206 protein-coding genes and 22 tRNA genes (2 of these 228 only partly in view) are annotated in these 230,686 nt (G+C 40.7%); 94 read left to right on the top strand and 134 right to left on the bottom strand.

The features are described from left to right. From mfd to ACULLH_RS18545, 3 genes are all read right to left on the bottom strand, one after another. Window positions 1-3,465, bottom strand: the 5' portion of a protein-coding gene (mfd, locus tag ACULLH_RS18555) for a transcription-repair coupling factor (RefSeq protein WP_454090240.1). The gene continues 54 nt to the left of window position 1, outside the view; 3,465 of the gene's 3,519 nt are visible here — the first part of the coding sequence; the start codon lies at window positions 3,463-3,465; its stop codon lies beyond the left edge, outside the window. A 75-nt stretch (window positions 3,466-3,540) separates the two neighbouring features. Continuing rightward, entirely contained in the window at window positions 3,541-4,173 is a 633-nt protein-coding gene (gene pdeM, locus ACULLH_RS18550; protein WP_454090239.1) for a ligase-associated DNA damage response endonuclease PdeM, read from the bottom strand. A 55-nt stretch (window positions 4,174-4,228) separates the two neighbouring features. Beyond that, window positions 4,229-6,691, bottom strand: coding sequence for a ligase-associated DNA damage response DEXH box helicase (locus ACULLH_RS18545; RefSeq protein WP_454090260.1), 2,463 nt, complete (start codon window positions 6,689-6,691; stop codon window positions 4,229-4,231). Between the two features lie 266 nt (window positions 6,692-6,957). Between ACULLH_RS18545 and ACULLH_RS18540 the strand changes: the two genes are divergently transcribed. Further along, complete coding sequence (locus tag ACULLH_RS18540) at window positions 6,958-7,380, top strand: tellurite resistance TerB family protein (protein ID WP_454090238.1); 423 nt, start codon at window positions 6,958-6,960, stop codon at window positions 7,378-7,380. A 2-nt stretch (window positions 7,381-7,382) separates the two neighbouring features. Here ACULLH_RS18540 and fbp read toward each other — a convergent pair whose 3' ends face one another. Further along, window positions 7,383-8,384, bottom strand: a complete 1,002-nt coding sequence (gene fbp / locus ACULLH_RS18535) for a class 1 fructose-bisphosphatase (RefSeq protein WP_454090237.1) — start codon at window positions 8,382-8,384, stop codon at window positions 7,383-7,385. Window positions 8,385-8,496: 112 nt separating this feature from the next. Here fbp and ACULLH_RS18530 point away from each other — a divergent pair, with 112 nt between their 5' ends. The 3 genes from ACULLH_RS18530 (at window position 8,497) to ACULLH_RS18520 (ending at window position 12,158) form a co-directional block, all read left to right on the top strand. Next, entirely contained in the window at window positions 8,497-8,979 is a 483-nt protein-coding gene (locus tag ACULLH_RS18530; RefSeq protein ID WP_454090236.1) for an N-acetyltransferase family protein, read from the top strand. Between the two features lie 28 nt (window positions 8,980-9,007). Next, window positions 9,008-10,258, top strand: coding sequence for an aspartate kinase (locus tag ACULLH_RS18525; protein WP_454090235.1), 1,251 nt, complete (start codon window positions 9,008-9,010; stop codon window positions 10,256-10,258). A gap of 79 nt (window positions 10,259-10,337) precedes the next feature. Further along, window positions 10,338-12,158: a GNAT family N-acyltransferase gene (locus ACULLH_RS18520; protein ID WP_454090234.1), complete on the top strand. Its 1,821-nt coding sequence runs from the start codon at window positions 10,338-10,340 to the stop codon at window positions 12,156-12,158. Window positions 12,159-12,172: 14 nt separating this feature from the next. Here ACULLH_RS18520 and ACULLH_RS18515 read toward each other — a convergent pair whose 3' ends face one another. The 19 genes from ACULLH_RS18515 to ACULLH_RS18425 all read right to left on the bottom strand — a co-directional run bounded on the left by ACULLH_RS18515 (window position 12,173) and on the right by ACULLH_RS18425 (window position 26,165). Further along, window positions 12,173-12,595, bottom strand: coding sequence for an arsenate reductase ArsC (locus ACULLH_RS18515; RefSeq protein WP_454090233.1), 423 nt, complete (start codon window positions 12,593-12,595; stop codon window positions 12,173-12,175). A gap of 123 nt (window positions 12,596-12,718) precedes the next feature. Further along, window positions 12,719-13,210, bottom strand: coding sequence for an N-acetyltransferase family protein (locus ACULLH_RS18510; RefSeq protein WP_454090232.1), 492 nt, complete (start codon window positions 13,208-13,210; stop codon window positions 12,719-12,721). Window positions 13,211-13,219: 9 nt separating this feature from the next. Next, window positions 13,220-13,717, bottom strand: a complete 498-nt coding sequence (locus ACULLH_RS18505) for a DUF6428 family protein (protein ID WP_454090231.1) — start codon at window positions 13,715-13,717, stop codon at window positions 13,220-13,222. Between the two features lie 2 nt (window positions 13,718-13,719). Beyond that, entirely contained in the window at window positions 13,720-14,043 is a 324-nt protein-coding gene (locus ACULLH_RS18500; RefSeq protein WP_454090230.1) for an ArsR/SmtB family transcription factor, read from the bottom strand. A 92-nt stretch (window positions 14,044-14,135) separates the two neighbouring features. Continuing rightward, window positions 14,136-14,507: an NINE protein gene (locus tag ACULLH_RS18495; RefSeq protein ID WP_454090229.1), complete on the bottom strand. Its 372-nt coding sequence runs from the start codon at window positions 14,505-14,507 to the stop codon at window positions 14,136-14,138. A 52-nt stretch (window positions 14,508-14,559) separates the two neighbouring features. Next, the gene (locus tag ACULLH_RS18490) at window positions 14,560-14,946 is read right to left on the bottom strand and encodes a VOC family protein (protein ID WP_454090228.1); all 387 of its coding nucleotides are present in this window, start codon (window positions 14,944-14,946) and stop codon (window positions 14,560-14,562) included. A 4-nt stretch (window positions 14,947-14,950) separates the two neighbouring features. Then, window positions 14,951-15,415, bottom strand: coding sequence for a DUF1801 domain-containing protein (locus ACULLH_RS18485; RefSeq protein ID WP_454090227.1), 465 nt, complete (start codon window positions 15,413-15,415; stop codon window positions 14,951-14,953). A gap of 7 nt (window positions 15,416-15,422) precedes the next feature. Beyond that, window positions 15,423-15,929 carry a DUF4199 domain-containing protein gene (locus ACULLH_RS18480; protein WP_454090226.1) on the bottom strand — a complete coding sequence of 169 codons (507 nt, stop codon included), beginning with the start codon at window positions 15,927-15,929 and terminating at the stop codon, window positions 15,423-15,425. A 77-nt stretch (window positions 15,930-16,006) separates the two neighbouring features. Further along, window positions 16,007-16,423, bottom strand: a complete 417-nt coding sequence (locus ACULLH_RS18475; protein WP_454090225.1) for a response regulator transcription factor — start codon at window positions 16,421-16,423, stop codon at window positions 16,007-16,009. Window positions 16,424-16,432: 9 nt separating this feature from the next. Next, complete coding sequence (locus ACULLH_RS18470) at window positions 16,433-17,365, bottom strand: 2-hydroxyacid dehydrogenase (RefSeq protein WP_454090224.1); 933 nt, start codon at window positions 17,363-17,365, stop codon at window positions 16,433-16,435. 19 nt (window positions 17,366-17,384) lie between these two features. Next, window positions 17,385-17,750, bottom strand: a complete 366-nt coding sequence (locus tag ACULLH_RS18465) for a cupin domain-containing protein (RefSeq protein ID WP_454090223.1) — start codon at window positions 17,748-17,750, stop codon at window positions 17,385-17,387. 82 nt (window positions 17,751-17,832) lie between these two features. Continuing rightward, window positions 17,833-19,185, bottom strand: a complete 1,353-nt coding sequence (gene mgtE / locus ACULLH_RS18460; RefSeq protein WP_454090222.1) for a magnesium transporter — start codon at window positions 19,183-19,185, stop codon at window positions 17,833-17,835. Then, window positions 19,172-20,044: a 16S rRNA (adenine(1518)-N(6)/adenine(1519)-N(6))-dimethyltransferase RsmA gene (gene rsmA, locus ACULLH_RS18455; RefSeq protein WP_454090221.1), complete on the bottom strand. Its 873-nt coding sequence runs from the start codon at window positions 20,042-20,044 to the stop codon at window positions 19,172-19,174. Before rsmA ends, mgtE begins: the two co-directional genes overlap by 14 nt. Before the next feature lie 17 nt (window positions 20,045-20,061). After that, entirely contained in the window at window positions 20,062-20,370 is a 309-nt protein-coding gene (locus tag ACULLH_RS18450; protein WP_454090220.1) for a gamma-glutamylcyclotransferase family protein, read from the bottom strand. A 4-nt stretch (window positions 20,371-20,374) separates the two neighbouring features. Continuing rightward, window positions 20,375-20,692: a DUF4286 family protein gene (locus ACULLH_RS18445; protein ID WP_454090219.1), complete on the bottom strand. Its 318-nt coding sequence runs from the start codon at window positions 20,690-20,692 to the stop codon at window positions 20,375-20,377. Window positions 20,693-20,726: 34 nt separating this feature from the next. After that, the gene (locus tag ACULLH_RS18440; RefSeq protein ID WP_454090218.1) at window positions 20,727-22,514 is read right to left on the bottom strand and encodes a tetratricopeptide repeat protein; all 1,788 of its coding nucleotides are present in this window, start codon (window positions 22,512-22,514) and stop codon (window positions 20,727-20,729) included. A gap of 80 nt (window positions 22,515-22,594) precedes the next feature. After that, complete coding sequence (gene serS, locus ACULLH_RS18435; protein WP_454090217.1) at window positions 22,595-23,866, bottom strand: serine--tRNA ligase; 1,272 nt, start codon at window positions 23,864-23,866, stop codon at window positions 22,595-22,597. A gap of 51 nt (window positions 23,867-23,917) precedes the next feature. Next, on the bottom strand, window positions 23,918-25,234 hold the full coding sequence (locus ACULLH_RS18430; RefSeq protein ID WP_454090216.1) for an HTTM domain-containing protein: 1,317 nt from the start codon (window positions 25,232-25,234) through the stop codon (window positions 23,918-23,920). Between the two features lies 1 nt (window position 25,235). Then, on the bottom strand, window positions 25,236-26,165 hold the full coding sequence (locus tag ACULLH_RS18425; protein ID WP_454090215.1) for a bifunctional riboflavin kinase/FAD synthetase: 930 nt from the start codon (window positions 26,163-26,165) through the stop codon (window positions 25,236-25,238). A gap of 54 nt (window positions 26,166-26,219) precedes the next feature. Between ACULLH_RS18425 and ACULLH_RS18420 the strand changes: the two genes are divergently transcribed. Together ACULLH_RS18420 and ACULLH_RS18415 are read left to right on the top strand one after the other, a co-directional pair. Next, complete coding sequence (locus ACULLH_RS18420) at window positions 26,220-30,014, top strand: reprolysin-like metallopeptidase (RefSeq protein WP_454090214.1); 3,795 nt, start codon at window positions 26,220-26,222, stop codon at window positions 30,012-30,014. Beyond that, entirely contained in the window at window positions 30,011-30,694 is a 684-nt protein-coding gene (locus ACULLH_RS18415) for a hypothetical protein (RefSeq protein ID WP_454090213.1), read from the top strand. Before ACULLH_RS18420 ends, ACULLH_RS18415 begins: the two co-directional genes overlap by 4 nt. 6 nt (window positions 30,695-30,700) lie before the next feature. On the opposite strand, the gene pth is transcribed toward ACULLH_RS18415, so the two are convergent. The 3 genes from pth to ACULLH_RS18400 all read right to left on the bottom strand — a co-directional run bounded on the left by pth (window position 30,701) and on the right by ACULLH_RS18400 (window position 33,112). After that, window positions 30,701-31,330, bottom strand: a complete 630-nt coding sequence (gene pth, locus ACULLH_RS18410; protein WP_454090212.1) for an aminoacyl-tRNA hydrolase — start codon at window positions 31,328-31,330, stop codon at window positions 30,701-30,703. A gap of 91 nt (window positions 31,331-31,421) precedes the next feature. Then, window positions 31,422-32,084, bottom strand: coding sequence for a 50S ribosomal protein L25/general stress protein Ctc (locus ACULLH_RS18405; protein ID WP_454090211.1), 663 nt, complete (start codon window positions 32,082-32,084; stop codon window positions 31,422-31,424). A gap of 83 nt (window positions 32,085-32,167) precedes the next feature. After that, the gene (locus tag ACULLH_RS18400; RefSeq protein ID WP_454090210.1) at window positions 32,168-33,112 is read right to left on the bottom strand and encodes a ribose-phosphate pyrophosphokinase; all 945 of its coding nucleotides are present in this window, start codon (window positions 33,110-33,112) and stop codon (window positions 32,168-32,170) included. Between the two features lie 164 nt (window positions 33,113-33,276). Between ACULLH_RS18400 and ACULLH_RS18395 the strand changes: the two genes are divergently transcribed. The 3 genes from ACULLH_RS18395 to ACULLH_RS18385 all read left to right on the top strand — a co-directional run bounded on the left by ACULLH_RS18395 (window position 33,277) and on the right by ACULLH_RS18385 (window position 36,938). Then, window positions 33,277-33,358, top strand: a tRNA-Leu gene (locus ACULLH_RS18395). Between the two features lie 383 nt (window positions 33,359-33,741). Continuing rightward, the gene (gene ggt / locus ACULLH_RS18390) at window positions 33,742-35,319 is read left to right on the top strand and encodes a gamma-glutamyltransferase (RefSeq protein WP_454090209.1); all 1,578 of its coding nucleotides are present in this window, start codon (window positions 33,742-33,744) and stop codon (window positions 35,317-35,319) included. Between the two features lie 215 nt (window positions 35,320-35,534). Beyond that, window positions 35,535-36,938, top strand: a complete 1,404-nt coding sequence (locus ACULLH_RS18385; protein WP_454090208.1) for an alkaline phosphatase PhoX — start codon at window positions 35,535-35,537, stop codon at window positions 36,936-36,938. Window positions 36,939-37,001: 63 nt separating this feature from the next. Here the strand turns inward: ACULLH_RS18385 and ACULLH_RS18380 are convergent, their stop codons facing one another. The 5 genes from ACULLH_RS18380 to ACULLH_RS18360 all read right to left on the bottom strand — a co-directional run bounded on the left by ACULLH_RS18380 (window position 37,002) and on the right by ACULLH_RS18360 (window position 43,268). Then, on the bottom strand, window positions 37,002-37,520 hold the full coding sequence (locus ACULLH_RS18380) for a hypothetical protein (protein ID WP_454090207.1): 519 nt from the start codon (window positions 37,518-37,520) through the stop codon (window positions 37,002-37,004). Next, window positions 37,504-38,718, bottom strand: a complete 1,215-nt coding sequence (locus tag ACULLH_RS18375; RefSeq protein ID WP_454090206.1) for a hypothetical protein — start codon at window positions 38,716-38,718, stop codon at window positions 37,504-37,506. Before ACULLH_RS18375 ends, ACULLH_RS18380 begins: the two co-directional genes overlap by 17 nt. After that, window positions 38,718-40,946 carry a type II secretion system protein GspD gene (locus ACULLH_RS18370; RefSeq protein ID WP_454090205.1) on the bottom strand — a complete coding sequence of 743 codons (2,229 nt, stop codon included), beginning with the start codon at window positions 40,944-40,946 and terminating at the stop codon, window positions 38,718-38,720. The genes ACULLH_RS18375 and ACULLH_RS18370 overlap by 1 nt, the downstream gene beginning before the upstream one ends. A 3-nt stretch (window positions 40,947-40,949) precedes the next feature. Next, window positions 40,950-42,368, bottom strand: a complete 1,419-nt coding sequence (locus ACULLH_RS18365) for a GspE/PulE family protein (protein WP_454090204.1) — start codon at window positions 42,366-42,368, stop codon at window positions 40,950-40,952. A gap of 474 nt (window positions 42,369-42,842) precedes the next feature. Then, entirely contained in the window at window positions 42,843-43,268 is a 426-nt protein-coding gene (locus ACULLH_RS18360; protein WP_454090203.1) for a hypothetical protein, read from the bottom strand. A 690-nt stretch (window positions 43,269-43,958) separates the two neighbouring features. On the opposite strand from ACULLH_RS18360, the gene ACULLH_RS18355 reads away from it, so the two are divergent. The 24 genes from ACULLH_RS18355 to ACULLH_RS18240 all read left to right on the top strand — a co-directional run bounded on the left by ACULLH_RS18355 (window position 43,959) and on the right by ACULLH_RS18240 (window position 73,123). Beyond that, entirely contained in the window at window positions 43,959-44,903 is a 945-nt protein-coding gene (locus tag ACULLH_RS18355) for a hypothetical protein (RefSeq protein WP_454090202.1), read from the top strand. Further along, window positions 44,900-45,829, top strand: coding sequence for a hypothetical protein (locus tag ACULLH_RS18350; RefSeq protein ID WP_454090201.1), 930 nt, complete (start codon window positions 44,900-44,902; stop codon window positions 45,827-45,829). The genes ACULLH_RS18355 and ACULLH_RS18350 overlap by 4 nt, the downstream gene beginning before the upstream one ends. After that, window positions 45,826-46,746, top strand: coding sequence for a hypothetical protein (locus ACULLH_RS18345; RefSeq protein WP_454090200.1), 921 nt, complete (start codon window positions 45,826-45,828; stop codon window positions 46,744-46,746). Before ACULLH_RS18350 ends, ACULLH_RS18345 begins: the two co-directional genes overlap by 4 nt. After that, entirely contained in the window at window positions 46,743-47,600 is an 858-nt protein-coding gene (locus ACULLH_RS18340; RefSeq protein ID WP_454090199.1) for a hypothetical protein, read from the top strand. Before ACULLH_RS18345 ends, ACULLH_RS18340 begins: the two co-directional genes overlap by 4 nt. Continuing rightward, window positions 47,597-48,643, top strand: a complete 1,047-nt coding sequence (locus ACULLH_RS18335; RefSeq protein ID WP_454090198.1) for a hypothetical protein — start codon at window positions 47,597-47,599, stop codon at window positions 48,641-48,643. Before ACULLH_RS18340 ends, ACULLH_RS18335 begins: the two co-directional genes overlap by 4 nt. Further along, window positions 48,640-49,863 carry a hypothetical protein gene (locus tag ACULLH_RS18330; protein WP_454090197.1) on the top strand — a complete coding sequence of 408 codons (1,224 nt, stop codon included), beginning with the start codon at window positions 48,640-48,642 and terminating at the stop codon, window positions 49,861-49,863. The genes ACULLH_RS18335 and ACULLH_RS18330 overlap by 4 nt, the downstream gene beginning before the upstream one ends. A 1-nt stretch (window position 49,864) precedes the next feature. Then, entirely contained in the window at window positions 49,865-50,932 is a 1,068-nt protein-coding gene (locus tag ACULLH_RS18325; RefSeq protein ID WP_454090196.1) for a hypothetical protein, read from the top strand. Continuing rightward, window positions 50,929-51,951 carry a hypothetical protein gene (locus tag ACULLH_RS18320; RefSeq protein ID WP_454090195.1) on the top strand — a complete coding sequence of 341 codons (1,023 nt, stop codon included), beginning with the start codon at window positions 50,929-50,931 and terminating at the stop codon, window positions 51,949-51,951. The genes ACULLH_RS18325 and ACULLH_RS18320 overlap by 4 nt, the downstream gene beginning before the upstream one ends. Then, window positions 51,932-53,158, top strand: a complete 1,227-nt coding sequence (locus ACULLH_RS18315; protein WP_454090194.1) for a hypothetical protein — start codon at window positions 51,932-51,934, stop codon at window positions 53,156-53,158. The genes ACULLH_RS18320 and ACULLH_RS18315 overlap by 20 nt, the downstream gene beginning before the upstream one ends. 4 nt (window positions 53,159-53,162) lie before the next feature. Beyond that, a complete protein-coding gene (locus ACULLH_RS18310) occupies window positions 53,163-54,161 on the top strand; it encodes a hypothetical protein (protein WP_454090193.1) in 999 nt (332 codons plus the stop codon). 1 nt (window position 54,162) lies between these two features. Continuing rightward, the gene (locus ACULLH_RS18305; RefSeq protein WP_454090192.1) at window positions 54,163-55,347 is read left to right on the top strand and encodes a hypothetical protein; all 1,185 of its coding nucleotides are present in this window, start codon (window positions 54,163-54,165) and stop codon (window positions 55,345-55,347) included. Between the two features lie 40 nt (window positions 55,348-55,387). Continuing rightward, window positions 55,388-55,921, top strand: coding sequence for an OmpH family outer membrane protein (locus ACULLH_RS18300; RefSeq protein ID WP_454090191.1), 534 nt, complete (start codon window positions 55,388-55,390; stop codon window positions 55,919-55,921). A 1-nt stretch (window position 55,922) separates the two neighbouring features. Beyond that, window positions 55,923-56,525, top strand: a complete 603-nt coding sequence (locus ACULLH_RS18295; protein WP_454090190.1) for a hypothetical protein — start codon at window positions 55,923-55,925, stop codon at window positions 56,523-56,525. Then, window positions 56,522-57,133 (top strand): hypothetical protein, encoded by a 612-nt coding sequence (locus ACULLH_RS18290; RefSeq protein WP_454090189.1) that lies wholly within the window; start codon window positions 56,522-56,524, stop codon window positions 57,131-57,133. Before ACULLH_RS18295 ends, ACULLH_RS18290 begins: the two co-directional genes overlap by 4 nt. A 17-nt stretch (window positions 57,134-57,150) precedes the next feature. Further along, window positions 57,151-62,463, top strand: coding sequence for a hypothetical protein (locus tag ACULLH_RS18285; protein WP_454090188.1), 5,313 nt, complete (start codon window positions 57,151-57,153; stop codon window positions 62,461-62,463). Window positions 62,464-62,494: 31 nt separating this feature from the next. Beyond that, window positions 62,495-67,072, top strand: a complete 4,578-nt coding sequence (locus ACULLH_RS18280; RefSeq protein WP_454090187.1) for an RHS repeat domain-containing protein — start codon at window positions 62,495-62,497, stop codon at window positions 67,070-67,072. Further along, window positions 67,053-67,763 carry a hypothetical protein gene (locus ACULLH_RS18275; RefSeq protein WP_454090186.1) on the top strand — a complete coding sequence of 237 codons (711 nt, stop codon included), beginning with the start codon at window positions 67,053-67,055 and terminating at the stop codon, window positions 67,761-67,763. Before ACULLH_RS18280 ends, ACULLH_RS18275 begins: the two co-directional genes overlap by 20 nt. A gap of 292 nt (window positions 67,764-68,055) precedes the next feature. Continuing rightward, the gene (locus tag ACULLH_RS18270) at window positions 68,056-68,784 is read left to right on the top strand and encodes a hypothetical protein (protein WP_454090185.1); all 729 of its coding nucleotides are present in this window, start codon (window positions 68,056-68,058) and stop codon (window positions 68,782-68,784) included. Window positions 68,785-68,789: 5 nt separating this feature from the next. Beyond that, complete coding sequence (locus ACULLH_RS18265; protein ID WP_454090184.1) at window positions 68,790-69,485, top strand: hypothetical protein; 696 nt, start codon at window positions 68,790-68,792, stop codon at window positions 69,483-69,485. Beyond that, the gene (locus ACULLH_RS18260; RefSeq protein ID WP_454090183.1) at window positions 69,482-69,949 is read left to right on the top strand and encodes a hypothetical protein; all 468 of its coding nucleotides are present in this window, start codon (window positions 69,482-69,484) and stop codon (window positions 69,947-69,949) included. The genes ACULLH_RS18265 and ACULLH_RS18260 overlap by 4 nt, the downstream gene beginning before the upstream one ends. Then, the gene (locus ACULLH_RS18255; protein WP_454090182.1) at window positions 69,936-71,198 is read left to right on the top strand and encodes a hypothetical protein; all 1,263 of its coding nucleotides are present in this window, start codon (window positions 69,936-69,938) and stop codon (window positions 71,196-71,198) included. The genes ACULLH_RS18260 and ACULLH_RS18255 overlap by 14 nt, the downstream gene beginning before the upstream one ends. Further along, window positions 71,186-71,527 (top strand): hypothetical protein, encoded by a 342-nt coding sequence (locus tag ACULLH_RS18250; RefSeq protein ID WP_454090181.1) that lies wholly within the window; start codon window positions 71,186-71,188, stop codon window positions 71,525-71,527. The genes ACULLH_RS18255 and ACULLH_RS18250 overlap by 13 nt, the downstream gene beginning before the upstream one ends. Continuing rightward, window positions 71,517-71,981: a PulJ/GspJ family protein gene (locus ACULLH_RS18245; protein WP_454090180.1), complete on the top strand. Its 465-nt coding sequence runs from the start codon at window positions 71,517-71,519 to the stop codon at window positions 71,979-71,981. The genes ACULLH_RS18250 and ACULLH_RS18245 overlap by 11 nt, the downstream gene beginning before the upstream one ends. Continuing rightward, window positions 71,981-73,123 (top strand): type II secretion system F family protein, encoded by a 1,143-nt coding sequence (locus ACULLH_RS18240; protein WP_454090179.1) that lies wholly within the window; start codon window positions 71,981-71,983, stop codon window positions 73,121-73,123. The genes ACULLH_RS18245 and ACULLH_RS18240 overlap by 1 nt, the downstream gene beginning before the upstream one ends. Window positions 73,124-73,152: 29 nt before the next feature. On the opposite strand, the gene ACULLH_RS18235 is transcribed toward ACULLH_RS18240, so the two are convergent. Beyond that, entirely contained in the window at window positions 73,153-74,037 is an 885-nt protein-coding gene (locus tag ACULLH_RS18235) for a slipin family protein (protein ID WP_454090178.1), read from the bottom strand. A gap of 1 nt (window position 74,038) precedes the next feature. Then, window positions 74,039-74,407 (bottom strand): GntR family transcriptional regulator, encoded by a 369-nt coding sequence (locus ACULLH_RS18230; protein ID WP_454090177.1) that lies wholly within the window; start codon window positions 74,405-74,407, stop codon window positions 74,039-74,041. Window positions 74,408-74,594: 187 nt separating this feature from the next. Between ACULLH_RS18230 and ACULLH_RS18225 the strand changes: the two genes are divergently transcribed. From ACULLH_RS18225 to ACULLH_RS18170, 12 genes are all read left to right on the top strand, one after another. Then, complete coding sequence (locus ACULLH_RS18225; protein WP_454090176.1) at window positions 74,595-75,026, top strand: nucleoside deaminase; 432 nt, start codon at window positions 74,595-74,597, stop codon at window positions 75,024-75,026. A gap of 1 nt (window position 75,027) precedes the next feature. Then, window positions 75,028-75,642: a pyridoxamine 5'-phosphate oxidase family protein gene (locus tag ACULLH_RS18220; protein WP_454090175.1), complete on the top strand. Its 615-nt coding sequence runs from the start codon at window positions 75,028-75,030 to the stop codon at window positions 75,640-75,642. 386 nt (window positions 75,643-76,028) lie between these two features. Then, entirely contained in the window at window positions 76,029-80,435 is a 4,407-nt protein-coding gene (locus tag ACULLH_RS18215) for a T9SS type B sorting domain-containing protein (protein WP_454090174.1), read from the top strand. Between the two features lie 37 nt (window positions 80,436-80,472). Then, window positions 80,473-81,393: a PorP/SprF family type IX secretion system membrane protein gene (locus tag ACULLH_RS18210; protein ID WP_454090173.1), complete on the top strand. Its 921-nt coding sequence runs from the start codon at window positions 80,473-80,475 to the stop codon at window positions 81,391-81,393. A 1-nt stretch (window position 81,394) separates the two neighbouring features. Further along, on the top strand, window positions 81,395-83,353 hold the full coding sequence (locus tag ACULLH_RS18205) for an OmpA family protein (protein WP_454090172.1): 1,959 nt from the start codon (window positions 81,395-81,397) through the stop codon (window positions 83,351-83,353). A gap of 160 nt (window positions 83,354-83,513) precedes the next feature. After that, window positions 83,514-84,053, top strand: coding sequence for an RNA polymerase sigma factor (locus ACULLH_RS18200; RefSeq protein ID WP_454090171.1), 540 nt, complete (start codon window positions 83,514-83,516; stop codon window positions 84,051-84,053). Then, window positions 84,053-84,598: a hypothetical protein gene (locus tag ACULLH_RS18195; RefSeq protein ID WP_454090170.1), complete on the top strand. Its 546-nt coding sequence runs from the start codon at window positions 84,053-84,055 to the stop codon at window positions 84,596-84,598. The genes ACULLH_RS18200 and ACULLH_RS18195 overlap by 1 nt, the downstream gene beginning before the upstream one ends. Further along, entirely contained in the window at window positions 84,579-85,667 is a 1,089-nt protein-coding gene (locus ACULLH_RS18190; protein WP_454090169.1) for a hypothetical protein, read from the top strand. Before ACULLH_RS18195 ends, ACULLH_RS18190 begins: the two co-directional genes overlap by 20 nt. 106 nt (window positions 85,668-85,773) lie before the next feature. After that, on the top strand, window positions 85,774-86,433 hold the full coding sequence (locus ACULLH_RS18185; protein WP_454090168.1) for a hypothetical protein: 660 nt from the start codon (window positions 85,774-85,776) through the stop codon (window positions 86,431-86,433). 186 nt (window positions 86,434-86,619) lie between these two features. Beyond that, window positions 86,620-88,962, top strand: a complete 2,343-nt coding sequence (locus ACULLH_RS18180; RefSeq protein WP_454090167.1) for a TonB-dependent receptor — start codon at window positions 86,620-86,622, stop codon at window positions 88,960-88,962. A gap of 15 nt (window positions 88,963-88,977) precedes the next feature. Continuing rightward, a complete protein-coding gene (locus tag ACULLH_RS18175) occupies window positions 88,978-89,811 on the top strand; it encodes a GIN domain-containing protein (RefSeq protein WP_454090166.1) in 834 nt (277 codons plus the stop codon). A 91-nt stretch (window positions 89,812-89,902) separates the two neighbouring features. Then, window positions 89,903-90,490 (top strand): precorrin-2 dehydrogenase/sirohydrochlorin ferrochelatase family protein, encoded by a 588-nt coding sequence (locus tag ACULLH_RS18170; protein WP_454090165.1) that lies wholly within the window; start codon window positions 89,903-89,905, stop codon window positions 90,488-90,490. Between the two features lie 21 nt (window positions 90,491-90,511). Here ACULLH_RS18170 and ACULLH_RS18165 read toward each other — a convergent pair whose 3' ends face one another. The 22 genes from ACULLH_RS18165 to ACULLH_RS18060 all read right to left on the bottom strand — a co-directional run bounded on the left by ACULLH_RS18165 (window position 90,512) and on the right by ACULLH_RS18060 (window position 111,023). Next, entirely contained in the window at window positions 90,512-91,264 is a 753-nt protein-coding gene (locus ACULLH_RS18165; RefSeq protein WP_454090164.1) for a LytR/AlgR family response regulator transcription factor, read from the bottom strand. 510 nt (window positions 91,265-91,774) lie between these two features. Further along, window positions 91,775-92,440 carry a hypothetical protein gene (locus ACULLH_RS18160; protein ID WP_454090163.1) on the bottom strand — a complete coding sequence of 222 codons (666 nt, stop codon included), beginning with the start codon at window positions 92,438-92,440 and terminating at the stop codon, window positions 91,775-91,777. 823 nt (window positions 92,441-93,263) lie between these two features. After that, entirely contained in the window at window positions 93,264-93,698 is a 435-nt protein-coding gene (locus ACULLH_RS18155; protein ID WP_454090162.1) for a VOC family protein, read from the bottom strand. 111 nt (window positions 93,699-93,809) lie between these two features. Next, window positions 93,810-94,745: a LuxR C-terminal-related transcriptional regulator gene (locus ACULLH_RS18150; protein ID WP_454090161.1), complete on the bottom strand. Its 936-nt coding sequence runs from the start codon at window positions 94,743-94,745 to the stop codon at window positions 93,810-93,812. A gap of 78 nt (window positions 94,746-94,823) precedes the next feature. After that, complete coding sequence (locus tag ACULLH_RS18145; protein WP_454090160.1) at window positions 94,824-95,378, bottom strand: hypothetical protein; 555 nt, start codon at window positions 95,376-95,378, stop codon at window positions 94,824-94,826. A gap of 33 nt (window positions 95,379-95,411) precedes the next feature. Continuing rightward, window positions 95,412-95,873 carry a DUF4259 domain-containing protein gene (locus ACULLH_RS18140; RefSeq protein ID WP_454090159.1) on the bottom strand — a complete coding sequence of 154 codons (462 nt, stop codon included), beginning with the start codon at window positions 95,871-95,873 and terminating at the stop codon, window positions 95,412-95,414. Window positions 95,874-96,044: 171 nt separating this feature from the next. Then, entirely contained in the window at window positions 96,045-97,328 is a 1,284-nt protein-coding gene (argH, locus tag ACULLH_RS18135; protein ID WP_454090158.1) for an argininosuccinate lyase, read from the bottom strand. Next, entirely contained in the window at window positions 97,325-97,738 is a 414-nt protein-coding gene (locus ACULLH_RS18130; protein WP_454090157.1) for an ACT domain-containing protein, read from the bottom strand. The genes argH and ACULLH_RS18130 overlap by 4 nt, the downstream gene beginning before the upstream one ends. Before the next feature lie 7 nt (window positions 97,739-97,745). Beyond that, entirely contained in the window at window positions 97,746-98,822 is a 1,077-nt protein-coding gene (locus ACULLH_RS18125) for a M20 family metallo-hydrolase (RefSeq protein WP_454090156.1), read from the bottom strand. Continuing rightward, window positions 98,819-99,598, bottom strand: a complete 780-nt coding sequence (gene argB, locus ACULLH_RS18120; RefSeq protein WP_454090155.1) for an acetylglutamate kinase — start codon at window positions 99,596-99,598, stop codon at window positions 98,819-98,821. Before argB ends, ACULLH_RS18125 begins: the two co-directional genes overlap by 4 nt. Before the next feature lies 1 nt (window position 99,599). Beyond that, on the bottom strand, window positions 99,600-100,349 hold the full coding sequence (locus tag ACULLH_RS18115; protein WP_454090154.1) for an SDR family NAD(P)-dependent oxidoreductase: 750 nt from the start codon (window positions 100,347-100,349) through the stop codon (window positions 99,600-99,602). A gap of 5 nt (window positions 100,350-100,354) precedes the next feature. Beyond that, the gene (locus tag ACULLH_RS18110; protein ID WP_454090153.1) at window positions 100,355-101,296 is read right to left on the bottom strand and encodes an N-acetylornithine carbamoyltransferase; all 942 of its coding nucleotides are present in this window, start codon (window positions 101,294-101,296) and stop codon (window positions 100,355-100,357) included. Next, entirely contained in the window at window positions 101,293-102,054 is a 762-nt protein-coding gene (proB, locus tag ACULLH_RS18105; RefSeq protein WP_454090152.1) for a glutamate 5-kinase, read from the bottom strand. Before proB ends, ACULLH_RS18110 begins: the two co-directional genes overlap by 4 nt. Window position 102,055: 1 nt before the next feature. Then, window positions 102,056-103,252: a glutamate-5-semialdehyde dehydrogenase gene (locus ACULLH_RS18100; RefSeq protein ID WP_454090151.1), complete on the bottom strand. Its 1,197-nt coding sequence runs from the start codon at window positions 103,250-103,252 to the stop codon at window positions 102,056-102,058. Then, window positions 103,249-104,376 (bottom strand): aspartate aminotransferase family protein, encoded by a 1,128-nt coding sequence (locus tag ACULLH_RS18095; protein ID WP_454090150.1) that lies wholly within the window; start codon window positions 104,374-104,376, stop codon window positions 103,249-103,251. The genes ACULLH_RS18100 and ACULLH_RS18095 overlap by 4 nt, the downstream gene beginning before the upstream one ends. 123 nt (window positions 104,377-104,499) lie before the next feature. Beyond that, window positions 104,500-105,294 carry a pyrroline-5-carboxylate reductase gene (gene proC, locus ACULLH_RS18090; protein ID WP_454090149.1) on the bottom strand — a complete coding sequence of 265 codons (795 nt, stop codon included), beginning with the start codon at window positions 105,292-105,294 and terminating at the stop codon, window positions 104,500-104,502. 12 nt (window positions 105,295-105,306) lie between these two features. Continuing rightward, window positions 105,307-106,281 (bottom strand): N-acetyl-gamma-glutamyl-phosphate reductase, encoded by a 975-nt coding sequence (gene argC, locus ACULLH_RS18085; RefSeq protein ID WP_454090148.1) that lies wholly within the window; start codon window positions 106,279-106,281, stop codon window positions 105,307-105,309. Further along, entirely contained in the window at window positions 106,274-107,464 is a 1,191-nt protein-coding gene (locus ACULLH_RS18080) for an argininosuccinate synthase (RefSeq protein ID WP_454090147.1), read from the bottom strand. The genes argC and ACULLH_RS18080 overlap by 8 nt, the downstream gene beginning before the upstream one ends. Beyond that, window positions 107,461-108,075 carry a GNAT family N-acetyltransferase gene (locus tag ACULLH_RS18075; RefSeq protein WP_454090146.1) on the bottom strand — a complete coding sequence of 205 codons (615 nt, stop codon included), beginning with the start codon at window positions 108,073-108,075 and terminating at the stop codon, window positions 107,461-107,463. Before ACULLH_RS18075 ends, ACULLH_RS18080 begins: the two co-directional genes overlap by 4 nt. A 217-nt stretch (window positions 108,076-108,292) precedes the next feature. Beyond that, window positions 108,293-109,657, bottom strand: coding sequence for a mannosyltransferase (locus ACULLH_RS18070; RefSeq protein WP_454090145.1), 1,365 nt, complete (start codon window positions 109,655-109,657; stop codon window positions 108,293-108,295). 118 nt (window positions 109,658-109,775) lie between these two features. Next, on the bottom strand, window positions 109,776-110,234 hold the full coding sequence (locus ACULLH_RS18065; RefSeq protein ID WP_454090144.1) for a GyrI-like domain-containing protein: 459 nt from the start codon (window positions 110,232-110,234) through the stop codon (window positions 109,776-109,778). 57 nt (window positions 110,235-110,291) lie between these two features. Next, entirely contained in the window at window positions 110,292-111,023 is a 732-nt protein-coding gene (locus ACULLH_RS18060; protein ID WP_454090143.1) for a helix-turn-helix transcriptional regulator, read from the bottom strand. Between the two features lie 213 nt (window positions 111,024-111,236). On the opposite strand from ACULLH_RS18060, the gene ACULLH_RS18055 reads away from it, so the two are divergent. The 3 genes from ACULLH_RS18055 to ACULLH_RS18045 are packed head-to-tail and all read left to right on the top strand — an operon-like array spanning window position 111,237 to window position 114,913. Further along, the gene (locus tag ACULLH_RS18055) at window positions 111,237-113,183 is read left to right on the top strand and encodes a hypothetical protein (protein ID WP_454090142.1); all 1,947 of its coding nucleotides are present in this window, start codon (window positions 111,237-111,239) and stop codon (window positions 113,181-113,183) included. A 7-nt stretch (window positions 113,184-113,190) separates the two neighbouring features. Next, a complete protein-coding gene (locus ACULLH_RS18050) occupies window positions 113,191-114,018 on the top strand; it encodes a DUF2490 domain-containing protein (RefSeq protein ID WP_454090141.1) in 828 nt (275 codons plus the stop codon). A 37-nt stretch (window positions 114,019-114,055) separates the two neighbouring features. Next, a complete protein-coding gene (locus ACULLH_RS18045) occupies window positions 114,056-114,913 on the top strand; it encodes an MORN repeat-containing protein (RefSeq protein WP_454090140.1) in 858 nt (285 codons plus the stop codon). Window positions 114,914-115,122: 209 nt separating this feature from the next. Here the strand turns inward: ACULLH_RS18045 and ACULLH_RS18040 are convergent, their stop codons facing one another. From ACULLH_RS18040 to ACULLH_RS18020, 5 genes are all read right to left on the bottom strand, one after another. Next, window positions 115,123-116,607: a cellulose synthase family protein gene (locus tag ACULLH_RS18040; protein ID WP_454090139.1), complete on the bottom strand. Its 1,485-nt coding sequence runs from the start codon at window positions 116,605-116,607 to the stop codon at window positions 115,123-115,125. A 1-nt stretch (window position 116,608) separates the two neighbouring features. Beyond that, window positions 116,609-117,298, bottom strand: a complete 690-nt coding sequence (locus ACULLH_RS18035; protein WP_454090138.1) for a glycosyltransferase family 2 protein — start codon at window positions 117,296-117,298, stop codon at window positions 116,609-116,611. Beyond that, window positions 117,299-117,775 carry a toxin-antitoxin system YwqK family antitoxin gene (locus ACULLH_RS18030; RefSeq protein ID WP_454090137.1) on the bottom strand — a complete coding sequence of 159 codons (477 nt, stop codon included), beginning with the start codon at window positions 117,773-117,775 and terminating at the stop codon, window positions 117,299-117,301. A 1-nt stretch (window position 117,776) separates the two neighbouring features. Then, window positions 117,777-119,381, bottom strand: coding sequence for a 4Fe-4S binding protein (locus tag ACULLH_RS18025; protein ID WP_454090136.1), 1,605 nt, complete (start codon window positions 119,379-119,381; stop codon window positions 117,777-117,779). An 83-nt stretch (window positions 119,382-119,464) separates the two neighbouring features. Further along, a complete protein-coding gene (locus tag ACULLH_RS18020; protein WP_454090135.1) occupies window positions 119,465-120,814 on the bottom strand; it encodes an NAD(P)/FAD-dependent oxidoreductase in 1,350 nt (449 codons plus the stop codon). A gap of 238 nt (window positions 120,815-121,052) precedes the next feature. Between ACULLH_RS18020 and ACULLH_RS18015 the strand changes: the two genes are divergently transcribed. From ACULLH_RS18015 to ACULLH_RS17985, 7 genes are all read left to right on the top strand, one after another. Then, complete coding sequence (locus tag ACULLH_RS18015; RefSeq protein WP_454090134.1) at window positions 121,053-121,775, top strand: DUF547 domain-containing protein; 723 nt, start codon at window positions 121,053-121,055, stop codon at window positions 121,773-121,775. 18 nt (window positions 121,776-121,793) lie between these two features. Beyond that, window positions 121,794-122,660 (top strand): hypothetical protein, encoded by an 867-nt coding sequence (locus ACULLH_RS18010; RefSeq protein WP_454090133.1) that lies wholly within the window; start codon window positions 121,794-121,796, stop codon window positions 122,658-122,660. Between the two features lie 46 nt (window positions 122,661-122,706). Next, window positions 122,707-123,708: a glycoside hydrolase family 113 gene (locus ACULLH_RS18005; protein ID WP_454090132.1), complete on the top strand. Its 1,002-nt coding sequence runs from the start codon at window positions 122,707-122,709 to the stop codon at window positions 123,706-123,708. 19 nt (window positions 123,709-123,727) lie between these two features. After that, complete coding sequence (locus ACULLH_RS18000; RefSeq protein ID WP_454090131.1) at window positions 123,728-124,471, top strand: hypothetical protein; 744 nt, start codon at window positions 123,728-123,730, stop codon at window positions 124,469-124,471. Window positions 124,472-124,554: 83 nt separating this feature from the next. Next, window positions 124,555-125,814 carry an outer membrane protein assembly factor gene (locus tag ACULLH_RS17995; RefSeq protein WP_454090130.1) on the top strand — a complete coding sequence of 420 codons (1,260 nt, stop codon included), beginning with the start codon at window positions 124,555-124,557 and terminating at the stop codon, window positions 125,812-125,814. Between the two features lie 82 nt (window positions 125,815-125,896). Next, the gene (locus tag ACULLH_RS17990) at window positions 125,897-126,826 is read left to right on the top strand and encodes a LysM peptidoglycan-binding domain-containing protein (RefSeq protein ID WP_454090129.1); all 930 of its coding nucleotides are present in this window, start codon (window positions 125,897-125,899) and stop codon (window positions 126,824-126,826) included. Beyond that, entirely contained in the window at window positions 126,801-127,865 is a 1,065-nt protein-coding gene (locus ACULLH_RS17985; RefSeq protein WP_454090128.1) for an N-acetylmuramoyl-L-alanine amidase family protein, read from the top strand. Before ACULLH_RS17990 ends, ACULLH_RS17985 begins: the two co-directional genes overlap by 26 nt. On the opposite strand, the gene ACULLH_RS17980 is transcribed toward ACULLH_RS17985, so the two are convergent. From ACULLH_RS17980 to ACULLH_RS17960, 5 genes are all read right to left on the bottom strand, one after another. Next, window positions 127,859-128,569 (bottom strand): TIGR04283 family arsenosugar biosynthesis glycosyltransferase, encoded by a 711-nt coding sequence (locus ACULLH_RS17980; protein ID WP_454090127.1) that lies wholly within the window; start codon window positions 128,567-128,569, stop codon window positions 127,859-127,861. The two genes, ACULLH_RS17985 and ACULLH_RS17980, sit on opposite strands and share 7 nt — an antisense overlap. After that, window positions 128,556-129,425, bottom strand: coding sequence for a DUF547 domain-containing protein (locus ACULLH_RS17975; protein ID WP_454090126.1), 870 nt, complete (start codon window positions 129,423-129,425; stop codon window positions 128,556-128,558). The genes ACULLH_RS17980 and ACULLH_RS17975 overlap by 14 nt, the downstream gene beginning before the upstream one ends. A gap of 82 nt (window positions 129,426-129,507) precedes the next feature. Then, window positions 129,508-130,473 (bottom strand): arsenosugar biosynthesis arsenite methyltransferase ArsM, encoded by a 966-nt coding sequence (gene arsM / locus ACULLH_RS17970; RefSeq protein WP_454090125.1) that lies wholly within the window; start codon window positions 130,471-130,473, stop codon window positions 129,508-129,510. Next, the gene (locus ACULLH_RS17965) at window positions 130,470-131,285 is read right to left on the bottom strand and encodes a purine-nucleoside phosphorylase (protein WP_454090124.1); all 816 of its coding nucleotides are present in this window, start codon (window positions 131,283-131,285) and stop codon (window positions 130,470-130,472) included. Before ACULLH_RS17965 ends, arsM begins: the two co-directional genes overlap by 4 nt. Continuing rightward, window positions 131,282-131,902, bottom strand: a complete 621-nt coding sequence (locus ACULLH_RS17960; RefSeq protein WP_454090123.1) for a TIGR04282 family arsenosugar biosynthesis glycosyltransferase — start codon at window positions 131,900-131,902, stop codon at window positions 131,282-131,284. Before ACULLH_RS17960 ends, ACULLH_RS17965 begins: the two co-directional genes overlap by 4 nt. A gap of 227 nt (window positions 131,903-132,129) precedes the next feature. Here ACULLH_RS17960 and gap point away from each other — a divergent pair, with 227 nt between their 5' ends. After that, entirely contained in the window at window positions 132,130-133,122 is a 993-nt protein-coding gene (gene gap, locus ACULLH_RS17955) for a type I glyceraldehyde-3-phosphate dehydrogenase (RefSeq protein WP_454090122.1), read from the top strand. A 437-nt stretch (window positions 133,123-133,559) separates the two neighbouring features. Here the strand turns inward: gap and ACULLH_RS17950 are convergent, their stop codons facing one another. Then, a complete protein-coding gene (locus ACULLH_RS17950) occupies window positions 133,560-133,787 on the bottom strand; it encodes a hypothetical protein (protein WP_454090121.1) in 228 nt (75 codons plus the stop codon). 184 nt (window positions 133,788-133,971) lie between these two features. On the opposite strand from ACULLH_RS17950, the gene ACULLH_RS17945 reads away from it, so the two are divergent. The 8 genes from ACULLH_RS17945 to ACULLH_RS17910 all read left to right on the top strand — a co-directional run bounded on the left by ACULLH_RS17945 (window position 133,972) and on the right by ACULLH_RS17910 (window position 142,718). Then, window positions 133,972-134,700: a carbohydrate-binding family 9-like protein gene (locus ACULLH_RS17945; RefSeq protein ID WP_454090120.1), complete on the top strand. Its 729-nt coding sequence runs from the start codon at window positions 133,972-133,974 to the stop codon at window positions 134,698-134,700. 373 nt (window positions 134,701-135,073) lie between these two features. Further along, window positions 135,074-136,843, top strand: coding sequence for a PQQ-dependent sugar dehydrogenase (locus tag ACULLH_RS17940; protein WP_454090119.1), 1,770 nt, complete (start codon window positions 135,074-135,076; stop codon window positions 136,841-136,843). 94 nt (window positions 136,844-136,937) lie between these two features. Beyond that, window positions 136,938-138,185 (top strand): amidohydrolase/deacetylase family metallohydrolase, encoded by a 1,248-nt coding sequence (locus ACULLH_RS17935; protein WP_454090118.1) that lies wholly within the window; start codon window positions 136,938-136,940, stop codon window positions 138,183-138,185. A gap of 20 nt (window positions 138,186-138,205) precedes the next feature. Next, window positions 138,206-139,306: a bile acid:sodium symporter family protein gene (locus ACULLH_RS17930; protein ID WP_454090117.1), complete on the top strand. Its 1,101-nt coding sequence runs from the start codon at window positions 138,206-138,208 to the stop codon at window positions 139,304-139,306. Window positions 139,307-139,313: 7 nt separating this feature from the next. Further along, window positions 139,314-140,267: an RraA family protein gene (locus ACULLH_RS17925; RefSeq protein WP_454090116.1), complete on the top strand. Its 954-nt coding sequence runs from the start codon at window positions 139,314-139,316 to the stop codon at window positions 140,265-140,267. 131 nt (window positions 140,268-140,398) lie between these two features. Continuing rightward, window positions 140,399-140,866: a RidA family protein gene (locus ACULLH_RS17920; RefSeq protein WP_454090115.1), complete on the top strand. Its 468-nt coding sequence runs from the start codon at window positions 140,399-140,401 to the stop codon at window positions 140,864-140,866. A 10-nt stretch (window positions 140,867-140,876) separates the two neighbouring features. Then, a complete protein-coding gene (locus ACULLH_RS17915; RefSeq protein WP_454090114.1) occupies window positions 140,877-142,109 on the top strand; it encodes an aminotransferase class V-fold PLP-dependent enzyme in 1,233 nt (410 codons plus the stop codon). 30 nt (window positions 142,110-142,139) lie between these two features. Next, window positions 142,140-142,718: a RidA family protein gene (locus ACULLH_RS17910; RefSeq protein WP_454090113.1), complete on the top strand. Its 579-nt coding sequence runs from the start codon at window positions 142,140-142,142 to the stop codon at window positions 142,716-142,718. A gap of 16 nt (window positions 142,719-142,734) precedes the next feature. Here the strand turns inward: ACULLH_RS17910 and ACULLH_RS17905 are convergent, their stop codons facing one another. Continuing rightward, window positions 142,735-143,706: a GlxA family transcriptional regulator gene (locus tag ACULLH_RS17905; protein WP_454090112.1), complete on the bottom strand. Its 972-nt coding sequence runs from the start codon at window positions 143,704-143,706 to the stop codon at window positions 142,735-142,737. Window positions 143,707-143,932: 226 nt separating this feature from the next. Here ACULLH_RS17905 and ACULLH_RS17900 point away from each other — a divergent pair, with 226 nt between their 5' ends. Further along, window positions 143,933-145,096, top strand: coding sequence for a hypothetical protein (locus ACULLH_RS17900; RefSeq protein WP_454090111.1), 1,164 nt, complete (start codon window positions 143,933-143,935; stop codon window positions 145,094-145,096). A 179-nt stretch (window positions 145,097-145,275) separates the two neighbouring features. Here the strand turns inward: ACULLH_RS17900 and ACULLH_RS17895 are convergent, their stop codons facing one another. The 41 genes from ACULLH_RS17895 to ACULLH_RS17695 form a co-directional block, all read right to left on the bottom strand. Then, window positions 145,276-146,730 carry a nicotinate phosphoribosyltransferase gene (locus ACULLH_RS17895; RefSeq protein ID WP_454090110.1) on the bottom strand — a complete coding sequence of 485 codons (1,455 nt, stop codon included), beginning with the start codon at window positions 146,728-146,730 and terminating at the stop codon, window positions 145,276-145,278. Window positions 146,731-146,833: 103 nt separating this feature from the next. Next, window positions 146,834-147,061 carry a hypothetical protein gene (locus ACULLH_RS17890; RefSeq protein ID WP_454090109.1) on the bottom strand — a complete coding sequence of 76 codons (228 nt, stop codon included), beginning with the start codon at window positions 147,059-147,061 and terminating at the stop codon, window positions 146,834-146,836. A gap of 112 nt (window positions 147,062-147,173) precedes the next feature. Continuing rightward, complete coding sequence (locus ACULLH_RS17885; RefSeq protein ID WP_454090108.1) at window positions 147,174-147,902, bottom strand: metallophosphoesterase; 729 nt, start codon at window positions 147,900-147,902, stop codon at window positions 147,174-147,176. A 2-nt stretch (window positions 147,903-147,904) separates the two neighbouring features. Then, window positions 147,905-148,447, bottom strand: a complete 543-nt coding sequence (locus ACULLH_RS17880; RefSeq protein WP_454090107.1) for an RNA 2'-phosphotransferase — start codon at window positions 148,445-148,447, stop codon at window positions 147,905-147,907. Next, window positions 148,444-148,947, bottom strand: a complete 504-nt coding sequence (locus ACULLH_RS17875) for an O-acetyl-ADP-ribose deacetylase (protein WP_454090106.1) — start codon at window positions 148,945-148,947, stop codon at window positions 148,444-148,446. Before ACULLH_RS17875 ends, ACULLH_RS17880 begins: the two co-directional genes overlap by 4 nt. Beyond that, window positions 148,937-149,359: an ADP-ribosylation/crystallin J1 gene (locus ACULLH_RS17870; RefSeq protein WP_454090105.1), complete on the bottom strand. Its 423-nt coding sequence runs from the start codon at window positions 149,357-149,359 to the stop codon at window positions 148,937-148,939. Before ACULLH_RS17870 ends, ACULLH_RS17875 begins: the two co-directional genes overlap by 11 nt. Window position 149,360: 1 nt before the next feature. Then, window positions 149,361-149,906 (bottom strand): NADAR family protein, encoded by a 546-nt coding sequence (locus ACULLH_RS17865; protein WP_454090104.1) that lies wholly within the window; start codon window positions 149,904-149,906, stop codon window positions 149,361-149,363. Next, window positions 149,903-150,736 (bottom strand): ribose-phosphate diphosphokinase, encoded by an 834-nt coding sequence (gene prs, locus ACULLH_RS17860; RefSeq protein WP_454090103.1) that lies wholly within the window; start codon window positions 150,734-150,736, stop codon window positions 149,903-149,905. The genes ACULLH_RS17865 and prs overlap by 4 nt, the downstream gene beginning before the upstream one ends. Before the next feature lie 62 nt (window positions 150,737-150,798). Next, window positions 150,799-151,491 (bottom strand): NUDIX hydrolase, encoded by a 693-nt coding sequence (locus ACULLH_RS17855; protein ID WP_454090102.1) that lies wholly within the window; start codon window positions 151,489-151,491, stop codon window positions 150,799-150,801. 111 nt (window positions 151,492-151,602) lie between these two features. Continuing rightward, window positions 151,603-152,859 carry a DUF2314 domain-containing protein gene (locus tag ACULLH_RS17850; RefSeq protein WP_454090101.1) on the bottom strand — a complete coding sequence of 419 codons (1,257 nt, stop codon included), beginning with the start codon at window positions 152,857-152,859 and terminating at the stop codon, window positions 151,603-151,605. A 137-nt stretch (window positions 152,860-152,996) separates the two neighbouring features. After that, on the bottom strand, window positions 152,997-153,749 hold the full coding sequence (locus ACULLH_RS17845) for a hypothetical protein (protein WP_454090100.1): 753 nt from the start codon (window positions 153,747-153,749) through the stop codon (window positions 152,997-152,999). Next, window positions 153,742-154,437, bottom strand: a complete 696-nt coding sequence (locus tag ACULLH_RS17840; protein ID WP_454090099.1) for a hypothetical protein — start codon at window positions 154,435-154,437, stop codon at window positions 153,742-153,744. The genes ACULLH_RS17845 and ACULLH_RS17840 overlap by 8 nt, the downstream gene beginning before the upstream one ends. A 55-nt stretch (window positions 154,438-154,492) precedes the next feature. After that, the gene (locus ACULLH_RS17835; RefSeq protein ID WP_454090098.1) at window positions 154,493-155,587 is read right to left on the bottom strand and encodes a DUF695 domain-containing protein; all 1,095 of its coding nucleotides are present in this window, start codon (window positions 155,585-155,587) and stop codon (window positions 154,493-154,495) included. Then, on the bottom strand, window positions 155,588-156,022 hold the full coding sequence (locus ACULLH_RS17830) for a hypothetical protein (protein ID WP_454090097.1): 435 nt from the start codon (window positions 156,020-156,022) through the stop codon (window positions 155,588-155,590). It lies immediately after the preceding gene. A 3-nt stretch (window positions 156,023-156,025) separates the two neighbouring features. Then, complete coding sequence (locus ACULLH_RS17825; protein ID WP_454090096.1) at window positions 156,026-156,604, bottom strand: hypothetical protein; 579 nt, start codon at window positions 156,602-156,604, stop codon at window positions 156,026-156,028. 19 nt (window positions 156,605-156,623) lie between these two features. Next, window positions 156,624-157,679 carry a nucleotidyltransferase domain-containing protein gene (locus ACULLH_RS17820; protein WP_454090095.1) on the bottom strand — a complete coding sequence of 352 codons (1,056 nt, stop codon included), beginning with the start codon at window positions 157,677-157,679 and terminating at the stop codon, window positions 156,624-156,626. Then, window positions 157,676-158,422 (bottom strand): nucleotidyltransferase domain-containing protein, encoded by a 747-nt coding sequence (locus tag ACULLH_RS17815; RefSeq protein WP_454090094.1) that lies wholly within the window; start codon window positions 158,420-158,422, stop codon window positions 157,676-157,678. The genes ACULLH_RS17820 and ACULLH_RS17815 overlap by 4 nt, the downstream gene beginning before the upstream one ends. Continuing rightward, a complete protein-coding gene (locus ACULLH_RS17810; protein ID WP_454090093.1) occupies window positions 158,419-160,188 on the bottom strand; it encodes a hypothetical protein in 1,770 nt (589 codons plus the stop codon). The genes ACULLH_RS17815 and ACULLH_RS17810 overlap by 4 nt, the downstream gene beginning before the upstream one ends. A 225-nt stretch (window positions 160,189-160,413) precedes the next feature. Next, window positions 160,414-160,523, bottom strand: a tRNA-OTHER gene (locus ACULLH_RS17805). Between the two features lie 150 nt (window positions 160,524-160,673). Further along, window positions 160,674-161,186: an alpha-ketoglutarate-dependent dioxygenase AlkB gene (locus ACULLH_RS17800; RefSeq protein WP_454090092.1), complete on the bottom strand. Its 513-nt coding sequence runs from the start codon at window positions 161,184-161,186 to the stop codon at window positions 160,674-160,676. 18 nt (window positions 161,187-161,204) lie between these two features. Continuing rightward, the gene (locus ACULLH_RS17795) at window positions 161,205-161,690 is read right to left on the bottom strand and encodes a ribonuclease H-like YkuK family protein (RefSeq protein ID WP_454090091.1); all 486 of its coding nucleotides are present in this window, start codon (window positions 161,688-161,690) and stop codon (window positions 161,205-161,207) included. A 79-nt stretch (window positions 161,691-161,769) separates the two neighbouring features. Then, window positions 161,770-161,842: transfer RNA gene (locus ACULLH_RS17790), tRNA-Phe, on the bottom strand. 5 nt (window positions 161,843-161,847) lie between these two features. Further along, window positions 161,848-161,921 (bottom strand) — tRNA-His (locus tag ACULLH_RS17785). A 6-nt stretch (window positions 161,922-161,927) separates the two neighbouring features. After that, window positions 161,928-161,998: transfer RNA gene (locus tag ACULLH_RS17780), tRNA-Gln, on the bottom strand. Window positions 161,999-162,003: 5 nt separating this feature from the next. Beyond that, a tRNA-Arg gene (locus ACULLH_RS17775) sits at window positions 162,004-162,075 on the bottom strand. A 1-nt stretch (window position 162,076) separates the two neighbouring features. Next, a tRNA-Leu gene (locus ACULLH_RS17770) sits at window positions 162,077-162,153 on the bottom strand. Window positions 162,154-162,159: 6 nt separating this feature from the next. Beyond that, window positions 162,160-162,233: transfer RNA gene (locus ACULLH_RS17765), tRNA-Leu, on the bottom strand. A 5-nt stretch (window positions 162,234-162,238) separates the two neighbouring features. After that, window positions 162,239-162,311: transfer RNA gene (locus tag ACULLH_RS17760), tRNA-Met, on the bottom strand. 5 nt (window positions 162,312-162,316) lie between these two features. Beyond that, window positions 162,317-162,388: transfer RNA gene (locus ACULLH_RS17755), tRNA-Val, on the bottom strand. Between the two features lie 5 nt (window positions 162,389-162,393). Next, window positions 162,394-162,465: transfer RNA gene (locus ACULLH_RS17750), tRNA-Glu, on the bottom strand. Between the two features lie 6 nt (window positions 162,466-162,471). Next, window positions 162,472-162,543: transfer RNA gene (locus tag ACULLH_RS17745), tRNA-Pro, on the bottom strand. A 6-nt stretch (window positions 162,544-162,549) separates the two neighbouring features. Then, a tRNA-Asp gene (locus ACULLH_RS17740) sits at window positions 162,550-162,621 on the bottom strand. A gap of 8 nt (window positions 162,622-162,629) precedes the next feature. Continuing rightward, window positions 162,630-162,701, bottom strand: a tRNA-Arg gene (locus tag ACULLH_RS17735). A 5-nt stretch (window positions 162,702-162,706) separates the two neighbouring features. Further along, window positions 162,707-162,777, bottom strand: a tRNA-Trp gene (locus tag ACULLH_RS17730). Between the two features lie 10 nt (window positions 162,778-162,787). Then, a tRNA-Gly gene (locus ACULLH_RS17725) sits at window positions 162,788-162,859 on the bottom strand. 6 nt (window positions 162,860-162,865) lie between these two features. Beyond that, a tRNA-Tyr gene (locus ACULLH_RS17720) sits at window positions 162,866-162,948 on the bottom strand. Window positions 162,949-162,956: 8 nt separating this feature from the next. After that, window positions 162,957-163,030 (bottom strand) — tRNA-Cys (locus ACULLH_RS17715). A 4-nt stretch (window positions 163,031-163,034) separates the two neighbouring features. Then, window positions 163,035-163,106: transfer RNA gene (locus ACULLH_RS17710), tRNA-Asn, on the bottom strand. A gap of 5 nt (window positions 163,107-163,111) precedes the next feature. After that, a tRNA-Ser gene (locus ACULLH_RS17705) sits at window positions 163,112-163,199 on the bottom strand. Between the two features lie 154 nt (window positions 163,200-163,353). After that, window positions 163,354-163,427 (bottom strand) — tRNA-Lys (locus tag ACULLH_RS17700). A gap of 709 nt (window positions 163,428-164,136) precedes the next feature. Then, a complete protein-coding gene (locus ACULLH_RS17695; protein WP_454090090.1) occupies window positions 164,137-165,519 on the bottom strand; it encodes an RtcB family protein in 1,383 nt (460 codons plus the stop codon). 179 nt (window positions 165,520-165,698) lie between these two features. Here ACULLH_RS17695 and ACULLH_RS17690 point away from each other — a divergent pair, with 179 nt between their 5' ends. The 4 genes from ACULLH_RS17690 to ACULLH_RS17675 are packed head-to-tail and all read left to right on the top strand — an operon-like array spanning window position 165,699 to window position 171,427. Continuing rightward, a complete protein-coding gene (locus tag ACULLH_RS17690) occupies window positions 165,699-167,309 on the top strand; it encodes a S8 family peptidase (protein ID WP_454090089.1) in 1,611 nt (536 codons plus the stop codon). A gap of 35 nt (window positions 167,310-167,344) precedes the next feature. After that, a complete protein-coding gene (locus tag ACULLH_RS17685) occupies window positions 167,345-168,361 on the top strand; it encodes a helix-turn-helix transcriptional regulator (RefSeq protein ID WP_454090088.1) in 1,017 nt (338 codons plus the stop codon). A gap of 57 nt (window positions 168,362-168,418) precedes the next feature. Beyond that, window positions 168,419-168,808 (top strand): hypothetical protein, encoded by a 390-nt coding sequence (locus tag ACULLH_RS17680; RefSeq protein WP_454090087.1) that lies wholly within the window; start codon window positions 168,419-168,421, stop codon window positions 168,806-168,808. 9 nt (window positions 168,809-168,817) lie between these two features. Beyond that, window positions 168,818-171,427: a DUF4132 domain-containing protein gene (locus ACULLH_RS17675; RefSeq protein WP_454090086.1), complete on the top strand. Its 2,610-nt coding sequence runs from the start codon at window positions 168,818-168,820 to the stop codon at window positions 171,425-171,427. 55 nt (window positions 171,428-171,482) lie between these two features. Here ACULLH_RS17675 and ACULLH_RS17670 read toward each other — a convergent pair. Continuing rightward, a tRNA-Phe gene (locus ACULLH_RS17670) sits at window positions 171,483-171,555 on the bottom strand. Between the two features lie 170 nt (window positions 171,556-171,725). Between ACULLH_RS17670 and ACULLH_RS17665 the strand changes: the two genes are divergently transcribed. The 7 genes from ACULLH_RS17665 to ACULLH_RS17635 all read left to right on the top strand — a co-directional run bounded on the left by ACULLH_RS17665 (window position 171,726) and on the right by ACULLH_RS17635 (window position 179,510). After that, window positions 171,726-172,454 (top strand): type III pantothenate kinase, encoded by a 729-nt coding sequence (locus ACULLH_RS17665; protein ID WP_454090085.1) that lies wholly within the window; start codon window positions 171,726-171,728, stop codon window positions 172,452-172,454. Continuing rightward, window positions 172,455-173,723, top strand: coding sequence for a hypothetical protein (locus tag ACULLH_RS17660; protein WP_454090084.1), 1,269 nt, complete (start codon window positions 172,455-172,457; stop codon window positions 173,721-173,723). It abuts the gene before it with no gap. 106 nt (window positions 173,724-173,829) lie between these two features. After that, complete coding sequence (locus ACULLH_RS17655; protein ID WP_454090083.1) at window positions 173,830-175,200, top strand: hypothetical protein; 1,371 nt, start codon at window positions 173,830-173,832, stop codon at window positions 175,198-175,200. A 1-nt stretch (window position 175,201) separates the two neighbouring features. Continuing rightward, window positions 175,202-175,804 (top strand): LPS export ABC transporter periplasmic protein LptC, encoded by a 603-nt coding sequence (lptC, locus tag ACULLH_RS17650; protein ID WP_454090082.1) that lies wholly within the window; start codon window positions 175,202-175,204, stop codon window positions 175,802-175,804. Then, complete coding sequence (locus ACULLH_RS17645; RefSeq protein ID WP_454090081.1) at window positions 175,804-176,004, top strand: hypothetical protein; 201 nt, start codon at window positions 175,804-175,806, stop codon at window positions 176,002-176,004. The genes lptC and ACULLH_RS17645 overlap by 1 nt, the downstream gene beginning before the upstream one ends. An 8-nt stretch (window positions 176,005-176,012) precedes the next feature. Further along, window positions 176,013-177,302 (top strand): hemolysin family protein, encoded by a 1,290-nt coding sequence (locus ACULLH_RS17640; RefSeq protein ID WP_454090080.1) that lies wholly within the window; start codon window positions 176,013-176,015, stop codon window positions 177,300-177,302. An 84-nt stretch (window positions 177,303-177,386) separates the two neighbouring features. Further along, window positions 177,387-179,510, top strand: coding sequence for a peptidylprolyl isomerase (locus ACULLH_RS17635; RefSeq protein ID WP_454090079.1), 2,124 nt, complete (start codon window positions 177,387-177,389; stop codon window positions 179,508-179,510). Between the two features lie 66 nt (window positions 179,511-179,576). Here ACULLH_RS17635 and ACULLH_RS17630 read toward each other — a convergent pair whose 3' ends face one another. The 3 genes from ACULLH_RS17630 to ACULLH_RS17620 are packed head-to-tail and all read right to left on the bottom strand — an operon-like array spanning window position 179,577 to window position 182,727. After that, window positions 179,577-180,452 (bottom strand): hypothetical protein, encoded by an 876-nt coding sequence (locus ACULLH_RS17630; RefSeq protein ID WP_454090078.1) that lies wholly within the window; start codon window positions 180,450-180,452, stop codon window positions 179,577-179,579. 44 nt (window positions 180,453-180,496) lie between these two features. Continuing rightward, window positions 180,497-181,411, bottom strand: a complete 915-nt coding sequence (locus ACULLH_RS17625; RefSeq protein ID WP_454090077.1) for a GYDIA family GHMP kinase — start codon at window positions 181,409-181,411, stop codon at window positions 180,497-180,499. After that, window positions 181,411-182,727 carry a hydroxymethylglutaryl-CoA reductase, degradative gene (locus ACULLH_RS17620; RefSeq protein WP_454090076.1) on the bottom strand — a complete coding sequence of 439 codons (1,317 nt, stop codon included), beginning with the start codon at window positions 182,725-182,727 and terminating at the stop codon, window positions 181,411-181,413. Before ACULLH_RS17620 ends, ACULLH_RS17625 begins: the two co-directional genes overlap by 1 nt. A gap of 155 nt (window positions 182,728-182,882) precedes the next feature. On the opposite strand from ACULLH_RS17620, the gene ACULLH_RS17615 reads away from it, so the two are divergent. Further along, window positions 182,883-185,042 carry a S9 family peptidase gene (locus ACULLH_RS17615; protein WP_454090075.1) on the top strand — a complete coding sequence of 720 codons (2,160 nt, stop codon included), beginning with the start codon at window positions 182,883-182,885 and terminating at the stop codon, window positions 185,040-185,042. 16 nt (window positions 185,043-185,058) lie between these two features. Beyond that, entirely contained in the window at window positions 185,059-186,561 is a 1,503-nt protein-coding gene (locus ACULLH_RS17610; protein WP_454090074.1) for a peptide MFS transporter, read from the top strand. Between the two features lie 11 nt (window positions 186,562-186,572). On the opposite strand, the gene ACULLH_RS17605 is transcribed toward ACULLH_RS17610, so the two are convergent. The 5 genes from ACULLH_RS17605 to surE all read right to left on the bottom strand — a co-directional run bounded on the left by ACULLH_RS17605 (window position 186,573) and on the right by surE (window position 191,381). Continuing rightward, the gene (locus tag ACULLH_RS17605) at window positions 186,573-188,513 is read right to left on the bottom strand and encodes a ComEC/Rec2 family competence protein (RefSeq protein ID WP_454090073.1); all 1,941 of its coding nucleotides are present in this window, start codon (window positions 188,511-188,513) and stop codon (window positions 186,573-186,575) included. Between the two features lie 81 nt (window positions 188,514-188,594). Continuing rightward, window positions 188,595-189,140, bottom strand: coding sequence for a C40 family peptidase (locus ACULLH_RS17600; RefSeq protein WP_454090072.1), 546 nt, complete (start codon window positions 189,138-189,140; stop codon window positions 188,595-188,597). A gap of 34 nt (window positions 189,141-189,174) precedes the next feature. Further along, window positions 189,175-190,284 (bottom strand): lipid-A-disaccharide synthase, encoded by a 1,110-nt coding sequence (lpxB, locus tag ACULLH_RS17595; protein ID WP_454090071.1) that lies wholly within the window; start codon window positions 190,282-190,284, stop codon window positions 189,175-189,177. Window positions 190,285-190,324: 40 nt separating this feature from the next. Continuing rightward, complete coding sequence (locus ACULLH_RS17590) at window positions 190,325-190,612, bottom strand: hypothetical protein (RefSeq protein ID WP_454090070.1); 288 nt, start codon at window positions 190,610-190,612, stop codon at window positions 190,325-190,327. After that, a complete protein-coding gene (gene surE / locus ACULLH_RS17585) occupies window positions 190,602-191,381 on the bottom strand; it encodes a 5'/3'-nucleotidase SurE (protein ID WP_454090069.1) in 780 nt (259 codons plus the stop codon). The genes ACULLH_RS17590 and surE overlap by 11 nt, the downstream gene beginning before the upstream one ends. Before the next feature lie 203 nt (window positions 191,382-191,584). Between surE and ACULLH_RS17580 the strand changes: the two genes are divergently transcribed. Both ACULLH_RS17580 and ACULLH_RS17575 read left to right on the top strand, forming a co-directional pair. Beyond that, window positions 191,585-193,786: a carboxy terminal-processing peptidase gene (locus tag ACULLH_RS17580; RefSeq protein ID WP_454090068.1), complete on the top strand. Its 2,202-nt coding sequence runs from the start codon at window positions 191,585-191,587 to the stop codon at window positions 193,784-193,786. Between the two features lie 88 nt (window positions 193,787-193,874). Next, window positions 193,875-194,675 (top strand): DNA/RNA non-specific endonuclease, encoded by an 801-nt coding sequence (locus tag ACULLH_RS17575; protein ID WP_454090067.1) that lies wholly within the window; start codon window positions 193,875-193,877, stop codon window positions 194,673-194,675. On the opposite strand, the gene rodA is transcribed toward ACULLH_RS17575, so the two are convergent. From rodA to ACULLH_RS17540, 7 genes are all read right to left on the bottom strand, one after another. Next, the gene (gene rodA / locus ACULLH_RS17570) at window positions 194,672-195,955 is read right to left on the bottom strand and encodes a rod shape-determining protein RodA (RefSeq protein WP_454090066.1); all 1,284 of its coding nucleotides are present in this window, start codon (window positions 195,953-195,955) and stop codon (window positions 194,672-194,674) included. The genes ACULLH_RS17575 and rodA overlap by 4 nt on opposite strands. After that, the gene (locus tag ACULLH_RS17565) at window positions 195,945-197,813 is read right to left on the bottom strand and encodes a peptidoglycan D,D-transpeptidase FtsI family protein (protein ID WP_454090065.1); all 1,869 of its coding nucleotides are present in this window, start codon (window positions 197,811-197,813) and stop codon (window positions 195,945-195,947) included. The genes rodA and ACULLH_RS17565 overlap by 11 nt, the downstream gene beginning before the upstream one ends. 55 nt (window positions 197,814-197,868) lie before the next feature. After that, complete coding sequence (locus tag ACULLH_RS17560) at window positions 197,869-198,375, bottom strand: rod shape-determining protein MreD (protein ID WP_454090064.1); 507 nt, start codon at window positions 198,373-198,375, stop codon at window positions 197,869-197,871. After that, window positions 198,368-199,186 (bottom strand): rod shape-determining protein MreC, encoded by an 819-nt coding sequence (gene mreC, locus ACULLH_RS17555; RefSeq protein WP_454090063.1) that lies wholly within the window; start codon window positions 199,184-199,186, stop codon window positions 198,368-198,370. The genes ACULLH_RS17560 and mreC overlap by 8 nt, the downstream gene beginning before the upstream one ends. 64 nt (window positions 199,187-199,250) lie before the next feature. Continuing rightward, window positions 199,251-200,279 (bottom strand): rod shape-determining protein, encoded by a 1,029-nt coding sequence (locus ACULLH_RS17550; protein ID WP_055396723.1) that lies wholly within the window; start codon window positions 200,277-200,279, stop codon window positions 199,251-199,253. A 55-nt stretch (window positions 200,280-200,334) separates the two neighbouring features. Beyond that, complete coding sequence (purH, locus tag ACULLH_RS17545) at window positions 200,335-201,867, bottom strand: bifunctional phosphoribosylaminoimidazolecarboxamide formyltransferase/IMP cyclohydrolase (protein WP_454090062.1); 1,533 nt, start codon at window positions 201,865-201,867, stop codon at window positions 200,335-200,337. Window positions 201,868-201,959: 92 nt separating this feature from the next. Next, complete coding sequence (locus ACULLH_RS17540; protein WP_454090061.1) at window positions 201,960-202,412, bottom strand: GAF domain-containing protein; 453 nt, start codon at window positions 202,410-202,412, stop codon at window positions 201,960-201,962. A gap of 137 nt (window positions 202,413-202,549) precedes the next feature. Between ACULLH_RS17540 and ACULLH_RS17535 the strand changes: the two genes are divergently transcribed. From ACULLH_RS17535 to ACULLH_RS17510, 6 genes are all read left to right on the top strand, one after another. After that, entirely contained in the window at window positions 202,550-202,960 is a 411-nt protein-coding gene (locus ACULLH_RS17535) for an HYC_CC_PP family protein (protein ID WP_454090060.1), read from the top strand. Between the two features lie 80 nt (window positions 202,961-203,040). Beyond that, a complete protein-coding gene (locus ACULLH_RS17530; RefSeq protein ID WP_454090059.1) occupies window positions 203,041-205,275 on the top strand; it encodes a TonB-dependent receptor in 2,235 nt (744 codons plus the stop codon). A gap of 19 nt (window positions 205,276-205,294) precedes the next feature. Continuing rightward, complete coding sequence (locus ACULLH_RS17525) at window positions 205,295-205,663, top strand: heavy-metal-associated domain-containing protein (protein ID WP_454090058.1); 369 nt, start codon at window positions 205,295-205,297, stop codon at window positions 205,661-205,663. Then, complete coding sequence (locus ACULLH_RS17520; RefSeq protein WP_454090057.1) at window positions 205,623-206,384, top strand: heavy-metal-associated domain-containing protein; 762 nt, start codon at window positions 205,623-205,625, stop codon at window positions 206,382-206,384. Before ACULLH_RS17525 ends, ACULLH_RS17520 begins: the two co-directional genes overlap by 41 nt. 76 nt (window positions 206,385-206,460) lie before the next feature. Next, complete coding sequence (locus ACULLH_RS17515) at window positions 206,461-207,435, top strand: transporter (RefSeq protein ID WP_454090056.1); 975 nt, start codon at window positions 206,461-206,463, stop codon at window positions 207,433-207,435. Between the two features lie 5 nt (window positions 207,436-207,440). Continuing rightward, window positions 207,441-208,511: a DUF3179 domain-containing protein gene (locus ACULLH_RS17510; RefSeq protein ID WP_454090055.1), complete on the top strand. Its 1,071-nt coding sequence runs from the start codon at window positions 207,441-207,443 to the stop codon at window positions 208,509-208,511. A gap of 21 nt (window positions 208,512-208,532) precedes the next feature. Here ACULLH_RS17510 and ACULLH_RS17505 read toward each other — a convergent pair whose 3' ends face one another. From ACULLH_RS17505 to miaB, 10 genes are all read right to left on the bottom strand, one after another. Then, on the bottom strand, window positions 208,533-210,764 hold the full coding sequence (locus tag ACULLH_RS17505; protein ID WP_454090054.1) for a DUF4838 domain-containing protein: 2,232 nt from the start codon (window positions 210,762-210,764) through the stop codon (window positions 208,533-208,535). Between the two features lie 26 nt (window positions 210,765-210,790). Next, the gene (locus tag ACULLH_RS17500) at window positions 210,791-211,987 is read right to left on the bottom strand and encodes a glycoside hydrolase family 18 protein (RefSeq protein WP_454090053.1); all 1,197 of its coding nucleotides are present in this window, start codon (window positions 211,985-211,987) and stop codon (window positions 210,791-210,793) included. A 171-nt stretch (window positions 211,988-212,158) separates the two neighbouring features. Next, the gene (gene groL / locus ACULLH_RS17495; protein WP_454090052.1) at window positions 212,159-213,793 is read right to left on the bottom strand and encodes a chaperonin GroEL; all 1,635 of its coding nucleotides are present in this window, start codon (window positions 213,791-213,793) and stop codon (window positions 212,159-212,161) included. A gap of 102 nt (window positions 213,794-213,895) precedes the next feature. Then, window positions 213,896-214,174: a co-chaperone GroES gene (locus ACULLH_RS17490; protein ID WP_454090051.1), complete on the bottom strand. Its 279-nt coding sequence runs from the start codon at window positions 214,172-214,174 to the stop codon at window positions 213,896-213,898. Between the two features lie 146 nt (window positions 214,175-214,320). Then, window positions 214,321-214,680 carry a preprotein translocase subunit SecG gene (gene secG / locus ACULLH_RS17485; protein ID WP_454090050.1) on the bottom strand — a complete coding sequence of 120 codons (360 nt, stop codon included), beginning with the start codon at window positions 214,678-214,680 and terminating at the stop codon, window positions 214,321-214,323. Between the two features lie 16 nt (window positions 214,681-214,696). Further along, complete coding sequence (locus tag ACULLH_RS17480) at window positions 214,697-215,572, bottom strand: hypothetical protein (RefSeq protein ID WP_454090049.1); 876 nt, start codon at window positions 215,570-215,572, stop codon at window positions 214,697-214,699. 2 nt (window positions 215,573-215,574) lie between these two features. Further along, on the bottom strand, window positions 215,575-216,066 hold the full coding sequence (locus ACULLH_RS17475) for an LptE family protein (RefSeq protein WP_454090048.1): 492 nt from the start codon (window positions 216,064-216,066) through the stop codon (window positions 215,575-215,577). 42 nt (window positions 216,067-216,108) lie between these two features. Then, the gene (locus ACULLH_RS17470) at window positions 216,109-216,630 is read right to left on the bottom strand and encodes an LptE family protein (RefSeq protein ID WP_454090047.1); all 522 of its coding nucleotides are present in this window, start codon (window positions 216,628-216,630) and stop codon (window positions 216,109-216,111) included. 31 nt (window positions 216,631-216,661) lie between these two features. Next, window positions 216,662-217,933 (bottom strand): sigma-54 interaction domain-containing protein, encoded by a 1,272-nt coding sequence (locus ACULLH_RS17465; protein ID WP_454090046.1) that lies wholly within the window; start codon window positions 217,931-217,933, stop codon window positions 216,662-216,664. Between the two features lie 3 nt (window positions 217,934-217,936). After that, the gene (miaB, locus tag ACULLH_RS17460) at window positions 217,937-219,400 is read right to left on the bottom strand and encodes a tRNA (N6-isopentenyl adenosine(37)-C2)-methylthiotransferase MiaB (RefSeq protein ID WP_454090045.1); all 1,464 of its coding nucleotides are present in this window, start codon (window positions 219,398-219,400) and stop codon (window positions 217,937-217,939) included. Between the two features lie 141 nt (window positions 219,401-219,541). Between miaB and ACULLH_RS17455 the strand changes: the two genes are divergently transcribed. From ACULLH_RS17455 to ACULLH_RS17420, 8 genes are all read left to right on the top strand, one after another. Next, window positions 219,542-220,825, top strand: a complete 1,284-nt coding sequence (locus ACULLH_RS17455; protein ID WP_454090044.1) for an LVIVD repeat-containing protein — start codon at window positions 219,542-219,544, stop codon at window positions 220,823-220,825. 119 nt (window positions 220,826-220,944) lie between these two features. Continuing rightward, window positions 220,945-223,428: a type I DNA topoisomerase gene (topA, locus tag ACULLH_RS17450; RefSeq protein ID WP_454090043.1), complete on the top strand. Its 2,484-nt coding sequence runs from the start codon at window positions 220,945-220,947 to the stop codon at window positions 223,426-223,428. A gap of 167 nt (window positions 223,429-223,595) precedes the next feature. Then, window positions 223,596-224,753 (top strand): formimidoylglutamase, encoded by a 1,158-nt coding sequence (locus ACULLH_RS17445; RefSeq protein WP_454090042.1) that lies wholly within the window; start codon window positions 223,596-223,598, stop codon window positions 224,751-224,753. 121 nt (window positions 224,754-224,874) lie between these two features. Beyond that, on the top strand, window positions 224,875-226,254 hold the full coding sequence (porK, locus tag ACULLH_RS17440) for a type IX secretion system lipoprotein PorK/GldK (protein ID WP_454090041.1): 1,380 nt from the start codon (window positions 224,875-224,877) through the stop codon (window positions 226,252-226,254). Between the two features lie 84 nt (window positions 226,255-226,338). Beyond that, a complete protein-coding gene (gene porL, locus ACULLH_RS17435; RefSeq protein WP_454090040.1) occupies window positions 226,339-226,989 on the top strand; it encodes a type IX secretion system motor protein PorL/GldL in 651 nt (216 codons plus the stop codon). 70 nt (window positions 226,990-227,059) lie between these two features. Beyond that, window positions 227,060-228,631 (top strand): type IX secretion system motor protein PorM/GldM, encoded by a 1,572-nt coding sequence (gene porM / locus ACULLH_RS17430; protein WP_454090039.1) that lies wholly within the window; start codon window positions 227,060-227,062, stop codon window positions 228,629-228,631. Window positions 228,632-228,654: 23 nt separating this feature from the next. Further along, window positions 228,655-229,557: a type IX secretion system ring protein PorN/GldN gene (gene porN, locus ACULLH_RS17425; RefSeq protein WP_454090038.1), complete on the top strand. Its 903-nt coding sequence runs from the start codon at window positions 228,655-228,657 to the stop codon at window positions 229,555-229,557. 265 nt (window positions 229,558-229,822) lie between these two features. Beyond that, window positions 229,823-230,686: the 5' portion of an NAD(P)/FAD-dependent oxidoreductase gene (locus tag ACULLH_RS17420; RefSeq protein ID WP_454090037.1), read on the top strand. 192 nt of this gene lie beyond the right edge of the window; 864 of the gene's 1,056 nt are visible here — the first part of the coding sequence; the start codon lies at window positions 229,823-229,825; its stop codon lies off the right edge, out of view.

Below are 230,686 nucleotides of genomic sequence, written 5' to 3'. Positions count from 1 at the left end.
AAGTGCTTTTTCCACGCTGGTAATCCCATCAAAAACCAGCAGTAATCGCAATCCATTACGGGTTTGTTTTTCTTTTAATTGACACGCTTTGGGGTTGGATTGCACATAATTTAAAACTTGGGTGAAAGCCGAGCTTTGGTAAAAATCGGATTGTTGGTCGGCAATAAAATACCCCAAGAACTTATCTTTCTTCAAAATAACCCGCTCCAATCCGATGCTGTTGGCGATCCATTTAATTCGTACCGAGTTTAAGAGATCCACAGCTTGTGAGGGCAGTTCGCCAAAACGATCGATCAACTCCTGTTCATACTTTTGTAAACCTTGCTCGTCTTGCACCTCATTCAATTGGGTGTATAAATTGAGACGTTCGGTGATGTTGTTGATATAATGATCAGGGTAGAGCAATTCAAAATCAGTATCGAGCTGGGTATCTTTTACATATACTTTTTCTTGTTGGCCCTCAACCTCTTCGTAGAGTTCTTTAAACTCATTCTCTTTGAGTTCTTCGATGGCCTCAATCAATATTTTTTGATAGGTCTCAAATCCTATTTCGTTGATAAATCCGCTTTGCTCACCACCCAATAGGTCTCCTGCGCCACGGATCTCCAAATCTTTCATAGCGATATTAAAACCGCTTCCCAACTCTGTAAATTGTTCTAGGGCTTCAATACGTTTTCGGGCATCCGGTGTCATCACTTCATATGGCGGGGTAATAAAGAAGCAGAACGCCTTTTTGTTGCTTCGTCCAACCCGACCTCGCATTTGGTGCAAATCACTTAGTCCAAAGTTATTGGCATTATGGATAAAAATGGTATTGGCATTGGTTACATCCAGACCACTTTCTACAATGGTGGTAGAGACGAGTACATCGAATTCTCCATTCATAAAAGCCAACATCAACCGTTCAAGTTTTTTACCTTCCATTTGACCGTGTCCTATTCCGATTTTGGCGTCGGGTACCAAACGTTGGATCATTCCGGCAACCTCTTTGATGTTCTCAATACGGTTGTGGATAAAAAATACCTGTCCACCACGCTGAATTTCATAGGAAATAGCATCACGGATGATTTCCTCATTAAATCGGATTACCCTGCTTTCAATAGGATAGCGATTCGGAGGAGGAGTATTGATGACTGATAAGTCACGGGCTGCCATTAAACTAAATTGCAGCGTTCTGGGGATGGGTGTGGCGGTCAATGTGAGCACATCCACATTTTCCTTGATGGATTTGAGTTTATCCTTTACGGAAACACCGAATTTTTGTTCTTCATCCACGATCAATAACCCCAGATCCTTGAACTGCACATTTTTGTTCACCAACTGATGGGTGCCAATGATAATATCAATTTTCCCTTCGGCGAGGCGTTCCAAGATTTGCCGTTTCTCTTTGGCCGTTCTGAAGCGGTTGAGATAGTCGACCGTCACTGGAAGCTCACCCAATCGTTTTTTGAACGTATTGTTATGCTGAAATGCCAAAATAGTGGTCGGCACCAAAATAGCTACTTGTTTACCGTTGTCAACTGCTTTGAATGCAGCCCGAATGGCCACTTCGGTTTTTCCAAAACCGACATCCCCGCAAATCAAACGATCCATGGGGCGCTCACTTTCCATGTCCCGTTTTACATCTTGGGTCGATTTCTCCTGATCGGGAGTGTCCTCATAAATGAAAGATGCTTCCAGCTCATGTTGCAGGTAACTATCCGGAGCGTATTGAAACCCTTTTTCCAGACGACGCTTTGCATACACTTTGATGAGGTCAAAGGCAATTTTTTTAACGCGACTCTTGGTTTTTTGTTTCAGTTTTTTCCAGGCCGCCGAACCTAGCTTATAGATTTTTGGGGCCGCTCCGTCCTTACCGTTGAATTTTGAAATTTTATGGAGGGAGTGGATACTCACGTATAGAATATCCCGGTCGCCATAGACTAGTTTAATGGCCTCCTGCTTTTTCCCTTCAACATCTATTTTTTGAAGTCCACCAAACTTTCCGATTCCATGATCTATATGGGTCACGTAATCCCCAATTTCCAATTTGTTCAGTTCTTTTAGGGTAATGGCCTGCTTTTTGGCGTAGCCATTCTTCAATTGGAATTTGTGATAGCGTTCAAAAATTTGATGGTCCGTGTAGCAGGCCAGTTTTAAATCTTGGTCGATGAATCCTTGGTACAATGGGAAGACGACCGTTTTATAATGCACTGTTTGTTCTACCTCTTCGAAAATGTCATTGAAACGCTTGGCCTGTTGCTCTGTGGAACAAAAAATATAATTGGTGAAACCTGAGGTATGGTTTTCATTCAGATTTTCAATGAGCAGGTCAAATTTTTTGTTGAATGCGGGTTGAGGTTTGGTATTGAATTCAATAATGTCACTTCGACTTCGCTCAGTGACCATATTGCCTGAATTTGGGTTGCTGAGCGTAGTCGAAGCACCCACTTCCACTAATTTAAAATCCTCCAATTGTGATTTTAACAGTGTTGAGGTCACAAAAAGTTCTTCGGGTTTGGCATGCTTCAGCTCACTTTCAAGTTTAGCGAAACTTTCCTCGGCTTTTTCAAAAAACGAATCGATTCGTCCATAGAGCAAATCCAGATTTTTTGAAAAGATGACCGTTTTTGGTGAGATGTATTTTAAAAAGCTTTCTCGGGATTCCTGTAGAAATTTATTTTCCACATTTGGAATAATGGTAATCTTCTTGACTTTTTCCGTTGATAATTGGGTCTCTACGTCAAAAGTCCGAATGCTGTCAACTTCATCCCCAAAGAATTCTATACGGTAAGGTTGATCATGTGAAAATGAGAATACATCAACAATACCACCACGAACCGAAAATTCGCCGGGCTCCGTGACAAAATCCACCCGATTGAACTGATATTCAAAAAGCACCTCATTTAAAAAATCGAGGGATAAAGTGTCTTCCAACTTAATTTTGAGCGTGTTCTTATCCAGCTCTTTTCTTGTGACCACTTTCTCAAACAATGCATCGGGATAGGTAACAATTACCGCCGGTTTTTTTCTGGAATTGATGCGGTTCAAGACCTCTGCCCTAAGTAATACATTGGCGTTATCAGTCTCTTCAATCTGATAAGGTCGACGATAACTTCCGGGGTAGAAAAGCACTTTATTTTCCCCAATCAATTGTTCCAGGTCATTGAGGTAATATGCAGCTTCCTCCTTATCGTTCAACAATACCAAAAATGGTAATTCTACGGAGTTGAACAAGGAAGAAATGGTAAATGAAAGGGAAGAACCTGTAAGGCCTTTAACATTGATTTTTTCAGATCGGGCAATAGCATCCCGCAATTTCCCGAGTTGGGGAGACTGTTCAAAAAGTTGAAAAATCGATGCTTTGGTCAATCCAAAAACTTTGCGGCAAATATAAAATGAATTGTCCCCATGAAGGGACTTTAAGATGTTTTTTTGCAAAAGAATTTCATAATATGTCATTCCGTGCTTGACACGGAATCTCATCTAATTTTTCGGCTGTTGATTCCTGCTTTCCCTTCGACTGCGCTCAGGGTGACGCGCAGGAATGACAATTCAGAGTTAAACTTTCACCACTTCGTCCTCAACAATCACAAAAACCTCGTCGTCTTTTTTTGGTTTTAGGGTATAGGTGCCGGTAAATTCCCCAAAAGCAGGGAAAATGAACTGATTTTTGGATTTGAAAAAACAGGAGAGGCGAAGATTTTGCCTTCCAAAACCTTTCAGCTTTATCGCTGGGTGAATGTGTCCACAGAAATTGAACAGACCTTCTCGTTCTTCGGGATGATGCGTCAAGAGAAAATCACCCATAATCAGCTCTTGAAAAATGGGGATTCCCAATGCTTCAAACTTATGTGGTGAAATAATATCATGATTGCCGGACACCAAAATGATTTCCGAAGGAGTTTTACCCACCCAGTTTTCAAACAGCTCCCATTCTTTGTTGAGGGTCGAGTGAAATAAATCGCCCAAAAAACAGATTTGAAAGGGGTTGAAATCGGATACAATCTTATCCAAGAGCAGATAGTTTTTATGGACCGCTTTTCGTGGAACTGCTGCCCCAAATTTTCTGAAGTGTGCAATTTTGCCCAGATGGACATCGCTGATCAACAACATAGATTTTTCCTGCCAGAACATCCCACCCAAAGGGTGAAGGGTAAAACTTTGGTTTTGTATGGAGATGGTTTGGGTCATGGATAAACAAAATTCCTTCCCTTTTGAAAGGGAAAGGAAACAGGTGCCAAGTTAGTTATTTCGTTAAAATCTTGGTCATCCGCTTAATACGGTCCGCTAATTTTTCATTGGATAGTTTTTCCCGTAATCTGTCCGTAATAATCGGGAATGAAAATGGGGTAGGGTTCTGGCATTTTTTCCGAACAATTTCTTGCTGGGCAATGCGTTCCAGTGCTAATCGCAAACGACCTTCCTCGAGCTGGTGCTCAAAGGTCTCAGTGAAAGCTTGCTGATAGAGCAAATTGTCATCCTCAAAATCCTTGAACACATCAAAAAGTAATTGCGAACTGCTTTGCAGGTGTTTCATTTTGACTCCTTTTTCAGGATAACCGGTAAATACCATACCGCTGATGACGGCAATATCCCGGAACTTACGACGCGCCATTTCGTTGGAATTCAAACTTTTTTGAAGATCACTCAGCATATATTCTGGAGTGAACAAGTCGTTGTCCAACACCGCTTGAATATCAATTTCCTTATCTGAAAGCAGTTCAAATCCATAATCATTAAAGGCAAGGGAGCATGTAATGGGTGAGAGCAAACTTATCCTATAAGCCAGTAAGCTACTCATTCCCTCATGGATGGCACGACCTTCAAAGGGATAAAAAATATGGTGATAGCCATCATTCGTCTTAAAGGTTTCAATTAAAAATTGATTGGGCTGGGGAACAATGCTTTCTTCCCGTTGTTTGGCAAACAATGGGGCCAAAGACTTAATTTCCGGGGATTGGGCTTTGGATTCCAGTTCTGCGGAATACAATTCTTGGCGTAATAATTCGGACATTTTTGCGGAAAAACTCAAACGACCTCCCATCCACGATGGGATTTTATTACTGCGCTTGGATGAATTCCTCACCTGGGCGGTCATACCTTTTATACGGATAAATTCAAGATTCCGCCCGGCAAAAGTGAAAACATCACCTGGAGACAATTTTGAAATAAAAGACTCCTCAATCGTACCGATATATCCCCCTTTCTGGTAGCGAACCGATAGGCTGGCGTCGCCGACAATGGTTCCAATCTGAAACCGATGCCTTCGTGCTATGGCCAAATTGGTCACCTTAAACTTGCCATCGGGTTCCACTTCCACCTTTTTGTATTCGTCATAGGTCTTGAGACTTTGACTGCCCATCACCAAAAAATTCAACAACCATTGCCAGGTTTCCTCAGTAAGGGTTTGGTAACAGAATGTATTTTTGATTTCTGGATAGATTTCCTCGGGGTAAAATCCGTCCGAAACGGCAAGTGTGGTTAAATACTGAATCAACACATCATAACTGTTCAAGTATGGAATTCTATCTTCAACAGCGGCGTTCAATACGGCTTTTTGCATTGCCGAAGCTTCAATAAGCTCCATCGCGTGCGTGGGCAAAAAATAGATGACACTTTCTTTGCCCGGTCGATGGCCACTTCGACCAGCACGTTGTAAAAAACGGGCAACGCCCTTGGGGCCTCCAATTTGCACCACAGTTTCCACCGGGGCAAAATCCACACCCAAATCCAAACTGGAGGTGCAGACCACCGCTGTTAAACTTTCATTCCGAATGGCCTGCTCCACCCACAGGCGGGTATCCTTGTTGATACTGCCATGATGCATCGCAATTTCCCCGGCATACTCTGGATGTTTTTCTAAGATTTTTTGAAACCAGATTTCACACTGCCCTCGGGTGTTGGTGAACAGCAAAGTGGTTTTGCTGTTGTTAATAATGGGAACAACTTCTTCCAAAAGATGCAGACCCAAATGTCCACGCCATGGGAAGGTCTCCATCTGCTCTGGAATAATGCTTGTTACGGTAATCTTTTTGTTGAGGTTGGCTTTGACCAAAATTGAATTTTCAAGTTCCGAAGACGTAGGCCCCAACAACACTTCACGCGCCTGTTCCAAGTTACCGATGGTCGCTGAAATTCCCCAGATCCGTAAATTTTTACAGATTGTCTTTAATCGTGAAAGGCCAAGTTCCATCTGCACTCCTCTTTTAGAGCCCAACAGTTCGTGCCATTCATCCACCACAATGGCGGAGCAATCCTTAAAAACCTTGTCGTAACCCTTGGATGAAAGCAGTAGTTGAAGACTTTCGGGAGTTGTAATCAACAAATCGGGCATGCTCCGTTTTTGTTTGGCTCTTTCGGATGTGGTAGTATCCCCCGTGCGAATTCCAACCGTCATTTGGGTTTCCAGATCTTGGGTAATTCGTTCAGCGGATTGCTTGATTTCTTGGGAAAGGGCTCGAAGGGGAGTTATCCAAATGGCTTTAAGTCCTTTTTTGTGCTTGGTTTTATAGTCTGGATTGTTTTTAATGTAGTTCAGCACAATGGGAAACCAAAGGGCGTAGGTCTTTCCGCTACCTGTTGGAGCATTGAGCAGCCCATGTTTTCCATTCAGAAAAGCTTTCCAGGTTTCTTTCTGAAATGGGAAGGGTTTCCAATCCTGTTGATGGAACCAATTTTCGGCAATATGGAAAAGTTCAGATTGTCGCAGCGGAACAATATTGAAAGGTTAGATAGCACAAGCCGTCAGTTCGAGTTTTTCCAAAGGAAAAAGTATCGAGAACAAGGTTTTTGGTTCGAAAATTCTGATTCTCGATACAAAATTTTTGACTTCGGCTCAGCTCAGTCAACAAAATTCACTCGAATTGACGAATTTTCAGTCAAAATGCGCTACGGTTAAATTACAAATTTCTTTTGGTCATAATTTTACAATCCTTTCTACATTAAGAATTATATTTGCCGAACAAATTTTTGCACATGCCCATTTTAGATTTATACGAGCACGGAGAACAGCGTAAAAACTTGGCCCACTTTGCCACTTTGGCCACTTTGGCCGCTTCAGACGGGATTATTACTGAAGAAGAAAAGGCTATCCTTGACAAGTTTGCCTTTAAACTGAACATTACCGATGCGGAATACAAAGAGGTAATGAAAAAGGAGAACAAATATCCGATTGAAACTCCACATAGTGGGGAAAAGCGTTTAATGCGTTTGTTCGACTTCTTTAGAATGGCATTTGCGGACAGAAGCATCGATGAGGACCAAGAAAAGCTAATCGAAAAATACGCCATCGGCTTGGGTTACTCACCAGAGGATGCAATGGAAATCATCAAAAAGTCTTTTGACATTTTCTGCGGGAAGATAGCTTTTGAAGATTTTCAGTACCTACTTAAAAAGTAGATTTAGGCCTGCATAAACTCCTCTGCCTTTTCTACCATTTTTCTACTTCCACAGAAAAAGGGAACACGTTCATGTAATTCCGTGGGCTGGATTTCCATAATTCGTTGGTGCCCATCGCTGGCCTTTCCATTGGCCTGTTCCGCCAAAAAGGCCATAGGGTTACATTCATAAAGTAGACGAAGCTTTCCTTTTTGGGCCTTACTGCTCTTGGGGTACATATAAATTCCACCCTTGATCATGTTTCGGTGAAAATCAGAAACCAAGGAACCAATATATCTTGAAGTATAAGGTCTATCACCTTCTTCTTTTTGACAGTATTTGATGTAGTCCTTTACTCCTTGCGGAAAATGGATATAATTCCCTTCGTTTACCGAGTAAATTTTACCAGTTTCTGGGAATTGCATATTGGGGTGCGATAGATAAAAGGTTCCGATGGCCGGGTTCAATGTAAAACCGTTCACCCCATGACCTGTGGTGTAGACCAGCATCGTTGAAGTTCCATAAATAATGTAACCCGCCGCCACTTGGTTTTCCCCAGGTTGAAGGAAATCTTCCAAGGTAACGGGAGTTCCGACAGGGGTAATCCTTCTATAAATGGAAAAGATGGTACCAACGGAAACATTCACATCAATATTGGATGATCCATCCAGAGGATCTATCAATACCACATATTTATTTTGATGGTTCTCATCCAGACTATTGATACTGATGAAATCATCTTCCTCTTCAGAAGCAATTCCACAGACAATTTCCCTGTTTTTAAGGGTTTGGATGAACTTTTCATTGGCCAACACATCCAACTTCTGTTGATTTTCACCTTGTATATTGGTATCGCCTGCAGTTCCCAAAATGTCTACCAGACCTGCTTTGTTAACCTCATGATTGACTACTTTAGCGGCCAATCGTATAGCATTTATCAATTTTGAAAGCTCCCCTGTGGAGTACTGGAATTCAGTTTGATTTTCGATGATAAATTCACCAAGAGTCTTGTTCTTGTGAGACATGAATGTAGGCTGTTTTATTTGGCGACAAATATCGTGTATTTTGTGAAACTATAACGATTTCGTATCATCATAATTTTGGATATTTATAACTTTGAGTTTTATTTATAACAATATGGATTTTTCAATCAGAAACGCAGCAAAAGAAGATATGGGAGGTGTTTTGGCACTTATCAACGAATTGGCAGAATTTGAGAAGGATCCTAATGCCGTTGAGATAACCCAAGAAGATTTGGTGAAGGACGGTTTTGGTGAAACTAAACTGTTTCATTGCTTTGTGGCGGAAAATGGAGGAGATATCGTTGGCATTGCCTTGATTTATCCAAGATTTTCCACTTGGAAAGGGCCTACGGTGCATTTGGAAGATTTAATTGTTACCGAGAAAATGAGGGGAAGCGGTCTGGGGACCGCACTTTTGGATGAGGTGGTCAAATATGGACATTCACTTGGAGTGAGAAGAATATCGTGGGAAGTTTTGGATTGGAACGAACCCGCCATAACATTTTATGAAAAGAAAGGAGCGTTGGTAAGACGTGATTGGGATGTAGTTCAACTCGACGAAAAGGGAATCAAAAATTATATTGAAAGTTTAAATTAACCTATAGGGTAATATAGAAAAGAAACTTATGAGAGTTTTTAAGTTTGGTGGAGCATCGGTCAAAGATGCTGAAGCAGTTAGGAATGTTGTAAAAGTACTGGAAGAGACCGGACATGAGGATACGTTTGTAGTCATTTCCGCAATGGGCAAGACAACCAACGCCATGGAAAAGGTAGTTGCTGCCTACTTTAAAAATAAGTCCGCAATAAATGCTTCCATACAAGAAGTCGTTGAATATCATGAAAACATTCTTGCCGATTTGTTCGACAACAAAAATCATCCTGTACATGCGAAGGTAAAATTACTTTTTGAAGAGGTGAAAGGCTTTCTGACCTGGAACAAATCTCCCAAATATGCCTTTGTGTACGATCAAGTAGTGGGCTACGGAGAATTGGTTTCCACAACCATAATTAGCGAGTATTTGAATGAGGTTGGGATTCCAAATGTTTGGCAAGATGTTAGAAATTTAATCAAGACAGATAACAACTATCGTGATGCAGCGGTGAACTGGGACCGTACCCAAAGTGAAATCTCTACCAAGGTTGATATGGCCAAATTGAACATAACCCAAGGATTTTTGGGGAGCGATGACAATAATTTTACCACTACCTTGGGAAGAGAAGGGTCGGATTATACAGCAGCAATTCTGGCGTATTGTCTCAATGCACATTCTGTTACTATATGGAAGGATGTCCCCGGAGTCTTGAATGCTGACCCGAGAAACTTCGAAGAGACACGATTACTTGACAAAATTTCTTATCGCGAAGCTATTGAACTGGCTTTTTATGGAGCCTCGGTGATTCACCCTAAAACACTTCAACCTTTACAACGAAAGGAAATTCCCCTGCACGTGAAATCCTTTGTGAATCCAAAAGGTAACGGAACGACCGTAGGGAAAGGAGAGGATATATCCCCTAAGATTCCATGTTTTATTGTTAAGAAAGACCAGGTATTGCTAAAGTTATCTTCACTTGACTTTTCCTTCATTGTAGAGAATAACATAAGCGATATTTTCAAATTGTTCCATGACCATAGAATGAAAGTGGACCTTATTCAAAATTCTGCCATTAGTTTTTCGGTTTGTTTGGATAACAAATTCAATGGACTTCAGCCCATGTTAAATGAACTCAAAAGAAGGTTCAAGGTTGTTTGTCATGAGGAGGTGTCCTTGTATACCATACGCCATTTTGATGATAACGCGGTAAAATCGCTTCAAAACGGCAGATCGGTACTGGTAGAACAACGGGGCAAGGAAACTGTTCAGTTAGTAGTGAAATAGAAACTTCAAAGGCAACGTTAAATAAATAAAATCCCAATTTGGGATTTTTCTATCTTTACGTTTACCTAATTTATTTTTTATGGGGCTGGTTTCCGCCAAAGAAGTTGCAAAGGTCATTAATCTAGATAAATACGGGTTTCTCGGCACCTTTGTAGGATGGCTTTTAATGGTCGCCACCAAGATTACCACTATTAACCGTTTTTACAACAAGAACAAATCACTTTCTGGAAGGGAATTTCTTGATGAGATTCTTGACCATTATGAAATTGATTTTGAGATTCCGGAGGAAGATCTTAAGCGACTTCCCAAATCAGGACCTTATATTACAATAAGTAACCATCCTTTGGGGGGTATTGATGGGGTATTGCTATTAAAATTGATGCTTCAGGAACGGGATGATTTTAAGATCATAGCCAACTTTCTCCTGCACAGGATAGAACCCCTGAAGCCTTTTATTATGCCGGTCAATCCTTTTGAAAACCACAAGGATGCAAAAAGCAGTGTCATGGGGTTCAAAAATGCGCTGCTACATTTGAAAGAAGGGCATCCTTTGGGAATATTTCCCGCAGGGGAGGTATCTACGTATAGAGATGGAAAACTGGTCGTGGACAAACCCTGGGAAGAAGCTGCCCTGAAATTGATACGAAAGGCTGAGGTACCAGTGGTACCCATTTATTTCCATGCAAGGAACAGTCGGCTCTTTTACCGACTTTCCAAGATCAATGACGTTTTTAGAACCGCCAAACTACCTTCAGAACTTACATCACAAAGTAGTAGACCGATCAAGGTAAGAATCGGCCAACCTATTTCTGTTAAGGCACAACAAGAGGAACCTACCTTGGAGTCCTTCACCGAACTACTTCGCAAAAAGACTTATCTGTTGGCGAATGTGTTTGAAAAAGAGCGTTTGATTGATATGGTTCCCACCACGTTAAAGATTCCAAAATCTCCAAAGAAGATTGCAACAGCGGTGAGCCCAAAAGTGTTGCAAGGAGAGATTGATAAGTTGCGGGAGAAAGATTGTCGAATGTTGCAAAGCAAAAACTATGAGGTGTTTTTGGCCCAACAGTCCGATATGCCATTTATTTTGAATGAAATTGGCCGACAGCGAGAGATCACCTTTCGTGAAGTAGGTGAGGGGACAAACAATTCCATTGATCTAGATGAATTTGACACCTATTACCATCACTTATTTCTTTGGGACAATGATGAGCATTGTATTGTTGGCGCATATCGCATGGGACTGGGTTCGCAAATTTTCGAGACCTATGGAATCGATGGATTTTACCTTCAAGACCTTTTTCGATTTGAACCGGAGTTGTATGGAATGATGGAAAAATCCATTGAAATGGGGCGAGCCTATATTATGAAAGAGTATCAGCAGAAACCCATGCCTCTCTTCTTGCTTTGGAAGGGCATTGTGCACACAACCTTGAGGCATCCTGAGCACAAATATTTAATAGGAGGTGTGAGTATCAGCAACCAGTTCTCCAATTTTTCGAAATCGTTGATGATAGAGTTCATGAAGTCCAATTATTGGGATCCCTACGTAGCGCAATATGTAAGGCCGAAAAAGGAATTCAAAGTGCAGCTTAAAGATGCGGACAAAGAGTTTGTTTTTGACGAGACCCAAGCGGATTTGAACAAGTTCGACAAATTGATCAGTGAGATTGAAACAGGAAGTCTGCGTTTGCCCGTCTTGATTAAAAAATACATCAAACAAAATGCAAAGGTAGTTGCCTTTAATGTAGACCCATTGTTCAACAATTCAGTGGATGGATTGATGTATATTAGAATTGCAGATCTCCCCGAAAGCACGGTAAAACCTGTAATGGAAGAATTTCAGGCCGAATTGGAACGAAAAATGGCAGAAGGGAATATCCCCACCGCCATTGATTAAACAATATGGTTGGTTTAGTTGACCAATTCTTCTTTCACAAAAACGTGACAAAACTCTTTGATCTCATCCCTCGCTTTTAGGAAAGCGGCGTGTTTCACATCTGGAGTGCCGATCACCTTGGATGGATCAAAAAAGTTATGATGTATTCGTTCTGCATTTTGCGCAGGAATGAAGGGGCAGTTTTCCTTGGCGTGATCGCATACAGTTATGATAAAATCCCATTCAATTCCTTGATACTCATCCACGTGATTGGACGTGTGTTGCGAAATATCAATGCCATCTTCCTTCATAATGGAGACTGCTCCAGGATTTAGTCCATGGGTTTCGATTCCAGCACTATAAACGTTGGCCAACGAATCTTGAAAGTGGTTCAAATAACCGTGGGCCATTTGGCTACGGCACGAATTTCCGGTGCAAAGCACCAATACGTTTTTCATCTGTTTAATTTTTTTTGATTTCTGAATATTCAAAAAAAATTGAATACATTCAGGAACGCACATAAATTTTAATCATATAAATGATGAAAATTCATGTTGGTTTCATTTGTTGTTTTTAAGCGTTTAATCTACTCCGACTTTGGTGCTTCTTTTTTCAAATAGCAGATTGTCTTTCCACATACCGTCAAGTTTACCTACCCGTTCTCGTTTACCGATAAAACGAAAACCTACTTTTTTATGCAAATATATGCTGCCTTCGTTTTCCGGAAAGATTCCAGACTGAATTGTCCAAAATCCAGCCCTCTCACTTTCAGTAATCAATTGTTCCAACAGCAGTTTTCCTACCCCTTTGCCACGGTCAGTTTTCCCAACGTAAACGCTGACTTCCGCGACTCCGCCATAGACGCATCTGCTTGAAACAGGGGAAAGGGCAGCCCAACCAACTACCTTGCCATTCTCCTCGGCCACCAAACGACATTGTTCAACGTGGGCTTGATCCCACTGTTGATAGTCTGGAGTTTCCGTTTCAAATGTTGCAAAACCAGTTGCGATTCCCTCTTTATAAATTTGAGAAACCTGCTCCCAGTCCGATATTTCCATTCCCCTTATTTCCATTTTTTATATTTAGCAGCAGCCGCCACTTGGGTCGCATCCTGCGCCTGCCTCAGCCATTTCGCCATTTACTTTTTCGGTTACACCGCAAGTTTCTTTCGCTTTACAGTCTGTTTTTTGGACTGAGAGTTTAAAGGTCAACGAATCTGCATCCAAAGTGTAATCATCTACAAAAAGCTGCGCCGTATGGAAGTCTGCGTTGCTATATTCAAATTTAACTTCAGCTTCCGAAGTCATCGGTTTTACACGATCGACCTTGTTTAAGATTGCCAAAGCCTTATGGACGGACATGTACTCCGTTTTTCCAATTTCCAAAGGACTTTCCCAGAGTTGCACAATGGTCTCTTTCCAAAAATCGGTTTGGGCACCACAGTCAATAGCGTCGATGGTGATATTTTTAACTTCGGTAATATGATAATTCGCTCCCACTAATTTATCGGGAGTATATTCAAACAATAGACTTTTGTCTTGATGTTGTTTTAATAATGATAAAAATTCTGATGTATTCATGATTAACAGCAATTAAAGTTAATATTGGTAAAGAACATTTGAAAAGATTGTTGTAATTCTTCCCATCGTTCTTCATGTATGCAATAACAAAGATTTTTGCCTTCAAAAGTTCCCTTTAAAAGGCCAATTTTTTTGATTTCGTTCAAATGTTGGGAGATAGTGGGTTGGGCAAGACCGATTACATCCACCAGGTCGTTACAAATACAGCCTTCTTGCTTGCTTATATATTCCAAAATGGCAATGCGAGCCGGATGTGCCAAAACCTTGGCAACCTGCGCAAGTTCATTTTGTCTTGAAGTGAAGATATGTGTTTTTGTCGCTCCCATTAGAGTACAAAGATATAAAATATTTTAATATTGCAATATTACGATGATAATAATAAATAAAAAAGCCAGAGTGGGATTCCCTGGCCATTTTCTTAAAACCAGGGTTTGCGCCCGACCTGGTACGTATTATAAAACTCTTCATCCGATTTGGTAAGGTAAATAATTCCCTCGACCACAGTTACTACCCAAACTATCATATTTGCAATTCCGCAAGTAACCACACCAAGGATTATGGTACACACCAAAAGAATGATGCCTTCTTTGTTGTACCCTAAAATGAACTTGTGGATTCCAAACCCACCCAGAACAATCGCCAAGATTCCGGCGAGAATCTTTTTGTTATCTGCGTTGATGGTTTCTTTTACCCCTTCGCTAAATTCTTTGGCTGTTTCTTTTGCTTCTTCGGCAAATTCATTTGCCGCGTCTTTGGCTTTGTCTCCTAAATCTTTTTCTTCTTCGGACATGGTATTGTTTGTTGGTTAATACTAATTCTAAATGTAGCAAATAATTCAATACCTATAGAAATGCTTTATCAACAGGCTCCCATAGCTCTATTTTATTGCCTTCAGGGTCCATAACCCACCCAAATTTACCGTAATCGTACTCCTCCATCTCGCCTACAACCGTGACACCTTCCTCTTTCAATGTGGCCAAAAGCTCGACTAAATTTTCTACCCTAAAGTTCATCATGTACTGTTTTTCACTGGGTTGAAAATAGGTGGTATCATCTTTGAACGGGCTCCATTGCGTCATGCAATCGTTACCTTCTTTATCTTTCCACCAAAAACTCCAACCATATTGATCTGTTGGAATCCCTAGGCGTTCTTTGTACCATTTTTTAATTGTATCGGGATTTTTTGTTTTAAAAAAGAATCCTCCTAGTCCGGTTACTCTATTTTTCATCTGGTTATTTTTTTCGATTTTTTACGTTCTTTTCATAAAGTGCAATCCAAGCGTCCGAGGTCATTTTTTGGCATAACTCGGCAATAAGGTCATAGGGAATGGTCTCCATTTTTTTGAAACGGATGCAGCTTTTTCCCATATCCAACTTAGTGCTAACATACTTGGGGTATTCGCCAACAAACCAATCCAGAAGGTCCTTATCTGCATAAATCCCTGAATGGTATAGCGCCACAAAATGCTTTTGCGAAGCAATATTGATAAAAGGCAATGGTAATTTTGGGTCGCAATGATAGCCATCAGGATACAAGGAATGTGGTACCACATAGCCTATCATCTTATAACTGATACATTCCTCAAAACCTTTGGGCAGATTATCCCTTACCGTTGTTCGCAGTTTGGAAACCGCTTCCTTTCTGTCTTCAGGCAGTTTGCTTACATATTCATCTGGAGTTTTGGCGTCTATTGTCATGGCAAAATTATTTTCGTTGTAGAATCAAAGCTGAAATTAGTGAAATAATAAATCCAATTACAAAAACCATCATGGCCATAAATACAAACGAAACCAACGGATTGGAAAACATTTCTTTTTCAGCATTTAGCTCTGCCAATCTTTTTTCAAACTCATCGGGCGGCATCGTATTTCTTAGCCCCTCAACTACGGTATTGTAATAATCCGTCATAAAATCGGGATTGAGTACCTGCGAATAAATTGTGTCAAGAACACCAAAGGCCAACGCGGTAATAAGACTGATCAAGATTCCGATGATCAAAGCATTTTTAAAACTTACCTTCCCCTCGTTTTCCTTATCCCTAAAATGTTTAACCCCAAAATAGACGAAGCCCAGGGATAGGATCATCGAGGCATAGCCTATTATTTCTTGTGTTGTGAATGATAAATGGTCTAGCAGGAACAGACTAATAAGAAAGAGAATCCAAATAGTGACCGCTCCATAGAGTCCAAATCGAATTACTGTTTTTTTCATGTCGATGTATTTAGATGATTGCCATAAAAGTAACCAGCTGAGCAGGTTCGGCACTCATACTAAAGTACCAAAATCAATTAATGGGAAAGAATTTGAAGGTCTTTTGCCCTCTGAATGGCCTGTGTTCTGCGTCTGGCATCCAACTTCACCAAAAGGTTGGATACATGGGTTTTTATGGTGCTTTCGGAAACAAAGAGCTTATCCGCAATTTCTTTGTTGGACAATCCCTCGGAAATATGGACCAACACTTCATATTCCCTGTTGCTAATGCCCAATTCGCTTATTTTTTTGGAATCGATTGTAGATGAAGAGGGTGACTTCTTGTTTAAAGATTTTTTGTTGATGTAGATCCCGACAATAAAAAAAATGATGGCAACTATGGCAATGGCCACTTCAACAGAAATATCCCCTGAGATATAAGCATACTTGCTAAGTTGGAACAGCACTAACAGCGCAACAATAAGTGCAGAAAAAACAAAAATGGTCTTTTTCACCCACTAAATTTAGCAAAATCTATCTTGGATCTTATCCACGATGGTCTGCGCTAATTTTTCCTTGCTCTCCACCGTCCATCCAGCTACATGGGGGGTAAGGAGCACATTTTTTGCCTTACGAAGATATTTGAAAGCTTTGGGTTTTTGGGCAAACATGTTTTCAAACGATTTTTTTTCATATTCTAAAACATCCAATCCTGCGCCCAAGATTTTTTCCTCTTTAAGTGCCTTGACCAAATCTTTGGTGACAACGCATTTTCCTCTTGCCGTGTTGAGCAGCCAAAAGGGCTTGTGAAAATTTTCTATGAATTCGGAATTGACCATTCCGACCGTCAATTCGGTCTGTGGAACATGGAGACTAACAACATCCGACTTTTGCTGGAATTCCATAATCCCAACTTGACGGGCATTTTCATCGCCTACTCCACCAACAATATCATAACAAATGACCTCTACATCAAAACCTCTGAGTTTTCTAGCAAATGCTCTTCCCATATTGCCATAACCGATAATTCCAACTGTTTTTCCATCCAGTTCCACTCCACGGTTGCCTTCACGGGCCCATTTGCCTTTTTTAACCTCCCTATTGGCCTTGGTCATTTTGTTCATCAAGGACAACAGCATACCTAAAGCATGTTCACCCACGGCATTTCTATTGCCTTCCGGCGCGGAAGCCAAAAATATCCCCTTAGCTTTGGCATGATCAGTGTCAATATTCTCCAATCCAGCACCTACCCTTCCAATAAATTTTAGATTGGTGGCCTTATCCAGAAACTGTTGGTCCAAAGTGAACCTGCTTCGAATAATTAAGCCATCATATAAGTGAATCTTCTGCTCTACCTCTTCTTTAGTCGATTCGTAATCCTCGTCATTCTCGAATCCCAATAGGGCCAATTGCTCTTGAAGTAGGGGGTGGTTGGTGTCTAAGTGAAGAACTTTCATCCGCTAAATATACAATTCATTAGATTTTTGGGTACTCGGTCTGTGTCATTTCGTGCTCAACATTTCCTGTGTGGGCGGTGTTTTGCTTTTCAAAAAGAAGAAGGTGCACTTCTTCTCCTTCTTGGGTTGAAGGACAATGTTCCACTCCTTTGGGTACTACTATAATTTCACCTTCTTTTACCACTTCTGTTCGGTCCCGAAACTTCATATGCAAAGTTCCTTTCAATACTTGGAAAAGCTCATCCTCATCGTCATGGGCGTGCCAAACAAATTCGCCCTGGATCTTGGCCAAAATCACCTGCATGTCATCGACAGTGGCAATTTGATGTGGGTGCCATTGTTTGGAAAAAAGTTGATGCTTTTCTTTTAGATTGATAGGTTTCATAGGATAGGATATTATGTTGTACTTAGTTGCGAATACTTTGGAAAGCTTTCAAAAAAATAAGTTTTACTGATGGGAAAAAGAGTTATATGCCCAAAATGACTTTGGCAATCCAAAAGTAAATCAGAATACCAAAAATATCGTTGCTCGTCGTAATAAACGGACCTGTTGCAATAGCAGGGTCAATACCTCTCCTATCCAAAAACAACGGGATAAACGTACCTATGATTCCAGCAACGATTATTACCGCCACTAGGGAAATTGATATGGCCAAAGCGATTAAGAATTCCCCTTTCCATATCCAGGTAAAAAGCAAGAGAAGTGCTGCCAGGATGAGCCCATTCAACAATGCCAAAAGCATTTCTTTGATAAGTCGATTGCTGATACTTCCCTTTAAGTCATCATTGGCGAGACCTTGCACAATAATCGCACTCGATTGTACCCCAACATTACCGGCCATCGCCGCGATCAAAGGTGTAAAGAAGAGAATTTCTGGTGCGTTTTCGACAATGGTCTCAAAGCTGCCCATGATCAAAGCAGCTCCCAGTCCTCCAAAAAGCCCTAAAATCAACCAAGGTAATCTTGCTTTTGTTAAGTCTAGAATACTGTCATCGGCCTCTACGTCCTGTGAAATACCGGCTGCCAATTGGTAATCCTTATCAGCTTCTTCCTTGATGACATCAACTATATCATCAATGGTAATTCGACCTACCAATCTGCCAATCTCATCAACAACCGGAATGGCTTCCAAATCATATTTGGACATAATCTTGGCCACTTCCTCGGACTTCTCATTGACATCCACGGAATCCACTTTTGGGATGTACACATCTTTGATGTGGGTTTTCGTGGAAGTGGTCAATAAATCTTTTAATGAAAGTCTCCCTTTTAGTTTTTCCTCATCGTCCACCACATAGATGGAATGTACCCTGGTAACATTTTCAGCTTGGGCCCTCATTTCCTTTACACAGGTGAGCACGTTCCAATTTTCGTTCACCTTTACCAATTCCTTCGCCATAAGACCACCCGCAGAATCTTCATCATAGCGGAGAAGATCAACGATATCCTTAGCGTGCTCTTTATCCTCAATTTCTGAAATAACTTGTTGGACAATTTCTTTTGGGAGCTCATTGACAATATCAGCAGCATCATCCGTGTCCAACTCTTCCAGCTCTCCCGCGATTTCTTTTACGGATAGGTTATTCAAAACGGACTCACGAATATCCTCATGCATTTCAGCAAGAATATCCGAGGTTTTTTCACTGTCGAGCAGTTTGATTAGATAGGTGGCCTCATCCACAGTAAGCTCATCCGCAATCTCAGCAATATCCGCATAGTGGAATTCCTTCATCATAGACCGGAGTGCACTGTTCTTGTTTTCAGTGATCAACTGCTTGATGTCAGCTATAAGCTCGTCTGTGAGTTTAAACGGAGTCATTGGCTATCTTCTGTGTTAACGCTACAAAGTCGGCCACATTGAGCTGCTCCGGGCGCCGGTCAAAGATAGTATCTTCTTTTAGATTATGGGATAGGTTGAAAGTTTTAAGACTGTTACGGATTGTCTTGCGCCTTTGATTAAAAGAAAGCTTAACAACTTTGAAGAACAAATGTTCGTCGCAGGGAAGTGCAATATTCTCTTTGCGCACCAAACGCAACACACCGGATTGTACTTTTGGAGGAGGGTCAAACACATCCGGAGGCACCGTAAACAAATATTCGGCCTCATAGAAAGCTTGAACAAGTACGGATAGAATACCGTAGGTTTTGGTTCCCGGTTTTTCGCAGATTCGTTGCGCCACTTCTTTTTGGAACATTCCGGAAAATTCTGGAATCTGCTTTCGCATTTCCAACATTTTAAAAATAATCTGGCTAGAGATGTTATAGGGGAAATTTCCTGTTATCGAGAATTGCTCATTGCCATAGAGTTGCTTTAAATCGAATTTCAGGAAATCTGCCTCGATCACATTTAACCTATTGTTCCGTTCCAAGATAGCGGGATGCTCCAACCTAAAACTATGGTTCAGATAGATAATCGATTCTTCATCCAAATCCATAGCAACAAGATCCAGATTCCTTTGTAGAAGGTATTTGGTGAGAACGCCCATTCCAGGCCCGACTTCTATCACATTGGAATAACCTTTGAGGGAAAGGGTTTCGGCAATTTTTTGGGCAATAGACTCGTCCCTAAGAAAGTGTTGCCCTAAATGCTTTTTGGCTTTTACCAAACCTTCTGCATTCCCGTTTTTTAATTTTGGTGACTTGCCGCGAGCTGGTTTCTTTTTGTTTCTTTTAGACACGGGACTTTTTTTGCAAGTTAATCCGAATTTTCGAGATAGACCCAGGCTTCGATACCAGATTCAAGCGTCAATTTAATACGGCTGTAGGCGCTGGTTTCATAAATATCAGCTTTGCTGAGTTCTTCCATGGAAACCTCATAAACTTGACCTTCAACCGTGTTTTGGGGATTATTGGTCCGAACCACCAAGGGATACCGCCCGTACACGGCATTATCCATTCGTTTAAAACCACGGAGGGAATCTGGTTGTCCCTTTAGTTTTCTTTGAAAGATATACTGCTGTACCTGGATATCTTGAAGTGTCCCGTAGGTGAAAAGATATTCCAAAACCTCAGGGAATCTGTTGGCTGATTACTTCAAGCTCGGTCCTAAAAGCAACAAATTTATCGGCAAAGCGCTGTAATCCATCCCCCCGTAGGCGCTCAGCGTCCTCTTTGTAATATGATTCGAGGGTAGCCCTATCTTTTGTTGTGTATTGTATCGAGTAAGTTACGCCTCCCATTTCCTCTTCAACCAAAACCTTGACCATTTTAGCATGGGAAAACTTTCCAGTGGCCAACATATCGGGTACATGTTTGTCCCTCATCCATGACAACCATTCATCGTGTACGCTCTCATCGATGTTTATGGTAACATTATAAATCAGCATTCCAAGTAGTTTAGCTAATCAAAGAAACGAAGAATTAGTTGATTGCATCGCCTCGGAGCCTTCTAAAATGCTTCCGGGCCTTCGGAAAGTAATAACTGTCCTGATAGTTGTAGATGATCTTTTCGTAATGTGCCTTTGCCTTTTCGGGTTGATTCAACTGAGTTCGATAGAGTTCACCCAAAGCAAAATGGGCATCGTCGGCAAGAATGCCATCGGCATAGAATTCCACTATCTTTTTATAGTTGAATTCCGCATCGGAATACGATTTTTTGGCTTCCAAAAGTTCGGCCTGCTTCAAGAGGGCCTCGTCCTCAATTTTTTCACCTTTATGATGTTGTAGAATATCTTCCAAGGTCTCGATGGCCTGTTCGTTTTTGTTTTGATAGGCCAATAAATCGGCACGGGCGTACTTTTTAAGCGCTGTTTGAGTCGAATCCTCCAGGGAATTGTCCGAAATTATCAAACTCAGTTGCATGGCATCATTGGCAATCAACTGTGAAGTGGAACCTCGAAGCACCTTAAGTTGGGTCAAGGCCCAGTCAAAATCTCCCTTATAAAAACTGGTCTGGGCTACTTTAAAACGGGCATCCTGACCAAGAATATCATTTTTTAGGCTTTTTTGTACTTGGGTAAAATAGATAAGAGCTTGATTGAACTTTTGGTCAAACACCAAAATATCACCAAGGGCCAATTTTACATAGGCTTTTCCCATGCGACCCAAGGGTAGTTCCAAGCTTTCCTTCAACATGGCAATGGCCGGGGCCGGGTTTTCTTTTTTGAATGTGAGGAAATTGGCATAGGCAATTTGCAATTGGAGTGTTCTGCTTTGATTACCATATTCCAACACTAGTTCATCGAACTTCTTTTGCACCGCATTGAGTTTTTTACCATTGGCCTCGATAAGCTCAATATCGATTAAATGCAGCTCAGCGTTCAATTTGGAGACTGGGTCATTGCTGTTTTCCACAATAAACTCAAAGATGGAAGTGGCCGAATTATGGTTTTTATCCTCCAAGGCAATTTGACCCAAACTGTTAAGTCGGTCCAATGAGGTTTCATCTGTGCGCTTATAAATGGCTTTTTCCTGTCCGAAAGCGCTATTGTATTGTTTTTGTTGCACAAAAAGCCAACTCAACAACTCGTTCCATAGCACATCTGGATTTTTTTGTGCGTTTTTGAGCAACACTTTCCTTAGCAATACATTATTGGCATTGGCTGGGTCTTCGGAAATAAAATCATCGATATTTCTTAGCACATTGGAACGCGAAGTCCTTCCTTCTGCGATAAGGTTGAGATAAGATTGGTACATTTTTTCAATGTCGCCTTGCTCACCATAAATTCTGGCCAACTGAAAATCATAATTCAAATCCGGTTTTAGGGCCATTGCGCGGGTATAAGCCCGTATGGCATACTCCAGCAAAGCATATTTTTGGAATCGATACCCAACGCTGTAACCGTAATTTGGATTTTCATCGATTTTGAACAGTGCCTTATCGTAATAGATACTGGATTTCTCAGGTTGATTTTGCAATGTATAATTGTATCCCAGCTCAATGAAAAAAGTAGGGAAGGCATAGGTGTCCTCTATTTTTTTCAATAGGAAGCTCTCGGCGTCAGTATACCTCTCCAATTGTTGGTAGCAGGCCACAAGTCCTTCTGAATAATCTGTGCGCCTGGGATTCTTCCGAACAAGTTTTTCATAGAAAACCACCGCTTTTTCGTAGGCCCCGTCATTGAAATACTGCTTGGCAAGAAAATCTTCCTGCGCATGGACGGAACTTTGAAATATAAGGTAGGTAATAAGGAATAACAGGAATCGCAATACGTTCTTTTATTTCAAATATAACGTAGAAAAAGGCGGAATTCTGTTAAGTGAATCCAAATAAAAAGGTTAAATGGCGCCTATTTGATCATCTCAAATCCACAATAAGGAACCAAAACCTCTGGAATTTTGATGCCATCCGGGGTCTGATAATTTTCCAAGATTCCTGCCAAAACCCTTGGCAAAGCCAAGGCACTCCCATTTAGTGTGTGGGCCAGTTGACTTTTCCCATTTTCATCCTTATATCGAAGCTTCAACCGGTTCGCTTGGAAGGTCTCAAAATTGGAAACGGAACTTATTTCCAGCCATCTGTCCTGAGCGGTTGAAAACACTTCGAAATCGAATGTCAAAGCAGAAGTGAATCCTAAATCGCCCCCGCACAATCGTAAAATACGATACGGTAATTTCAATTCTCGAAGTATATTTTTCACATGTTCCACCATCTCATCCAATGCCTGATACGATTTGTTGGGATGTTCAATCCTGACCACTTCGACCTTATCAAACTGGTGCAGGCGGTTCAATCCGCGAACATGGGCCCCGTAACTTCCAGCTTCCCTTCTAAAACAGGGAGTATAGCCGGTATACTTTATCGGGAAATTCTCTTGGGAAACTATATCTCCCCGGTGCAAGTTGGTAATAGGAACCTCGGCGGTCGGGATTAGATAAAGATCATCTGCTTGAACATGGTACATCTGACCTTCCTTATCTGGGAGCTGACCAGTACCATAGCCAGAAGCTTCGTTGACCATAAGGGGTGGCTGCACCTCGGTGTATCCGGCCTCAGTGTTTTTATCCAGAAAATAAGAGATCAAGGCGCGTTGTAATCGGGCGCCCTTTCCCTTGTAAACGGGAAACCCGGCACCAGTTACCTTTACACCAAGTTCAAAATCGATAATGTCATATTTTTTAGCGAGTTCCCAATGCGGCAATGCCCCTTCGTTAAGTGATGGGATGTCGCCTTCTCGAAAAACCTCTTCGTTATCCTCATCGGTGTTTCCCGCCGGAACCGATTCGTGCGGAATGTTGGGAACTTGGTACAGCTGGTCTTGCAATGCTTCCGTAGTGGCAGCAAGCTCTTCGCCCAACTGTTTTGACGCTTCTTTTAGGCCTGCGGTTTGAGCTTTGAGCGTATTGGCCTCTTCAGCTTTTCCAGATTTGAAAAGCATGCCTATTTCTTTTGAAAGCTTGTTGGATTCGGCTAAAGTGCCGTCCAGCTCGGTTTGGATAGCTCGTCTTTTTTCATCCAAATCAAGAATAGCGGACAAGATAGGTTCGGCATCAATATTTCTTTTTTTGAGAGCAGTAATGATACTTTCCCTGTTTTCCCGAATCGTCTGTAATTGAAGCATGGCCTTGTTTTGAGCCGCAAATTTAAGTCAAACTGAATAGTTGCCCAACTATTATTCTTTATTGGAAGGCCTTATCCATTCATTATGTGCAAAATGTTTCCAAGGAACACTTGCCAAGTCCACTTTCGGATCTATAAGCTCTTGATATTTTCTTTTGTTCACTTTGACTTTACCGTAAACAAAAACCTGAATATCTTCTCCTTTATCAGCATACTCTTCTTTTAGGTGCTGGGCAAACTGCCATATAAAATCTGGATAAGTAGCAACTTTTCGACGTTGTTTTTTGGTCAGATATTTATCTAAGTCAATATATTCACCTTGGTTAGTCTGCTTATTGACAACCTTGAAGCGAATGTTCCCGGAGCGACTTCGGAGCATCATCCGCCAGCTAAGCCGATGTCCTTCCTCCGTCCAGAGAACATCATCTTTAAATGTATGGTGTCGTAGGGGCAAAAGTATTTGGGCCACGAAATAAATGCAGAGAACGGATATCATCCATTTCTGGTTTTTAGGGTGATCCAAGGTCTCTTCAATAGTTATCTTTTTAGGTTTCAGGAAGATATTGCGTATGGTCTGTGGAGGGAAAAAGAACACTGTAAATGCTAGTGACAAATATGGGAAAATCCCAATCTGGAAGACAATGCTGTTGAACAAATGGAAAAATATCGAGAAAGCAAAAGCTATCTTTCGTGTTGGTTTCCAGAGAAGGGCCGGTACAATGAGCAGATCGAATAGAATACCGAACACACCTACTATTTTATGCACCCATTTCTGTTGAAGCAATTCACCGATAACATAATAATCGCTTTTGGATTTCATTAAAATTTCGATGATGCTGAAATCCAACCAATCCTCGTACAGTTTTGCCACGGAGGCATAGGTGTATACTATAAAAAGTTGCAAAATGATGGTCCATCTGATCCAATTGGACATGGAATGCGATTGAATGGACGGATTTTGCTTTGCATCCAACGAAAAACTTCGTTCTGCAGGAAAAAAGGCCATTATGTAGGCCAATAGCATTAGCAGGTAATAATGGTTGTTGTATGAGGTCTTTTGCATCAAATAAACGGCAGTCCACATTAGGGCAAAGGCAAAAGCACTATATCTATATTTATACCCTACGGTAATCAGAAGCCCTAAAGTACCCATAATGGCAAAATAGATATACATTCCGCTCCCCGGTAAGGGCTGTAGCCATTCAAAACCGATAAAACTGAAGGTGAACTTGGGTTCGACAAGGGTTTTTCTAACCCAGCCCGTAGCAATTGCCCCATAACACTCTGCACTCACCAAAAGCCCATAGAACACTCTGAAAACGATGAGCGGGGCATTGTCAATTTTTTTAAAAAGAAATTGCGTGAGCATCTTACTTGGAGATTAATAAGAGCGACTGTTTCTTGTCTTGCTTGAGTTGTTCTTGTAGTTCTTTAACAGAATCAAATTTATGTTCATCGCGAATACGATGTAAAATATCCACCTGAATTTTTTGGTCGTACAAATCTCCCCCAAACTCAAAAAAATTCACCTCTATGCTCTTTTCGGTGCCAGAAACTGTAGGATTGTATCCAATGTTCATCATACCGTGATATTCAATGCCATTAAGGAGGCTTTTTACCACGTATACCCCGTTTTTTGGAACAAGTTTATACTCCTCTGCTATATGCAGGTTGGCCGTTGGAAAACCAAACTGTTTGCCCAAACCTTTTCCTTTTTTGATGGTGCCCGTCAACATGTATGGATAGTTGAGATAGCTGTTAGCCGTAGCAATATCTCCATCAATAAGGGCGTTTCTGATTTTAGTGGAACTTACCGAAACTTCATCGATTTCCTGTGCAGGAATTTCTTCAACCTCAAAATCAAGGGTGTTTCCGAACGTTATTAGGTCTTGGATATTGGCATTGCGGTTTCTGCCAAATCTATGATCATAGCCGATTATGATTTTTTTGGTCTTTAGACTGTTCACCAAGATGTCACGGACAAATTCGGTGGCTGACAAACGGGAAAAATCTTTGGTAAACGGATGTATGATCAAGTAATCCAGTCCCATTTCATCCAAAATCCTGATTTTTTCGTCCAAAGTGTTCAACAACCTGATATCCGTGTCTTTTTGCAATACCATCCTTGGATGGGGGAAAAAAGTAAGCACTGTGGACTTTAATCCTTCATTTTTGGCATTATTTATGAGGCGTTCCAATATCTTGCCATGACCGAGATGGACACCATCAAAAGTGCCAATGGTTACGGCAGTTTGAAAGGAAATATCTGTAAACTGAGAAATGCCTTGGACTGTTACCACGTAATCAAGAAAATAAAAAAGGCTATTTTTGAATTTGACATATGCCCCATTCGTATGAAAGCTAAATTACATCTTGTTTCTTCAATAACCATATTTTTTGCATGCTTTTGTACTTATGCACAACAGGGATATTGGAAATCGATTCCGAAAAAATCGAGTTTCAAGAGTATTTCTGTGGAAAATATGGACAAGGCCGGAGCGGTTTTTTCTCTTGATGATGGTCTGTTTTCCAAAGAGTTGAAGTCCCCAAACCTTTCTAAAGGAGGTAACTACGCCATTTATCTTCCGACTGGGGATGGCAAAATGATCCCCTTTGCTCTTAAGGAAACGGCAGTGTTCCATCCTGATCTTGCCAAGAAATATCCTAGTATCAAGTCCTATTCGGGACTGAGTTTGGATGGAAAATACAGAGCGAAACTTAGTAGTTCCCATAAAGGGCTGCAAAGTATGATCGTGGATTTACAAAGTCGTAAAACCGCGTTTATGGAACCTGTGTTGAACAAAAAGGGAGCCTATGTGGTCTATAAAAGGGGAGATGTTTCCAAAGTTGGTTTTGCATGCCATACTGCAAAGTTTCAACAAAGTATTGAAAAGAAATTGGACCAAAGCACAGCTAAAACAATTGTACCCCTGGTCGGGGATCAACTTTTGAGAAGATATAGAATTGCTGTATCCACAACTGGGGAATACACCGATTTTCATGGAGGTACGGTGGCAGATGCTCTGGCGGCCATAAATGCTACTTTAACCCGTATAAATGAGGTGTTTGAATCTAATTTAGGAGTTACCTTGGAATTGGTTGCGAATAATGATCAAGTCATTTTTACAGATGCCGCCACAGATCCTTACAATGGAAACTTGAACGCCCAGGTGCAAAGCACGCTGACCTCGACCATTGGGGAGGCCAATTATGATGTTGGGCACCTTTTCAACAAAGTTGAAACCCCCGCACAGAATAATGGAAATGCTGGATTTATTGGGGCGGTTTGTGTGGATAACAGAAAAGGAAGCGCTTTTTCTTCCGCCTCCGAACCTCAAGGAGATATTTTTGATTTTGATTTTGTTTCCCATGAGTTGGGCCACCAGTTTGGTGCCAACCATACCTGGTCTTTTGAATCTGAAGGAAGCGGTGTACAAGCCGAACCTGCGAGCGGAACTACAATTATGGGTTACGCAGGAATTGTGCCGGGCAACGATGTTGCTCCAAATGGGGACAACTATTTCCACTATCACAGCATTGTTCAGATTTCCAATTATTTACAGACAACTTCATGTGCCCAGACCACAGTTTTGACGAACACTCCTCCAGTAGTTGCTCCAATGGGGGATTATATTATTCCAATAGGGACGGCATTTGTGCTTGAAGGTTCAGCAACGGACAGTGATGTCGGGGACGTGCTTACCTATACCTGGGAACAGATAGATGATGGTGTCGTGACCACCAGTAATTTTGGTCCGGATAACCCAAGTGGAGCAAATTTTAGATCATTACCGCCAACAACCGACCCGGAAAGATATTTTCCAAGATTGTCCAGGGTGGTTGATGGAAATCTCACTCAGACCAACCCTCAGATAAACGAGGCTTGGGAAACCGTGTCCAATATTGAACGGGATATGCGGTTTGCACTTACCGTAAGGGACAATGCTACAGGTGGAGGACAAGTGGTTGCTGATATTTTAGATGTTCAAGTGATTAAATCAGCGGGCCCTTTTTCGGTTACTTCGCAATCTACAAATGAAGTTTATGAGGGAGGTTCTACTCAAGAGATTACATGGGATGTAGCCAATACCAATATATTACCAATAGATGCCACAAATGTGGATATCTTGCTGTCCCTGGATGGAGGTGTTACTTTCCCGATTACCCTTGCCGATGATATTTTGAATGATGGGAGCGAGGAAGTTCTGATTCCGGGGGGTGCAACTACCACAGCTCGGATAATGGTTAAGGCTAGCGACAATGTGTTCTTTGCGGTCAATGCTTCGGATTTCACTATACAAGAATCACAAGTGGTACTGAACTTTCAAGAGTTATCGCATCAGGTTTGTCAACCTAATAATAGTGTGATATCCTTTGTTTATGAGACTTTTGCTGGATTTAGTGAAACTTCGACATTTTCGATTTCAGGATTGCCTGCTGGAGTTACGGATTCTTTTTCACCTACCCAGGCAAGCGCGGATGATACCGCGGTGGATTTGACCATTTCCAATACCAATGCAGCTACACCGGGTTCTTATGAAATTACCGTAACAGCTACTTCCGCATCAGTTACCAAAAATGTTCAACTTACTTTGGTTATCAATGATGGAAACTTTACCGATGTTGTGTTGTCATCACCGACGGATATGCAGGCCAACACCGCTGTACAACCCCTATTGCAATGGGTAGGAAGTGACCTGTATACCAGTTATGACGTTGAGATAGCCACAGATGTTGGTTTTACAAGTATCGTGGAATCTGCTTCAATTCCTTTTAATTTCTATCAGACCACAGGGTTAAGTGCCGAAACTGAATATTTTTGGAGGGTAAGGCCCAGCAACAATTGTGGAGTGGGCACCTTTGGGACCCCATTTAGTTTTACAACGAATCAAGTGGATTGCAAGAGTATGGAACCGAGCGGATTACCTTTAAATATACCTGCTGCAGGAACTCCAACAATCGTAACATCGGTACAATTATTTGAAGATTTACCAGTTTCGGATGTCAATGTGAGTATTGAGCTCACCCATACTTTTTTGGAAGACTTGATTATTGATCTTATTTCTCCATCTGGAACTCGTGTGACTTTGGTGTCCAATGCCTGTGGGGATGCAAATAACATCAATGCTGTTTTTGATGATTCAGGATCTGCTCTGGTATGCTCCGGGAACCCTGCTATTTCGGGAACTGTTGCTCCTTTGGGGTCTTTGTCCTCATTGAATGGGGAAACGACCTTAGGTGAATGGACCTTGGAGATCAGGGATACGGCAGCAAATGATGGAGGCTCTTTGGTTGCTTTTTCGCTTGAAGTGTGTGCGGAAGGAGCGTTCAGGCCAGATGATGATGAAGATGGTGTTTTTGATGATGGCGACGACCTTTGTTTAGGAACTCCCAAAGGCGTTGAAGTAGATACAAGTGGTTGTCCAGTGAATCGATTTGCAGCCGATAATTTCACGATACAAATACAAAGTGAGTCCTGTCGGGATAACAACGATGGCTCTGTAGCCATTACGGCAGTGGATACTTCTATCACATATACAGCTGTTTTGAGCGGAGGAAGTACCAACCTGAATGCTGATTTTACTGATGCGCATACGTTTCAAAATCTTACTGGAGGAAGCTATTCGCTTTGTATCAACGGTACAGATGGTTCCATAACCTATCAAGAGGTATGTTTTAATGTGGTGATCGAGGAACCCGCATTGCTCTCCACTTTTGCCACTGTTGATGAAAATATGCTAAGCCTAACAATGGATGGAGGTTCATTGTACAATGTTGAATTGAATGGACTGGTCACGCAGACAACAGCTTCCGATATTCAATTGGAGCTTAAAGAGGGATTAAATACGCTTAAAGTGTTCACCAACTTGCCTTGTCAGGGAACTTATGAGGATTCGTTCTTTATTTCCTCCAAACCCATACTGTACCGAAATCCTGTAGGTGCGGATACTAGGGTATTTCTCAATGGTTTTGTTGGGGATTTGAATATTCACGTGTTTTCCTCCAACGGACAGTTGGTGCTGAAAACTACAAGAAGGGTAGAAGGAAATGAACTTGAAATGGATTTTTCAGGATTACAGACCGGAGTTTACTTTATGCGAGTACAGGGTTCGGAAATATATGAGGAGTTTAAATTGATAAAAGAATGAAGCGGTTTTTTCTAAGTTTGTTAGTACTGGTAATGCTATGGTCCTGTGGTAGCGATGACCCACCACCGGCTCCGGGTGGTGCAAATTTGGTTTTTCCCAATCAAAACTCAGAATGCACAACAGGAATAAGTGTCAATGAAACATTGAGTCAGGTTACGTTTGAATGGCAGGCTTCGGCAAATACCGATAGTTATACGCTAAGTGCGGTGAATCTTGAAACCAATATTCCGCAGAACATTTCAACCGCAGCTACTTCAGCCAGCTTGTCCATCGTTAAGGGAGCACCCTATTCATGGTCCGTGACTTCGCAGAATTCACAATCAGATCAGGTGGCCACTAGCGAGACATGGTTGTTCTACAATGCGGGATCACAGACAACGTATGCTCCGTTTCCAGCGCAGTTGGTTAGCCCGGTTTCTGGGTCTACGGTTCAAAGGGACATCGACAACGAAGTTACCTTGGTCTGGCAAGGAGCTGATGTTGAGAATGACATTACCAATTTTGAAGTTTTCTTTGCAACAGATAATCCACCTACTACCTCGCTGGGGACAACAAATGCCAATACTATGGAGTTAAGTGTAGGTGTTGAGTCTGGAACTATCTACTATTGGAAAGTCATTACAACCGATGCTGAAGGGAACAACTCCGATTCAGGGATCTTTGAGTTTAGGACATTCTGATAATAATTAAGTCCCGTTAAACTGGTTCATGGTGTTTTTGACACCTGAAAAGATGAACGAGCGGATTAAGTCCGAGGATTTTTGCAATCGTTCTGGTAATGCACCGACCTCGTCTTCATTCCATTTGCCCAGCACATAATCCACTTGTCTGCCTTTAGAGAACTCCGAGCCCACTCCAAACCTAAAACGGTTGTATTGGCCTGTTTGAAGCGTATTCTGAACATCCTTTAAACCATTATGCCCACCATCACTGCCTTTGGTCTTTAAGCGCAGTGTTCCGAAAGGTAAATTGATATCATCGGTAATGATCAATACATTTTCTAAAGGAATCTGTTCTTTCTCCATCCAATATTTGACTGCTTTTCCACTTAAGTTCATATAGGTGGATGGTTTTAAGCACAGGACACTTCTTCCCTTGTGCTTAAAAGATGCAATGGCACCAAGTTTTGCGGTTTCGAACGAAAAGTTCTCCTTTTCTGCAAGGAAATCCAAGATTCTAAACCCAATATTGTGTCTTGTTTCTTCGTACTCAGCCCCGATGTTTCCAAGTCCGATAATCAGGAATTTTTTCATGCTGTCAGCTTCTTGTGATATCCGTTGTGGTTTGCCAAAAAGTGCTTTGATAAATTGGAACATGGGAAGGTTTCCATTTGTTCAAAAATACAAAAGCATCCCAAACTCCATGAAATCATGCAGCTGGGATGCTTATTTAATTTACAGTGCGAAACTACTCGGTAGCCTCTGCTGCTGGAGCCTCTGCTGCTGGAGCCTCTCCACCTTCTGCTGCTTCAGTTCCTTCTGCACCTTCAGTTTCTTCCTCTTCTTCTTCCTCATCATCAACAGATGTTCTAGAGGCCTTAACCTGAACAACAGCGGTGCTGTCGGGGTGAAGAATGGTATAGTCATCGCTCAAAATTGTTTCTACAGGAATAGTTCCTCCGATTCTCAACTTTGAAATATCAATTGTGATAAAATCAGGTAACAAATCTGGCAATGCTTTGATGGAAAGCTTTCTTTTTCTGAAAAGTAGACGTCCACCGTTTCTCACACCTGGAGAATTTCCTTCCAAACGTACAGGAATGTTCATGGTAACAGGTTTGTCCTTGAACAATTGGTAAAAGTCGATATGCAAAATTTTATCCGTCACTGGGTGAAACTGGATATCTTGCAATACCGCTTCAAACTTTTGGCCGTCTTCCAACTCAATCACAGCCGTGTGTGCGTTTGGGGTGTACACCAAATGTCTAAATGATAGTTCATCTGCTGAAAAGTGCAATGGCTTATCCCCTCCGTACATCACGCAAGGGACCTTTCCAGCATTACGTAAGGCTTTGGTAGATACCTTGCCCACGCTTTCTCTTTGGGATCCTTTGATAGTAATTGACTTCATAACTTCTGTTATCTATAAAATATTTAATTTATTCTTATTCATTTTCGAATTGCCAGACATGTGGGCCTGAGCGTAGTCGAAGGCTACATTAAAAATTTTGACGAAATAGAGGTATTATGGTGCACCCTATGCATAACATCAGCAAAAAGGTTGGCACAACTCAATACCTTTATCTTATTATTATGATCTTCGGACACTGGAATAGAATCCGTGACGATCAGTTCAGTTAATTTTGACTGCTCTATGCGCTCATAAGCGCTGCCCGATAGCAAGCCATGTGTGGTAATCGCCCTAACACTTTTAGCACCTCGCTCGATCATTAGGTCGGCAGCCTTGGTCAATGTTCCTGCTGTATCGACCATATCATCCACCAAAACCACATTCTTGCCTTTTACCTCACCGATCAGTTCCATGTGCGAGATAACATTGGCTTTGGCGCGTTGCTTGTAACAAATGACAACATCACTTTCCAATGCTTTTGAATAGGCATACGCTCTTTTAGATCCACCCATGTCCGGAGAAGCGATACAAAGATTATCCAGATTTAGGTTTCTCAAATAAGGTAAAAACAAGGTTGAAGCGAAAAGGTGGTCGACGGGTTTTTCAAAGAAACCTTGGATTTGATCCGCATGTAAGTCCATGGTGATAATCCGTGTGGCCCCAGCGGTTTCCAACATCTTGGCCACTAGCTTGGCCGCGATGGGAACACGTGGCTTATCCTTTCTATCCTGTCTGGCCCATCCAAAGTAAGGCATTACCGCGGTAATATGCCTTGCTGAAGCTCTTTTTGCCGCATCGAGCATCAACAACATTTCCATCAAATTTTCAGAACTTGGATTGGTAGAACCAATGATAAAAATACGGGCTCCACGAATGGATTCTTCAAACGAAGGTTGGAATTCACCATCACTGTATCTAGAGAACAGCACCTTTCCTAAGTCCGCGCCATAGGAAGCGGCTATTTTTTCACCTAGCACAGTACTTTGGGTACAAGCAAATATTTTAGGTTCTGGAACTTGATACGGCATTACAAACTCTTGTTTTCTAGCTTATTAAAAGTGCTATCCCTTAAAAGCGGTGCAAATTTAAAAATTAATTCGGGTTGCTAAAGGATTAATCAAGGTATTTTTGGTGGTAAATAAAATAATTTTTTAGCTTTGCAGTCCCATTTCAAAAAGGGAATACAAATTTAGCCTTGGTGGCGGAATTGGTAGACGCGCTGGATTCAAAATCCAGTTCTTTCGGGAGTGTGGGTTCGATTCCCACCCAAGGTACATAAGAGAAAGCCGAGATTTTTAATCTCGGCTTTTTTGTTTTATTGCTCGGAAAATGGCCAATTGAAAAGCAGGAATTCCTAATTCAATAGCCAGAACAATACAACCATACTATCCCATTCCTTGGTAAAAATAATCAAACAGCTCTAACTTGTCAGGTAGTTTCGTGTTGGACAGGAAGACTTTTTATCGTATTTAGTAGTTGGTCAATAATTGGACGTCAATACCAATTTTTTGTACTTTCGGAAGAGATAAAGACGATTATGAAAAACTGTTTTCTTTGCCTGTTTTGCCTTATAATTTTCGCACAATTTTCTACCGCTCAAGACCGAATTACCGGTGAACCTTTTGCAACACGTTCAGTGGTACTTGGCCAAAACGGAATGGTTGCGACAAGCCATCCCTTGGCTACCCAAGTTGGACTCGATATCCTAAAAGATGGGGGTAATGCCATTGATGCGGCCATCGCTGCCAATGCAGCCCTGGGACTCATGGAACCTACAGGGTGTGGTATAGGAGGAGATTTATTTGCCATTGTTTGGGATGGAAAAACAAAAAAACTCTATGGGCTCAACGCCAGCGGTCGCTCCCCTCAAAAACTAAGTTTGGAGTACTTCGAGGAACAGGGAATGGAAAAAATCCCATCACATGGACCACTGCCTGTTAGTGTGCCAGGCGCCGTTGATGGCTGGTTTGAACTGCACCAAAAATTTGGGTCAAAACCTATTAAGGAGATTCTGGCCCCGGCTATCGATTATGCAGAAAAGGGCTTTCCATTGACAGAATTGATTGCGTGGTATATGCAACGTACCATTCCCTTTTTTGAATCCAAAGGGTTCCCGAACATTGACGACACCTATAAATCCCAAAATGGCGGAAAATTGCCCAATGAAGGAGAAATCTATAAAAACCCGTATTTGGCCAACACCTACCGAAAGATTGCCGACGGAGGTCGAGATTCATTTTACAAAGGGGAAATTGCGCGTACCATTGGAAAATTCATAAAAGAACAAGGAGGTTTTTTGTCCGCCAAAGACTTGGCAGCTCACAAATCAGAGTGGGTGGAACCTGTGTCCATCAATTATCGGGGATACGATGTCTGGGAACTTCCTCCTAACGGTCAGGGTATTGCAGCGCTTCAAATGTTACAAATATTGGAAGGGTTTGATTTTTCAAATATTGAATTTGGTAGTGCAGAACACCTTCATCTCTTTACCGAAGCCAAGAAATTGGCCTTTGAAGATCGGGCGAAATATTATGCCGACATGGACTTTTTCGACGTTCCGGTTGAAGAGTTACTCTCGGACAAATATGCCGAAAACAGAAGAAAACAGATTGGAGATAGAGCTGGGATGTACTCGGCAGGGAAGATCTCGGCTGGCGAAACAATTTATATGACCGTAGCGGACAACGAAGGCAGCATGATATCATTGATTCAGAGTAATTATCGGGGAATGGGCTCCGGAATGGCTCCACCCAAATTGGGCTTTATGCTTCAAGATCGGGGAGAATTATTCAGCCTTCAGCGTGGACAGGCCAATACTTACGAATCACGAAAAAGACCCTTTCATACCATTATTCCGGCCTTTGTTACCAAAGATGGCAAACCTTACCTCAGTTTTGGTGTTATGGGAGGAGATTTCCAGCCCATGGGCCACACGCAGATCGTAATGAACCTCATCGATTTTGGAATGAACATACAGGAAGCTGGTGATGCTCCACGATGGGATCATACAGGAGGAGCTAGCCCAATGGGAAAAACCACGGAAAACACAGGAATGATTCGAACAGAATCCGGGATACCTTATTCCACTATTCGGGGCTTGATGGATAAAGGCCACAGAATTGGTACTGCGAGAGGAATCTACGGCGGTTACCAGGCAATTTTATGGGATGACGAAAACAAAGTCTATCATGGAGCCTCGGAAAGCCGAAAGGATGGACAAGCTGCCGGGTACTAGATTTGATCTCAAAATGTATTCAATAACAACTTCCTTAAGGATTAGTTGCGTGCACAAACAGTATGTTTAGCAGAGGTTAGTAAAACGTTTTGAAATCTGTAGCAGGCGATTTTTTTATTTCAATGTATAACTTTGTGGAAAGAGGCACACCCTAGGAGAATCTCATAGACCAATCAATAGTAGTTTAATCCAAAGCATAAAATTAGTCAAGTATCATGGATGATAACCAGAAAGATTACACCCGTAGACATTTCATAAAACAATCAACACTTACCTCATTGGCATTGATATCGCTGGTCAATTGTACAAATAAGAAAAAGAAAGAGGTGGAAACTGAGGTCGGTGATGCAGGTAGCTTGGATTTAAAACTAGATCCCAAGGGATATCTAGATCTTCCAGAAGGGTTTTCGTATAAGGTTATCTCAAGGTCTGGTGAGAAAATGTCCGATGGTTTGTTGGTTCCTGGAAGGCCCGATGGTATGGGGGCTTTTCTTGATGAAACTGGGAAGGTTGTCATCATAAGAAACCATGAGAATAGCGCCACAACATTGGAACACAGTCCATTTGGACCAAATAATGAGTTGATATCCGAAGTGGATTTGGCGAAACTTTACGATTCTGGTAGTGGAACCAATCCTGGATTGGGAGGCACCACTACATTGATTTACGATGAGGACACGGAAACCGTTACAGAGCAATATTTAAGTTTGGCAGGTACATACCGCAACTGCGCTGGCGGAGTTTCACCTTGGGGGTCTTGGATTACATGTGAAGAGGATGTTACCAAAGCGGACGGCAAGCAAATCCTTGAAGATCACGGTTATGTATTTGAGGTGCCCATGAACGCCAAGGGAATGGTAGCTCCCGTCCCGATAAAGGCAATGGGACGTTTTAACCATGAAGCGGTGGCGGTGGATCCCGTTTCAGGCTGTGTTTATCTTACTGAGGACAGACACGATGGGCTGATTTACCGGTTTATCCCTAAGGAGAAGGAAAATCTTATGGCCGGGGGATTATTGCAGGCATTGGCCATAAAGGAAAAAAATAGTCTTGACACTAGAAATTGGGAAACACCTTTGGTGCCTAGGAATCAGTCCATGGAAGTGTTCTGGATAGATTTGGATGATGTGGAATCTCCAGAGGATGATTTAAGATTTAGGGGATTCGAATTGGGAGCCGCTCGTTTTGCACGCGGTGAAGGAATATGGATGGGAGATGGCGAACTCTTCTTCGCCTGTACCAATGGAGGACCCCAAAATTTCGGACAGGTTTTCAAATACAGCCTATCACCAAAAGAAGGTTTAGAAGGCGAAACTGAAGAGCCGGCCATGCTCGAACTTTATGCGGAATCCAACGACAAGACGGTTTTGCACATGTGCGACAACCTTACGATTGCTCCATGGGGAGATGTTCTTCTATGTGAGGATAACGGTGAGTTGAACCATATTAAGGGAATTGATAAAGATGGAAATATCTATACCTTGGCGCGTAACAAAAGCTCCAGATCCGAGCTTACGGGAGCGGTGTTTTCACCCTCGGGAAAAACATTGTTTGTCAACGTCCAAGAAAACGGTGACACGGTGGCCATTACCGGTCCATGGGAAAGATTTGGAAAGTAAACATTTACGACTTTCCAAAGATTGTAAATACGTTTTCACATATCCCCTTGATTTCAGTGTTGATTACTCGAACCTTTGGATATAGACAGTAGCTTCTAAATAATTTTTTCGGCTGCGATAGTTTTTTTGTTTCCTAAAATCCAGATGGGCAATTTGACCAAAATTTGCTTGTTGTTCCAGGGTATATATAAGTTTCACAATAGCATTGAAAGGGCCACGTACGGTAAAATTGTAAGTGTTGGTTATGGTGCCATTTAGCTCCGATACGTGAGGAGGGTTAAAGTCGATAACCTTAAGGTTGTTTTTTTCCACTTCGCGGTTTACGGTCCGCAATAGGTCATTTTCAAGGGAGGTGTCGTTTAGGTTCAGTTGCTGCAACAACGAGTCCAGGTGAACCTCTTTCTTTGAGAGCAAGGATAATTGTTGGGGAACATTGTCAAAGAGCCGTTCCTCTTCACTTAATGAAAGAGATTCTTTCCGCAGATCAAGTGTTGTCGAAATAGCCAATTTATAGCACAGCAAGAGGACCAGGAATAGACCTAGCAGCAACATGGTGTTTTTGTTTTTAAGACCTTTCAACATGTATTTTTATTTTGAATGTTGAACTGGTAGCATTGCGATAGTCGTAATCCATGGTCTCCACGGCCTTGACCCATTCCAAAGCTTCCAAAAAATGGATCCATTCTGAAAAAGCCTCACTTTGGGAGCAAGTACCCATAACCAATAGCGTGTTTACGTCCAATTCGATAGGTTTGGATACTTGCATTGGTTTTTTAAGGGGTTGATATTGTAATTCGGTCAATAGAATATTTGGTGGAACGCTTGACGCCAATCGATCCAAATAGAATGACGTTCGGGAATTTGAGGTTGACAGCACAGCTTCCACTTTCTTTTCCTTGCTTTCAACACGTTCCCTAACCAAAATGAGACTTTTCCGAGCTTCGTTATCGATGGCCAATTTTTCCCTTGCTGCTTCCACTTTGGTGAAATAGGAATTAAAAGCCAAGAAATTGGAAAGCAAAAGTAATAGGATGAAGATTAGAGAGGTGCGCAGTAAAAGACTAAAAGTCCGATTGTTTTTAAACTCGGACCTTAAATGTTGAACAATGTCCTCGAGATTGGTATTGTCTTTACCTGAAGGGGATAAAAAACTTAAAACCCCAGAAAACGATAACAAAAAGGTACTTTCAATATACAACCCATTGATGCTGTAAACGATGGCGGATTGGATGTCAGATTTTGAAATCGAAAGGCCCTCAATAGAATCGTGATTAAAAACAATTTTTTCAGAATGGGTATAAACGGTGTCCTGCTCAATATGATTTTCCACATTCTCCATTGTTGATATCCCTAGTGACAGGCCAACAACTTGAAGCTTCATTTCCTTCAATTGGGAAAGGAAGGTTTCCAAGGCGTCCTTTTTTACGATGCAAACAACTTGTTTGCCGTTTAACTGTGTGATTTGATAGTAGAAATTTTCAAAATTCAGTCCAGGGAATAATTGTTCAACAGCCCCTCTACCATTTAGAACGGCTTGCTGCTGGGCAATTTTAGTAATAACGTCAGCTGTATTGTAAGCTACATGAATGGGAGTAGAGTACTGGGCAATGCTCTGGAGTTCGGAAATGGTGTCTGCCCGGCATTGCTTGGAAACAATAAGCTCTTTCTTTTTGACCTGAGCTTCCAAAAATTGAAACTTAAGTGCATTTTCTGCTCCATAGACCTCGATACCATGGAACACCCTTCCCTTTTCAATATATGTTTTTAGAGCGTTGATCACTAGTATATCACTGTTGGCTTGATCAAAATGGTCAGTTTTTGTTTACGGTCTTCCCTTTTTCGCTTGCTGAACAGCCATTTTATAATGGGTATCCTGGCCAAAAAAGGAACTCCACTGCCTGTGTCGTTCTTGACTTTTTCCTCAAGTCCTCCTAAAATAGCAAGGTCTTGATTCTGCATTCGGATAATAGAACTAAACTCTCTGGAAGTCAATCCAGGAGGAGCGTCTTCGTCTATCCGTTCTGCGCTGAAATCCGATTGTATCACATTAATGTCCAAAGTCACCTGTCCGTTCCCGGAGACCAAAGGTTTTATGCTTACGGCCAATTCAGCATCAATGGGCTGAAAGTTTCGTACTTCTGAAGCTGTAGGGATCTGAGACCCAAAAAAGTTCTGACTGGTAACAACATAATAGGTGGTTTCCCCTATGGAGAGATTGGCACGGTGCCCATTTAAGGTTGAAAGCTTTGGGGTTGATTTAATCTTGATATTGCCATTGGCCTCCATTGCTTTGATTGTTGCAAAAAACTCAGGAACCACACGTCCAATGTTAAAAGACCCAAATCCGTCGAAACCTCCAATAATTTTATTCACGGTATTGGCTCCCAATGTTAGGTCCGTTTCCGGAAAAATTCCGCCTCTGGTTTCTACGGGGTTTTCACCTATTCCCCAGCTAATCCCGGTTTCAACCGTTGCAGATTTAGTGACTTCAATGAGCATTACCTCAATCAATACCACCGGAACAGGTTTATCGATTTGCTTTATGAATTTCTTAAAACGGTTAATGTTGGCTGCCGGACCGCTGATTAAAAAGCTGTTGAGCTCAAAATCAATTTTTATGTCAAGATCGGCGACTACATCATCTGGTAGAATATTGACAATTGCTTCGGCATTAGAGGAGTAATTGCCAAATTGATTGTTTTGCGTATTTATTCGTCGCGTATTGTTCGAATTCTGCCCAAAATTTCCTTGATTATTACCAAAGCCGTTGGTCCCGTTCTGAAATCCACCAGAACCCAAATAATTGACACCTCCTTGAACGGTTCGTCCCGCAGAACGTCCATACCCAGTGGATTGCATAGGGTCTCCCAATAACTCAACAGATCGATGCATCATCTGCACAATCTCTAATTTTCTTACACTTAACTGATCGGCTGTTCCAAAAAAGTAACGATCGTTTTCCTTTTTAAAGGTAAAATTTGTCTTGTTTACATAAGTGGTAGGGACTGACGACCGCCCCTCGTTTCGGTTACGGTTTCTATTTGTGGGTTGGGTGTTTGGTTGCCCATTGGGACTAGCGGTGTTGTTGGATGTTGGGACCGCTTCACTTTCGAATATCTTGGTCAACAACTCGTCATAATAAATCTGTTTGGCCTTGAATGTGATATTTCCTGCTTCGGATAATGGCGTGGCCATGTAAACATCCAAATCCAGGTCCAAACTAATTTCTTGGACAATATCTGCAATGGGGACATTTGTAAAATCCACGTTCAAAATCCGATTGATGGTGTCCAATATCTGATAGTTGAAATCTCCATTGGAAACACCTCTAGGAGCACGTCCTTGCTGCTCACCATTATTTGTAATTATCTGATCAAATAGATAGAATCCATCGCGAGACTTGGAATAGGTAAGGTTATTGGTCTCAGCAAGCCTTTTCATGGCATGGTCAAGGGGTACATCTTTGATGTATATCGACAACGGAATGTTTTCCATTCCCTTGGAATACAGTAGATTTTGACCGGAAACATCGATGATTTTTCGAAAAGCTTTCTCCAAAAAGTCTCCTTTTAAGTCCAATGAAATTAAATTGTTGAGGGCATCAAAACCAACTTGTACTTCTCTCTCCGGAATTATCTCAGGAGGAGCTTGGTATTTTAGAATGGACAAAATATTTCCGGTGAAATTGATATCCAGCTCGTATTGCTTACATAGAAAGACCAACAAATCAGCCACGGTGACATTGGAAAAATTATTTACAATGTTGATTCCTTGTAGGCTTGGGTCGATATTGATGTTTATTTTATGAACTTGGGAAACTGCCAAGAGAAAGTTGGATAGCGATACGCTGTTTACGTTGATATCCAGCTTTAAATTTTCAGAAAGCCCTGGATTATCCACTGCCAATGCTTCCAGATTGTTTTGTATGTTTTGAATTCGCGCTTCCTCTTCTTGCGAAAAAACGAAAAGGGAGAGGGTTAGAAAAAATAGAAATAAGATCTTCTTCATGTATCAATTGGTTAACAGCGGATATATTTCCTCCACAGAGGTAATGCCCTTTTCCACAAGCAAAAGTGCATTGTCCTTTAAGGTCATTATGTGTTGTTCTTTTAGGTATTCATCGATATCAAGTACATTGTTTTTAATATGTGGAATCAATATCTTGTTGATAGGAATGATTTCATAAATGGCCTTTCTTCCATTATAACCTGTATGATGGCATGATTGGCATCCCACCGGCGCAAAATGGTGTGTTAGGCCCTTGGGTGGATCAAAACCTTGTGGAAACACGCCTTCGGTAATATCACTTTTTCTTTTGCAGTTGTCGCAAAGTTTGCGAACCAAACGCTGCGCAATACTGATGTTTAACGTGCTGGCTATTAAGAATGGTGGGATACCCATATCGATTAATCGTGAAATGGTAGACCAAGCCGAATTTGTATGGATTGTTGAAAACACCAGGTGACCTGTCAAGGCAGCTCGAATAGCCATGTTTGCTGTTTTTACATCCCTAATCTCACCCACCATAATGATATCGGGATCCTGGCGTAAAAATGTACGGAGCGCACTGGCAAAATCCAATCCAATATTTTCTTTGAGCTGCACTTGATTGATACCCTCCAAAGTGTATTCTATGGGATCCTCAATGGTCAAGATGTTGGTTTTGGCATCGTTCAGCAGCTTTAATGTAGCATAAAGTGTTGTTGTTTTTCCAGAACCTGTAGGACCTGATATCAAAACAATCCCGTTGGGATTTTTTATACCCTCTTTATAGCGTTGAAGCTCCGGTGCATTGAATCCCAAATCCTCTAGATTTACTGATTGGGTATCCTTGTTTAGAATACGTAGCACAATTTTTTCACCAAAAAGTGTTGGGAGCGATGATACCCTGATATCGAATTCTGCACCGTTGGATTTCACCGTGATCCGACCATCCTGTGGCAAACGTTTTTCGGCAATATCCAGGTCGGCGCGTATTTTAATTTTATTGACTATGGTTGGATATTCGTGTATGGGAACTTTAAATTGCTCCACCAACTTTCCATCCAATCTAAAACGGACCCTGCAATTGGTTTCGTAGGGTTCAAAATGTATATCACTACTTCCAATGGCTTTGGCATTGACAAGGATTTTCTCCAAAAAATCAGGAGTATAATGCAGTTCACTACTTTGTGGAGTTTGCGCTTGCCTATAATTTGCGCTTAAAAAATCTTGAAGCTCGGAAGTTTCCAGTCGCTCCAACTTTACAGGAAATTCCAAAACTATCTGTAATTCTGCCAATAGGTTTTCCAGGGATTCGGTGTCGGTATAAAAAGTAATTACGCCGTCCACTTTTTCTTTGGGAATAATCCTATAATGAAATGCCTGTTCAGCATTAATGCATTGAACAAGTTCAGAAGCCAGCTGCAACCTTTTTTCTTCAGTATGCATATAGTGATGGGGATTTAAAGATTAATTCAAAACACATCATAAAAACTATAAAGAGCCCCATAAACCCTGCTAGAGGAACAGTTTGCTGTTTAAAGTTCTTTTTCAGAACCAAAAAGGAAAGCAATGAAAATAAAATGGCGTTTGCAAAGAGCACTATAAAAGTGAATGTTGGAAACCCTATGGCGAAAGCATAAAAAAACAAGATATCGCCAAGTCCCAGGCTATGGTTTAAAAATTTGCTTTTGGAGATAAATCGGGAATAACCATAAAGCAAAACTGTAATTAGGGTAACAAGAAGTATGTTTGCCGACAAGCTTCCCAAAAACATTGTAACCTCATTAATTTTCAGAAAATGAATGCATCCAAACAAAATCATTGCTATGGGAAACAGAAACCAAAAAACTTTCCTTTCCCGAAAATCTTGTACAGCTATGTAGCCCAGACACACCATTAACGAAATCTTTAAGACGCTTATCAATCTTTTACAGTTTGTTTTGGATTGCCATCCTGATCAACTTCCCATACATTGAACACCCCATCTCCATCAAAATCGGTAATGGCTTCCGCACGAGCTTTGAATGTGGCATTATCTGCGCTCAGAATCTCATAAACATAATTCGCCGTCCCATTTTCCTTTACTGTTTTTGGGGGCTCAAAGTCCAGCTCTCCCATTACGTTGGAATACTTACTGTGCATATAGCGGTATGTAGTCTGCGCATTATAGATCGCTTTCAATTGTACCTGGGCCTCTACGCTTTTGGCCTTAGAGATCAATGGCATTAAGTTAGGAAGGGCAAGCAAGAGCAATATTCCTATAATAGCTAATACGATAAGGGTTTCCTGTAGGTTGATGGCGGGGATTTTCGTTTGTACTATTTGTGGGGACCAGGTTCTTTTCATGGGTATCGAAGTTGAAATGAGGCATCTTATCTTAAACAATACCGTTTAGGGTATCTTACTCGAAATGTAATTTTTTTCTGCTAATATTCTATAGAATATTCTATAAATATTTTCAGATTAACAGTCTAAAAAGTTATTAACAGCAATTATTTTGAATTAAAATTTTGGTAATCAATGAGTTAAAATCATAAATCCATTTCAGGTAAGATTTAAATTACAATTCCTTCACAAAAAGGATTGAAAAAGTTTTAAATAAAATAAGTAAATTCCTACAAGAATTATATATAACCCAAAATAAATCTGATCTAATGCCTGAAATCTTAATCAAAAACACCGTTCATTCATCCATTGTTTTACAAGCTATGTCCAATGATTATATCTGTAATCATGCTTATCGATTGCAATCGGGATAATCGTCAATACTAGATTATCAATTTACCTGGGCAAAAAGAAACAGTTGCCCTTAAAATTTGCGTCAATTTATAAATCGAACTAAAATATCATTCGATTTTTTTCAACACACCTACAAAATCTTGTAAAATTACTTACAACTAATATTTCAGCATAATAGCCATGCGCTTGGCTGGAGTTTTAGGCTTTAAAACTGGCTTAGTGATCTGATGATCTTAAGCTTTGCTCTTTTAGCCAAGAAGATAGAACAACTAAAAAGCCTATTAAAAATAACCGGAAATGAAAAAAAATCTTACTGCTCTATTATTAGGGTTACCATTTTTGCTGGTTGGCCAGGTTACCAATTCATTTCCCGATGATGGCAATGTAGGTATTGGCACAACAACGGCAACCGAAAAGTTGGAGGTAAGGACTTCCAGTGCGACCCATGCAATTTTTAAAGGAAGTTTTTCTGGGATTCAAGGGATTCAGATAGAGAGAGAATCAGGGGACAATATTAGGTTAGTTACCAACTATTCGGGTTATGGCGGAGGGTTAGAATCTAGTTCTAAAATTCGTTTTGCTGTTAACGGAAACAATATCAATTCACCTGCAATGGTATTGTCCGAATCTGGAAATATTGGAATTGGAACAACCAGCCCTATTGATAAATTGGATATCAGAGATGGAGGGCTAAGGGTATCCGATGGTAACGATAGGATGTATCTCAAAGTAGACAATGCAAATTCAAAATCCATAATTGCCTTTGGAGATGATTTGAGCGATAGGTTGGATCTCTATTTTGACTATTGGAGTGGAACTTCTGGCGATTTCGCCGTAATGTCCTTATTGGCTTCTGGGAGAGTGGGCATCGGCACTACTGCCCCGGATTCGAAACTAGCCGTAAAAGGAAAAATTCATGCCGAAGAAGTTAAGGTGGATCTTTCCGTTCCAGGGCCCGATTATGTCTTTGAAGAGGATTATGACCTCAAGCCCTTAGAGGAAGTCCAAAACTACATCAAAGCTCATGGGCATTTGCCCAATATCCCTTCGGCCATGGAAATGGAGGCCAACGGAATCCAATTGGGAGCAATGAACATGAAGCTTCTGGAGAAGATTGAGGAGCTGACTTTATACATCCTAAAACAGGAGAAAAAACTTGAGCGTATGGAAGGCTTAGAGCAAGAAATAGAGAGTCTGAAACAATTGATTACCGAACATATTAAAATAAAGGCTGCAAGATGAGAACAAAAACAATGTGTCTTTTTCTTCTATTGATTTCAACTAGCTGTGTGTTTGGACAGATACAGTATCATGAGGGAAAGTGGGGTTTGGGGAACCCTTCCGTTGGCTGGTACAAACTAGCCACCTTTGATCTATCAAACACCAATTATAACTCCATAATAGTTGATGCGGAGGTCAATTATACAAGAACCTACGAGTATGGTTATAATGCATCTGCCAATATATTCATTAGGAAGGTGACCTCTGATAACTATGGAGGAAAGTGGAACTATACTATTGAAGGCACTGAAATAGGGGATTTGATTAAATGTAAAAAGATTGATGCAACCACATATGAGCTTTATGCATACTCTAGTGGAAACCACGGACATGTTTCCGTACGCTTGGCCATAACGAGTGAGCAGACAGTGATGGTAACTATTCCAAGTAGTGTCACCCAAGTATCCAATCCAGATAGTTACACGGATGTTCCGAAAATAGGGAAAAGTGCATCCTTTATAGATAATGTGGGTATCGGCACCACCTCCCCAGACTCCAAACTCACTGTAAAAGGAAAAATCCATGCTGAAGAGGTAAAAGTGGATCTTTTAGTCCCTGGCCCTGATTATGTGTTTAAAGAGGATTATGACCTTAAATCTTTAGAGGAAGTCCAAAACTACATCAAAGAACATGGGCATTTGCCAAACATCCCTTCGGCCGTGGAAATGGAGGCCAACGGAATCCAATTAGGAGAAATGAACATGAAGCTTCTGGAGAAGATTGAGGAGTTGACGCTTTACGCCTTGGAACAACAAGAAAGAATCCAAGAGTTTAAAAGGCAATTGGAAGGTAAAAATTCCCAGGCTAACGCCATAAAAGAGGAACTAAAAGTTCAAAGAAGTGAAATAGAACAACTTAAAAAGCTGATCAAAAATAACTGGAAATGAAAAAAAATATAACTGCTCTATTACTAGGTTTACCATTTTTGTTGGTTGGCCAGGTCACGAATTCGTTTCCCGATGATGGTAATGTGGGCATCGGAACTACAAGTCCTACCGAAAAACTGCATTTAGAAAGTTCAGGTATAACCAAGCTAAGGCTTCATACTGAGTCCACAAGCTCCAATGCAGGGATTTCTATTACCGGGAAAAGAACCTCCGGCGGTAATTCTAACCACTACATAGGTGCTACAGGAACCAATAGTTATAATCTAACGCTGGATGTCGATGAAAACCTGTTTATAAATACCAACGGTGCTACTAGAATGTATGTTAAAGGCAATGGCAGTGTTGGTATCGGCACAACAAACCCCGGTGCTCTGTTTGATGCCAATGGAAACATCACCTTCTTATCAGGGGCTGAAAAGATGTACTGGGGCTCAAAGCATACTGGAAGTACGGATCATCGGAATTACTTAGCTCCAAGATTAGCGGATGATTCTGGATGGGATTGGGGTCAAGAATTTGGTTATCACTTTTATCATAGAACATGGTATATCGAAAGTAATCTAGGTATTGGAACAACAAATCCAGGCACTTACAAACTGGCGGTAAATGGAAGTATTAGAGCCAAAGAAGTTAAAGTGGAGACGAATTGGGCCGATTATGTTTTCGAAGCTGATTATGATCTACCTACACTTGAAGAGGTGGAAAAACATATCCAGGAAAAAGGCCACCTGATCAATATTCCCTCAGCGAAGGAAGTGGAAGAGAATGGGATTCAACTGGGGGAAATGAACAAACTGCTGCTGGAGAAGATTGAAGAATTGACCCTATATGTTATCGAAATAAAGAAAGAACAGGAGGTGCTCAAATTGGAAAACAGAAAACTAAAACTTGAAATGGACAAAATCTCTAAACAATGAAGCAACTAGTTTACATACTAACTTTTTCCCTTTCAACACTGGTAGTAGCTCAAAACCAATATGCGGAAAATGAGAATGTCAATAACATGGCTTCAGGAGTCTATTATCAACAAGGACCGGGAAGCAACAACTCCGTCTTGAATTGGGCATATCCTTACGGTACAAAATTGACTGTTTTAGGTGTTGAACACAGAAATTTTGAACTAACGGCCACCACCTATCCGTATGGTGAGCTAAAGCTTCGACAATGGATTCCCACTGATGATGTTTGGACAGGTTGGAGAAACATCCTTGTAGCGGATGAGAACGGGAATTATGGTCTGGGCGTTTCAAATCCTTCCGCCTTTTTGGAAGTTAATAAATCCATCAACAATTCATGGACCGCTAAAATTTACAATGGCGGAGGTGAAGGACAGGGGTTGTTGGTACAATGTGGTTATGGAGGTTCGCAATCTACGAATAACCCTACAATACTAAGATTGGAAGATGGGAGCGGCAATGTTCGTATGAAGGTACAGAGCAATGGGAAAGTCGGCATTGGAACGGCTAACCCAGACTCCAAACTTACCGTAAAGGGTAGAATACATGCCGAAGAAGTGAAGGTGGACCTTTCCGTTCCAGGCCCAGACTATGTGTTCAAAAAGGATTATGACCTCAAATCCTTGGAAGAAGTTCAAAGTTATATCAACGAACATGGACACTTGCCAAACATTCCTTCAGCCAGTGAAATGGAAGCCAATGGTATTCAATTGGGTGAAATGAACATGAAACTATTGGAGAAGATTGAGGAACTGACCCTTTATGTCATCGAGCTTAAAAACGAAATTAATCAATTGAAACAACACCAGAGATGATAAGAAAAAAGCTCCTAAACTTCCTTATATTTTCTACGTCTTTGGCCATGGTCTCCCAGACCCATACAACGGCAAGTATTGAAAATGATCTTTATGTAAACTATAATACATACTCCAGTGGATCAACCGGTGATGGTAAGGGCAACCTGATTTTGTTTGGCGATGGAGCAAATGGCGCAGGTTGGCAATCTAGTGTTAAATGGTCCGGCAGGGATGGTTTTAACAGCTCAACAAGTAGTGGTACACGGGTAAATGCAGAAATCGGAATTGCGAATGTAGGGACTTACGGGAAGGCGGATTTGGTGTTCAAAACAAAAGGATCTAATGATAATGCGACGCCAACAGAAAAACTGAGAATCTCTCAAAACGGAAATATTGGTTTACGCATCACAGCTCCAAATTCCCAGTTTGTGGTGACCAGTAATTTTGGGGCGAATATATCAGGATCTACAGGAGGTAATGCAGTTTATGGCTCAAACATGGCTGTAGTACAGGGAGGAACAAATCACAATAAACTTATTACGCCATCAAGCCATAATGGGAATTACGGATACTCCGGAATGAGGGCGAGTTGGGGCAAGCTATACTTCTATGCCAAGAACGGGAATACCACCCAAGATCAACTTATTACAGATGCCGCACGAATGTTTATTGATTCTTACGGAAAAGTCGGTATAGGTACCGAGAACCCAGACTCCAAACTCACCGTAAAGGGAAACATCCATGCGGAAGAAATCAAAGTAGACCTTTCCGTTCCCGGACCTGATTATGTCTTTAAAGAGGACTATGACCTCAAATCTTTAGAGGAAGTCCAGAACTACATCAAAAAGCATGGGCACTTACCCAACATTCCTTCTGCTCAAGAAATGGAGGCGAATGGCATTGAGTTGGGTGAGATGAACATGAGATTATTGGAGAAAATTGAGGAGTTGGTACTCTATACCCTTGAGCAAGAGAAAAGAATAGAAAAATTGGAAATCTCGAACCAAAGAATCAGTCTTTTGGAAAAAACAGTGGAGCAACTATTAAAAGATAAAGAATGAGGATAATCAGATTTATAGTCTTGACTTTTTTGTTTAGCTACCCTGCACATGCCCAATGGAATACGACGTCAGTTAGTAATGAAGTAAGTACTACGGATGAAATAGTGGGGCCGGTCTTAAGACTGAGTAATGAGATAAGAATACCCAACACATTTACTCCAACAGATCCAACCATTGGCACTTTGGATAACTCCCACTACGGGATCAACCTACATAAAATAAATGGAATTGGTTTCGCCTTTAATGGGATTCACCAGATGGTGTTCAAACCCAATGGAGACACGGGGATAGGTACCAGTTCGCCAACAGGGAGATTACATGTTTCCACTGGGACCTCCGGAGATGCTATCTTCAGACTGGAGGCGGACTCGGATAACAACAATGAATCTGACAATCCCCTTATACAGCTAAGGCAAGATGGAGGTCAGGTGGGAATCAACATGGGTTTTTCAGAAGGAAGTTTTGGTTCAAATATTTTTGGAATCGGAACGCGTCGCACCGATATCGACAAGTGGGACGTTTTTACAATCAATACTGCAAACGGTTATGTTGGAATCGGAACCAATACCTCACAAAGTAAATTACATATTTCGACGGGTACTTCGGGCGATGCCATTTTAAGACTGGAAGCGGATACCGATAACAATAATGAAGCTGACAACCCAGGAATACATTTTGTCCAAGACGGTGAGCTAGTAGATTATTTTGTGGAGATTGAAGGAAATGCCAATACAAAATCAACAGGCACGGTTGCCAATGCCTTAATCATTGGAACCGAAGCTAACAGAGATATTCAATTCATAAATGGGGATCAAGTCCAGGTTACCGTCAAAACCTCAGGGGTTGGAATTGGCACCACCTCCCCAGACTCCAAACTCACTGTAAAGGGTAACATCCATGCGGAAGAAGTCAAAGTGGACCTTTCCGTTCCCGGTCCTGACTATGTATTCAAAGAGGAATATGACCTCAAGTCCTTGGAAGAAGTCCAAAATTATATCAAAGAACATGGGCACCTGCCCAATATCCCTTCGGCAAAGGAAATGGAGGCCAATGGTGTTCAACTGGGCGAGATGAACATGAAATTATTGGAGAAAATTGAAGAGTTGGTACTCTATACGCTTGAGCAAGAAGAAAAACTCAAAGAAATAAACGAGCTGAAAGCAAAAGTAAGCGAACAAGAAAACCGACTTGCAAAACTTGAGCAACTTTTAAATCGATAAAATGATTAAGAAAACTAGCAACATATTATTTGCACTATTGGTGTTTTCAACATTTGCGAAAGCTCAAAACCCTACCGGTCTTACTGCCGAACGGACGGATAATTCTGGTGCAACCCTCAATTTAAAAAATGTAAATGGCTTTTGGCACTTCAGCGGCCCTAGATCATATGAGACCAACAATAAACTCTCTATTTTCTGGAATGATGGGACCTACCACAGATTACTATCAATAAATGACAATGGAAATGTCGGAATAGGAACCTCTTCTCCTGGGACCAAATTGGATGTCAGCGGTAGTGTCAATGGCACCGAATACATTACGGTAAGTAAAGGAGGTAGCTACCGAGTGGGTATGAACGGACAAAGCCATGGATACATCACAGGAAGAAACGATAATGTAGAAAGCAAGTTTCAAATCCATTCCAATGGCAACACTTGGTTTGATGGGGGAAACGTAGGTGTAGGTACAACCAGTCCGTTGGAAAAATTTCAGATTGGGGACAGCTATCTGTTTCATGATGGAGGGCATAAGGTACTGATGTTTATGCATGGCTCTGGCGGGGTTGATTTGCATAGTGATAAATACGCTGGCGAAATACGGTTTGATCCTGTTAATGGGTATTTACGATTTGGAACATCCTCCACGCTTACGGATGCCCCGATTACACGATTTTCAGTTTCCAAAGAAGGTAAAGTAGGAATTGGCAGCCTGAATACCGGCAGTCATCGCTTAGCTGTTGAAGGTTCAATCGGCGCAAGGGAAGTTAAGGTCGAAGCATCAGGTTGGAGCGACTATGTTTTTGAACAAGACTATGACCTGCCAACACTTGAAGAGGTCGAAAAACACATCCAAGAAAAGGGCCACCTCATCAATATCCCTTCGGCAAAAGAGGTCGAAGAAAATGGCATCCAACTTGGTGAAATGAACAAACTGCTTTTGGAGAAAATAGAGGAACTAACGCTTTACACTTTAGCGCAGGAAAAGAAGCTAAAGAACATAAAGGTTTTAGAACAGAAGATTGCAAAAATGGAAGCAATAATCAATGAACTGCAAAAAGATAAAAAATGAAAAAACTAGTCCTGTTATTAGGAGCATTTTGCATATCCATTAACGTTTCGGCAACCGATAAAATCCTTGGTTCTGGAGGGAGTACGGGACGATGGGTCAAAGTGGCCAGAATCCAGAATAAAAATCCCATAGATGGAGGTGAATGCTCAAGTATATCGGGTACATTGAACGTACAGACGGATTATGGGCAAACGGGCACCCAACAGTATTATGCTATTTTTTCTTTTGGCAGTAGAGGAGGTGTAAAACCTTTGCTACAAGAATTTGGTGAAGCAGCAAATAGATCTGTAACTGATCCGAGTAGAATTGAATGGCGAGTCTATACCGACTCACAGGGATGGCATTATCTGTGGTTCTGGCAGAGCAACTACTCTTTATATGCTGCATTCGATTTTCAAACCATATGTGCCACGGAATACTGGACGTTTGAAGCTCCTCCCACTGGATACACTCAAATTTGGAGTAGTCTCACTGGGGATAGACAACATAACAATTCAATTACATCCAAGCTAACGATTAAGGACCCCTTTGGAGGACTTGGACTTGAAATGGAGCGGGGAGGCAAAGTATGGAATTTTTCCATTCAAAATACAGGTAACAATTTATTTATAAACAATTCCTCTAACCCTTCTACTTTTTTTACCTACACAAACACGGGAAGGTTCGGCATAGGAACAACCTCCCCCGATTCTGAACTGGCAGTCAATGGAAACATTCACGCCAAAGAAGTGAAGGTGGATTTGATAGGCTGGCCAGATTATGTCTTCAATGAGGAGCATGACCTTCCTACACTCGAAGAGGTCGAAAAACACATCCAAGAAAAAGGCCACCTCATCAATATCCCTTCAGCAAAAGAGGTCGAAGAAAATGGCGTCCAACTCGGTGAAATGAACAAGCTGCTTCTAGAAAAAATAGAAGAGCTGACTTTATATGTGATCGCATTGAAAAAAGAGAATGAAAATCAACAAAAGGAAATAGAGCAACTGAAAAAGAATCGTCATGAAATACCAAGAAAGTAAAATTTTCAAGCTTGGAATAAGCTTGCTACCGTTCTTATTCTTAAGTATCTCCTCAGGTTTTTCACAGAACCAATATCCCTCAAGTGGCGATGCCATTATGGACGGATACAGTGTACGCTTCGAGATTCCTTCCACAACGGGCGGATGGGCGCGTGGAACCCACTTTTATGATCCTACAGGAGCTACCAAGTGGGGAGGAGTAGGTCTGTACGGAGTTGGATCGGTTCAAAATAGAATTTACTTGGGCCATGGGACCAGTCCTCATGCCTCTTTGCTCGGAATGCACATTTTAAGTACTGGAAATGTGGGGATAGGAACCATCAGTCCCTCTGGGAAATTGGAGATTAAAGGGGGGTCAGGCGAACAAGCGCAGGGACAAATACATCTCGTTGGAAATGGGGAAACTGGCCCTGGGGATGCTTATATAAGTTTTTATGAGGGTTCTGAAACCAATTCCAAATGGTCCGTTGGTGTAAAGGATCATGATAATGCATTTTCCATATCCCATGGATTAACCATGGATGCAGCTCCTAAAATGATAATCAAAGATGTAACTGGATATGTTGGTATTGGAACTACCAATCCTACCGGGAAGTTACAGGTTCAAGGAGAAGACGGTGAGCAGAGTCAAGGACAGATTCATTTGGTCGGAAATGGTGAAACAGGTCCTGGGGATGCCTATATCAGTTTTTATGAAGGCTCTGAAGTGAACTCAAAATGGTCCGTTGGAGTTATGGACAATGACAATGTGTTCTCGATATCCCATGGATTGACCATGGATGCTTCACCCAAATTGGTAATAACCGATGCTACGGGTAATGTAGGTATCGGCACCACTAATCCAGGAACATATAAACTAGCAGTCAATGGAAACATCCGGGCCAAAGAAGTTAAAGTAGAGACCGGTTGGGCCGATTACGTCTTCAAAGAAGACTATGACTTGCCAACACTTGAAGAAGTTGCAAAGCATATCCAGGAAAAAGGCCACCTGATAAACATCCCATCAACAAAAGAGGTCGAAGAAAATGGCATTCAACTGGGCAAAATGAACAAACTTCTTTTGGAGAAGATAGAGGAGTTGACGCTTTACACTTTAGCGCAGGAAAAAGAACTCCAACAAAAAGATTTCCGAATTAAGGTAATTGAGAATGAGCACACTTTGCTGAAAGAGCGTATCCAAAAAATAGAAAAACTATTAAACCAATGATATCATGAAAGAGCGAAAATTACTATACATCACCTTGCTTTCTTTCGCATTCACAACTGCCCAGATTACCAATACATTTCCGGACAATGGCAATGTAGGCATTGGCACAACCACTCCGGGATACAAATTGACTGTTAAAGGCCATGTTAACATCGGAGATGATGGCAACTATAAATTACGTGTAAGACATATTGATGGCAAAAGTCATCTAAATGGAGACTTGGCAGATTTACATTTAAACTGGAATAATGGTAAAGATGTGCTAGTAGGATGGGGTTCTACAACCCCAGCTTCTGATTTGCTGGTTAGCGGAAGATTAGGCATAGGAACCTTGTCACCTTCCCATCACATAGATGTGATAAATGAACATCAACCAACAGAATCTTTCCTGAGATTCAGGGTTAAGGACGCACTCTCAGATTATTTGACCATTTATAATGCAACATCAACATCAGGTCAGTTTATCCCGGTGTTAAGAGGGCATCATCAAACAGATCACAGATCTTCATTGTATGTCATGGGTTCAACCAGCGATTCCAATGACAATGGAAGCACTGCGTTGGTAGCTTTTGATGCAAGGAGACCGAATGGACCAATTCAAACCAGGCCGCTATTCGTATGGACGAGCTATACAACAAAGATGATGACCATGCTCGCCAATGGCAATTTAGGTCTAGGCACAACCAACCCTGGAACGTATAGACTAGCGGTAAAAGGCAAAATCCGCGCTGAGGAAATCAAAGTTGAGACCGGTTGGGCCGATTATGTCTTCAAAGAAGACTATGACCTTCCCACTTTAGAGGAAGTGGAAAAACACATCCAAGAAAAAGGACACCTTATTAATATCCCATCAGCAAAAGAGGTCGAAGAAAACGGCATTCAACTAGGTGAAATGAACAAGTTGCTATTGGAAAAGATAGAGGAGCTGACACTTTATGTACTTCAACAGCAACAACAAATAAACACAATGGAAAAAGAACTTGAAAAACTAAAAAAGCAATAACATGAAAATCACAAATATGACCAGTGTGCTGATTTTATTGGTTACGCCCGGCTTATTTGGGCAATGGTCACCACCGGCTTCGGAAACAGATTTTATTACATCTCAACATACCAGTGCTACTAATGATTTCGGTCTGAATCTGGAAAGTGATGGCAATTACCGATACGTAATTGAAAATAACCTAAATGGGGTGAACAGGCAAGCTTTTTATTTTGGACACTCCAACGGTTCAAAAAACGTTTTTGGAATCGGCACCTCCGGGAATAGTGGTTCGAGTTGGTCTCCCCGCTTTGTAGTTAATCAAGATGGAAAAGTTGGAATTGGAGTTTCCTCCCCGGATGCCAATCTTCATGTCCATGGAAGTAGTGCAGGACTTGGTAATGCATTGGCTTCAATAATGTTGGGAAAAACCAATGGACCAGAAATTCAGGCGATTCAAGAAAGCGCGGATGACGATGTACAAGGATTGGCATTCAGGGTAAAATCTAGTGCAGCTTACGCAAACGCCAACTACGAAGCAATGCGCATAAGCAAATCGGGTAACCTTGGCATAGGCACTTCAGACCCGCTATCCAAAGTACACATATATAACGGCGCCTCAGGTCAAAATCCTCATTCATATTCAGATATCACAATTGAGGACGATGACCACGTAATGCTTTCCTTAATGACATACAATACCAAGAATGGATACTATGGTTTTGCTGATACCAATGACGGTTTCGTTGGAGGTATCCAATACAATCATGCTACCGATGTAATGCATTTTAGGGTGAATAATCATGCGAGTGATATGACCATAAATGCGAGTGGGGATGTCGGTATTGGAACCACAACTCCCGATTCCAAACTCGCGGTCAACGGAAACATTCATGCCAAAGAAGTTAAGGTCGACTTGATTGGTTGGCCAGATTATGTCTTCAATGAAAATCATAATCTGCCCACCTTGGATGAGGTGGAAAAACATATCCAAGAAAAAGGCCACCTGATAAACATCCCATCAGCAAAAGAGGTCGAAGAAAATGGGATTCAATTGGGTGAGATGAACAAACTGCTTTTAGAGAAGATAGAGGAGTTGACGCTTTATACCCTACAACAGCAAAAACAATTAGCCCTACAAAAAGAAAAGAACAAAAGTCTGGAAGAAAGACTTGCTAGACTGGAAAAACTCCTTGAACCAAAATAAATTAAAAACCTATAGCTAATAATAAAATACAACACGTACTATGAACAAACTTGCATTACCCATTTCAATACTTGCGTTAGTGGCTAGCGTAGCCACATTTTTTCTTTCTCAATCAAAATCAGAGTTGGTCTACGTGGACATCAACAAATTGGTGGAAGGCTATGAGCGTACCAAGACGGAAAGGGAAACATTCAATAAAAAGGCCAGTACCCTAAAAGCCAATGTGGACAGTCTTTTGGTGGATTGGCAAGATGAATTGAAGACCTATGAAAAAGAACGGTCTTCCTTGACCAAAAAAGAATTGGAACTGAAACAACAATTGTTGCAGAACAAACAGCAACAGATTACCAACTACCAACAGGCCATTCAAAAGCAGATTCAAGAAGAGGATCAAAAAATGACCCAGACCGTGATCAACGATATCAATGATTATGTAAAGGAATATGGCAAAAAAGAAGGCTATCGAATCATTTTTGGTGCGAAGGGCAGTGGTAATATCATGTATGCCGAGGATATTTCGGATTTGACCCAGACCATTTTGGAAGGACTTAACGCAGAATACCAAGGAATCTGATATGAGAGTAATAATGACAATAGGTTTGATATTGCTCGTTGGCTGCGGACAAAACAGCTTTGATTCCGAAAAGGAATTGTTGTCCTATGTCCAAAAGACAGCCAATGGCTACCACTATGAAAAGGCCATAGGTGATGTTGCGTATACGCTTACCTATCGACCTACGGACGTGTTGGTAAGACAGGAACTCGGCACCGATTTTTCCCGAGAGGATGTGGACAAGCTAAGAGAGAAATATGGCAATTATCTGTATTTCAATTTGGGTATGAGGTCCAATAACCAAGAGCTGTTGAATAGCCAAGCCGGAAACCGAAACGCTTTTGGCGCCATGGTAAACCAATTGGCCTTTGGCATGGGGCAAAAAGTACATCTCATAAGCCAAAAAAGGGATACCATCCCCATGGCTGACTATATCTACCCCAGAATGTATGGGATGTCGAATAGCACCAATATGTTGTTGGTGTATCCAAAGGATAAAAGACTTTTAGAAGAAGAGTTCTTTCATTTCACCATAGAGGACTTGGGCCTTTCCACAGGGGAGGTCGGCTTTAAGATTCCAGTGAAACCACTAAAGAACGAACCCACAATAAATTTTGAGTTATGAGAAATACGTCAAGACTGTCTATAGTCATATTGTCATTTTTATGGGCAAGTACTACAATATATTCCCAACGAACGGAAATTGAATTACAATTTAAAGACGGAAAGGTTCTAAATGGGTTGGGGAAATTAAAAAGAACGGATGTAAAGTTCAGATTGGATTCAAAGGAAAAAGCTCAATTTTTCTCCTTTAAAGAACTTGAAAGAATTAAAATCAAAGAAGGAGCAAATTGGGAGGAATATAGAAGTATTAATGTGGAAGGTTTGGAAAACCCCATAATGCTGCAACTAATTGTTGAAGGTGAGGTAAATCTATATCAACAAAGCTCTTTTGGATATATGCCCACTGGTCCTGCTGGTGTAGGGAGTGCAGGAGGCACTAGTTTTGGAGGCGGACAATTTTATACAGCGGATTATTATTATCTGAAAAAAAAGAGCCAAAGTAAAGCAGTTCATCTAGGTTCAAGTCAACTCTTTTCCAAAAACTTTAAAAAGGCAGCTTCGGAATATTTTGAAGACTGTGCTCGTCTTGTGGAAAAAATTCAAACTGCTGAATATAAAAAGAAACAAATAAAGGAAATCTCAACCTTTTACAATACAGAATGCAATTAAACAATCATATGTATACCATGAAGAAAACCAAATTTTCCCACAAAATGATCGCGGTGTTCTTAACCTTGATCTTTTTACCAAGTTTACTTCCAGTGAATATGCTTTGGGCTTCAAACAATGGCCCAACAACGCCGGAAGCAACTAGTTTCGAACCGGTGGATGCGACCGATATGGTCAATCTTTCCACAGGAAATCTAAGTTATGTTCTACCCCTACTAAATGTACCCTCGCCAGAAGGCGGATATCCATTGGCACTTTCCTATCATGCAGGTATTGCCATGGATCAGGAAGCCTCTTGGGTCGGTTTGGGATGGAACCTGAACCCTGGAGCCATTAATAGATCTATTAATGGCTACCCAGATGACTACAATTCAGCGTTGTTAACGGAATATTTCTATGATGAGGGAGGTAGCGAGCAAGTGTATTCTTTGTCGGCAGGATTTACTTCGAATAGCGGTGTCTCTGTTGGGTTGGGATTATCCTGGGGGAGTAATTTGAGTTTAGGTGGAACGGTCAGCGTTGGCTATGGTCATGAATTTTTGGATAAGCTTGGAACCGCAACTGGAGCAAGTCTGGGCGGAAACCTTTCGGTAGGTAGAAACAGTGGGTTAAGCTTAGGAGGAACCACAGCCGGAGGGCTCTCGTTAGGAGCTAGCATCTCCGGAAGTGGGGTTAATGGGTCTATTGGTATAAAAAATGACGCGGGCTTGAATATAGGCGCTTCAACCTCCGGGAGTGTGAATGTTAGCTATAGTAAGAAAGTGAATGGAAACAGGAGATATTTGGGGATGTCTTTATCCTCGTCTGGAGTCGGAATTAATGGAGGCGTATCGAACCTTATCGGAAACAATGTGGATGTTGGTGCAGGAGTTGGCCTGCAATTAGCCTTTAACAACACGGTAAAAATGGGGGATTATGTAACCAAATCCAGTGGATATAATATACCGTTGGTGTTACCAACACCTATTGGATTCTTTAGTCTTTCCTTTGGAAAACAAAAATTCCGATACTATTTGGGAAAAAAAGAAGAGAATTATGTAAACGGACCGATTTATTTTAATCAATCGCAAAACCCCACTGATGTTATTACCTATTGTTGTGTGAGAGGACCTAATAATGTTTGTATTCAAACGTGTCAAAAAACGATAACATTGGGTGAATCTTTTATGGATATCAATGAATTTTCAATTGATAACGAATTGATAACTTCTTCGACAGATGTGGCACAGAATAATCCAGTTTTCCCCAATTATGATCGCTATAATGTACAAGCCCAAGGACTGTCAGGAGGAATGTCAAGCAGACTATACGAAAACGGGGCATTGTTTGGTCTTTCCAATAAGGAAAATAGTGACGAATACACTTTAGACTATGTAATTGATGGTTCATCGTCAGCACATCCGGACCATACACAATTCAACCAAACCCCAAATTTTTATTTCGATAACGAGATAAGTACACACCTTAACACCTCCGAGGCAGCGTTTGATACGTCAACTACAAATAATACAGTTATAACTGATTATTTTTTGGGACCTAACAATGTTGCTCCAAATGCTAGACGAAAAACAGGGAATTATATAGCTTATTTTACTAATGCCGAAATTCTGAATAACTATAGTTCCATTAAAAGCCAAGGATATTTAAAACCTTCTAACACTGGATTTAATAGAGATGCTACACCTTTAGAAGGAATAGGGGCATTTAAGATTACAGCAGCCGATGGCAAAACCTACCACTATTCCCTACCTGTTTACAACCACGAGACGGTCACTCGTACTTATGGCATAATAAAAAACAACGATGATAGCCCAAAGACTGAAAGTGACTCTTATTTTGAAAAACGTCAATTGGAACCTTATGCCACGCATTGGTTGTTGACTGCGGTTACAGGGCCAGATTATATAGATAAAAATGCCAATGGTTATGCAGATAAGGGAGACTTAGGATATTGGACCAATTTTGAATATGGAAAATGGTCAGATGCCTTTATTTGGCAAACACCTTACGGAGAAGATTACTTGACCAATCCAGATGATGACGACATAAAGACGTGGGTAAGGGGACGAAAGGAAATGTACTATTTGGATAAGGTAAAAACAAGAACACATACTGCATTATTCGTAAAAGAAGAACGTTTGGACGGTAGATCTGTAGAGTGGGCTTACAACTCGGTCTCGCATATTGATGATTTGGATCAGAACAGTAGCGACTTTGTAAATAGGTTTACTATTCCCGCGCAAAATCAACTACGACTTAAAAAGGTCATTTTGGTTAATGAAGAAGACGATACATTGACCAAAACTTATGGAGCATCATCCTCCCAAAGCTATACGATGGTTTACAACAACTCCGAAAAACCAAGCGAAACTGTTTATGTAAATACCATGGACAACATTCTGGATACTGGAGATAACATAAACAGCATTCAGGATAAGATCATAAAATGTATTGATTTTAACTATGATAATAGTCTAGCTGCTGGAGCTCCGAATACCATAGGTAATTTTGGTAGGTCAACATTATTGGGAGTAAGTTTCAAGGGAAAACAGGGGATTCAACTATTACCACCTTATACATTTGATTACTGGCATAGTACGGCAAGCTTTAACAGTGACCGGAAAGACAACTACGGTTACTATGACAATTTAAATGATGTGTGGTCATTGAGAACCATTAACGCTCCAGAAGGGGGGAAATTGGAGATTGAATATGAGACAAACAAGTTCAAAAGTATTACCAATCAAGTTGAATTTACGGATTCGGGACAATACATATCGGAATTTGATTCCAACAATTACAATACCACTACTATTAGGTTGACCAATAATACAACAGATGATTTAGGGGTATTAGTGGGGGATAAGGTGAACATAGATTATACCCGGCAAGAATGCACTGGAACAACAACTTCCACAAAATATTCTTACGAAGGATTGGGAACTATTACTAGTGTGAATGCTGGCACCTACATGGTATCTCTTGATGGCTCACAAACTGTGGAGCAACTTAACATACCGTGTTATTACATTAATCTTACCCCAACGAATTCACTTAAGGTGATTTATTACCCAAGAACATCCGTGTTGTATGAACAAGGAGGTATCAGAGCTAAATCCATTACCGCTACTGACGGCATCAATACATATAAGACCACTTATTCTTATGGGGAAAACAAAAACGGTTGGGGATATGTGAGTTACTTGCCATTTGACGCCGAACAACAATTAGAGATTCCGTATAGTGCAGAACTTCCTGCACCAAGGGTAATGTACGAGTATGTTACTGTAGAAAATGAGGCAAACGGACAACCTTCATTGACGGAGACCATATACAAGTTCAATGTTATGAAGGAAAAATCTCAGACTTCCATTAAGTATGGGGATTTCTATGAAATTGTCACCAATCGAGATAATACCTATACGGATGCATCAAATAGAGAAATAGATATTAAAAGTTATACCGTAAAAGATAACTTGGCTTCTATCGGTCAGCTTTTGGAGGTAACTACACTAAATAAAGCAGGACAAATGATGGGTAAAATTGCAAATGAATATTATACTACCCAGAATGTTCCATTTTTACAACAGGGCAAAGAGTCATTTCAATCTTATAAAGAAGTTGATTATACACCATCATACAAAACTGATAAATGGTTGATTAACGCCTCTTCTAGGATTCTTTACCCCAATATGCTTAAGTCTACGACCGAATATAATGGAGGGTACGCTTATACTACTGAGTTTAAAGATTTAGATCCCGTTACTGGACAAGCAACTAGAATCCAAACAACATCTGCAAGAGGTGAGGAAATGAACGTGGTTAACGTCCCAGCATATACAATAACCCAATATGCAGAGATGGGAAGCAAGGTAGATAATACAAATAATAAGAATATGCTTGTGCAAAGTGCTATGAACAAGACATATTATGATGGCACATCAAATTTGGTCGCTGTTGGTGTCACTACCTGGAAACCCTTTGAATATAGTACTTCTGAGTTAGTTGGCGACCCACCCAACCAGACTACATTGACAACCTATCACAATGTTTGGAGAAAGCATAAAAATTTTACTTGGCAAGGAACATCCGACACTCAGGGAATATTCACTGGATTCAACGATGCGAATGACGATGGCTTTAACTGGTCGTTGGAGGTGAATGATCAAGATGTCTCGCAAAGTTCAGAATGGAAACAGCTATCTGAAATAACCGCGTACGATGAGTTTTCAAATCCTACTGAGGTCATGGATGTTAGTGGCAATTTTGCATCAACTAAAATGGGAGATGGAGATTCCAAAGTTTATTCAAGCGCAAGTACGGAATATAATAAATTCTTCTATTCAGGGGCTGAAGATTTGCATCAAACCAACCAATTTTCTGGTGGTGTGGAACGTGGAACCGCTTCATTGTCAAGCACGGCGCATACAGGAGCCAACGGGCTTCAAGTAGATTCTGGAGAAACAGCATTTAGGGTTACAGTTGAAAATGGAACCGGTTCAGCAAGAAAGTATAAGATTTCAGTGTGGACATTGACCAGTACTTATTCCAATACCCGAGTTAACGTAGGAGGGTCTAACATTACATATGACCCTGATGAGATTATCTCTGCTGGAAACTGGACTCAATTGAATTTTTATGCAGACATTCAGAATTCGAAGGATGTTTATGTAACCACAACGGGCACAACTATAACGGTTGATGATTTTAGGGTTCATCCAGTTGAGGCCGATATTACTTCTTATGTTTACAATGATTGGGACGAGTTGGTTGCCATTTTAGGAAGAACTAACCTGGCCACCAAATTTGAATATGATGAGGCAGGACGACTGATCAGGACCCATGCAGAAATTGGGAATACGCCTTCTCTTACTGGTGGATTTAAAAAGGTAAGCGAGAACAAGTACAACCATAAGGTCACCAATGAACTGGACGATAATGGCAATGGCATCATTGACAGTAATGAAGGCTTTAGTGATCTACAAGTTTCACAATCAGCATCCAATGGATATTCCAGCACGGGAGTATTGACCACTTTACCAACAGGGGGTTCAGGAAACTATCGATATAGTTATGCACAGGGTCTGGTGACTTCTTCCTTAGATGTTACCCTTCTTAATAATTATGGTTCTGAAACAACCAATAATCAGCTAACGGTAAGTGCTACTATACCTTGTACAGGAGGGTCCTATGGTTATAACGCTTATGCGATTAAGACAAAGGTGCGGGATGTAGGTACCGGAGAAACTAAGATTAAAGTTTCGTACTTCAACAAAGGTTGCTCGGACAATGGAGGTGGTAATAATGGTGGAGGTAACAATCAACAATAAAAGACATAGCCATAAACTAAAAATATCAGACATGAAAAAAATACTGTTTTTAATAAGCTTTTTAAGTTTGCTTGGGATTACAGAAACGTTTGCCCAAGATTGTACAAATTGTTTTGATGACGGTCCTTCGGGTTGCGGAATCCAGGGGTATTATGATGGTGATGGCGATGGTTATGGATCTGGATCATTGATTTGTTTTTTTGGAAGTCTTACCAACTACGCAAGGGATGGGGGAGATTGTAATGATAGCAGTGCAAGTACCTATCCAAGAAGATTTTATGTGGATTCGGATGGAGATGGCTATGGAACAACAATAAGTGTATACATCTGCCAAAGTTCTTCTACTCCTCCGTCAGGTTATGCCTCAAATCGAAATGATTGTGATGATGGCGATGCCAACATCACTGTCCAAAAAAATTGGTATGAAGATGCCGATAATGATGGTTTCGGTCTTACCTCGACCGCATATTACGGTTGCCAAGCCCCAGCAGGGATGCAAAATCCGGTCAATGTGGGCGGGGATTACGATGATACGGACAATGAAATAACCAATGTGCAGCCGCGCACATTTTATTACGACAATGATGGGGATACCTATGGTACAAGTTCGAACACCGTTTATAAGAGTTTTGCTCCTTCAGGATATGTAGAAGACTCTGGTGATTGTAACGATAATGATAGTGATATAAATCCCACCACCGTGTGGTATTTGGATGCTGATGGTGATGGGCTTGGCGCGTCATCAGCATTCAACAAAGTGCAGTGTACCCAACCGCCCAATGATTCAAATGGAAGCTATGTTTTAAATGATAACGACCTCTGTCCATCGGTAAATGGACCTTTGGCTAACAATGGATGCACCACACAAAACCCATTGGTGGTAAGTGATTTAGATAAGAACTGGGTCTGGTCCATTGCTTTCGATGCAGATGGTAATATCAAAGGAAATGGCATCAATTATTTTGATGAAATGAGTAAGGCCACACAAACTCAAAGTCTGGACATAAAGACTGGGCAGATTTGGACTTCCCAGATTATGTATGATTCTTATGGCAGACCTGCTTTGAGCACTTTGGGAGCACCAATTGGTATCAACGGTAGCTTTGAGTATGAGGACAACTTTATGTTGGATTCTACCGGAAGCCCATACAACACTGCTGATTTTGAAGGAGACCCAGATAATCCTTCAACTGTGAATACGCAAAACAACACTTTGGGATGGTACTATAGTGACAACAATACCCGGGAACCTTATCAAGATATTACCTCTTATCCTTTTTCCAGAACTATTTATAGTGAATTGAACCCGGGCACACCCTTAAAAACAATTGGAGGTAATAAGATCAATAACGAATGGTCTCAAGGATATACGTTTACCATTCAAGCAGGCAATGAACTTTCACAAAGCGTTGCTTTTGATGATGCTACTTATGCCAGTGCTACATATAAGATCAGTAAAACGGTAAGTAGAGACTTGCATGGAGTGGAAAATGTGGTTTTTATGGACGGGGATGGTAAGATCTTGGCAGCAGCAAGAAGCGGAGGACCTACCTCTAGAACAGCCTCTCTCACCATAGGTGATTTGGGCTATGCGGATATCCATGTCCCCTCTGGGAGCAATATGGGCTTTACGGTGAGCACTAATGGATATTCGGTAACTGTCCATAATTTGACTACCGAGGGTATAGTGACCGCTTCCAACAGTTTACCGAATGGATTTTATAGGGTTTCTGTAAATGATCCGGAAACGTACAATCCTTCCAGTCCAGTGACCGTGACCTATCACGAGAATTATTACGACTATGCACTTAACGAATATGACAATGCTGGAAGGCTGATATATACCTACCAACCAATTCAAGGAACCGATGCAGCGAGGCGGACCGAGTATCGTTACAACAGCTTGGGGCAATTGATTTATACAAAGAGCCCTGATGAGGGCGAAGCGGAGTTTCGATACCGAAGCGATGGACAGATTCGGTTTTCCCAAAACGAGCTACAGGCCGCTACCAATGAATTCTCATATACCAATTATGACATCTATGGCAGACCGGTGGAAAGTGGGGTGTTACAAAGCGGAAGCTTTGCTTCTGCCAATGTCGATGGGCCTTTGCCTTCCGGAACAAAACGTGAGGTCATGTACACCTTTTATGATACGTTCCCATCTCAGTTCAATACCGCCACCTACAGTGGAAGGACCAATCCAACTTTCCTTTCCGGGAATGTAGCGGCTACTCAGAACGACCAATCCACCACGCTATACAGTTATGATGTTTATGGTAGATTGCTTTGGTTGGTGCAGAATATCAATGGCATAGGGGCCATCAAGACTTTGGATTATGAATATGACCCTATAACCGGCTTGGTCACTAAAGTAATGTATCAAAAAGATGCTTCTGACGAGTTTATTCACAGGTATACTTATAACAATGCCAATGAACTGATCAAGGTAGAGACTTCGACCGATGACAGTACTTACACCACCCAAGCAGAATATACGTATTATGAATCCGGTGGTTTAAAACGTGTAGAGTTGGCAGGAGGTGTCCAAGGTGTGGACTATATATACAATATGGCCGGGCAGTTAAAGGGCATTAACCATCCCAGTTTGAACAATGCCTCCTTAGATCCTGGGGGAGATGGGAACGATTTGTTCGGGATGCAGGTAGATTATCACAATGCGGATTATAAAAGAGCTTTGGCCAACATTGAGTCCACGGTATATGGTACCGACCAATTGAACGGTAACATTAAGGGTATCCGTTGGAACAATGATCCGAGTACCCTTGTTAGCGGGGAACAGCATATTTATAGCTATTCTTACAATAGGAACAACTGGCTTACCCAGGCAGAGTATGGAGCCTTTATTGGAACTGGTAATAGCAACGCTCCCACCACCTATCCCGATAATGGAACCTATAACTCCTCGAATGGAGCTATTGTACGGGAAGCTACCCAGAGCATAACCTTGGGCAACGGTTTCCATGCGCAAGGAGGCAGTGATTACCATGCCCGTATTGTAGATACTGATGGTTTTGATGAAAACAGTGATGGGGATTACAATGTTACCGGAATTGAGTACGATGCCAATGGTAACATTAAGCGCCTGATCCGTAATAAGCAAACGGAGAGTGGGACCAATGCTATGGATGACCTTACCTATAATTATGACACGGCAAAACCCAACCGTTTAACCCATGTGGATGATAGCAAAGGCAATGTCTCTGGAGCCGATGATATTGGTGACCATGCAGCAAATAACTATAGCTATAATGCTATAGGGCAACTCACAAGTAATACCTCCGAGGGGATTACCTATAGTTATAACGCCCAAGGCTTGGTGACCGAAGTACACGCAAATGGCAATATCCGGGTAAAGTTTTATTATGGAGATAGTGGCCATAGGGTAAAAAAGGAAAGCTATACTACCGGTGGACAACTTACAGGTACCACGTACTACCTGCGGGATTTGTCAGGTAACCCCACTTCTATTTATTACCGGCCTAGTGGAGGCAGCATTAGCTTAGTGGAACAATCTCTTTACGGCAATCATCGTTTGGGTATTCGTTACGAGGCAGATGATAACTACGTATATGAACTTACAGATCATTTGGGGAATGTACGTTCTACCTTTAAAAAGAATGGAAACAACCCTAATTTGCAGGGTATTACGGATTATTACCCCTTTGGGATGACCATGCCAGGGTTAAATACCTTGGCGAATAATTACCGTTATACTTATCAAGGGCAGGAAAAAGATGAAGAAACTGGAAAGGAGGCTTTTCAATTACGTTTATGGGATAGCCGTATTGGACGTTGGTTGAATCCAGATCCTTTTGGTATTCATCATAGTCCCTATTTAGGTATGGCAAATAGCCCTATTGGTGTCATAGACCGAGATGGAGGGATTCCTATACCTCTAATAACAGGTGCAATAGGGGCAGTTATTAACGCTGGGATTAATATTTATTCCCAATACAAAGAAGGTACTTTAGATTGGTCTTCTGGTAAAACTTGGGCTAGGATTGGAGTTGCTGCAGGTGGCGGATTTATAGCTGGTGCCACAGGAAACCTCGCTGCGGCGGTTGTTACAAATACAGTGGCAGATGCAGCAGATCAACTCATTGCCAACGATGGTGATTTTTCGGAAGTAAGTCTATCTCAATCAGCTTTGGCAGGAGCTAGCACATTTGTGGGAGGCAGAATAGGTGGTGCAATAGCGAGTCAAAGTACGGTTAAACACTTTGCAAGAAATATGCATCGTACTTTTTATGGAAGAAAGTATACAAATATTTTAGGTACGTCTTTGACACAATATTCAAGGGGTTTCAGCGAGTTGGATGAAATAGCATTTAAAAATAGTACAGAAGTTTTTGGAGGGTTAATTGCTGGAGGAGCTACAACGCAATTGGCTCCAGAAATTTTAAATACTTTTGAGCGGCCAGAATTTGAATTTACTCCATTCGAAACCCCTTTTGGTTATGATCATTGGGCTTTTTATGGTTTCAGAGGACCAGGGGTCATACAATTGCCAGAGATAATATTGACCCCACGTGATAGTAACAACGTAAATAAGTTAAAGAATCACATTGATAATAACGGATTTTAATGAAAAATATTTATACAATATTAATAGCATTGTTTTTGGTGGCAATACCACTGGGAATAGTATATTATTTGGTTTCATATGGAATAATCCACTTCTTGGGTGGAAAAGTGCTCATGATTTTAATATTTGGATTAGCCATTCTTTTTGTAATAAGAGATGTTTTAAAAAAAAGAAAAAAATGAACAAAGTATTTTGGATTGCTTGGCTCTTTGTAGTTTTCACTCCTATTTATACTATTTCCCAAGACTTAAAAGAGATACAAATAGGCAGTTTTATTGCTAAAGTTCCCGCCGAGTTGGAAAAATTGAATCATGAGGAGAAGGAATTAAAATATGCCTTGCAAGGTCATATACCTGATATTGTTTATCAAAATGAAAATGATGAAATTAATGTGTCCTATAAGGCTACCCTCGTCCCGATGGAAGAAAATCAATTTCAGATTTTAAAAATCAATTTGGAAAGGCAATTTACTGGCCCAGAGTCTGAGATTTTACAAAGTAACATTGTTTCTATAAATGGAAAGAAATTTGTTTTAACCCAAGTTTTTTTAAGGTCAAATAAAATTTTGATGACCAATTTGGTTACAACAATATCGGGAAAAATGGTAATGGTAATTATCAGTCATTCCACAAACAGAGAAAACTATATTAATGAAAATCAAGCTATAATGCAATCCCTTCGCTCCCGCTAGTCTTTGACTGGCCCCTCGCTCCCGCTAGTTTGCAACTAGTGGGAGATATGAGTAAGGAAAAACAAAGCCACACCCACAACACGTGCTGTGGCTTTGTCTATTTATACTCGGCATCCATAAATTCAGCACAGTTTTCATTAAGCGGAGTTTTATCTTTTACATATGCACGGAAAACAAAAATCCCACAACAAATTTTTTAACATAAAAACCTGCTTTTACAACAAAATTATCTCTTTAAAAAAAGCATTTTAGTGTGTAATTTCTGTATTTTAGTGACATATATGTTGACTACATGAAGCAGATAAGATTACTGGATTTTTTAGGTTTTGGATTACTATTTTTGACAGCCTGCAGCACTTACAAAGCCCAAAAACAAGAGGCCCAATTGAACTTTCCCGAACTGGGCACCCTGATTAAAACCAAAGGCGATTTATGGTATTCGGCAGCTGAGCAGATAGGGATTCCGGATTGGTCCGAATTAAAAGTGGATGTACAGCAAATGCCCTTTAACCGGCAGAGTTATACCGATTATGCCAAGCATATGCAACAAGCGGCCAAGATCAATACAATTTCCTATAACGATTCGCTGCCCTATAAGCCAAAATATTTGCGCTTACAATTGTTGGATCAATTCGGCCTTGCCCAATTGTTGAACCAAGATAAACATGATGCCCTACGTTCCTACATTTCCAATGATGACAGTTATAAAATGGTCACGGGATTGAACGTTACGGTCCCCGAGATTGAAATGCCCGGTTTTTTGCAGGCCGAAGCCATTCAATTGCAAAAAGACAAGTATGGTAACATTGTGTTGTTTGTAATCAATGGGGAGCGCAAAAAACAATATTTTTTCTCCGAACTTCAGGTGTTCGGTTACCAGTACGCCCATTTTTGTTGGGGCGAGGACCAATACCACAATATGATTATAGAAAATCTGGTTTCTGAAGGCCAGAAATGCCCGAAAGGGACTTATTTAAAGGCCTCAAAAGTGAACGGAGACAAAGCATACCTCAAATTCTGACCCCAATGATGAACAAATTTAAGCTAGGCCTTGCCCTAATTTTGGCCATTTCATACAGCTGTGAGGATATTTTGGAAGTACCTGATATTTCTAACCAAACCGTTACGGTTTTTGCGCCTTTGGACAATACGGTCGTAAACGACAACGATATCAGTTTCAATTGGGATACGGTGGAAGATGCCACCATGTACCGATTTCAATTGGCCGCCCCCAATTTTGAAACGACCCAACAGTTGGTGCTCGACAGCATTTTCGAAGTGGACAGTCTAGGGAGGGTTGGGACCCGAATCCAACAGACTTTGGTCAATGGCAACTACGCATGGCGTATCAGGGCCATGAACAGCGATTACCAAACAGCGTATACCCTTAGCGGTTTTCAGGTTGATGGGGATGAAAATTTGGATGTTACCCCACCGAACACCCCTCAATTGGTGGCCCCAGCAAATGGGGCTTCACAAAGTGAGGCGACGGTAAACTTTTCCTGGACGAGGGAAGATATAGCTGGAACCACAGAGCGCGACAGTATCTTTATCTATTCGGATGAGAGCTTGACGACACTTTCAACTAAAGCATTAGGCGCCAACAAAACCTACAGTACCAATTTAGCTTCGGGAACCTTTTACTGGGTGGTCAAGGCCTATGACTCAGCAGGAAATGAAAGTGATCTGAGTACCACCTTTAATTTTACCATCAGCAATTGAACAAAAACACCAAAACATACATCTTGCTCGGTGCTGTGCTGCTCATTTGGGGCATCATAGGATTTAAGGTGCTCGGTGCATTATCCTCCGAACCGGAAGCTCCTGTTTTGGCAGAAAACATCAATTTTAAACCCAAAGAACGGGTCGAAAAAGATACCTTCAGCATTTTGGTGGACTACAGGGATCCCTTTTTGGGGACGATGCCACCCTCCAAAAAGAAACCCAAAGCGAAAGGTATCACCAAGCCAAAAGTGCAGTTTCCGAATATTAATTACACGGGACTTATCACAGACCAGGACACCAAGAACCATATCTTTTTTGTGACCATTTCAGGGAATCAATACCTCATGCACAAGGGGAATACCCAAGCTGATGTTACCTTGCTAAGTGGTTCTTCCAAAAGCATCCGGGTGCGTTTTAAGGGCATTGCAAAGACCATAACCCTTCAAAATGCTACAGAATAAAAAACTACAGGCAGGTGCCCTTCAGTTTGTACTGTTCATTGGAGCAGTAATTGCCGTGCTGTTGTTGACCTTTGTCCTATTGCACCAGACCCACTCACTTTTTGATAAAAAAACGTCAAAGACCATTGATCTGGTCAAAAGCACCGATTTGGCACTTCGACAGGCGATGGAACTAAAAATTCAACTGAACGATTTGGTCCCCATTGATTTGGGTCAAGAAGATGGAATCAAGGTTTCTGCCATTAAATCCCACTGGGGCATTTTTGAAAAATATGTCGTGGTTTCCCAATTTCAAAAAAACCAATTCGTTAAATCAGCTTTGGTTGGCGGAGGAATGGATCAGGATTTTTCGGCACTCTATCTCAAGGATAACGATCGCCCCATGGTCATAGCCGGGAAGGCCAAGATCACAGGAAATGCATATCTGCCCAAACAAGGAATACGACCTGGAAGTATTCGAGGGCAATTTTATCAGTTCACAAGACCTGTCTACGGCACTATAAAACAAAGCACCAAAACCCTGCCACCTCTAGATCCTGAGATGCGAACGTACATCAAACAATTACAATCACAAGCATTTGGGATTTCAGACGAAAATGTTGTTCGGTTCTCCGGTAGGTTGCAATTGACCAATTCCTTCAAATCGCCGACCCAATATATTCATGGAGACGCCTTGCGATTGTCTGGTTGTAATCTTAGTGGGAATATTGTGGTTGTGGCCACGCACAAAATTATGGTGAGCAATGATTCCAATCTTCAGGATGTATTGCTTATCGCTCCAGAAATTGAAATAGAAAACAGATTCAGCGGAAGATTACAGGCCATTGCATCCAATCGAATTGAAGTCGGGAATCAAGTCAATTTGGAATATCCGTCAGCCTTGATTGTGGATAGGGGAAGCAGGCCAAATGCCAAGGAACGGCGACAACCCAATATTGAAATTGAATCAGGAACAGTACTGAAAGGCATTATAGCTTATTTTGAAAAAACGGAAGAGAACCAGTTTTTTCCGCAAGTAGTAATCTCCGATAAAGCATCGATTTACGGAGAGGTGTTTTGTGAAAAGAACTTGGAATTAAAAGGAGATGTTTTTGGAAATGTGACCACCAACGCCTTTATGGCCATGGAAAATGGAAGCGTATATCAAAATCACCTGTTCGGAGGCACTATAAACACGGAATTTTTGCCCCAACAATATGCGGGCCTATTGTTGAACAAGGAAAAAGCAGTGGCAAAATGGCTCTATTAAGAAAAAGGATAACAGCATCGACCTTAATGGAAACCATGGTGGCCACCGTGCTCATTGTGGTCATTTTTATGTTGTCGAGTCTTATTTTGAACAACCTTTTTGCCGCCCAGGTTCGAGGGAATCTTCAAGCTGTAAATACTCATCTTGATGAGGTGGAATATTTGTATTCCAATGGAAAATTAAGCTTTCCATACTATGATGAATGGGAAGATTGGAGCATCAGCATTGAAAGTCAAAACAATGGAACGGCGCTCATAGAGGCCAAAGAACAAGAGGGCAATGAGCCACGAATCGTAAAACGAACTGTAAAGAGCATCCATGGATTATAAAAAAGTACAGGCATTTACCTTAAGTGAGATGTTGGTTGTTTTACTGCTGACCATCATCGTTGTGGGCCTTGCATTTTCCATTTTGGGACTGGTACAAAAACAAATGTTCGGCATTCAGGAGAATTATGAGCACAAAACGACCGGGAACCTTTTCCGACAGGCATTATGGGTGGATTTTAATTCGCACTCGCAAATTGTGTTCTCCCAGAAAACCGGTGCAATACAGCTGAGCAATGAGATGGGTGGTAGGAATTACAGTTTTTATGAGGGTTATGTTACCCGTGATTTGGATACATTTTATACAGATTTTAAACTGGGGAAGCTGTATTTTGAAGGGGATGAGGTATTAGACGGGCCCATTGATGCTCTTGAGCTGTCCACTGGGGAAGAAGTAGAAAACAGCAAACGAATTTTTGTCTATAAAAAGAATACTGCGGCCGATTTTATGAACTGATGGGATTTAATCTGGAGAACATATCTACAACAAATACCCAAAGCCAAGGCGGGTCTGAAGCAAAGGAAAAAGTTCCATTGCTGGAGAGGGAGCTCACTTTTTTGGGGAAATCGTTTTCCAACAAGAAAAAGGAAGATTTTTATACGGAATTGGCGGTTTTGCTTAAAGCCGGAATCACGCTCAAAGAAGCGCTTCAACTCATTGAAGAAGGTCAAAAGAAGGAAAAGCAGAAGGAACTGTTCAAAAATTTAGGGGAAAACTTGTTGTCCGGTTCCAGCTTTTCCGAAGCCATAAAGGAAAAGAAGGAGTTTACAGAATACGAATATTACTCCATCAAAATAGGAGAGGAATCAGGGACCTTGGACACTATTGCCTCAGAATTGGGCTCATTTTTCGCCAAAAAGAACGAGCAGCGCAGAAATTTGGTCAATGCGCTCACCTATCCCATCATCATATTGGTAACGGCCATTTTGGTGGTCATTTTTATGTTGCGATTGGTGGTTCCCATGTTCCAGGATATTTTTAAGCAGAACAATGTGGAGCTACCGTGGATAACCCGTTTTATTGTTTCCGTTTCCGACTTTATCAAGGACTATGGCTGGTGGATGGTGTTGGCCATTATCACCATGTTGATATTGCGAAAGGCCCTTTTTGGCCAAGAAGGGTTTAAAAAGCGCATGGATTATCTGCTTTTGCGGATTCCTTATTTGGGGAATTTTATTAAATCCGTGTATTTGGCTCAATTTACAAGGGCGATTAGTTTGCTCACAGCATCAAAAGTACCTGTGCTCAACAGTATTGAATTGGCCGGGAAAATGATAGCGTTCTATCCCCTAAATGACGCGTTGAGTTCCGTAACAAATAAAATAATGCAGGGAGAAAGTTTAAGCAATAGCCTCAAAGGAAACCGGGTTTTCAGCAATAAAATGATTTCCATGGTCAAGGTTGCTGAGGAAACCAACCAAACCGAGTTTATGTTCGAAAGGCTAAATCAGCAATATAGCATAGAAGTGCAACAAAAATCCAAGCTATTGAGTACCCTGTTGGAACCTATGATCATTTTAGTGGTCGGAATTTGCGTTGGCGTGATTTTGGTCGCGATGTACTTACCCATGTTCAAGTTGGGAAGTGTTTTGGGATAATCCCGTTCAAACCTTCCCTACCCTTGATGCTATGATTTTGGGGGTTCGTTGGTTTTTGCAAATGAAACCAAACCTCCCATTGCGCCTAAATTCATCGAATCTAAGGCGGAACTCGGTACAATGACCATGGAACCTTTTTCCTTCAATCCCTCAAATAGCATGTTCATCCCCCTTAAGTGTAAGGCAACAGGGTTTTCGCTGTATTGCTTACTTGCTTCCGAAAATTTATGGGCAATTTCAGTTTCGGCTGTTCCAAGAATTACCCTCGCCCTTCGTTCCCGCTCGGCTTGGGCCTCTTTACTCATGGCGTCCGCCAAAGCCTGGGGAATAATGATATCTTTTATACCCACATTTTGACAGGTAATCCCCCATGGATCTGTATTATGATCCAATACTTTTTGCAGATCCTCGGCGATTTTATCCCTATCCTGAAGAATGTCCGCCAACTCATGTTTCCCTATAATATCCCTGAGTCCAGTTTGGGCGATATAAAAAATGGCCTTTTCGTATTCTTGAACCTCTAAAGCGGCTTTTTCAACATCCCATACGGTCCAATAGACCACGGCATCAACGTTTACGGGTACTGTATCCCTCGTCAAGGTTTGCTCCGCTTTAAAATCCGTGACCCTCACACGCTGGTCGATATACTTGTCTATTTGATCAATTATGGGGATGATGAAGAAAATCCCAGGACCTCTCAACCCCTTGTATTTGCCCATTCTCAAGACTACTGCTTTTTCCCACTGATCGGCAATATGGATGGACTTCGCAATAAAAACAAAGAGTAAGAACAAAATAGCCGTTACCAAAAGTTCGGTTACCTCAAAATAATAAAGCCCGGCGCATATCACCAGTCCGGAAACTACAATGGCTGCGGAAATAGGATTCCCAATTTTTTTAATAGAAGTCTTCATCTCAATGCTGTTTTTTAAGTTGATTAATTATGTCATCTGTGGAAAATCCATAGCTAAAAGCTATAGTGGAAAATTCATTGCATATCTCGTTTAGCTTGGCCCTTTTCTCCTCCTCCGATATTTCGATTTTTGCTTGACTGATGAATGTCCCAGTACCCTGTTGTGTTTCAAGTATGTTCTGAATTTCCAGCTCTTTATAGGCTTTGGCAACCGTATTTAAATTCACTTTCAAATCGACGGCCAGAGATCTAACGGTCGGTAATTGCTCGCCGGTTTTAAGGTTGCCGAAGGCGATGCCAAATTTTATCTGATCGATAATTTGACGATAAAAAGGAATACCAGTTTTTGGGTCTAATTTAAAAGTGATCATTGTGTTAATGTACTATACATATAGTACAAACATACAACATTTTTTTTAATTACCTAATTCACTGCTTTGGGCATTGAAATTTGAGAACACTTCCTGAAACTATAAAATGGGATTAAATCTAGATTTTGTTGTTTAATGGAGAAGTTTGATCTTAACTATGGCCTTTTGTAAGGTTTTTACAATTTTAATGGCTAACGACACTATGGAGAATGCCAATTATTTTATGGCCAAATGTGAACAACTGGCGAACAGGGCGGTTTTTAAAGGCAATAGCCCTGTAGGCAGTATCATTGTGCTCAATAATGAAATTGTGGCGCAGGCTGAAGAAGCAGTTGCGACTAAACAAGATATTAGCTGCCATGCCGAAATGGAGGTCATCAGGGAGGCAAGGAAAATACTGGGTAAAGATATGTCCGGTGCAGTTTTATATTCTACCAAAGAGCCTTGCGTTATGTGCAGCTATGCCATAAGATTCCATAAAATAAGCAAGGTAGTCTTCAAGGAGAAATCCACAGCGTTTGGAGGTGCAAGCAGCACTTATAATTTATTAACTTCAGCAAAGGTGCCAGACGGCTGGGGCCCTCCGGTGCAATGTATTCATTTAGAACAAGAAGGATAAAATGAACTATTCAAGATTAGCTTTTACAGATACAATAAAGGAAATTCAAAAAGAAGAAGGAAGCAGGCATGCCTATGAGCGTATGGAACGTCAGGAATTACCGGACGGCCTGTCTTTTAGGGAAATGAGTTTTATTCAGGAACGGGATAGCTTTTATATGGCATCATTTGGGGAAAACGGATTTCCATACATTCAACACCGTGGCGGACCCAAAGGCTTTTTAAAGATGATTGATGTGAAAACATTGGCATTTCTTGACTTTACGGGCAACAAGCAATATATCTCCACTGGAAATGTAAAAACACATAAGAATGTTTCCCTTATTCTTATGGACTATGCCAACAGGGCCCGCTTAAAGATTTATGCGGAAGCCGAAATAGTTTCATTGGACAAAAACAAAGCGTTGGTAGAGGAATTAAAGTTGGATTATGATTATAAGGCGGAGCGCATATTTCTATTCCATATCAAGGCTTTTGACTGGAACTGTCCCCAACACATAACGCCTCGATTCACCTATGAGGATATCTCCAAAATGAATAAAGAACGAGAGGATTATATCCGAAGCTTGGAAGGTCAGGTTGAATCCTTGAATCAAAAATTGAAAGATTTTCAATAAATAAGGGAGGCTAAGAACCTCTTACTTTCCTACGCTTTTTTCTTACGAAAATGCATCATTTGGGTCAAGAAATAGGGTACGCAAGGCCAGTATTTCACATCATTTTTTGGGATCAAAAAAGCCGTCTTTATGCATAGGAAATGCTAAACGCTTTGTCTATGTTAATCCCCTAACAATCAATTGTTTTGAAATATAAAGTACAAGTTTTTAAACAGCGAAACTATTACATAGGTGCAAAAATGGGGTAATTAAGGCCCTAGCTTTCATCATTTATCCGATGTTTCACAACAAATGATCGATGAAATACAACATATATTCCTTTTAACGGATCGTAGTGGATATGTTTGAATATTCCCACAGGGGGAATTCAACCTCATTTCTAAACTATGATAGCACTCATAACCCACTTAAAAAGAAGAAACCTTCTGCTGTCTTTTTTATTCTTGTTTGTGTTTTTTCAATATACCAACGCACAAAACTGTGGTGTATTCGCTGGGTTTGATGATACCATTTGTGAGACGGATGCCTATAGTTTAACTGGGTTTGATACGGATAGCGTTTTATTGGGACCTACTTGGTCGCAGGTTGGAGGACCAACAGTTACTATAGTTGATCCTTCTGCTCTAACTACTGCTATTACCGGTATGACTGGAGGAAACGTTTATACATTTCGATTAAGTGCAACTTGTGGTGATTTATCTGACGTGTTTGATGATGTTGTAATTACAGTAGATGCATTGCCAACTCCGGAAGCAGGTCCTGATCAAACTTTAAATCAATCTGCAACTGTTATTTTGAATGCTACAGCTCCTAGTTCCGGTACCGGAATCTGGACCCAGGTGACCGGACCTACTTCTGTCACCTTTACAAATGCGAATGATCCTAACACTCAGGTAACCGGGACAACGGCAGGCAACTATGTTTTTGAATGGACAGTAACACCAGCGAACTGTGCTCCAGCATCAGATACCGTAGGGATATCAATTTTGGGGACAGATTTGGAACTTGAACTTCTTGCCAGTGATATCACACCAGATGTTGGAGATGTGGTCACTTTTACGATAAACTTGAGTAATCTTGGGGATATTGATGCCACAGGAGTTTCGATAGAAAATTTGGTACCTGCCGGATTTGGTTCAATCGTCGGCATTAACAATGGAGGCACTTATAGTTTTGGAACTGGAGTGATTACATGGACGGGATTAAATGTACCTCTTGGAACAAATACAGCGGTATTGACATTTAATGCCACGGTACAGACGCCTACGGGAACTCTTGGCGAATTTACCCAAATAGCTGAGGTCACGTTTGCTGATCAATTTGATTTGGATAGTACAGCAAACAATGATGATGGCGATCAAAGCGAAGATGATGAGGATGCCGTTACAGCTGCACCTGTGCAAGCTGACCTTTCCTTGACCAAAATAGTGGTTGATAATGATTTGACTCCAAATGTTGGGGATGAAATAAGCTTTGAGATAACCATTTCCAATAGTGGACCCAATGATGCGACAAATGTTGTGGTTACGGATTTGTTACCGACAGGATTTGATTTTGTGCTGTATAGTGCCACGGCTGGAATTTATAATGACTCAACCGGGGAATGGCAGGTAGGAACGGTATCTGGTGGAACTTCTGAAACCTTGATAATTGATGTTCTGGTCAATGCCACAGGAGATTATGTAAATGTGGCAGAGATAACTGCTTCCGATGCTTTTGACATCGACTCAACCCCAAGTAATGGGGTTTCAGTAGAGGATGATCAAGACGATGTAACAATTACACCATCCGCGTTAGTTGATCTTTCGTTGACAAAAAATGTGGATAACGCTAATCCCGTCGTAAACACCAATGTGGTATTTACATTGACCGTTTCCAATGCTGGACCTAGTGATGCAACAGCGATTCAGGTTACAGATCAATTGCCATCTGGATTCACCTATGTTTCCGATGATGGTGGGGGTAACTATGATGACACGACGGGAATTTGGAACGTTGGGGCCTTGGCCAATGGAGCCAATACCAGTCTGAACATTACAGCGACCGTAAATCCGACTGGAACGTATACCAATATCGCTGAAGTTACCGCACAAGGAGAAACGGATAGTGATTCCACACCAAATAACAATGTATCAGGTGAAGACGACCAAGATCAAATAACAGTCAATGCCGCTCCGTTGGTTGATATTTCAGTGACAAAAACAGCCGATGACCTGACACCAAATGTGGGTGATCAAATCGTGTTTACCATTATAGTACAAAATGATGGACCGAATGATGCAACCAATGTTGTGGTAACCGATGTATTGGCTTCGGGTTATGGATTTGTAAGTGCAATTCCGTCTACAGGAGTATATGAATCTTTAAATGGGTCTTGGACCGTTGGAAACTTGGCAAATGGTGCTTCTGAAAACATAGTGATTACTGCTGATGTGCTTGCGAATGGAGATTATACCAATATTGCCGAGCTAACTGGATTGACCGAAACAGATGTCGATTCCGAACCATCGAACAATGATGACACAGAAGATGATCAACAAACTATAGAGCCGGTTCCGGTATTGGTTTCAGACCTTGTTCTAAGAAAATCGGTTAACCTTCTTAGTCCGTTCGTGGGTCAGGAGGTAATTTTCAATATCAGCATTACCAACAACGGACCTAGTGATGTCACAGGGGTTGAGGTACAAGATTTGCTTCCTTCTGGATACACCTACGTTTCCAATAATAGAACAGCGGGAGTATATGACGCTGGAACAGGGATATGGGAGTTGAACGGAGTAATTCCAAATGGAACCACAGAGACCATGAATATCATGGCTATTGTGAATCCGACAGGGGATTATTTCAATGTGACCGAAGTTTTCTCATCCAGTAATTTAGATCCAAACTCCACTCCGAACAACAACAATATTTTTGAGAATGATCAAGATAGTGCCGGCACTACTCCAATACCATCTGCAGATTTGACTTTGGATAAAACGGTTGACAATGAATTTCCAGATGTCGGCTCCAATGTAACCTTTACAATTACGGTGACCAATGATGGCCCAAGTGACGCGACCAATGTTGTAGTTTCAGACGTCTTACCTTCAGGATATAGTTATCTTTCGGATGACTCTGGCGGAACATATAGTGGAGCGAGTGGACTCTGGAACATCGGAACAATTGCAAGTGGAGGTAGCGCAATTTTAAATATTACCGTTCAAGTGAATGCTTCAGGAGATTATAATAATGTAGCTGAAGTTGTGTCCGCAATCCAGTTAGATCCCGATTCCACACCCGGAAATAACAATCCATTTGAAGATGACCAGGATGAGCAATCCGTAACACCTCGATCGGTCACAGATATATCGGTATCAAAAACGGCAGATAACCTGAGTCCTTCAGTAGGAGAACAGATAGTTTTTACCATTACCGTCACTAACTCAGGGCCAAATACAGCAACTGGAATCGTCGTTGAAGATGAACTGGCTACTGGATACAGTTTGGTTTCCGCCGTAGCAACATCAGGAACATATGATCAAATTACTGGGGTTTGGGCGGTTTCAACAATGGCCAGTGGAACTTCAGAAACGCTTACCATAACAGCAACGGTTCTTGCTTCTGGGAATTATAGTAACACCGCTGAGCTGATTCGACTGGATACCTTTGATCCCGATTCAACACCAGATAACCGTTTGAGTTCCGAAGATGATCAAGACACCGTTGTGCCCGTGCCCAATGGATTGGCAGATCTTTCTTTGACAAAAACTGTTGACAACGCTACCCCAAATGTTGGCGACGTGATTGAATTCACACTGAGTATTGCAAACGATGGGGCCAGCGATGCCACCGGAGTGGTAGTAACCGACTTATTACCTGTAGGCTTTACATACCAATCGCATGTGGCAACTGCTGGGACTTATGATGCCGGTAGCGGAATTTGGAACATAAACGCAACAATATTCAATCAAAACACAGAAAGTTTGGTGATATTGGCCATGGTCAATGCTCCAACCGGAACCACCGATGAATACATTAACGTAGCAACCATAACGGCCAGTGATTTGGCTGATCCGGACAGTGACCCGAATCAAGGACTCAATCAGGATGACCTATCCGATGGACTTGCTGATGATGATGAGGCCGCTGTTAGCATAACACCCCAAACAACGGATTTAGCTGTTACCAAAACTGTGGACAATGCTTCCCCAAATATTGGAGACCAAGTAGTTTTTACCATCACCTTGACCAATCAGGGTAGTGTAGCAGCGACCAATATTGGTATTGAAGAACAATTGCCTTCCGGATATCGATTGATAACCTCGCAGGCTTCGGTCGGTGTTTATGACGAAATTTCAGGATTTTGGGATTTGGATTCCTTAGATCCTCTGGACACGGCAAATCTTCAACTTACGGTTGAAGTATTGGATGTCAATGACTACCTGAATACGGCAAATTTGGCCTTTGTAGATCAATTGGATGTGAACAGAAGCAATGATTCCGATCAAGCAACTGTTGAACCTTCCTGCTTGACCGTATACAACGAGTTCTCGCCGAATGGAGATGGCGTCAACGACGTTTTCAAAATAGATTGTATTTCCAGATACCCAAACAATGTGCTCCAAGTGTATAACAGATGGGGCAACATTGTATATGAACAGCGCTCCTATAACAACGATTGGGACGGTACCTCAAATGGACGTGCCATTGTACAACAAGGAGATCAACTACCCGTAGGTACTTATTACTATGTGCTTGATCTTGGAGATGGTTCAGCACCAAGAACAGATTGGTTGTACATAAACAGATAGTAAAATGGGTAGGAAAACATTGAAAAATACAGACCGAATGAAAAACCAATTGAGATATACTTGTTTGCTGGCGCTGATGCTATTCTGCTTTCATGGATTTGCACAGCAAGACCCACAGTTCACACAGTATATGTACAACACCCTAAATGTTAATCCAGCCTATGCAGGTTCAAGAGGGCATTTGGCGGCATTGGTTATGCACCGTTCCCAATGGGTAGGGGTTAATGGAGCCCCAAGCACGCAGGTGCTGGCCGTAGATGGGCCTATGGGTAACAATGTTGGGTTAGGATTGGTGATCTCGCACGATGCATTGGGTCCTGCTTCTGAGTTGTTTGTGGATGCAAACTTCTCCTATACCGTCAAATTGGATGAAGATAACAGAAGATTGTCTTTTGGATTAAAAGGAGGAGGAAGGTTGTTCAATGTCGATTTTTCAAAAGGATTGACCGAGAACCCGGATATCGCATTTCAAAACAATATTGCGAACAAGTTTTTTCCAACCGTTGGAGCAGGTGTTTATTACCACACGGGTAAAAGTTATTTAGGGTTGGCAGTGCCAAATTTCTTTGCTCAGGACCACTATGATGGAGAAGAACAGGAAATAGCCGCTGAACGCTTGCATTACTATTTGATAGGTGGAAAAATTATTGATCTTATGCCAGATATAAAGTTCAAACCGGCCTTTTTTGTGAAATGGGTGCCTGGGGCACCTATCATCGCTGACGTTTCTGCAAATTTTATGTTGAAAGAAACGTTTACGGCAGGATTGGCCTACCGATGGGACGACTCGTTTTCAGCCTTATTGGGACTTCAGATATCACCGGACCTGAGTGCCGGGTACTCCTATGACCTTACAACTTCCGATCTAAGAAGCTATACCAGTGGTACGCACGAAATATTCCTGCGGTACGAGTTCAAAACTGTAGAAAAGCGACTAAAATCCCCTAGATTTTATTAAGATGAAAGTTTTTAAAACCAACATAGCGCTCTCGCTCTTACTTCTTTTATTCTTGGCGTTTACAGCCAATGCTCAGTTGAAGTACCAGAATGCTGATATCAATTTTGACAATTTGATGTACGCAAGGGCTGCGAAACAGTATGAGAATATAGTTAGAAAAGGAGATGATTCCCGAAAAGTGTTGGAACGATTGGGTGATGCCTACTTCTTTAACACCGATATGGAAAATGCCGTAAAGTGGTATACCGTACTTTTCTCAAAATATGAAAATGAGCTTTCTGCAGAATATACCTTTAGATATGTTCATGCGTTAAAGGGCGTAAACAACTACACCTTGGCAAAGGCAATAATGAAAATTTACTCCAAAAAAATTAAAAAGGAGGGTCTGTCGGTTGAGCACTTTAAGGATAATGACGAAAAGTTGGACGAAATCTTAAATAGACAACCGCAGTTTTACATTACAAATTTGGCAATCAATACTCCTGTTGCGGATTTCGGAACCATTTATTATAAAGATAAAATTGTGTTTTCTTCGAGCAGGGATTCCTTGAGATTTGAAACCCGGGTCTACGAATGGAACCAACAGCCATATTTGGACTTTTTTATGGCGGACACCATTAGTTTGGGATCCGATTTGGCCGAGGTAACCCAATTTTCTTCCATTTTAAATACCCGTTATCATGAGGCAGTGGCTGCATTTATCCCTGAAGGAAATGTAATGTATTTCACTAGAAACAATTATGCCAACCGAGTTTTGGGTGGAGATGATGAAGGAACAAATCATTTAAAGATATATACCTCGGAACTTCGCGGTGGAGAATGGACCGAAGCGGTAGAGGTGCCCTTTAATAGTGAAGAATATTCTGTGGGTCAACCAGCCTTGAGTCCAGATGGGCGCAAGCTGTACTTTGTATCTGACATGCCCGGTAGTATTGGGAAGACGGATATTTTCGTTGTTGACATTAATCGTGATGGAAGTTTTTCAGAACCTAGAAACTTGGGACCGACGATAAATACCGGAGGAAGGGAAATGTTTCCTTTTATCACCGAAGAGAAAATATACTTTGCATCTGATGGACATCTAGGACTTGGCGGATTGGACGTTTTTGAAACTGAGCTCACAAGCAATGGTTTCAGTGAACCCAATAACTTGGGCAAGCCCCTCAATGGTAACAGGGATGACTTTGCTTACATCGTCAACGAAAAAACACAAAGAGGTTATTTTTCCTCAAATAGGGAAGGCGGTAAAGGAGATGATGATATCTATTCATTCCAACGAATGGAAGAAATCTGTAAGCAAACCGTAAAGGGGAGTGTGGTCAGAAGTGCCAATGCCCAACCCATAGTAAACGTAAATGTGGAACTTATCTCGTCGGACGGTAATTCTTTGGGAAAAACCAGAACAGACCCCTATGGAGCATTTGTTTTTGACCTCCCATTGGATTGTGAGACCACATATGCCATTAGAATAGATAAAGAAGGCTTTAAATCGGGAGGCGCCGGTTTTAGCACATCAAAAACCAAGGATTTTGTCAATGATGTTCCTTTGGAGATAACCAAGGAACTCAACAAACTCATTGTTAGGGAGAACGGCGTCCTTAAAATTAAGATCGACAATATCTATTTTGATTTGAACAAAGCTGAGATACGACCTGACGCGGCCCAAGAGCTCAATAAAATTGTTGAGGTGATGAAGGAATATCCCAAAATGGTCATCAAAATTGAAGCACATACCGATTCAAGGGGAAGTGATCGTTACAATGAAACTTTGTCCGACAAGAGAGCGAAAGCAACGGGAAGTTATATCATTTCCCAGGGCATTGAGGCGGTGCGTGTTGAGAGTGCCATCGGTTACGGGGAGCAACAACTGTTGAACCATTGTAGTAATGGAGTTAGATGTACCACAGAAGAACACGATGCGAATAGAAGGTCCGAATTTATCATTGTAAAACTGCAGTAACTAATCAACCTAAATACATCCTCTAAAAAACCTTCAATGCAGATTGAAGGTTTTTTTTGTTAAAAATGAAGCTTCGTGCAACCCTAGCAATTTATAATTGTCTTTGAGGTAAATGAAATAGGATTATTTTTAGCTGTCATTGAATAACCGTCCAGGATTTTTGGAAGCAAACGTACGTTTTACGCACCAAGCTTTGGTAGAGCAGAGCAAAGAAGGCAACAGGAATGCCCAGTATCAGTTGTATGGACTGTACGTGGATGCCATGTTCAATGTTGCCATGCGATTACTGACCATTCGCGAGGATGCCGAGGATGTTTTACAAGAGAGTTTTGTTGAGGCATTCAAGAAACTGGACACCTTTAGGTTCGAAAGCACCTTTGGGGCATGGCTGAAGCGCATTGTGATCAATAGGAGCATCAATCATTTAAAGGCAAAACGTCTGCTTTTATCTTCTTTGGAAAACGAGGGAGAGCCGTTGGAAGATAAAGAGCCAGATACAAACGTCAAGTTTGGGATTGAAAAGATAAAAATGGGGTTGGGACAGCTTCCTGAAGGGTATCGACAGATAATTACACTGTATTTGATTGAAGGTTATGATCATGTGGAAATTGCGGAAATCATGGAAATTTCCACTTCTACATCCAAATCACAATACCATAGGGCAAAGAAAAAATTGATTCAAATTGTAAATGAACTGTAATGGACAATTTTGAAAAACATATTAGGGAAAATAAGCAGGCCTTTGATGTCCACAAAGTGGACAAGGACAAGCTTTGGGGCAATATTGCCGAGCAATTGGACATCGAGGAAGAGGTGAAAGTGATTCCGTTATGGAAATCCCACAAACTTCGGGTTGCGGCCTCCATTGTGCTTTTGATAGGATTATCGCTGTCCGTGTTTTTAATGGTGAACAATCCTGTTTCAGGCACCATGGAAGGGTATGCCAATGAAGAACTTTTTGAGATTGACCTTCACTATAAAAACTTGGTTTTTCAACAAGTGCAGTTGGTAAAAAATCATCCCAAACTTTCCGATAGGGACAAAGAAGAGTTTTTATCCTTTATGGATGAATTGGATACCGAATACGAACAATTAAGATTGGAAATGCAGAACAACTTGGACAATGAGCTGATTTTGGAGGCCATTGTGAACAACTATAAAAAACGTATTGAATTGATTGAGAATTTACTCAAACAGATCAATGCTTCTAAAAATGAAATGTATTATGAAGGGTATATATTATAAAAGCATAACGATAGCCATATTCAGTTGCTTTTTGGCGATAACGGTATCTGCCCAAAGTGAGCGTTCCAAAAAGTGGGATAAGAGCTATGATTTTCCTGCCACGGGAACAGTGCAGATTGAGAACAAATACGGAAATGTATCCATAAATGGTTGGGACAGGGACGAATTGAAAATCTCAATTTCCATGATTGTGACGCACAGGAAGGATGAGAACGCAAAAAAATTGTTGGACAGGATTCAGCCCAAAGTGACCCAAGCCGGGGATTTTATTCGAATTTCCTCAGAAATAGCAGAAAAGAGCTCCAGTATTTTTGCACGATACTTCAACAAGGCCAATCCCTTCGACTTTGATAAATCCAACATACAGATTGATTACGATATATATATGCCCGTAAATGCCGAACTCAACATTACCAATAAATTCGGCGATGTGATTATTGGAGCTTGGAAAGGCGATTTGGATGCCAATGTGCAGCATGGTGACCTATGGATCAATGAAGAAATATCAACTGGGAAAATCGATATGCGTTTTGGAAAATTGAATTGTGGAAATATCGGTTACGGTAATATTAAAATGAGCAACGGATCCATCGATATAGATGATGCCCAAAAATTGAAAATAATCAGCAGTGGAAGTGAGATACGATTGGATGAGGTGACCAAATTGGAACTCTATTCAAGCAAGGATGAGGTATATCTTGAGAACATGGGAAGTCTTCGCGGGGATTTTAAATTTTCCAATGTGGATATCTCAAGTGTGGATTCAGAATTGTTTCTGACCCTAAGAATAGCCGAAGTTGATATTCATAAGATACTGAAGCAAGATGCCGACATTGACATTGTTCAAGAGTCTTCCGAGGTTAATTTGAATATTTCTGGACTTTCCTTTGACTTCAGGGCCACTTTGGAACAAGGTTTGTTGCGGGTTCCTAAAACTTTTGCCAATGTAAAAACCACTATGACCAACGCCGGAAGAAAGATAAGGGAAATTACTGCTTCATATGGTTCTGGGCCAAAAGGGGACTTCGCCATTAATGGTATTAAGGGAGTGATTATAATATCGGATTAAAACATTGAATATCAATCTATTAATAAATATCTCGAAAAAAAGGCAATGAACGTGCAACCTTTTGCTGCCTTAATTGTCTTTAACTCGACAACCTAATCAAAAAACGATGAAACAGAACAGATTACTACTCTTCATTTTGGTGCTCTTTGCATGCAGTGCATCGGCCCAGACGGAGGATGATGGAGATTACATTGAATTTAACGACCGCAGAAATGTTGTGCATGGGGTATACCTGGGCCTTTCGACCTATTTTGGGGAGATTGACGGCAAGGAGACTTATAGGGGGAGTTTGAAAGTTGCTTATGTGGCGAATCGAAAATTTGAGGTTGGATTCGTGGGGTCGGTCCTATATTCCGAACAAGATAATCCGCTTACCACCAATGAAGATTTATTGGCGGCTTACGGTGGTTTGCACTTAGAACCAATCCTATTTAGTGAATCTGCGGTTAACCTCTCCTTTCCAGTGTTGATTGGAGCTGGCGGTGCCGGATATTTGGGAAACAATTTTGATGATCGGATTGGAGAGGAAATTGATGAAGATGATATCGATGCCATTTTTGTTTTGGAACCGGGCGTAAGCTTGCTGTTCAATGTTTCAAGATACCTTCAATTGGAAGCCGGGGTCAAATACCGCTTTTCGAGTAAACTGGATCTAGAATTCAACCCTTTGTCAAGAATCAATGGGTTTTCTGGGGGTATCGGTATCAAAGTAGGGGTTTTTAATATGGGAAGAAACAGATATAAAAAACATTTACGAGATGAATAACAAATCAAAAAACGAACCGTCAATTAATCAAGGACTAGTAGCGAAACATGTATTTTCAAAGAATGGAGCCGTGTTCATCAGAAGTTCCCAAAATTTGGAAATTAACGAATGGTCAGCAATAAATTTCTATTGGATGCCCATGCTCAAACTCGAAAAGGAACTTCGCTAAAAGAAATCCACAACAGCATGAGAAAAGAAATAAACAAGGGCGCATTTTTATTGGGTCTGTTCCTTGCTATGGCATTTATTGGAAATGCACAGGATTTGACACAAACCGTAAAAGGAAAAGTGACGGACATTGCTACTGGAAGTCCCTTAATGGGCGCTACCATTGTTCTTCTGGGTTCTGATCCGCAAATTGGCGTCATCACCGATGCACAGGGGTTTTTCTCCATGGAAAACGTATCCGTTGGTAGGCAATCCTTTGCAATCAGCTATTTGGGCTATGAAGATGCATCGATTTCCGAAGTATTAGTGGGGTCCGCAAAAGAAATCAATCTAACAATACGATTGACAGAATCCCTAAACCAATTGGGAGAGGTTGTGGTGCAAGCACGTAGGGATCAAATAAAACCTAACAATAAATTGGCCACGGTAAGTGCCAGATCTTTTGGAGTTGAAGAAACAAAACGCTTTCCTGCGAGTATTAGCGACCCGGGAAGAATGGCGCTTTCTTTTGCCGGGGTTACGAATACCGATGATACAACCAATGAAATTGTTATTCGAGGGAACGCTCCCAATCAGTTATTATGGAGAATTGAGGGAGTGGAAGTACCTGAACCCAATCATTTTTCTGAAGAAGGGTATTCACCTGGGGCGGTGAGCCTGTTAAGCACCAATATGCTAGGAAATTCCGATTTTTTTACCGGAGCCTTTCCTGCGGAATATGGCAATGCAACTTCAGGGGTATTCGATATCAAACTCAGAAATGGAAATGCTGAAAATACAGAATACGCATTTCAATTTGGGATTTTGGGAACCGATTTGGCCATCGAAGGCCCTTTTTCCACAAATTACAAAGGTTCCTATCTGGTCAACTATCGATATTCGACTTTGACCATTTTGAACAATATCATTGAAGTGTCCGAAGGTTCGGTGCCAACCTTTCAAGATCTTGCATTCAAGGTGAACCTTCCCTTGGGAGAAAAAACAAATCTTTCTGCTTGGGGAATGGGAGGGTTAAGCGAGAATAATCAAGACAATGCCGACCAAGTAAATCCCGATGTCTTTGAAGATGAAGTCTTTGATTCCAAAACCTATATGGGAGGACTTAATCTGAAGCATTTTTTCAATCCCAATACCTCGTTGGATGCTGCGATTTCTTATTCTGGAAACCGCAGCGATTATATCTTTTCGTTGGACAATAGAATCAACTCCAATTTTTTTAGGGAAAGGGATATTCTTCGGAACAATGCTGTTCGAATCAGTGCCAACCTCAATCAAAAATTCAATGCAAAAACCTCACTTAAAACAGGATTTGTATATAGTAGATTATCCTATGATGTACTTTCTGATGAGACAAGGGATACTGATACCGAAGTACTGGTGAACGCCGACGGCAATGGAACTTTTTTGCAATTTTTCTCACAGGCCAAGTATCGGTTCAATGAAAAGTTTTCAACCACTTTCGGACTTCATGCTTCCTCATTTTCGGTGAATAGTGATTTTGTTTTGGAACCAAGAGGGGGAATTGAGTATAAAATCACCCCAAAGCATACTTTGAGCGCTGGGGTTGGTTTGCATTCCAGACGAATGCCATTGAATCAATACTTTATTGAGGTATCTGATGCACAAGGAAATGTGAGCACACCCAACGCAAATTTGGATTTGATGCGGGCCGCCCACTACGTGTTGGGGTACGATTGGCGTGTCATAAAAAATGGACATGTAAAGGTCGAAGTGTACTATCAGGATTTGAACAAAGTGGCCATATCGGCAACTCCTGGGTTTACGGATTCCTTTTTGAACGGTCGCTTTATTGAATCTGCATTAGTGGACTCAGGAAAGGCCAGAAATTATGGTTTGGAACTCACCTTTGAGAAATTCTTTTCAAACCAATATTACTTTTTGGTGACCAGTTCCCTTTTTGATTCCCAGTACAGGGCAGGCGATGGCAATTGGTACAATAGCCGGTACAATGCCAACTATACTTTTAATGTAGTTGGGGGGAAAGAGTTTAAAATGGGAAAAAACAACAATAACATATTTGGAATAAATGCCAAATTGTTATGGAACGGAGGCAAGCGGGAAACTCCGGTCGATTTGGAGTTTTTTGATCAAACTGGACGCATCAGATTACTGGAAAATCAAAGAAATACCATCGAATTGGATGATTATTGGAGGATAGACGCAAGTTTCTCCTATCGCATCAATAGGCCCAAAGTATCCCATGTAATCTCTTTTGATATTCAAAATGTGACCAACAGACTCAATGTGGATGAGGTCTTCTTTAATCCGGTAACTCGAACTACGGAAACGGAGTACCAGCTAGAACTTTTGCCGTTGCTCAATTACCGATTGGAATTTTAATCAAAAACGAACATCATGATAACAATTAAACGAATTTTTATTGCGGTGGCAATAGGGATCTTTGCTTCCTCTTGCTCTTATGAAACCATCAGGGTATCCGATGAGGTATCTACCAGGGAATACGATTTCGACAATGTTACGGCATTATCCGTCGCTACGGATTTCAAAGCCTACGTTACTTTTTCAGATACTGAGGAAAGTGTACGAATAAGGGCCAACGACAACTTGTTTGATAAGATAAGAATCTACAAAGAAGGGGGAGAACTTACGGTTAAACTCAAAAACAATCTTAACGTCAAGGGGCCTGAAACACTACAGCTGTATATTACAATGGCAGAAATCCGGGACTTCAAAGCGTCTTCAGATGCGGCTATCTATTTGGACGACCCCTTGGATGCAGAAAATGTAAAGGTGGAATTGAGCTCCGACGCATATTTTAAGGGAGATATTACAACAAACGACTTTGAGTTAAGGGCTTCGTCGGATAGCAGTGCCGATATGTATTTGGATGCATCGAACACATATATGAATCTTTCCTCTGGGGCCAGATTGGAAGGTGAAATAGAAACACAGGACGCAACCCTTAAGCTATCTTCGGATAGCAGTATTGATGCCGTTGGAAGAATCAATGACTTGAAAGCCACCTTGTCCTCAGATAGCAGATTGAAGGATTATGGGCTTCACATCGAGGATTTGGAGATTTCCCTTTCATCGGATAGTGATGCCTACTTAACCGTTTCCAATACCATCGATGTAACTGCTAATTCGGACGCAAGACTTTTTTATAAAGGTGATGCAGAAATTATTAGGCAGGTATTGACAAGTGATGGGAGGGTCATTAAAAAATAGCGTTCTTTTTTGACTCAAATTGTGAAAGGGGAGGTAAGGTTTTTGCTGTGTGGGGTATTCTGAATACTTTTAATACAAAAAGTAATTGTAGATGGAGCGGAATGAACTATATCCTATTTTTCTCAAAGCAACCAATTTAAACATACTGATTGTTGGAGGAGGCAATGTTGGACTTGAAAAGTTGTCCTTTTTACTTAAATCAAGTCCAAATGCCAAGGTCCAAATGGTTGCTCCTGAGTTTTTGAAAGATACTTTGGAATTGGCCGATAAGCATACGGTTGAGATTACGAGAGCTGTATACCATAAAAAATACTTGAAGGGCAAGCATATGGTTGTTGCCTGCACGGATAAGGTCGAGGTAAACGAGCAGGTCTACCACGATTGCAGGGCGCAAAGCATTCTGGTCAACGTAGCTGATAATCCACCATTCTGTGATTTTTATATGGGGGGAATTGTTACCAAGGGTAATGTCAAAATAGCCATTTCCACCAATGGAAAGTCCCCAACAGTGGCAAAGAGGTTAAGACAGTTTTTTGAAGATGTTCTTCCAGAAAACATAGATGATTTGGTCAAAAACCTTAACGAATACCGGAAAACTCTCAAAGGGGACTTTGACCAAAAGGTTGAGGCTCTAAACGAATTTACCAAGAGCTTGGTCAATAGCAAAAAAGAAAGTTAGATTACCTTTAAGTCCGGTAGACTATAATCTTCTCATGGCATCGATCAGATCATCTTTTTTTCTAGGTGAAAGACTTACATGCATGTCATTGCTCATGATAATGTAACCACCATCTGATTTGATGTACTTTTTCACCTCTCTTAAATTGATCAGATAGCTATTGTGAACACGCATAAACAGCTGATCCGCCAACAAATTCTCATATTCTTTAAGATGTTTGCTCACCAAAAGTGAATTTTTGTTCTTTAGCACAAAGGATGTATAAGATCCGTCGGCCTTGCAAAGGACAATATCATCAATGGCTATGAATTCCATTCCTGCTGTGGTTGCCAGACAGATTTTTTCCTGTTTATTGGATTGTCTGGATAAACTTTGCATAAGCGTATCCAATTGTTGGCGATAAACGTTGGTGTCGATTTTTACCCTTGCTTTTTCAACTGCTTTTTGAAGTTCATCAAGGGCTATTGGCTTAAGCAAATAATCCAACGAGCTAAATTTAATGGCCTTGACGGCATATTTTTCGAATGCCGTTGTGAAAATTATCTCAAAGCTAGGTTCTTTAATTTGCTCAAGGATATCGAAGCCTACTCCAGATTGTAATTCGATATCCAAAAAAACCACATCTGGACTAAAAACGGATAACACCTTTACGGCTTCTTCAACGGTACTCGCCGCGGCGATAACCTTTACATCTTGGCAAAATTCTTCAAGTAAGGATTTCAGTATTTCTCTACTGTGTTTTTCGTCTTCTACTATTACTACTTTTAAGTTCATCGGGGTTGATTTTTGGCTTAATAAAAGGTTTTAATGTTAAAACATTGTTTTTCAGTAATTTGTAGTTTGGTTTTGCGAGTGTGACACACAACTATAAAAGTTGAATATCGACTGTGCCACAGCATCAAGTTATAAATATTTTATATCAAATTGGCTTGTTTTAGCTCTAATTCAATATATAAAACGTACGATGTTATGCTACTGATTACAAAGCCCATCTCATTCTTTCCAGTAATTACGGTTGCGCAGCATAACCCCATACTTGCTTGTAATTATGGAAATACTAGAGACGAGCTTGTAAATCTATTCTTAGGTAAGTGTATCATTTGACGGTTATGCTAGGTTCGTTGTAAAGTTCAAAGTCTAAATCTACTAGGATAACCCTATTAAAAATCACAGAATTGATGCATCCATGATTTCAATTGACAAATTGTGGATATGAAATGGTGGCGGTATAGAACCGAATGACTATTTAAATCTGATTTTAGGCAAAATCGGTAAGGAGAGTTGTTATGTTGTCGGAGATAATGCCGCGGTTTTGTTCGATTGTGCGAACGTATCAAGGTTTTGGTTTTCTCCGCTAAGTGCACGGGTTGAGTACCCCTTATATTCTATCATGGCAATATTGCTAAGGTATTCAATAACTTCTTCGTACTGATTGATATTGACCTTTGCCTTCTGCAGGGACTTATACATATCGGCTTTGGCAGTTTTCGGGATTGTTTGCCCTTCTGAAACGTCAAGGATAGGTTTTACAATAAGAATCTTAAGCTTGCTAATATGACAGGACGGGGCATAAAAGTTTGAGACGCCATCCACCAAGGATTTAAATGTGACATAAACCTTTCCAACATTTTTATATACACTGGCCGTGTACCCTAAAGTACCGTTGCTAAGTGGCAGTTTTAAGCAGGAATCCGAAGATTCTAAATAAAACAACAACAGATTATTATATAATACTTCTTCTGTGATTTGCGGAACGTCAAGTTTTATGGACCAGCCTGGCAAATGGTGACTCAAGTCAAATGAAATCAACTCTACCATATTTGATTTGACCAGAAAGGATTGTTCGTTAGCAATTTCTATGAACTTTGAAGATTTATGAAGCAGGTACAAGGGATATCCCATAATTAGGGAAGCGCAAAACAGGGTCCAGATTATTGTAAGTAAATGCATATTCAATAGGGTTAAGTAAAAGATTTGGGCACTATTATTAAAATCACGATTCTAAATAACGAATTGTAAATCAGATTCCTTTGAGGTAATAGACGGATGTGGTGTTTTAATTGATGGAGGCACTTATTCGGACTAACTGACCATTTTTTCTGATGAAATGCATAATTGGACCATAAAGCAGTATAAAAACCCCCCAAGAATTACCTTGAGGGACTTGTTTATCCTTTGTATTTAAGAATGTAGACACCAAACCTTGATATTCTTAAATGGATAACTTACAAAGGATAGCTTTATAAGACTGATTTCAAATTCCTATGAAAAGATGAAAACTTTATGGTATTTTGAAATCAAATTTTAATTAAAAAGAGCCATTTCCTCAATGGCTCTTTCCAGCATAATAGATTAAACTAAGTGGAGATAATTCCTTTGGTTTATCCATCACTACCAAGGAATTAGGGCGCAATCCCTTGGTGCAATGGAAACCTCAACTAAACTAAACACTTTAGAGACCGAAAGTCAATGAAAAGTGCATTGCTATATAGTTATGCGCTGAACACTTGCTTTAAGAATTCCTAACTCTAAGAGTTATTCAACGCTGACTGACACAAACATACTGTACAGCAATGTTTTGTGAAGCCTCCATCTTATGAATAGCCGGTTTGAATTAACGGATGCCCTTTTTCACTTAGCGGTTGGAAAAAAGTGTGGAAATGGAGTTAGGAAAGTACACGGAAGACCTATACCAAAGAAATCAAAAACCACCTGTACATTTATGAATGCAACAGGTGGTGAGTTAAAACTGACTAAATAGTTCGTTTTTTGATTATACTGTAAGTTGTTTGTTGTAGCTATTTCGCTCTTCAGGGAGCTCACTCAAGTATTGCACAAACTCAAATTGATTGCCATCGGCATCGGCAAAATAGTCCCTGATCCTAAACTGTTCTACCTCCTTTGGGAAGTCCCTTTTATATCCCGCGTTTAGAAGGTTAGTTGCTATTGCTTCCACATCCTCGACAACAAAACCAATATGGTTGATTCCAATAGTGTCATAGTTTTTGCCATTTTTTAAGTCACTATACTTGGCTTGGTTAATGGCTATGTAGGTATCGTCATCGCCAAGATGGACCCATTCCCTTATTTCGTTACCCCCTCCTCTTATTTTGAAATGTGGGAAGGCCGTTTGGAAGAAGTTTACGGCCTCTTGCAGGTTGTTTACTGTAATATTGGCGTGCTCCATATAGATGCTTCTTGCTTTCATAATATTTTGTTTTTAGTGAATTACAAAGGTCATAAGAGGAAAGAGGGAATAAAACGAACCTAAGTACAGAAAAAGAACTGTACTAAAGTACAGGGGTGTATGTATCAAATATTAGACACTAAAAAGACCCCGCTTTAGACCAATGTCCACAGCTTCGGTTCTATTGTCGGCATGAAGTTTGGATAGAATTGCCGTAACATGAAATTTCACCGTACGTTCCGTGATGTACAGTTGTTTGCCAATTTGCTCATTGGTAAGTCCTTTTTTTATAAGTGTCAATACCTCCAATTCGCGCTTGGTCAACGGCATTTCTGGATAGTTGAGCTCTTTTAAAGTAGCACTTTCCTCATATCGCTCAGTTTCCTTCAGCAACGTTTTTAAATGCCCTTGGAGGTCGATGACTCTTTTGAGGGTTTCCTTTATTTTATCCGTGTCATTCTTGGAATTTTGAAGGTAAGAAACGATTCTTTTCATTTCTGGAGCGAACACACGTTGTAATATATCACGTATGGCCGTGTCCGATGCAACATTTCCGTTGCCATATGATTGTTGTAACCGGGTACGTTGAACGGCGGTTCCCACCAATTCACTTATGGTGTTGAGAATGGTGAGTTCCTTTTCGGTGAGTTTGCCGGTTTCTTTGCTCAATAAATTTATGAGTCCCACCTTTTGATTGTTGATAATAATGGGAATCGTTGCATGAAACATAAGACCTTTTGTGCCCAAGTCAATATCCTTCAATCGTGTACAGGCAATCTCACTGATGTTCATGGCCTCCTCGATATCGTCAGCGAGGTATTGCTTTATACAATAGCATGGACCTGAGAGTCGTTCGGGATAATCACTTAGCGCGGGGGGCAGATTATAGGAAGCTGCCAAATACACCGATTTGTTATCTGGTTCTGTAAGCCAGATCCACCCGGTCTCGAGATCCAGGATTTCCACCATTTTCTCCAAAGATTTGCGAAGCGCTGCATGTAGGGAAAACTCCTTGTTCAGGTGGCTCGCAATTTCATAGAGATGTGAAAAGTAATCGGTATCGTTCATTACCGAAAACTAAGCATAAAAAATCGAACTCTTGTGGTTTTGCGGAATCAACCAGTTTACTAAAAGGCATCAATCTGGTTAATTACATACCAATTCCCCGCCCTGAAAAAGTGTGGAACATGGGTTCTTTACGATTTTCGTTTCGACAGTATTTTTCTTGGCATCAAAAATGTAATACCGCGGAATGGAGTATAATGCATATTCGGTTTGAGAGTCGTAATAGCAATTGTAATCTTCGCCGTTCTCATCCACCATATCCCAGAAATAAAGCCTGGATTGGTATTCTTTCACATTGATACAGCAGTTGTAGTGCTCATAGTACTTTTCCCGTTCGGCTTGAACAATATCAAAATTGATTTGGGTGCCATTTTTGTCAAAAATCAAGGCGCCACGATTGTTGTACATTTCGTCCAGCACCTGTATGATGATGAATTTTTCGCCAACAGTAATGGTTTTCTCTTCAATGTATTCGTAACAGGAATTTTCAGGAATATTTATAGCAGTTGAAGCCCCACAGACAAGATGCTGTGCTCCTTCAATGGTTGAAATATGACAATCGATGTCTTGTTGGGCTTTTAAGGCCGAGCAGCTTGCGAGTAGGATGAAAATTGGGAAGTACAATTTGTTTGCCATTGTGATTGAATGTTCAATGAAAATCGAGGATTTCTAATTTATTTCATTGTTTAGCTTACTGATTAGACTTTCCAAGTGCTCTTTCCACCTCTCATAAGAAGCTGATTCTTTCTTCAATTCGACATATTCTCTTATTCCGTCCTTATCTGGTTTTTCATTTTTTATGTCAGTCAAGCACCGCAAAATGAATTCAATTGATTTTTTGTCAGAATGAAAATGGGTTTTCTTGCGCAAGGAGATTTTCTCATCTTCGTTGTCGTAGTCCAACTCCCCTTTTTCCTTATATATTATCAATAATTCAGCAACTGAAATTGCCGTGTTGTCATAGAAGTAATCAATTTCATCGCTGTCCTTGCCCAGAAGGCCTTCTTCGACGAAAGAAGAGACTATTTCGGAAAGTACCAATGCTGTTTTTCCTGAATAAAGATCTTCTAAAAATTCAATGACGTCCAATCCATTATCACTTTCCAATGCTTTTATTCCCCAAGATCCCATTTTTGATATCCTTTTAGTTAAAAGGATATAAATCCGTCATAATAATTTATATCCAAGGACGCTGAATCATCATCAGCATATAAAAGTGAATTTGCGGAACTTTACCTTAAAAGGGTGACTAGAATTGACGGATAGGACGTGCGGATTGACAACTGATATCGATTAACTTTTTTATGCGAGCACTCTTTCTATTTTCGAGCGGATCTCCGCCAAACACAAATTTCCCAAACTACCTTCATGCGTATGGTTGATATCCTTTTTTGGAGTAAAAGTACCTGCTTCAATATCCTTGCCCATGGATTTATAGGCATCTCTAAAGGGCATTCCGCTTTTTACCAATTCATTTAAAGTATCAACACTGAATAGATAATCGTACCTGGGGTCATCTAGTATTTTGGTGTTTACTTGGATTTCCTTCAAACTAAAAACCATCATTTCCAGACAGGCTTTGATATCCTGAATTGCGGGCACAATAACCTCCTTTACCAATTGTAGATCTCGATGGTATCCACTGGGCAAATTATTGGTAATCATGGTCAATTGGTTGGGGATGGATTGAATTTTATTGCACTTGCCCCGAATCAATTCAAATACATCCGGATTTTTCTTGTGTGGCATTATGCTGCTTCCCGTGGTGAGCTCATCAGGAAATGATATGAAGTCAAAATTTTGACTCATATACAAACAGATGTCCATTGCAAGTTTGGATAAAGTAGCGGCAATGCTCGAAATGCCCAAGGCAGTGGCTTTTTCCACCTTACCCCTACCCATTTGGGCGGCAACCACATTATACTTTAAGGTCTCAAAGCCCAATTCCGTTGTAGTGTAGTTTCTATCAATAGGAAATGAACTCCCGTACCCCGCGGCGCTTCCCAGGGGATTCTGGTCCGCAATCCGATAAGCTGCCTGTACAAAGTACAGGTCATCGACCAAACTTTCGGCGTAAGCTGAAAACCAGAGTCCGAATGAAGAAGGCATCGCAATTTGTAAGTGGGTGTAACCTGGCAACAAAACGGATTGATGCTTTTCTGCTAAATCAAGCAAAAGGTCAAAAAGGGATTTGACCTCGGCTTTGATCTCTGCCAATTCATCTTTCAGGTAAAGCTGCATGGCCACCAAAACCTGATCGTTTCGGGACCTAGCCGTATGGATTTTTTTACCGGTATCCCCCAGTTTCTGTGTCAGCAAAAACTCAATTTTGGAGTGCATGTCCTCAAAGTCATCTTCAATGGTAAATACCCCATCTTCTATGCATCGGGCTATCTTGTCCAATTCCAGTATCAAGTTTTTGGTTTCATCCTCGGTGATCAAACCTACTTTGCCCAACATTTTTGCGTGTGCCTTGGATGCTATAACATCATATTTTGCGAGTAGTAGATCCAGTTCACGATCGTTACCCACCGTAAAATGGTCTATTTTTTTATCCGTGCTAAAACCTTTGTCCCAGAGTTTCATTTTTTCAATTTGTAATGGTTCATTAATCCCAATAAAATTTCCATTGCATCCTTGGCATCTTGCTTGTCCACAAAAATATGATCGTGGTAATATGCTGCAACCACATTACAACTGATTCCGTTATTTGCCAAAGTATTGGAAATTGCTGCCGTAAAACCGACCGCTTCTAGGGCCGAGTGAATGTTCAAGGTAATACAGGATGCTATATACCCATATTCCAGGTTTAGATCGTCCGCCTTTTCTTTTTTTAAGATCAGCGTAATCCCTTCCTTTTCCTTAAAAATGCCATGAACATGCGAAAGATTGAAAGGGTAGGTGTGATCTACACTTATAAAAACATAGTCCCCTTCGTTAAGAATGGGCTGCATTTTGGACAGTATGGTCGATAAATCCGTTTCTCCCGTCATCATTGCATTTTTATAGTTCAATTAAGAATCCTGAAAGAATTTTGATATATAGGTCTATTCCTTCTTCAATTTCCTTTACATAGATAAATTCATTGGCCGAATGTGAGCGCGTGCTGTCTCCAGGCCCCAATTTTACCGACTGACAGCTCAAGGCCGCCTGGTCTGATAATGTAGGGGAGCCGTAGGTGCTTCTACCCAATGCGATTCCGCTCTTCACCAAATCGTGGGTCGGGTCAATGGCCGATGAATTCAATCGTAGGGAACGCGGTGTTATTTTGCAGGGTGCCTCCTTATCCAAAATATCGGCAATTTCTTGATTCGAATAGCAATCATTCACACGTACATCTACGACCAAATCGACTTTCGCGGGAACAACATTATGTTGATTTCCTGCATTGATTTGGGTTACTGTCAATTTTACCTTGCCCAAAGCTTCGGATTCTTTTTCAAAAGAGCAATTTTTAAACCAGTTCAACACTTCGATGGTATTGTAGATGGAGTTATTGTCATTTGGATGCGCCGCATGGGAAGGTGTCCCCTCTATCACCGCGTCAAACACGATCAATCCTTTCTCGGCTATCGCCAGGTCCAGTAAGGTGGGTTCGCCCACAACAGCCACATCGATTTTCGGGAGAATGGGCAAAAGACCTCGCAAACTTTTTTCACCGGCGCTCTCCTCTTCTGCCGTGGCCGCCATAATTATATTGTGGCTCAAGTTCTTTTCTTCATAAAAATGGACAAAAGTGGCCAAAAGGGAGACCAAACATCCACCAGCATCATTACTTCCAAGACCAAACAATTTTCCATCTTCAATATGTGGGTTGAAAGGGTCTTTGGTGTACGCGGAATTTGGTTTCACCGTATCATGATGCGAATTCAGGAGCAATGTGGGCTTACTCTCATCATAATACTTATTGAAAGCATATATGTTGTTGAACTGTCGTTGTGTCTCCATTCCAAAGTCGGACAGCCATTTTTGAATGGTATCACCAGTTTTGTCCTCTTCTCCAGAAAAAGAAGGAATTGCAATCAGTTGTTGCAATAATTCCAGTGCCTTTTGAGTGAGCTCTCCTTGATTTGGTTTCATAACGTTAAGGTCGTAAAATTTGAGGTGGATTTTTGTAGCATATCATAATCGCCAATGCACACCTGTTTTACATTATTTTGAAGGGCATGGAAACAATTGTGCATTTTGGGAAGCATACCATCGGCGATAACGCCTTCTGCCAATAAGGTCTCGTATGTCTTGGAATTGATATGTTGAATCACTGAATGCTCGTCTTCAACATCTCGAAGGACCCCTTTCTTTTCAAAACAATAGTATAGTGTCGTCTCAAATTCAGATGACAAGCCAATCGCCAATTCCGAAGCAATGGTATCCGCATTGGTATTGAATAATTGTCCCTTGCCATCATGTGTCAGCGCACAAAAAATAGGGGTAAAGCCTGCCAGCAATAATTTTGAGATTCCGTTTGAATTTACACCGTCAACATCTCCCACCCAACCGAAATCGACCTCTTTTATGGGTCTTTTATGGGCGTGAATCGCGTTGGCATCTGCACCGCTCATCCCTAGGGCATTGCATCCCAAAGCTTGCAATTGGGCCGTAATTTTTTTGCTGACCAATCCGCCATATACCATAATGGCCACATCCAAACTTTGGGCATCGGTAATTCGTCGGCCATTGGTCATTTTTGCTTCGATACCTAATTTATTTCCAATTTCAGTGGCTTTTTTGCCACCACCATGGACCAATATTTTATGTCCATCCATTTGGGAGAACAGTCCAAGGATATTGGAAAGACCCTTTGGGTCTTCTATGATATTCCCACCAATTTTTACTATGGAAAGTGTTTGTTTCATGTCAAGCATTTAGTATTCCTCCATCAATGGTCATGGCCGTTCCGGTAATCCATGATGAATCGTCCGATAATAGGAAGAGCGCTAGTTTAGCAACATCTTCCGGGGTGCCTAATCGTTGCAATAAGGTAGCGTTTGCAGCATCTTGAACAGCTGCTTCTGGATTTTCAAAAGCTTTGGCCGAGTCCCAAATCAAGGGAGTGTCCACTGGCCCGGGGCACATGGCATTGACCCTGATTTTCGGGGCATATTCGACCGCCATTTGCTTCATTAGCGCAACTGTGGCACCTTTTGTGGCACAATAGGCTGGATGGTTTGGAAAACTCTTATAAGCGGCAATGGAAGCATTGATCAAAATATTCCCTTTCTCAGCATTTTCAAGATGGGGGATGGCATATTTCGAAATGTAAAAAATGGAACTTAGGTTGACATCCAAAGTATTTTGCCAAGAGGAAACAGGGAGCTCTACCACATTTCCTAATCCCAGAATACCGGCATTTAAGGAAAGGATATCCAACTTCCCGAATTGGTCAATCGCAGTTTTGACCAGTTTTTCGTTGTACTCAGGCTTGGAAACATCCCCAGGAACGAATATGGAACCTTTGAGTGTCTTAGCCAAGTCGTCACCCCGCTGCTGACTTCGACCAGATAATATCAATTTGGCGCCTTCAGCATGTAACATTTCCGCAATGCCCTTGCCCATGCCGCTGGTGGCACCGGTAACAATACATACTTTGTCTTTTAATTTTGCCATTGCCCTTATTTTATGGATTCCAAGATTTTCTTAAGTACAATTTGAGCTGAATAGGTTCTATTATTTGCTTGTTCAATGACCAAGGATTGGTCGCCGTCCAGAACCGCATCTTCAACAACTACATTTCTTCTTACAGGAAGGCAGTGCATAAATTTCGCTTTTCCCAATTTTTTTGCCGTGATCATCCAGCTCGAATTCTGATTCAAAACCTTTCCGTAATCGGAATAACTGCTCCAATTTTTCACGTAAACAAAATCAGCATCCTCCAATGCTTTTTCTTGGTCATGTTCAATGGTACAACCTTTGGTAATTTCAGGGTCCAAATCATAGCCCTCAGGATTTGTAATCACAAAATCTGCATCTTGTAACCGCATCATCCTGACAAAGGAATTTGCCACCGCATGGGGCAAAGCCTTCGGATGTGGCGCCCAGGACAAAACTACTTTTGGTTTGGCCTTGGAATTGTTTTCCGCTAAGGTAATGGCATCGGCCAAAGCCTGCAATGGATGTGCAATGGAACTTTCCATATTCACAATAGGGATGGAAGCGTATTTGGCAAAACCGTTCAAAACTTCTTCGGCTTCGTCTTTTTCTTTATCCTCTAATTTGGCAAATGCCCTAATTGCAACAACATCACAAAATTGGGATACTACCTGCGCCGCCTCTTTGATATGTTCTGATGTACCTTGATCCATAACGGTCCCATCACCATATTCCAAGGCCCAGCCCTCACTACCAAAATTCATGACCATCACATCCAAGCCCAAATTCATGGCTGCTTTTTGAGTGCTCAGACGGGTTCTAAGGGAATTATTGAAAAATAACAGGCAAATGGTTTTGCCTTCTCCGAGTGCCTTGAATTTTTGAGGCACCGTTTTCAAAACTTTGGCCTCTTCCACACATGTCGAAAGATGGTCAATATCGTTTATGGAGAGGTAGTGTTTCATGATGTAATTTTTGTATAGTATATTAAATCCTCTAGTGCATCTTGAATGAAATTTTCATTCAAACCGTTAACAATCCAGGTTTCGATTCCTGCATGTTGTGCTATAGTGGCGGCCTCGATTTTGGATTGCATGCCTCCAGTTCCATGGGTTGATTTCCCATTGCCGATTTCCTTATTTAAATTTTGAAGGTCACTAACTGTTCGGATAGTCTTGGGTTGATTATCACTTAAGGATTCTTTTGTATAGATTCCATTGGTGTTGGTAGCAATCAATAATAAATCGGCTTCCAACAAAGCGGCAGTAAGGGCGGCTAACTTATCATTGTCACCAAATTTGATTTCATCCGTTGCCACGGTATCATTCTCGTTGATTATTGGAATGAAATTATTGGCCACCAAAACATTGATGGTGTTTTTAATATTCACTTTTGAGTCCGCATTTTCAAAATCGGAATACGACAGCAGACATTGCGAAGTGAGCAAGCCCAATTCCCTGAAACTTTCTTGAAAAATTCGCATCAAATGTGGTTGCCCTATAGCGGCCAGGGCCTGTTTTACATTGATTTCTGGACCTGAATGTTCCAACTTTACGAATTGTTTGGCAGCAGCAATTGCCCCGGAACTTACAATGATAAATTCATATTTGGAGGAAAGTTGGGCGATTTGCCTTCCAATATCCTCTACTTTTCCGCGAGAAATTTGGTTGGTCTCTTTCGTTAAGGTGTTCGAACCTATTTTAAGCAATATTCGTTTCTTCATCTTATCTAGTTTGACCATTTCCGGTTACATACCACTTGTTGCTTACCAAATGTTGAAGACCGATAGGCCCTCTTTGGTGCAATTTATCCGTACTGATGGCAAGTTCTCCCCCCAATCCAAATTGACCTCCATCGGTAAATCGGGTAGAGGCATTATGGTAGACGGCGGCAGAATCCACAGATTGCATAAAGGCTTCCGCTTTCTTATTGTTTGCTGTGATGATGGCTGCTGAATGTCCACCGCTATAGGTATTTATTTTTGCAATGGCTTCGGTAAGATCAGCCACTTGACCGAGTACAATTTTGTAATCCAAAAACTCTTCGTACCAAATGGATTCATCATCTATTTCATTGGTGTCTGATAGACTGGAAAGGGGTTTGTCCGTTAGAATCTGAAACTTGTCCTTTTTAAGTTTTTGGGCCAATTGGGTCAAAAACTCCTGTTTTCTAGGTAAATCGGCGGCAACAAGAACTTTGTCCAAAGCATTACAGGCCGATATTTTGGTGGTTTTCGCATTGAGGATAACCTCCAAAGCAATTTCTAGGTCAGCCTCAGAATCGACATATAGGAAGTTGTTTCCACGACCACTTACGATTACCGGACAGGTAGCATGTTGTTTTACAAACGCAATGAGTTTTTCCCCTCCTCTTGGAACAATCAAATCGATTTTTTGTGAGGGATGCTCCAAAAAGCTTTGTGTTTGTGCACGGTCAAATTGTAAATAAGTGACCCAATCTGTAGAACATCCATGTTCTTCCAATGCTTTGTGCCATAATTGAACCAACACGAGATTGCTGTTAAGGGACTCCTTACCACCCTTCAATAATATTTTGTTCCCGGATTTGAATGCAATTCCTGCAGCTTCGATGGTCACGTCCGGTCTGGATTCATAAATAATCAATATGGTGCCAAAGGGTGCTGTTTTATTGCTGATGTGGATTCCATTTTCATGGGTAAATTGAAAACGTTCAACACCCAAAGGATCTTCTTGCGATGCGAGTTGTTGCAGTGATAACACCATACTATCAATTTTTGAGGTATCCACTTTTAATCGGTCTCCCATTGCCAAATCTTCCCCTGAATAACCGTCAAGGTCCTTTTTATTGGCTTCCAGAATTTTGGATTGTTCCAACTTCACCAGTTCTGACATTGAGGTCAAAACAGCATTTCGTTTTTCTATGGATAATAGCAAACTCATTGTAATTCTGCTTTTAATGCTTCAAAAAATAGGTCGATATGTTCTTTCGTGATATTCAATGCAGGGAGAATTCGAAGCACATACTTGTCTTTTGCCCCTCCAGTGAACAGTTTCTGGTTGAAAATCAATTTTTTTCGCAATTCGGCCACTTCAAAATCAAATTCCAATCCTAGCATTAATCCTCTTCCCTTAATCTGTTTTACTTGGGGAATTTCCGCTGCTTTTTCTTTGAAATAATCTCCCAACGCATTGGAATTCGATACTAAATCTTCATCATCTAGCACTTCCAAAACAGCCAGGGTCGCAGCACAGGCCAAATGATTGCCACCAAAGGTCGTCCCCAAAAGACCATAGGACGCCTTAAAGGATTCGTGAATCAAAATACCACCGACAGGAAAGCCGTTCCCCATGCCTTTGGCCATTGAAATGATATCGGGCTGAATATTGTGATGTTGAAAAGCGAAGAATTTGCCACTTCTTCCAAATCCACATTGAATTTCATCAGTAATGAACACTATGCCCTTCTCCTTGGATTTTTTCGCGACAAATTGAATGAACTCCGTCGTAGGTTCGTCCAAGCCTCCAATACCTTGAATGGTTTCTAGAATCACGGCGCAGTGGTCATTGGATTGAATTGTACTTTCAAAAGCATCAAAATCGTTCAGTGGCAAAAAAGTAACTTCTTGCTGAAGATTGATTGGAGCATTTATCGACAGGTTGTCGGTTGCCGCTACCGCCGCTGAAGTCCGCCCATGAAAGCCATTTTTAAAGGCAATGACCTTGGATTTTCCAGTGTGGAAGGAAGCCAACTTTAAGGCATTTTCATTAGCCTCCGCTCCGGAATTGCACAGGAAAAGGTTATAATCTTCACATTGTGACAATTTCCCCAATTTTTCAGCCAATTGATGTTGCAAGGGGTTTTGAATGGAATTGCTATAAAATCCAATCTTATCCAGTTGCTCTTTAAGCCGATTCACATAATGTGGATGGGAATGTCCAATGGAAATCACAGCATGCCCTCCATAGAAATCAAGATATGTCGAACCTTTGTCATCAGTTACCTCAATACCCTTTGCAGATACTGGGGTTACATCATAAAGCGGATATACATCAAATAGTTTCATCTTTTTAATTTGTCATTCCCACGGAGGTGGGAATCTATTTATTTAGATCTCGACAGCCCCTTCGCAACACTTCGACAGGCTCAGTGTGACATTGCTCAGGATGACATCTTGACCTGACATTTATTATCCTTTTCTGATTTTACTTATTTTTTCAAACGACGTTACGATACCTCGGATAAGCGACGAACTCAATCCTTGGTGTTCCATCTCGTTCAACCCTTCTATAGTGCATCCTTTGGGGGTGGTTACACGGTCAATCTCCTCTTCAGGATGGTTTCCTGATTCAATTAACAGACTAGCGGCCCCATTACAGGTGTGCATGGCCAGTTCTTGGGCTTCCTTGGCATCAAAACCTAATTGAATTGCCCCTTGGGTCGTAGCTCGAATCAAACGCATCCAGAAAGCAATACCGCTGGCGCAAATTACCGTTGCCGCCTGCATCTGTTCTTCTGGAATCTCTAAAGTATGTCCCATTCGATTGAAAATGGCCTTGGCCAAATCAATTCGTTTTTGACCTAATTTGTTACTACAGATACAGGTCATGGAATTTCCAACAGAGATGGCTGTATTGGGCATGCTTCGGATGATGTATTTGTCATCTCCAATAATTTCCTCAATCTTTGAGATACTGAACCCGGTTATGGTGCTGATGATGACATGGTTTTCGGTCAAAAGGTCTTTCACCTCTTCCAAAATGGAACTGAAGTGTCCAGGTTGAACAGCAAAAATCAAAGTATCTGAATTTTGGATGGCCTCTTTGTTATCTGTGGTTACGGTAACATTGCCATACTTTTCAAAATCCTTGATTTCCGATGTGTTTCTTTTGGTAAGGTACATGGTTGTGGCTCCATTACTGTGTAAAACACCTTTTGCTATGGACAATCCCAAATTTCCCGCTCCTATGATTGCTATTTTCATCTGTTTATTTTTTTAAAACACTCCTGCTTTTAGTTGTAATCCTTGTGTTTCCTCCAATCCAAACATCAAATTCATGTTTTGCACAGCTTGTCCGGAAGCTCCTTTCAATAAATTATCGATGGCAGAGGTTATCAATAGAGTATCCTCGTGCTTGTATAAATGCACATGGCATTGGTTGGTATTTACCACTTGTTTTAGGTGGATGGGTTCATCTGACACGTGCGTAAAGACATCATCTTTGTAAAAATCATGATACAACGCTTCGGCATCTTCCGAGCTACCATCGAATTGGGTATAACTGGTGGCTAGGATACCTCTGGTGAAGTTTCCTCTATTGGGTAGAAAGAACAATTTTCCTGTTTCGTTTCCAAAAGAATCCAAACTTTCCCCGATTTCACCCAAATGCTGATGGGTAAAGGGTTTGTACCACGAAACATTGTTGTTCCGCCAACTGAAATGGGAGGTGGATGAAAGTCCAACTCCTGCTCCTGTGCTGCCTGTCACTGCATTGACGTGCACCTGATTTTGTAACAAACCGGCCTTTGCCAAGGGAAGCAATCCTAATTGAATGGTAGTAGCAAAACACCCGGGGTTTGCAATATGATCTGCCTTTTCAATACTTTCTTTTTGCAACTCGGGAAGACCGTAAACAAAGGTTTTTCCTTGAAAAGTGGCATCAGCTTTCAACCTAAACTCATTGCTTAGATCCACAATTTTGGTTGCGGGATCAAATGAGTTTTCCTTTAAAAATTTTGATGAATTGCCATGACCTAAACATAGGAACACCACATCCACACTGGAATTTACCTTACCAGTGAATTCCAAGTTGGTCACACCCAATAAATCTGCATGGGCAGCGGTAATTGGTTTTCCAGCCCTTGTGGTACTGAACACAAAATCTATTTCCGCTTCTGGATGGTTTAGGAGCAATCGAATCAATTCGCCTCCGGTGTAACCAGAACCTCCTATTATTCCTACTTTAATCATGATGTTGGTTTACATGGTTAGCAATTTTCCCGGGGTTGGAAAGAATCTTGATAAATCCTTTGGCGTCATCAGCGGTCCAACCTTTGTTCATCTCGCCATAACTTCCGAAGGAAGCATTCATCAAATCATGCGGAGAGGAGACGCCATCCAAATCGAATCGATAGGGATGAAGGGTCACAAAAACATCCCCGGAAACATTCTTTTGGGTATCTGCCAAAAACGCTTCGATGTTCCGCATAACCTCATCCAAATAATTTCCTTCATGTAATAGCATTCCATAGAAATTGGCCAGCTGCTCTTTTTGGTACTGCTGCCATTTGCTCAAGGTGTGCTTTTCCAAAAGGTGATGTGCTTTAATAATAATTAAGGGAGCAGCGGCTTCAAAACCGACCCTTCCCTTTATTCCAATTATGGTATCACCCACATGAATGTCCCTGCCAATGGCATATTTGGAAGCTATACTCTCAAGTTTCTCAATATTATCCACAGGATTTCCAACTTCCCCATCCACAGCGACAAGCTCACCTTTGTTGAAAGTCAATGTAAGTTTCTTGGAACTTTGTTTCTCCAGTTGACTTGGATAGGCGGTTTCAGGAAGTGGTAAATGCGAGCTAAGGGTTTCGTCTCCACCTACCGAAGTGCCCCACAACCCCCTGTTAATCGAGTATTTCGCTTTTTCCCAGGGATAGTCCACTCCGTTCTGCTTCAAATATTCGATTTCAGCTTCCCTGGACAATTTGTTGTCCCGGATAGGAGTGATAATCTCTATCTCTGGGGCAATGGTTTGGAAAATCATATCGAACCGAACCTGGTCGTTCCCTGCACCTGTGCTTCCATGGGCGATGTATTTGGCTCCTATTTTTTTGGCATAGTTTACAATTTCAACGGCTTGAACAATTCGCTCAGCACTTACAGAAAGAGGATATGTGTTATTTCTGAGCACATTTCCAAAGATGAGGTACTTCACCACCTTTTCGTAAAAGTTGGAAACGGCGTCCAATGAGGTATAGGAGGTGGCTCCAAGTTCCAAGGCTTTTTGTTCAATTTCCTTGATTTCGGTTGGGGTAAATCCACCTGTGTTCACGCTTACCGCATGCACCTCGAAACCTTCTTCTTTTGAAAGTGATTTAGCGCAATACGAAGTGTCCAATCCACCGCTATAGGCCAATACTAGTTTTTTCATTTTGTTTTCTTTTTTAGGAACAGCGTTTCCTTTATGCTTTTTAATCGTTTAAAAGCTTTTCCGTTTAATTTTTTCGATTCGGGTTTTTGACTTTCAGGGTCGTACAACATTCCGGTGCAGAGACACATATTTCTTTCCGTTCGGGTCAGGATGTCAAAATTCTTGCAGGTCTGGCATCCTTTCCAAAACTCCGGATCATCGGTCAATTCAGAAAAGGTAACCGGTTTGTAACCGAGTTCGTAGTTCATTTTCATGACGGCCAAGCCCGTGGTAATCCCAAAAATCTTGGCATCTGGGAACTTTTCTCGTGAGAGTTCAAAAATGGCCTTCTTTATTTTTTTGGCCAGTCCCTGTTTTCTATAATCGGGATGTACTATGAGTCCTGAGTTGGCCACAAAATTTTTGTTCCCCCAAACTTCAATATAACAGAAGCCCGCAAAGGTATCCCCATCGAGGGCGATTACCGCATTGCCATTCTGCAACCGTTTTATGATGTACTCAGGGGTTCTTTGGGCAATACCCGTTCCACGAACCTTTGCTGATTCGGTGATGGTATCGCTGATTGTCTGGGCGTATTTAAAATGTGACTCGTTAGCAACTAAAATTTCCATTGCTATTTGATTATTGACTAAAAACTGAAAATTGATTTTGTGATTTTTGCGGAAATGGACTCACCTATTTCCATAACTGATGTGCACCCTTACGGGCGACGGCGACGAGTGAATGGACGTACTGGAGCAGGGATGCTCAATGGAGTTAATATGTATTCTTGTCCTTTCATTATGGGAATAAAAGTACAAATTAATTCCAATCGACCTAGATTGGCCCTTATTTTTTGAAGAAATGTAACTTTTTTCCTCCTTTAGCCATGATTTCATAAATCAAGAAGCCAATAACCGCGATATACTCAATGGCCAACAGCCACAAACTTTCATCATAATCGGGGTTGGAATAGGCCCAATAGCTCAGGATAACAAACAGGGACCACACTATTGCGTAGCGATATTCCGTGAAGATGGTGAGCACCAAAAGAAAAATAACATACCATGGATGTACCGTGCTTGATAGCAAATAATACAGGGTAAGAACCACCAGCATTGATGTTATCAACGTACTAAGGTTTTCGTTTTTTCGAAGGAAGGCGATCAAAACCGTCGATGCTACAACGATTAATGCAATCAATTTACCATAGTCTTTGACCAGGATCCATGCTTTCGCATCAAAAAAATTGACCCCAAGGTGCTTCACTAAATTGTAAATGCCTGCATTAAATTCAAAATTGGAAAACCAAAGCCCTACTGTTTCGGAATAGTTGTCCACAAATACATTCGAGTAAAAAGGAAGGAGGAGAAGGACGCTACATATGCCTACGACCAGGTAAAAGAGCGTACTTTTTTTGAATCCAAAGTATCTGACAAAAAGGGGTAAAAACAAAATGGGCACCAATTTGACCATTATCGACATGGCATAAACAGGTGCTGCGGCCAGCCATTTCCGCTCCGCGATCAAATACATGGACCAGACGAAGAAAAATAGCATTACCCCTTCAAAATGAAGATTCCCTGTTAATTCGATAATGACCAATGGGTTTAGGAAGTACCAGAAAGCCATGTGGTTGGATTTGTTCAATTTTTGAAGCAATTTTCTGCCGAAGTATAAAATGCCCAAATCGGCCAAAATAATGGTCAGGCGCATAATAATTATTGAGCCGAGAACACTTCCACCTCCCAAAAAAGCGGCTATGGTAAATACAATTTGATTGAGTGGGGGGTAGTTGCTAAAGTGTCTTGCGCTCAAACTCCCCATACCATCGAAAAGCTGTTGGGCATTGGCAATAGGTAAATGGGATTGTGTAATCAACTTGTTCGGAATATTCAGGTATGGATTGATGCCGTTTTTTATCAGTTCCCCATCCCAAATAAAACGATAGAAGTCTTGCGAGAGATTTGGTTCGGCAAGCAGCAAAACCAATCGAAACAGTATTCCTGAAATCAATAGAAACTTAAAGTTCCATTTTTGGAATTGAATGAGTTTGTAATGAAGAATGAAGAGGGCAACGAAGAGACTCAACAACTTTGGAAAATCTGCCCGATTTAAATCATAGGCAAGACTGATATAAAACAGGATGCTTCCCAATGATAATAACAAAGGGATTTTATGAAGTTTCCAAAGTTTTATGATGTCACGGGGCATTGCCAACCAGCATTTCTAAGGTCAGCAAAAAATATAAAAATATATTGGATTGAAGGCAATACCCTGCCATGTATTAGAAACAAATTTTCCGTATCCATGACAGGGCAATATGTATCCCTTATTGAGTGGCAATCAAAATTTCTGCCTCTCCGTTGGTGGGGTCAACGGCCTTTTCCCCATAGACTTCGATATCGGAGGTATAGGCTCGATTAATATCGGTTTTCCATATATCCATCCAAGTGTTGATGACAGCATCTTTGGTAAGGTCGCCCTTGGCAACGAACTTGGTGTAATTGGATTCGGGAATCATTTTGACCGTCATATCCTCTGGAATGTTATCAAGACCCGAAACATTACAGCCGATAACAATGGTATAGGGTTGGGTATGGTCCCCTTCATAATCTGTATAGATGGCATAAAGCGTATCGTCCACTTTATTTGGAATTCGGTTGAGGGTGTTCTCCGCGATAAATTTTTCCCAGAGTTGTGGAATGTCCCTATCAGCTTTTCCACGATCGTTGGAGGTTCTTGCGGCTAATCCAACGATAGTCAATGCATCTCTTTTTGTGCTTGTCATGATAAATACTTTTTTAAGGTTTACGCAAAAATATTAGCGGTTTATGACAAGGGTGTGTCAGGGGTGTTTTGTATCATTCGAATGTGAAGAACCTTGATTGTATTGGTCATAGGACTTGTAATACTCTTCCAAAGTCATATTATGGGATTCGAATTGCTCGTAGGTGTTTGTTATTTTTTGAATTAAGTCAATTCGGAACATTCGAAATGCCTTTCTGAACCTGCAATAGGCGATAAGCAACCATTTTTCCTCCGTACTGTACAAGGCAAATGGCTCAATATCCCTGTTTGTGAATTTCTGGTCGAGCGATAGGTAATCAATATTCAAAACTTGAAAATTGGTCAATGCAGATTGAATGCGCATGAGATAATTACTGGTCCTTTGGTTCAAATAATTATCGGTAAAATAGATACGATCTTTAAGTAAACTGGCCTTATCTTTTTGGGAACCTTTTAGAAGCGCTTTTATTTTCAAAATGGCTTCGGAATAATGTTGCACAAAGGAGGCATCCTTATTTTTTATGATCAATTGTTCGGCGGTAATCAGCGCATTTGCTTCATCTTCGGTAAACATTACCGGTGGTAACTGATAGCCCTCCATCATGGAATAGCCTTTACCTTCTTCGGTGACAATGGGAACCCCTGATTTTTCCAAGGTTCGAATATCCCGATATATGGTCCGGATACTTACATTGTGTTTTTCGGCAAGGGTTTTTGCGGTTACAATCCTTGAAGATTGTAGTTGGGTTAAAATGGCTGTAAGCCGTGAAAGTCTAGGTTTTTCTTCCATCTAATAATAATCAATGATTCAGTTGAACAAAACCGAATCCACCAGCATAAATGTAGCCATTTTGACTCTTGAAAATGAAAAATTGGTGGGAGGGGGTCATCGATTTGTAGCTGGATTTTATTCTAAAGGCATGATTTTGAGACGTTTTTTAAACAAAATGCATAACTTTTTCAAAAACCAAGATCCAATACGGGAACAAATACGTAAACATATATGTTTAAAATGGGGGATATCAAATCGTATTTAAAATTGTTTTTGTTGGTGCCAATGGTGTTGTCCCAAGTGATGCTCGCCCAGGTACAACAAGAATTTGAGGGGCCTTTAAAAGTCGGAAGATTTGAAGGACAGGCCGAGTATACCTATGTTTTAAAGGATACTGATACCGTTCTGGACGGCAATTTTACCATGCACCGCTCCAATTTAAATGCACTGCTTAAAAACACCGACGATTTCTTTTCGTTCAAAGGAAGTTTTGCCAATGGATATCCCGAAGGAAAGTGGGATTTTCAGTTTGGGGAATTTCAATCCGGCAGCGGGACCGAAGTAGTCGGGTACCAATATCGAATAAAGGTCACGGGCACGCAACACGAAGCCCATGGAAGCATTAGCCAAGGAAAACCTAATGGCGTATGGACATACGTTGTCAAAGAAATTGAAGATTCCGAGGTAAAAAGAACCTTGTTCGCCAGTACGTTGGAATTTGAAAAAGGCATTCCACAGAAGAGTTTCAGGATAGAAAACGAGCATAACAGCATGGTCGGACGATTTCTAAGGAACGGTTTGGCCCATGATGTCTGGACACTTTACTCCGATGAGGACCCCAACACCTCCGAAAGCTGGTACTTCGATGAAGGATTTCTTCATAAAATGGAGTATAGCTCCGCTGATGGGAGTATGATTTCAAGAAATTTTGATGCCCCATCAGGACAAACAAAAATCATCGGTTTGGATGAACGTTTTGTCAAGTTGATAAAAATAAAGCAGCAAGAACCAGACACCTCCGGTGTTAAAGGCGGAATAGAGCAGCTGCTTGCCGATAACCTGGAGCATTATAGGGAGTTGGATGATTTTTTATCTGCTCTAGGTGAATCTGAATTCACTCCGGCTTTTAAGGTCAAGGTGGCACACTTTCCGGTGGATTCTACTGAAAACAGTCAATTACAGGCTATTCGTGAGCGATATACCGATGCGCAAAAAACAAGTCAATCCCTTCTCGAAAACACGCAGCTGAACATTTTAAGACGTTCCGATGAAGAGGCTGAGTTTCTATACAAGGTCGTTTCAGAAATTTCCAAATCGTTTTTAAATCCTGTTGGCAAAATAATCGATTATCAAAGTCAAGATATCCTTGAATTCGTTTCACGTGATCAATTGTTCCACAATCTTTGGTCTGAGGGAATTCCGTCCAAAACCATTTTGATCAAGAGCGAGGAAAATGACGAGGAATATGTTGGGCCTAAGGCGGATGATTTCGACTTTTCTGGAAATACCATTGCCACTTTGCATCAACTTACAGAGTATGCAGCCTTAAGCATTGAAGACATCTCTGGAAAATTGAACGAGAAATTGCTTCAGGAAAGCAAACAGCAAGAGTTTGTCGCCCTTGAAGAGCGAATGATAGCCCATTCCAACCATATCGGTCAAATAATGGATTCCGTCAACCAAGGTTTGTCCAAAGCAGAAAGAGCTGCCCTGAAAAGTATTCAGGATTTGGTGGATGCCCAATTGGAGGAATATGCTACAATGAAGGATGAAAGTGCCAAAATCGATTTTGGGAACAAGGTAATAGCGTGTTTAAAACAGTTGGATGGACTTACCAAAGCTATATCGCAGCAACCTGAACGATGGAGCACCCTTGTGGAGAAATACAAGGATGATATATGGAACCCGTTTATGGCCACAATAATGAATGAGGAGGTGAAGAAACGGATAACCAATGCGTATAGCAACGTTCTAATGCCCTATCTGCTCGATGAGGTCAAGTCAAACCTGAGTTGCGAAAATGCGGAACAACTCAAATTATTATTTGATGGTTCGTATGAGCGAATGCTACAGATGCGTGAAGAGGACACGTCCAAACTGGAGCGAAAACTCAAAAGAGCGCAAGATCCTAAAATAGTCTTGCAATTGTTCAACCTGAATGCTTCGGAAAACAAGTAGACCTGTAATGAAACCAGCCCTTTACAAGTACGCGCATATCTCAGTTCTACTTATCTTGCTCGGTATGTTACCGCAAGCGTCCAAGGGACAAGAGATCTTACCTTCCGAGTCGGAATTTAAGGATGCCAAGACCAAGGTATGGTTCAATACCTATGGCAATATTCGAATCTCTAAGCGATTGTTTTGGGATGCACAGACCCATTTTCGTTTCGAAGAAACGGAGGACACCCCTTTTATTGGACAAATAGGACAGATTTATAACAGACATGCCATAGGGTACATTTATTCCAAGAAAACGAATTTCAGTCTTGGAGGTGTGGTTCGTATAAATTTTAATACTGATGAATCCTCGACGGCACGCAATGTTGTCCCCGAATGGCGTATTTGGCACCAATACCAATTTGCACAGCCGCTTTATAGTGCAATGATTTATCATCGTATCCGGATAGAACATCGATGGACCCAAGGTTTTGAGGAGAACAGTGAATATATTTTTAGGAATCGTTGGCGCTATATGTTCCGTGCGAAGGTTCCTTTGAACAATTACAAGCTTGAACCCAGCACACTTTATGTTTCACCTGAGGCCGAATTGATCATGCAAAGCGGCAAGGCCGTCGTGGGAAGTGTAATGGAGGACCTGCGATTGACCACAACGCTGGGTTATATTCTAACGCCCCGTTTGACAGTTGCAGCCGGTCTGATGTACTCCCAGGGACAAACTTTTGACAACCCTGGAATATTTAAGCAAAACTGGACAATGCGGTTCCACGTGTACTTCTCTCCCGACATTCGAAAAGTAAAAAATAAGCTTCCAGCGATCCATTTTGATGATTGATACGTACATCTAACTGTAACCGTGCTCAGTAATCATCATGGGAAATATAAAAATCACCTATCTACTCAGTCTTTTTTTGGCATTGACTATGGGAATTGCCATCACCTTATTGTTCAAAACCAAAGGTTTGCAGAAGGACCTTGAAGAAGAAAGAGCAATACACAAAGGGTATTCAGAACAAACAGCACTACATGAGCAATTATTGAATATCGATTCCCTTTTGGTTGATGGAGATTATCAGCAAGCGTTACAGGCCTATTATCAATATAGTGCGGAGCTAGGCGAAAATGGAAGCACCCAGCTTGGACTTCGCATTGCAGTTGCAAAGAAAATGAATGATATGCGCCGTCAAATAGTGACCGATTCATTTCAAAAGGTTGAAGAAACCATAGATACGAGTCAAGTTCAAACTGTTGCTACTCCTAAGGAAATCAAGCAATACGATTCATTAAGCTTTGCTTTGGAAAAGGCCAAAGTTCAGTTGTCCAGAATGCGCAGCCTTGTTAAGCAAAAATCGTTTGGGGAATATCTTACTTTTACCAGCAGCAAGGGAAGTCAAGTACATTATGTTGGCCAAGTTAAAAATGGCAAGGCCCAAGGCCATGGGGTGGCCATTTTGAGCACTGGAAGTCGTTATGAAGGCGAATGGAAAAATAACCTTCGTCACGGAAACGGGAATTTTTACTGGGCAGATGGACAATTCTATGAAGGCGAATACAACAATGACAGACGTCACGGAATAGGAACGTACCACTGGTCGAATGGTGAAAAGTTTGTAGGCTTATGGGAAAATGACCAACGCACTGGCGAAGGTACTTTTTACGGAAAAGATGGCAAGGTTGTAGCTAGTGGTATTTGGGAAGACGATAAATTGATCGCAGCCAACAAACCATAATCACTTTTTGTGTTTATTCAATACCGAATTGTGTTCCCATTTTCTTAAAGGGAGCCGTATCACTTACATACTACTTATAAGATTTAAGACTTTCTAAGGGCATTGGATTGTCATCAAGACATTTGCCTTAGTGGTACGAAAAGTACTATCTACTGCCATAAAAAGCAGCAAATAACATTGCATTATTTAATGTTGGATTGATGTAAGCTTTACGCTTTTGCGGTCAAGGACTTAAAGAACACAAATCCGAAGCCTAGGAACAACATCAAATGAAACGGGAACAGTCCAAAATCGTTCAAAGGAATCGCACTGTACATGCCAAATAGGAAATAGACCATCAAAGCGAATTCTATGACCATATTTGGCGATAGTTTTTTGGCCAAGTATTTATTGCCTTTCCAACTATCGGTAAGGTTGTTGATGTTGAATTTAGGTGTTCTGACAAATTCACTGCGTTTACCCATATGTCCTTCCAAAACAGCAATTGAGTTGTGCAATGAGAATCCAAGAGCTACGGAGAAAAAGGTAAAGAACAGTTTGATATAGTCCACAAAATTATCAAAGCTACTGCCCTGAATACTCTTATACGTGAACCAGTAACAGATAAAAAGAATAATCGTACTAATGATAAAGAAGCTGGTCACTTGAAAAACCCATCCTAAATGCCCATAGGTATTTTTGATGTAGAGCATTGGAATACTCAACAAAGCCACAACGAAGACGCATAGGAACATGGAACTGTTCAATAAGTGCATTACTCCATGGAATTTGGTCTTAAAAGGTATGTTTTTGGCCGTGATAACGCTCCAAACCGTTTTTCTGAAGTTTTCAGCACCTCCTTTGTTCCAACGGAACTGTTGCGATCTAGCGGCACTAATAACTACTGGAAGTTCAGCAGGGGTTTCAACGTCTTCCAAATATTTAAACTTCCAATTTTTTAGCTGAGCACGGTAACTTAGATCTAAATCTTCGGTAAGGGTGTCTCCTTCCCAGTTACCCGCGTCAAGGATACAATCTTTTCTCCAAATTCCGGCCGTACCGTTAAAGTTGATAAAGTGACCTTTGGAGTTTCTGCCCACTTGTTCTAATGTGAAGTGTGCATCAAGTGCAAAAGCCTGGATTCGTGTTAATGTGGAATAATCTCGGTTAATATGGCCCCAGCGTGTCTGGACTACACCAATTTCTTCATCCTTAAAATAAGGAACCGTCTTTTTTAACCAGTCACTTTCGGGAAGAAAATCTGCATCGAAAATGGCGATAAAATCACCTTTGGCGATTTCAAGACCTTCTTTTAAAGCTCCAGCTTTGAAACCTTGTCGATTTTCTCTTCTAATATGGGTAATGTCTAAACCGGTTTCTTGAAGATCTTTTATTCTCTCAGCGGTGTCGATGACGGTATCATCGGTGGAATCATCCAAAACCTGAATCTCCAACTTACTTTTAGGGTATTCTATTTTAGCAATGTTGTCCAGAAGACGCTCCATTACATATTCCTCATTATAAATGGGAAGTTGGATTGTGACAAACGGAATCTCCTTGGGATCCAATAGGTTGAATTTTGGGGCTTCTTCGTTTCGTCTCTTGTTGCCCAAATAATTCACCAAAAGGTTCAGTTGAGCAAGGCTATAGAAGAAAATCAAAATCAAGGCCGTACTATAAATAGCGATAATTAAAATAGCAATAGTTAGTCCCATATTATTTTAAACTGTATTTAAATATCCACCCCAGGATTTTTATGCCTGCAAATATAGTACCTTTTACGGTACCTGATACTTTTGAAACACCAATTCTACGTTTATAACGCACTGGTACTTCGATATATGACATTTTTCTTCGCAAGATCTTCAACTGCATTTCCACGGTCCAACCATAGGTTTTGTCCTGCATTTCCAATGCGATGAGCTTATCATACTTTATGGCTCTGAAAGGCCCTAAATCAGTGAATTTCGCCCTAAATAACAACCGCATTAAAAAGGTGGCCAATTGATTTCCAAAAACCTGTTGTGGGGTCATGGAACCAGGTTCGCGAAGTGATTTTTTTCGCGCACCGACCACAAAATCAATGTCCTTTTCCAGTATCGGAGCTACCACATTATCCAGTTCTTCAGGATAATCGGAATAATCTCCGTCAATAAATACGATAATGTCGGGTTGTTTGGATTGTTTGGCGATGTAATCCATTCCTTTTAGGCATGCGAACCCGTATCCCCGTTGATTTTCAGTAAGCACGGTAGCACCTGCTTTTTGTGCATTTTCCAACGTGTCATCTGTAGACCCGTTATTAACGACGATAACTTCGGAAACGGATTTTGGCAGCTCCGAAACAACCTTGCCTATTGAATCTCCTTCGTTTACCGCGGGAATGATGACTTTGATTTCTGCCATTTATTTAAGATCGGACAATTTGTTCTCTTGTTTGAAACTTCTGAAGTCGTACCACTCCTTTATTTTTTTACCCTGGGCATATTTTTCTGCGGAAGTCAATTTTTCATCTCTATATTTTAGGCAATATCCGTTTTTTATCCCTCGTTGAAGCTGGCATTTATGATTTATTTTTCCTTTTTCATCATAGAATAGCCACCACATGTCCATTTTTCCTCCTTTATAATGTCCTTCCATTGCTAACTTTCCATCGGTATCGTAAAAATACCAATAGCCAACCCGTACATCGTGTTTGAAATGGCCTTTTTCCTTAATGCTTCCGTTGGAATGATAGAATTTCCAGAAGTCCTCCTTAGATTCTTCTTTTTTCCAACCTTCTGACTTCAGCATACCATTGGAATGGTATTCCCGATGGTATTCCTTTTTTAAAAAAACAAGGGAGCCTATGGTAAACAAACCCACCAAAAAAAGTCGTAACATCTTACTTTTGGTTCACAAGGTCCATTAGATCAACATCATTGCCCAACAATACTTGATTGCTGTCGATCCTACCTTCTAGCGGACCATTCTCCAACTTTAGAACACCTCTTGGGCAAACCGCTGAGCAAATACCACAACCCACACAGCTAGAACGTACTATATTTTCTCCTTTTTGCGCGTAGGCACGCACATCGATTCCCATTTCACAATAGGTGGAACAGTTACCGCATGAAATACATTGGCCACCGTTGGTAGTAATTCTAAATCTAGAGAACAAGCGCTGTTGAAAGCCCATCATGGCCGCCATTGGACAACCAAAACGGCACCATACCCTATTACCGAAAATTGGGTAGAAACCTGTTCCGATAACACCTGAAAAGATGCTTCCTATTAAAAATGAATACGACTTACGCAGTGTTTCCGACTTGAACAAAAAGATATTGCCGTCACCACTAAAGAAATGCATTCCGATAAGTACCATGATTATTACAAAGTAACCAATGGCCCCGTACTGCGCATCTTTCTGCAATTGTTGGCGTTTAAATAACATCACCCAACCGAAAATAACGGTCAATAACACGGTTACACCGATAAGAAAAGAACTTTTCGTCAACCAATATTTACTGGTATCATGGCCTAAATAGGAATAAATCACGGCAGTTGTCATCAATACCACAAAAACAACAACACTATGTACCACCCAACGCTCAACATTCCATGCTTTTACGGTTTTGTCGCTCAAATGTCTGAAAGAATCTCCTGCGGTTTCGGCAAGTCCCCCGCAACCACATACCCAAGAGCAATACCATCTTTTTCCATATTTATAGGTAAGAATAGGTGTGATGACAAAAACGGAAAGGATTCCAAAAATCAACAATGCCAAACCAATGTCTCCTGAGCTTAAAAAACTTTTTATTCGATATCCTTCGAAATTATAATAATTCAAAGGCCATACATTTTTAAGGTCGTAGTAGGGAAGACTCCCACCGTTCAGGATTTTGTCCCCATTCAAACGTGCCATTAATTCTGGAATGATGAATGCAAAAGCCGTTTGAAAGAACATCACGCTCATGGTACGGATCCGTTCGTAACGGTTATGACGGTATTTCCACATGAACTTGATGCCGAACGCCAAGATGGCCACGGTATACAATGTTCCATAAACGAACCATTGGCTTGCCGGATTTCCGCTCAAAGCTTTGCTTAGCGGGTCGAATAGGGCAATTACACCTTTATTTTCCCCTCCTTTGACCAATCCAAGATATTCAGGATAGAAATAAAGTATGATATAGAATCCGGTCAATGCAATTCCTGCTATCCATCCCCAAAACCCTTTGCTGGAAATGGATTTGAACCAAACCCCATCATTCTTGATTCCTGGTAACTTTTGGGAATACGCATCCCAAGAAAACCAGACTGTTCCCAAGGTTATTGCCGACAATGAAATGGAAAGCCATAAGGTCTTGTTAGGGAAACTAACATTGAATGCAGCCAATAAAATGATTGCAAGGCCGAACATTCCCACAAGAGTGGCGATCTTTTGGTTTCGACTTAATATTTTGGGAGGTTGCCCGGTAAGGGCCATACTTTTATCGTAAGTGCTCATATTTTTAAGTTGAAAGTGAAAAGTTGAAAGTTGAAAGTGGTTGGTTCTAATTTATATTGCCAACAACTAACGACTATCAACCATCAACTATATTGGAATATTCGTTTTAAACTTTTCTTTTTGGTTTTGATGGATTTACCAAAATCTGAATTGTACTTGGCGACGATATCGCCCTCATAGTTTTTATAAAACTCAGGGTCGAAGTTGGCATCAGCAAGGTGCTCCATTACATGGTTGATATCCCTTTCCTCAGTAAGCCACCGATCAAAGACTTCATGGCGCATCCGAATACCGAAGGTGTTCAAGCCCAAAAATTGATTGGTGTCTTTATGGAACGCAACGGTAATGCAGATTTTTTCTTCTGGATGTCGCCAATGGAAATGTGACTCGTATTCTTTTTTCCCCCTATTGGCAAATACCCAACCATAGGTTTGGTATTCGATATCCAAAAATTTAGCCGAATTGAACCAGTGCCCTGGCTTGTATTCGATTCGGTTGCCACAAATGGTCTGGGCAACGGTTTCTCCCATCATACGCCCTGTATACCAAACAGCTTCAATAGGACGTCTGTTTCCAATGGCTTCATGCTGTTCGGCGCAATCCCCGATAGCATAAACATCCTTTATATTGGTTTCGAGGAACCTGTTGACTTTTACACCTCGTCCCAATTCAATTCCAGAATCTTTTAGGAAATCGACATTGGGTGAGACTCCTGCGGTCAATCCGACCACATCGCAAGGGAGTTCTTCCCCTGTTTCGGCGATGATAATGGATTTCACCCGTCCGTTTTCATCGGCCACAATCTCTTTGAGATTGGTTCCTAACCGAAGATCTATATGGTGCTCCAAAATATGCTCATTGATCATGGCGGATTCGCCATCTGGAAGAACACCGTTCCAAAAACTTTCTTCCCTAACCAAAAAAGTGACGGGAATATCACGGCTTCTCAACATTTCAGCCAACTCGATGCCGATTAATCCACCACCGACTATCACAGCTCGTTTGCATACATCCTTATTAGGTGCGTTTACCTCAAGTAAGTCGAGATCCTGTTTTGAATACAATCCTTGGACACCATGAAGGTCTTGACCCGGCCATCCAAACTTATTGGGCTTGGAACCTGTTGCTATAATTAATTTGTCATATTGAATTGCTCTAGAACCGTCGACCTGCAGTTGTTTACTTTGGGTATCGACATCCGTTACATACCCCCGGACCAACTCGATTCGATTTTTGTCCCAAAACCAGTTTTCGTAGGGTTGGATGTGCTCAAATTTCATATGCCCCATATACACATACATGAGGGCGGTTCTTGAAAAGAAGTAATCTGTCTCTGCAGAGACCACAATAATTCTTTTATCTGATAATTTTCGAATATGGCGGGCTGCTGAAATTCCAGCTATTCCATTTCCGATGATTACAATATTCTCCATGGGATTCAATTGGTTGTTGGCTAATGTGTCGTTCTTAAATATATGAACTTAACTCTATCAAATAATTTAGAAAGAATTTAAATTCTGTGGTTGATGTAAGGTTTTAAGGGGTTATTCGTACGGGTAACCAGTTGATTTATAAAATCTTAAATTAATCATAAAAAAGGGAAGATTGATGTATGGACTTGGAATTAGGGTCGACAGATGCATCAGTTTTAATCGGCTAAAAATTTTTAAAATGAATATTAAAAAAACACTGACCGCACTTGCACTGGTAATTTTTGTTGGCCAAGGATGGGCCCAAGATACCTCCAGTTTTTTTACCAAAGCTGATGCCTTTTTTAGCACCTATGTGAAAAATGGAAGGGTAGCGTATAATAAGATTAAAGCAAACCCTGACGAGCTGAATGAGTTGGTCGAATTGGCCAAATCCATCCAAGTTTCAAAAGGGAATACGAAAACATATCAAGCATTTTGGATCAATGGATATAATATCTCTGTTATTAAGGGAATAGTAGAGAACTACCCGTTAAAATCCCCACTTGATGTTTCCGGCTTTTTTGACAAAACCAAACACAATATCGGTGGAAAGGAGATTACCCTTAACGATATTGAGAACAAACTATTACGAGGGAATTTCTCCAAAGAAGCAAGGTTCCATTTTGTTTTGGTCTGTGCAGGCCTTGGATGCCCTCCAATTATAAATAAGGCCTATTTGCCAGATACATTGGATGCACAATTACAAAAACAAACCGTATTGGCGCTAAACGACCCAAATTTTGTCAGACTAAAAGGAAAGAGAGTGAATCTCTCCCAGATCTTCGAATGGTATAAGGGAGATTTTACGCAAGGTGGTAAGAGCCTTGTTAATTATGTGAACTTATATCGAAAGGAAAAATTGGACACAAAGGCCAAGGTTGGATACTACCCCTATGATTGGACCTTAAACGAAATCAAATAAAATATTAATACAACTAACATGAAACAATTGAGAAGCCACATTATTGCGGCAGCATTTTTAATGTCTTCTTTGGCAGTATTTGCCCAAGATGACCAAACGGGAAGTAATATTCAGAACTTAACCCCATCAAAACTGATCGGAAAAGGGCAGTGGGATATTAAACTATTTAATAACCTTTACACCCAAGATGATAGTACTTTTGAAAGTGAAGTAGGTTTAAGACAAAACTTTTTCACATCCACTTTAGAAGTTTTTACAGGGGTATCTGATTCTAGAAGAGTAAACTTAGGAGTTATTGCGGAGTACCGAGCCAACGGTAGGGAATTTCGTTTGGATAATGGAGCAATATCAGATATTCAAAATACTTCGGGCTTAACGTCAATAGCACCTTCGATAAAATTTGTTCCTTTTCCGAATGTAGGTAATTTTTCTATCCTAAGTTCATTTTCCATTCCCTTGATTAGCGATGAGGTGGATGAAGATACCGGTGTTTTTTTAGATCAAAAGGGATTTACTTGGCAGAACCGATTTTTTTATGACTATACCTTTCCAGGAAAGAAATGGCAGCTATTCACTGAGTTGAACACGGAATTGAATTTTGGAGATAAGGCGGAAAGTTTTGCCAATAACAGCCTTAATATTGTGCCAGGGGTGTTCTTGAGTTACTTCCCCAGCTCTAAATTTACCGTTCTTGTATTGGCCCAACATAATCAACGATTGGATTTGGGCAATGATTTTACCCAAAATTTCACCGCTCTTGGTGGTGGTGCAAAATATCAGTTGACCAAAGAATTGAATATTGAAGCATTGTACACCAATTTTGTAAGAGGAGAGAATACAGGTCTTGGACAAACATTTAACATAGGATTACGAGCCGTGCTATAGCCTAGATCATATAAAACAGTATTTTAGGAGTCTTAATTTTTTATCTATGAAAAGATTAGGGCTCTTTTTTTTGTGCTTACTCCAGTTTTCGTGCAGCAGTCAACAGGCCGAAAAAATTAATGGGGTAAGCTTTGTAGGTTCAAGAGAGAAAGTAGTGCAAAAACACGTGGACCCTGTGGTAAAGGTGCAGGCAAACTATGCTGCCGTAATGCCTTTTGGATTTGCGCGTGATTTGAATTCACCCAATGTAATTTTTGATACGGAAAGACAGTGGTATGGCGAAACCAGGAGTGGTGCGAAACAGTACATTCAATTACTGCAAAGAAATGGGGTGAAAATAATGGTGAAGCCCCAAATTTGGATTTGGAGAGGAGAATTTACGGGAGATATGACCATGAACTCCGAAGAAGATTGGAAAACACTGGAAGATACCTACAGTGATTTTGCGCTGACATATGCAAAACTGGCCGAGGAAACCAAATCGGAGATTTATTGTATAGGAACCGAGTTGGAGGAATTTGTTAAGAATCGACCCGACTTTTGGATGAACCTCATTGATGACATAAAAAAGATTTACTCTGGAAAATTAACCTACGCAGCCAATTGGGATGAATATACAAGAACCCCCTTTTGGGATAAATTGGATTTTATTGGAGTAGATGGGTATTTCCCGCTTTCGGAAAAACGACACCCTACATTGGAAGACTTGAAATCTGGATGGCAACCTTGGAAGACCAAATTGAAAGATCTGTCTGAAAAACATGATAAACCAATTCTTTTCACGGAATTCGGTTATCGGAGCATGGACTACACTGCTAAAAAACCGTGGTTGGTAGACCGCAATGAAATGGATGTAAATCTTGCCGGACAAGCCACTGCGACCCAGGCAGTTTTTGATGAATTTTGGAATGAAAATTGGTTTGCAGGCGGTTTTGTTTGGAAATGGTTTATCCATCACGACAGATCAGGCGGTGCAGCGGATAATAGGTTTACACCACAAAACAAACCGGCCGAAAATGTAATTCGTGACTTTTATGGCGACTATTAGGTAAAGATTTACCGAATAGATGGTCAGTAGAGGTGTTATTTCCTGTTTTCTAGCGTGTTTTTTACTAGTTGCGTCCTGTAGTTCTGATAAGGAAGAGTCCTTTTCAGGTACAACCTTGGCAAGCGCCTTGGAAGGACGGGAGACCGTGCTTAGCAACGTAATTGCCTGTGCCGCGAGCAATGAAGACCCCAGTGTTGTCAGCGTGTTTTTATACCCACGGGAAAACGTTTCGGACATCAACTTCTATGAAACGGAATCTGCGGATGTGGATGAAAATGATTTTTCAAACTATACCAAAGGCAGCTCTGGACTAATTGATGTTTTTAATGGTTATCTGTTGAAATACGAAATTTCACCTGCCCAGGAAAAATGGGTGATAGTGAGCTTTGAAGAAGATGGAAAGGTACACCTTTCGAACCCGATTCGATTAAAACAGAACGCAAAACCAACAGAATATTTACCCCAGAATGTCACCGTGGATGATATGGGCACTATGCCCGTGTTTTCTTGGCTAGATGGTACTTTTGACGATTCGGTAATTTACTTTCAGGTCGTGTCTGATGTCAACGATGATCTGTTGTCCGGGACGTACACTTTGGATCCTATGTTCCAATATTATGAATTGGATAATGTTGTGCTCAACATAACGCGAGAAATCCCTCCTTTGCTTGAAATAGGTGGAACCTACAATTTTTCTTTACTGGCAGTTAGTGAGGACAACTGGGTAAATCTCTTTGCTGAGGTAAATTTCACTTTAAAATAATACGACAATGTCCAATATTTTGGTTCTGTGATACTCTTTATAATGTATTGGTCTATATTTAAAGCAAAAAATTGAAAGCCACCATGAAAAAGTGTTTGTCCGTGTTGCTTCTGCTAATGGCAGTGCATGGGTACACCCAAAACACGGTGGCGGATGTAAAGGTCCAGGGGAACAAAAGAACCAAAACAGCTTTCATTAAAAAAATTGCGAGGCTTAAGTCAGGAATGGAATTGGATTCGTCCCTGATTGCTGAGGATATTTATAGGTTAAAGCGATTACCCTCGGTGTCCCATGCCTACTTTCAAGTTTTCCCAGCAAACGAAGAAGGAAGCTACAATGTGTTTTATGGAATCGAGGAAAACTTCACCCTCATCCCCTTTGCCAGTGTTTATACCTCCAACAACGATGAATTTGCTTTTCGCATCGGATTGCAGGAATTCAACCTCGTGGGCAACAACATCACTTTGGGAGGGTTCTACCAAAAGGACATTTTTGATTCATATGGGGCGCATCTAAGGGCACCATATCTATTTAGCAATAAATGGGGACTGGCCTTTAGTTATCAGGATTTGACTACCCAAGAACCGGTTTTTTTGGAGAACGGTACGGCGGACTATCGATATAACAATGAATCCATCGAAGTGTTGGCCTTGTATGAACTGAATTTTAAAAACCGTTTTCAATTTGGACTGAATTTTTTCACCGAGGACTACCGTTACCTTTTCGGAAGTACCGACCCCAATGTTCCGCAAGCGTTGAATGTGAACAAATATCTGTACAAGCTGCTCTATAATTACGATGCCATCGAGTATTACTATCAGTATTTATCTGGATTTAGGAGCAACCTTAATTTCCAATATGTTCACAGTACAAACCAGCAACTTCCCGATTTTGTAATTGGGTTCAACGACTTTAGCTATTTCGCGAGGGTTGGTGAAAGAGGAAATTGGGCCAATAGGCTTCGCTTGGGACTTTCCAGTAATATGGACACCCCTTTTGCACCTTTTGCTGTTGATAATAATCTGAATATTCGTGGCGTTGGAAATACCATTGACAGAGGTACGGCTGCGATTATATTGAATACGGAATACAGACATACCATTATCGATAAGGATTGGTTTGTATTGCAGAGCAATATTTTTATTGATGGAGGAACTTGGCGAAACCCTGGAGGGGATTTCAGCGATTTTGGTGACAGTCAAAATCTTAGAATCTATCCTGGAATTGGAATTCGATTCATACATAAGAAGATTTTTAATGCAATTTTTAGGATAGATTATGGCCATGGAATTACTGAAGATGCTACCAAAGGAATTGTCTTTGGAATTGGTCAATATTTCTAAATTTTATGTATTTCGTCGATGATTTGTGCATTTCATCGATTTTTTACATATTTGCATAGCACCCCAGCATCAAAACTTAAATATGAAATTACTACCGACACTTTTGCTGTGGGCATGCATTCCTTTCGCTTTATTTGGACAGACCGATTACTATACTGTGGTTGCTGAACCAGGCGATGGTATATACTCCATTCTTCGAAAACAAGGCCTTGATCCTGTTACCTATTATGAAGCATTTTTGAATGCCAATATGGAGAACATCAAGAATGGAAGTCAATTACATGTTGGTCGTGAGTATAATATCCCTCTGGTGGAGGACTCCTTTAAAAAAACCGGTGTAAAGGTCCAATTGAAAGATGACAAGGAAACTCCTATTTTCAATGAAGAGCTTGCCGACATGTCCCTTAAAAGTCGAACACTTAGCAATGCAATATATTATTTGATTCTTGAGAACCCGTCAAGCCAAAACAAATTTATTTCGGATATCACAGATAATCTGGCTGCGTCACTTATGGTCCACGGAGCCCAAGTCTATGTTTTTGGGAGTGAGGAAGAGTTTTCCCAAGACCAATCAGATTTAACTTCAAAGGAAAAAATGGGCCATTATATTGAGGCCATAAACAAAAGGTATTTGCAAAACTCCGGTAAATATCAGCGATTACTGGTTATTCGGTCCAATGGATTGATTAAAAACGGAAGCATGGATGTTGCTGTATATCATCATAACAAAAGTGAAAACAGCCAACGTTTTGCGGAAAACATCCAAAAGGCGTTTAAAGAGAATAGTGTTTCAAACCGATCATACGATAATATGGAACGCATCTTTGAAGATAGAAATAGCCTTTATTTGGCCACAAACACACTTCCGGTTGTGAGCTTGTTGACCATAGACGGAAATGCCAAAACAAGCAAGCAGAAAGGAATTCCTGTCAGTTCCGATAAAAATGCCTTTACCAATTGGATTACAAGTGGTATTTTAAGGGATTATGCGGAGCTTACCATCGAAGATTAGTGCATTTAATTTATCAGTAAACCCAACGCTATTTTTACTGGCACTTTTTAGTTTAGGCTTAGGCGTCAATGTTTTGGCCCAAGACTCCATCATTCAGGTTGAAGCCATAACTGGGGATGGTATTTACTCATTGTTAAGGAGAAATGGGCTTGATCCGGCCAAGTTTTATCAAGATTTTATCCAACTGAACAAAGAAAATCTTGGGGATGACCACAAGCTGTACAACGGAAATTCGTATCAAATTCCATATCTAACACAAGCGGAAAAAGCAGATGAAACTGCCGACAATCCGAAAAATAAGGTGTATCCCATTTTTGGAGAGGAGTATGCGGAAGTTGAACCAATAAGCGACAGATTGGATAATGCGGTATACTATCTGATTTCTGGCCATGGAGGTCCGGACCCGGGAGCCGTGGAGGACTATGCAGGCAAAAAAATAGCTGAGGACGAGTATGCCTATGATGTGACCCTGAGGTTGGCGCGGGAACTACTGGCCCATGGTGCGGAAGTGCATATCATTGTTCGTGATGAAGATGACGGAATAAGGGATACGAGAGTTCTTGATCTTGACACTGATGAGGTTGTGCTTCCCGATAAGATAATTCCCTTAGGACAACTATCGCGTTTGAAGCAAAGGGTGGAGGTGGTTAACCAACTTTACTTGGAACGCAGGGGAAAATATCAAAGACTTATCGTGACCCATGTGGATAGTCGAAGCAGGGGGACCAATATTGACGTTTTCTTTTACCATCACCATAAAAGTAAAAATGGAAAGCGCTTGGCGGAAAACATACACAAGACCTTTCAAAAGAAATACAAGAAGTTTCAGCCCAATAGAAAATATACAGGCACCTTTAAGGACAGGAGCAATCTGTATTTGGTTAAAAATACGTTGCCTGCCATTGCCTACATTGAAATAGGAAATATTCGCAGCAAAAAAGACCAGCGAAGAATTTTAGATCCGGACAATCGACAAGCTTTGGCGAAATGGATTTCTGAAGGTATTCTGTTGGACTATGAAACAAGACCCGGTCAATAGTTAAGAATATTTTTTGCGTAGTATCGATATAATTCATCAGGCCCCGCCCCCAAGTAATTCTTTAAATGGATCATCCCGAAGTGGAATTGAATCTTTACCCATCCCTTTTCACGATATTTTCTAGCTGAGGTAATTACGGCTTCAGGCAGTACCTTGAATTTGGTTTGTTGGTAAAGGCGTGTTATAAACTCAGTGTCCTCATAGATAAGATAATCTTCGTTAAAGCCTTTGTTCGTTTCAAACAGTTTCCGTTTTATGAACAAGGATTGATCTCCACCACGGCAAAGCGTATGGTTTATGCGGGATAGCCAGGCAAAAAATCTTAAAATGGGATTTTTGGTATCGAACTGCATTCGAAAACACCCGGATTCGTGCCCTTGATCAATTGCATTTAAAATGGTGCTGTCAAAATTTTTGGGAGTAAAGGTGTCCGCATGCAGAAAATAAAGGATTTCGCCTTGGGCATGCCTTGCTCCAAAATTCATTTGTCTCGCCCTTCCCTTTTTTGACTGGAGAACTGTAGTGCCATAGGCCATGGAAACCTCCATGGTTTTATCATGACTGCCACCATCAACGCAGATGATTTCTTTTATGTTGGATGGGTCACTGGTTTCCTTAAGGTGCTGAATGACCTGCCCTATAAATCCCTCCTCGTTAAGTACAGGGATGATAATACTTATGGATGGAATGTTACTTTGCCTCATTCAAACTCCAATCATAGTCCAAGTATTCAATTTTTGCATCCTTGCCAACAGGATTGTCCAAATACTGATTGATATAACCCAATAATTTGGTCTTTTCGGTGAAATCGCCTTTGTACCATTTAAAGATTCTTGAAAGTTGGGCCACATCGTTGCCAAACCGATTTCGAGTCTTGTCGTTCACAAAATCTACAGCCGTTTTGGAAAGCAACCTTTCCATACTTTGAGGCGTAAAGGCCACATTGAGCAGTTTTGGGCAGGAATAGGAAGCGCAATTAATGGCAAAATGAATTCTGGGTTCGTCCATCTTGCGTAGCACCTCATGTTCAATATCATTCAATGAGGTTATGTCATTCCCAACCTTGACCCATTTTTTCTTCCAACGATTTGGAATGTCCTTAATACTTTTTATGGGATAATGGTCCACAATGAGTTTGACCGTCGCTGCATTGTAAAGATTGATATAGTACGCCAGCTTATCATTTTTTGTCCAGCTCTCGGATGGCGGATTCTGAGCCATTTCCATTAAATAGGTATCCAATTTGGCAATATCACCCTTAAAACCAAGATAATTGACATTGCCAGCATCGTCCACATACTTTTTCAATAAGTCTCCCCATAGGGTGTGACTCGGCATCAAACTTTCAGGTTGGACCACTTTCGGTGGAACGGGCTCAATTTTTGCATTCGATTCCAGAGATGGGGCGCTATCATTTTGTATTGACACTATCTCATTTTCAGAAATAGGGGTTGATATCGCCACCTGGGTACTTTCTGGGACAACTTGGGATTGTTCTTTAAGCTGTGGATTGCATGAAAACAAGACTGTTCCAAGCAATACGTGAAGCATTAGATTCATAGCAGCTTTTTTATAGGTTCAAGCGTATTTGATAAAACAGTCTTTAAAACTGCCCCAACCTTTCATCTTATCTTAAAAAAACCTAGCAACAACCACCCCCATCGTAGTGCCAGGTACTTTCACTAACATGGATTTCATCTGAAGCGGCTCCCAATGCAGCGGCTGTTTTGTCACAAACCGCTAAAGGTTGGTTTTGTAACAGCACATGCCCCAATCCATCATCAAAATACTCCTGGTCACCATAATAGATAGCTGTTTTTCCAGTAAAGACACAAGGGCCGTCCGCAGGCATAGGATCCTTAATGGCAGCTATTTCAATGGATTCAATGTGAATAAGCTCATCTGTTGGGTAATGGTTCGGAGAAAGTACTCTATATGATTTTCGCGCCCTGATTTCTATCGTACCAAAACCAGCATCGGTAAGCACTTTTACATAATCTTTTATCGGGATGCTACCACTAAGGCATAATGCCCTTAGTCTATCATCGTTTCTGAGCTCATCGTTCATGGGTTGCTCACAGGTAGGGTCACTCATTACCAATCGACCATGAGGCTTTAGTACACGGTACATTTCTGCCACAGCTTTTTTCAAATCTTCCATTTTGAAAATATTGAAAAGGCAGTTTTGCGCGGCGACGTCAATGCTTTCGTCCTCAACAGGTAGGTTTAGTGCATCACCTTTGACCAAATCCACAAACTCACTTTTGAACCAGTCGTTTTCTTCTTCGGCCACTTTAAAGTTCTTGCGGGAGGCCTCTAACATTTCGTCCACAGAATCCACTCCAATGATTCCACCTTTTTGTCTGGAGAAATAGGCGAATTGAAGCAATTCCATTCCACCACCAACACCTACATAAAGCACTTTGGGATTATCGACCAGATCCTGAGCGGAAACGGTACTTCCACAGCCGTAATTCATTTCCTGCATGATTTTCGGAATGGAAAGCCCGGGAAACTGCCAAATAGGATTGGTGGTACAGCAAAGCCCAACATCGGGGGTTAGGGCAGCTTCTTTGTACAGGTCATGTGTTGCTTCTAAATAACTCATATAGTCTTTATTAATTCTTTGAACAATTGGATCATTTTTGGTTCGGTTTTACCCGCTATTTCAATAATCTCTTGAATATTAATCGGTTGTAGATTATCTGGGTCGCATTCATCCGTCAAAACGGAGACTGCTACAATAGGTAGTCGTAAATGATTGGCAACAATTACTTCTGGAACAGTACTCATTCCGACGGCATCTGCTCCCAAAATTTTCAACATGCGATATTCTGCTTTGGTTTCCAATTGCGGTCCAACAACCGATGCATATACTCCTTTTTGGATCGAAATACCTTCTTTTTTGGCTATGGCCTCAATTTTATTGCGCATATCCACATCATAAGGTTCGGCCATGTCCACAAAACGATCTCCGAACTCGGCCACATTTCTAAATGCCAAAGGCGAACCGCCCTGAAGATTGATATGATCTTCAATGAGCATAATTTCGCCCTTTTTAAAGTTAAGGTTTATCGCACCAGAAGCGTTGGAAACAAATAATTTCCTGATGCCAAGTTGGTGCATTACACGAATCGGATAGGTGATGTCCAGAAAGTCATATCCCTCATACAAATGAAACCTCCCCTGCATTACCACCACCTTTTTGTTGGCAATGGTACCGAAAATGAGCTTTCCGGTATGAAACTCCACAGTTGCCAAAGGAAAGTAGGGAATATGGTTATAGTGGGCCTCAATGGGTTGTTCTATTTCATCAACTAACTGCCCCAGCCCTGTCCCTAGTACAATACCGATTTCCGGGGAGTCGAACCCTTTCTTTTTTAGATATTCAACAGATTCGTCAAGTTGTTTTTTGGTCATTCTTTTATGTGTTTTAAATACGGTTGAAAAGCCTCAATGTCCTTGATGTCTTCATAATGATCTACATCGTTCTTGGTAGGGAGCATAAAAACTTTTTCATTTTTCAGATCTTCCATTGTGTTGGACAGCACGGTTTCTGTACCCCAGGATTTATTTTGAAACAAATCTTTTTTGAGCGAGGTCATACCCAGTAGGTAATAACCGCCATCCTCTGCCGGTCCCACAACAAAATCATGCGCTTCAAGCTGTTCAAAAGCCTTTTCCAGATCAGATTGTGCAAGATCGTACATATCACTTCCAATAATAATGATTTTTTCAAAACCAGAATCAAATCCGCTTTCGAATGCATGTTGCATACGTAGGCCTAGATCAGCACCAAATTGCAATTCTTTTTTATAGGTTTTATCATCCCATATATCATTGGTCCAGATACTTTCAGAATAATAGACCTGTTTTTCCACCTCTAAATCCTTTGTTATCCTAGCTGTATGCGCAAGAAGAAATTTATAGATTTCCAAAGCGGTTGCATCACCTGTTTTGGCAGCAAGCCGGGTTTTGCATTTTCCAAGTTCGGGATTACGCGTAAAAATTAACAGCAGGTTTTTTTTGTTGTTCAAAAAATTTCTTTTTGGGAATTACTTAAATCTTGCGTTGGTCCATTAAATGACCAAATACTTACCAAGGGGGTAGTATCAGTTCATCAAAGATAAAACTTTGTGATTTGAAATTCTGGACTGAAACCCTAATTTAAGGTAAGTTTATATACCTATGCGATTATGTAATTTTAATGGTCATTTTCAGACTAATAGCACGCAAACAATTAATAACTATAAGAACATTAAAAATGAGAATAGGAATAAATGGAATGGGACGGATCGGACGTGCTGCTTTAAAGGTAATCAACGATACTCCCGGTTTGGAGGTTGTAGCGGTAAATGATATCGTTTCCATTGAAAATACTGCCTACCTGCTAAAATATGATACGGTTTATGGGGTATACGATAAAGAGGTCTCTCATGAACCCAACACTTTAATTGTTGATGGAAAAAAAATCAACTACTCTTCCATCCGAACACCGGAAGAATTGCCATGGAAAGCACATAAGGTAGACTTGGTCATTGAAAGCACAGGGGTTTTTACCAGCGGAGAGGATGCTGAAAGACATTTGAAAGCGGGCGCAAGCACTGTTGTGATTTCTGCCCCTACCAAAAGTGCGGATACTCCTACTGTAGTGCACGGGGTTAATGGAGAAGACGGGAATGTGAATGTTTTTTCCTGTGCTAGCTGTACCACGAACAATATAAGTCCCATAGTGGAGATTTTGGGACGTAGAATCGGAATCAAGAAGGCAATAATGACTACGGTTCACGCTTACACGGCTTCGCAAGGCATTGTGGATGCCCCTTCAAAGAAGAATTTTAGGATGGGAAGGGCGGGAGCCCAAAACCTGATTCCTACAACAACGGGTGCTGCAATTGCGACAACAAAGGCGCTTCCTGCTTTTGCTGGAAAGTTTGATGGTGTAGCCATACGTGTCCCAGTCCCAGTAGGTTCTATTTCTGACTTGACCTTTGTTACGGAAAAGTCCGTTACCGCCGAAGAGGTCAACCAAATTTTAATTGAAGAAGCCAAAACGGAACGCTATGCCAATGTTTTGGATACTACGGATGAGCCCATTGTATCCTCAGATATCATCCAAAGTCCCTATGCATCTACTGTAGATCTTGCCATGACCAGGGTTGTGGACGGGGACTTACTTAAGGTAATGACTTGGTATGATAACGAGTGGGGTTTTACAAACCAGATGATTCGACAGATTCTCGAAATAAAAGGATAAAATCTTAACGAAAAAGGGGCCGCACTTTAATGCGGCCCCTTTTATTTTGAGACAATATGTATGGTTGGGGTTTAATCCCTTCAACTCAGGGTAAAAGATCTAATAAAAAAAGTGGTACAGGCTATTGATCAGTGAAGCTACAGAGCATGCTATCACAAAATACCAGAAGGCATAGCCCATTTTTTCATCTACAGTGTTCATTTCAAATGTGTTTGTTCTTGGTTGAGGTTTTAATTATACCCCTAAAATTATTGAAATGAAAGCGTCAAAAATCTACAATTTTATTTATGGCACTGAAAAAGATGTAATTGGTACCAATTGCACTATAAATTGCATTTTGGCAAAATAGCCTTTTAAGAATAAAACCAACGGGGGATTAAATAATCACCACAGGAGAACCTACCAGTTGCGGTAAGCTGCGGTACTAAGTATAGTTGCTATACTAAAGGAGTGCCCTTCAAACGCTTCTCTATCTTGCGTTTTTTCTCGGTAAGACTTTTCATGACGTCCATTAAATTGGAGTCTTTAGTCTCTTTGTAAATTTCGTTTATGGAAAGTATCAAGCTTTTGGCTTCGCGTGAAGCGGCCACTCGGTCGCTTGTAGACATGTGACTTAAAGTCCTGCCTTCAAACTCTTTTGCCTTTTCTAATAATTCCTCGGACATTTTTATTTAAAATTAATCTAGATTGGCTAAATATAAGCCTTACTTTCATATTTTCTACCTATACTGGTATTCGATTTTCATATTTATGAAATAATTAAGAATCCCACAATAGCTTAACAGAAATAATCAAAAATTGGAAAAGGGTACATTTTGTACTTTTAGAGTCTAGAATCAAACCTCTCGCATGCACAAAAAAGCGACCTGCTACCTTTTGATATCCTTGATAGTTGCCGCATGCAACCCTAAAACACCTGCTGTGAACAAGACTTTGAAAGTAAGGGAAATTGAATTTGATGGAACAATTGACCTTCAAAAAGTTTCGCGATTGTTGGACGAACATGCGGAAACCAATTTTGTCGACGTGCTCAACTGGGATAGTTTTCCATACCAACCGAAAGTTGGATTCAAGATTGCCCACAGCAATAATCAAATTTGGTTGAAGTATGAAGTCGAAGAAGAAAACATATTGGCGGAAAAAACTGAACCAAATTCATATGTTTTTCGGGATAGCTGTGTTGAGTTCTTTTTTGATCCGTTATCGGATGGGAATTACTACAACTTTGAGATCAATTGTATTGGTACAATCCTTTCGGCTTATGGGGCACAACGGAAACCTCGTGAATTTTTATCTCCGGATACCATAAAGAATGTGATCCAAACAAAATCGTCCTTGGGAAGCCAATCTTTTACCGAAAGAACAGGGGGGCACTCTTGGGAGATTACAATAATACTTCCGGCCGAGGTTTTGACCCACGATTCCGGAATCCAATTGAAGGGTCTGCAATCTAGAGCTAACTTTTATAAATGTGGAGACGCCACCTCCAAGAAACATTACTTAAGTTGGAATCCAATAGATACCAATAAGCCCGATTTTCACCGACCTGAATATTTCGGCGAGTTAATATTTGAGTGATCTTCCTTCGATTATGCGCTATGTTCAATAGGATAAAACAGTAAGTGCATCAATTCTTGCAAGGATCTTTGATTTCCATAAGGGGTTGAATCCTGTTGAACGGACACTTCTAACACGTCCTTGGTCTAAATCTTTTGTTTTAAGGGGATTAAAAATCTAGATTTAATTGGATCATTCCTTACTGTTGATTTAGGTATTCCTAAGGTATGGATCAAAGTAAATGTCAGTTTGGGCTTTTTTGATGTCATTTGCCAAATTTTGAAGTCATATAAATAGTACTGGCCAACATATTGATTGACACTACTATAAACAAGGAAGATTTTCAGACGGACTTCGAGCTTGGGAAATACAACACACTTATTTTGACAAAACCATGGAAGACCAACCAGAACACTCTATGATTAAGGTAAATGCATTTGTAAAATTTATCTCTAGGTTAAAAACCATTCCATGCTATCTTCTCTTGGTTGCCTGTTTTGTGCAATGCGACAAAGAGCAAGGCCCAGTGAACGGAGGACTTTTTCTCCCTGATGGTTTTGAGGCCACTGTTGTGGTAGATAGCACAGAGGGAAAAGTTAGGCATATGGCTGTTTCGGAAGATGGATACCTCTATGCCAAACTTAGACATTCAAGCGCAAAAGGCTCAATTACTGCCATCCAGGATTTGGATGGAGATGGTGCAGCAGACAATGTGGAGAGCTTTGGCTCCTATAGAACCAGTCAAAAATGGAGCTATTCCACCGCCATGAGAATCTACAATGGATACCTTTATTTTAGTTCTGAGTTGGTGGTGTATCGTTATAAGTTAAAACCCGGGACTTTGGTTCCCGAAGGTGAAAAGGAAATCGTTTTTACCGATGACCACCCCCATGGCAAGCACGAACACATTGGCAAACCTTTGGCCTTTGATGATGAAGGACATATGTATATCCCATTTGGAGCGCCATCAAATGCCTGCCAGGATCCTAAAAGAACTCCTGGAGCACCTGGTTTGGATCCATGCCCTCAGTTGGAGCTTCATGGTGGAATATGGCGGTTTGATGCCAACAAATTGGGCCAGACCCAAAAGGATGGATATAAGTATGCTACCGGTATTCGAAGCGTGGTGGCAATGGATTGGAATCCGGCCGATAAAAACCTATATGTAGTCATGCATGGTCGGGACGACCTTTTACGATTGTTTCCAGACAAGTACGATCCTTGGCAAAGTGCAATGCTTCCTTCGGAAGAATTTATTAGAGTGACCGAGGGTTCTGATTTTGGATGGCCGTATTGCTACTACGACCAGATTAAAGAGAAAAAGGTTTTGGCGCCCGAATATGGGGGAGATGGCGATATTGTGGGAAGATGCGACCAATATGACGATCCAATTGTTGGTTTTCCGGGACACTGGGCTCCGAACGATCTTGTATTTTATGAAGGAGAGGCTTTTCCAGAACATTATAAAAATGGTGCGTTCATCGCATTTCACGGATCCACGAACAGGGCCCCTTATCCGCAATCAGGGTATTTCGTTGGTTTTGTTCCATTTAAAGATGGAATGCCAAGTGGCGATTGGGAAGTATTCGTTGATGGTTTTGCTGGAGTGGATCCCTTGGAAAGTGTAAATGATGCCATATATCGTCCCATGGGAATTGCCTTTGGTCCAGATGGAGGAATGTATATATCCGATTCCGTTAAGGGCAAAATATGGAAAATTACTTTTTCGGGAGACCGAGATTCATTTGGGGAGGAGCAATTGGCGCAAATGGAAAAAAGAAAAGAACTTTCCCATATCCGCACTCCAGATAAGATAAAGGATAATTTGATGAAGGATGATATCTCAGGGGGAGCCAAAACTTACTATACCTATTGCAGTGCGTGCCATCAAAAGGATGGCGGAGGGGCTACGGGACGATTTCCACCCATTGCCAACACGGATTGGGTAACTGGGGACAAAGAGAGATTGATTAGAATTATTCTTGAAGGAATGGAAGGCAGCATCCAAGTGCATGGAGAGACCTATAATGGGGTTATGCCGCAACATAGTTTTCTTTCGGATGAGGAAATAGCCGAGGTGCTGACCTATATACGTTCAAATTTTGATAACAGGGCAAGCGCCATCGAACCGCAGGAGGTGGAAGAAATTAGAAACGGCCTTTAGTCCGATTTAATGAAGCAATAAATAACCAACAATATCCCAGAGCAAGAATAGCAATTACCGAAGTGCTATTACAAGCTCCATAAAACACGAGAAAATGAAAACATATGTCAAGAACGTATTTGTAACCATCTTGATTTTATTCTTGGGTAGCCAAGCTACGGCACAGGAATATGATTTATTGATCAAGAACGGACATGTTATAGATGTCAAAAACGGACGGGACCAGGTAATGGATGTGGCCATTCTGGATGGAAAGATTGCAAAAGTGGATAACCAGATTTCAGAACGGGGAGCCAAAAAAGTAATCGATGCCAAGGGACTTTATGTGGTTCCTGGTCTTTTGGACATTCATACCCATAACTTTCATGGAACGGTACCATTTAGCTATTTGAATAATAGCTTCGCCGCCCTTCCTCCAGATGGGTTTACCTTCCGAAGCGGGGTGACCACTGTGGCAGATGCGGGAAGTTCAGGATGGAGAAATTTCAGAAAATTTAAAGAACAGGTGATTGACCGTTCCAAGACAAGGGTATTGGCCTTTTTGAATATAGTTGGTTTGGGAATGAAGGGAGGTGCTATCGAACAGGATTTGACGGATATGGATTCTAGACTGACAGCCATGGTTGCCAAGCAATTTCCAGATATGATCGTAGGGGTGAAACTTGCCCACTTCAGTGGGTTCAATTGGACACCTACAGAACGCGCTGTTGAAGCGGGGAAATTGGCTGATATTCCGGTCATGATCGATTTTGGGGGCAGTGATCCAGAATTATCCATAGAGACCCTGTTCTTGGAAAAATTGAGGCCGGGCGATTTGTTTACCCATGCCTACGCGCATGTAAATGGAAGAACCCCAATTGTGGATGAGAATGGAAAGGTCAGAGATTTTGTATTTGCGGCCCAAAAGCGCGGGATCATATTTGATGTGGGCCACGGGGGAGGTAGCTTTTTGTTCGAACAAGCGGTTCCTGCTATGAAACAAGGACTAAAACCCAACTCCATCAGTACCGATCTGCATACCGGTAGTATGAACGGGGGTATGAAGAGCCAAATCAATGTAATGTCGAAATTTCTGAATATGGATATGCCCTTGAATGAGGTTATCGCCGCTTCAACATGGGAGCCTGCAAAAATTATCCAAAGGGAAGATTTAGGGCATCTCTCTGAAGGAGCGGTGGCCGATGTAGCAATTTTGAACCTGAGAAAAGGAGATTTTGGTTTTATCGATGTCAGACGAAAAAAATTAAATGGAGATAAAAAACTGGAATGTGAGCTTACTATCCGTGAGGGAGAGGTTGTATGGGACCTAAACGGAATAGCGAGCAGTCTATGGGATGAATAACAACTAAACAAAACCAACCAATGAAGAAACCCTATAAACTATTATTGATTGCCTCACTCATCTGCCTTTCGGCAACCGTGGTCCTGTTGATCATGGGGCAAGGAGCGCAAACAGGCCCTGCCCTTGTGTTCTTTTTTCTTTTACTGGCTTTGGCCATTCGAGGGCACAAGAAACTTAAAGGCTTCTCCTTTACAGTTTTGGTATTTGCCGCAGTGAGTGTTTCCATGTTCTACCCAGCCTTTTTCACGAACATTGGCTCATTCCAATTGAAATCGTTGATTGTTCCCTTATTGCAGTTGATTATGTTCGGAATGGGGACCGCAATGAGCATAAAAGATTTTGCAGGGGTCGTAAAAATGCCAAAAGGCGTGTTGGTAGGGCTGCTATGTCAGTTCACCATAATGCCGGTATTGGGATTTGCCATTGCTACTATGTTTGGATTTCCCGCGGAGATTGCAGCTGGGGTAGTGCTGGTAGGGTCATCTCCTAGCGGATTGGCTTCCAATGTAATGGCCTATTTGGCGAAGGCAAATCTGGCCTTGTCCGTTACCTTGACAGCTGTTTCCACCGTGCTGGCTCCACTAATGACACCTTTATTGATGGAAACCTTTGCCGGGCAATTTGTACCCATAGATTTCTTGGGAATGATGATGAGTATTGTCAAAATTGTGATTTTGCCCATAATCGCAGGATTATTGTTTAACTACTTTTTCCATGGTAAGGCAAAATGGTTGGATAAAGCCATGCCGATTGTATCAATGGCAGGAATTGCCTTGATAATCGCAATTATTACCGCCGCAGGTAGGGACAGTTTGCTAACCATTGGGTTATTCCTCATCCTGGCAGCCATCATACATAATATCGCAGGATATTTCTTGGGCTATTGGTCCTGCAGGGCATTAAAGATGAAAGAACAAGATTGTAGAACCATAGCACTTGAGGTAGGTATGCAAAATGGTGGATTGGCTTCTGGAATTGCCCTGGAAATGGGTAAGGTGGCAACCATAGGATTGGCTCCGGCGGTCTTCGGCCCGTGGATGAACATTTCCGGTTCCTCACTGGCGACATGGTGGCGCGATAAAGATCCAGATAAGAAAACAGACGAATCCAAAGAAACATAAATATCAGATGAACACAACCAAATTTTTGAAAATGAAATTGAGCTATAGATTGCTACTTTCCACAGGACTTTTCTTATTTGCCTTTGGAAGTATGACTGCACAGACATTGACCAAGGAACAGATGTTGTTCTTGACACCTCAGTGGACCGGGGAACGATTTGAGGATGGAAGGCCAAAAGTTGCAGATGATGTTTTGGCTAGAATGAAAAACGTTACCATAGAAGAAGCGTGGGGTGTATTGCGGAATGAAGGTTACCACAACCAGTTTGAGAGTGGTTGGCAACCATTGCACGATGATGTTCCGGTCGTGGGCCGGGCACTTACCGTGCAGTATATGCCCAATCGTCCTGATGTGTCCGATCAAATAAAGAAAAAAGGAAAATCCGATGGGCGAATAGGCAATACAAATTCATGGCCAATAGATATGTTGGTCGAAGGGGATGTGTATGTGGCCGATGCCTTTGGAAAAATTGTAAATGGAACCTTGATTGGCGACAATCTTGGAAATTCCATCTATGCCAAATCAAAAAACGGTGTGGTTTTCAATGCTTCCAGTAGGGATATGGAAGGACTCTCAGAAATTAAAGGATTCAATGCCTTTGTGCGAGGTTGGGACCCATCGTTTCTAACCGAGGTGATGCTCTTAAGTATTAATACACCGATTCGGATCGGAGCGGCGACGGTATTGCCGGGTGATGTGGTCTTGGCAAAACGTGAGGGCATTATGTTTATTCCATCACATTTAGCGGAAAAAGTGGTGGTGACATCCGAAGTGGTCCGATTGAGAGACTTGTTTGGAATCACCAGATTAAAAGAGGGTAAATACACCCCGGGACAAATAGATAATAAATGGACCGAGGATATTGAAAAGGACTTCTCCCAATGGTTGCGAAGTCATATCGACGAACTCCCTGTTCCAAAGGAACAAGTTCGGAAACTATTGGAAAAGCGCATGTGGTAATTCAATAAAATCAACCGATTCCAAAATATTGTCCCCTTGAGGGGACTTTAGGGGTGTCTTTAATCATTAAACTTGGAACGTGTAGAGCTAAGAAAAAAATACAAATAAGTAACAACTATAAAAAATCAAAAATGGAAAGAACGGATAGAAGATCAGCATTTAAAAAATTAGGGATGGGGCTTGCAGCCATTTTGGGCGTAGGTTCCGTAAAGGCAATGGGAAACGAGTCCAAACCCAAGAAAGAAGTAGTGGGTGAGATCGTGCAGGATAAGAAGATTCCTTTGTTCTCAGGAGCGGTAAAACATGGAAATACGCTGTATGTTGCAGGAAAAGGAGCTCATTTTGAAGGAGATATCAAGTCCCACACAGATCATGTCCTAAAGGAAATTGAAAAGGAATTGGTCAAGAATGGCTCTTCCATGGACAAGGTATTAAAAGTAAATGTGTACCTGCACGATTTGGAAGATTACCATGGAATGAACGAAGTGTACCGAGGGCGTTTTGGCGAGAATCCACCTGTACGAACCACAGTTGCAGTTTACGGAGGGGTTCCAGGTGATTCGTTGGTTGAGATTGATTGTATTGCAGCATTGGATTAAAATTTGAAACATGAAAAAATCAGAAAATAAGCTTAGTAGAAGAAAACTCTTGAAGACGCTTTCCAGTCTTCCTGTTGTGGGCGGATTGGTAGGCACAGGATTGCTTACCCCGCAGATGATGAAAGCCGCTGTTGAGACACCAGCTTCCAGAAACTTTTTCAAGGAATTGGGCCTTCGTACCTTTATTAATGCCGCAGGCACCTATACCTCCATGACCGGCTCTTTGATGTCCAATGAGGTGTTGTCGGCAATTACCTTCGGAGCCACAGAATATGTTAATCTGGATGAACTTCAGGACAAGGTAGGGGAACGGATTGCCGAATTATTGGAATGTGAATATGCTACCGTTACGTCGGGGGCATTCGGAGCTATGTCCATTGGAACAGCCGGTGTACTTAGTGGTATGGATGAGGAAATCGTATCAAGACTACCGGATTCAACAGGAATTAAAAATGAGATTATCCTTCAAGAAGCCCATAATATTGGATATTCCAAGGCGCTCACCAACGTTGGCGCCAAATTGGTTTGGGTAAAAACCGCAAAAGAACTGAAAAAAGCCATCAATAAGAATACGGCAATGTTGTGGTTTCTGAATGCCAATACTGATGAAGGTGAAATTAAAAGGGAGGAATTTGTTGCCCTAGGTAAAAAACATAAGATTCCAACTTTTATTGATTGTGCTGCCGATGTACCCCCGGTGGACAACTTGTTCAAATTTACCAAAATGGGCTTCGATTTAGTTGCTTTTTCTGGCGGAAAAGGAATTCGTGGGCCTCAGAGTGCAGGACTTTTATTGGGTAAACGCAAATATATTGAAGCGGCCAGATTGCATACGCCACCAAGGGGAACTACTATAGGTAGGGGAATGAAAGTGAACAAGGAAGAAGTCTTAGGAATGCTTGTCGCTTTGGAAACCTATTTGCAAAAGGACCATGATGCAGAATGGAAACTATGGGAGAGTCAGATTAAATTGATCAACGATAGCGCTTTATCCGTAAAGGGTGTAAAAACGGAGATTCATGTACCGCCGCATGCTAACCACGTGCCTTCATTACGAATTACATGGGACCAAGATGTGGTGAAAATCAATGCCAAAGATGCAAGAAAACGATTGCAGGAAGGGCATCCTTCCATCGCAACAGTTGGAAATGATGATACGATTGGAATCACTACCTGGATGATGGTCCCCGGTCAAGAAAGAATCGTGGCCCAAAGAGTCAAAGAAGTGTTGGAAAACGCTTAAATTTATGCGAATCCAATAAACTCTATGACCATGAAAACCATTCTTAAAGGAGCTCTTCTTTTAGTGTTGATGGCGTCCTGTGTAATATCACATGAGAAAAAAGAAGAAGCTACCCAGACTGATGTAGTTGAAGAAAATAGTGACCCAGATTATAATCCTGAGGCCAATTTAAAGGACTTGGGAATAGAATTAAGCACGCCTTCGCCTCCCGTAGCAAACTACGTCAATGCCGTTCGTACTGGAAATCTCATTTTTTTAGCTGGGAAAGGACCTTTGCAGTCCAACGGAGAGTACATCACTGGAAAGGTGGGTGAAGATTTGTCCATTGAGGAAGGATATTATGCGGCCAGGGTGACGGGCATAAATCAGTTGTCCGTGCTTAAAGCCGAGCTGGGCGATTTGAGCAAGGTAAAGCGAATCGTAAAAGTGTTGGGCATGGTAAATGCGGCACCAGATTTTGTTGATCATCCCAAAGTGGTCAATGGATATTCCGATCTTATGGTCCAGGTTTTTGGAGAAAGAGGTAAGCATGCACGTGCGGCCGTAGGAATGGGTTCGCTTCCGACCAATATCGCCGTGGAAATTGAGATGATTGTTGAGGTAGAGTAATTGGTTTGGATCGGCCTTAAATTTTAATGGCCCCTCCAATCTCTTTTTTCCAAATTCTCTGAAGCTGTCGACTACTGGCGTAGCCGCATTCAGCCGCAATTTGCGAAACCGTCAAGGATTTGTTGTGAACCAGGTGTTTGGCAAGTTCAATCCTTAGTTTGTTTTTAAATTGGGTGATTGATATGCCGAGCGTTTTTTTAAATATCCTCGTAAGGTTTCTTTCACTTGTGTTCACAAGACCGGCGAGCTCTGAATTCGTGTAGTTTTTCTTCAGATTGGAACTAATAATATTTTGGGTGTAATGTACCAAAGGGTTAAAATGTGTTTTGTAATCCAAATAAAAACTCTGCTGGTTTTCATTCCCTAACCGTCTAATGAAAATCAACAATTCCAGCGACAGCCGAGCCGTAAAAACGGGTCCATGGTCATCTTCAACTATGGCAAGGGTGGAATCAATATTAGAGGACATACCAGCACTGGTGACTATATTCTGGTCTTTAATGAATATTTTACTTTCAACAAATTTGATTTTAGGATAGTGGGTCTTCAGATGTTCCGCGCATTTCCAGTGGGTAGTGCATTCTTTTCCATCAAGTATTCCAGTTTCCGCCAAGAGCAAAGTTCCCGAACCTATAGAAAAAAATTGCGTTCCTTTCGCATCTTGCCTTTTTATCCATTTTGCCCATTTGTCTTGATTTATCGCTAGTTGATTATTTAAGTATGCATCCAGATCAACTCCGGGTAAAATAATTAAATCATCCACCTGTGGATTCACCGATTCATAAGGTAGAACATTGGACAAAGCAAGCCCTTGAGCCGATAAAATAGTGGACTCCGAAGAAATAAAATACAGTTGGTAAATTTCGGGAATAAGGGCATTTGCCTCCCAAAAAACTTGACAAGGACCAGCTATACCCATGAGGTGGGTTCCCGGGTGGAGATAAAAAAATACGTTTCTCCTTTTGTTTATAAATGGATACTGGTCCATGGTTTTGCTCAAGAGAGTTTATCACTGTCCTTAACAGACGCTTTTTTGTCCTAAAAGGGTGTTCATTTTGGTCGCAAATTGACTACCCAATTATCTAACTTGGAGACCAAAGGCCTTTTGGTAGGGATATATTGGGTGGCTGATTTGGATTGCACACCGTTTCAATGGTCCAATGATAAATTAAATTTATCGAAACAGTGGGAATAACAAATAAATAAGGTGTAATATGAAAGTCCAATCTAAAAATTACGGTAAGTCGCACTTGTATAAATTAATGATGGTTGTTCTGATTTCATTTTTGAACATGCACATCCTGAGTTGTCAACATAAAATTCCCGAAGCATTTAAGGATTTTGAGAAGGTGTACAGCAAGAAACTGGATGCCGAATACGATGAATACAACTTTTGGAATGGGCATTGGAAGGTGAATTGGCAAACTTGGCAGGAATTGGACAAATATCGATCTACAGGGTATGCCATGCACCGAGTTTTTTCAGCTTTGGATGGGAAAGCGCTGATTGAGCTTGCATATAGTGATTCCATTGTACAAGGAAGCAAAACTGCTGGATTCAGTATTCGGTATTTTGATGCTGCTCTGAACAAATGGGTCATGTTGCAGAGTTGGCCTGGAAAGAACTCCCCTAACATATCATCACTCAAAGGAACACATCATCATGGTCGGATTCAATTGTATCAACATCGAAAAACTACAAAAGCAAGAAAGAATGTCCCCGTTGGTACCCCGTACGTTAATAGATATACTTTTTCAGATGCGCTTCCGAATTCTTTGCGTTGGGATTCGAGCATCTCATTGGATTCCATGCGAACTTGGTTTACCCGAAGTATAGCTGAATCGAACCGAATTCCTGACTTTGATACGTTGAGAGAAGCCAATACCGACTATTGGTTCACCTATGGTGATGGCTACAATTGTGATGATACCATACTTGATAATATTAGACCATTTCTAGGGGAATGGGAAGGTGAAACTGTATATTTTGAGGATGGTAAGAAGAAAACTGTGAAATCTTCCAGAGTTTTGATGCCTTTTCTCAGCAATTGTGCGGTTTTCGGTTATCAGATAATCGAAACAGAAGGAATCTCCAAGAAGGAAATCATATTCGCAACATATCTGCCAAAGACATCTGAATGGGTTTTTTATACGCTCAATAATGTCAAAGGGGACAGCCAAACACTTTATTTTTCAAGGTCATTGGATAAAAATGGCACCACATTTAACAAGAAGGATTTGTTTGGGGTGGAGAGTTCGAATGAGACAAAGAACATCAAATGGAAGATAAATGAGGAAAGCAAATTTGAAATAAATGGCTATGACACGAACGGCCTATTGGTATTTAGAAGATTAATGGAAAAAAATCCCGAGGAATAGGAAAACAACATTTTCTAAATAAAGGCTTAAATAGGATTCAAAACAAAACCCCGCAACTATGAAAGTTACGGGGTTTGTTGTGGTACCTCCAGTACTTAGTTGTTACTTTATCTTACAGCATGTTCAATGACATTCTGCGATCATCGGAGCAGAAAAGGCTTATTTGACTACTAGTTATGTTAGGTAGTTTTTGCCCTATTTCTAATTTCAGTCAATGACTCTTCGATGATTAGTTTTCCATCCCTAAAAACTTCTCTTAGTTCACCTTCTTTTTCCTCTTCCCAGGATACCTGGTCAACGAGCTGGTATCTGCCATTTAATTTGGTGATTTTTAGGAGTCCTTTGGCAGATTTTTTGGTACCATCATCAGTGACTGGGTTTTTGAAAATCTCTCTTCCAACTCCGTTGACTTCTCCATATGTTGCCTTCATGGCAAAGCCAAAAGTATCACGGGTATTATATTGGTAAGTAAAAGACCCTATGCCCAATACAACATTTGTGGAGGCAAAACCTTTCTTTTTAAGACGGTCACATATTTCAGTGGCTCTTTCCAAAGTTATGCTGTCCCCATAGATGGCTCCAATATGGGAATCCAGTTCCTTATACCCTTTGGTGTTGATAGTACCACCGAATACTTCCCAAAGCAGTTCTATGACACCTTTTCGTTCTTTGAGGGTTTTTCCATTGGGATTTCCACAAATAATATCCACTGGGTCACCACTATCAGGACGAATAACAACCTTTCCATTTCGACCCAAAACTTCCTCTTTGAGATTTGGTAGATATTCAGTAAGCACTTTCCATAGATCCCAGGTATCTGAAACGATAGAAACTATACCATTTGGGTATACTTCGGTTATTAGTCTTTTGAAAGTTTCCTCCTCTCCAACATCTGTGCCCATACACATTACTGAATGTTCGGTGGCAGCTACCGACCCACCAATCAATTCGGTATCTGAATTTGCATTGTAATAGGTTTCCAAAAAGTCTATAGCGGGAATGGTATCGGTCCCTGTGAAGCTTAATAAATGTCCTATTGCACTCAGTTTGGCAGCTTCAAGCCCAGCCATACCACGCATAGAAAAGTCATGTCCTTGCCAGTCCACAAATTCGGGTATTGATGAAGTTTCCTTAGCGTATTTATCAAGAATTGTGCGGTACTGTTTAGCAATGGTCGCTGAATTACATGGCAACCATACTGTGGTGGATAGCAATGTTTCAAAGTAGTTTGTAAGCCAAAAGAATTCGGGTTTTGTATTATATATCGTAAACATCGGAACTTTTACGGGTACGGATACACCTTCGGGCAAAGCTTTTATGACCATTGGGATATAGCCCAAATCATGAAGTGCTCCTATATGTTGAACGCCTACATTGTTTTTGCCCAAATAATTGTTGATTCTTCGAGCGTACTTTGCGCAAACAGCCTCTTTAGGTTGATTAAAGAAATTATTCTCAAAATCTTCTATGATGTATTTTTTGATAAAGTATTGCAGGCCAAAAAAAACGATTTGGTCGATACCCTCAATTCTACTTTTTCTAGGTGTCCAATTGGAATACACCAAAGTTGTGTTCTCAGGGTATTGTCTTCTATGATCTACTTTATAACCGTCTGTGAATAATAATGGATTCATACTTTCTATATTTGCGTAAATTTTACACAAATATAAAAGAGCATTTCGATTCACCAAAATAATTTGTGTTTTTTTTACGCAAATTGTTTTAAATTACCTAAAATCAAAGATAATCGGAATGCTTTTTGACCAGGGCGATTACTTTTTTGGCATAATTTCTATCTAGTTCTTTGACATCTTCTGAAAGCTTTTCATATGGGACAAAAAAGGATTGCCATCTTGTGAAGGTTTCTTTCGATAGGTTTTCTTTTTGTATTAATGTTTTTGCCCACTCCATCCATTGTTGGTGTTCCAGTTCTGCCAATTGCTCTAAAAGTTCTTCGTTTTTCATGGTGTTTCGCTCTTTTCAGGTATTTAAATCTGTTTTAAGGGTTCCGTAACGGATTTCCCAATGCGGTATATTTTTTTGATGCAAGCTCTTCCTTTTTAAAGTGATGGAAAGTTTAGTTCCTTCCCTTTTCTTTGGGATAGAGTAGGGGTAAATTGTCGCTTTGCCAATATTCCTTTGTATTCACATCCATTATAGTGAGTTTGCCAGTAAAGGCAGCACCCGTGTCTATATTCCATAGGTTAATGGAGTTTATTGGTTTTGTTTCTCCATAGTTTGTGGTAGGGGTATGTCCAATATAGATTTCCTTATAAAGTCCTAACCGGGTCTCAATTTGAGATTGCTTTTCTTTTTTTACCTGTCTTAAAATCCTTGCTGCTTCCCAAAGAGTCCTATCCCAGTAGAAATCATTCTCGTTGTGTTCTTTTTCCACACCATGCATGGAAGTGAAGCCTGCATGAACAAAAAGACGATTATCATCATCAATCCAGTAGTTTTTTAAACCATTAAAAAATTCTTTATGACTTGGTTTGGTCAAAAAACCAGATTTTATATAGCTGTTAATGGTACCCTGGCCTCCATGTGCTAGCCAAATAGGGTTTGTAGCGCCCTTTTCGAGCCAAAGTTTGCACCATAAATCATGATTCCCTAAAACAAAAATGCATCGCTGTTCTTTGGATAAATTGATTAAATGCTCAATGACCTGAGCCGATTCACTCCAGCCATCAACATAATCCCCTAGAAAAATCAAGGTGTCATTTTTGGTGACCTTTGCTCGCTCCAATACCTGGGTCAATCCTTTTAAACCACCGTGAATATCACCTACAACAAGCTTTCTTTTCATCTTTAGTCTTTAAAGTCAATAAACATTGATGGTACAGAATCGGTTAACCAAACGCCATTTTCAGATTTATAGAACCGATGACCATTATTATGCATTTCCAAGGCCCAAATGTTTAGCAATACAGGTTTACCTCTTCTTGATCCAACACGGGATGCCGTCTCTCTATCTTCGCTTAAATGCACATGCTGTCGACTCATCTTTTTGAGCCCCTGCTGTTTAATGTTTGGAACGAACTTGGCTACCGTTCCATGATACAAGTACACTGGCGGAGTTTGCGTTTGCAGACCTAGGTCGACAGTTTTTAAGGAATGCCCTTGATTGGCGCGAATTTTAGTTTTGTCCTGATTCAAAGAGAATCGCTGCTTGTCATTTGTGACTACAACTTCTTCTAATTCATTGAACGTAAATCGTATCTTAGATTTCTTCAGGATTTCGGCAATGGAAGCCCAGCCATTTTCGTCCAAGCTCAATCCAATTTTTTCTGGTTGATGCCTTAAGATTAGGCTCAAAAATTTACTGATTTGTTTTTTATGCTGCTCGGTCATTTTTCTAATATTTCTTGATAAATCCTATAGTTCTCCTCATCATAACACACAAATATTACTTCTTTTATTATGAGATTTTCTTTAACTGTATCAATAGCTATTGAAGCTGCCAATTCTTTGGGAAACCTATATATCCCTGTACTGATATTTGGAAAAGCGATACTATTTACCTCAAAAGATTTTGCAAGAATTAGGCTGTTCTGATAACAGTTGCGTAATAGTTTCTCTTCATTGCTATTACCATTGTTCCATACCGGACCAACGGTATGGATGACATATTGGGCTGGTAATTCACCTGCGGTTGTTATAACAGCTTCACCAGTTTTGCAACCACCTTGCCTGTTCCTGATTTTTATACATTCTTCCAAGATACTATTCCCTCCAGCTTTATGGATGGCGCCATCGACACCACCGCCACCCAACAATGAAGTGTTTGCGGCATTTACGATGATGTCTGCGGATATTTTGGTAATATCGCCCTTTATATATCTAACTGTCATTATCGCTAAATCTTTCTAGTATTGTTTGAGATATTAAATGTGTTGCATTTTTAAACTTATCACCTTTGAAGACCTGAATTACTTCAATATTCCCAACTATGGCAGTATTGAAATCTTCCAAAGCTTCTGATGGAACCCATAGTTCATTGTGATGGGCTCCACCAACATTTTCAATTTTGTACTTTAAGAATTCGGCCATTTTTATCCGGAACTTGGTCACAAACCCCAGAAAGTTCCCAAATTCGTCAGCTGTGTTCCATTTTGAGGCGATTTCACAGGCATATTTTTCATTTAAAACAGGATAAAAAATAGGTTGCCACTCTAGTCTTGGAGGAAATTTTTTGAAGTTACTTTCTGCAATAAGAATAAGTTCCTTTTCGCCAATGGGCCGATATAAAGTTTTTGTTTTCATATTAGTTCAATTCATCCCTTACTTCTATTAATGCAAAACCTAAAAGGTTTTCACCTCTCCATAGGTTTGGATTCTCCGCATTGGCGTTGGATTGACTCATCCCAATACCCCAAATTCGATCTCTGGGGCTAGCTTCCACCAATACTCGATTTTTGGTGTTGAGTAGAAATTCCTTTAAACCGAGGTTCTGGGAAAATTTATGGAGGTTCCCCTGTTTTACAATTTCATATTTATTTCGGTTCCATTGCTCTTGGGAAAATTCTTCTACCCGTCTCCCCCATTTTTTAGCTTCCATTGGAGAATTGGATTGAAGTATTTTGTTCAGGTTATGATGATCATTAAACAATCGTGCTTTCTCAGCCATCATCCAATGCTCCGCAGTTTTGTAAATCGTCCCGTCAACGGCGAAAGGGGCGACCCACCATTGACTAAAGCAGCTTTTACCAATACCCCCGTCCTTGCTCGGAGTATGTCCCCAAAAGAAAAGAAATTTGATTTTGATTTTATGTTCAAAATCTTGGATTAGCTGTTGCCTATTGTATTTCATTTTTTCAACTTGATTTGTAGAAACTCATTCGAGCTCCCAATACTTCTAAAAGAATCGGTGCAATAAATTTTATCAAAGTATTGGCTAAGTTCATCCAGCCCTTTACTGAATATTCCATGACTAACCGCCAGATATAACTTTCCAGCATTTTTTTTCTTTAGTTCTTTGGCCAACCCTATGAAGGTTCCCCCGCCATCACAGATGTCATCGACAATCAAACAAGTTTTTCCCTGTAAATTTTCTGCATACACTTTGAAGTCTGAAATGTGTCCAGTTTTAACATCCCTTGATTTGGAGCATTCCACAACTTCAATTCCACCTAAAGCATGGGTTAGTTTGTATATTTTCTTTAGAGCTCCTCCATCTGGTGAAATAAGAAAGACTTCCTCTCCAATATCTTTTATGGTTTGTTTGATAAACTCGTGATTCGAAATCACGGTACAATTATTCAATAGGGCGGGAGTGACTTCTGAATGAGGGTCATATATGCTGATTTCATTCAGATTCAACGCATTTAATATATCCGTGTAAACCTTTATCGATAAGGGTTCACCACCCATCATTACCCTATCTTGTCGTGCAGCCGGGAAGTATGGAATAAAAACACTGATGTTTTTAATAGCTAACCTATGTAGTGCATCAACCGCCAATAACAGTAATCCAAAATCATTGAAGGATTGTATTCTATGAGTGATGGTCACATATTCCTCTTTGTCTATCGAGGACAATATTTTAATGTGCGGCTCGCCTCCATGGAATGTAAAACTATCAAATTCAATAGCCAGCTTATTGGGATATGGGTTGAAATTACTGTCAAGATTAAGAACCATATTGCGTTTATTTTACGCAAATGTATAAAGAGAAAATGAGCAAACCAAATTTTGTGTAAATTTTACACAAACTTAATTTCAAAATGAAAACCGTCAGATGATAGCTCTTTGAATTTCTTTTTGTTGAATTTAAAAAGCTTGGCAGGGCGACCACTTCCTATTTTTTCTATTTTATTGGTCTCCTGGATAATACCAAAGCTCAACATCTTTTTCCTGAAGTTTCTTCTGTCGATTTCCTTTTCTAAAATGGTCATATACAGGTTCTCTAAATCTGAGAACGGGAACTCATCATTTAGCAAATCAAAGCCTATAGGTTGGTAGCTGAGTTTAGATTTTAATCTTTGGTGAGCCGTATTTAAAATTGTCTGATGGTCAAACGCCAGTTTCGGAAGTTCATCTAAGTTGAACCATTGTACATCGGCGGCATCGGTATCTGCTCTGATGTTAAAATGATTTGGTTTTACCAAGCCAAAGTAACTTACGGAAAGTACTCTGTTGCGAGGGTCTCTTTCAGGAGCGCCGAAAGTGTAAAGCTGCTCCAAATAGTCAATGGTTATTCCGGTTTCTTCTTTCAATTCCCTCAGAACAGCTTCTTCAAGTGACTCCTCATCCAGCACAAGCCCCCCTGGCAAGGCCCATCGATCTTTAAACGGCTCAATCCCCCTTTTTATCAATAAAACGGATAAGGTATTTTTTGCCTCATATCCAAAAACTACAGCGTCTACTGAAACCTTTATGTCCTGTACAATACCCATTTATGCGTAAATTTAACACAAATATACGATGTAGTTGGTTTCTCGTAATGGATATTACAGAAAGATGGGCTGCCACCGCTCATTTTTCTGTAGAATAAATGCCTTGAGAATTTAGTTTTGCGCCCGAATTATTGCACCAGTTTCATTTCCTTCGCTGGTTCCATCAGCATGGTAATAAATGTAGTCGAATATGTCCGCTTGGTCGGCATTGACGATTGCCCCGGCCTTAAGGTCAGCAATTTCAAAAGGGTCGTTTTGAAGAATACCAATAATTTTTGACGCTTTCCATTGGGTGACCTCAATCCACATCCATTCTCGACCTCCATTATCCGTTTCGAAGGGGGCTTTTAGTAGTAAAGAAAAACCCGGTTCTAGCCCTTGATTGAAGAGTTTTTTGAGTTCTGGCAATTTTTGTTTTGCCCTGTTGCTGGCAGCTAGAACTTGATCGTCATGATTGATATACTGAATTTCATCTGTCGCCCCAAAGATTGTGCTTATCAGTTGCTGTTGTTCTTCCTGGGGTGAAGAAAAACCATGCCGATCAAAGATAATCTGATACTGTTCATTGTAGGCATCACCTTCTTGGGGAGCTACGGATTTTAAATTCAAAACCCCTTTTTTTTCAGCATTTTCTTCAAGGGAGGAAATTAAGCTATTCCTTAAGTTATCATTTCGAATTTTGGTGATGTCAACCATGATAGCAGACTCTTCCGTGATTTTGGGATTTTCAAACAAAGTTTGGCCAAGTAGGTTTATCAAACTCGCAAATGAGTTTTGATCATTGCAGCTAATGCCGCTAATTGAAATATCTGGTAAACAAAATTTCCCCATTCCCAAGGTCACCGCTCTACAAAAGCTACCCTCCCTATATAGATGAATTGTGTACTGACTTGTAATATCTTGACTTGAATCAGTGAATGTGGCAACCCTGTCCGATTTCCAAGAGCTTCTGTTGAACGATTCATAAGTCACATAGTCAGTGACAATTGATATGGACCTGTCTAGTAGATTGTCAATTATTGCGTTTATTTGGATATTATCTACGTTTACGTTTTCATTGGTCCCTGAGAAAGTGAGAAGCACAGCACTGGTTGGGTTCTGGAGGTGGTCCATTTCTTCTTGTGAAAGATTGTGGCCTGAATGTTGCAAATAACCAATATCGGGAGCAGGATACTCTTCTTTAGGGTTGATAAAATGAACGATTGAATACTCGTTGATTCCAGCTTCACTTGAAAGAGAATCTACCAATGTATAGTTTGGCAATAAGTCTGATGTTAACCGTTCGATTGTTTCAGAAGTGATCTTACCGCCTTCTTCCAACGAATAAATGCAATAGGAAGCATAGAATTGGTTATTCTGAATGTCCATTGAAGGTACTAGGGCAGCTGTGTTTTTCTTATTTTGAAGATTACAACCAAGCATAACTAAGGAAAAAATTAAGCTGTACTTTATGGGTGACTTTTTAAGAAACTGCATATAATAAGTGTTTACTGGGAGTTTAATGGTCAAATCTCCTTTTTCTTTGATTGAATAATGTCCTTTAGGTTGGACAACGAATTTTTGATATCAGCGGAGGAGGTCTTCTTTGTCAATAAATCCAATTTTCGTTCTAAAACATCAAAATTTGCTTCTGGGTATAGCTCTATCAATGCAACAAAATAATTGTCGATTCCTTGCGCCAAGAGTTTTTTTCCATCACCTGAGAACGCATTTTCATTATTTATCTCGTCCAAATAAATGTTGAAGTTGCTAATTAAAGTTTTCACATTTGAATTAATACGAAATATGGTGTTCAAAGCTTCCGGGTCATCAGAACTTGCTAGAATATCATCATTGCCAAGTTTGAAATACCTTAGTTGGAGTCCAAGACCAAAATGCCAAACTTTGAGCATTTCCATTTCATATAAATACTTGTCCTGAACATTCCTGGCTTGGTAGATATCTTGCATATCTCTCCATTCCTGGAAAAAAGCGGAAGCGACATTATTTTTATACTTCAATCCTAATTCCTCATCATTTAAAACCACTTCGTAATTTGTATGATCTGTAAGCTTTTCCACAATTGGTCTTGTTTCAGGATCGTCAAAAGAGGGTAGTTTTTCATCACTCTTGTAACCATATTTCAATTCTAATGTCACTTTTTTATAATCCTCCGCGTCCCAAAACCTTTTTTCCAAAGGAAATTCATTTTTTTCCGTTTTACAGGCTAGGGTAGTCAGTACAAGAATTAGCAACGGTAAGAAAGATGATTTAATCATTAAGTTTTATTTTAGGCTCTTTGTATTTATCGAGTAAATTTAACAAACTATCAATGGTGCGCTCGTATTTTTTTTGTTCACTGAAGACATAGCTGTGAAAAGTATCGTAGTCATATTGTTGTTGATACTTGCGCTCCTCATGCCATTGCATTTTGATCGCTGATTGTATTTTGATTTCGTCGGGATTTTCTATACGAGCTATTTCATGTTTTATTTTTCGGGCAAAAATTTCGGTGATCTTAAAGTGATATAGTTCATGGGTCAAAAGCTCTTTACTATTGGTATGTGTCTTATAAACGAAGGATTTTGAGGGATGAAATAAAGACCTCACCATCACAGAATCATCTTGAATCTCTGACTCTATTGTTGTCACTACATATGCAAATCTCTTATTTCCATAAAGTGATTTCTTGAAAAACTCCAACCCCCTAAAATTTTGAAATGTAATCTGATCTATTCTATCATAGGCAATAGGTTTTTCATAATCCAAATAATTCACTCTTGTAAGCAATATAAAAGCAATCGCCAAAGGGAGCAGCACCATAGTGCTATACTTAAAGATTCTTTTGAATTTTTTGAGTGGAATTTTGTTACCTCGTTTGCTTTCCCTTATAACGATGGCAAGCTGATAGAAAACGGGTGAAAAGTATAACCCCAATACCAAAGCCACTATCAGAATATCATTCATAGCCGATTTGTATTGGTTCTATCATAATATGCTGATTAATTCGGATAGTTATTCTTTAGTTAGGCATAAATCTATTGAAGGTTTGCCAATATTTGTCTTTGTAAACATCAAATTCAATCCCGATTTGCGGTTTGTATTGTTTTTGGATTTCATACAAGACCTTTGATGGTTTCCTGAAGTCAACACAGGCTAAATAAATTTCTCGGGAATTGTTCGCCGTTTGTCTGCCAACATTCAAGTATCCATCAGAGTCCTTAAGTTCGGTCATTATTTTTTCCTCAATTTCATTGAGCAAATCATAGCTGGATTGGTTAGGCATGCCATTGTTTGCCTTTCCGTCATATTTGATTTCCACAACAGCTATCCAAGGATGGGAGGCTTTACTGTCCCAGTTCAAAAGATCAGTATTGATAACGGCAAGTAAAGGGAGTCCGTTTTGCAACGTACCTTCCATACCTGAATAATTATCGTTTTCCGTGTCATGCCTCACGCCCTTATATTTCTCAATGAATTCCTTCTCCCTCCAAATCAAGTAATCTCTCAGTTTCTCTAATGGTATTAGTTCTTTCTCTGCTTCAGAAGGATTTATGAATTTTACGAAATCAATAGTAGTGATTGAGTTTAACTCCCCAAGTGAATTATCCAATGCAAGGAAGACCCCATTAGTGATCACTTCTTTGGTCTTCTCAGAGTAATCTTTGTGAGCTATCACTATCTCAATTTCATCTGGCATATCAGGATGTTCAACAGGATAAAAACTTATAGAGCTTTCATCAAATGTGTAGCCATCCATTTCAATTCCGAATTGATTGGAATCCGAGGGCTGTTTTAATGCCGTGATTTGCCAATTTTTCATTTTTGGAGCAGCTTTGACCAATTCTTCCACAAAGACGATATTCTTAATGACCCCATCTGCTGTTAGAATCAGTTCAGCCTTAGTTTCGCTGCACATTCCCGCCAAGAACCAGAATCCATCTTTAAGCTCCTTGAGTTTAGGTGCCAACTTGTCAAAAAACACCTTGTTTACGTTTCCTTGTCTTCTAATAACATCATAAAACTTTTGCTCGTTTTCCTGAAACCAATTCCAGAAATCAGAATAAGAATTTATTGGAGATTCTTTCTTGTCAAAAAAGGATTTTAAAAAGCTCATTTATTTAAGTTTTAAGTCACCAAATCTTGGAGCTAGAATTTTTTTCCAGCTTTTCGGTCCTGTAGCTTGTATATCAACATGGAAAAAATTAATTCTACGGTTGTTTTTTACAATAAACTTATCTGGAACATGGTTGGGCTCTTTTTCACTTTGTAATATTAGTGTGTCACCTATTACGCTATACCGGCCATAGTTCTCCTTTACCTTGAAGGGGATGTTTTTCTTGAAAAATCTTTTGCTTAAATATGTCTCCCTTAGTTCTAAAAAGGTACTATCCCTATTAATAATCAGTACTCCTCGTTGAAAAGTTCGCCCAGCAGTACCATTGTTCCAACCTTTGGAAGAGTAAACGATGCTAAATGCATCTTGGGAATATGAACCAAGTGTCCCAAGAATAAAAAAGAAGATTAAGGACAAAAGCGAATTATAATTCATCTACTATTTGAGTATTTGTGCCAAATAAACAATACCAAACATCCAACCAATATATAATATTGAATAACCCATTGCATAAACACCAGACATTCCTAAATCACCCTTTGTTTTGTTCGATTTGCTGAAAACCAACCGCAAAGCTCTAAAGAACACCCAATACAACATTGCGAGGATTACGAATAGCGAAACCCAAAATACAGCTTCCAATACGATCATAAGCACTACAAAAAGAATACTTATTGCAATCCAGACCAAAATTGATAATAGTAACCCTCCGAGACCATCACCCGTATCAATACTGGGTAAATCAAACCCAAAATCATGATGGTGAAATGTTGAGCCAGCTTCAAAACCCTTGAATTTAATAAAGTTGTCTATCAGCTCCACTCCCTTATACAATCCATAGGTCATAAAAAGAAATAGAGCAGTGCCAATAATGATGAGAGAAATGTAAAAGTTGCTCTCAACGCTTCTATGGTAGTTGATACCTGTAAAATATACGGTTGCAATCGTCAAGAGAACCACAACCATGGAGACAATGAATACAGATTTTCCTTTTAGGTAGGTTTTTTTTGCTTTCAAAGGTTAATTGGTTTTAAGATCATAAATCATAGAAATCTGCTCTTAAATTAATTAATAAGTTATTTATAGCATTAAGATTCGGTTTTTCAGGTAAACTCGAGGAACTATACAAATGCTCCAATTCTTTTTTTCGCTCTTCAGCCCAATCCACCAGTTCATCATATTCGTATTTACCTTGCTTTACATCCAGCAGAAATTCTCTATCGGGCCGTTTTACTCTGATAGTATTTTCCGATGCAATTTCTTGCGCCATATGTAGCAACCTGAAGGTATGCATCATATTTTTGGAATCATAGTTTTTGCCATGCGATACGGTGGTTCTATAGCGTTTCTCATTGCGTTTGTGTACCCAATCCCAATATTCTTTATACTTTTTACAGTATGATGAATAACCATCTTTATTGAAAAAAAGCATTCCAATAGGTGTCTCTTCCTTTGGTATCGAACTCAATGCAATATCGTTTGCCTTATCACTTTTTATGATTCCCTTAAATGGGATGTTTGGGTTGTGATATAAATTGTGACAATCCTTTAGGTGGGCTACGTTGGATATACCACAATGTTCCGGCTTAATATTTTCCTTTTTAAGGAATATGTTCAGGGGCAACGACTTCCCCTGGTTATAGACAAAACAAAAATCTAGGACTGACTTACGTTCCTTTTCAACTGGATTTACAATCTTTTTTTCGAGTCCTCTTGCCTTTTTGATTTGTGCATACGCATAGTTCGCAAATGATTTTTCACACTGTTTTGATAAGAAAAGCTCCAATTTTATTTCATTGAAAATTTCATGTTTATAAAGAATGCATTCTTCTGGGACATTCAACAATTCCAATATGTTTGGATTATTCTTAGAACATAAATCAATGAACTTGCGCAATTCATAATACACAATATCATTTGATTCGTTGTTTATCTGTCCAATGTAGTCAAGGGAATAAAAGTGTTCCTTAGGAAGAATGAACACACCCCTTATATCCGTGTCGGATGAAGGTGTATCCAATCCATAAGCTCTACTCCCGCTAATGCATTCGAAAATGATATGGCCAGATTTCTTTAGTTCCTCTATGGTCATGATATAGTCTTTAAAAAGAGGTTGTTGAATTCTTCAGGCTTTGGTTTCCTATTGATCAAATCATTTTTCACGTTATCATTTTCCTTAACCACTTGCTTGACGAGTTCTATCAAAACAGGGTCGACGGGCTCTTTACTTTTTTCGATATGCTTGCTCTTTAAAAGTATTAGGTCATCCAAAATCCCATGATATTCTGAGTCGATTAAAGGATATAGTTCTTTAAAAAACACAGGAGGAATCGTATTCTTTTCATACACCCATTTAGCACATAAGGCTGTACGAATAGCATAAAAGAAACTTTTCAACGTCATCCTATCAGAACCCAAGATTTCCTCAAAACCCTTGTTCATGCTGTGATAATGGTAAAAACCAGAAACGGGATTAAAATTGTTTGCTGCCAATTCCTTTATTTCGTTAAGAAAGATAGAATTCTCTTTATAAACAATAGGGGAGAACAACCATCCCAAAAAAGAGGCATTGGATTTTGCTAGAAGTTTGAGTGCTTTTCTAACATCCCATCCAGAGCCATCTAAATCCTCTTCGGTCATAAATTGAATGGAATCTTTTTGTTCCCAAAGATTCAAATACCAATCCTTATTATGCTTGTAAACAAAACGGATATCATAATCAGAATCAGGAGAAGCAAAGCCCCATGCCCTGCTTCCCGATTCTACCGCAAATAGTATTTCTATTTTCTTATCACGTTCTATTTCTTCTAACTTATTTAATATCTGTTCTTTCATGATTTTAAATCATTTTCCTGAAATAACTTTATCAGGGTATCCTTTTCCAATTTCTCCAAGGAAAGGTTGTAATCGGCCTGATCCTTGTTTTTGATTATTGAACCACCCAATAATTCTATCATTTCATTTAGCATTAATGGACTACTCCATTGTTGATGTAATGCTTGTGTGGCCAAGTTTGATACTTCTGAATTTCCAGAAACTCTCGCCTGTCCAGCTCCAATATTTAACAAGACAAAACATTGTTTCTTGTCTTCTGGTAATAGCATTCCTAAAATGGTTTGCCTTTGTGCCGATTGACATTTGACTTCAGCGAAAAGCTCATTGGGATTCATCATGTATTTATAGTTTACATCTGAACCACGTCCAACAATAATCTTGTAATCACAATTGTTAGCACCTGAAAACACATTGCTTTTAATAAGAGTGGGCATTTTTAACCCTTTATTGGCATACATGTATTCAACAGCTCCATTTGGCGCATCGGTAATATCCCCTGAGTACATTAGGTTGCCATCATCTTGATTGTAAGCTGAATTCCAACCTATTTTGCCCCCAATATTTATTCCTGACAAATCAATATCATGAGCTCCCCAGGCATTTTTCCAATAAACTCCAACGGCCAACTGATTCCCAAAAAACTTTGTTCCCGTTGGAATATTGCCTACAAACATTTTCTCTGAGGTTGGCAAGGCCAAGTGAATATCCCTTGGCAAGAAAAACGTTTTGTTCGAAAGATTGACCCTTGTTTTTAAATAATCTTCTAAAAACTGATAGTTTGCCCAAACTACTTCTTTAATCCTGCTCTTCTTTACAAACGATTTGCCGTTTCTAATTCTATACACGAAGGCATCTTGACCATTCATTCTTGTGTAACATGCTGATATAGCCTTGAACAAAGCAAATGGTGTTGCGTTATCCAACCAATGTATGTCCGCATGGGAAATATACATATTGGTCACATGGTTCAATGGGTTGGCTACCAATGGTACATGATGTAGTTTAGACAACTTTGATATTTTGTTGATTGTCGAACCACACTTAGGCTTAAAAGCCAAAAACAAAGGTTTGAATCTATTAAAGATTTCCGCCAACTTCTCCAATCCAAAATTCTCAAATTGAACTGCTGGGTTAAAATTAGAAGCTTTTATGGCCTCTATGGTGTCGTCATTTTTTATCAGCAATGATTCACCAGTAGCTCTATATATGATATACCTAAAGAACTCCATAGTATCTGGAGGTAGTACCCCATACATATCCGCTATCTTGACAATGACTTCCTTATTCTTGATTCTTTCTTTGCCTGTGAACTTATATTTTAACTCATCAACCAAAACTGAAAGAACTTCGTTTATAGTCTCTTCCTTTAAAGCCATTCCAGATTGCAATAGTTCCAAACATTTTGCAGTCAATTCTTCTTTACTGTATCCTTTAATTACTTTAAAGACCACCTTAAGTTCAGGGACGTCCAATACTTCTTCAGGTATGTACATCTCATCTTGAAAGTTGCTTCCGTAGGTAGAGACATAATGTTTTATTTGTTCCATCAGAAGGTTCAACCTTGAACTTGATTTGATCTTAATCCAGGATTTATGGAAGGTCTTATTCAGGCCATAACCATCTAGTTTTTCCTTTTTATAAAACCTGATGATTTCCTTTTTGGCCCAAATAGCGCTGGATTCTATAATAAACCCATCCTTTGATACAAAATGGATTTCCGTGGATTCCTTAGCGATTACTGCATTAAATAGTTTTAAGGTTTTCATTGTTTTAAATTTAAAAAAGGTGGGAAGTAAATTTGATTAACTGTCAATAATAGGAACTTCCTTTACCTATTTTTTGAAGATGGGAAGTAAACTAAACCACTTACTCTTTCGAGCTCTGGAGTCGAACCAGAAACATAGGAACTTCTGTTATCTTCAGATTCATACTGGCGAGAAGTAATTTTCGTCAAAAGAATTATAGGAACTTCTTGTGCCAATATTGTATTGTAGTCCAGGTGGGATTCGAACCCACGACCTCCTGATCTTAAGTCAAAAGAGGAACTTTTTTTTGCCAACCAGCGAAAAGTATGGCGCTCTATCCTCTGAGCTACTGGACTATGTAAAAGAACATTTATGAAGCCTCGCCAGCTACCAACGTCTGACGAGGCACTACTATGAAGCTGATTCCAAAAGCTTCCATTTAATTACATGACAAAGATTCCAATAGAACTGCGCAGTCATTTTGCGTAGTAAAATATAATTTCTGATCATCTCAATTTTCTAAACGTCAGGCTCATTCTTCCATTTGCTGTATTTGATTCTGGAACAGCATGTTGCCATGTTTCTTGAATCAAATTGTCCATATAAAGTAGAGAACCAGATGGAAGATCATAATCTATGTTGACTTTTCTATCTTTAATATTTCTAAACCTAAGGGTTCTTGTTTCCCCTAATGAAATAATTACAACTCCAGCATTTTTAGACAATATGTCGGTTTGATCTGAGTGAAATCCCATAGTTGACCGTCCGTCTTCATATAGATTGATCAAGCAATTATTTGGTCTGAAGTACAGCTTATTATTGATAGACTTTATTATCTCATTTAGTTCTTCTGTAAACTCCTGATAAGGGTAACCCATTTGAGAATAATTATATGCCTTGCCAAAACTTACTGTTTTACGGGCTTTCATTCTTACATCCCATGCAATACTATCCCTCAAGTTATTGAACAACTCAAAATGATTATCTAAAAAATTCTCTATATATGTGATTCCATTCATAATCATTAATTTTTTGATTCATACAGCCATATCTGCACAAGATGAACTTGCAAAAGCATTAGGTTTTGCCTTAAAAACAAATCCCATCCCAAGGATATAGCCCATAGCCTCTTTTAATGCAACATTTGATTCAAATTTTGGATCTGTATTGATATCCGCATGAACTTCAAGTTCGACATCGTATTTGTCAAGAATATGACAGATGGCATAGGCCGTTTCAACAGACATCGCTACCTCTTTGAGCATTCGTTCTTTAGTGCTGATTTTAGTAGTTCCCTTCAGATTTTTGATAAACATAAATCCTCCTTTACCTTCCCGAAGTACCACCACTACAGTAGCATAAGCAACATAAGACTTGTAGGCTTGCGAATCGGACCCTACGCAAATCTTAAGTCGATATCCCGCCTTTTGCTCCCTGACTATGGCCTCCTCGACAAGTGTTGTGATGGACTGGTCAAAAGCTTTACCACTAAAATTTCTCCATTTGTTGACTGTTATTTTCATGTGCTACTATTTATTGTTTTCAGCGGTCACATGTAACCTTGCGGTTTCATGAATTCTAATCATTATTCTTTTTTTGTTGTGGAACAGACCCGAATCGAACGGATACCTCTGGTGCTTCAAACCAACGTGCAGACCTACTACACTACTGTTCCATTTTGGGTGTACTCCGGGACTCGAACCCTGTTCTCCCCATTCACAGTGGGGTGCTTTACCGGATAAGCTAGAGACACCATTTTGTTAACCTGGAAGGATTCGAACCTTTATCTCTGGAGTCAAAGTCCAGTGTGCTCCCATTGCACCACAGATTAATTTGTAGGCCTAATAGGATTTGAACCCATACCACAAGGGTCGAAACCTTGCATGCTATCCATTACACCATAAGCCTATGGTACTCCACCCAAGATTCGAACTTGGACTGTATGGATTTTAAGTCCATTGCCTCTTCCATTTGGGCTAGTGGAGCAAAAAGTACAGGGAGAGAGATTCGAACTCTCAAATTCCAGATTCTAAATCTGACGCCTATACCAATTCGGCTATCCCTGCTTGTGTTGAGATGTCAGGAGTCGAACCTGAATCTTTCGCCTTATGAGAACGATGCTCTACCTTTTAAGCTACATCTCAATTTGTTGAGGCAATAGGATTCGAACCTATGACTATCACGATGTAAGCGTGATGCTCTTCCACTGAGCTATGCCTCAAATAGTACTCCGTAAGGGAATCGAACCCTTAATTCCACATAGAAAGTGTGGCGTCTTGACCATTTGACCAACGGAGCATTTTGTCTAAGGGACAGGATTCGAACCTGCAACCTCCCGCTTCCAAAGCGGGTAAACAGCCATTGTTATTCCCCTAGATTTTGCGGTTCATACGAGAATCGAACTCGTATCTCCCGAGAGACAGTCGGGAAGGATAGCCATTACCCCAATGAACCCTATTTTGTACATCTACTAAGATTTGAACTTAGACTTAGAGATTAGAAGTCTCTTGTGCTATCCGTTACACCATAGATGCTTCTGCACGTCCATAAGGATTTGAACCCTAACCACAAGTTTTGGAGACTCGCATGCTACCATTACACCATGAACGTGTTTTATAGGAGCATCTACCGAGACTCGAACTCGAAACTGAAGATTGGAAGTCTACTATGTTGCCAATTACACCATAGATGCCTGTTGTGGAAGCAGTAGGACTCGAACCTACACGCTCCTAAGAGACCAGATTTACAGTCTGGCGAGCCAACCAATTGCTCAATGCTTCCATAATTTGAGACAAGGACAGGATTTGAACCTGCAAAAAACAGATTTGCAATCTGCTGCTTTAATCCATTCAGCCACCTTGTCTTAGCGATATTGGTAGGGCTCGAACCTACAACCTCAGACTTAACAGGTCTTTGCTCTACCATTGAGCTACAATATCTTTAGCGGAGAGTAAAGGAATCGAACCTTTATCACGAGGACCGTGAACTTGTTTAGCAGACAAGCATAACAAACCAATATTTATCTACTCTCCATTTGCGGAAGGAGTGGGAGTCGAACCCACACGAGTCGTTATCTCCGAACACTTTTATTCACGCCATTTTATTTTTAAGCGGTGTTCATCTATTCGCCTGCCCGGCTCGGGTCAAGAGTGTGGCCACCGCCCATTGGCTTGTCCTTCCGTTTTGTTGACCCGATGGGAATCGAACCCATGACCTCGACCTTAAAAGGGCCTTGCTCTAACCTGCTGAGCTACGAGTCAATTTTTATTTCAATGAACTACATAAAAAAAGCACCTCTTTTCGAGAGGTGCCTTTAACTATACTTAGCATATGTTCTGTTATCAGATTTACATATGTATACCCTCCCTTTTTGTTTTATTAATGGATTTCACATCACTATAACACTCCTCCATGAGTATCGGCGAGCGAAAGCCGAAACACCATTCTGTCTTATGCTGTAAACTATTTTGTCTCATGGTTTCTTTTCTTTTATGCCTAATCCTGAATTCGCTGGAAATGACGCTGCAAATATGAAATCAATTTTTGAACTATCCAAAATAAATTTAAAATTAATTATCTGATTATCAATTAGTTAAGTAAATTTTGGATAATAGAATCCCTGTCCGCTTTTCAGCAGATTTTAAACATTTTACAATCGCCTGTCTCTCAATTGTTTTCTGTTTCAATTACCCTGTTTTATGTTGTTTTACTTTTCAAATATCATTTTAAAATATTCCATAAAAAAAGCGCCCAATTTTTCTATTGGACGCTTGCACTATTATTTACAGTTCTTTTTTACCTCAGAATTTACGGTTCAAATAGATACATAACGTCCTTTTTAGACAGCGACACTAAATTTGCCATCCATCTATAATCACATTCACTAAAACGTGATTTCGGTTGAATATGCGGTGCTATTTTCTTCATTATTGATACAAATATGCATTGAACGCCTGAATCTCACAAAAATTATCGACGTTTGTTTCTTTTCCAAGGTGCATTCTTCTTCCAGTCCCCTGCCATGATGCATCCGTATGGCATCACTTCGTCAATAACAGTTCCCAAACCAAATTCTTCCATCTGGTTTCTGACGGTCTTTGCGTTTTTATAAGCGCTAGGTAATTCGGTAATGTCAATCTCATTGGAGAAAAAGCGCACATCCAACCCTTTCGTTTCTTCATCAAATATTTCCTGAAACGTTCCTACCTTACTCTTTCTATGTTGCGTTCGACTCACATTACGTCCTGCTCCGTGAGGGGCAAAACCTAAGTTTGCCTTGGTAGTCTCACCCTCAACGATCAGCACTGGCTCTGACATATTTAAAGGAATCAACCTTGGACCAGTGATGTCGGGCATGAATTTATCATCCAAAGGTGTTGCTCCTTTGGCATGATAGAATAATTCATCATCACGAAACACAAAATTATGTTCGTTCCAGAATCGATTCTCTGGATTGATTCCCAATTTGGCCAAAGTGGCATCATGAATACATTCATGGTTCTTCTTGGTCCACTTTCGGATAATTTGGAGCGCATCCCAATATTGTTCACCCTCTTCACTATCTATTGGAATCCATGCATTTTGCTTTAAGGTTTCAGGGGACAATTCCTTTCGGAACCGTTCGGCCACTTTGATTCCTTTAGAATACAAGTTGGCGCCAAAACCTCGACTTCCGTGATGTGTTACCATCATGGTATTCCCTGTTTCTCTGGAGATGCCCACAAATAAAAAGTGGTTTCCATCTCCTTGCGTCCCCAAATGGGACCTTGCGGCTGAAATACATTTTTGGTCATTCAAAAAATAGTTGCCCTCTATCTCGGCCAATAAATCCATAGGGAATCGAAATTGATTTTCCCTGGAACGACCACCTGGACCAAAATGTGTAACCCTATGTGCAGCGTTCAATACAGCCGCCGGGTCTGCACTTCCTAAATCGGTCAATAATACGGAACAACAGATATCTGCACTATGCATTCCCGGGTGGATTGCATTTTTGGCAACCGCTACCCCTCCCACTGGAATTGTTCCTGTTGGTCCTGTTGGACAGGCGTCTGGCATTATGGCCCCGTCAACCAATGTTGGGGTCTTCATTAAGGCATCCATCGTTTCGATAACGGAATTAACATTGGCCTCTTCCATTTCATTTTCTGCCCTAATGTTTACTGAAAAAGGAATGGCTTCTTTCCGCAATCCCACTTCTGGAGGCGACATGAATTGCTCTAAATAGTTGGTCAATGCCCTACCCTGCAATTGGTTTTCATTAATATGTGCGATGGCTTCCTTAAACCATTTCCCAGATTTGAAGCCCATTGCTATTAATTCCTTCCCTGTAAAATTTATTTTTGGTTCCATTGTGTTTCTTTTTTCGAAAGCCCCGCCGACTCCCCGTTCGACGGAGCACTACCGATGCGCTTTATGATTCCGTACAAAGATTTAATGTTAACTACGCATTCTTTTTGCGTAGTAGAGGGGATTTTTATAATATTATGACATCTTATTCAATACAATTAATTTCTAAATCTTATCACACAATGAAAAATACTATTGCTTCAATGCTATTTTTTGGTTTGCTATCTATTCAACTTTTCGCACAAGAACCCCCTGAGAACTGGCATTTATTAGATAAAAATGAGAATAACGCCCCTGGCATCAGTCTTGATAAGGCCTATGACTTATTGCGGGAGAACAAAAAAAATTCATCTACAATTATTGTGGCAGTCCTGGATTCTGGTTTGGATATTGAGCATGAGGACATTCAGCCTGTATTATGGACAAATCCAAAAGAAATTAAAGGAAATGGCAAGGATGATGACAATAATGGTTATGTGGATGATATTAATGGGTGGAATTTTATAGGAGGACCAAATGGAGAAAGTTTAGAGGCGGAAACGTTGGAACTGACCAGATTTTATAAAAAGCTGAAGGTGCAGTTTGAAGGAAAAAACAAGTTTAACATTAGCCCGGAAGAAAGGGAAGACTACCAAGAGTTCCTTAACTATATGAAGGCTTTTAATGAGGGAAAAAGTAGTCTGGAAACATCCATAAAAAAAAATACGGAGGAATTTGAGTATTTCGATAAACTCATTCCACCTCTTCAGAACGCGGTAGGTAAAAAATCATTCTCGGAAAAGGAACTTAGAAAAACAAAGCTAAAAGGTGCGGATTTGGAAAATGCCAGGGCCAACTTTATTAGAATAGTGGAACGGAACAAAAGTAAAAATCTCACCGCTGAGAAGCTGATATCACATTATGAGGAACTTTCGTCCCGAATGGAAATGCTTAAAACCAGATTGGAGTACAATTACAGTTTAGACTTTAATGGGAGAGAACTCATTGGAGATGACTATTCCAACGTAACGGAAAAAGACTACGGTAATAATGATGTTACAAAGAGATCCGAGCATGGAACCCACGTTTCTGGAATCATAGGGGCTGCCAGAAATAACGGAATCGGCATCGATGGTGTTGCAGATAATATTCTCATCATGCCTATCCGAAATACGCCGATGGGCGATGAAAGTGACAAGGATGTTGCAAATGGCATTCGGTATGCCGTTGACAATGGTGCGAAGATAATCAATATGAGCTTCGGAAAGGATTTCTCCCCTCAAAAAGAGGTAGTTGATGCAGCTGTAAAATATGCACAGGAAAATGGGGTGCTTTTAGTTCACGGAGCGGGGAACGATAATAAAAACACAGATTATTTCTACAATTACCCCAGTGCTCTATTACAAGATGGTAGCGTAGCAAGTAATTGGATTGAAGTAGGGGCGAGTTCCGTTGAATTGAATGAAAAGCTTCCTGCCACGTTCTCAAATTATGGTACTATGTCGGTGGATATTTTTGCACCGGGAGTAGATATTTTTGCTACCCTTCCCGATAACTCTTACGATACCCGAAGTGGGACCAGTATGGCTGCACCGGTGGTTTCTGGAGTTGCGGCTTTACTACTTTCCTATTTTCCGCATTTGACACCAGAAGAGGTGAAAGCGATTATCACGGAATCAGGAACGGTTTATGATTTAATGGTGAACCAACCAGGTTCCGAAAACCAAGTGCCATTTTCTTCATTGTCAAAAACAGGAAAAATTGTAAATGCCTATCAAGCGGTTAAACTGGCACTGGAGAAATATGATAACTAAATACTGAATAGTCTCGGCAATCAACCCTTTTGGCTATGGCTCTCAACAAAAATGCACTCATTCGCTATAAAACCATTGACAAATGTTTGCAGAATAGCTATCGTACATGGACCTTGGATGACTTGATTGAGGCATGCTCCAACGCACTTTATGAATACGAGGGAAGGTCCATAAATGTCAGTAAGCGTACTGTACAGCTGGATATTCAAATGATGCGTAGCGACAAATTGGGTTATAATGCACCCATTGAGGTTTATGATAAGAAATTCTATCGCTATGCTGACCAAGACTATTCCATGACCGATATTCCGCTAAATGAAAATGACATGAACGTGCTATCGGAAACGGTGGAGATGCTGAAACAGTTTAAAGACTTTTCCCTGTTTTCAGAACTGGGCGGTATCATACAGCGGTTGGAGGACAAGGTTTATACCGAGAAAACCCGTAGCTCCTCCATTATCCATCTAGACAAGAATGAAAACCTTAAAGGGCTGCATTGGCTGGATGAACTATACCAGGCCATTCAAAAAAAGGTAGTGCTCAAAGTGGAGTACAAATCATTCAAGGCCGCAGAGGCAAATACGATCACTTTTCATCCCTTCTTACTCAAGGAATTTAATAATCGGTGGTTTTTGATTGGTATGGGAAATAAAAATAGGGGAGTTGTCAATCTGGCGCTAGATAGAATTGTTGCTGTAGATTATGATTTCTCAGTATCTTATGAAGAGCATGATTTTGATGCAGACACTTTTTATAAGGATGTGGTTGGGGTTACCGTAAGCAGGGTGCGCCCAGCTGTTGTTGGAGTATGGATAGACAAGCACAATGCCCCTTATGTGTTGACCAAACCATTGCATCATTCCCAAAGATTGGTCAAGGAAAATGAAGATGGGAGTATTGAAATCACTTTTCTTGTAAAACCCAATTTTGAGTTGGAACGTCTGCTGTTGGGGTTCGGTGATTCCATTGAAATTCTAAAGCCTGAAAAACTGAGAAATCGAATTGCCGAGAAACTGAGAAATGCGGCGAAAAAGTATAGCCCACCAGAATAACATTTATTTAAAATGAAATAGGATAAAAAGCTCTAGATTTAAGAAAAATAACACACAATGATTCTAACGTTAAAAGATGCCACATTCACTGGTGATATATTAAACAAGATTCAAATTTCTGTTGAAAGTGAAAGAACTACGGTAAAAGATTTGATTTCAGCTCGAGTAGAGGCAGAGGTTGAAGACTACAACAAAAAGTTGCCGGAATACTTTAAAGGATTGGTGCAGCCTACTGAAGCAGAAAAAACACTCAGTGGTTTTAGGTTTAAAAAGAGAAAGTCAATAGACGTTGAAAAGCAAGTTTTAATTGCGTTGGACGCATTTCAAAATAACGGCTTTTTCATTTTAATAGATGACCAACAAGCGGAGAGTTTGGAGCAAGAGGTTTTGGTAGGGCCGGAGACGGAAGTTCATTTTGTTAAACTTACCCAATTGGTAGGAGGTTAAAATTGCTATATGGGAATTAAGGGTACTTTTTCCAAGTTGTTTGGAGCTAAAGTGGATGCTGTGCACGAAAACAGCCATTTTAGTCGTGTCATCGATGATATGTTAACTGAGGCTTATGCAGGAAATGAACATAATTACTGGCAGACCACTCCTTTTGGCAAATTGGAATCTTACAAATTATTAAAATCGGAAAATTCTGAGACAAAGAAACAATTGTTGTTTTATCTCATACCACAGATAAATAAATACGCCAAAAAATCACGGAAATCTGGCCCCTATGCTGGCAGGGAAGACACCTTCAGAAGAAACCACATGCTTCCCGAACTGTTCAATCTAATAATGAGAAGTAATCTTGACTTTTCGGACGATGAAGTCATTGCGCTTTTTAATGCATATAGGAAATCTGACGAAGCAGCTGGACAATGGTTCCGAAATTGGCCAATTGGATTTACACTCCAACAAGTTGAACGAATAGTCAAAAAACGTGGACTTTCAATAGAACTTAAAGACCAACTCAATAAAGTTTTGAGTTGGAAATTAAATGAAAACGGACACTATTACTGGGGTTCAGATTTAGAGAAAGCAAGGGTAAAGATTGAAAAAATTATCTATGAAAGTGAAAACAAGGACGGTAAAATTCCCCCATATAAGTTGCCAAATGACCGTTTGGCAGAGATGGTCAATTCTGAAATCTTTAAACGTAAAGAGGAAGAGAAAGATAACTGGTATTCCTTATTTCACTGTTTTATTAAGTCAACAGGTTCAAAGCCTTCGGCAAAATATTTAAAAAATACCGGAGCTATTATAGATTCAATTGGTTCAAAAAAATATAAGGAAACAGTTCATGGATGGCTAGAGTTTGCCATCTCTTTAAAGGAAATTGAAACCCCTCATGTTCATGATTATGGCGATGGAACTGTCTACCACTATTCAAGCTATGATTATTTGCACGAAAAGAACTTGGTTTTTTTAAAAGGTCTTGTTTGGAGTCTTTCAAAATTTCATGATTCCAAAACCCTTAATCTCTTAGCTAAACTCACAGAACGGGCCTTTAAAAAGATTCCGGGAATTGGACCTACTGCGGCAGGTGTTGGAAATGCCTGCATTTATACTTTGGGAAATACAAAGGGGTTGGAAGGAATAAGCCATCTCTCAAGGTTAAAACTTCAAATCAAGCAAAACAATACAAAGAAGCTAATTGATAAGTATTTGGACGAATCTGCCACAAAATTAGGAATATCCTCTTCGGAAATTGAGGAGATGTCAATTCCTGATTTTGGTCTTCAGAAAGGAAGTAAATCTTATCAATTTGATGACTATTTGTTAGAGCTTAAAGTAATTGGTTTGGGAAAGATATCTCTCCATTGGATTAAACCAGATGGGAATCTACAAAAGACAACACCTTCCTTTATTAAATCATCAGCTAAGCATAAGGACGGATTGAGTCGTGCCAAAAACGATGTGGTTCAAATCAAAAAATATTTGACTGCTCAAAGAGATCGAATAGATCGTTCGTATCTTTTCGATAGGGTATGGTCATATGAAGTGTTTTTAAAGTTTTACATAAATCATGGACTGGTAGGCCTTATTGCTCAAGATTTGATTTGGGAATTTCAAAAAGATGGGAAATATGTATCCGGTCTGTTTTTTGAAGAAGAGTGGATTGATAAAAATGAAAAAAAACTAAACTGGATTACCAAGGACACATTAGTTAGGCTATGGCACCCTGTTTATTCTCGTATTGACGATGTGTTGTCATGGAGGGATAAATTGGAAGAATTAAAAATAAAGCAAACTCTAAAGCAGGTTTATAGAGAAGTTTATATTCTTACCGATGCCGAAGTCAATACGAAGACTTACAGTAACAGAATGGCCGCTCATTTACTGAAACAACACCAGTTTAATGCGCTAACAGCGATTCGAGGGTGGCGATATTCGTTGTTAGGAGCCTATGACCATGGCAAAGAGGGTGAGATTGCAAAAATCACTCTGAAAGAGCACAAATTAGAAGCTCAGTTCTGGATTGATGAAATTTATGCGGATGACGCTTTTAATGATTCAGGAATATGGGATTATGTTTCAACGGATCAAATACGATTTTTGGATGAAAGAGGTGATGTCACTGAACTTGTAAATATTCCTAAAATCGTGTTTTCCGAAATCATGAGGGATGCAGATCTGTTTGTAGGGGTTGCTAGTGTTGGAAACGATCCTGAATGGAGGGATAGCGGAGGCTTAAGACAACAGTACCGCGATTATTGGACCAGTTATTCTTTTGGGGAATTAAATGAAATTGCAAAAACAAGAAAGGATATCCTTGAAAAGTTGGTTCCGCGCTTAAAAATTTCCGATGCCGCTTCGATTGATGGAAAATTTCTAAAAATAAAAGGCAAAAAGAGAACATACAAAATCCATATTGGGAGCACCAATATACTTATGGAACCCAATGATCAATATTTATGTATTGTGCCAGCTCGGGGGAAAGATAACAACTTGGAAAATGTCTTTTTGCCTTTTGAAGGGGATAGAGGTCTTTCCTTGATTCTTAGTAAAGCTTTTCTTTTAGCGGAGGACGATAAGATAACCGATACAACTATATTGAGCCAGATCAGGCGTTGAACTCGTTTTAACTTAAAACAAAACCCCGCAACTATGAAAGTTGCGGGGTTTGTCGTGGTACCTCCAGGAATCGAACCAGGGACACACGGATTTTCAGTCCGTTGCTCTACCAACTGAGCTAAGGTACCGGGTAATTAGCTTTGCAAAACCGCCGAATCTAGTGTTTAGCGGGCTTGCCCGACTTTGCTAGCTTGATGCTATTGCAAAGGCGGGTGCAAATATAATTTCAAAATTAGGATATACAAACAAAAATTTGAAAAAAGGCAAGGGTTTTTTTTCAATTCTCCATCTTTGTATTATGAACTTGGTCATCGACATAGGTAATACGCTAATAAAGTATGCCGTTTTTGAAAATAGCACAATGGTATACGACCAGAGCTCGGAGTCGGGGATGTTCCTATCCAAGGTAAAGGAGCTGTTTGAGCAATTCCCAAAGATAGACCATGCGCTGATTTCATCAGTAGGTCCTTTGGAGCATAAGGAGCGGGATGTTGTTTCACTTTTCTGTAAGGTGCACGTCCTGTCCAACGAATCCAAAATACCCTTTAAAAACAGTTATGCCACCCCGCATACCCTAGGAATGGACCGCGTAGCCCTGGCAACGGCGGCATTCTATAAAAACCAAAGGGGAAATACCCTGGTCATCGATGCCGGCACGTGCATTACCTATGATATGGTCAATGATTCTGGGGAGTACGTAGGTGGGGCTATTTCACCTGGCGTTCGCATGCGTTATAAGGCCATGCACAACCAAACCGCAAAGCTTCCGCTATTGCAGCCAGAGGAAATCATGGATTTTATTGGAAATTCGACCCAATCCAGCATGCACAGCGGGGTTATCAATGGAGTTTCACAAGAATTGGATGGCATAATAAGTCAGTATAAAACCCGCTTCAAAGATTTAACAGTTATTTTAACAGGCGGAGACTCCCATTTTTTTGCTAAACGACTAAAAAATACCATATTTGCGAATTCTAAATTTCTCTTGGAGGGGCTTAATTACTTGCTGGAATACAACAAACGCTAGATGGTAAAGAAATTTTTGATCGCTTTTTTTTGCGTGATTGCACATGGCATTTTTGCGCAAAACGGTACCATATCACCTTATTCATATTTTGGAATAGGAGACCTTAGAAACAGTGGCACTGTGGAAAACCAAATGATGGGGGGAGTAAGCATCTATGGCGACAGTATTCACTTGAACCTCACCAATCCGGCGGCATTTGCCAAGTTAAGGGTTACTGCCTACACAGCCGGTATCTCCAGAACAGAACTAAGACTTAAGGATTTTGAAGAACAGCAAACCGCATCAGTGACCAATTTGGATTACTTGGCGATCGGTTTTCCTTTGATTGATAATAAAATAGGCTTAGGCTTTGGACTTATGCCTTTTTCTTCGGTTGGATACAATTTAACGGATACAGATGAAAGTGAAAATGAGCCTACGGTAACCAATGTTTTTGCAGGGGAAGGCGGATTGAACAGGGCCTTTCTTTCTATTGGATTTGAGCCGATCAAGAACCTGAGTCTTGGAGCCACCGTGAATTTTAACTTTGGAACACTAAAATATCGAAGGGCGCAAAGTGTTGAAGATGTACAACTGGGAACTCTGGATAACCGGGAATCCCGTATAAATGGTTATGATTTCGTCTATGCCCTCAACTATACCCCAACGATAAAGGAAAAATATACCTTGTACTTCTCTGCATTGGTAAATACCCAGGTTAACCTTACTTCAGAAAATTCGGCCCGATTAGGGTCATTCTCATTGGTAGATGGAAGGGATGTAGAGGTCATTGATGTGGATTTGGATGCAACCAATTTGAGGAACACCGAACTGAAGATTCCTACGCGAACAACCGTTGGTCTAGGTTTCGGCGAGAACAAAAAGTGGTTCTTGGGTGGGGAATATAGTTTTCAGCAGTTTAGCGACTTCAGGAACGACTTTTTAGGGCTGGAGAATGTAACCTATAATGACGCCAATACCTTTGCCTTTGGAGGATACTACATCCCCGATTACCGCTCGCTATCAGGCTATTTCAAAAGAGTTACCTATAGGGCCGGGGTCCGATATGATAAGAGTGGATTACAGGTCAATGGCAAGGAGATTAATGATTTTGGCATAACTTTTGGACTTGGCTTACCGTTGACAAACAATTTTTCCAATGTCAATGTAGGATTCGAACTTGGAAGGCGTGGAACAACGGATGTCAACTTGATAGAGGAAAGTTATCTGAAGATTAATATTGGTTTATCATTAAACGATAAATGGTTCCAGAAAAGAAAAATAAATTAAGAACAACTATTTTTTTTGAAATATCCATAAATAACCACCAATTATATTCTCATTAAGATGATTTTTTAATGAAAATTTGTACATTAACCGCTTTAAAATTAGTAAGATGAAGAAGAAACACTACTTAACGATGATAGCGATTCTTATGTCGATGGGATTAAGTATGGCTCAAGCTCAAAATCCAGAGTGTATGACCAATCTTTCCATTTACGCAGAACACGCAAAAGTTAAAAATTACGATGCTGCCTACGAGCCTTGGAAAATGGTCTACGAAAGTTGCCCGGATATCAATAAGGCCAACTTTTCTTATGGAGAGAAGATTTTGGTGCACAAAATCAAAAATTCTTCAGGGACCGATAAGGATGGATACATCCAAGATTTAATGTCCCTTTATGACAATAGTCTAAAATATTTTCCAACAAAGTTCAGCAAAGCTGGAGTTGCCATTGACAAAGCACTTTTGTCCTACGATAACAAGATGGCATCCGACGAACAGCTTTATAATATGTTGAACAAAGCTTTTAAGGAAGACAAGAAAAATTTCAAAAACCCAAAAGCACTTTACCTATACTTCTCAAGTTTGGTAGATCTTCATGATACGGGTAAAAAGGACCTTCAAGAAGTTTTTGATGCCTATGATGATGTTACCGAAAAAGTAGAGGAAGAAAACAAAAAGTTGACCAATGTGGTTACCAAATTGCTTCCTAAAGACTCTTTGGGAACTTTGACCACAAAAGAAAAAAGACAGCTTAGAGCTGCAACCGTCAACTCAAAATCATACGGTAAAATTGCCGGAAGTATCGATTCTAAATTGGGAGCACTTGCAGATTGCGGTAACCTTATCCCATTATATGAGAAGAGCTACGAAGCTAAAAAGAACGATGTAAACTGGGTAAAGCGTGCCGTTGGAAGAATGTTCTCCAAAGAATGTACCGATGACCCTATGTTTAGAAAGCTGTTCGAAGCGCAATTGGCTTTGGATCCTTCTGCCGATGCTTATATGTACGGTGGGGTGTTAAAGCAAAAAGCAGGGGACAACAAAGGTGCCATTGCTGACTTTAACAAAGCTGTGGAGTTGGAAACAGATTCCCATAGAAAATCGAATATCCTATATAAAATTGCTACGACGGTTAGAAGAAGTAGTAAATCCCAAGCAAGGAGCTATGCCCTTAAGGCTATCGATGCTAATCCAGCAAACGGAAAGGCGTATTTGTTGATCGCCAATCTATATGCTGGTAGTGCCAATGCCTGTGGAACTACTCCTTTCGAAAAAAGAGCGATTTACTGGAAGGCAGCTGAAATGGCAAGAAAAGCAGGACGTGTTGACCCATCCCTGAGTGGTCGAGCAAGCAAATCTGCAGCAAGTTATGCAGCTAAGGCACCTACCAAAGAGATGATTTTCAGCTCTGGAATGGCAGGAAAGCGTGTTACTTTCAGCTGTTGGGTAGGAGGCAGCGTAAAAGTGCCGAGTTTGTAGTGTGAAACAGACATCAAAAAATAATTTAATAGGTTTTGCCACGGTTCTTGCCGTGGCAATCCTTTTTATGTCCTGCAAGGACAATTATCAAAGAGTGGGCGAAGAAGCCGTTAAGCCCATTTTTCCACAAGGTGTGGCACAAAATTTCACCTTGACATATACTGAGACTCCGAAAGAACTAAGTTCTGAGGATGCGGACAGTTCTAAGGTCATTGCCATTCTTACCAGTCCCCTTACGGAAGATTATGACAACCAAAGCTTCAAGTACCGTACCTTTCCAGATGGCCTTGAGGTCGACTTTTTTGATGAAAAAAATCAAAAGAGCGTTATCACGGCAGATTATGGTATTGTATACTCCCAGACCAACTTGATAGATTTGCAAGGCAATGTGATCATCGAAACACACGATGGTAAAAAACTGGAAACCCCTCAATTATTTTTTGATAGAACAAACAATTGGATATTTACCGAAGAGGTGTTCACATACACCAATCCAGAGGACGGTACCGTAATGGATGGTGAGGGAATGGATTTCAACAGAGACTTTAGTTTTTTCAGGGCCCATAAGACCTATGGCCTGATGACGATAAAAGAAAGCGAATAATGATCAAGATTTTAAGATATACCGAGTATTTGTACTTGGCCGTAGCTGCCATTTCAATTTATAAAATAGCTGAACTTTGGAGTGTTGACCCCAAGGAGACCTATATTTTTATATTTTTTGCCGTGGTTTCCATTGCGATGTTTCTCTTCAGGAGGAAATATCGAAAGCGATTTGAACAACGAAAGAAAGATAACCAATAAACGAACCGTTGAGTTCTTCGGTAATCATAATAATACTCTCGCTGGTATTCTCGGCTTTTTTTTCGGGAATGGAGATTGCCTTTGTATCGGCCAACCGTATTCACATTGAAATTGAGAAAAAGCAAGAAGGTTTTTTCGCAAAGGTGCTGACCTGGCTCACCCAGAAGCCTTCAAAATTCATAGCCACCATGCTTATCGGCAATAATATTGCCCTTGTCATATACGGATTGTTTATGGGCGATATGCTGATGGAATGGTTTCAAGAATTACTGCCGACCGCGTCCAATTTTATCAATGCCCTTTTAACCGATTTCAGCTTACTTTCCCAAACCATAATTTCTACTGTGATCATATTGGTAACAGCTGAATTTCTGCCCAAGGTGTTGTTTCAAATATATTCCAACACGCTACTAAAAGTATTTGCCTTTCCGGCTTATTTCTTCTACATTTTGTTTTCGGCCATTTCATGGTTTGTGATCAAGGTTTCCGATTTCATACTCCGTGTCTTTTTCAAAACAGAAGGAGACCAGGTGCAACTGGCGTTTACAAAAATGGAATTGGGGGATTATATCACCGAACAAATGGAAACTGTGGAAGAGGAGGATGAGGTAGATTCGGAGATACAGATTTTCCAAAATGCCTTGGAATTTTCAACGGTTAAGGCCAGGGAAGTGATGGTGCCCCGTACCGAGATTACGGCTGTGGAAATTGATGAGACCCCAAAAAACCTTACTAAACTATTTTCCGAGACAGGATACTCCAAAATATTGATCTACAAAGAAAGTATTGATGAGATTATTGGATACGTGCACTCATACGAGCTCTTCAAAAAACCAAAGACCATAAAGAGTATACTGCTTCCGGTGGAATTTGTGCCGGAGACGATGCTTATCCAGGACATATTGAATGTCCTCACCAAAAAGCGTAAGAGCATGGCGGTGGTGTTGGATGAATATGGCGGGACCTCAGGAATTATGACGGTAGAAGACATTGTGGAAGAGTTGTTCGGTGAAATTGAGGACGAGCATGACTCTACCGATTTGCATGAAGAACAATTGAGCGAGAACGTGTACAAATTCTCGGCACGATTGGAGGTCGATTACATCAACGAAAACTATAAGCTGGAACTTCCCGAAAGTGAGGAATACGAAACTTTGGGCGGATTGATAATGAGCGAAACAGAGGAGATACCCGAATTGGACTCAGAAATAAAGACTGAGAACTTCACTTTCCGTATCCTTGAGGTGTCCAATACCAAAATAGATTTGGTAAGCGTCCATGTACATACCGAAGATTAACAGTTTCAACGCTTTGGTACGCTTTCCTATTTGAAAAGAAAATGGTATTTTCGCCCACTGAAAATAAAGAAAACAAGCAGTAAAATGGCAATATTAGAGAATATTAGAAAACGAACAACCGTACTGATTTTGATCATTGGTATGGCATTGTTTGCATTCGTAATATCTGGAGTCTTTACCAGCAACGATTTTGGCGGGGCAAAAGTAGGCTCATCTGTGGTTGAAGTAAATGGGGAGAGTATTTCCATTGATGACTTTAGAAGAGAAGTGGAAAGTGCTTCAAGACGATTTGGTCCCAGCATTTCGTCTACCCAACTGGTGAACACGGTTTATGACCAAGAGTTGAGAAAGACCATTTTAGAGCAACAATTCGAGGATTTGGGGATTGATGTGGAAAGTGATCAGATTGTAGAATACGTCAAAACCTCAGGTTACGCACAGATTCCTGATTTTTTGGATGAAAACGGATTTTTTAACGAAGAAGTTTTCAGAAGTGCTATTGCAGATTGGAAAGCCAATGACCCTTTAAGATACGATGCATGGCTACAAGATGAGCAACGAATCATCCAGTTGGCCAAAGAGCGTATGTACTTCAATCTGATCAAAGGAGGAGTAGGCGCTACACTAGCCGAAGGAGAGTTCGATTATAATATGGCAAATGAAAAGGTAGATATTCAGTATGTGCGGGTACCTTACACCTCAGTAGCCGATAGTACCATCCAAGTTTCCAAAGATGATATCCAAACCTATATAAACAATCACAAGGATGACTTTAAGCAGGACAAGGCTCGTGATATCCGTTTTGTTTATTTTGAGGAAAAGGCTTCAGCTGATGATGAGAATGAAGTAAGGGCAGATGTTGAGAGTTTGATTGAGGATAAAATTACCAACGCTGCTGATACCACTTATGTCGAAAAGCAGTTTAAGAATATTGAGGACATGGCCGCTTTTTTGGATAGAAACTCCGATAGCAAGTTCGATACTATTTACAGGGCAAAAAACGAATTGCCAGCTGTTGCGGCCGATTCTCTACTGGCATTGGGAGTGGGAGAAATTTATGGTCCGTATAGAGATGGGAACTTCTTTAGGGTTTCCAAAATAATGGACATCAAATCTGAAGGCTCTGTAAAGTCAAGCCATATTCTTTATGCTTATGTAGGTTCTGAAAGAGCTGGTGCGGATATAACCAGAACTAAGGAAGAAGCTGAGGAAGAAGCAAAAAAGATGTTGGTTGAAGCAAGAAAAGCTGACGCTAATTTTGCGACCTTGGCCAGGGAAAATTCAGATGATCCTACCGCGGTTCAACGCTCTGGTGATATCGGATATTTTCAAGAGTCCAACCTTGGGTTGGCCGAAGCCTATAGAAATTTCCTGTTTACCCACGATTTAGGTGAAATCGGAATGGTGGAAACTCCTTTTGGTTTCCACATCATCAAAATAGATGACAAGCAAGACATTGTTCAGGTGGCAACACTTTCTAGAGAGGTAGAGCCTTCTGAAGAGACCATCAATACGTTGTTTACCGATGCCACCAAATTTGAAATGGCATCGATTGATGCAGAGCCAGAAGCTTTCAGTGATATCGCCAAAGAGAGCAGCTACTCGGTAAGACCGGTAAACAAAATCAAGGAAATGGATGAAAATCTTCCTGGATTGTCTGCTCAAAGAGGAATCGTCCAGTGGGCTTTCAATGATGATACCAAAGTTGGTGACATCAAAAGATTCAACGTGAACAATGGATATGCAGTTGTACAACTTACTAAGAAGTTCAAGGAAGGAGTTATGTCCACCGAAGATGCTTCAGCAACCGCACTGCCAAAAATCAGAAAAGAAAGAAAGGCACAGCAAATTATCGCAGCCAATCAGGGAAAAACAATGGATGCCCTTGCAAAGGATAACAATGTAGCCCTTTCAAATGCGTCTGCCTTGACGCTAAAATCACCTACCATTCCTGGAGCTGGTCGTGAACCATTGGTTGTGGGAACGGCATTTACCTTACCACAAGATGCTACATCCACCCTTGTTGAGGGTGAAACGGGAGTATTCATGGTAAAGGTCACCAAAAAGGAAGATGCTCCAAGTGTGGATAACTTTAGCACCTACGCGAATACCTTAAAAACCAATGCGGCAAGCCGCGTAAATACTGCGGTTTATAATGCACTAAAGGAAGGAGCAGATATCGAGGATAAACGAGCTACTTTCTATTAAAAACAAAGTAGATTCTTAAAATATAAAAGCCATCCTTAGGGGTGGCTTTTTGTTTGGTAGAAATTCCTATGGAGTCAATACACAAATCTGGTAATTTCCATTTCTATAAGCGGTGACCAAAACCTTCTTTTGGTTGGGATGCCAATTGGGTAGTGTTTCCCCATTTTCGTTTTGGGTAATCCTTATTTTGCCGGTGCCATCCGCATTCATGATGTATATTTCGGGTCTGCTACCTTCCATTGAAGTTACATAGGCTATTTGCTTTCCATCTCCAGACCATGATGGACAAAAATTATGCTTGGGCCATTCGGTCAACCTTCTTTCTGCCCCGGTTCGGATATCTAACCGATAAATTTCGTCATCTTTATTTTCGGTGTCTTTTCTTGAGAAGAACAAAATAGCATTACCGTAAATGGACCATTTGGGATAGAAATTTCTGAAGTCATTGTAAATTAATCTTTTAAGAAACTTTCCCTTGCTATCCAGTAATACAATGCTCCCTTGTTGTTCTGCTTCTTGAATACTAACGGCAATATTTCTACCATTGGGTGAAAAGTGTGCAAATATGGGCTCCCCTGATATTTTAAGTTTTTTGAGGGTTTGAACGCTTCCAGAAGCTATTTTTAAGGTATATAGCCGATTGCTTCCACTTCGATTTGATTCGAACAAAACTTTTTTGCCACCGGGATGCCATGTAGGTCGTCTATCATCCGCAGGGTCGTCTGTCAATCTTCGGGTATTTCCCCCTTTGCTATCCATCAAATATATTTCCCAATTTCCATCCCTGTTTGATTCAAAAACAATCCAATCCCCATCGGGAGAATAGGAAGCATATCGGTCGTCCGCGGAGTTGCTGGTAAGACACTTTTCCTTCCAAACACTGTTTTGGCATAGTAATACAAAGGGTAAAAAGAAGATTAGAGAAAATAATGGCTTTCGCATTTTATCCGTATTGGATAAAAAAGATAAGCATTAAAAAACATTATTTATTGGCCAAGGACCATTTGGGAATATGGGATGACGGTATCGAACCCCTTGGATTTAAAATATTTCACGGCTGATGCATTACCTGTGACCAACACAAAATCACCTCCCCACGCACCTAGACTTTTAACAGCACCGGGATAATCAGCAAAGCGTTTTGTTTTTATGGGAGGCAATCCCAGGACGCTTGACAAAATTCCCTCATGCTCCATTATCAAGGTTTCAAACTGGTTTAAGGATGTTGTTTCAACCATCCTTTTTGTTAGGGATGAAATACGGGCAAGCACAGAATCCTTATCAAATTCTTGATTACGGTATAAATTAATCGCTGCTTTACTGTTCTGTTTTTGGTTGAGATAAACAAAATAGAGGGCATCTCTAAACTCTGGATTAAAGGAAATTTCCTCCACTTTGGGAGTAGCATTAATCAATTGATATAAAATTGGGGAATCGTGCTTTGCGCAGGCAATATCATAACCGCTCCCGCCAAAGGCATTTTGTAATAGAAGGTAAGCGTCCACTTCTGCCCATTGGGCAATATTGTTGATCAGCGTTGATGAGGTTCCCAATCCCCATTTCCTTGCAAAGCTGAGCTTCGTTTCAACTGTGACGCCCTTAATATGCTTTAAAAAATCTGGATTTTGTGCTTTTGCTTCGTTAAGTAACTGTGTTAAAGTTGTGGATATGGATTGGTCCGAAGTCGACAATGCCTTTAAATCTCCAATGGCGTATATGCCTTCAAACCAAACTTCACCATTTTCATCCAAACTTTTCCATTCCAACAGTTCTGTTGAAGTGTCGGTTACTTCAAGGGATTGTCCATATTTGGTGGGAATCGCAAGTCCTGTAGCACCATCCAAAATGGTGTACTCTCCAGAGAGCAGCAATTTTCCGTTGCTGTAGAATTTTTTTTGCATTATTCGGACTGCATCTTTGTCAAAGCCTCCTTAACAGAAGCGTTGGTCACGGTATGGGTTTTAAAATACTGAACAAGCTGCTGTTTTTCGCTTTCGGTTGCCCCCATTTGATTGAGCAGGTTCAGCAAGTGCATTTTCATGTGCCCTTTTTGGATTCCGGTCGTAACCAAGGATCGCACTGCTGCAAAGTTCTGGGCCAGCCCGGCAACGGCAACAATCTGCATCAATTCTTCGGCTGATGGATTTTGAAGAATTTCCAATGCCAATTTTACCAAAGGGTGAAGTGAGGTCAAACCACCCACGGTACCCAAAGCCAAGGGAATCTCAATCCAAAATTTAAAAACAGCACCTTCAATGGAAGCATGCGTCAAACTGGAATAAGTGCCATCTTTGGAGGCGTATGCATGCACTCCTGCCTCGACAGCTCTAAAATCGTTACCTGTGGCCAGTATTACCGCATCTATACCGTTCATTACACCCTTGTTGTGGGTAACAGCTCTATAAGGTTCAACCTTTGCTATTTCCACAGCTTGAACCATTTTTTGTGCGAATTCTTCGGGCGAAACACCATCCTCATTTAGGGAGTCAATGGAGCAACTTACCTCGGCCTTGACCACACAATTCGGGACATAATTGGAGAGAATGCTCATTACAACCTCAATGTCCTTTTCCTCAGATGTAAAAGCGGAATAAGCACTGGCTTTTTCCATTAAAGTGGCTGCAAATTGCTCTAAGCAAGAGTTGATAAAGTTTGCCCCCATAGCATCCTTCGTCTCAAAAGTGCAATGCAACTGATAATACCCTTCAATATTAGCAGTTTGGTCCTTTAGCACGATGTCCTTAATGCCGCCACCTCGTTTCTCCATGCTTTTTGTGATGGAAGCAGTGTCTTCAAAAAGACTTGGCTTAAGATCATTAAAAAACTCCTGAAGTTTCGCTGAATCCCCTCTGAAAATAAAATGTACCTGTCCCACCTTTTCAGTCCCTATCACCTCGGTTTTAAAACCGCCACGGGTCAACCAAAACTTTGCCGCTTTACTTGCCGCCGCCACCACCGAACTTTCCTCGATGGCCATAGGAATCGCATATAGCTGATCGTTGATTAAAAAATTGGGGGCTATGGCAAAAGGTAGATAGTAGTTGGAAACAGTATTTTCGATGAATTCATCGTGTACTTTTTGAACGTCCTTGTCAGGATTCCAATATTGTTGGAGCAGCTGTTTGGTTCGGTCAGGATCCTTAGTGAAATTGGAAGCTATCCAATCAATTTTTTCAGCTTTGGTAAGCTTGGAAAATCCTTCAACGGGAGTGTTCATGTTGCTGGGTTAAAGGACTCAAATATAAGGATAATACAAATTTAACATTTTGCTATGCCCGTTTTGGCTAATTCTTGTCACAAATGCAATTTCAAAGTTTATTTTTTGAATAAATATTAGTAAACTTGACGGTTTTTAACCAATTCTCAATTTCAATGCGTAAACAGGCCCTACTGTTCTTATTCATTTTCGGATTTTTAACCTTATCATTTGCACAAAAGAAAAAGATAACCCTCGAAGATATTTGGGGAGGCGCTTTTAGAACTGAATTTATGGATGCCCTGCGTTCCATGAAAAACGGAAAGCAGTACACGGTACTTAATTTTAATAGCTCTCCGCGCTCAAGCAGTTTGGATAAATACAACTACGAAACACTGGAAAAAGTGGAGACTGTGGTCGCTTCTTCAGATGATGTTCCCTTTTTCACCTCATATACGTTCAGTAAGGACGAATCCAAAGTGCTGTTGGCTACCGAAATTGAACCCATTTTTAGACATTCACGACTGGGAGTTTACTATGTATATGATATAAACGCCAAGAAAATTACCAAGGTTTCTGATGACAAAATTCAGGAACCTTTGTTGTCTCCAGACGGTTCCAAAGTCGCTTACGTTAAAGAGAACAACATCTATATTTTTAATATTCGTTCTGGCGATACCAAGCAAATCACCACCGATGGAAACAAGGGAACCATTATTAATGGAGTGACCGATTGGGTTTATGAAGAGGAATTTGCCTTTGTAAGGGCTTTTGAATGGAACAGCAATGGTTCCAAAATCGCATTTCTTCAGTTTGATGAAACCAATGTGCCCCATTTTTCTATGGACGTGTATGGACAAAACCTGTATCCATTCCAGTACGAATTCAAATACCCTAAAGCAGGTGAGGAGAATGCAAAGGTTTCCCTGCATATGTACGATGTAAGCTCAGGAAGCACTTCCAATGTGGATTTGGGCGATGCCTATTACATTCCGCGTATCAAATGGATGAACAATCCCAATAATTTAAGCGTCCAGACCTTGAACCGCCATCAAAACAATCTAAAACTACATGCTGTTAGTGCAGCTGATAACTCGGTTTCCTTACTTATGGAAGAGAAAGACGATGCTTACGTGGATATAACCGATTACCTGACCTTTTTGGCAGATGACAGTTTTATTTGGATCAGTGAGATGGATGGATACAACCATATTTATCTCTATGGAAAAGATGGAAAGCTAAAGAATCAAGTCACCAAGGGAGCGTGGGAAGTAACCGATTATTACGGATACAATCCAAAGGCGAAGAAAATTTTTTATCAATCCACGGAAAATGGATCGATAAACCGTGATGTGTACAGCATTGGGGCCAATGGGAAGAAAAAGAAACGATTAACACTTAAAGAAGGAACCAACGGGGCCGATTTCAGTGCGGATTACACTTATTTTATCAATACTTTTTCCAGTGCCACCACGCCTTATGTATTCACCTTACATAGTGCATCCGATGGTAAGAAACTAAAAGATATTAAAGACAATGCTGCTTTGGACAGCAAGTTGGAATCATATGAATTGAGTCCAAAAGAATTCTCTACGATCAATGTGAATGGGAATGATTTGAACATGTACATGATCAAACCTGTGGATTTCGATGAGAACAAAGAATATCCACTTTTCATGTATCAATACAGCGGGCCAGGTTCCCAGCAGGTAGCAAACCGATGGTTTGGTTCCAATGATTATTGGCATGAAATGTTGGTCTCACAAGGGTATATTGTTGCTTGTGTGGACGGAAGAGGAACTGGTTACAAGGGAAGGGACTTTAAAAAAGTAACCTATCTGAATTTGGTAAAGTACGAAACCGAAGACCAGATTGCAGCGGCCAAAAAGTTAAGCGAACTTCCTTATATCGATGCGGATAGAACTGGTATTTGGGGATGGAGCTATGGCGGCCATATGAGCACCAACTCACTTTTAAAGGGGAACGACACCTTTGAAATGGCCATTGCGGTTGCCCCCGTTACGTCATGGCGTTTTTACGATACCATTTACACAGAAAGGTTTATGAGGACCCCACAGGAAAACCCTGATGGCTACGATAACGAATCTCCATTTAATTATCCGGAGTTGTTAAAAGGAAAATACTTGTTAGTACATGGTTCGGGAGACGACAATGTACATGTGCAGAACTCCATGCGAATGATAGAAGCTTTGATTCAGGCTAATAAGCCATTTGAATGGGCAATTTATCCGGATCGGAACCATGGAATTTATGGGGGAAACACAAGACTTCATCTATTCACCAAGATGACCGACTTCGTCAAGAAAAATTTGTAACCAAACTCATTAATATATGTCAGATGCTGTAAAATCTACAGGAGGTAAAAATAAATTTAGTCACCCTAAAGGACTCTATGTGTTGTTTGCGGCTGAAATGTGGGAACGTTTTAGTTATTACGGTATGAGAGCAATATTAATTCTGTTTATGACAACAGATATTGCTATGGAAGGCCTTGGTTTGACAACGGAAACGGCAGGAGCGGTATACGGCCTGTACACTGCTTCCGTTTATTTGATGACCTTGCCGGGAGGATGGTTGGCCGATAATATTTTTGGACAACGTAAAGCGGTTTTTTATGGAGGTGTCCTTATTATGATTGGACATTTAATCTTGGCTATACCGGGATCTCCAGCAATATTCTTTACAGGTTTGGCATTTGTTGCCTTAGGTACAGGTTTATTAAAAGGGAATATTAGTACGCTGGTAGGAGAACTATATACCAATGAAGATGGAGCAAAACGGGATGCAGGATTTTCTATTTTCTATATGGGAATAAATCTTGGATCGTTTTTTGGACAAATATTCGTTCCACTTTTGGCCGAATACAACTGGCATTTAGGTTTTGGACTGGCCGCTGTTGGAATGCTATTGGGGTTAATTGCATATAAGTTTTTTGCTCCAAAATACCTTGGTGAAGTTGGTATTGAGCCCAAGGTTAAGCAAATAGAGAAAACTGAAAAGTCAAATAAATCTGTAACACTTATAATAATTGCAACGGTATTAATTTTATTAGTTGGCCTGCAGTTTGCCAATTATATAGATGTTACTACTGCTACTGGTATTGCACAAGCCCTTGGTCTTATTATTGTGGTTATTACAATGGGGTATTTTCTGAATATCCTTTTAAATGGAGGTTTATCCATTATTGATAAGAAAAAAGTGTCTGTTATTTTTATTTTATTCGTGGGGATTGCCATTTTTTGGTCAGGTTTTGAGCAAGCCGCTTCTTCACTGAACCTGTTCGCTAGAGATTTTACAGATCGCTTTATTGGTGGTTGGGAAATGCCAGCGGGGATGCTACAGTCATTTAATTCGGGCTTCATTATCATTTTTGCACCTATAATTGGTGCTCTTTGGGTAAAGTTGGCCGCGAGGAACATTAACATACGCACTCCTTTTAAATTTGCTGTCGGACTGATTTTACTTGGTCTAGGATTTTGGGTTATGGTTGAGGCGGCGCATGTCGCAGCCAGTGGTGCCAAGGCAGGTATGTTTGCCCTAATACTTACTTATTTTTTACATTCGATAGGTGAGTTGACTATTAGTCCGGTTGGTCTTAGTGCTACCAGTAAGTTGTCTCCGGCCAAATATTTAGGTCAGATGATGGGAATCTGGTTCGTAGGCGCGGCCTTAGGAAATTTAATTGCAGGACTCATTGGGGGTAATTTTGATCCTGAAAATGTACTTGAAATGCCAAATATATTTTTAAATGTAGTATGGGTTTCAGTAGGTGCTGGACTGATATTCTTTGCAGCTAGTCCATTTATCAAAAAATGGATGGGAGACGTTACGTAGAAAATTCTTGATTAATCCAAATCAAAAACATAAAATCCCTTTTCGCTGGTACTGTGGAAAGGGATTTCTTTTTTATCGCAAGTTTGCTTCCATCGTTTAACGTATGAGGCATAGTTACTGCCGTCAGCCAATAACAATTTGGGGCAAACGGAATCAATTAAGCGTTCCAGATTTACTTTTGGGGATTGGGTGAGCAGGAGAAAATCAATTTGTCTTGACGGTGGATAAATCGCTAAACTATCCATCACATATAGGTTCTTTTCTTTGATATGAAAACTGTTGCGCAACGGATTATCTGAAAGGTAATCTATCCGCTTATGTATCCTAAAGTCTTTTACAATACGGTTATTGTTGCTGCTGTCAGTTGTATAAAGATTCAAAGTGCTTGCCTTTTGATGAAGTAATAAGGAGTTTCGGGTTTGATGGGCGAGAATCAAACTTTCTTTTTGTTTGAGATGATACTGGTTTTTGATGGCCCACACTTGCAGCAAAATTATTCCAGCTAGAAGTGCCAGGGAGTTTTTCAATTTGGGTTTGGAAAGAAAAAAGACTCCAACAATACTGATGAAGTACCCCAATAACAATTGAATACCATCAAATGGGATATCACGGATGATAAAACTTTCTTGTTCGGCTATCCAAGCTATGGCGCCATTCATGGTTTTGATGATAAAAGTGTAGGTTTCTACTAAAAAATCAGGAAGCCAACCAACCAAAGAAAGTACGATGACCAAGATTCCCAAGCCAAGAATAATCCCCAAAAAAGGAATAATCAAAAGATTGGATACAAAGAACAGGGCAGGAAATTGATGGAAATAGTATAGGCTGATGGGTAATACTCCCAGTTGGGCGGCCCCACTTACCGATAGCAATTGCCAGATCTTGCGAACCAGAATATTGTTGGGGAACCAAAACTGTTGCAGTTTGGGGTATATCCAAACAATGGCCAATACCGCGGCATAACTCATTTGAAAGCCCACTTGGAAAAGAAAAAGTGGTTTTACCAATAGTATAAAGAACATGGATAAGGCCACGATATTAAAAGAATTGGTAGGTCGGTTCAAATACATAGCGTAAGCAACGAATGTGAACATGGTCACAGCCCTGACAATGGAGGGAGAAAGTCCGGCAATAAAGGCATAGGCCCAAAGTAATAGAACAACAATGACCAATTTTAGTGTTTTACCTTTGGGTAACCGTTCCAGCGGGGAGAGCAGAAACTGGAACATCAATAGTAATATCCCGACATGAAGCCCGGAAACAGCCAATATATGGATAGCACCAGCATCCTTGTAATTATTGTAGGTGCTTTCAGAAATGTCATCGCGTTGGCCCAACAGTAGTGCTTGAATTACCCCTAATTCTTCTTTACCAAAGTTTGCTGATTTTAATTTTGAGATGATATTCTCCCTAAAATTTGAGGCGACTCCCAAAAGGGTAATGTCCGGATCTTTTTTTAATAGGAGTTGTTCAGGTTTGGCCCAAATCTGATGGTAAATACCCTGTTTTTGCAAAAAATCTTTATAATCAAATTGATGGGGATTCAAAGGCGGATTGATGGTTTTTGCATTGCTGAACACAAAAAACTCATCATCAACCTTTAATTTTTTTGAAATGGAATCATTGGGAAGATTGATCAATACTTTCCCAGTGGATGCTTGCTTTTCCAGGGAAAGCATTTGGGCCACATAGCGTTGACTAAAGAAATTGGGCTTGAGCACGTCCCTGATTTTAACTTCCCAAAGCTTAGGGGTTTCCAATTCGGTTTGGGCATAGTGGTGCTCCAATTGTTTTGATTTGGACAGGGTGACGATAAAAACACCCAGTAAAATGGTCAGTAAGATGGTGGTCAATTCAAAAAGAGGAAATCCTTTTCTCTGCTGTTTTATTTGGGTCCAATATAAAAGGGGAACTAGTCCCAGCATTGAAAAAAGGGGTATAAGCAGGCTCATTTCAAGGTAAAAACCCAAAACAATGCCCACCACAAGACACAAGGTCAGCCTTATTGAAACAAAATCAAAAAATCGCAATAATTACAAAATTCGCATCGCCCTTACAAAGGCATGGTTCCAGTACCCCTCTCGAAGAGATGATACTATTACACCCCTAGAGGTTGTAGAGTGTATAAATTTTATATCGGTTCCCTTTACATCAACAACCAATCCTACGTGGTTTATCCGCTTTCCACGTTTGCTTGTTTTAAAATAAAGGAGGTCACCTTTTTGTACTTGGTTCAGCTTTATTCGTTTCCCTTGTTCCGCCATTTGATAGGAGGTTCTAGGAAAGGAGATGTCGTTTTCCTTTAAAGAGACAAATACCAATCCCGAACAATCCATGCCCTTTTTTGTGGTTCCACCATATTTATAGCGGGTGCCGCTAAAGGTCATCGCTGTGGAAATAATAGCTTTCGCCTTGGCATTTTTTCCTTCTTCCTTCTTGTTCTTTTTGGGAGGGGCTGTTTCTTCCGCGGAGCCTTCAACGGAGACAACAATAGGCTTGCTCTTACTATAGGTTCTTTTTTTTGAACCGCAGCCAATCAATAGTAATAGGCTAAGAAAATAGAGGGCCTTTTTCAACATTCAAGAATAACTTTTTTTACTCTTGGCGTATAATTTAAGCATTTTCGATGATTAATTGCGCTGCCAATTGACTGGCGCCTTTTCCCCCTAATTTCTCTTTCAGGGATTTGTAGTCGTCCAAAATGCGGGTTCTCTCGCTTCCTCCGATAATTTTGGAAAGCTCCTTTTTTAAGTTTTCCGTGGATAAATCGCTTTGAATCAGCTCTTTTACTACTTCTTTGTCCATGATCAGGTTAACCAAAGAAATATAACTCAGTGTTATAATTCGTTTTGCAATTTGATAGGAAATCCAATTGCCTTTGTAGCATACCACTTGAGGGATTTCAAAAAGGGCCGTTTCCAAAGTAGCGGTTCCACTGGTAACCAAAGCTGCATGGGAATGACTGAGCAAGGAGTAGGTTTGGTTCGAAACATAGCCAATACCTTCTTGCAAAAAAGAATGATAGAAATCGTCGGATAAACTGGGTGCACCTGCAATCACGAATTGATAATCGGGAAAGTCTGTGCTTACCGACAGCATAATGTTCAGCATTTTTTGCACTTCTTGCTTTCTACTTCCCGGTAAAAGTGCAATGATGGGTTTTTGCGGATGAAGATTGTTCTCTTTCCTAAATTGTGCTTCATCTACGATTTTGGTGTTTGCTGTCGCATCGATGAGTGGGTGTCCAACAAAATGCACAGGATACTTGTGCTTTTTCTCATAAAAATCCTTTTCAAAGGGGAGAATGACGTACATATTGTCGATATCCCTTTTGATATTTTCAATCCTGCCTTCACGAGAGGCCCATATTTGGGGCGATATGTAATAATTGGTCCTAAAACCATTTTTCTTGGCCCATTTCGCAATCCGAAGATTAAAACCTGAAAAATCAATAAAAATGATGAGGTCCGGGCCAAATTTTTGAATGTCCTCCTTGCAAAATGAAATATTCTTAAAAATCGTGGGAATGTTCTTGATGACCTCCAAAAACCCCATAAAGGCCATTTCTTTATAGTGTTTGGCCAAATCTCCACCGGCATCGCGCATTAAATCGCCTCCCCAGCATCGAATTTGGGCTTGCTCATCTTTTTGCTTTAAGGCCTTGATCAAGTTGGAGCCGTGTAGGTCTCCTGAGGCTTCACCGGCGATTATATAGTATTTCATTTAAAATTTCAAGTTCGATACTTAGGCTCAGAATAAGATTTTAGGCAAAAACTTTATAGTACAAAATTACCAAAGCCGTCAAAAGTGTGGCAATCATAACTCCGCGTGCCCTGTAATCCCTTTTTATCCGAAGGAACCCAAAGAAGGCTACTAGATTCAAAATAGCGCCTAAGGCCAATAAACTGCCAACATGACCTTGGGAAACGGCTGCTTGGAAGGTTTCGGCTATGCCCAAATCGGAAAAAAGTAAAATATATATCAAGGTACCGAAGGTATTTGCTATGATTCCGACAGCAAAACCAATTAAAATCTCCTTTCTATTCTTCATTTAAGTTCCAGTTGTTTATACGTGAAATGGCATGATGGGCCGTAAGGTCAAATTGCGTCGGCACAACGGAAACGAATCCATTGGCCAAGGCCCATTCATCGGTGTCCTCGCCCTTGTCCAATAGTTCAAATTCACCCGAAAGCCAGTAATAATCCTTTCCCGTGGGGCTTGTTCGCTTATCAAATTGCTCTTTCCAATTGGCCCTGGCCTGTCTGCAGACTTTGATGCCCTTGGGTTCCGAATCTGTTTTTGGAATGTTGACATTGAGGACGGTTCCCTTCGGAATTCCCTGCGTCAACGCCTCTTGGGCAATTTTTTTGATGGATTTTTTCACGAAACTGAAATCCGCATCCCACGAATAATCACAAAGTGAAAAACCGATGGCTGGAACTCCTTCGATACCTGCCTCAATGGCAGCACTCATGGTTCCGGAATAGATTACGTTTATCGAGGCATTGGAGCCGTGGTTGATACCACTGACACAAATATCTGGTTTGCGGTCCAAGATTTCCTGCAACGCCAATTTTACGCAATCTGCGGGCGTTCCACTGCAACTATACTCACTTGGAGCGCCCTCTTCATGGTCTATGACCACTTTTTTTGAATACAGCGTGCTGTCAATGGTAATGGCATGTCCCATGCCTGATTGTGGGCTATCCGGGGCGACAACTACCACTTCTCCGATTTCCTTCATTACTTGGATGAGCACCCTTAGTCCAGGGGCGGTAATTCCATCATCATTGGTGACCAAGATGAGCGGTTTTTTCATTTTGAATAATTAATGGCGTAAAAATACGTTTTTCATAAGGATATGATACCCTTGCCGTTTAACAAAAAATTAAATACGGCACACTGGAATGGCACGGTTTTTTCAGTATCTTAGGGAATTCATATGAACAGAAACGGAGATGGATTTAATGAAGAACGGGTCTTTTACGACCAAATAAATTAGGTCCCAACAAATACCATATTATGAAAAAGAATTTCACCTTGGCACTTTTGGTAATTCTTGTTGCAGTAGCCTCCTGCAGTTTTACAAACAAATCTTTTGAAAACGACGATAAGGACAAATTGCTTTTGGATTTGATCACTTATGTCCTGGAACGTGGCCATTATGAGCCCAAGGATTTGAATGATAATTTTTCTTCCAGCGTTTTTGATGATTTTATAGATATTCTTGATCCAACAAAAAGATATTTCTTGGCAAGTGATATTCGTGAATTTGAGAAATACAGGTTCATGATAGATGACGAGATCAAGAATACCGAGATTACCTTTTTCAATATTGTATACCAAAGATTGATGAAGCGTATGGGTGAAGCAAAGGATATCTACACGGAGGTGTTGTCAGAGCCATTTGATTATAACGCGATTGAAGATATTAATATAGATTACAAAGATCAGGAGTATGCTGCCAACAAAAAGCAACTTAAAGAGCGTTGGAGAAAGCAGTTAAAATACAATACCCTGGGTCTTTATGATGAAAAGATCGAAATCAGGGAAAAGGCCATGGCTGCTGGTGGTTCTGGTAATGAAGATGAAGGCCTGGCCAGTGTGAATGTTAAAAAACCTTCTGAACCAGTTCTAAAGGAACTTAAAGATATGACCTTGGCCGAGGTTGAACAGGCCGCTAGGGAAAGCACACAAACCACACTTAACGAATTTTTTGATTTTATTGATGACTTGGAGCGTAAAGATTGGTTCGTGCAATACATTAACACAATCGTAGATGAGTTTGATCCCCATACCTTCTACTTTGCACCTGATGACAAGGAGAAGTTTGATATAGGGATGTCCGGTAAGTTTGAAGGTATCGGAGCAAGATTGCAAAAGAAACCGGAAGGGGCCAGGATTATGGAGATTATCTCTGGAGGACCCGTTTGGAGAGATCAAAGCCTTGAGGTCGGCGATGAGATTTTAAAGGTCGGTCAAGATGGGGAAGAACCTATCGATATCGTAGGTATGCGATTGGATGATGCCATTAAATTGATAAAGGGCCCAAAGGGAACAATAGTGGATTTAACGGTTCGTAAAGTCGATGGTACAGTAGAAGTGGTTTCCATTACCAGAGATGTAGTTCAGCTTGAAGAGTCGTTTGCCAAGTCCGCAACAGTGGAAAAGGATGAACACAAATACGGATTGATCAATCTACCCAAGTTTTATGTGGATTTTGAAGACTACACCGAACGCAATGCTGCAACCGATGTTGCTAAAGAAGTAGAGCGCTTAAAGCAGGCCGGTGTAGAGGGTATAGTTCTTGATTTACGTGATAATGGAGGAGGATCTTTGAAGACTGTGGTTGAAATGGCCGGTTTGTTCATCAAAGATGGCCCAATTGTTCAGGTAAGGTCTTCTGGACAGCGAAAAGAGGTGCATGAAGATAAAGACGAGCGTATTCAATGGGATGGACCATTGGTAATATTGGTCAATGAACTATCTGCTTCGGCTTCGGAAATTTTGGCAGCTGCGATGCAGGATTATAAGCGTGCCGTTGTTATTGGTAGCAAGCAGACCTTTGGAAAAGGAACTGTTCAAAATGTAATTCCGTTGGATAATATTGTTCGAAGCAACGAACATGGGGATTTGGGAGCAATCAAGCTTACTACCCAGAAGTTTTACAGGATAAATGGTGGATCTACGCAGTTGGAGGGAGTTAAAAGTGATATTGTCGTTCCAGACCGCTACAGTTATATAGATTTGGGTGAAAGAGACCAAGAAAATCCTTTGGGGTGGGACAAAATCACTCCGGCAGATTACAAAATATGGGATGGTTATATTGATTTTGAGACCACAGTGGCCAATAGTAAGGCTAGAATGGCGGACAATGAGTATATCAAACTTATTGAGGAAAATGCCCAATGGTTGAAAGAACAACAGGATGAAACCATCATTTCATTGAATTATAGCGACTACAAAAAACGAGAGGAAGAAGCTAAACAACGTTCAGACCACTTCAAAAGCCTTAGGGAATATGATTCCAAATTGACTTTTGAATCATTAAAATATGAAACGGAGTTGTTTACCCAAGATCCTATCTTGAGGGAAAAGAGAGATCGTTGGCACAAAAATTTGGCCAGAGATCTTTACGTTGAAGAGGCTATAAACGTGTTAAGGGACTTGAAGTTGAATAACATTAAGAGCACTGAAAGAAAGTTGGCCAGCGTTAAAGGCTAACTGCAATTAAGAATTTAAATAAGGCCGACTCCATAGAGTCGGCTTTTTTGTTTTAGAAGGATGGTTAGCTTTGTGATCAAATCTTGAAATGAGAAACAAAACCATCTATACCCTACTTTTTATTGCTTGTGTTATTGGTTTTTGGGTGTTCGAAAACTTTTATACCCCTGACACGTATTCCCATCCAAAGGAGGACGAAAATGAGACAATCGTTACATCGCAGCTGTTACCTAGTTCAACCGGCGGAGATATAATCAGACATCGACATTTTGTGTTGTCCTATAGTGAACCACATGAACAGGCAGAATGGGTTGCATATGAATTGAAGCGAAGCCATTTGACCCAAGATGATCGAAGAAGGCCTTATTTTATAGAAGACCCTAAGATAAGGACCAAATCGGCGGATTGGCGAAACTACAAGGGCTCGGGTTATGATAGAGGCCATTTGTGCCCAGCGGGAGATCGTCGCTTTTCAGAACAGGCCTATAACGAAACCTTTTACACAAGCAATATAAGTCCGCAGGATAGGGACTTTAATGCTGGAGTTTGGAATAGGTTGGAGCAACAGGTTCGCTATTGGTGTAAAAAGTATGGAGATTTGACGGTTATCACAGGTGGAGTGCTGGAAAATGGCTTGGAAGAAATTGGGGAGGAAGATGTGGATGTGCCCAATGCGTTTTATAAGATCGTTTTTCGGAAGGATGGGGATTCAGTGCAAATACTATGTTTTTTGATTCCGAATAAGGAAAGTTCGGCTTCTCTCAAGCACTTTTTGATACCTATTGATGAATTGGAAGAAATCACCTTTATCGATTTTTTTGAAAATCAGCCCAAGGCTTGGCAAAAAAAGATCGAAGAAAAAGTGGATGCTTCGGGATGGAAGTTTTAGATACCGTCCTTAAGTCGGTTCGAATCCAGCTTCAAGAATATAAAGAGAAGCATGGTGAAGAAAATCAACCCGGAACCTCCATAACTAAAGAAGGGTAATGGGATACCAATGGTAGGTAAAAGACCTATGACCATGCCAATATTCACAAAGTAATGTATGAACAAAATGGAAATGACTCCATAACCATACATTCGGCTAAAATCACTTTTTTGTCTTTCGGCAATGAAAATCAACCGCAGGAAAAGAAAAGAGAACAGCAGAATAACCATTGTTGTTCCGGCAAACCCCCATTCCTCACCAACCGAACTAAAAATATAATCGGTGTGCTGTTCCGGAACAAAATCACCCTTGGTTCGGGTGCCTTCCAAAAAACCTTTTCCAAAAAATCCACCAGATTCAATGGCCTTTTCAGATTGATAGGTATTATAGCCGATGCTCTTTCTGATTTCTTCTAATTTTCCCTCATCTTTCTCCAGACGTAGCCATAAGGCAAAACGATCTCTGTGGCGTTGTTCAAAAACGTTATCAAAAACAAATCGCACAGAAAAGGAAAACAATACGGAAACAATCAAAATCAAACTGAAGGGTAAAATCGGGATCTTGGTTGTCGCTCTTTTAAAGGTGAAAATCAAAACTGTCAAAATACCTAAACCTATTCCGACCCACACCGTGCCAAACATCAATGTAGTGGAAAAGAGTACTACCGCAACTACCAAAACCCCTAAATAGTACAATGGGAATCCTTCTCTGAAAAGCACAAAAAACAGTGAAAAATAGATTAACGAACTTCCGGGGTCGGGCTGCGGTAAGATGAGCAAAGCCGGCAATAGTATAATGATCAAGGCGTAAAGCTGGTGCTTACGAGTTTTGATGTCTGTTTGAATATCACTGAGGTACTTGGCCAATGCAAGAGCCGTTGCCACTTTGGCAAGTTCTGAAGGTTGAAGGTTGAAGAAACCTAGGTCGTACCAAGATGTTGCCCCAGCAATGGTCTTTCCGAAAGGGAATAATCCAATAAGGAGAATCACTGCTGCGATATAGAAGATTGAAGCAAAACGTTCAAAGAAATTGGTTTCGATAAAAAGGACGAAAATGATGCCAACCAAGGCCAGTCCAATAAAAAAAAGTTGTTTGCCGTAAAGGGTAGAGAAATCAAAAATTGAGGTGGTTGCATCCGTCATTGTAGTGGAATAAATATTCACCCACCCCATAAAAACCAAAAGGGCGTAGATAAAAACAGTCAGCCAGTCAAGCCTCCCAAAAAGTCCTCTACCAGACATACTCATTTATCTTAAAAGGCTCACCACTGTAGGGTTTGGCATATTCGTGCTCTAAGGTCTTTTCAAGCATTCGCTTTTCCAAATCTTTTCTGGTGATTTCCCCTTTTATATATTTTTCTATCAATAGCGATGCGATGTGCCCGGCGTAGCGTGAACCGTAATAGCCATTCTCAATATATACGGCCAGGGCAATTTTTGGATTATCGACAGGAGCGAAAGCGACAAAAACGGAGTGATCGGTCAATTGCATGCGCTCTCCATTTACTCGTGTAAAGTTTTCTACGGTTCCGGTTTTTCCTGCGATTTCAATGTCTGGAATTTGTACCCAACGGGCCGTACCGTATTTATATACATTGGCCATTCCTTGGATTACCGGCTCAAAAAATTCACGATCTATGGTTGTATAGTGGGGTTCGGTATATTTTGGGTCAATAGCTCCCATGCCGCCAACAGATTTTAGCACGTGAGGCGTATAAAAATACCCCCGATTACCAATAGCGGCAGCCATATTAGCCAACTGCAAGGGAGTTGCCGCAACTTCACCTTGGCCAATGGAGTTCGAAATTATGGTTGAAGATGCCCATCGTCCGTCACCGTACCATTTGTCATAAAAGGCCTTGCCAGGGATTCTTCCAGGTCGTCCCGTAGGGATGTCAGTTCCCAAATAACCCCCAAGTCCAAAACTTTTCATGTGTTTTTCCCACACGTCGCTACCTTCGTCTGTTGTTGGGTATTTTTCAAAGATTTTCCTGAAAGTTCCGGCAAAATAGGCATTACATGATTCTTGGATTCCTGAAATCATGTTTCGTACCCCACCTCCACAGTGGCATCCTTTCTTTTGATTACCAACATAAAAGCCATTATAGCATCTAAACTTTGTTTTCTGATCAATGACACCTTCTTGGAGGGCAACCAATGCATTAAGGGTCTTAAAAGGAGATCCAGGGGAAGGCTCTGCCAAAATCGAGCGGTCCCAGGTAGGTTTTGAAATAGTATCGTAGTGTAGTTTGCTATAGTTTTTGGACCGTTCTCTACCAACCAAAAGCGCCGGGTCATAGGTAGGGCCTGATATCATGGCCAAAATTTCCCCTGATTTGGGTTCTAAGGCGACGATGCCACCTCGTTTACCATGCATCAGACGCTCTCCGTATTCTTGTAGTGCTTTGTCCAGAGTAATGTGGATTTCCTTTCCCTGTTCAGGAAGAGTATCCAATTTTCCTCCTTTATAAGGCCCAATATCCCTATTGAATCGGTCCTTTTGAATGTGTTTTACCCCTTTCCTTCCTCGGAGCAACTCTTCGTATTGCTTTTCGATTCCGGTACGACCCTTCAATTCGCCAGCAACATAATATGGGTTGTTTTTTAAATCCCATTCGTTGACCTCGCTAATATAGCCCAACACATTGGCGGAGCTGTTGGTCGTGTAATACCGCAAAGATCTTTTCTGAATATAAAAACCTTCAAAATGGCGCATTTTTTCTTGAAGTCGGGCATAATCTTCTTTGGATAACTGAGGCACCAAAACGGAAGGGAGCCTAGGAGAATATATCCTGGCTTTTTTCATTTTATTGATGAAGTGCTCCTTATCAATCTTCAAAAGAGTGCAAAATTCCAAGGTGTCGAGAGGTTGGACTTCCCGGGGAATTACCATGACGTCATAAGCGGGTTGGTTACCCACCATTAGCTCCCCATTTCTATCATAAACATAACCGCGTTCCGGATAGTCGTATATCTTTTTTATAGCGGGGTCTTCCAAGACCTGATCAGGGGAAAAACGAAAAAGCTGCAAATAGGAAAGTCTCCCGATAAATGTAAATCCGATGATGACAACAATGGAAGATAGCAGCAGTTTTTTCATGGGTAATTATATTTTGGGCACTTGACCTTTGTATTTCAACGAAGCAACAGCTTTTTTATTCGCTCTTTGGACTAAAAAGTGAACTAAAAAGTGTGCACAATACCAAAGTTACCACTCCTGTGGCAAAAACCTTTTTCAAAATTAACAGGAAGTGGGAGAAACTTAAAACTTCCAACGAAAAGAAAACGATTTGATGCACAAGTATCAACAGGGCCAAAAAAGTAACACGCTGCACCTTGGTTGTGTTTTTGAAACTGAAATTTTGAAATTCATAGTTCACCCCAAAACAAAAACGCATGATCACCGGTCTTACATAGGCAACGGTCAATGCAGCTACGGAATGTAGGGCAAGTGTATCCGAAAAGAGGTCAATCATGAATCCTAAGAAAAATGAAGTCACCATAAATACCGCCCTATTGCCTTTTATCGGATACCAGTAAAAAAAGATGACATACACCAATGGGTTAACGTACCCCATAAAGTTTAGGGTATTGAAAATAAGTACTTGTGTAAGGACAAGCAATGTAAAGCGAAGCGTATTTATGAAAATCGTGTTATTCATTCTCAGTCAGTGCTTCCAGTTCTTTAATTTCCTCCCTATTCTTATCCTTGATCAAATACACATTTTTGATGTTGGACATATCGTTGAATAGCTCTACATCAATGTTGTAAAAACTTTGAGAAGTGTTTAGATCGTATTTTTTGATGACTCCAATAGGAATACCTTCGGGAAAAATACTAGACATACCCCCGGTAATAATAGTATCTCCAACAACCAATGGCACTAATCTGGGAATATCGATAAGTTGAGCTACTAAATAATTCTCGGCATCCCATTTGAGCGATCCGTAAAAATCATCAGAGTTTTTAATTTTGGCATTTATGCTTGACTTAGTGTTCAAAACACTTTGGACGGTAGCAAAATTTGAAGAGACATTCTCTACTATGCCCAAGATTCCTTCTGTAGTGATCACACCCATATCCTGGGTCACACCTTGATTTCTCCCTTTGTCAATGGTAAGGTAATTTCTTGGGGAGGAAAAGCTGTTTTTTATAAGATTGGCACTGATCACCTCGAAGTCAATGGCTGTGGTGTCTACCTGTTGGGTAATTTCAGATTCTGAATTGAACAATAGTTTTCGTAACCTTTCATTCTCTTGAACCAAACGTTGGTTTTCTTCCCTCAGCCCAAAATACGATGATATGTTCGCTGCGATACCGTAGACATTACCTGTCAGCCACTTGGATGAGTTGAAAAATTTGGATTGATGGTAGGAGTGGGACCGAATGGTCATACTCAGGGCAATGACCATAAGAAAGCTATAGAGAAAAGCATTTCTATACCTTAAAATAAAATTGATGATCCGCTGCATGCAATCGTATCATTAAGAAAGTCCGGAAACTTTCGATGGCCCCAAAACGGTTTCGGTAACCGAATTACTTTATCAATATACTTTTATATCGCTCCAAATTCTTAAGGGCGATACCTGTGCCTCGTACAACTGCTCTTAACGGGTCTTCAGCAATGTAAACGGGCAAATCTGTTTTTTGGGAGAGTCTTCTGTCCAATCCTCTCAACATAGATCCACCACCAGCAAGATAAATACCTGTATTGTAAATGTCGGCTGCAAGCTCAGGTGGAGTTTGCGAAAGGGTTTCCATAACGGCATCTTCGACCCTCAAAATACTTTTATCCAGTGCTTTGGCAATTTCACGATAAGAAACTTGGACCTGCTTTGGTTTTCCTGTCAAAAGATCCCTTCCCTGAATTGATTTATCATCCGGTGGAGATTTTAAATCCTCTGTAGCCGAACCAATTTCAATTTTGATTGCTTCAGCAGTGCTTTCCCCGACATACAGGTTATGTTGGGTCCGCATGTAATAGATGATATCGTTGGTAAATACATCACCCGCAATCTTTACCGACTTATCACAAACAATTCCGCCCAAGGCAATCACGGCAATTTCGGTGGTTCCCCCACCTATATCTACGATCATGTTTCCTTTGGGCTGCATAATGTCAAGCCCAATACCAATGGCGGCAGCCATTGGCTCATGAATCAAATACACCTCTTTTCCGTTTACCCTTTCCGCTGATTCACGTACCGCACGCATTTCCACCTCGGTAATCCCCGATGGAATACAAATGACCATTCGTAACGCAGGGGGAAACCATTTTTTCTTTAAGGCCGGAATATTCTTGATGAACATATTGATCATCTTCTCCGAAGCATCAAAATCGGCAATTACCCCATCTTTCAAAGGTCGAATGGTCTTGATGTTCTCATGGGTCTTTCCCTGCATCATATTGGCCTCCCTTCCCACTGCTATAATTTTCCCGGATATTCTATCCCGGGCAACAATGGATGGGCTATCAACTACGACTTTGTCTAAATGAATTATCAGGGTGTTTGCAGTACCAAGGTCGATGGCGATTTCCTCGGTCATGAAATCAAAAAATCCCATAAAAAGCGTCGGTTTTTCGGATTAACGGTAAATTTTATCGGCTAATGTACTAAAATTAATGTTTAAAATGCCGAGTCCCGGTCATTACCATGGCCAATCCATTTTCATTGCAATAATCGATGCTCAATTGATCCTTGATTGAACCTCCTGGTTGGATCACACTTTTTATTCCAGCTTTGTCCGCAATTTCAACACAGTCGGGGAATGGGAAGAAGGCATCACTGGCCATGACGGCACCTGTGAGCTCAAAGTTGAAGGACTTTGCTTTATGAATTGCCTGGTTCAAGGCATCCACTCGGGAAGTTTGTCCTGTTCCGCTTGCGCATAGTTGTTTGTTCTTGGCCAAAACGATTGTATTGCTCTTTGTGTGCTTGCACAATTTGGAGGCAAAAATCAAATCTTCGATCTCTTCGGCAGATGGTTTTTTGTCGGTAACGGATGTCAATTCTTCAGCGGAATCGGTTTTGAAATCTTTGTCCTGCACCAAAACACCATTTAGGCATGTTCTTACTAAAGTATCCGGAAGTGCCACTTCGTTTTGGATTAGAATGATTCGGTTCTTTTTACCCTTAAGAATTTCCAAGGCTTCATCAGAATAAGACGGAGCAATCACCACTTCGCAGAACAATTTGTGGATTTCTTCTGCTGTAGGGGCATCAATTTCAACATTGGAAATCAAGATTCCTCCAAAAGCTGAAACCGGGTCTCCAGCCAACGCATCTACATAAGCTTGTTTAATAGTGCTCCTTGTGGCCAATCCACAAGCATTATTGTGTTTAAGGATGGCGAAAGTAGGGTCGTCACTTTGGAACTCGCCCATAAGATTTACAGCAGCATCGACATCCAAAAGGTTGTTATAGGAAAGTTCTTTACCGTGCAACTTGGAGAACATAGCTTCAAAATCACCAAAGAAATATCCTTTTTGATGCGGGTTTTCACCGTATCGAAGCACTTTTCCATTTTGCTCGCTGATTTTGAGCACGGTCTCATCTCCATTTGCATTAAAATAATTGAAGATGGCAGAATCATAGTGCGAAGAAACGTTGAAAGCTTTGGTGGCGAAACGTTTGCGGTCTTCCAGAGTGGTAGAACCGTTTCCTTCGGAAATGACATTTAAAAAATCAGCATAATCTTCCATGGAAGAAACGCAGAGCACATCCTTGAAGTTTTTGGCGGCAGCCCTGATCAAGGAGATACCACCAATGTCTATTTTTTCAATAATATCTTGTTCTGAGGCACCACTTGCTACTGTCTTTTCAAAAGGATATAGATCTACGATGACAATATCCAATTGCGGAATTTCGAACTCTTCCATTTGGGCAACATCACTTTCGTTGTCCTGACGGTTAAGAATTCCTCCAAAAACCTTCGGGTGAAGCGTTTTTACACGTCCGCCTAAAATGGAAGGATAGCTGGTAACTTCTTCAACAGGAACAACATTGATGCCCAAATCGCGGATAAATTTCTCGGTACCCCCAGTTGAATATAGGGTTACGCCAAGTTCATCCAGTTTTTTGACAATCGGTTCCAATCCATCTTTGTGAAATACGGATATAAGTGCGGCGGAAGCTTTTTTGGTGGTGCTCATTTTGTGTCTTAAAAATCAAATTATTAAGCACACAAAAGTAGTTTTTTTGCTACTAAAATGTTGGTCGGGTTATCAACAAAATGCCACTAGTTTTAAAGAATTTGTGATACTTTTTGATTCACAAATTCCAAAAAGCGTTCATCCTCCTCGGTAAAGGGGTCGGGAGTATTCGAATCAATATCAATTTGACCAATATTCTCACCATTTTTGAATAGGGGAATCACGATTTCCGATTTTACGGTAATGCTGCATGCGATGTAGTTGTCCTGTGCAGCCACATCGGGTACAACAAAGTTCTCATTGCTCACCGCAACCTGCCCGCAAATGCCTTTTCCGAAGGGAATAATGGTATGGTCCGTGGGTTCACCCGCATAGGGTCCCAGTTTCAGTTCCTCCTTGTCTCCATTCTTAAAATAAAATCCTACCCAATCGTAGTAATCGATAGTGTCTCTAAGCAAATTACAGAGTTCATCTAGACGATTTTCCACGCTTTCAGCGTTATTGGATAAGATGGAGGTCACTTTTGGTTTTAGTGATACGAGCATTGAATTGTTTTTTACAAATGTATTTGAAACCGATTTTTTAGGTCGTATGAAATATAAAAAATTACGATGTTGAATACCTAAAGTTTCGTTAAGGAAACCTACGGAAAATAAAAGCAAATTAGTTGTAATTTTGTGGTGTGAAAGAGTTGTTTCGCAATATTAGTTCTATCTTCTTGGCACTTATGGTGTTACTGTCTACAGTTTCTTGGACTGTAGATAAACATTTGTGTATGGGAAGGGTAATGGATGTCTCATTTTTTACCCTTGCGGATGACTGTTGTATGGAGCAAGCAATGGCTGCGATGGGAACGGATGCAATTGAAAACCATTGCTGCGATGACGAATCTTTTACGCTTGAAGGACAGGATAATCTAAAACTTTCCAATCCTGATTTGGATATTGAGCAACAATGGTTCCTTGTGGCTTTAGTCCATTCCTATCTAGCTTTGTTCACACCTGTTGAAGAGCTTCCTGTTCCCCACGAAAAATATCCACCTCCCATAATGGTCAGGGACATACATATCTTGGACCAAGTCTTCTTGATTTGATGTATTGAATACTAATAGGTTGCCCGTTTCTTACGATTCGAGCACTGATTTTTATTTCAAGAATTATTCAATACATATTAATGAAACATATTTTAATTATACTTTTTTGGCTTCCCATACTACTGACCGCTCAAGATAAAATTGAAGGGATGGTTATGGAGGCCAATGCAGAAAACAAGCATATCGGCCTGGCTGGTGCGAATGTATACTGGTTAAATTCCCCGTTCGGCACCATCACGAAGGAAAACGGAACCTTCAGTATTCCGTATTCCAAAGATTACAACAAGCTTGTTATAAGTTTTGTAGGGTTCAAAACGGACACTTTGACCATCAATGAGCCAAAAATGGTGCATCATTGGTTGGTGCCCTCCAACCAATTGGATGAGGTTGTAGTGGTAAAAGAGCGCGATGCCGTACAAAAGACATTTTTCTCCACACAAAATGTGGTTACGGTGAATAGTGCAGAGCTTTTAAAAGCTGCTTGTTGCAACCTTTCGGAGAGTTTTGAGACCAACCCTGCCATCGATGTCAATTTCAACGATGCCCTTACGGGGACCAAGCAAATACAGATGTTGGGACTAACAAGTCCTTATTTGCTGATCACCCAAGAGAACATTCCCATGGTTAGAGGTGCTTCCCAAACCTATGGTTTGACGTTTACTCCTGGGACTTGGGTAGAAAGTATCCAGATTACCAAAGGAGCTGGCAGTGTGGTCAATGGATATGAGAGTATTTCGGGGCAGATTAATACAGAACTACAAAAGCCATTGACAGATACTCCGGTTTTTGTGAATGGATATGCCAATTTGAACGGAAGATTGGAATTGAATACACATCTCAATACAAAACTATCCGATAAATGGAGTACGGGATTGTATTTGCATGGAAACCGTAGAGATGTTGAGGTTGATAATAATGATGATGGATTTTTGGATAATCCACTGGCCAATCAAATCAATATCATGAATCGTTGGCAATATCAGGACCCTGAAAAGGGATGGGTGAGCTTTTTTAATGTTCGCTATTTAAATGATGAAAAGCAGATTGGACAGACCGATTTTAATCCCGACACCGATAGATTTACAACCAATACCTGGGGAAGTGAAATAGATACCCAAAGATTTGACGGTTCGGTAAAATTGGGATACGTTTTCCCTGAAATACCCTACCAGAGTTTTGGTTTTCAGACATCATACAGCAGTCATAAACAGGACTCGTATTATGGATTCAATGTTTACAATATTGACCATGAAAGTATTTACACCAATTTAATTTTCAACTCGATTATTGGGAATACCAAAAGTAAGTTCAAGACGGGTCTGACGTTCGCATATGACGGATATGATGAATTGGTCAATACTCAAGAATTCAGTCGTGCCGACACATCTGCTGGAGCTTTTTTCGAATACAGTTATACCAATTTGGAGAAACTAAGTTTTACGGCAGGTCTTAGGTTGGATACCCATAATAGATTGGGAACATTCTTTACGCCCAGGTTCCATATCCGTTATACACCCTGGGAAAAGGGAAGTTTAAGAGGCTCCTTTGGAATCGGTAGAAGAGCTGCCAATATTTTTGCCGAGAATCAAAGACTTTTCGCTTCTTCAAGAACCATTCAATTGCAAACGAATGGAGGGGAGATTTATGGTTTTGACCCTGAAAAAGCCGTAAATTTTGGGTTGAGCTTTATTCAAGGATTCTCATTATTTGAAAGACCAGGAAACTTCTCAGTGGATTTCTATCGTACCGATTTTGACAACCAAATCGTGGTGGATTGGGAGAATCCAAATGAAATTGTTTTCTCCAATTTGGACGGAAAAAGTTATGCGAATAGCCTTCAGGTTGAGTTGAACCATGAAGTTCTGCCCAACGTTGAGGTGCGTACAGCCTATAAATTCTATGACGTGAAAACAGATTACCAAACAGGGCTGTTGCAAAAACCAGTGCAGGCCAGACATCGCTTTTTTACAAATATTGGCTATAACACAACCCCTACTGAAAATGGGTCGCAATGGCGTTTTGATTATACTTTGCAGGCCCTTGGAGAGCAGCGATTGCCAAGTACTTCTTCAAATCCCGTTAGTTTTCAATTGGGAGATTTTGCAGGGGGATATAGCTTAATGAATGCCCAAGTGACCAAAGTGTTTTCAAAGAAATTTGAGGTTTACCTAGGAGGTGAGAATTTGACTAATTTTAGACAAGATAATCCAGTTTTGGGATCCAATGACCCATTTGGCCCAAACTTTGACACAACAATTGTATACGCTCCTATTTTTGGACGGATGGTGTATGCAGGTTTTAGATTTAAATCCTAACAACTTAAATATATACAAAATGAAAAATAGAGTTTTGATTTTACTATGCATACTGGTTTCAACAATTGGTTTTGCACAGGAGAAGAATAAAAAGATGGCGTTTGAGGTAGATGGCAAATGCGAAATGTGCAAGATGCGAATTGAGAAGGCCGCACTGGGTGTTCCTGGGGTTAAATATGCTCTTTGGGATATTCCCTCACATCAATTGTCGTTGGTTGTTGATGAGCGAAAGACCGACGCCATGAGAATAAAGACGGCTTTGGTTGCAGTTGGACATGATACTAAGGAATTGAAGGCAACACAAGAAGCTTATGACAATGTTCATCCCTGCTGCAAATACCGTGAGGATGACACAGACGATAGCCAGCAGCATCACAACAATCACTAAGAAGAAACATTCATATACGGTCACGGGAATGACCTGTGAGGGTTGTGTGGCGTCTGTAAAGGAGAAGCTTTCCAAAGTAAATGGGGTTACAGTGGTTGATGTGGATTTGGAAGCTTCAATGGCACACATCAATATGGAGCGCCATATTCCAATATCAGATTTTAGTGCAGTATTGCCCGATAAATACGGGATTCACGAACAACTTCAAAAGGAAGTGGTATCGTCCGTCAACGAAGGAATGGGAGAACAATCAAAATGGGTGCAATTGCGACCATTGTTCTTGATTTTCGCGTATTTGTTTGCGGCCGCCTTTCTGTTGAACTATCAAAACTGGAACCTAGTTGAAGCTATGCTGGACTTTATGGGGTTGTTCTATATCGTCTTTAGCTTCTTTAAGTTTTTGGATTTAAAGGGATTTCCTGAGAGTTTCAGAATGTATGACCCCTTTGCCAAAGTTTTACCTGCATATGGTTGGATATATCCTTTTTTGGAATTGGGCTTGGGACTTCTATTTTTAATGCGCATTCAAGTGACCGTAGCTTTGCTGATTACCGTGGTTATTTTGGGTATTACCACCATTGGAGTGACCAAAACCTTGTTGGATAAGAAAAGCATCCACTGTGCTTGTTTAGGAACAGCTCTAAACCTGCCGATGACTGAGGCCACATTTATTGAAAATGCGATTATGTTGGTTATGGCTGGTTGGATGCTGGCAATGTAAAAATGTAATTTTAACATTTATAAATTCGGTTTAACTGTAAGGTATTCATTTCTAGCGCTACTCAACTAGGGCGGCTATGAAAAACTTTACAAGGTTTTTTATCCTAACCATGGTATTTATGGGACAATTGGGTTTTTCGCAAACCTGTTGTTCCGGTGGAGTTCCCTTGTCAAATAATTTGGGCTTGCCCAATGACGGCAAGGGAACTTTGCTTATTGGGTTGAGCTATGATTACAACAACCTGAACACCTTAAATGCAGGGTCCAGTGAACTGGACGATGATTCCCGATTGCGTATTACCAATTCAATTTTACTTAGTATAGGCTATGCCTTTACGGATAGGCTTTCTGTTGAATCCCTTTTTACTTGGGTAAATCAATTGCGGACGATCTCCCAATTTGGGAATGAGACCGATACCGAAACCACGGGAATAGGTGATGCTGTTTTTTTGATAAAATATGCATTTCCTAATGTTTTGGGACAGCGCTCAACGATTAGTTTAGGAGCAGGGGTAAAGGCCCCATTGGGAAGGTCCGATTTTACCACTCCCCAAGGAATTCAGTTAACGGCTGATTTGCAGCCTGGTAGTGGGGCATGGGATTTTGTAGGGTTGATTTCCGCTTCAAAGGGATTGAACTTTAGACCAGCCGCAACCCTCTCTGCAAGTTTTACTTATAGGGCAACAGGCGCCAATAACGACTACTTGAACAACACCTCGATATACGAATTTGGAAACGGAATGCAGGCCAATTTGGGATATACGGACCAATTTGGCTTACTCAATACCATTTTTAATCCAGGTTTGATCATCAAATACCGTAAGGCCCAAGTTGACCAAATTGATGCTTCCAACCTCCCAAACACTGGAGGGGAATGGATATTTATAAGACCGGAGCTGTCCGCCAATATTTCTCAAAACTTTGTTTTGGTATCCCGGTTGGAGCTGCCATTGTATAGCTATGTCGATGGTACGCAGCTAACACCAACCAATAGATTCACTGTTGGATTGATGTGGAAATTACAGAAAAAGAAAATTGGAGTTTTAAATTAAGAAAAATGAAAAATTGGATTTTAGCGCTAACATTTATTGGGGTTATGGTTTCATGCAGTTCTTCTAGTGTTGAAGAGACAACAAATGGAGGCCAGGGAACCATTAATCCACCAGTAAATAACCAATGGAGTATTCCAGTAAACCAAGTTTTGGATGGAGGGCCTGGAAGAGATGGGATTCCCGCTTTGGAGAACCCGAACTTTACAGTGGCCCAAGCGGTCGATTTTTTAGATGACAATGATTTGATTATCGGATTTAAAAATGGAGATGATGTAAGAGGATATCCGCATATTATTTTGGATTGGCACGAAATCATTAATGATAATATTGGAGACGAATCCCTTGCCATCACGTATTGTCCGCTAACTGGTACCGGAATTGGTTGGGGAAGGGTCATTGATGGTAAGGAGACCACTTTTGGGGTGTCAGGCTTATTGTACAATACCAATCTTATTCCTTTTGATAGGGAAACATTGAGCAATTGGTCCCAAATTTTAAATGAATCGGTAAATGGTGGGTTATTGGGCAAAAAAGCAGCTTTGTCCATGTTGGTCGAAATGGATTGGAAAACCTGGAAGCAAATGTACCCCAATTCTCAAGTAGCCAATCTGAGTACCGGTTTTCAGCGTACTTACGGAACTTCACCCTATGGTAACTATAGCACGGATCATAATTTCTTTTTGTTTCCAGTAGAAAAGGATAATAGGTTACCACTCAAAGAAAGGGTTTTGGCATTGATAAATGACAACGATGCCAAAGTATATCGGTTTGGGGATTTTACCACTGAAAATGTTATCCTAGACACATTCAAGGGAAGAAATTATCTGGTTGTGGGGAATAGAGACTTCATGGTTGCCTTTGAGCTCGTTGAAGAACATAGTTCCCTTGAATTCACATGCATTCATGATGGAAATTCAGATGTCCTATTACAGGATAATGAAGGTAATGAATGGGATATTTTTGGAAACGCCGTTTCTGGTGCAAGAATAGGTGAGCGTTTGCAAACACCCACCACGTTCATGGCTTATTGGTTTTCGGTTCCTGCATTTTACCAAACAGAGATTTTTGGTAACTGATTGGATTGAATCAATTCATTTTCAGTCTACGATAATCTCGTCGGCAAAAACCCAAGATGGTAATCCCGCGGCATGATGCCAATAAGGGGTTTCCGTGTTTTTGGCAACCACTTTGATATAGTTTACGTCCGTTGGATCAAATTTGAGGTCAAAATAGTGGATATCGTTCACCTTACTCTTTTTGTTCAAAGGAGAGGGATTTTTAAGATTCCCCAGCTTCTCAAAATTGACATTGTCTGTCGAACCATAATAGGTTACAGAGGAAGGAAAGAACACCACGTGATTGGTTACCTGTAGGAATGCCATCGAAATACTGCTTATGTTCTGTTTTTCACCTAAATCAACAACAACCTCCATGTCATTTCCCTCATATCCCAACCAATTGGCATAGAAGCTGCTTCCACCAAGGGCACTGTCGGTCAAGACCATAGGGTCTTCATTGGCATATTTTTTAGGTTTGGTCAGGCTGACCACATGCTTTCCTTTGGCCTTATTTGGTTTTTGGGCAATTTTCAGGGCCGACATATAATTTGAAGCATATTCATTGACGGTAAAGCCCATTTCGTTCATCAAAGTGATATTGTTTTTTCTGGCCGTATTTATAAAATTATCCAGTAACGCTGCTACCATAGGATTGATGGTTTGGGCAGCATTGTCGCCTGATGTCATTAAACTGTAATTCTCGGTAAGGTTTTTTCTGCAAGCTTCCAAAACCGCATAATCGACTCCTAATCTTGCCATTTTGACCCTGTCATTGACTTCTGGCTTATCATCTACCGCTTTCTCAGCTTCGTCAAACAAGCTGGAATACTTTTCCAATAGTGCTGGATTCAAATAGGATGAAAAAGCTTCCGAGGGATCCCCGTATAAAAAGAGAAAGAAATCTGGATCTTCTTTGATTTTGGAATGGATCAATTCAACATATTCTTTTATGAAAGGACCGGCCTCTTGGTAATAACCATTGGTAAATTCGGTTAGGAGCGCATCAAAATCGGCATTTGGGTTCCAAAGCAATTTTGCCGTAATGTATGACCGAAGCTCAAAAAGTTCGCTGGGATTGTTGCTGTGTTGTTCAAAAACCCATTTAGCATTGTTGTCCCTGAACAGATGAATATTGGGTTGTAATGTTTTGATATTTGGAAAGGGGGCCAGAAAATTGGTGAATTGTGTGGTGTAATCCCAAATTCTGATATTATCCGTCAGTTTTCCCCAACCAATAAGGTCATCTGCAAAATCCGTACAATTTTCGGCAATGGGAGCACTTCTATCGCACTCTATGGAACAAAGTGTGATCAGGACATTGGATGCGGGACGCACTTTTGGTGGTTTACGGGTATATTGATAGGCCAAGGTTGAAATTGTCTTTTCCGGAAAAGCTTCGGCCACAGCGTTGACAAAATGAATCATGGTTCCGGCCGGACTGCCTTCCTCTTCATCAATTTTCTTGCAATTATCGCATTGGCAATGCTGTTGATTATCGTCTTGACTTACTGAAATAACCGAAGTATTCGGATTTCTTTTAAAATGAGCAGCCACAGAATCTTTGACAATCTCCAAAACTTTAGGATTGGTAAGACAAAGTTGTGTGGGTAATCTTTTTCCATCCCGAAGCGCATAAAATTCAGGATTTGATTTATAGAAGGTCTCTTCCGGCATAAACCTATGGAAGGTATGTACCCTTGCGCCAGGAACATAATAAGGGAATGCCTCATATGTGACCTTTTGCCGATCCGCAAACTCATGGTTGTCATAAAAAAGCCTGGAATGGACCGTCCGTGTAGTAATCTCCGGAATATAACCGTGGTCTATTGAACCAATTGAAACTGTTTTTAAAGAGGGAATGGACTCTACCCCCGGGGCATACCATTTACAATCCAGATAATTTTCAAGAAATTCAAATACAGCATTCTGCGTGGATGAATCTGAACCTCCATAAATAAACAAATCATTGTCTTCTGTTTTAATTCTTACCTCTTCCAGTTGGAGATTTTCTTTTTTGATATTACCAATATAGATTTTTCCCTTTTTCAAGTGTTGTGCGTCTTCTGCGACAATTTCCAATTTGGTGTCGCTCATGATCTGGAGATAATACTGCAGCTTTTGGGCCGATTCAGCGTTATGTTTGCTTGCATCGGTCGGGATGACAATTTCATAATTCGTTTTTCCATTTTTGGCCAAGGTCAATCCGTTGTCCGAGCAAGAAACCAGACATAGCCCCAAAAGGAATAGAATCAATGTAATTTGTTTTTTCATGGTGGTGGTTAGTTTGTTTACTTCAACTACTTTTTGGTTGAAGCATCGTAAATGGACTTGAGAAGACTGTTCTTTTCCTTGGTATCGTTCCCCAATTGCCAGAACATTATTCCTCCAAGTTTCTTTTTCATGGCAAATTCTGTTTTCAGTCGAACCGAAACAGAATCGTCATAGCTAATAAAAATGCTGTCATTGGCATTGTAGATATAGGGTGCTTTCGCGACAGGGTCCCAATATCTTTTATAATCTTTATTGGGTTCAAATTCTTCTCGTATTTGCTTATAGGTGCTCCATCCAATATGCGCTCCAGAATTCATCTGGTAGAGACCATTGTTTTCAGGATGTGCCCCTTTCCAGGCTCTTCCGTAAAATGCGGCACCAATAATAAGCTGCTCTCTTTTTACCCCTTTGTCCATGCAAAAAGCGACAATTTTTTCTGTGGATTGGGGCGCATAAGGTCCTCGGTCATTGTCCGAGTTTTTTCTGCGCTCCTCCACATACTTCCATGCCGGAGTATTTTGAACATCCTTTTCCTCGATCCAACCTAATGCGGTATGGTGACCTGTAAAAGGGGAATTGGAGCCGATTTGATCATAGGTCATTACATTCATATAGTCGGCATATTTCATGACCTCGCCAATCTCAATGTTTTTGTAATAAGGTTTCCATCCCGCTGAGGCAAAAGTCAAGGTCTGTTCCCTGTCCAAAGTGTCCAACGCTTCTCGAAGTTCTTTCATCAGCAGCGTAAAGTTTTGCTTGTCCTCGGGGCGGGCACCTGTACCTGCGGCCGGAATTGCTGGATATTCCCAATCGATGTCAATCCCGTCCAATTCGTATTTTTTGTTGAATTCTACCACACTTTGCACGAATTTCTTTCGATTTTCCGCCGTGTGTGACATGTCCGAAAAACCGTCGGCCCCCCAGCCTCCACAGGCAATCATCACTTTTAAATGGGGATGATTTTTTCGTTGGGCTACCAATTGGCTTAATTTTTCTCCAGTTTGTTCATTTTTGAACTTCATTTCACCATCGATAACCTTGGTGAAGGAAAAGATGATATGCGTTAATTGCTCTAAGGGTAGTTGGTCGGGGTGATAATCTTTTTCTGGAACATAATAGGCCATTACGGCGAATTGGGGCTTTTTCTGCTCCACATAAGGATTGTTGAATGAGGCGAACAGAACCAAAACCAGAAATGGGATATAAAATTTTATGTATTTCATCGGAAAAGGAATAAATGACTTTAAAAATTAATCAATTGAAGGAGCTATTGGAAAACTATTAGACAGAGGACAATTGAGGGAGTACAAACAACTGATTTGGGAAGAACAAGTATAAAAACAGAAAGGCCCGTGAAATTTCACGGGCCTTTTTATAGTATTATGTTTTCGGAATTACATCATTCCTGGCATTCCACCGCCACCTCCCATTGGAGGCATAGCTGGAGTATCTTCCTTAATATCGGTCAATGCACATTCCGTGGTCAAGATCATTCCTGCAACAGAAGCTGCATTTTCCAAAGCAACTCTAGTTACTTTTTTAGGGTCGATGATTCCTGCTTTCATCATTTCAACATATTCGTCCGATTTGGCGTCGTATCCGAAGTCTGCTTTTCCGTCCATGATTTTGGCAACCACAACAGAACCTTCGCCACCAGCATTCTCAACGATGGTGCGCAATGGAGATTCGATGGCTCTTGCAACGATTTGCAATCCAGTGGCCTCATCTTCATTGGCAGTGTCTACTTTTGCCAATACTGATTTGGCTCTTACCAAAGCAACTCCACCTCCAGCAACAATTCCTTCTTCAACAGCGGCTCTAGTTGCGTGAAGCGCATCATCCACACGGTCTTTTTTCTCCTTCATTTCCACCTCAGAGGCAGCACCTACGTAAAGCACGGCAACACCTCCGGCCAATTTGGCCAAACGCTCTTGCAGTTTTTCTTTATCATAGTCAGAAGTAGTTGTTTCAATCTGGGATTTGATCTGATTAACACGGGTCTTGATGTTTTTGGCATCACCAGCTCCATTTACAATAGTGGTGTTGTCCTTATCAATGGTAACCCTTTCAGTAGTACCCAACATATCGATGGTAGCCGCTTCCAATGAAAAACCTCTCTCTTCAGAAATCACGGTTCCATTGGTCAAAATTGCGATGTCTTCCAACATGGCCTTTCTACGATCACCAAAACCAGGAGCCTTTACAGCTGCGATTTTCAATGAACCTCTCAATTTGTTCACTACCAAAGTGGCCAATGCTTCACCATCTACATCCTCAGCGATGATCAATAGCGGCTTTCCGGATTGTGCCACTGGCTCCAATACAGGAAGCAAGTCCTTCATGGAAGATATTTTCTTATCGAACAACAAAATGTATGGGTTGTCCAAGTCAGCGACCATTTTTTCAGAATCGGTAACAAAGTATGGAGAAAGGTAACCTCTATCGAACTGCATTCCTTCAACAACATCAACATAAGTATCGGTTCCTTTGGCTTCCTCAACGGTAATTACACCTTCTTTACCAACCTTTTCAAAAGCTTGGGCGATCAAATCACCGATGGTTTCATCATTGTTTGCTGAAATAGCGGCTACTTGTTTGATTTTTTCTGAAGAATCCCCAACTTTTTTAGATTGCTTGGATAGATTTTCAACGATAGCATCTACGGCTTTGTCAATACCTCTTTTAAGATCCATTGGGTTTGCACCGGCAGCTACGTTTTTAAGGCCTTCTTTTACGATAGCTTGAGCCAGTACGGTGGCCGTTGTAGTTCCATCACCAGCAAGGTCGTTGGTTTTGGAAGCTACTTCTTTTACCATTTGTGCACCCATGTTCTCAAGGGCGTCTTCCAATTCGATTTCCTTTGCTACGGTGACACCATCTTTGGTTACTTGAGGAGCTCCAAAAGATTTGGTGATGATTACGTTTCTACCTTTTGGTCCTAAAGTGACCTTTACGGCATTGGCCAAGGCATCAACACCTTTTTTAAGGCCGTCACGTGCTTCTATATCGAACTTAATATCTTTTGCCATTTTTAAACTTTTTATTTGTCATTCCTGCGGAGGCAGGAATCTTTAAATTATACTATAAATGTTTTTGATAGATTCCCACTTTCGTGGGAATGACATCTGGGTTTATACAATTGCTAAAATGTCACTTTCACGCATTATCAAATAATCGGTACCGTCCAATTTTAGTTCGGTGCCAGCATATTTGCCATAAAGAACAGTATCCCCAACCTTAACAGTGATGGATTCATCTTTGGTTCCGGGGCCCACAGCTACTACTTTTCCTTTTTGTGGTTTTTCTTTTGCGGTATCTGGGATGATGATACCAGAAGCTGTTTTGGTCTCAGCCTCAACAGGTTCTATAAGAACTCTGTCCGCTAATGGTTTGATGTTGACTTTAGCCATATTATTAATCTTTAGGTATTTGTTTTAAAAATTCTCGAAACTTTGGGCAGAAATTATGCCATTACTTGAAAACTGACAGGATATTAAAATAAAAATGCCAGCTTGTCATTCAAGCTGGCATTATGTATTTATTCTGTCATTAATTTTTAATTAATGGTGTCAGCTGGGTTTGTTGCAGGAACTTGCTCAGGAACTTCTTCCGGAACAGTTTCCGGTATGGTGTTCTCTACGTCATCACCTTGTAATAGCTTTGAATCTGCTTGGGTATAATTTCCTTTAAGAGAAATATTGGAAGCAAGTATCAAAACGATCAGCAATGCAGCCAGGGTCCAGGTACTTTTGTCCAAAAAATCCCCAGTCTTTTTGACCCCTCCAACGACTTGGTTTCCACTACCGCCAAATGAAGAAGACAATCCGCCTCCTTTTGGATTTTGGACCATGATTACCAAAACCAACAAAAGGCACACTATGATGATCAATATCAAAAAAATTGTAAATGTGCTCATTTTTCTATCTTATGCTTTATTCTTTCTGCAGCTTCTTCACCGCTCGAATTTGATCTGCAAAGAAACCACTTTTTTCCGGATATTTCAAACTCAATATTTTAAAGGCCTGAATGGCTTTTTTGTACTTTTTTTGCTCCAGATAAACCTTGGCCAAAGTTTCGGTCATCAACTCGTTTTTGTCCATTTTTACGGACTCTTTTATGTTGACTTTCGAATTTGAATCGTCACTCGGAACAATTTTGGGTCTGTTCTCTATAAACTTATCCAGCAAATCGAACTTTTGCTTTTTATCCAACCCTTTTTTAGTGGGAGAAGCTTCATCCTCATTTGGATTTTTTGAGGTGAGCTGCAACCATTCGGTAAAAGAATGCTTTTCCTTTTTTGTGAACGGAATGGGTTTGCCTATTTCCAAATCCACCTCAGAAGATGATGGCTCTTTTTCAACAGAAGTTTCTTTAGGTGGTTGTTTGGATTCAAACAGTCCAGGATTTAATATTTGTTCGGCATCTTGGACGTTTTGGGGCAATGCTTCCTCCGACTCCCCTAAAATAACCTCTGCATCGGGATTGGGTTCTATTTCTTCGGAAACCGCCTTTTTGTCCTCAAGTTTAGGAACTCTGCCGGCTATGGTATCTGCAATGTTGTTTTGGACAAATTCTTGGGACGTGATAAAATCAAACAAAACATCCCTATCAGACGTGTGTGCGGCAGTAACCTTGAGGGCATTGTTGTATTTGTAGCTATCCAGATTTTTCAACCCTTTTAAGTGCAAAGCCCTTGCAGCTTGAAAATAGGGGTATTCTTCAATAATATCCTCCAATTCCCTGGTTTGTTTTGGGGAAAGGATGGTATTTGATTTTTGAAGAATTTGTATAAAATCGGATACGTTCATGCTTACCAATTGCCCAAAGAGGCGTTAAAAATATCTTGTGTCAATCGCTCAAATATCACTTCATGTGCCTGTGCCTGAACTGAGGTCAAGGACGCTGCTGCAGCAAAATCATAAAAGAACGAAAATTTTCTTTCAAAATCCCTATCCTCCTTTGTTTTATCGGTGAATCGGACATTGATACTCATGGTCAATCGGTTTTGAGCCGCTCGTTGATTAGACGTTGCTGTCATCGGAGTAACCTTGTATTCAACGATTTCCCCATCATATTTTAATTGGCCATTATCATCCGTCAACGATAACTTGCTTGTTTTGCTTATTGCATTTTGAAGAGCTCTGGTGAAATCCAAATCCAAACCGGGTTGAAAAATAGAACCTTGATTTCTATCCGAATGATTTTTGAAAGAAGCAACCTCAAAGTTTTCTGCATTTGTGTTGATTCCTGTTAAGTTATAGTTGACTTTTGGGCCACAACTCCAGCTAACTTGCAAAACCAAGATTAGAAGGGAGAATGATACGAATCTTTTTACGTAAGCCATTTACCAATTACCCAAAGAGGCATTAAAAATGTCTTGTGTCAATCGCTCAAATATCACTTCATGTGCATTTGCTTGAATGGAGGTCAATGAAGCCGCCGCGTCAAAATCAAAAAAGAAGGAGAACCTACGTTCAAAATCTACCTCTTCCTTGGTCTTATTGAAAAAACGGACATTGACGCTCATGGTCAACCGGTTCTGGGCCGTAAGCTGATCGGCCGTTGCCGTCATTGGTGTAACCCTGTATTCCACTATCTCGCCTTCGTACAACAGATCTCCGTTACTTCCTGTAAGGGAAAGACTGGTCAAATTGTTGATCAGGTTTTGCAATGCTTGGGTAAAATCACGATCTAATCCAGGAACAATGGTTGAACCCGGACTTTGATCAGCGTAATTCTGAAAAAAGTTCACCTGAAAGCTTTCTGCAGTTCCGATATCGGCTCCAGAAAAGTTATAGATGCCACAGCTATAGATGCTAAAAAGCAGGCTCAGGGATAAAATTTTTATAAAGAATCGTCTTTTCATTAATACAAAAGTTCAAATGTAAAAAGGCAAGCTACAAATCGTATTGCTTAATTTTTCGGTACAACGTTCGTTCGGAAATACCAAGTTCTGAGGCTGCAGCTTTTCGTTTTCCGCGATTACGCTCCAGCGACTTTTTGATCAGTTCTATTTCTTTTTCCTGTAAAGATAGAGTTTCTTCCTCTTCAATTTCCTCAGCAAAATGATAACGATCTTCTTGGGGTTGGACAACTGTGGTGGCCGACTCAACTACTGGTTCGGGAAGATGCAAGATTTCTGTTGCATTTTCTTCTTTAGTATCAACCTCTTCTTCTTTGTTGCCGTAGATTTTCCTGATCAGGTTCTCGTTTTCTTCCTGAACTTTTTCGGTATCGTTGTTTTTCAACAATTCCAAGGTGAGCTTTTTCAGATCATTCAGATCACCTTTCATATCAAAAAGTACCTTATAAAGGATTTCCCTTTCATTGCTGAAATCACTTTCCTTTTTGTTCTGTTCCACTACGGCCGGAAGATTGGTGTTGCCAGCATTGGGAAGATAACCGTTTAACGTGGCTGCGGTTATTGTCCGGTTTTCTTCCAATACGGAAATCTGTTCGGCGATGTTCCGCAGTTGCCTAATGTTCCCTGGCCAGCGATATTTTTGAAGCAGTTGTATGGCCGGCTCATCCAATCGAATGGTGGGCATTTTGTATTTCTGACCAAAATCTGAAGCGAACTTTCGGAACAACAGGTGGATATCTTCACGACGTTCGCGCAAGGGTGGAATATTGATTTCGACAGTACTTAGTCTATAATAAAGATCCTCACGGAATTTTTCCTTTTTGATGGCTTCAAACATATTGATGTTTGTTGCTGCCACGATTCGAACGTTGGTCTTTTGCACTTGCGAAGATCCTACTTTCAAGAATTCGCCATTCTCCAAAACTCGAAGCAAACGTACCTGGGTGGTCAATGGAAGTTCACCTACTTCATCAAGAAAAATAGTTCCTCCATCCGCTACTTCAAAGTAACCGCTACGTGTTTGGGTTGCGCCGGTAAAGGCTCCTTTCTCGTGTCCGAACAGTTCACTGTCTATGGTCCCCTCTGGAATTGCACCACAGTTTACCGCTATATATTTAGCGTGTTTTCGATGCGAGAGGGAGTGAATGATTTTCGGAATTGCTTCCTTACCAACACCACTTTCACCAGTGACCAAAACCGAGATGTCGGTCGGAGCAACTTGAATTGCCTTTTCCAACGCGCGATTCAGTTTCACATCGTTCCCGATGAGCTCAAAACGTTGTTTTATGGATTGAACACCTTCCATGGATTAATTGTTCTTTGAATATTCAACCGCTTCACCAATCAATGTGGCTGAAGTGCATTCGTTGATTTTTACATTTACAAAATCGCCAACTTTATAGTTTTCCTTTGGAAAAACCACTACGGTATTTTGCGAATTTCTTCCCATCCAATGGGTGTCTGATTTTTTGGATGACCCCTCTATCAATACTTCTTCTACCTTACCGACATGCTGTTGGGTTCTATAAAGTCCATGCTTTTGCTGTAGGTCGATGATTTCCCTCAGCCTTCTCTTTTTGGTCTCTTCGGGAATATCATCATCCATTTTTCGTTCGGCCAGTGTTCCGGGTCTTTCAGAATAAGCGAACATAAACCCAAAATCATATTTTACATATTCCATTAGGCTTAAGGTATCTTGATGATCTTCTTCGGTTTCTGTCGGAAATCCAGCTATCATATCCTGACTTATGGCGCAATCCGGAATAATTCTTCGGATGTTGTCGACCAACTCAAAATATTCCTCTCGTGTATGAAGGCGGTTCATTGCCTTTAAAATTCGATTGCTCCCACTTTGCACCGGTAGATGGATGTAGTTGCAGATGTTTTCGTACTTCGCCATGGACTCGATGACATCCAAAGTCATGTCCTGGGGATTGGAGGTAGAAAAACGAATACGCATTTTGGGTTGGGTCTCCGCCACCAGTTCCAACAATCTTGCAAAATTCACCGAAGTGGCCTTTTGCATATCGGTAGCTTTGTCAAAATCTTTTTTCAATCCTCCTCCATACCAAAGGTAACTGTCGACATTCTGACCTAATAAGGTAATTTCCCTGAATCCTTTTTTCCAAAGGTCATTCACTTCTTCCAAGATGGATTGCGGGTCACGGCTTCGTTCCCGACCACGGGTGAAAGGGACAACACAGAAGGTGCACATATTGTCGCAACCACGGGTGATTGATACAAATGCAGTTACCCCGTTGGAGTTCAATCGAACCGGGGCAACATCGCCATAGGTTTCATCTTTGGAAAGAATAACGTTCACGGCGTTCCGGCCTTCATCTATTTCTTGGATAAGGTTGGGAAGGTCTTTGTAGGCGTCCGGCCCAACGACCATGTCCACAATTTTTTCCTCTTCCAAAAACTTGCTCTTCAAACGTTCTGCCATGCATCCAAGCACACCAACCTTCATTCCTGGGTTGGTCTTTTTCACGGCATTGAATTTTTCCAAACGCTTGCGCACGGTAGTTTCGGCCTTTTCACGAATGGAGCAGGTATTTACCAAAACCAAATCGGCTTCTTCCAACAGTTGGGTGGTATTAAATCCTTCCTTAGCCAAGATGGAAGCTACAATTTCACTATCGGAAAAATTCATCTGGCAGCCGTAGCTCTCAATGTACAGTTTCCGATTGTTGTTTTCGTTTTTCTCAAGCGCCAAGGTAGCTCCTTGTCGGCTTTCGTCAATGATTTTTTCAGTTCCTTCGTTCGTCGTCATTTCACTTAAATCGTCTGCAAAGATAGTGCATATTCCAGCTTAGTGACAATTTGGCAGTTAAATTTTGCACAAAGTTGAACGCAACTTTGTTTAACCATTTCTATCTAGTGTGTGTTATCTATCCAAAAAACTTAAACAACAATGAAAAAGAAAATCCTGTTTATTTTATCCCTTTTCATGGGGTTGATTGCGTGCAATGATTCGAATGAATTCCCATTTGGTAGGAATATTTACTCGATTGCCGTTCCCCTGACAGCCGATCTACATTCCTTTAAGGAAGAAGCTATCGATATTACAGAGCCTGTGGATATCGTAGAATCAGGCAAGATTTATGCCTATAAGAATTACATTTTTATCAACGATGTGGGCAGGGGGCTTCATGTTGTGGATAATACCAACCCAAGGGCCCCAGAAAAAATATCTTTTATAAAGCTTGAAGGAAACCATGATGTTTCTATAAAAAATGACCGTCTTTATGCGGATAGTTATGGTGACCTGGTTATTATGGATATTTCGGACATTTCGAACATAGGAAATGTGAAACGTTTGGAAAATGCTATTTATCAGGAGTTTTGGTGCACTGTTGGCTTCGATGTTGAGTGGCCTACCGCAGATGCTTTTGATTATGGGGATTTTGATGCCAGTAAGGAAGCGATTGTCGGATGGGAGGTTAAAAGAATACCAATGTCCCAAAGCGAATTCAATGAAAAATATAGAAATGTTTTTGCGTTGGAAGATGCTTCAGCCAATACAACAGCGGCTCCTAATGCTGATACTGGTCAAGGTGGTTCTTTGGCCCGCTTTAGAATAGTGGACGATTATTTATATGCGGTTGAATGGTCGAGCATTAATGTTTTTGATATTTCAGACCTTGATTCCCCTGAAGTGCTGGATGAAGTTTATACAAGCGGTGGTATTGAGACCATTTTCAACCAAGGTGATCTATTGTTCTTGGGTGGAACACGAGGCATGTATATATATGATATATCAGAACCTTCAACACCTACATTTATCTCTGACTTTGAGCATGGTACTGCCTGTGATCCAGTAGTGGTTGATGGCGACTATGCCTATGTAACCTTAAGAGGGGGCAATTTTTGTGGAGCTGTAGAGAGTGGACTGTATATAATAGATATTGCGAACATAGAAAAACCTGAACTCAAGGTAATTTATCCTATGGATGAACCTTATGGGTTGGGCGTTAAAGACGACAAGTTATTTGTTTGCGATGGAACTTCTGGACTGAAGGTGTATGATAAATCCTCAGTTCCGGATTTACCTCAGTTAAACCATTTTAAAGATATCGTTACATTTGATGTGATTCCTTTGGAAAGTCATTTGATCATGGTCGGTGATGAAGTGTTGTACCAGTATGAATATTTAGATGATGATATAAAGCTTTTGAGCCAGATAGGACTCAACTAAATTTGCACAATAACTCCCTTAAATATCCCGTTTTTAGCGGGATATTTTTTTGTTCTAGATTTTGAAAAAAATCCGAAATCGAAAAATTCATATACTTTTGTTACCTCAAAATCCATTGCATGCCAAAGAATTTAGTTATTGTTGAGTCACCTGCAAAGGCAAAAACCATAGAACGTTTTTTAGGAAAGGACTATCAAGTTGAATCTAGTTTTGGACATATTGTAGACCTCCCATCAAAGGAACTTGGTGTTGATGTAGAAAACGATTTTAAACCCAAATATATAGTTGACAAGGAGAAAAAAGCCTTGGTCAAAAAACTGAAGGAGCTTGCCCAAAAATCAGAGACCATCTGGTTGGCCAGTGATGAAGATCGTGAGGGAGAGGCCATTTCTTGGCACTTGGCCGAAGCATTGAAATTGGACCAAAGCAAGACCAGACGTATCGTTTTTAACTCCATTACCAAATCCGCCATCCAAAAGGCAATTGAGAATCCTCGCGAGATCAATTACAATTTGGTAAATGCGCAACAAGCTAGAAGGGTGCTGGATCGTTTGGTGGGTTATGAGCTTTCACCAGTACTTTGGAAAAAAATAAAACCGGGCTTGTCCGCAGGGCGTGTACAGTCGGTCGCCGTACGTTTGATTGTTGAACGGGAACGGGAGATAGAGGTCTTTACGCCTGAAGCATCTTTTAGGATTCGTGCCGAATTCAAAACAAGTAATGGAAATGTTTTTTCAGCCAAGCTGAACAAGACCTTCGCTAACAAAGAAGCTGCTGAAGCTTTCTTAAAGCAAAATTTTGGCGCTGATTTTTCTGTGGCAGATCTGGACAGGAAACCAGCTAAGAAATCTCCAGCCCCGCCGTTTACCACATCCACTTTGCAACAAGAAGCTTCGCGAAAATTATTTTTCTCGGTTAGCAGGACCATGCAGGTTGCACAACGTTTGTATGAAGCTGGTCTGATCACCTATATGAGAACCGATAGTGTGAACCTTTCCAATGAGGCATTGAATGCCGCCAAGGATGCTATCATAAAAAATTACGGGGAGACCTATAGTAAGGTGCGTAACTACACTGGAAAATCTAAAGGCGCCCAAGAAGCTCACGAAGCCGTTAGGCCTACAGATATGAATTTGCAATCTCCATCCTTGGAACGGGATCAAGCAAAACTGTACGAGCTTATATGGAAACGAACTTTGGCTTCGCAAATGAGCGATGCCCAATTGGAACGAACCAATGTAAAGGTAAAATCGAGCACCCATAACGAAGAGTTTGTAGCTACTGGTGAGGTTGTAAAGTTTGATGGATTCCTTAAAGTTTATTTGGAAGGAATCGATGAGGAAGATCGGGTCGAGGAGCAAGAAGGCATGTTACCTGCTTTAAATGTGGGAGAATCCTTGCACAATAATTTTATTACCGCTACGGAACGTTTCTCACGACCACCATATCGATATACTGAAGCATCTTTGGTAAAGAAATTGGAAGAGCTTGGTATCGGAAGACCGTCTACATATGCTCCGACCATTTCCACTATCCAAAATAGGGGATATGTTGAAAAAGGAACAGTGGAGGGAACCGAACGCAAATATGCCCAACTGGTGCTTGAAGGAGGAAATCTATCAGAAAAGAAACTTTCCGAAATGATAGGTTCCGATAAAGGGAAATTGGTGCCAACTGACATTGGAATGATTGTCAACGACTTTTTGGTCAATCATTTCAAGACCATATTGGATTATAATTTCACCGCCAAGGTGGAAGAGAATTTTGACGGAATTGCTTCGGGCAATGAAGATTGGCAGAAGATGATGAAGGAATTCTACATGGATTTTCACCCCAACGTCCTGGATGTTGAAGAAAATGCTGAGCGAGCCAGTGGGGAGCGTGTTTTGGGAACAGATCCAAAGTCAGGTAGGCAAGTTGCCGCCCGATTGGGCCGTTTTGGACCCATGGTCCAGATTGGAACCGTGGATGAAGAGGAAAAACCATTGTTCGCTAGCTTATTGCCGGAACAATCGATAACCACCATCACTTTTGAGGAAGCGATGGAACTTTTCGAGTTACCACGAAAATTGGGAACTTATGATGGTGAGGATGTAGAGGCCAATGTGGGCCGTTTTGGACCTTACGTGAGGTTTGGAAAGAAATTCATTTCGTTGGCCAAGGGAGAAAGTGCTTTTGATGTGGATATGGATCGTGCCATTGAACTGATCAAGGAAAAGCAAAAAGCAGATGCCCCTATTGCCCATTATGAGGATAAGGAAGTGACCAAGGGGGTGGGACGTTTCGGTCCATTTATAAAATGGGATGGAATGTTTATCAATGTGAACAAGAAATATGATTTTGACAATCTTTCCAATTCAGATATAGCAGAGTTGATTGAAGCCAAGAAGGTCAAGGAGGCCGAAAAACTGGTTCAAGAATGGCCAGAGCAAAAAATCCGGATTGAAAAGGCTAGATGGGGAAGACATAACATTATCAAGGGGAGGGTCAAAGTGGAACTTTCCAAAGATGTGGACGCATCCAAGATTTCTTTGGAAGAAGCCCAAGCTCTTATAGAAAAGAAAACTCCTAAGAAAAAAACCAAAGCCAAAGCTAAGAAGTAAGAGATGGTTTGGATTTTTGTGATTGCAATTTTTTATAGATTATTTTTGATGCAGTGCAAGGCAAAATTTTTAATGATGGCCCAACTGTCACCTTTAAAAATTTTAACGAAGTAATGCGCAAAAAGAGACCTAAAAAAATAATTTTCAAAACTTCAAACAATCTCTAAATGGCATTCGATTTTTTGGTTCCTGTCAAAGACAAGGTCCTGGCATTTTCAGAGTTGTTGCCACCGCAGGCCTTGGGCAAAAACATTCATAAGCATACTGAAAAAAAGGGCCTGCCCGTATTTGCCAATGCCACGGTGGCCATATTTGGTGTCTTGGAATCAAGAAACGCCTTTGAAAAAAAGCCGGATAAATTGGATCTGGATGGAATCCGTATTCAATTATATCGATTAATGACGGGTAATTGGAATTCCACGATTTTGGATATCGGGGATGTTGAAGAAGGCGATACGGTAGAAGACACCTACTTTGTGGTCAAAGAAATTGTCGCAGGACTGTTGGAAGAAAACATTATACCTATTATAATAGGTGCCACCCAAGACATTACTTTTCCGACGTACAGGGCTTTTGATAATATTCGGGAAATGGTCAATCTGGTTTCCATAGATAGCCGATTTGACTTTGGGGAGGATGAGGAACTGATTTCCTCGCACTCGTACATGAGCAAGATCATTACCGACAAACCCAATAACCTTTTTAACTTTTCCAATATTGGGTATCAAAGTTATTTTAATGCCCAAGAAGAAAAGGATTTGATGGAGCGTCTTTTTTTTGATGCTTATCGTTTGGGTGAGATTGCCGCCAATATTGAGTTGGCCGAACCCGTGCTCCGAAACTCGCATATTGTCAGTTTGGACCTTAGGGCCATAAGGGCAGGAGAAATGGGATTGCACCCCAACTTTTCGCCCAATGGATTTACAGGAAGGGAAATATGTGCCATCGCAAGATATGCAGGTATTAGCGATAAAGTTTCTTTGTTTGGCATTTATGAGGGAGAGAATTCCCCCCAGGCCTTTCAGATGATTGCCCAAATAATATGGTACTTCATAGAGGGAATCAGTTTCAGGGTCAAGGAATTTCCAAGTTCCAAGAGTGAGGATTTTACCAAGTTCACTGTGCCCACTGATACTGAAGAACTTATCTTCTATAAGAGTCATGTGACCGAACGTTGGTGGGTAGAGGTGCCTTCAATTTTACCCGAACATACTAAAACCAATTCGGTGGCGTTATTACCTTGCACCGAAGGGGACTATTTGGATGCTTGCAACCAGAACATTCCCGAAAGGTGGTTTAAGGCTTACAGAAAGGGCTTTAACTAAACAAATTAAATTTTAAGCATTAATTGTTTTTACACAATAAATTGTTCAAAAATCAGTTTTGATGAATAGTGAATATGTGTAGCACAGATTATAATCTTAAATCGAAAATTTAACCTAAAGTATGAGAAAGCTATTCTTTTCATCTATAGCATTTGTTTTTTTACTCGCAAGTTGCGGTTCAAATTCAAAGTCAAAAGGTGAACTGGTTGGGGCCAAAGGAAAAAAATGGTACCCTGAAAAACCTTACGGAATGGAATTGATTCCGAGAGGCTCCTTTGTTATGGGTAAAGCTGAAGAGGATCAAGCGAAAGTTTTGAACGCTCCCACAAGAACCGTTACAGTTCGTTCATTTTATATGGACGATACAGAGATCACAAATAGTGAGTATCGACAGTTTGTAGAGTGGGTAAAAGATTCCATCACAAGAACCAAATTGGCCATTTTGGCCGATGAGTTGGGCTTTGGACCTGAAGATGAAGGTATTGGTGAATATGCATTTAAAGACACTGACACCTCAAGAATTTCTGTTTACGAAAAATACATGCTCGACAATTATGCCGGTCTTGGGGAAACAGGATACGAGGGAAGAGCATTGAATAAGGATGCAGATCTAACATGGGATACTTCTGAGTATCCAGATGAATACTACGCTGAGGTAATGGATTCATTATATCTTCCAGAGGAAGAAAGCTATAATGGATTAAGGACTTTGGACGTTACCCAATTGAAATACAAGTACAATTGGATGGATATCGAAGCTGCGGCCAGAGCCAAAACGGGACGTAGAAAAGACTTTATTAAGCAGGAAATTGCTGGAATTTATCCAGATACCACTGTTTGGATCAAAGATTTCGAATACTCCTATAACGAGCCCATGCACAACGATTATTTCTGGCACGATGCTTACAGTGACTACCCTGTTGTTGGGGTAAACTGGATGCAGGCCAAAGCGTTTTGCAACTGGAGGACAAAGTTTAAAAACGACGATCAGAAAAGTCGCGGAAAGCAGTTCGTAAACCAGTTTAGGTTGCCTACCGAGGCTGAATGGGAATACGCCGCAAGAGGCGGTATTGAAGGAGGAACGTACCCTTGGGGTGGTCCTTATGTAATTAGCGATACAGGTTGCTTTATGGCCAACTTTAAGCCACAACGTGGAGATTACGCTGCAGATGCTGCACTGTACACTGTGGAAGCAAAGTCCTATGAGCCTAATGAGTATAACCTTTACAATATGGCAGGTAACGTAGCGGAATGGACAAGTTCTAGCTTTGACCAGGGCGCTTACGAATATTTGTCGACCATGAACCCAAATATAGGCTCAGGTCAGAACCAAAGAAAAGTTATCCGTGGAGGATCTTGGAAAGATGTTGCTTACTTCTTGCAGGTAAGTACCAGAGATTATGAATACCAAGATTCTGCCCGTAGTTATATCGGATTCCGAACCGTTCAAGATTATATGGGTGAAGAGGATTCAACAAAAGGGCAGGGACTTCCGAACTAATTATTATCATTGTAAAAGAAAAGAGAGCATTATATAAAACGGTAACCAAATACTTATTTATATAACTTAATTAAAACTAGAATTATGGCACAGTCAAAATCAACAAAAAAGCTGTTTAACATGGCCTACGGGCTTGGAGCATCAGTAGTAATTATTGGTGCACTATTTAAAATCCTTCACTGGGAGTTCGGACCACTGACCGGTGGATTGCTACTTGCAGTAGGACTTATTACCGAAGCATTGATCTTCGCTATCTCTGCATTTGAACCAGTAGATGATGAGTACGATTGGTCTTTGGTTTATCCAGAATTGGCCAATGGTCAATCTAAAGGAAACAAGAATGACGCTAAGCAAGCTAAAGAAGCTGAGGGTCTTCTTTCCAGAAAATTGGATGACCTATTGAAAGAGGCTAACATCGATTCTGAACTTTTCACAAGTTTGGGTGAGAGCATCAAGAACTTTGAAGGAGCAGCCAAAGGTATTGCCCCTACTTCTGATGCTATCCAGCACACTAAGAAGTACTCAGAAGAGTTGTCTCATGCTGCTGCTCAGATGGAGTCTTTGAACAGCTTGTATAAAGTACAATTGGAAAGTGCTAGCCGTCAAGCTTCTATCAACGAAGAGGTGGTTCAGAACGCAGGTGCTCTTAAAGAGCAAATGGAATCTTTGGCAACTAACCTTTCTTCATTGAACGGAGTTTATGGTGGTATGCTATCTGCCATGAGCAAAAACTAATTAGGGTTTAATTAATATACCAACAAGAAACCCAGATCAAATTAATTATTAATTCTAATTAGAGAAAAACATGGCATCAGGAAAACAATCACCACGTCAGAAGATGATCAACCTTATGTACTTGATCTTCATCGCGATGTTGGCGTTAAATATGAGCAAGGAAGTACTGGCCGCATTCGGATTGATGAATGCTAAGCTGGAGACTTCCAACGAAAAAGCGGACGCTAATAACTTGGCTTACTTTGAAGGTTTGGAAACCAAAGCTTCTGAGGATAACCTTAAGTATGGTCCGTTATTCGAAAAAGCTCAGACCGTAAAACAACTTTCCCAGGAGTACTATGAGTACTTGAACAAATTGAAAGAGGGAATGTTGAAAGATCAGGAAGACCCGAACAACTATGTTGTTATGGACAAGTCTGATTATTTGGACAACCTATTCTTTAAAGGAGATAACTTGAAGCCGGAAGGTCAAGAGTTCTTATCAAAATTGAATGAGTATAGGGAAAAAATCTCCGCTGCTCTTCCGAAGAATATGGGAGAGATTAAAAGTGCGGTTCAAACCCGATTTGAAACCGGGGACAAGGATGGTAAAGTTACCAGACTTCGTGATCAGGTAAAAGTGGATTGGATGAACTATCACTTTGAAGGATATCCTTTAGTGGCATCTTTGACCAAGGTTACCCAATTGCAGGCCGATATCAAGTCTACCGAACAAGAAGTACTTAAAGGACTTTTGGAAGGTAATTTGACAGAAGCAGTTTCGTTGAAAAACTTTTCTACGCTTTTAGAGCAAGAAAAATCAGTTTTCTATTCCGGGGAAAAATTCCAAGGTAGTATCGTTGTTGGAAAAACCGACAAGACGGCCAAGCCTGAAAAAGCAAATTTGACTTTGGACGGTAGAGAATTGAAAGAAGGAAGAGATTATGAATTGGAAGCTGGTGGTGTAAAGCTGTTAATCAGCGCGGGTGCTGCAGGAGATCATGAACTTAAAGGTGAATTGATCTATATGCAGGATGGTAACGAAGTACCTGTTGAGGTGAAGAATACCTTCTCTACAATCAACAAACCTAATTCCGCTGTAATCGCAGCTGATAAGATGAATGTGGTTTATCGTGGTGTATCTAACCCGATGACCATTTCCATCCCTGGTATTCCTGACAACAAAGTTACTGCCTCTGCACCTGGTCTATCCAGAAGAGCTGGAAGCAAGTATGTGATGAATCCAGGAAAAGGAAGGGAAGTTACGATCAGTGCTTCCGGTGTTTTGCCAGATGGAACAAGAATCAGCACACCAGCAACCTTCCGTATCAAGGATATTCCTAGACCTGGAGGTACCATTCGTGGTGAAGCAGGTAGTGTTAAAATGCCAAGAAGAAACCTTGAAATTTCCACAGTTGGTGCGATGTTGGAAGACTTTGATTTTGACTTGAACCTAGCCGTTAACGGATTTAAGTTCAAGGTGCCAGGTCAGCCTACCATCGTAGTAAAAGGAAACAAGTTGAACAGTCAAGCTAAATCTGCCCTTAAAAGAGCAAGAAGGGGTGATGCTGTTCAGGTATTCGATATACAAGCTTATATCACTAACAACAGAACTTACAAGTTGAAGAAAGTATCCCCTGTTGTTGTGGAGCTTACAAACTAATAAAGTATAGAAGTTAGTAAATCATGAATTGGAAAAATGCATTTTTAATTGGAGCTTTAAGCTTATTGCCCGTATCAATAATGGCCCAGGCGAACATTTTGAACGCCAAATTGCCACAGGATATAGGTGTAAAGACTGAAGCTCAAATAGAGCAAGACAACGACGCTCCCCTAAAATATGGTTATGTGGATGATAGGGATATCCTTTGGTCCAAAACTGTATGGGAAGTAGTTGACTTGGACGAGCGTGTTAATTTTCCGTTATACTATCCAACCGATACCATAGGTATTGGAGCGGACAGAAGGTCATTGTACCATGTTTTGATGAAGAACATCAAAAATGGAAAGCTGACCGAGGTGTATACGGATTCATACTTCACTGAAAAGCGAAGATTTGAAGATTTGACCGCTACATTGAGTAAAGTCGATACCACCGACCTTGGATATGAGCAATTGAATGCTGGAGAGCAGATTTCTGCGGAGTTTATCAACCAAAGAGATTTGAATGCAGCTGATATTGAGGAATATCGTATAAAGGGAATCTGGTATTTCGATAAGCGTCAAGGAGAATTGAAATATAGGCTGTTGGGTATAGCCCCTGTTGCTCCTGACGTCAACTTTATCGATGACGAATCCGTAGATCCGGGAGAGAATAAAGTAGAATTGTTTTGGGTCTGGTATCCAGCCGCACGACAAATTCTGCACGATGCGAAGGTGTATAACCAACGTAATTCAGCCCGACCAATTTCCTATGACATGCTGTTGAACGCTCGTCGTTTCAACGGAGTGATCTATAAGGAAGACAATGTTCACGGAGACCGTGAGATTGACGACTACGTTTTCGACAATGCCTTGTTCCAACTATTGGAGGCCAAAAGAATCAAAGAGGTTATCCGAGACAGGGAACAAGATATGTGGGCATACTAGTCCATAGATAAAAATTCCAATTCAAATCATACAGACGCCGCTCAATTGAGCGGCGTTCTTTATAATAGGCTATCATTCCTGCGACCGCGTGCCGCAAAAGCTTCAGCGGTCAGGCAAGGCTGGAAAACAAATAAACAATACCTATCAATCAACTGGCGCGACACCCACCACCCAATATTCGTGTCAATTGGTGTAATTTGTGTCAATCCATAAATAGGCCAACGAACTATATTTAGCATCCACTCGAGATTCCTACTTTTGCAGCATGTACGATTATTTGATTGTTGGATTGGGGTTGGCCGGTATTTCCTTTTGCGAAAAACTGGAAAGCCAAGGAAAAACCTACAGGGTGATTTCCGATGATTCCCAACAAGCTTCATTGGTAGCTGGTGGACTTTACAATCCGGTTATTTTAAAGCGGTTTACCATGTCCTGGAACGCCAAGGAGCAAATGGAGATGGCAATCCCATTTTATCAACACTTGGAAAAGAAATTACGGGTCAAGTTGGACCATAAAATTCCAGTCCTGAGAAGATTTGCCTCCATTGAGGAACAGAATACCTGGTTCGAGGCGGCCGACCGACCAGGGCTTGATTATTTTTTGTCCACCCAGCTTATCAAAAATCAGAATCCGGCAATAGACGCTCCTTTCGGATATGGGGAGGTAAAGTACACGGGTCGAATAGATACCAAGACTTTATTGACTTCCTATGTCGAATATTTGGGCCAAAAAGGGTTTTTGCAAAAAGAAACTTTGGATTTTGCCTGTTTGGAGACCTCTAATGGCCATGTTTCCTATAAATCGATAAAAGCCAAGCGAGTTGTTTTTGCAGCTGGCTATGGGCTTAAAAACAACCCTTTTTTCGGTTATCTGCCCTTAAATGGAACAAAAGGAGAGCTTTTAACCATAAAGGCGCCTGATTATAAGGAGACCCATGTGATAAAATCATCTGTTTTCAGTATTCCTTTGGAAGAGGATTTATATCTAATTGGGGCCACCTACAAATGGAAGGACAAGACCAATGAGCCTACTGAAGAAGCCAAAACGGAATTATTGGAAAAGCTCAAAACTTTCCTGAAATGTGATTTTGAAGTTGTGGGCCATGTAGCTGGAATCAGACCGACCGTA

The organism is Flagellimonas sp. 2504JD4-2 (assembly GCF_053642935.1).
Note: the sequence above shows the minus strand (reverse complement) of the source record. Positions and strands in the feature narration are given on the sequence as shown.

Bases quoted from the DNA above. Each gene is read 5' to 3' on its own strand.
- ACULLH_RS17815 (WP_454090094.1), bottom strand. From the start codon at position 158,422: ATGAAAGAACAGATATTAAATAAGTTAGAAGAAATAGAACGTGATAAG.
- ACULLH_RS18165 (WP_454090164.1), bottom strand. From the start codon at position 91,264: ATGAACTTAAAAGTAGTAATAGTAGAAGACGAAAAACACAGTAGAGAA.
- ACULLH_RS18470 (WP_454090224.1), bottom strand. From the start codon at position 17,365: ATGAAAGTTCTTCACTTAGACACCAACCACCCCCTACTTCAAGAGCAA.
- ACULLH_RS18490 (WP_454090228.1), bottom strand. From the start codon at position 14,946: ATGAAAAATAGAGTAACCGGACTAGGAGGATTCTTTTTTAAAACAAAA.
- ACULLH_RS18035 (WP_454090138.1), bottom strand. From the start codon at position 117,298: ATGGCAGAAATCAAAGTCATCATTCCCGCGGTAAACGAAGGAGATTCA.
- ACULLH_RS17600 (WP_454090072.1), bottom strand. From the start codon at position 189,140: ATGTTGAAAAAGGCCCTCTATTTTCTTAGCCTATTACTATTGATTGGC.
- ACULLH_RS17625 (WP_454090077.1), bottom strand. From the start codon at position 181,411: ATGCAAAAAAAATTCTACAGCAACGGAAAATTGCTGCTCTCTGGAGAG.
- ACULLH_RS18310 (WP_454090193.1), top strand. From the start codon at position 53,163: ATGAAAGAGCGAAAATTACTATACATCACCTTGCTTTCTTTCGCATTC.
- ACULLH_RS18240 (WP_454090179.1), top strand. From the start codon at position 71,981: ATGGGATTTAATCTGGAGAACATATCTACAACAAATACCCAAAGCCAA.
- ACULLH_RS18055 (WP_454090142.1), top strand. From the start codon at position 111,237: ATGTTTAAAATGGGGGATATCAAATCGTATTTAAAATTGTTTTTGTTG.
- argH (WP_454090158.1), bottom strand. From the start codon at position 97,328: ATGAAACTCTGGGACAAAGGTTTTAGCACGGATAAAAAAATAGACCAT.
- purH (WP_454090062.1), bottom strand. From the start codon at position 201,867: ATGAGCACCACCAAAAAAGCTTCCGCCGCACTTATATCCGTATTTCAC.
- ACULLH_RS18520 (WP_454090234.1), top strand. From the start codon at position 10,338: ATGGGGCTGGTTTCCGCCAAAGAAGTTGCAAAGGTCATTAATCTAGAT.
- ACULLH_RS17645 (WP_454090081.1), top strand. From the start codon at position 175,804: ATGATCAAGATTTTAAGATATACCGAGTATTTGTACTTGGCCGTAGCT.
- ACULLH_RS17935 (WP_454090118.1), top strand. From the start codon at position 136,938: ATGAAAACATATGTCAAGAACGTATTTGTAACCATCTTGATTTTATTC.
- ACULLH_RS17905 (WP_454090112.1), bottom strand. From the start codon at position 143,706: ATGGACCAGTATCCATTTATAAACAAAAGGAGAAACGTATTTTTTTAT.
- ACULLH_RS17505 (WP_454090054.1), bottom strand. From the start codon at position 210,764: ATGAAAAAACAAATTACATTGATTCTATTCCTTTTGGGGCTATGTCTG.
- ACULLH_RS18505 (WP_454090231.1), bottom strand. From the start codon at position 13,717: ATGAATACATCAGAATTTTTATCATTATTAAAACAACATCAAGACAAA.
- ACULLH_RS17615 (WP_454090075.1), top strand. From the start codon at position 182,883: ATGCGTAAACAGGCCCTACTGTTCTTATTCATTTTCGGATTTTTAACC.
- ACULLH_RS17980 (WP_454090127.1), bottom strand. From the start codon at position 128,569: ATGAGGCAAAGTAACATTCCATCCATAAGTATTATCATCCCTGTACTT.
- ACULLH_RS18020 (WP_454090135.1), bottom strand. From the start codon at position 120,814: ATGGAGAATATTGTAATCATCGGAAATGGAATAGCTGGAATTTCAGCA.
- ACULLH_RS18015 (WP_454090134.1), top strand. From the start codon at position 121,053: ATGAATATTAAAAAAACACTGACCGCACTTGCACTGGTAATTTTTGTT.
- argC (WP_454090148.1), bottom strand. From the start codon at position 106,281: ATGATTAAAGTAGGAATAATAGGAGGTTCTGGTTACACCGGAGGCGAA.
- ACULLH_RS18145 (WP_454090160.1), bottom strand. From the start codon at position 95,378: ATGGCAAACAAATTGTACTTCCCAATTTTCATCCTACTCGCAAGCTGC.
- ACULLH_RS17985 (WP_454090128.1), top strand. From the start codon at position 126,801: ATGCGGAGCTTACCATCGAAGATTAGTGCATTTAATTTATCAGTAAAC.
- ACULLH_RS18160 (WP_454090163.1), bottom strand. From the start codon at position 92,440: ATGCATTTACTTACAATAATCTGGACCCTGTTTTGCGCTTCCCTAATT.
- ACULLH_RS17590 (WP_454090070.1), bottom strand. From the start codon at position 190,612: ATGAAGAATAGAAAGGAGATTTTAATTGGTTTTGCTGTCGGAATCATA.
- ACULLH_RS17630 (WP_454090078.1), bottom strand. From the start codon at position 180,452: ATGCGAAAGCCATTATTTTCTCTAATCTTCTTTTTACCCTTTGTATTA.
- ACULLH_RS18285 (WP_454090188.1), top strand. From the start codon at position 57,151: ATGAAGAAAACCAAATTTTCCCACAAAATGATCGCGGTGTTCTTAACC.
- ACULLH_RS17565 (WP_454090065.1), bottom strand. From the start codon at position 197,813: ATGAAAAAACTGCTGCTATCTTCCATTGTTGTCATCATCGGATTTACA.
- ACULLH_RS18095 (WP_454090150.1), bottom strand. From the start codon at position 104,376: ATGAAACTATTTGATGTATATCCGCTTTATGATGTAACCCCAGTATCT.
- ACULLH_RS18045 (WP_454090140.1), top strand. From the start codon at position 114,056: ATGGGAAATATAAAAATCACCTATCTACTCAGTCTTTTTTTGGCATTG.
- ACULLH_RS18350 (WP_454090201.1), top strand. From the start codon at position 44,900: ATGAGAACAAAAACAATGTGTCTTTTTCTTCTATTGATTTCAACTAGC.
- ACULLH_RS18060 (WP_454090143.1), bottom strand. From the start codon at position 111,023: ATGGAAGAAAAACCTAGACTTTCACGGCTTACAGCCATTTTAACCCAA.
- ACULLH_RS18385 (WP_454090208.1), top strand. From the start codon at position 35,535: ATGGATGATAACCAGAAAGATTACACCCGTAGACATTTCATAAAACAA.
- ACULLH_RS17580 (WP_454090068.1), top strand. From the start codon at position 191,585: ATGAAAAAGAATTTCACCTTGGCACTTTTGGTAATTCTTGTTGCAGTA.
- ACULLH_RS18180 (WP_454090167.1), top strand. From the start codon at position 86,620: ATGAGAAAAGAAATAAACAAGGGCGCATTTTTATTGGGTCTGTTCCTT.
- ACULLH_RS18205 (WP_454090172.1), top strand. From the start codon at position 81,395: ATGAAAGTTTTTAAAACCAACATAGCGCTCTCGCTCTTACTTCTTTTA.
- ACULLH_RS18230 (WP_454090177.1), bottom strand. From the start codon at position 74,407: ATGATCACTTTTAAATTAGACCCAAAAACTGGTATTCCTTTTTATCGT.
- ACULLH_RS18500 (WP_454090230.1), bottom strand. From the start codon at position 14,043: ATGGGAGCGACAAAAACACATATCTTCACTTCAAGACAAAATGAACTT.
- ACULLH_RS17520 (WP_454090057.1), top strand. From the start codon at position 205,623: ATGACACAGACGATAGCCAGCAGCATCACAACAATCACTAAGAAGAAA.
- ACULLH_RS17695 (WP_454090090.1), bottom strand. From the start codon at position 165,519: ATGGAACCAAAAATAAATTTTACAGGGAAGGAATTAATAGCAATGGGC.
- ACULLH_RS18210 (WP_454090173.1), top strand. From the start codon at position 80,473: ATGAAAAACCAATTGAGATATACTTGTTTGCTGGCGCTGATGCTATTC.
- ACULLH_RS18305 (WP_454090192.1), top strand. From the start codon at position 54,163: ATGAAAATCACAAATATGACCAGTGTGCTGATTTTATTGGTTACGCCC.
- ACULLH_RS17870 (WP_454090105.1), bottom strand. From the start codon at position 149,359: ATGAAAACAAAAACTTTATATCGGCCCATTGGCGAAAAGGAACTTATT.
- ACULLH_RS18075 (WP_454090146.1), bottom strand. From the start codon at position 108,075: ATGGAAATTTTAGTTGCTAACGAGTCACATTTTAAATACGCCCAGACA.
- ACULLH_RS17865 (WP_454090104.1), bottom strand. From the start codon at position 149,906: ATGAAATACAATAGGCAACAGCTAATCCAAGATTTTGAACATAAAATC.
- ACULLH_RS17635 (WP_454090079.1), top strand. From the start codon at position 177,387: ATGGCAATATTAGAGAATATTAGAAAACGAACAACCGTACTGATTTTG.
- ACULLH_RS17660 (WP_454090084.1), top strand. From the start codon at position 172,455: ATGGTAAAGAAATTTTTGATCGCTTTTTTTTGCGTGATTGCACATGGC.
- topA (WP_454090043.1), top strand. From the start codon at position 220,945: ATGCCAAAGAATTTAGTTATTGTTGAGTCACCTGCAAAGGCAAAAACC.
- ACULLH_RS17850 (WP_454090101.1), bottom strand. From the start codon at position 152,859: ATGGACATTCAGAATAACCAATTCTATGCTTCCTATTGCATTTATTCG.
- ACULLH_RS18465 (WP_454090223.1), bottom strand. From the start codon at position 17,750: ATGAAACCTATCAATCTAAAAGAAAAGCATCAACTTTTTTCCAAACAA.
- ACULLH_RS18000 (WP_454090131.1), top strand. From the start codon at position 123,728: ATGGTCAGTAGAGGTGTTATTTCCTGTTTTCTAGCGTGTTTTTTACTA.
- ACULLH_RS17890 (WP_454090109.1), bottom strand. From the start codon at position 147,061: ATGAAAAACGAAGAACTTTTAGAGCAATTGGCAGAACTGGAACACCAA.
- ACULLH_RS17490 (WP_454090051.1), bottom strand. From the start codon at position 214,174: ATGGCTAAAGTCAACATCAAACCATTAGCGGACAGAGTTCTTATAGAA.
- ACULLH_RS18070 (WP_454090145.1), bottom strand. From the start codon at position 109,657: ATGCCCCGTGACATCATAAAACTTTGGAAACTTCATAAAATCCCTTTG.
- porL (WP_454090040.1), top strand. From the start codon at position 226,339: ATGGCACAGTCAAAATCAACAAAAAAGCTGTTTAACATGGCCTACGGG.
- ACULLH_RS17525 (WP_454090058.1), top strand. From the start codon at position 205,295: ATGAAAAATAGAGTTTTGATTTTACTATGCATACTGGTTTCAACAATT.
- ACULLH_RS17900 (WP_454090111.1), top strand. From the start codon at position 143,933: ATGAAAGTCCAATCTAAAAATTACGGTAAGTCGCACTTGTATAAATTA.
- ACULLH_RS18215 (WP_454090174.1), top strand. From the start codon at position 76,029: ATGATAGCACTCATAACCCACTTAAAAAGAAGAAACCTTCTGCTGTCT.
- ACULLH_RS18125 (WP_454090156.1), bottom strand. From the start codon at position 98,822: ATGAAACCAAATCAAGGAGAGCTCACTCAAAAGGCACTGGAATTATTG.
- ACULLH_RS18365 (WP_454090204.1), bottom strand. From the start codon at position 42,368: ATGCATACTGAAGAAAAAAGGTTGCAGCTGGCTTCTGAACTTGTTCAA.
- pth (WP_454090212.1), bottom strand. From the start codon at position 31,330: ATGTTCCAATTTATCAAAGCACTTTTTGGCAAACCACAACGGATATCA.
- ACULLH_RS17690 (WP_454090089.1), top strand. From the start codon at position 165,699: ATGAAAAATACTATTGCTTCAATGCTATTTTTTGGTTTGCTATCTATT.
- ACULLH_RS17845 (WP_454090100.1), bottom strand. From the start codon at position 153,749: ATGATTAAATCATCTTTCTTACCGTTGCTAATTCTTGTACTGACTACC.
- proB (WP_454090152.1), bottom strand. From the start codon at position 102,054: ATGAAGAAACGAATATTGCTTAAAATAGGTTCGAACACCTTAACGAAA.
- ACULLH_RS18280 (WP_454090187.1), top strand. From the start codon at position 62,495: ATGAAAAAAATACTGTTTTTAATAAGCTTTTTAAGTTTGCTTGGGATT.
- ACULLH_RS18140 (WP_454090159.1), bottom strand. From the start codon at position 95,873: ATGGGATCTTGGGGAATAAAAGCATTGGAAAGTGATAATGGATTGGAC.
- ACULLH_RS18195 (WP_454090170.1), top strand. From the start codon at position 84,053: ATGGACAATTTTGAAAAACATATTAGGGAAAATAAGCAGGCCTTTGAT.
- ACULLH_RS18400 (WP_454090210.1), bottom strand. From the start codon at position 33,112: ATGCCGTATCAAGTTCCAGAACCTAAAATATTTGCTTGTACCCAAAGT.
- fbp (WP_454090237.1), bottom strand. From the start codon at position 8,384: ATGTCTCACAAGAACAAGACTCTTGGTGAATTTATCATCGAAAATCAA.
- ACULLH_RS17995 (WP_454090130.1), top strand. From the start codon at position 124,555: ATGAAAAAGTGTTTGTCCGTGTTGCTTCTGCTAATGGCAGTGCATGGG.
- mreC (WP_454090063.1), bottom strand. From the start codon at position 199,186: ATGCAGCGGATCATCAATTTTATTTTAAGGTATAGAAATGCTTTTCTC.
- ACULLH_RS17465 (WP_454090046.1), bottom strand. From the start codon at position 217,933: ATGGAAGGTGTTCAATCCATAAAACAACGTTTTGAGCTCATCGGGAAC.
- ACULLH_RS17550 (WP_055396723.1), bottom strand. From the start codon at position 200,279: ATGGGATTTTTTGATTTCATGACCGAGGAAATCGCCATCGACCTTGGT.
- ACULLH_RS18495 (WP_454090229.1), bottom strand. From the start codon at position 14,507: ATGTCCGAAGAAGAAAAAGATTTAGGAGACAAAGCCAAAGACGCGGCA.
- ACULLH_RS17795 (WP_454090091.1), bottom strand. From the start codon at position 161,690: ATGAAAATAACAGTCAACAAATGGAGAAATTTTAGTGGTAAAGCTTTT.
- ACULLH_RS17835 (WP_454090098.1), bottom strand. From the start codon at position 155,587: ATGAGCTTTTTAAAATCCTTTTTTGACAAGAAAGAATCTCCAATAAAT.
- ACULLH_RS18155 (WP_454090162.1), bottom strand. From the start codon at position 93,698: ATGAAAGCAAGAAGCATCTATATGGAGCACGCCAATATTACAGTAAAC.
- ACULLH_RS18220 (WP_454090175.1), top strand. From the start codon at position 75,028: ATGAACTATTCAAGATTAGCTTTTACAGATACAATAAAGGAAATTCAA.
- ACULLH_RS17480 (WP_454090049.1), bottom strand. From the start codon at position 215,572: ATGAACGTATCCGATTTTATACAAATTCTTCAAAAATCAAATACCATC.
- ACULLH_RS18485 (WP_454090227.1), bottom strand. From the start codon at position 15,415: ATGACAATAGACGCCAAAACTCCAGATGAATATGTAAGCAAACTGCCT.
- ACULLH_RS17680 (WP_454090087.1), top strand. From the start codon at position 168,419: ATGATTCTAACGTTAAAAGATGCCACATTCACTGGTGATATATTAAAC.
- ACULLH_RS17470 (WP_454090047.1), bottom strand. From the start codon at position 216,630: ATGAAAAGACGATTCTTTATAAAAATTTTATCCCTGAGCCTGCTTTTT.
- ACULLH_RS18480 (WP_454090226.1), bottom strand. From the start codon at position 15,929: ATGAAAAAAACAGTAATTCGATTTGGACTCTATGGAGCGGTCACTATT.
- ACULLH_RS17540 (WP_454090061.1), bottom strand. From the start codon at position 202,412: ATGCTCGTATCACTAAAACCAAAAGTGACCTCCATCTTATCCAATAAC.
- ACULLH_RS17445 (WP_454090042.1), top strand. From the start codon at position 223,596: ATGGCATTCGATTTTTTGGTTCCTGTCAAAGACAAGGTCCTGGCATTT.
- ACULLH_RS18235 (WP_454090178.1), bottom strand. From the start codon at position 74,037: ATGAAGACTTCTATTAAAAAAATTGGGAATCCTATTTCCGCAGCCATT.
- ACULLH_RS18225 (WP_454090176.1), top strand. From the start codon at position 74,595: ATGGCTAACGACACTATGGAGAATGCCAATTATTTTATGGCCAAATGT.
- ACULLH_RS18290 (WP_454090189.1), top strand. From the start codon at position 56,522: ATGAGAAATACGTCAAGACTGTCTATAGTCATATTGTCATTTTTATGG.
- ACULLH_RS18295 (WP_454090190.1), top strand. From the start codon at position 55,923: ATGAGAGTAATAATGACAATAGGTTTGATATTGCTCGTTGGCTGCGGA.
- ACULLH_RS17855 (WP_454090102.1), bottom strand. From the start codon at position 151,491: ATGGGTATTGTACAGGACATAAAGGTTTCAGTAGACGCTGTAGTTTTT.
- prs (WP_454090103.1), bottom strand. From the start codon at position 150,736: ATGGTTCTTAATCTTGACAGTAATTTCAACCCATATCCCAATAAGCTG.
- ACULLH_RS18185 (WP_454090168.1), top strand. From the start codon at position 85,774: ATGAAACAGAACAGATTACTACTCTTCATTTTGGTGCTCTTTGCATGC.
- ACULLH_RS17915 (WP_454090114.1), top strand. From the start codon at position 140,877: ATGAAAAAATCAGAAAATAAGCTTAGTAGAAGAAAACTCTTGAAGACG.
- ACULLH_RS17515 (WP_454090056.1), top strand. From the start codon at position 206,461: ATGAAAAACTTTACAAGGTTTTTTATCCTAACCATGGTATTTATGGGA.
- ACULLH_RS17500 (WP_454090053.1), bottom strand. From the start codon at position 211,987: ATGAAATACATAAAATTTTATATCCCATTTCTGGTTTTGGTTCTGTTC.
- serS (WP_454090217.1), bottom strand. From the start codon at position 23,866: ATGCTTCAATTACAGACGATTCGGGAAAACAGGGAAAGTATCATTACT.
- ACULLH_RS17575 (WP_454090067.1), top strand. From the start codon at position 193,875: ATGAGAAACAAAACCATCTATACCCTACTTTTTATTGCTTGTGTTATT.
- ACULLH_RS18080 (WP_454090147.1), bottom strand. From the start codon at position 107,464: ATGAAAAAACTAGTATTGGCCTATAGCGGTGGATTGGACACTTCGTAT.
- ACULLH_RS18335 (WP_454090198.1), top strand. From the start codon at position 47,597: ATGATAAGAAAAAAGCTCCTAAACTTCCTTATATTTTCTACGTCTTTG.
- ACULLH_RS17675 (WP_454090086.1), top strand. From the start codon at position 168,818: ATGGGAATTAAGGGTACTTTTTCCAAGTTGTTTGGAGCTAAAGTGGAT.
- ACULLH_RS18255 (WP_454090182.1), top strand. From the start codon at position 69,936: ATGCTACAGAATAAAAAACTACAGGCAGGTGCCCTTCAGTTTGTACTG.
- ACULLH_RS18315 (WP_454090194.1), top strand. From the start codon at position 51,932: ATGAAATACCAAGAAAGTAAAATTTTCAAGCTTGGAATAAGCTTGCTA.
- ACULLH_RS18130 (WP_454090157.1), bottom strand. From the start codon at position 97,738: ATGATGACGGGAGAAACGGATTTATCGACCATACTGTCCAAAATGCAG.
- ACULLH_RS17810 (WP_454090093.1), bottom strand. From the start codon at position 160,188: ATGAAAACCTTAAAACTATTTAATGCAGTAATCGCTAAGGAATCCACG.
- ACULLH_RS18270 (WP_454090185.1), top strand. From the start codon at position 68,056: ATGAAGCAGATAAGATTACTGGATTTTTTAGGTTTTGGATTACTATTT.
- ACULLH_RS18250 (WP_454090181.1), top strand. From the start codon at position 71,186: ATGGCTCTATTAAGAAAAAGGATAACAGCATCGACCTTAATGGAAACC.
- ACULLH_RS18245 (WP_454090180.1), top strand. From the start codon at position 71,517: ATGGATTATAAAAAAGTACAGGCATTTACCTTAAGTGAGATGTTGGTT.
- ACULLH_RS17610 (WP_454090074.1), top strand. From the start codon at position 185,059: ATGTCAGATGCTGTAAAATCTACAGGAGGTAAAAATAAATTTAGTCAC.
- ACULLH_RS18510 (WP_454090232.1), bottom strand. From the start codon at position 13,210: ATGGAAATAAGGGGAATGGAAATATCGGACTGGGAGCAGGTTTCTCAA.
- ACULLH_RS18005 (WP_454090132.1), top strand. From the start codon at position 122,707: ATGAAAAGATTAGGGCTCTTTTTTTTGTGCTTACTCCAGTTTTCGTGC.
- ACULLH_RS18330 (WP_454090197.1), top strand. From the start codon at position 48,640: ATGAGGATAATCAGATTTATAGTCTTGACTTTTTTGTTTAGCTACCCT.
- ACULLH_RS18370 (WP_454090205.1), bottom strand. From the start codon at position 40,946: ATGAAGAAGATCTTATTTCTATTTTTTCTAACCCTCTCCCTTTTCGTT.
- ACULLH_RS18190 (WP_454090169.1), top strand. From the start codon at position 84,579: ATGAAGGGTATATATTATAAAAGCATAACGATAGCCATATTCAGTTGC.
- ACULLH_RS18100 (WP_454090151.1), bottom strand. From the start codon at position 103,252: ATGAGTTTGCTATTATCCATAGAAAAACGAAATGCTGTTTTGACCTCA.
- pdeM (WP_454090239.1), bottom strand. From the start codon at position 4,173: ATGACCCAAACCATCTCCATACAAAACCAAAGTTTTACCCTTCACCCT.
- ACULLH_RS17685 (WP_454090088.1), top strand. From the start codon at position 167,345: ATGGCTCTCAACAAAAATGCACTCATTCGCTATAAAACCATTGACAAA.
- ACULLH_RS18530 (WP_454090236.1), top strand. From the start codon at position 8,497: ATGGATTTTTCAATCAGAAACGCAGCAAAAGAAGATATGGGAGGTGTT.
- ACULLH_RS17875 (WP_454090106.1), bottom strand. From the start codon at position 148,947: ATGACAGTTAGATATATAAAGGGCGATATTACCAAAATATCCGCAGAC.
- ACULLH_RS17910 (WP_454090113.1), top strand. From the start codon at position 142,140: ATGAAAACCATTCTTAAAGGAGCTCTTCTTTTAGTGTTGATGGCGTCC.
- rodA (WP_454090066.1), bottom strand. From the start codon at position 195,955: ATGTCTGGTAGAGGACTTTTTGGGAGGCTTGACTGGCTGACTGTTTTT.
- ggt (WP_454090209.1), top strand. From the start codon at position 33,742: ATGGTTGCGACAAGCCATCCCTTGGCTACCCAAGTTGGACTCGATATC.
- lpxB (WP_454090071.1), bottom strand. From the start codon at position 190,284: ATGAAATACTATATAATCGCCGGTGAAGCCTCAGGAGACCTACACGGC.
- ACULLH_RS18030 (WP_454090137.1), bottom strand. From the start codon at position 117,775: ATGTTACGACTTTTTTTGGTGGGTTTGTTTACCATAGGCTCCCTTGTT.
- ACULLH_RS18300 (WP_454090191.1), top strand. From the start codon at position 55,388: ATGAACAAACTTGCATTACCCATTTCAATACTTGCGTTAGTGGCTAGC.
- ACULLH_RS17990 (WP_454090129.1), top strand. From the start codon at position 125,897: ATGAAATTACTACCGACACTTTTGCTGTGGGCATGCATTCCTTTCGCT.
- ACULLH_RS17665 (WP_454090085.1), top strand. From the start codon at position 171,726: ATGAACTTGGTCATCGACATAGGTAATACGCTAATAAAGTATGCCGTT.
- ACULLH_RS18065 (WP_454090144.1), bottom strand. From the start codon at position 110,234: ATGACAAGCACAAAAAGAGATGCATTGACTATCGTTGGATTAGCCGCA.
- secG (WP_454090050.1), bottom strand. From the start codon at position 214,680: ATGAGCACATTTACAATTTTTTTGATATTGATCATCATAGTGTGCCTT.
- ACULLH_RS18540 (WP_454090238.1), top strand. From the start codon at position 6,958: ATGCCCATTTTAGATTTATACGAGCACGGAGAACAGCGTAAAAACTTG.
- ACULLH_RS17830 (WP_454090097.1), bottom strand. From the start codon at position 156,022: ATGAATTATAATTCGCTTTTGTCCTTAATCTTCTTTTTTATTCTTGGG.
- ACULLH_RS18010 (WP_454090133.1), top strand. From the start codon at position 121,794: ATGAAACAATTGAGAAGCCACATTATTGCGGCAGCATTTTTAATGTCT.
- porM (WP_454090039.1), top strand. From the start codon at position 227,060: ATGGCATCAGGAAAACAATCACCACGTCAGAAGATGATCAACCTTATG.
- ACULLH_RS17925 (WP_454090116.1), top strand. From the start codon at position 139,314: ATGAACACAACCAAATTTTTGAAAATGAAATTGAGCTATAGATTGCTA.
- ACULLH_RS18115 (WP_454090154.1), bottom strand. From the start codon at position 100,349: ATGGCAAAATTAAAAGACAAAGTATGTATTGTTACCGGTGCCACCAGC.
- ACULLH_RS17880 (WP_454090107.1), bottom strand. From the start codon at position 148,447: ATGACCGAGCAGCATAAAAAACAAATCAGTAAATTTTTGAGCCTAATC.
- ACULLH_RS18175 (WP_454090166.1), top strand. From the start codon at position 88,978: ATGATAACAATTAAACGAATTTTTATTGCGGTGGCAATAGGGATCTTT.
- mgtE (WP_454090222.1), bottom strand. From the start codon at position 19,185: ATGACTCCGTTTAAACTCACAGACGAGCTTATAGCTGACATCAAGCAG.
- porK (WP_454090041.1), top strand. From the start codon at position 224,875: ATGAGAAAGCTATTCTTTTCATCTATAGCATTTGTTTTTTTACTCGCA.
- ACULLH_RS17945 (WP_454090120.1), top strand. From the start codon at position 133,972: ATGCACAAAAAAGCGACCTGCTACCTTTTGATATCCTTGATAGTTGCC.
- ACULLH_RS18355 (WP_454090202.1), top strand. From the start codon at position 43,959: ATGAAAAAAAATCTTACTGCTCTATTATTAGGGTTACCATTTTTGCTG.
- ACULLH_RS18265 (WP_454090184.1), top strand. From the start codon at position 68,790: ATGATGAACAAATTTAAGCTAGGCCTTGCCCTAATTTTGGCCATTTCA.
- proC (WP_454090149.1), bottom strand. From the start codon at position 105,294: ATGAAAATAGCAATCATAGGAGCGGGAAATTTGGGATTGTCCATAGCA.
- ACULLH_RS18345 (WP_454090200.1), top strand. From the start codon at position 45,826: ATGAAAAAAAATATAACTGCTCTATTACTAGGTTTACCATTTTTGTTG.
- ACULLH_RS18040 (WP_454090139.1), bottom strand. From the start codon at position 116,607: ATGGGACTAACTATTGCTATTTTAATTATCGCTATTTATAGTACGGCC.
- ACULLH_RS17885 (WP_454090108.1), bottom strand. From the start codon at position 147,902: ATGAAAAGAAAGCTTGTTGTAGGTGATATTCACGGTGGTTTAAAAGGA.
- ACULLH_RS17820 (WP_454090095.1), bottom strand. From the start codon at position 157,679: ATGACCATAGAGGAACTAAAGAAATCTGGCCATATCATTTTCGAATGC.
- ACULLH_RS18430 (WP_454090216.1), bottom strand. From the start codon at position 25,234: ATGCTCACGCAATTTCTTTTTAAAAAAATTGACAATGCCCCGCTCATC.
- ACULLH_RS17455 (WP_454090044.1), top strand. From the start codon at position 219,542: ATGAAAAAGAAAATCCTGTTTATTTTATCCCTTTTCATGGGGTTGATT.
- ACULLH_RS18415 (WP_454090213.1), top strand. From the start codon at position 30,011: ATGAAGCGGTTTTTTCTAAGTTTGTTAGTACTGGTAATGCTATGGTCC.
- ACULLH_RS17655 (WP_454090083.1), top strand. From the start codon at position 173,830: ATGAAGAAGAAACACTACTTAACGATGATAGCGATTCTTATGTCGATG.
- ACULLH_RS18405 (WP_454090211.1), bottom strand. From the start codon at position 32,084: ATGAAGTCAATTACTATCAAAGGATCCCAAAGAGAAAGCGTGGGCAAG.
- ACULLH_RS18525 (WP_454090235.1), top strand. From the start codon at position 9,008: ATGAGAGTTTTTAAGTTTGGTGGAGCATCGGTCAAAGATGCTGAAGCA.
- ACULLH_RS17965 (WP_454090124.1), bottom strand. From the start codon at position 131,285: ATGACCAAAAAACAACTTGACGAATCTGTTGAATATCTAAAAAAGAAA.
- ACULLH_RS17920 (WP_454090115.1), top strand. From the start codon at position 140,399: ATGGAAAGAACGGATAGAAGATCAGCATTTAAAAAATTAGGGATGGGG.
- ACULLH_RS18515 (WP_454090233.1), bottom strand. From the start codon at position 12,595: ATGAAAAACGTATTGGTGCTTTGCACCGGAAATTCGTGCCGTAGCCAA.
- gap (WP_454090122.1), top strand. From the start codon at position 132,130: ATGAGAATAGGAATAAATGGAATGGGACGGATCGGACGTGCTGCTTTA.
- porN (WP_454090038.1), top strand. From the start codon at position 228,655: ATGAATTGGAAAAATGCATTTTTAATTGGAGCTTTAAGCTTATTGCCC.
- ACULLH_RS17840 (WP_454090099.1), bottom strand. From the start codon at position 154,437: ATGAATGATATTCTGATAGTGGCTTTGGTATTGGGGTTATACTTTTCA.
- ACULLH_RS18150 (WP_454090161.1), bottom strand. From the start codon at position 94,745: ATGAACGATACCGATTACTTTTCACATCTCTATGAAATTGCGAGCCAC.
- ACULLH_RS17930 (WP_454090117.1), top strand. From the start codon at position 138,206: ATGAAGAAACCCTATAAACTATTATTGATTGCCTCACTCATCTGCCTT.
- ACULLH_RS17800 (WP_454090092.1), bottom strand. From the start codon at position 161,186: ATGAATGGAATCACATATATAGAGAATTTTTTAGATAATCATTTTGAG.
- ACULLH_RS18360 (WP_454090203.1), bottom strand. From the start codon at position 43,268: ATGAAAAGAACCTGGTCCCCACAAATAGTACAAACGAAAATCCCCGCC.
- ACULLH_RS17605 (WP_454090073.1), bottom strand. From the start codon at position 188,513: ATGAGCCTGCTTATACCCCTTTTTTCAATGCTGGGACTAGTTCCCCTT.
- ACULLH_RS18445 (WP_454090219.1), bottom strand. From the start codon at position 20,692: ATGCTGATTTATAATGTTACCATAAACATCGATGAGAGCGTACACGAT.
- ACULLH_RS18110 (WP_454090153.1), bottom strand. From the start codon at position 101,296: ATGAAACACTACCTCTCCATAAACGATATTGACCATCTTTCGACATGT.
- surE (WP_454090069.1), bottom strand. From the start codon at position 191,381: ATGAAAAAACCGCTCATCTTGGTCACCAATGATGATGGAATTACCGCC.
- ACULLH_RS17510 (WP_454090055.1), top strand. From the start codon at position 207,441: ATGAAAAATTGGATTTTAGCGCTAACATTTATTGGGGTTATGGTTTCA.
- ACULLH_RS17620 (WP_454090076.1), bottom strand. From the start codon at position 182,727: ATGAACACTCCCGTTGAAGGATTTTCCAAGCTTACCAAAGCTGAAAAA.
- ACULLH_RS17530 (WP_454090059.1), top strand. From the start codon at position 203,041: ATGAAACATATTTTAATTATACTTTTTTGGCTTCCCATACTACTGACC.
- ACULLH_RS18420 (WP_454090214.1), top strand. From the start codon at position 26,220: ATGAAAGCTAAATTACATCTTGTTTCTTCAATAACCATATTTTTTGCA.
- ACULLH_RS17560 (WP_454090064.1), bottom strand. From the start codon at position 198,375: ATGAATAACACGATTTTCATAAATACGCTTCGCTTTACATTGCTTGTC.
- ACULLH_RS18340 (WP_454090199.1), top strand. From the start codon at position 46,743: ATGAAGCAACTAGTTTACATACTAACTTTTTCCCTTTCAACACTGGTA.
- ACULLH_RS18050 (WP_454090141.1), top strand. From the start codon at position 113,191: ATGAAACCAGCCCTTTACAAGTACGCGCATATCTCAGTTCTACTTATC.
- ACULLH_RS17940 (WP_454090119.1), top strand. From the start codon at position 135,074: ATGGAAGACCAACCAGAACACTCTATGATTAAGGTAAATGCATTTGTA.
- ACULLH_RS17895 (WP_454090110.1), bottom strand. From the start codon at position 146,730: ATGAATCCATTATTATTCACAGACGGTTATAAAGTAGATCATAGAAGA.
- ACULLH_RS18320 (WP_454090195.1), top strand. From the start codon at position 50,929: ATGAAAAAACTAGTCCTGTTATTAGGAGCATTTTGCATATCCATTAAC.
- argB (WP_454090155.1), bottom strand. From the start codon at position 99,598: ATGAAACAAACACTTTCCATAGTAAAAATTGGTGGGAATATCATAGAA.
- ACULLH_RS18025 (WP_454090136.1), bottom strand. From the start codon at position 119,381: ATGAGCACTTACGATAAAAGTATGGCCCTTACCGGGCAACCTCCCAAA.
- ACULLH_RS17950 (WP_454090121.1), bottom strand. From the start codon at position 133,787: ATGTCCGAGGAATTATTAGAAAAGGCAAAAGAGTTTGAAGGCAGGACT.
- ACULLH_RS18170 (WP_454090165.1), top strand. From the start codon at position 89,903: ATGGAGCGGAATGAACTATATCCTATTTTTCTCAAAGCAACCAATTTA.
- miaB (WP_454090045.1), bottom strand. From the start codon at position 219,400: ATGACGACGAACGAAGGAACTGAAAAAATCATTGACGAAAGCCGACAA.
- arsM (WP_454090125.1), bottom strand. From the start codon at position 130,473: ATGAGTTATTTAGAAGCAACACATGACCTGTACAAAGAAGCTGCCCTA.
- groL (WP_454090052.1), bottom strand. From the start codon at position 213,793: ATGGCAAAAGATATTAAGTTCGATATAGAAGCACGTGACGGCCTTAAA.
- ACULLH_RS17975 (WP_454090126.1), bottom strand. From the start codon at position 129,425: ATGAATCTAATGCTTCACGTATTGCTTGGAACAGTCTTGTTTTCATGC.
- ACULLH_RS18325 (WP_454090196.1), top strand. From the start codon at position 49,865: ATGATTAAGAAAACTAGCAACATATTATTTGCACTATTGGTGTTTTCA.
- ACULLH_RS18380 (WP_454090207.1), bottom strand. From the start codon at position 37,520: ATGTTGAAAGGTCTTAAAAACAAAAACACCATGTTGCTGCTAGGTCTA.